The sequence below is a fragment of the Pseudomonas sp. GZJR-8 genome (assembly GCF_002916705.1).
Taxonomy (GTDB): Bacteria; Pseudomonadota; Gammaproteobacteria; order Pseudomonadales; family Pseudomonadaceae; genus Aquipseudomonas; species Aquipseudomonas synxantha_A.
In genome coordinates this window covers 57,672-250,119 of record NZ_JXSI01000009.1, presented here as the reverse complement: position 1 = coordinate 250,119, position 192,448 = coordinate 57,672, and the positions used below count along the sequence as shown (strand labels likewise).

Below are 192,448 nucleotides of genomic sequence, written 5' to 3'. Positions count from 1 at the left end.
CGACACACAAAGCCTGTGCGCCAGCGCATGACTCCAGCCAAACCCCAACCCGCAATCCACATCCACCGCACTGGTGCGATACAGCCGCGTCCACTCAAACGGCAAGATCCCGTCCAGCGCACCATCGGTAAGAGTGAGCAATTCTTCCCCGGTGACCATCGACACTGGGCAGCCGTTGGTGACCGTCTTGTCCGCTGGCGTCGCCGCGTCTCCCTTCGGATTCGACGCCATGACCGGCACATCATCCACACGCTCTTTTTGTGTCAGCACCGCGTTCTGCCGCGCCCGCCAGCGCATCTGCATCGTGCCTTGTTTCACCCAGCCGACCACACCGCGAACCGCCACCGCTTTATAACGGTCGACCGCCTGCATGAACTTGGTGAGAATCGCCAGCACCCCCTTCACGAAGCCCATGGCAGCCTTAAGAATTTGTGCGCCATGCTTGACCAGGCGAACGCTCAAATACGCCACGCCCGCCGCCGGCAACGCGATGGTCAACACCGCGCCAATCACCAGGTCAATCAGCAACGACACCATAAAACCTGCGGCCGCTTGCGCGACTTCACGGGGCGGTAACGCGTCCAGCCAGATCATGGCGGTGCGCAGTAACAGGTACAGCGCCGCCTCGTCACTGGCGAGCAACATCGCCTGTTCCATTACCTTGGGCGCATCGGTGGCGATATGCGCCAACTTGGCCGCCTCGCTACCCAGTTGCTCGACGTACTTCAGCGGGTCTTCAAGCATCGCCTGCACCAGCTTGATGCTGTCCCACACATCCGTGATCGCCGCCCAACTGCCCGCCAGCACGCCGCTGCCAATCGCGCTGGCAGTAGAGCGTTCCCAGTGGGGTTTGAAGTCTTTCCACTGTGACCGAAGCCACTGTTCCAAGTCCGCCGTCAGCCCTGCATAGGAGGTAAACAAGGCCTCCACTTGCTGCGCTGAAACACCGCCCTGAACCCGCACCTCATAGCGCCCGCCAGCGGCGCAGTAGTGCGAGCCCTTGCCGTGTTCATCGAGCATCACCCGCGTGGAGATGCCGTCATCCAGGCCGATCACCTCAACCGGGATGTCGCCAATCGGCACGTCATACGCTGATTCGAATTTGCTCTCGATCTCCAGCACGCCACCCACCGGGCAACGGGCCACGGTGGAGAAATCTGCATCGGTAATGCTCACCGAACGCTGCGAATCCCCAACCCGCAACACTCGGTCCATGCCCAGCAACGACGGCATATCCGCTGCATGGCTGACCGAATCCAGCGCGCGCGAATACCAGGCGCCCATTTGCTGGCGGTACTCCACCAGGCTCTGATGGAAGCCATCCAGCTCATGTTCGATAGCGGCAATGTGGGCAGCGTGGGTCATCCATGACGTCTCGACAGAAGGCAAGGCGTCGGAGTCTGCCGCAGCGAAAAGCGGCTGGATGAACGGTTTGGAAAATCAGATTGCCCTTACACGGGGCTCGCAAAAGTCAGCGGCAACTCATGCGTAAGGGCTACTTCAAATGGCGACACTACTGATTGACGAGCAGTGCCCTTGGGCGTCTTTCAGTTGGGTTTCAAACTCAATCAAGCCCGCCTGCATCCGTTGCAACACGGTGATTTGCGCGGCCAGCGCTTGCTTCTTGTTGGCGATGGCTTGGTCCGCCCTGTCCCAGGGAAAGGCGTCACCGTCGTACCCCAGCAAAATCTCCTGCAACTCCTTGAGTTTGAACCCGAGCTGCTGGGCGCATTTGATAAAGGTCAGTCGCTCTACGCTCTGCGCCGTATAAACCCGATAGCCACCAAGGCGTTGCGGCTCGGGCATCAATCCAATCGCCTCATAGTGACGAATCGCCTTGATGGTCGTGCCGGACAACTGCGCGGCTTTGCCGATGTACATGAAAATTCCCTTTCTCAAATAATGCGCCGGCCTGTTTCAGCCACTTGGCCCGCTGCGTCAGCGTAGCGCCCAGCACCGGCCCGAACAGCAGCGTCTTGCTCGGTGTGATGCCGCACAGCGCCAGCGTGGTGCGACGCATCTGGTGGATGGCCGGCATGCGGTAGACCCAGCGGTAATACCACGCCGGCGTGTCCAGGGTCACTAACAAGTGCGCGCTTCGGCCCTTGAGCAGCTTGTCAGGGAATGCCTTGCCTGCGCGGTATTTGAAGGCGAGGCCGGGTAGGAAAACTCGGTCGATAAAGCCTTTCATCAGTGCCGGGATACCACCCCACCAAACAGGGAAAACCCATGTGAGGTGCTCGGCCCAAAGGATGTCGGCTTGGGCGCTGAGCAAGTCGGGTTCCAGTGTTTGAGCCTGGGTATAACCGTGGTGAAGAATCGGGTCGAATGTGAGATTGCCCATGTGCAGGATGCGTACTTCGTGACCTGCCGTTTTCGCAGCGTGGATATAGGTCTGCGCCATGGCTGAACAAAAACTATCGGTGGACGGATGGCCGAGAATGACCAGGATGCGCTGACTCATGCTGAAGGCTCCTGAAATGGGCGTTCAGGGTAGGGGGTGCCGTATAGGGGAGAGTCAAGGGCCACAGCCAGTGCCAGCAGGACCTTTCTGCAAGGTACGCAGGACGCGTCCGAGAGTACTCATGAGCGCTTGTGACGGCACAGCGGGCTAACTAGCCTGCTGAAAACACAAGAGTAAAAAGGCATGAGCGAGACCTCCATCGGGTTGACGGCACCTCCAGAGGGCTACAGTGATTGGCTGACAGACCTCAAGGGCCGTATCCATAACGCACAGCAGCGTGCGTCAATCGCGGTCAATCGTGAACTGGTGCTGCTCTACTGGCAGATCGGTCGCGATATTTTGACCCGTCAGAACGATCAAGGCTGGGGTAGCAAAGTGATCGACCGCCTTGCGCAGGATCTGCGGGCGGCCTTTCCAGACATCAAGGGTTTTTCGCCGCGCAATCTGAAGTACATGCGTGCTTTTGCCGAGGCGTGGCCGGATTCTGAATTTGTGCAACAAGCTGCTGCACAATTGCCCTGGGGTCACAACCTAGTGTTGCTCGATAAGCTTCCGGGCCCCGAAACACGTCGTTGGTACATTCTCCAGGCCGTTAAACACAGCTGGTCGCGCAACACGCTGATGATGCACATTGAAAACCGCCTGCTGGAACGCAGTGGCAAGGCCGTCAGTAACTTTGAAAGCCATCTGCCCAAAGCCCAATCCGATCTGGCGCGTGAAACCCTCAAGGACCCTTACCGCTTTGACTTCCTCAGCCTGGGCCTGAACGCGCAAGAGCGTGATATTGAAAACGCCCTGATCAAGCATGTCACCGACTTCTTATTGGAATTAGGCGCAGGCTTTGCCTTCGTAGGCCGGCAAGTGCTGCTGAATGTGGGCGGTGATGAATTCTTCGTCGACCTGCTGTTCTATCACTTGAAGCTGCGTTGCTACGTGGTGATCGAACTCAAGGCTGGCAAGCTCAAGCCCGAACACCTGGGCAAACTGAGCTTCTACCTCGCAGCTGTGGATGCCGAGATAAAGCACCCACAGGATGGCCCGACGATTGGTCTGTTGTTGTGCAAAGGTAAAAATGAGGTGGTGGCTGAATATGCACTGCGCGATAACAACCGACCTATCGGCGTGGCGGAATATCAATTGGTGGAATCTTTGCCCGCAGAATTGCAAACCAGTTTGCCGAGTATTGAGCAGATCGAACGGGAGTTGGCGGGCTAGGGGCGGGCAAGCAATGGAAAAAGCCTGCTTTTCAGGGCAGGCTTATCACGCTGGGTTTGCTTATTTCTGATGAGCTGTCAGCGCCGCGTAACCGTTCATCAAGTTGCGATAGTTGGGAATCCGCTGGGACAACAGGTTACCCAGGCCTTCGATATCGTTGCGCCAGTCGCGGTGCAGCTCACACGCCACCGAGAACCAGTTCATCAACTGCGCACCGGCCTGCGTCATCCGGCTCCACGCCGCCTGCTGCACCGTGGTGTTGAACGTGCCGGACGCATCCGTCACCACAAACACCTCAAAGCCTTCCGCCAGCGCCGACAAGGTCGGGAACGCCACGCACACATCCGTCACCACACCGGCAATGATGATCTGCTTGCGCCCGGTGGCCTTGATCGCCTTGACGAAGTCTTCGTTGTCCCAGGCATTGATCTGACCAGGGCGAGCGATATACGGCGCTTCCGGGAACATTTCCTTCAACTCTGGCACCAGCGGGCCATTGGGGCCTTGCTCGAAGCTGGTGGTGAGGATGGTCGGCAGGTTGAAGAACTTGGCCAGGTCAGCTAAGGCCAACACGTTGTTCTTGAACTCGTTGGGCGAGAAGTCCTGCACCAGGGAAATCAAGCCGGTTTGGTGATCGACCAGCAGAACGATAGCGTCGTCTTTGTTCAAGCGGTTGTAGGTGGGAGCGCTCATGGTTGAATCCTTTTTTGTTTAGGTTGGTTGGGCGTTGCGTTCAACATGGGCACAGATTAATGGGTGGGTGGCGGGGGATAAATCGGGTGTGACGAGTCTTACTGTCAACTTAAAGGAGACAAAGAGCGAGCGATTGGGGGCGCCGTACTAATGCGCATAACGCGAATGAATTGCCTGATTTTGAGTAGCCAGCAGGTACGATCCCTTTCATTTGCAGGACGTTTCCGAGAGAATCCCAACCGCTTGCGCCAGTGGAATTGGGTGACTAGGCTGCTGACCGTCACTGCTAATTCAGTGATCGGGTTTAGTCGCCCGGACCTCGCTAGGCGCACGCGCCATCCCAAAGACAGGTGTCTTCTCGCCTGCACTTTATGGTGGCTGTGCGCAGGGCACCCTCGGGTGCGCCGGTGCCTAGCGGCCGGTCGACTAACCTGCGTACAGCCGCCACCTCTGCTCGTTTAGTCGCGAAAGGACGGTGGTAGTCACTTACTGCTAGGAGTTTTGCTATGGATAACGTTCGTTCAGATACGCTGTCGTCACACCCGACCAACTCATTCACGGTCAATGAAGATCTGAGCTTTGAGGATGCCTGGGTGCAGGTGGCTGAGCTGCTGCATTGTGCGCTGGCTGCGTCCCAGGTGATCGGCGAGTCAGTGGCTGCGCCGCAGAGGGCGGTGATGCATCTGGTGGAGATGGCGAAGATGGCGAAGATGGTGGCGGATAGGGCTGTGGAGTGTTTGCAGCCTAAATAACGCGTATTGAAGGATGGGTAGGATACCTCCCCGCCTTTGTTGACGATTCAATTGTCCAGCAGCTGCTGGACAATTGAACTGTATTCTTACAGGCATTAAAAAGCCGGCTTGTGGCCGGCTTCTCGGGGACTGCCTCAGCTTGTTTTTGACAAACCTCACCAGCCTTCAAATCGCTCAGCCCACATGGCGTCGGGCTGAATAGTAGGGGCATCCGCGGGAACTCCTCCGCATCGCCTGACAGGGCAGATAGCTAAGCCATCCCCCTGCCAAATGTGCGGCGCATGATACCCACATTCACTTCAGTTGCCCACCTCCGGTTCCGATTTAGAGCCTTCCCAGCCCAATAGATGTTCATCCAGCGGCACGGGCGGCCGGCGGTTGTTGAGGGTGGACCACCAGAATACCCAGCCGACGATCTTGAAGCTTTGTTCGAAGCGTTCTTCGTGGTTGAGGTATTCGTCCGGGTGTTCGGCGGCGTTGTGGCTGCGCAGGCGCAACCCACCGCCAGGTCGGTTGTAGAGGTATTTGATGCGCAGCATCCCGTCGTGCTCTACCGCATAAATTTCGCCGTCGATGATTTGGGTGCGGCCTCGGTCGATGGCAAGGGTGGCGCCTTGTTGGATGATGTCGGTCATGCTGTTGTCGACCATGTAAGCGCCTACCGCGCGGTCGGGATGGACGTTGAGGGTTTGCAGGCTGTGCCGGGAGACGCGGATGCGTTCGCTTGAGGTGAATGTGGGGTGGAGGGGGATCTCCACGTCGGTTGTTTCCGGACGGCAGGCGGGGCCTGTGAGGTATTTGCCGGTGTCTTCGCGGGTGGGCAGTAGTTTCCTTGTGTCGGGGCCTTCCAGCAGGTAGTTGGCGGGCGGGTGTTTGGGGCCTCGGCCGTCGCTTAACCAGCGACTTGAGACGCACAGCAGTTCTGCTATCTCGTTGAGTCGGCCCATGGGAACGCCGCGTTTGAACCAGTTGTTCACGTGTTGAGGCGTGACGCCGCGGTTCTTGGCGAAGTCGGAGGCGGAAAGATTAACTTCCCGGAGTAGCGCTTTTAAACGATCACCTGATGTATTCATAAACGCAGAGTTTACTGGCGGGAAAAACCAATCAAATAAACCATGCGTTGAATTGCATATGTAGGATTTGGCTTAGTTGTGGCTCGATCTTTCAGGTGTGCAACTTAGATAAACAGCATAAAATAAACATTGAACTTGATGTTTAATTTTGCCCATAAAAAAGCCCCGAACTAACGGGGCTTTCTTATTTGCCGAAGCAATCAGGCGCGGGTATCAGCCTTTGTAGGCGGCAACCGACTTCATGATCTCGGCGCGGGCGGCTTCTGCGTTGCCCCAACCGTCGATCTTCACCCATTTGCCTTTTTCGAGGTCTTTGTAGTTCTCGAAGAAGTGCTTGATCTGTTCCAGCAGCAGTGGCGGCAGGTCGGTGTATTCCTTCACGTCCACGTACAGCTGGGACAGCTTGTCGTGTGGCACTGCGATGACTTTGGCATCGCCGCCGCCGTCGTCGGTCATGTTCAGGATGCCGACTGGACGGGCGCGGATAACCGAGCCTGGGGTAACCGGGTAAGGGGTCACGACCAGCACGTCGAGGGGGTCGCCGTCGTCAGCCAGGGTGTTGGGGATGAAACCGTAGTTGGCCGGGTAGAACATCGGGGTGGCCATGAAACGGTCAACGAACAGGCAGTCGCTGTCTTTGTCGATTTCGTATTTGATCGGCGCGTGGTTGGCCGGAATTTCGATGGCGACGTAGATGTCGTTCGGCAGGTCTTTGCCAGCCGGAATCTTGCTGTAGCTCATTGGGCGTTGCCCCCGTTAGTTGGCCATATGACATGGCCGGATTGGCCTAAAAGTGGCAGCGATTATAGGCATATTCTGACGCCGATGCCATGCGCCAAGCGTCGTACGGTCATTCGCCTTGCGGCTGATAACGTGGGTCGCCGGCTTGCAGTTGGGTCAGGCGCGCCAGTGGGTCCTGGCGGTAGAAGCGGCTGAGTTGGGCGTACACCTGTGGATAACGGTTGACCAGTAAATCCGGTGCGCTGAAAAAGTACTCGCTGGTGACGGCAAAGAATTCAGCTGGGTTTTCCGCCGCGTAAGGGTCGATCTCGGTGTCGGCCTCCGGGTTGGCGTCCAGTTGGCGATTGAGGTCGTCGAAGGCGCTTTGCATCACGCTGGCCCATTCCTGCACGCGCATGTCGTGGTGCAGCGGTGGCAGGCCGTTGGCGTCGCCGTTGAGCATGTCGAGCTTGTGCGCCAGTTCATGGATGACCAGGTTGTAGCCTTCCCATTGGCCACTGGCGAGCACCCCAGGCCAGGCGAGGATCACCGGGCCTTGTTGCCAGGCTTCGCCGCTGTGTTCGCCGTCCCACTCGTGCTCCACGCCGCTGGCATCGCGATGGCGCTGCGGGCTGAGGAAGTCGTCGGGGTACAGCACGATTTCATGAAAGCCCTGATACCAGTCGAGGTCGCCCAGGTTCATCAGCGGCAATTGTGCCTGGGCGGCGAGCAGCAGGCGTTGTTCCTGGTGCAGGTCGACGCCGGGCAGGGCGGTGAGGTGTTTTTCGGCGAGGAAGATCACGCAGGCTTCGCGCAGCCACTGGTCTTGCTCGGCGCTGATGCCGTCGAGGAAGGTCAGGTGGTGGCGCACCCGTTGCCAGGTGTCATCGGCAATCGGGTGCTTGGCCAGCAGGCGCCGGCGACGCCAGGCGCTTAGGGACCACATGGGCAATCAGTGTGGGTTGGCTTCGGAGGACGTGCGGCCAAAGCGGCTGCGCACCACGCCAATGATCATTGGCACCAGGGACAACAGAATGATGAACACCACCAGCAGCGACAGGTTTTTCTTGATGAAGGGCACGTTGCCGAAGAAGTAGCCCAGGGTCACCAGGCCACCGACCCAGAGAATGGTGCCGAGTACGCTGAACCCGAAGAAGCGCGGGTAGGGCATTTTGGCCACGCCGGCGACGAACGGCGCGAAAGTGCGCAGGATCGGCAGAAAGCGCGCCAGGGTCACGGTCTTGCCACCGTGCTTGTCGTAGAAGTCGTGGGTCTTTTGCAGGTAGTCGCGGCGGAAGATCTTCGAGTTGGGGTTGCTGAACAAGCGTTCGCCAGCCGTTCGTCCTATGACGTAGTTGGTGCTGTCGCCGAGGATCGCCGCCAGCATCAGCAGGCCGGCCAGCAGCACTGGGTCCATACCGCCGCCAGCCGCTACGGCGCCAGCGATAAACAGCAATGAATCACCCGGCAGGAATGGCATGACCACCAGGCCGGTCTCGCAAAAAATCACCAGGAACAGAATGGCGTAGATCCACGGACCGTAGTTGGTTACCAGCATGTCGAGGTAAACGTCGAGATGCAGGATAAGGTCAAGCGGGTTGAAATCCATGGATGGCACCTGTGTGAATGGCCCGGCTCAGCGGGCCAGTGCGGGGACGACGGGTAATAAGGCTACAAGTGTATGTCGTGGTTCTTACAACCTTGAGAGGTCCGCATTATACGGATTGAATGGTGAAAAGCGTGTGGCTTTTGTAGCGGGGAGTGTCGTGAAAGTGTGAAGCGGTTGGCTTGGTTTTTTGTGGGAGGGGGCTTGCTCCCGATTGCGGTGGGTCAGGGACAAATTCGTTAACTGACACCCCTCCATCGGGAGCAAGCCCCCTCCCACAAGAGATCTACAGTGTTTGGGGGGATTAGGGGTCAGTCTTCGTTGATCGGCAGCACGTAGTTCTTGAACTCGGTGTCTTCACGAAAGCCTATGGACTCATAGGTCTTCTGCGCCACTTCATTGTCGCTGCTGGTGGATACCCGCAATCGTACGGCCTGGGTTTCCTTGGCCATCTTCTTGGCCGTGCGCATCAGGTTGTCCGCCACCAGTTGCCGGCGGGCATCCTCGGCTACATAGATATCATTGAGGATCCACACCCGTTTCAGCGACAACGAGGAAAAGCTCGGATACAGCTGGCAAAAGCCCAGCAGTCGCTTGTCATCATCATCGGCCAGGGCCAGGTAGATCACCGATTCCTTGCGTCGCAGGCGCTTTTCCAGGAAGGCCCGGGATGAATCCGGGAATGGCAGGGCCCCGTAAAACTCGCGGTATTTGACGAACAACGGGGTCAACAGGTCCAGGTGTTCCAGGGTCGCTTGAGTAATCCGCATGCCAGGCCTCAACTTCCAAATGGGGTATGACCACGCGAGCGGCCGTGACTTGATGCTGCCTAATGCGGCAAAAAAGCGCAATCGTGCCGCTATCGGTCACTCGGTGGGCTGAGCAGGAAATTGCCCTTCATCAAGTCCGGGTCGTCGGATTCAAGCGTCTGAACCTGTGCCTCATCCTTGAGGTTGACCCCCGACAGTTGCCGGCGACACGCCTCGCGCATCAAGTACAACAGGCGATGGGCCGCCATGCCATAGCTCAAGCCTTCCAGCCGCACATTGGAAATGCAATTGCGATACGCATCGGTGAGGCCCACCTTGGGGTTGTAGGTGAAATACAGGCCCAGGCTGTCCGGCGAGCTGAGCCCCGGCCGTTCGCCGATCAGGATCACCACCATTTTGGCGCCGAGTAATTGCCCGATTTCATCGGCCACTGCCACGCGGCCTTGTTCCACCAATATCACCGGTGACAAGGACCAGCCTTCGGCGTGGGTCTGTTCCTCCAGGCGCGTCAGAAACGGAGCCGTATGCTTGTGCACCGCCAATGCCGACAGGCCATCGGCCACCACGATGGCCAAATCCACGCCACCCGGGTACGCCGAAGCGTAGTCGCGCAAGGTTTGGGCCGACTCATCGCTCAAGCGTCGCCCAAGGTCCGGGCGTTGCAGGTACATATGCCGGTCCGTGGCGGCGCTGCGCAGCAACAGGCTGTCGCGGCCACGTTCGGCCAATTGGCCGCTGAGCCCGGCATGGTCGAAGGGCAGGTGCACCGCATCCCGCGCCTGGGCGTGGGCAAACTGGAAGTCCAGCTGGGCACTGGTAGGAATGCTGGTGCCGGTGCGACCCAGGGCGATGCGCGCCGGGGTCAGGCGGCGTAATTCCAGCCACGGGTTGTCAGGCAATTCTGGTTGCACGGTCGGCTCCTTCATCCCAGTTGCGCCAGAGCGTGGCGAAACGCCGGTGGCAGGCTGTTGCCGAAGTGCACTTTGCCGCCTTCTTGCGTGAAGATGCCCATTTTCGCCAGCCACTGTTCAAACTCCGGCGCCGGTTTTAAACCCAATGTTTGCCGGGCGTACAAGGCGTCGTGGAACGAGGTGGTCTGGTAGTTGAGCATGATGTCGTCGGAGCCGGGGATGCCCATGATGAAGTTGATGCCGGCAACGCCGAGCAGGGTCAACAGTGTGTCCATGTCGTCCTGGTCGGCTTCGGCGTGGTTGGTGTAGCAGATATCACAGCCCATGGGTACGCCGAGCAGCTTGCCGCAGAAGTGGTCTTCCAGACCGGCGCGGATGATCTGCTTGCCGTTGTACAGGTACTCCGGGCCGATAAAACCGACCACGGTATTGACCAGGAACGGCTTGAAGTGCCGGGCCACGGCGTAGGCACGGGTTTCACAGGTTTGCTGGTCGACCCCAAAGTGCGCATTGGCCGACAGCGCACTGCCCTGGCCGGTTTCGAAATACATCAGGTTTTGCCCCAGGGTGCCGCGCTTGAGGCTCAGGCCGGCTTCGTAACCTTCCTGCAGCACGCTCAGGCTGATGCCGAAACTGGCGTTGGCGGCCTCGGTGCCGGCGATCGACTGGAACACCAGGTCCAGCGGCACGCCACGGTTGATCGCCTCGATGGAGGTGGTGACGTGGGTGAGTACGCAGGCCTGGGTGGGGATTTCGTAGCGCTGGATGATCGCGTCGAGCATCTCCAGCATGGCGCAGATCGAGGCGATGCTGTCGGTGGCCGGGTTGATGCCGATCATGGCGTCGCCGTTGCCGTAGAGCAGGCCGTCGAGAATACTCGCGGCAATGCCTGCTGGTTCGTCGGTGGGGTGGTTAGGCTGCAAGCGCGTGGACAAGCGCCCGCGCAGGCCCATGGTGCCGCGAAACTGGGTGACCACGCGGATCTTCTGTGCCACCAACACCAGGTCCTGTACGCGCATGATTTTGGACACGGCTGCCGCCATTTCCGGTGTCAGCCCCGGCGCCAGTGCGCGTAGGGATTGTTCATCAGCCGCGTCACTGAGCAGCCAGTCGCGCAGGCCACCGACGGTGAGATGGCTCACCGTGGCAAAGGCCTGTTTGTCGTGGGTGTCGATGATCAGCCGGGTGACTTCGTCGCTTTCATAGGGAATCAGCACTTCTTCCAGGAAGTGCTTCAGGGGTGTATTTGCTAGCGCCATCTGGGCGGCGACCCGTTCGCCATCATTTTGCGCAGCGACACCGGCCAGGAAGTCGCCGGAGCGCGCCGGGCTGGCTTTGGCCATCAGATCCTTGAGGCTGTCGAAGCGATAGGTGTGTGCACCCACCGCGTGGGAAAAACTTGCCATACAGTGTCTCCTTGACGACGCGAGCAGGCGCCCGCGCCGAGGTTTACGGCACTTAGTGCAGGGCGGCCTCTGCGGCCTGGATCGCCGCGAATTCTTCTTCGGGCGTGCCTGCTACCAAGTGATGCCGGCTGTAGAAAGCAAAGTAAGCAATTAATACTCCATAGATGACCGCCGCGCCAATCACCACGCGTGGGTCAACCAAAAAGCCTGCTACCACGGCCACGCAGGCCAGTACCAGCGCCACGCCCGAGGTGAAGATGCCGCCCGGCGTGCGGTACGGGCGCTCCATTTTAGGGCGGCGGATGCGCAGGGTGATGTGCGCAGCCATCATCAGCACGTAGGAAATCGTTGCGCCAAACACCGCCACCAATATCAGCAAATCGCCCTGGCCGGTCAGCGACAGGCCGAAACCGATAATCCCGGGAATCACCAATGCCAGTACTGGCGCCTTGCTCTTGTTGGTCTCGGACAATTTGCGCGGCAGGTAGCCAGCGCGCGACAAGGCAAAAATCTGCCGCGAGTAGGCGTAGATAATCGAGAAAAAGCTTGCGATCAAACCGGCCAGGCCAATCAGGTTGACGAAGCTGCCCATCCAGGTCGAACCGCCATAGGACAGCGCCAGGGCTTCCACCAACGGGTTACCGGATTTGATCAGCGCATACGTGCCTGCACCGCCCGGCGCGATCACCAGGATCAACAGGGCAAAACTGGTCAGCACCACAATCGCGCCGATCAGCCCACGAGGCAGGTCGCGCTTGGGGTTCTTGGTTTCTTCAGCGGCCAGGGGCACGCCTTCTACCGCGAGGAAAAACCAGATCGCATAAGGGATCGCCGCCCACACGCCCACATAGCCGAACGGCAGGAAGCTACTGGCGCCTTTGGCCTCGGTCACCGGAATATCCAGCAGGTTGGCGACGTTGAAGTGCGGCACCATCGACACCAGGAATACGCCCAAAGCGATCGCGGCGACGGCGGTGATGACAAACATCAGCTTCAAGGCTTCGCCGACACCAAAAATATGGATGCCGATAAAGATGATGTAGAACGCCAGGTAGATCATCCAGCCGCCAATGCCGAACAGCGACTCGCAGTAAGCGCCGATAAACACCGCAATTGCGGCGGGGGCGATGGCGTACTCGATCAGGATCGCGGTGCCGGTGAGGAACCCGCCCCAAGGGCCAAAGGCGCTGCGGGCAAAACCGTAGCCACCGCCGGCGGTGGGGATCATCGAAGACAGTTCGGCCAGGGAGAAGCACATGCACAGGTACATGGTAGCCATGAGCAATGTGGCGAGGAACATGCCGCCCCAGCCACCCTGGGCCAGGCCGAAGTTCCAGCCTGCATAGTCGCCGGAGATGACGTAGGCGACGCCAAGGCCGACTAACAGCACCCAGCCGGCAGCGCCTTTTTTCAATTCTCGTTGTTGAAAGTAATCGGTGCCGACTTTTTCGAAGTCGACCGAAGAACTCGTGGGTTCGCTGGGCATGGGAAGTACCTTCCATTCTTATTGTTTTCAACTCGGCCGGTGTGTGCCGAATGCGCATCGCAAGTACTTATGAAGATCCAAATGTGGGAGGGGGCTTGCTCCCGATAGCAGTGGGTCAGTGACTCATACTTGCACTGACACTCCCCGATCGGGAGCAAGCCCCCTCCCACCCTTGATTGCATTTCAAAGGTGGGAGGGGGTGTGGGGTTAGAAAAAGCCCAACGGATTAATGTCGTAGCTCACCAGCAGGTTCTTGGTCTGCTGGTAGTGATCCAACATCATCTTGTGGGTTTCGCGTCCTACGCCAGACTTCTTGTAACCGCCAAACGCGGCGTGCGCCGGGTACAGGTGGTAGCAGTTGGTCCACACGCGACCGGCCTTGATCGCGCGGCCCATGCGGTAGGCGCGGTTGATGTCGCGGGTCCACAGGCCGGCGCCCAGGCCGAACTCGGTATCGTTGGCAATCGCCAGGGCTTCGGCTTCGTCCTTGAAAGTGGTGATGCTCACCACCGGGCCGAAGATTTCTTCCTGGAACACACGCATGTCGTTGGTGCCCTTGAGCAGGGTCGGCTGGATGTAATAGCCGGTGGCCAGATCGCCAGTGAGCTTTTCAACCTTGCCGCCGGTCAGCAGTTGCGCGCCTTCGCCCTTGGCGATTTCCAGATAGGACAGGATCTTGTCAAATTGCTGCTCGGACGCTTGGGCGCCGACCATGGTGTCGGTGTCCAGCGGATCGCCACGCTTGATCGACTCGACCTTCTTCATCACCACTTTCATGAAGTCGTCGTAGATCGACTCCTCCACCAGGGCGCGGGATGGGCAGGTGCACACTTCGCCTTGGTTGAAGAACGCCAGCACCAGGCCTTCGGCAGCTTTTTCGATGAATGCAGGTTCCGCTTTCATGATGTCGGCGAAGAAGATATTCGGCGACTTGCCTCCCAGCTCAACGGTAGACGGAATGATGTTCTCGGCCGCCGCATGCATGATGTGCGAGCCCACCGGGGTAGAGCCGGTGAAGGCTATCTTGGCGATACGTTTGCTGGTCGCCAGGGCTTCGCCGGCTTCCTTGCCGAAACCATGCACCACGTTCAGTACGCCTGGCGGCAACAGGTCGCCGATCAGTTCCATCAGTACGCTGATGCCCAGCGGGGTTTGCTCGGCGGGCTTGAGCACCACGCAGTTGCCGGCGGCCAGGGCCGGGGCGAGTTTCCAGGCGGCCATCAGCAGCGGGAAGTTCCACGGGATGATCTGGCCGACCACGCCCAGTGGTTCGTGGAAGTGATAGGCGGCAGTGAGTTCGTTGATTTCGGCGCTGCTGCCTTCCTGGGCGCGAATGCAGCCTGCGAAGTAGCGGAAGTGGTCGGCGGCCAGGGGAATGTCGGCATTGAGGGTTTCACGCACGGCCTTGCCGTTGTCCCAGGTTTCGGTGATAGCCAGCAGTTCGAGGTTCTGCTCGATACGGTCGGCGATTTTCAGCAGTACCAGCGAGCGGTCCTGGGCGCTGGTTTTGCCCCAGGCGTCAGCGGCAGCGTGGGCGGCGTCCAGAGCCTTGTCGATGTCTTTGGCGGTGGAACGCGGGAAGTCAGCGATAGGTTTGCCGTTGACCGGCGAGGTGTTGGAGAAGTAGTTGCCATCGACCGGCGCAACGAACTCGCCGCCGATGTAGTTGCCGTACTTGGCCTTGAACGAAACGATGGCGCCTTCGGTACCGGGGTGTGCATAACGCATGGTGGGCATCTCCTGCTTTTATGTTTATCGGAGTACAGCGCTGCAAGCGCGTTATAAAGCGTAGAGCAAAGGTTGGGCCAGTGCGTGCAGGCCAGGTAAATCAAGGGTTTGGTTTTGTTTACAAGGCATGAATGTGGCCGGGGCGATACAGGAGGGGTGACAGTTTGTACCGCAAACGGTACAGCCTGTGACCGATGGGTCGGCCCGGGATTGCAATGGCCGGATGGCTGGTGGATGCTGGGCGCTCTCACGCAGGGAGAATAACAAGAACATGCACAACGATCATTTCAGTCGCCATGCCCAGCAGGTTCTCACCGTCACCCGGGGGCAAGAGCCGCTTCAAGGGCCGGGCAGCGATCCCTCCATCGCCCGTTCCTGGCTGCGTTGCGTTGAGGACTACCACCTCGACCCCGCGCTGACCGTTGCGCCCACCGTGCTTGAGCATGGCCGCCTGCTGGAAAGCCGCGAAGGCCTGCGCCAGGTGCTGCATATCGCCGGCAACGAAATGAACAGCCTGCACCAGCAACTCTCGGGGGCCGGTCATGCGGTGCTGCTCACCGATGCCCGGGGGGTGATCCTCAACTGTGTCACCGCGCCGTCCGAGCGCAAGATTTTCGAACGCGCCGGGCTGTGGCTGGGCGCCGACTGGAGTGAAGCTTGCGAAGGCACCAATGGCATCGGCACCTGCCTGGTGGAGCGTCAATCCCTGACCATCCACCGTGACGAGCATTTTCGCGGCCGCCATACCGGGCTGACGTGTTCGGCGAGCCCGGTGTTCGACCCTCACGGTGAATTGCTGGCGGTGCTGGATGTGTCCTCGGCCCGCGAAGCCGTGTCGCGCCAGAGCCAGTTCCACACCATGGCGCTGGTGAACCTGTCGGCCAAGATGATCGAAAGTTGCTACTTCCTGCGCCACTTCGAACACCATTGGCTGCTGCGTTTTCACCTGCAGGCTGAGTCGGTCGGGTTGTTCAGCGAAGGCTTGCTGGCGTTCGATGGCGAAGGGCGCATTTGTGCGGTGAACCAGAGCGCGCTGAACCTGTTGGGGCAGCTACGCGGCGGCTTGGTGGGTCAGCCGGTGGACGCGTTTTTCGACTGTTCCCTGGATCAGTTGCTAGGGCGGGCCAGCGCGAATGCCACGGCCAGTTGGCCGCTGCGTACCCGCGATGGTCGGCCTCTATTTGCAGCGCTGCGAGGCCAGCCCCGCAGTACGCCGGCCCCGGTCGTCAAGCCGCAGGCGCCACGCCCACTGGGTATTTGCCTGGGCGATCCGGCGTTGCAAAATGAGCTGCGCAAGGCCTCGCGAGTATTCGAGCGCGACGTGCCCTTGCTGATCAACGGCGAAACCGGCTGCGGTAAAGAGGCTTTCGCCAAGGCCGTGCACCAGGCCAGCCAGCGAGGCGACAAGGCCTTTGTCGCGCTGAACTGTGCGGCCATTCCGGAAAACCTGATCGAGTGCGAGTTGTTTGGCTATCGCGCCGGCAGTTTCACCGGTGCCCTTAAAGAAGGCATGCGCGGCAAGCTGCAACAGGCCGACGGCGGTACGCTGTTTCTCGACGAAATCGGCGATATGCCACTGGCGCTGCAAACCCGCTTGTTAAGGGTGCTGGAGGATCGCCTGGTGGTGCCTATCGGCGGCGAACCTCAAGCCGTGAACCTGCGCATCATCAGCGCGACGCACCGTAATTTGTTGGAGCGTGTGGCCGATGGCAGCTTTCGCGAAGACCTGTATTACCGCTTGAGCGGCTTGGAAGTCGCCTTGCCGCCGTTGCGCGAACGCACTGACAAGGCGCAATTGTTGGACTTCCTCTTGGCCCAAGAGGCCGGCACCGAACAGGTGATGCTAGACGAGTCGGCGCGCCAGGCTTTGTTGGCATTCCCCTGGCCCGGCAACCTGCGACAGTTGCGTACGGTGTTGCGCACGGTGGTGGCGCTCTGTGAGGACGGCCGAGTCGGGCTTGACGACTTGCCGGCATTGATTCGTCAGGCGCAGCCGCTGGGGGCGAGGGTGGATGCGCCGTACGCCTTGCCACTGGAAAGCGCCGAGCGTCAGGCATTACTCGGTGCGTTGGCGCAGCAGCGCTGGCATATGAGTCATGTGGCTGAACAGTTGGGGGTCAGTCGCAATACGCTGTACCGCAAGTTACGCAAACATGGAATCTCAAGGGACTCCACCCATTAAGGGAGTGCGACACCTGTCGGAATAACTCAGTTATTGCCGATGGCTCAAGTTTTGTCGCACAGGCTTTAAGGTTTTTTATCGCGCCATGTACTCACGTCGCCCCGGAACGCTGCACGTTGTTTTAAGCACTGATGGAATAAGGGCAGAGCATCACGTGCCCTTAATCACAGTTGTTTGAAACTTCTAGGGTGACAACACATGAACATTACAAGTCCAATAACGACTCCTGTGCTACAACTCCCTGTTCAACTTGACGTTACGCTCACGTCCCAACCGCAACCCTTAACCGCGGGCTGGGGCGAACCGATGGACCCCACTCAGCCTGAGCCTGGCACGCAGTTGTCTGCGCAGGAGACTGATCAAACGCCGAAGGTGCGCATCAAGCGTGGAATTTTTGGACGGCGGTTCGGGGGAGGATCCCGCCCCACGCCTCACGTGCCGCCCACGCCATCGCCCAGAGTGCCGCCTGCTCCGGTCAGTCCCTCGCCCACCCGGCCCCAAACCACGGCGGGTGGGAAAAAGCCGACGATAAGCCACGAAACCCCTGGTGCCAGTGCGACCGCGGGCAGTTCAAGCCAGTCAACCGCAGGTAGACTCAAGGACGTGCTGACCAAGGGGCCTCAGACGCCCCCCCCGCGTTGGGACCGCCCCTGTGAAACAGGACGATTCACCCAAGGTCAGCATGGCCGATGTCACCCAGCGACTGTTGGATGCCGACAGGCTGGTCAAAGCGGGCGTTATTTCTACATCACCCTCTACCAGCAAGACGGTCAAGGACGCGTTCATCAATGCAGGTGTCAATGGTATGGTCAGCGCGCCGATCAATGTGGGGGCGTATGCCGGGTCCGTGGCCGCGGGGGAAGCGATCAAGGGCCAATACGTGCCGTCGCCAGTGGCGCCACCGCCACCGCATTTGCCCGGCGTTGCACAGCCCGATCAGAAGCCCATGCCGCAAACCGTTGCGCCACCCGCACCCGATGAGCCTGCGCCGGGAGCCACGCGCCATCTGGATCGGGTAGAGAAAGTGGTGCTGGAGTTTGCCAATGTCGTCATGACGCTGGCGTCGGGCAGCACCGCAGACCGGCTTGCCATCGGCGACGCCTGGCCCAAGGAGCGTGGGGCACGCTTGACTAACCTGGAGCAGTTACTGAGCGTTTCAGAAACCCATATGAGGCAAGTGGCTGAGGACAACGGGGTTATTTTCAAACCTCACATCGAGTCGTCAACATCTCCCAGTACCGGGGGACGCTTAGGCGTAATAGAGCGTCGGTATGACGCGATGGAAAAAGCGGCCGAACGAATCATGACCTTGAAAGACGCTGAGCTTAAAAAAGCTGGCACCACGGTTTAAGACATCCCTTTTGCCCGTCGGATCCTACCGGCGGGCGTTTCGCCCTCAGCTAAAGCGTGCGAACTTTCCCACCCTACGCTAACCTGCCTCGATGTTTACGAGGTCGACTATGCACATTCATATTCTGGGTATCTGCGGTACGTTCATGGGTTCGATGGCGGTTCTGGCCAAAGAGCTGGGCCATCACGTTACGGGCTCCGATGCCAATGTTTATCCGCCCATGAGCACGCAGCTGCAGGCGCAAGGTATCGAGCTGACCCAAGGTTACGACCCCTCGCAATTCGACCCGGCGCCGGATCTGGTAGTGATTGGCAACGCCATGTCCCGCGGCAACCCAGCGGTCGAGTACGTGCTCAATAAAGGTTTGCCTTACGTCTCAGGCCCTCAATGGCTGGCTGATCATGTGTTGCAAGGTCGTTGGGTATTGGCGGTGGCCGGCACTCACGGCAAGACCACCACCAGCAGTATGCTCGCCTGGGTGCTGGAACATGCGGGCATGAGCCCGGGCTTCCTGATCGGCGGCGTGCCGCAGAATTTCTCGGTGTCGGCGCGCCTGGGCGATACGCCGTTTTTCGTGATCGAAGCCGATGAATACGACAGCGCGTTTTTCGACAAGCGCTCCAAGTTCGTCCACTACCGTCCGCGCACAGCGATCCTGAATAATCTGGAGTTTGATCACGCGGACATCTTTCCCGATCTGGCGGCTATTGAGCGGCAGTTTCATCACTTGGTGCGTACCATCCCGAGTGAAGGCTTGGTCATCCACCCGACCACTGAACCGGCGTTGCAGCGCGTGATCGACATGGGCTGCTGGACGCCGGTGCAGACCACCGGTGTGGACGGGCAATGGCAGGTCAAGTTGCTCAGCGAAGACGGCTCCCGGTTTGAAGTGCTGTTCGAAGGCCAAGCCCAAGGCGTCGTGGAGTGGGATATGACCGGCCAGCACAATGTTGCCAACGCGCTGGTAACCCTGGCGGCTGCACGGCATGTCGGTGTGGTGCCGGCCATGGGCATCGCGGCCTTGAGCGCATTCAAAAGCGTCAAGCGGCGCATGGAAAAAGTCGCCGACGTGAATGGGATTACCATCTACGACGACTTTGCCCACCATCCAACAGCTATCGCCACTACGCTCGACGGCCTGCGCAAGCGCGTTGGCGATGCCCAAATCATTGCGATCGTTGAACCGCGCTCCAACTCCATGAAGCTGGGTGCGCACCGCGATGGCCTGCCGGAAAGCGTCAACGACGCCGACCAGGTGGTCTGGTACGCGCCTGCCAACCTTGGTTGGGACCTGCCGGGGATCGCTGCGCTGTGCGCCGTGCCTTCGACCGTGTGTGATTCGCTGGAAGGCATCATTGAGCATGTGAAGCACTTGGCCAAGCCCGGCACCCATGTGGTAGTCATGAGCAACGGCGGCTTTGGCGGCTTGCACGGCAAGCTGGCCGAGGCGTTGAAATGAGCGGCCCCGAACGTATCACCCTGGCAATGACCGGCGCATCCGGCGCGCCTTACGGCCTGCGCCTGCTGGATTGCCTGGTACGTGAAGACCGTGAAGTGCACTTCCTGATTTCCAAGGCCGCCCAATTGGTGCTGGCGACCGAGACGGATGTGCAATTGCCGGCCAAGGTGCAGATGATGCAAGCGTTCCTCACCGAATACACCGGTGCGGCGGCGGGGCAGATCAAGGTCTATGGCAAGGAAGACTGGATGTCGCCCGTAGCTTCGGGCTCCGGCGCGCCGGCGGCGATGGTGGTGGTGCCATGCTCCACCGGCACCCTGTCGGCGATTGCCACGGGCGCCTGCAATAACCTGATCGAAAGGGCGGCGGACGTGACCTTGAAGGAGCGTCGCCAATTGATCCTGGTACCGCGCGAAGCACCGTATTCGAGTATTCACCTGGAACACATGCTCAAGTTGTCGAACATGGGCGTGACCATCTTGCCCGCGTCGCCGGGTTTCTATCACCAGCCGCAGACCATCGATGACTTGGTGGACTTCGTGGTGGCGCGCATTCTCAACCTGCTGAACATTCCCCAGGACATGCTGCCGCGCTGGGGCGAGCACCATTTGGGCGGTGATGAATAAAACGCTGCTGCTACTACTGGCGCTGCAACTGACGGGCTGCGCCACGGCGCGCACCCTGGACGCCGCGCAAGCGGGCGCGCCTGTGGTGTATGCCGGTACGCGCCTGGATTTGTATGCGATCAATGGCGGCTGCTGTGCCAAGGACCGCTTTGGTGCCGAGGCGCCCACCTATCCTCATATCGACCTGCCCGCCAGCGCGCTGCTCGATACGCTGCTGTTGCCACTGTCGTTGTTGACCGTGCTGGGTGTGGGCTTCAACGCCACTGGCGGACTCTGAGAACTACACGAACCCAATGTGGGAGGGGGCTTGCTCCCTCCCACATTGGGATTGGCGTTCTTACTTGCCGAGCTTGCGCAGCTCATCCGACTCCACCACCCGTACGCCATCCTGTTCTTCCAGCGCCAGGCGCCACATGGCGCGAGCCAGTTCGCAGACTTCGATGCCGTGGTACTTGCCCGGAATCAAACGCGACAACGGCCCGGCCAGCTGTTCGGCCAGACGCGGTTCCAGCCGCTCCCCCAGCAGCAAGGAAGGTCGCACGATGGTCAGTTGCGGCCAGTCCTGGGCTTTGAGTGCCTGCTCCATTTCGCCCTTGACTCGGTTGTAGAACACTGAGGATTTCGGGTCGGCGCCGATCGCACTGATCACGATCAGATGCCGCGCACCCAGTTCCCGAGCGCGCTTGGCGAAGGCCACCACCATGTCCAGATCGACCGCACGGAACGCCGCTTCCGAGCCGGCTTTCTTGATCGTGGTGCCCAGGCAGCAAAAGGCCATGTCCACCCGGCCGCTCAGTTGCGGCAGGAACACCGCAGGGTCGCCCACCGGGTTTTCCAGGCGTGGGTGTTCAGCCAGCGGCTTGCGGCTCGGCGCCAGTACACGGGTCACGGTGGGTTCGTTGAGCAGGCGATCAAGCAGGTGTTCGCCGGTGAGGCCAGAGGCCCCGGCCAGCAAGATATGCTGAGGTGTCAGGTACATGATGTTTCCCCCTTGTTACACGTTACAGCTTAGTTGCCTTTGGCTTCCTTGCTATTCATTGAGACGCTTTCGAGCGCCTTTCGTGCCTGCTGTTTGCGTAATAGTTGCCAATGGGCGATCACGCCTTTGGGCGCCCATATCTGCGGTTCTGAGGCTTCGAAGTTGTCCGCCTGTTCGCGTTCGGCCACATGCAGTTGTGCCAGTTTGAACGCGTGTTGCAAATCGTCCGTTTGGTTGAAGGCTTGTGCGAAAAGGGCATCGCCAAAGTAGGTAAAGTCCGCCTCTTCTGAACAGCCAAAGGACACGCGATCCGCACGGGATGCCGTCATGATCAGCGTGCGCTCATCTTTCAGGGCCGGAATGAAACCGCCGGAGTAGCAGGCGGAAATCACGATGATCTTGTCGCGGTTTTTCAACGGCGCCAGCACGGCGGCCAGTTCATCGGCGGGCAAGTCGGCCAGTTCCATGCGCGGCTGGTCGAGCACCAACTCATGTTCATGGGTGCCATGGCTGGTCAAATAGATAAACACCAGGTCTTCGGGCCCGGTACGTTCGGCCAGGGTTTGCACGGAACGCCTCAGGCTTTCGCGGGTGGCCAGCGGACGGTCGGCGATGTGGTCACGGTGGTTGACCAGGCGGACCTGCCCGCGTGCGCCGAAGCGGGTGGTGAGCAGGTTGCTGACGTAATCGGCTTCGCGCAGGAACACGCTTTGCTTGCCATCACCTGCCAACGCCAACGTATAAAGCTCGACGGCAGGTGTCGAGGCCGGCACGGCGGCCAGGGCCTCGTCGAGCAAGCGGCCTTGGGCCAATAGGCCGGTTTCCAGTGGGTCGGGCAGCAACTTGCCATCGGCATCGCGCACGCGCAGGCCATTGACCCAGGTGCCGGCCTGCACGGTGCCGTCGGTGAGCACGAGGGTGCCACGCCCCTGATAGTTGTCGCTGTCGAAGCCACCGATATAGAAGCTGCCATCGGTGAGGTTCAAGCGCCCCTCACCGGTAAAGCGCCAGTCACTGAACTGACCGACGTAGTGGCTGCCATCGGCGCCAATCAATTCGCCTTTGCCACTGAGGGCGCCTTCCTTGAACTGGCCGATCCATACGTCGCCGTCGGCGTTTTCATAGCGGCCTTTGCCGTTGAGTTGGTTCTGCTTGAATTGGCCGATATAGATATCGCCCTCAGCGCTATTGAAGGTGCCATTGCCTTCCAGTTGGCCATCGACAAAGTGGCCGCTGAACTGATTGCCGCTGTCGTCATTGCGCTGGCCTTCGCCATTGGGCTTGCCGTGGGCAAATTGGCCTTGGTACTGGCTGCCATCGGCCAATTCCAGGCGACCGAGGCCTGCGTACTGGTCGTCCTTGAACTCGCCGCGATAGGTCATCTGCCCTTCTTTGAGGGTGCCTTCGCCATTGCGTCGACCGTTCTTGAAGCTGCCGACATAGCTGCTGCCCGTGGTAGTCAAGCTGCCCTGGCCATCAAACAGGCCCTGCTGGAACTGGCCTTTATAGACTTCGCCATTGCTGCCATGCCATTCGCCCTGGCCGTGCCACTGGCCTTTATCGAACTGGCCGGCGTACCAACTGCCGTTGGGGTAGTCCACGCGGCCCTGGCCTTGCAGCAGGCCGTTGACCACATCGCCACGGTAGCGGCCGCCATCGGGCAGGCGCGCATCGGGCGGCAACAGCGATTCGCCGTCTCCGCAAGCGGTCAGCAACAGGGCAAGGGCAAGGGGAGCGAGTGGGCGCATAGCGGGATCCGGATAATTGAGCGCCGAGTATGCCGCAGCCGCGAGATTCATACATAAATTTACATACACTGTGGCAAGGTTTATTGCCTCGCCACAGGGTCGGCCTTACACGAAGCAGAGTGACAGCGACTCGGCAATATAGGCAGGTTTCTCCTGGCCTTCGATTTCCAGGGTGGCGGTGGCCTTGAACAGCCATTGGCCGGGTTTTTTCTCGGTGACGTCGGTGAGCGTGACGTTCAGGCGCACCTTGGAGTCGACCTTCACCGGCTGGATGAAGCGGACACTGTCCAGGCCGTAGTTGACGGCCATTTTCAAGCCCTCGGGCATGATCAGGATGTCTTCCATCAGCTTGGGCATCAGTGACAGTGACAGGAAACCGTGGGCGATGGTGCTGCCGAACGGGGTTTGTGCGGCCTTGACCGGGTCGACGTGGATGAACTGATGATCGCCGGTGGCCTCTGCGAACAGGTTGATGCGCGCCTGGTCGATGGTGAGCCATTCGGAACGTCCCAGTTCCTTGCCGACATAATCTTTGAGCTGCGCTACGGGTACATAGGGCATTGCGTCTCTCCTGGGTTCATCATTTTTATCCCCCCGTTGATAAGGGGTTTTATATGGGATACAGAGAACCAATGTAGATCATCATGGGCAAATGGCCCGGTCAACCCAACATGCTTTTGGCGAATGCCTGGGCATAGGGCGGGCGTGCTTATAATGCGCATGGGCTTTGAGGGGGAGAGAGCGGGATGCTGTTACGTGGCCTGACTTGGCTGGTGCTGTTTCAATTGATCGGTACGGCGATCAATCATTTGCTGTTGCCGGTACTGCCGGGGCCGATCATCGGGCTGCTGTTGATGCTGGGCTTTCTGGTCTGGCGCGGTGAAGTCGGCGAGCCGCTGAGCCTGGCGGCCGGCAGCCTGTTGCGTTATCTGCCGTTGCTGTTGGTGCCGCCCGCCGTGGGAGTGATGGTCTACGCCAAGGACATTGTCGCGGACTTCTGGGCTATCGTCGGGGCGCTGGTGTTGTCGCTGGTGATCGCCATGGGCTTTGTCGGTGTGCTGATGCAGCAGATGGTCAGGCGCAAGGAGAAGGACCAATGATGCTTGACTGGCAGGGCGCCTGGACGGCGGTCATTCATCATCCGTTGTTCGGCATCGGTATCACCCTGGGCGCCTATCAGTTGGTGCTGGCGGGGTACGAGAAAACCCGCTGGATCTTCCTGCAACCGGTGCTGGTGTCGATGTTGCTGGTGATCGGTGTGTTGCTCGCCTGTGGCCTGAGTTACGCCGAGTACCGCGAAAGCACCGAGATCATGGGGATCCTGCTGGGGCCTGCAACGGTGGCATTGGCGGTACCGCTTTATCTCAACCTGCGGCGGATTCGCCAATTGTTCTGGCCGATTTTTACTACGCTGGTGGTAGGCGGGGTGCTGGCTACCGGCTTGTGTATGCTGTTGGGGTGGTGGTTCGGTGCCGAACACAGGGTGCTGATGACCATGGCACCCAAGTCGGTGACGTCGCCGATTGCCATGCTGGTCGCCGAACAGATTGGTGGCGTGGCGGCATTGGCGGCAGTGTTTGTACTGATCACCGGGGTGGTCGGCGCGATGATCGGCCCGGCGTATCTGTCGCGCCTGGGCGTGCACAGCCCTGAAGCGCGGGGCATGGCGCTGGGCATGACCGCCCATGCGGTCGGCACCTCGGTGGCCCTGCAGGAAAGCGAAGAGTGCGGCGCCTTTGCGGCGCTGGCCATGAGCCTGATGGGCGTGGCGACGGCGGTGTTTCTGCCGTTGGCCGTGTCGGTAATTGTTTAACCCGGGTTTTAAGGAAACCGTTATGAGTCTGACGCTGTTCCCACTCAACACTGTGCTGTTCCCAGGCTGCACCCTCGACCTGCAGATATTTGAGGCGCGCTACCTGGACATGATCAGCCGCTGCATGAAAAAGGGCGAAAGCTTTGGTGTGGTGTGTATCTTCAATGACCAGGAAGTGGGCATAGCCCCGGACGGCTACGCGCTGATCGGCTGCGAAGCGTTTATTCGCGACTTCAAACAGCAGGACAATGGCCTGCTGGGGATTCGTGTCGAGGGTGGCCGGCGTTTCCGCGTACTAGACGTCACGGTGCAGAAAGATCAATTGCTGGTGGCCGAGGTTAAATGGTTGGAGGAGATGCCGGATCGGCCTCTGGAAGAAGAGGACGCCGACTTGCTGGCGCTGCTGGAGGCCCTGGCGGAGCACCCGATGGTGGCTTCGCTGGAGATGAACGCCCATGCCGAAAGCCAGCAGGCCCTCGGCAACCAACTGGCGTACCTGCTGCCGTTTACCGACGCCGATAAGGTCGACTTGCTGCGAATTGACGATCCGCAGCAGCGGCTGGATGCCATTCAGATGTTGCTGGATGAATTGCAGGGTGAGTTGTTCACCTGAGATACAGAATTTTCTGCGGTTGCTTTCGGATTTTGCTACGTCATTTCAGGCGCGGCGCCTGCAATATTTTCCGATCACACCATAATGATCGGGGATGACCATGATTCGTCTGACACCATCGGAACAAGTCGCCTGGGACACGTATTTTGTCAGCGTGACCACGCAATTGCTCCAGCAGGACGCCACCCGGGGCGCAGAGTACATCGCAGAGCGCGCCGCCGACATTGCCGACGAGATGCTGCTGGAGCGACGCGAGCGTTGCGTGGAGCGTCGCTCTGCTTCAGTGGACTGGATTGGCCCGGCCAAGGGTCAGTAGGCGTACCTGAGCAATGCATGGGAGGTGCCGGTGAATGCAATGAAGCCGAGCACCGCCACCACCGCCGGCAATACCAGCCACCAGGCTTTTTGCGTCATTGCCGGCAGCGGGCTGCGGTACTGGATCACGGTCAGGCTGAACGCACACACCGTCATGGCCAGTAGCGTGCCTGCGAGGATGTCGCTGGGCCAGTGAGCGCCCAGGTACACCCGCGACAGAGCAATGAATGCGGCGGGTATGCAGCCCAGCAGCATCCAGGTCAGGCGCAACCGCGTGGGTTGGCCGCGACCGGCCAATACCGCGAGCGCCAGGAAGAACGCAAAAGCGCCGGAGGCATGGCCGCTGGGCATACTGAAACTGGTCAACGGGTCGGTCAGAATCTCCGGGCGGCCGCGGGCAAAAAACAGCTTGGTGCCGGTGTTGATCACCGCCGCGCCTGCCAGGGTCGCTCCCACAAACAGCGCGTGGCGCCATTGCCGGGCCACAAACAACAGGGCGGTGAACACCGCGCTGGCGACGAACATTTTCTTGAACTCGCCCAATTGCGTGATCCGCACCATCACCTCATCCAGCCACGGGCTGCGATGCTCCTGCACCAGGGCGCTCAGGCCCTGATCGAAGTCATTGAGATGCGGGTAGCCGATAAACAGCGCGATCAGCAGGGTCAGGCTGGCACAACCGATCCACAACGTTGCGCGACGATGGGCGCGCAGGCTGCTGTTCAAACTCAATCCCAATAGCGCCGCCAGGCACGCCGCGACAATCGCCGCTTCCGGCCAGAAACCTTCCGGCAAGGGCAGGCGGAACGCGGCACCGGCTGCCCAGCCCGGCAGCAGATACGCCACTGACCAACCGGCGGCGGCGATCAGGCTGACGATCGCAAAGCGCGGGAACGGCATGTCGCACATACCGGCGACCATCGGCAGCATGGGGCGCAATGGCCCGATGAAGCGCCCGACCAGCAAGCTGGCGATTCCGTACTTGTGGAAGTAGGTTTCTGCGCCATTCATCCATTCCGGATGATGTCGCAGGCCCGGCAAGCGCCGGATGTTCTGATGGAAATGTCGGCCCAGGTAGTAGGAAACCCCGTCGCCCAATAGACCGCCGAGGAAGCCCAGCAGCAGGGTTTCACTCAGTGACAACGCACCGCTGCCGGCCAGTGCGGCAATCGCAAACAGCAATACCGTGCCCGGCACGATCAGCCCGGCAATGGCCAGGCACTCCACGCACGCGACAATAAACACCGCGGCTGCCAGCCATTGCGGGTTCAGGGTCAGCCAGCCGGTGATGCTATCGAGCCATTGGCCCATACAATCCACTCCATAATGAGACGGTGAATTTCCACTGTGGGAGCTGGCTTGCCCGCGATGGCTGCGGCATGGCCAGCATGGAAGTTGCCTGGCCCACCGCTATCGCAGGCAAGCCAGCTCCCACATGGGATGTGTCGCCCGTTAGATCAAAAAATAATCGCGGCCTTCGACCTGCCCGCGGCGCAGCGGGTTCCGCGTGCAATACGGCGCATAGCCGGCATCGACGAAGCGGTACATCAAGTGTTCATCGCGCCCGCTGGGAATGCCCAGCCGGGTGGTCTGGATAATCTGTGTGGGCACCTGGCCCACATCTTCGACATACAGCAGTTCCTGATCGAAGCGCTTGGCGTCCCACATCGGCACTTTCAGGCCCAGTGCCTTGCACAACAGGGTCTGCCCGGCGCACAGCTTCTGCGCCGGGCGCGGGCTGCCGTCGGGGTTGGGGTTGTTCAACAGCATTTGCGCCAGGCTCGCCGGCCCGCAGATTTCATCGACCCACGGGTAAGCCGACTTGATCAGCACGGCATTCCCCGGGCCGTGGGCGCTGAAGTTCAGGGAATCACCGCCCCTGGCGTAGTACATATAGATATGACCGCCATCCAGAAACAAAGCCTTACGCTTTTCTGTGTAGCCCAGCGACGCATGGCTGCCTTTTTCGGCCACGTAATAGGCTTCGGTTTCAATAATTCGCGCCGAAAGCCAGAGATCACCGACACGGTGGCGAATGATTTTCCCCAACAGTTCTTGCGCGAGCAGTTGTGCATCGCGGTCGAAGAAGCCGTCGGGCAGGGCGCTTGCGGGGAGTGGGGCGTTAAGTCCGGGCATGGCGTTCAGGGTTATTACGGCTAAATGTGACGGAATAATAACAACTCTCACCTTAATTACCGCTGAACCCCGGGTTTTTACAGTTCATTTCGACCATCCGCCCCTCACCGCTGTCAGTCGAGCGGCGTCACAGCTATAATCTGCCGCTTTCCTCTTTGCCAAGACTCCCTGACCATGACTGAGTCCGTTCTTGACTACATGACCCACCTGGGTCGCGCTGCCCGTCAGGCCTCGCGGTTGATCGCCCGTGCGAGCACTGCGCAGAAGAACCGTGCGCTGCTGGCGGCTGCCGATGCTCTGGATGCTTCGCGCTCCGAGTTGACCGCTGCCAATGAACTGGACTTGGCCAACGGTCGCGCCAATGGCCTGGAACCTGCCTTGCTGGATCGCCTGGCACTGACCCCGGCACGTATCGACGACATGATCGAAGGCCTGCGTCAGGTGGCCAAGCTGCCTGACCCCATCGGTGAAATCCGCGACATGCGCTACCTGCCGTCCGGTATCCAGGTCGGCAAGATGCGCGTGCCGCTGGGTGTGATCGGCATCATCTACGAGTCGCGTCCGAACGTGACCATCGACGCCGCGAGCCTGTGCCTGAAGTCGGGCAACGCTACCATCCTGCGAGGCGGCTCCGAGGCGATCAATTCCAACCGTGCTATCGCCGCCTGCATCCAGCAAGGCCTGGCCGTGGCCGAGTTGCCAGCTGAAGTGGTGCAAGTGGTGGAAACCACCGACCGCGCGGCTGTGGGCGCGTTGATCACCATGCCGGAATTCGTCGACGTGATTGTGCCCCGTGGCGGCAAGAGCCTGATCGAGCGCGTCAGCCGCGATGCCAAGGTGCCAGTCATCAAGCACCTGGACGGCGTGTGCCACGTCTTCATCGACATCGCCGCCGACCTCGACAAGGCGATTCGCATTGCCGACAACGCCAAGACCCACCGCTACGCGCCGTGCAACACCATGGAAACCCTGCTGGTGCACGCCGGCATTGCCGAGCGCGTGCTGCCGCCGCTGGCTGCCATCTACCGTGACAAGGGCGTGGAACTGCGTGGCTGCGAGCGTACCCGTGCACTGCTCGGCAGCGATGTGATCGAAGCGACTGAACAAGACTGGTACACCGAATACACGGCGCCGATCCTGTCGATTCGCATCGTCGACGACCTGGATCAGGCCATCGAACACATCAATAAATACGGCTCCAAGCACACCGACGCCATTGTTTCCGAGCATTTCAGCGATGCCCGGCGTTTCCTCAATGAAGTGGACTCCGCTTCGGTGATGATCAACGCCTCGACACGTTTTGCCGACGGCTTCGAGTATGGCCTGGGGGCGGAGATCGGTATCTCCACCGACAAGCTCCATGCACGCGGCCCGGTTGGCCTTGAAGGGCTGACCAGCGAGAAGTACGTAGTGTTCGGCGACGGTCATGTGCGCACTTGATGGCTAAACGCATCGGGCTGCTCGGCGGTACTTTCGACCCCGTGCACATCGGCCATTTGCGCAGTGCCCTGGAAGTCGCCGATGCCCTGGCGCTGGACGAGGTGCGGCTGCTGCCCAATTTTCGGCCGCCGCATCGCGATACGCCGCAGGTGTCAGCGCAACAGCGCCTGGAAATGGTGCAGGTGGCCGTAGAGGGCATACAGCCGTTGATGGTGGACGACCGCGAGCTCAAGCGCGATAAACCGTCCTACACTGTCGACACCCTGGAGCTGATGCGCGCCGAGATGGCCGCAGATGACCAGTTGTTTCTGCTTTTGGGCTGGGACGCATTTTGCGGCCTGCCCTCTTGGCACCGCTGGGAGGAGCTCCTCCAGCATTGCCACATCCTGGTTTTGCAACGCCCGGATGCCGACAGCGAACCGCCGGATGCCTTGCGCAACCTGCTGGCCGCGCGGTCGGTAAGTGACCCCTTGGCCCTGACCGGGCCGAACGGGAATATTGCATTCGTCTGGCAGACCCCGCTTGCGGTGTCCGCCACCCAGATCCGTCAACTGCTGGCCAGCGGTAAGTCGGTACGTTTCCTGGTGCCTGACGCGGTCCTGGCCTACATCGATGCGCACGGGCTTTACCGTGCGTCGAACTGAAAAGGCGCGCTTGAACGCACGAACCGTGCAGCAAGCGCCCGAACATACGAGCAAAACGAGTTTTATATGACGAACAAAGACGTAAGCAAAGTTAAGCGCAAAGGCACCTTCAAAAGCGCACCGCTGCCGGTTGAAGCCCACGTGGGCCCGGAATTGGCTGGCGAAGAGCTGGTGAAAGTGGCCGTGGCCGCCCTGGAAGACGTTAAGGCCCAGGACATCCAGGTGCTGGACGTACGCGACAAGCAAAGCATCACCGACTTCATGATCATCGCCACCGGTACCTCCAACCGCCAGATCGGCGCGATGCTCGACAAGGTTCGCGAAGCCGTCAAAGCCCAGGGCGTGAAGCCTCTGGGTGAGGAAGGCAAGGGCGACAGCGACTGGGTACTGCTGGACATGGACGATGTGATCGTTCACATGATGACCTCCAACGCCCGCCAGTTCTACGACCTGGAACGTCTGTGGAAAGGCGCCGAGCAGAGCCGTGCCGCCGATGGCAAGCACCACAGCCCGGAAGTGGGCCACGCGCACTTCGACAAGCTCAACAAAGACCAGGAATAAGGAACGGCTGTGCGCCTGCGTCTGATCGCTGTCGGTTCACGCATGCCCAAGTGGGTGGAAGAAGGCTGGCACGAGTATGCCAAGCGTCTGCCCGCTGAGCTGTCGCTTGAACTGGTGGAAATACCGCTCAATACCCGGGGCAAGAACGCCGATGTGGCGCGCTTTATTCGCCAGGAAGGCGAAGCCATGCTGGCCAAGGTCGGCCCCAACGAGCGTATCGTCACTCTCGAAGTGCACGGCAAGCCCTGGAGCACCGAGCAGTTGGCGGTGGAACTGGATCGCTGGCGCCTGGATTCGCGTACGGTCAACTTCATGGTCGGTGGCCCCGAGGGGCTTGCGCCGGAAGTCTGCGCGCGAGCCGATCAGCGCTGGTCGTTGTCGGCGCTGACATTGCCGCACCCGTTGGTAAGGATTCTGATCGGTGAACAGCTGTATCGCGCCTGGACAGTTCTGTCCGGGCACCCTTACCACAAATAGTCTGCGCTGCCCCCGATGACCCAGCCGATCCGCATCAAGGACCACGAGAAAGACGCACGTCTGGTACGCGCGCGGGTGGTGTTCGGTGCGATTTTGGTGGTGGCGTTGATGTGCGTGCTGATTGCGCGTCTGTATTTCCTGCAGGTGATCCAGCACGACTATCACTCCACGCTGTCGGAAAACAACCGGGTGCATGTGCAGCCGATTCCGCCGACCCGTGGGCTGATCTTCGACCGCAATGGCGTGGTGGTCGCGGATAACCGCCCCAGCTTCAGCCTGAGCATGACCCGTGAGCGTTCCGGCGACTGGCAGCAGGTGCTCGATGTGATTGTCGAGGTGCTGCAACTGACGCCGGAAGACCGTGTGATCTTCGAGAAACGCATGAAGCAGGGGCGCCGGCCGTTCGAGCCGGTGCCGATCCTGTTCGAGCTGACCGAAGAGCAGATCGCCCGAATCGCCGTGAACCAGTTCCGTCTGCCGGGTGTGGAAGTGGTGGCGCAGTTGGTGCGCCACTATCCGCAGGGGGCGCACTTTGCCCACTCGGTCGGCTATATGGGGCGGATCAACGAGAAAGAGCTTAAAACCCTCGACCCGGTCAATTACAGCGGCACCCATCATATCGGCAAGACCGGCATCGAGCGTTTCTACGAGCCCGAGCTGCACGGCCAGGTGGGTTACGAAGAAGTCGAGACCAACGCCCGCGGCCGCGTCTTGCGCGTGCTCAAGCGCACCGACCCGATACCGGGCAAGGACATTGTGCTGAGCCTGGACATCAAGTTGCAGGAAGCGGCCGAGATGGCCCTGGGTGGCCGGCGTGGCGCCGTGGTGGCGCTGGACCCGAAAACTGGCGAAGTGCTGGCGATGGTCAGTCAGCCGAGTTTCGACCCTAACCTGTTCGTCACCGGCATCAGCTTCAAGGCCTACGCCGAGCTGCGCGACTCCATCGATCGACCGCTGTTCAACCGCGTATTGCGCGGCCTGTATCCACCGGGTTCGACCATCAAGCCGGCGGTGGCGATCGCCGGCCTGGATTCCGGCGTGGTCACGGCCTCCAGTCGGGTCTATGACCCCGGCTACTACATGCTGCCCAACTATGATCACAAATACCGTAACTGGAACCGCTCCGGTGACGGCTATGTCGACCTGGACACCGCGATCATGCGCTCCAACGACACCTATTTTTACGACCTGGCCCACAAGCTGGGGATCGATCGCCTGTCTGCCTACATGGGCAAGTTCGGCCTCGGTCAGAAAGTCTCTCTGGACATGTTCGAAGAGTCTCCCGGCCTGATGCCGTCGCGGGAATGGAAGCGTGCGACGCGCCGTCAGGCATGGTTCCCGGGTGAAACCCTGATCCTGGGGATCGGCCAGGGCTATATGCAGGCCACGCCGCTGCAACTGGCCCAGGCCACGGCGCTGGTGGCCAATAAAGGCATCTGGAATCGGCCGCACCTGGCCAAGACCATCGAAGGCGAAAAGCCGGTAGACGACAACCCGATTCCCGATATTGTGCTGCGCGACCCGTCGGACTGGGCCAAGGTCAACCACGGCATGCAGCAAGTCATGCACGGCGCACGGGGTACCGCACGCAAGGCGGCAGCCGGCGCGCAATACCGCATCGCCGGCAAGAGTGGTACGGCCCAGGTGGTCGCGATCAAGCAGGGCGAAAAATATGACCGTTCCAAGGTTCAGGAGCGTCACCGCGACCACGCCTTGTTTGTCGGCTTCGCCCCGGCTGACGACCCGAAAATCGTGGTCTCGGTGATGGTCGAGAACGGTGAGTCCGGCTCTGGCGTCGCGGCGCCCGTGGTGCGGCAGATCATGGATGCCTGGCTGTTGGCCGAGGATGGCAAGCTCAAGCCCGAATATGGCGGCCCCCCATCAAGCCCCGAGGTTACGGCCCGTGAAGAGTAATTTTGACCGCATCCTCTCCAGCGAGGATGTGATGCGTCGCCGTGCGACGTTGCTGCAACGCATGCACATTGATGGCCCCCTGCTGATCCTGCTGCTGACCTTGGCGGCCGGCAGCCTGTTCGTGCTGTATTCGGCCAGCGGCAAGAACTGGGACCTGCTGATCAAACAGGCGTCCTCGTTTGGCCTGGGCCTGTTGTCGATGGTGGTGATCGCCCAGCTTGAACCACGCTTCATGGCGCGTTGGGTGCCGCTGGGGTATGTCGCCGGCGTGTTGCTGCTGGTGGTGGTGGATGTCATGGGCCATAACGCCATGGGAGCCACGCGCTGGATCAACATTCCCGGGGTGATTCGCTTCCAACCGTCGGAATTCATGAAGATCCTGATGCCGGCCACCATCGCCTGGTACTTGTCCAAGCGCACCTTGCCGCCACAGCTCAAGCACGTGGTGATCAGCCTGCTTCTAATCGGTGTGCCGTTTATTCTGATCGTGCGCCAGCCTGACCTTGGCACCTCATTGCTGATTCTGGCCGGTGGCGCGTTCGTGCTGTTTATGGGCGGCTTGCGCTGGCGCTGGATCCTCAGCGTGCTGGCCGCTGCCGTCCCCGTGGCCGTGGCCATGTGGTTCTTCTTCATGCACGACTATCAGAAGCAACGGATCCTGACGTTCCTCGACCCGGAGAGCGACCCGTTGGGCACCGGCTGGAACATCATCCAGTCCAAGGCGGCCATCGGTTCCGGCGGCGTATTCGGCAAAGGCTGGTTGCTGGGCACCCAGTCCCATCTGGACTTCTTGCCCGAAAGTCATACCGACTTCATCATCGCGGTGATGGGCGAAGAGTTCGGCCTGGTGGGCATTTGCGCCTTATTGTTGATCTATCTGCTGTTGATTGGTCGCGGCCTGGTGATTACCGCCCAGGCGCAGACGCTGTTCGGTAAATTGCTTGCCGGCAGCCTGACCATGACTTTTTTTGTTTACGTTTTCGTCAACATCGGTATGGTCAGTGGCCTGCTGCCGGTGGTTGGGGTGCCGTTGCCATTCATTAGCTACGGCGGAACTTCGCTGGTGACATTGCTGTCAGCGTTTGGGGTTTTGATGTCGATTCATACGCATCGCAAGTGGATCGCACAGGTTTGAATAAGGTGAAGATGTCAATGCAAGTAATGCGCGGCTGGGCGACTCGGCATGCGACCTGGATGGGCCTGATTGGGCTGCTGGGGGCAACGCAAGAGGCGCAGGCCGGTGACTACGATGGTTCACCCCAGGTCGCCGAATTTGTCGGTGAGATGACCCGCGACTACGGTTTTGCCGGCGAGCAACTGATGGGCGTGTTCCGCGAAGCCCAGAAAAAGCAGGCGATCCTCGACGCCATTTCCCGCCCCGCCGAACGCGTGAAGCAGTGGAAGGAATATCGCCCGATGTTCCTTACTGACGCACGTATTGCCCGCGGCGTGGACTTCTGGCGCCAGCATGAAGCCGTCCTGGCCCGCGCCGAGCAGGAATACGGCGTGCCGGCCCAGGTCATCGTCTCGATCATCGGCATTGAAACGTTCTACGGCCGCAATACCGGCAGCTACCGGGTGATCGACGCCTTGTCGACCCTGGGCTTCGATTACCCGCCGCGAGCCGAATTCTTCCGCAAGGAGCTGCGCGAATTCCTGCTGCTGGCCCGCGAAGAACAGGTCGACCCGATGACACTCAAGGGCTCGTACGCCGGCGCGATGGGCTTGCCGCAGTTCATGCCGAGCAGCTTTCGCGCCTATGCGGTGGACTTTGACGGCGACGGCCATATCAATATCTGGAGCAACCCCGACGACGCCATCGGCAGCGTGGCCAGCTACTTCAAGCGTCACGGCTGGGTTGGCGGCGAACCGGTGGTTATCCGCGCCGATGTCACAGGTGAGCGCGCCGATGAAGGCTTGACCCAGGGTATCGAGCCGGTCAAGACCGTCGGGGAGTTGCGAGCGCTGGGCTGGTCGAGTCAGAATGCGCCACGCGACGACATGCCGGTGACGGCATTCCGCCTGGAAGGTGCAAACGGCCCGGAATACTGGATGGGCCTGAAGAATTTCTACGCAATCACGCGTTATAACCGCAGTGTGATGTACGCCATGGCCGTGCATCAGCTGTCAGATGAGCTGGTTCAAGCACGGGGCAACAAGTAATGCGGGTATCGCCGTTCAAAAAACCGCTCAAGCTGGTGGCGTTCGCCGCGTTGTCCTTGCTGGTTGCCAGTTGCTCCACCACCCCTAACCGTGCGCCTGCCAAGAAGGCCGGCGGCACGGTGGTGCGCGCCCAGCCGGGCCTGGACATCAACCGTGCGCACAAAGATGGCGCGCCGTGGTGGGATGTGGATGTCTCGAAAATCCCGGATGCCACGCCGACCCTGCACACCGGCCCCTACAAGGCCAACCCCTACACCGTGCTGGGCAAGAATTACTTCCCGCTGCAGGAATCCAAGACCTACGTGCAGTCCGGCACCGCGTCCTGGTACGGCACCAAGTTTCATGGCCAGAACACCGCCAACGGCGAAGTGTATGACCTGTACGGCATGAGCGCGGCCCACAAGACCCTGCCGCTTCCCAGCTATGTTCGCGTTACCAACCTGGACAACAACCGTACGGTAATCCTGCGGGTCAACGACCGCGGGCCGTTCTATTCGGACCGGATCATCGACTTGTCCTACGCCGCGGCCAAGAAGCTTGGCTACGCCGAAACCGGCACTGCACGGGTGAAAGTCGAGGGCATCGACCCGGCGCAGTATTGGGCCCAGCGTGGCAAGCCGGCGCCGTTGATGCTTAACGAACCGGCAACCCCCCAACCGCAAGTGACGGCCTCGACCGGCAAGATCGAGCAGTGGACGCCGCCGCCGGCGCAACATGCTCCGGATACCGTCGTCGTCCCTCACGCAGCACCGGGCGCCTCGATGGCGGGCGGGCAATACCTTCAGGTCGGCGCTTTCGCCAACCCGGATGCGGCAGAACTGTTAAGGTCCAAGCTCAGCGGTATGGTCAGCGCGCCGGTCTTCATCAGTTCCATCGTGCGTAACCAGCAAACGTTGCACCGTGTACGCATGGGCCCGATCGGTTCGCCAAGTGAAGTGGCGCAAGTGCAGAACAGCGTCCGCCTGGCCAACCTGGGGCAACCCAGTGTGGTCACCGCAGAATAAGTAACGGATTGATGGCTCAGGTGCGCCTGCGCGCTTGAGTCCAGGTTGTTGGCTCGTTGAACAATAAAAACCCAGGGGCAAGGGGTGAGCGGGCAACCGAACACGTGACAGTCTGGAAGCGGGCTGTCTGAATAGTTTTGCCCGCGAGGGCAAGTTTCCATAAGCAATTTCGAGAGACGGATGAACATCACCACCTTAGCCAAACGCACGTGCCTGCTTATCTCGCTGATCATCACCCCGGCCGCCTGGGCGGTTGAAATGGTGCCGGCCTCCCCGCAACTGGCCGCCAAGTCGTGGGTCCTCATGGACGCCGCCAGTGGCAACGTGCTGGTCGAAAACGGCGGTGATGTACGCCTGCCGCCAGCCAGCCTGACCAAGCTGATGACTGCCTATATCGCGACCCTGGAAATCCGTCGCGGCCAGATCGGCGAGAACGATCCGGTCACCGTCAGCGAAAACGCCTGGCGTACCGGTGGTTCGCGGATGTTCATCAAGGTCGGCTCGCAAGTCACCGTCAGTGACCTGTTGCACGGCATCATCATCCAGTCCGGCAACGACGCCAGCGTCGCCCTGGCCGAGCACATCGCCGGCAGCGAAGATGCGTTCGCCGACGTGATGAACAAGACTGCCGCCGACCTGGGCATGACCAACAGCCACTTCATGAACCCGACCGGCCTGCCGAACCCAGAGCACTATTCGTCGGCTCACGACATGGCGATCCTGGCGCGCGCGATCATCCGCGTTGACCCGGTGCACTACGCGATCTACTCCCAGAAGGAGTTCTTCTGGAACAACATCAAGCAGCCTAACCGCAACCTGCTGCTGTGGCGCGACAAGACCGTCGACGGCCTGAAAACCGGCCACACCGACGAAGCCGGTTACTGCATGGTGTCGTCCGCTGTGCGTGATGGCCAGCGCCTGATCGCCGTGGTATTCGGCACCAACAGCGAACAGGCCCGTGCGGCCGAGACGCAAAAACTGCTGACCTACGGCTTCCGCTTCTTCGAAACCCAGACCTTCTACCAGAAGGGTGCCGAGCTTGCGACCGCGCCGGTATGGAAAGGCGCCACCTCCCAAGTCAAGGCCGGCCTGGCTGACGACCTGACCCTGACCATGCCTAAAGGCCAGCTGAAAAAGCTCGCCGCCAGCATGACCCTGAACCCGCAATTGGTCGCCCCAATCGCCAAGGGCGACGTGATCGGTAAAGTCGAAGTCAAGCTGGACGACAAGGTGGTGCATAGCGCCGACCTGATCGCGCTGGACGCTGTCGAGGAAGGTGGTATCTTCCGCCGCGTATGGGATAGCATCCGTCTATTCTTCTACGGCTTGTTCAACTGATTGTGTGCACCTGCAAAGCCCCGCGTTGATCCAGCGCGGGGCTTTGCCCGTCGCCACGGCTTAGCGCTTACGAGGCTGTTCTGCCATGACCGATAAAGACGTAGAAGTAAAGGCGCCAAAGATCGAATTCCCTGTGACGGATTATCCCGTCAAGGTGATCAGCGATACCGGTGTCGGCCGCAAGGACAAGATTCTCGAAATCGTCAGGAAACACGCGACGATCAACGACAACCGCGTGGACGAGCGTCAAAGCTCCACCGGCAAGTACACCACGATTCAGTTGCACATCGTTGCGACCGATCAGGACCAGCTCTACAACATCAACAGCGAACTGCGGGCCACCGGCTTCGTGCACATGGTGCTGTGATGTCGCACGTTCTGGGCTTTCGCGAGCTCGGCCAGATGGCCTACGAGCCGGTCTGGCATGCCATGCAGCGCTTTACCAACGAGCGCGGCACCTCGGCTCCGGATGAAATCTGGCTGGTGGAACACCCGCCGGTATTCACCCAGGGGCAGGCCGGCAAGGCCGAGCATCTGTTGCTTCCGGGTGATATTCCGGTGGTGCAGGTCGACCGGGGTGGCCAAGTGACTTACCATGGCCCAGGGCAATTGGTGGCTTACCTGTTGCTGGATGTGCGCAAGCTGGGTTTTGGCGTGCGCGACCTGGTCAGCCGCATGGAGGCTTGCCTGATCGAGCTGCTGGCCAGTTATGGCGTGACCGCCGCGGCCAAGCCCGATGCACCCGGTGTGTATGTAGACGGCGCGAAAATCGCCTCCCTGGGGCTGCGTATTCGCCACGGTTGTTCCTTTCATGGCCTGGCCTTGAACGTGGACATGGACCTGGCGCCGTTCCGGCGGATCAACCCGTGCGGTTATGCCGGGCTGGCGATGACCCAACTGAGCGATCATGCCACACCGATTAAATTTGCCGAGGTTAGTGCCCGGCTGCGCGCGCAGCTCGTCAAACACCTCGACTATGCAGAGCAGACGACCCTGACGGGCGGAATCGATTGATATGACTACTGATGTTGTGCAAACCATGATCCCGACGCTGGACATCACTGAGCGTCCAGCCCCGGCCCCGCGTGCCAAGGTGGAAGCCGGCGTTAAGCTGCGCGGCGCCGAGAAGGTTGCACGCATCCCGGTCAAGATCATCCCGACTACCGAACTGCCGAAGAAACCCGACTGGATTCGCGTGCGCATCCCGGTTTCGCCGGAAGTCGACCGTATCAAGTCCCTGCTGCGCAAACACAAACTGCACAGCGTATGCGAAGAAGCGTCCTGCCCGAACCTGGGTGAATGCTTCTCTGGCGGCACCGCCACGTTCATGATCATGGGCGACATCTGCACCCGTCGTTGCCCATTCTGCGACGTAGGCCACGGCCGTCCGAAACCTCTGGACGTCAACGAGCCGCAAAGCCTGGCCATCGCCATCGCCGACCTGAAACTCAAGTACGTGGTGATCACGTCGGTCGACCGTGACGACCTGCGCGACGGCGGTGCCCAGCACTTCGCCGACTGCATCCGTGAGATCCGCAAGCTGTCACCCAACGTGATGCTCGAAACCCTGGTGCCGGACTACCGTGGCCGTATGGACGTGGCTCTGGAAATCACCGCCGCCGAGCCGCCAGATGTGTTCAACCACAACCTGGAAACCGTGCCGCGCCTGTACAAGGCTGCGCGTCCGGGTTCGGACTACCAGTGGTCGCTGACCCTGCTGCAGAAATTCAAGCAGATGATGCCGCACATCCCGACCAAATCCGGCTTGATGCTGGGCCTGGGCGAGACCGACGAAGAAGTCATCGAAGTCATGAAGCGCATGCGCGAACACGACATCGACATGCTGACCCTTGGCCAGTACCTGCAACCATCGCGCAGCCATTTGCCGGTGCAGCGTTTCGTGCACCCGGACACCTTCGCCTGGTTCGCCGAGGAAGGTTACAAGATGGGCTTCAAGAACGTGGCGTCGGGCCCGTTGGTGCGTTCTTCGTACCACGCCGACGAGCAGGCCAAGCTGGTCAAGGCAAGCCTGGTTTCGTAAGCCGCCCCCAGAATCAATGTGAAATGCTGGCTTGTGTGGGAGCTGGCTTGCCTGCGATAGCATCACCTCGGTGTCACTGATACACCGAGGCGCTTGCATCGCAGGCAAGCCAGCTCCCACATTTCGTTCTGCGTCATATAGGGAGAACCATAGATGACCGCCGCCGTACCTGCACTGCGCCCCGAAGGCACCATCGGCCTGATCGCCCCCGCTGGCCCTGCCGCGCTGGACGTTGAAAAAGCCGGGCAATGGATGCGTGCCCGCGGTTACGACCTGCGCATTTACCCCGGTGTATACGAGCGCGACGGCTACCTGGCCGGCAGCGATGAAGTGCGCCTGCGCGACCTGCACGCCGCCTTCGCCAATCCCGACGTCGATGCCATCTTCTGCCTGCGCGGCGGCTACGGCACGCCACGCTTGCTCGACGCGCTGGACTACGACCTGCTGCGTGCCAACCCCAAACCATTCGTGGGTTACAGCGATATCACCGCCTTGCACCTGGCGATCAACCGTTACGCCGGCTTTGTCACATTCCACGGGCCGATGCTCAATGCCGACCTGCTGGGCGATAAGCAACAGCCAACCGAATCCTCCCTGTTCAGCCTGCTGCGTGGCCAACTGGGCGCCGGCAGTGTGCTTGCGCACCCGGTGGCCTACCCATTGACCACGATCGAGCCAGGCATTGCCTGTGGGCGCTTGCTGGGCGGTAATCTGTCGATGATTGCTGCAACAATGGGCACGCCGTATGAAATAGACGCCGAAGGCATCATCCTGTTTATCGAGGACGTCAACGAGCCGCTTTATCGTATCGACCGCCTGCTGACTCACCTGCGCCTGGCCGGCAAGCTGGCCCAGGTCGCCGGTGTGCTGGTAGGGGATGTGGCGGGTGTGGATAACGGTGCGCTGGAGCGGTTGCTGAAGCAGACCTTCGAACCCCTGTGCGTTCCGGTGCTGGCTGGCTGGCGCAGTGGGCATTGCGACCCCAACCTGACGTTGCCGATGGGTGCTTTGGTGCGCTTGGATGCGGGGGAGCGGCGGGTGGTGTTGGAGCAGGATGTAGTGTTCAACCCCTGAGTTTTTTACAGTCTGCTAAACCGCAATCGGGGGCTTGCCCCCGATTGTGGTAGTCGCCATACAACTATTTACCGGCCTTGCAGCGATTCCAGCAACTTCACCGTCGGATACCCATCCGCCGGCCAGCCCAACGCCTGCTGCGCCGCGCGAATCGCCTTGCGCGTATTGGCGCCGATAATCCCATCCGGGTTACCGGCGTCATAGCCTTTGGCGCTGAGTGCCGTTTGCAGGTCGATACGCTGGGAGCGGCTCAGCGGCAGCTCATCTTTGGGCCAACTGCCACGAATCACACCGCCGCCGCCAAATCGCTCCGACAATAGGCCAACCGCCAGCGCATAGGACGACGAATTGTTGTACTTGAGGATTGCGCGGAAGTTATCCAATACCAGGAATGCCGGGCCACGGTAGCCAGCCGGTAACAGCAGGGCGGCGGACAACTGGTCGACATTGGCCGGCAGGCTCACGCCAGGGGGGAGTTGGATGCCCAGTTGCAGCCATTGCGCCACGGTCTTGCGCACGCCGCCATCGGCCAGGCTGTAGTCGAAGCCCGACGGCAGCGGCTGCACTTCAACGCCCCATGGCTGGCCTTTCTGCCACCCGGAGCTTTGCAGGTAATGCGCCGTGGAGGCGAGGGCGTCGGACGGGCTGTTCCAGATATCGCGACGACCATCACCGTCAAAGTCCACCGCATGGGTGTTATAGGTGGTCGGGATAAACTGCGTCTGGCCCATCGCACCGGCCCAGGAACCTTTCATCTGGTCGGCTTGAATATCACCATGCTGGATGATCTGCAGCGCTGCCAGCAGCTGCGCCTGGGCAAAGGCCGGGCGACGGCCTTCATAGGCCAGGGTGGCCAGGGAGCGGATCACCGAATTATTGCCCTGGAACGCGCCGAAGTTGCTCTCCATGCCCCACACCGAGACCAGTGCCTGGCGGTCGACGCCATAGCGCTGTTCGATGCTTTGCAGAATATCAGCGTATTTGACCAGCAGCGCCTGACCATTGCGCACGCGCACCGGTGACAGGGCGCCGTCGAGGTATTCCCACACCGGGCGGGAAAATTCCGGTTGGCTGCGGTCGGCGCGAATCACCGCCATATCAGGGGTGACGCCGGCAAAAGCGTTATCGAACACAGCCGCAGTGATCCCGGCTTGCAGCGCTTGCGCACGGAAGCCAGCCTGCCATTCGGCAAAGGTCTGGGTCGGTTGGATATCAAGATTATCCACTGCCAAGGGGGCAACCACAGCCGGTGCGATAGCCGGTGCCGTCTGGAGCTTGGGCAGGGGCTGAGCGTCCGCGGCGGTAGGTTTTTCCGCGCAGGCGACAAGCAGAATGAGGCTGGAGGCAGCGATCAATTGGCGTAGGTGCCAACGACGAGAAAGACTAGAGGGCATGCACAGGTCCAGGGGGTTACAAATCAGGTACAGACCTTATCATGCCAGAGGGGCGCTTGCCTTCAGGCAGCCAGAAAGTAAGAAGCCTCCCAGCTATTAGACTGGAAGGCTTCGCGGCGGTAGCTGCCTTTGCCCTTGCCGGCGCGTTCCTGACGGCTGCGGAACAGTGGCTGGGCGATGATGGATTTGGCCTTGTTGGGGCCATGCTTGGATGGCTTTTTGCTCATGGTGTCTAGTCTCTGTGGGTGGTGGAGCGGGCAAATAATCTGCCTAAGTTGAGCGGCTGTAAAGCCCCGCGAAGTGTAGGAAAGGTACGCAGGTCAAATGTGGGAGGGGGCTTGCTCCCGATAGCGGTACATCAGTGAAACATAAATTCCTGACACACTGCCATCGGGAGCAAGCCCCCTCCCACATTGGATCTATGGTGTTTTCAAGAGAGGGTTATTCGGCTGGCAGGGTGAGGCGCTGGCCGGCCATCAATAGCGACAAACGGCTCAGGCTCATCCACGGCGAGCCGGCTGCCTGGCCCTTGATCTGCGCATCGATGCGCTGCGCTTCCAGCAACAGTTGCGCCCAGCGTTGCGCCGAGTGCCGTTGCAGGGCTTTGCTCATCAGCGGTTTGCGCTTGTCCCACACCGGTGGCCTGGCCTGGCTGAAGCATTTGTCCAGCGGTGTGCCCTGGCTGTATTGCAAGGCGATATTCGCCAGTACTCGCAGCTCCCGGGCCAGGGCCCAGAGGATCACCGGCGGTTCCACCCCTTCGCCACGCAAGCCTTCAAGCATACGCAGCGCGTGGGCGGGCTCACCGTTGAGGATCGCATCGACTAGGCCGAACACATCAAAGCGAGCGCTATCGGCCACTGCGCCTTGTACGGTTTCGACGGTGATCTGCCCATCCTCGGCCATCAGCTTGAGCTTTTCGATCTCCTGGGCGGCGGCAAGCAGGTTGCCCTCGACCCGGGCGGCGATCAGCTCCACGGCATCTTGTGTCGCCGCCAGCCCCGATTGTGACAGGCGCTGACGAATCCACTGCGGCAACTGGTTGCTGTCCACAGGCCAGATCTGGATGAACTGGGTTTGCGCACCTTCTACCAGTGCCTTGCCCCACTTGGTTTTCTGCGCGCTGCCGTCGAGCTTGGGCAGGCTGATCAGCAGCACGGTGTCTTCGGCAGGGCGCGAGCAGTACTCCATCAGCGCCGCCGCACCTTTGTCGCCGGGCTTGCCCGAGGGCAGGCGCAGCTCCAGCAGGCGCTTTTCGGCAAACAGCGACATGCTCGCGCCGGCTTGCAGCAGGGTACCCCAGTCGAAACTGGCGTCAGCACTGAATACCTGACGTTCATCGAAACCTTGCTGGCGCGCGGCAGTGCGGATAGCGTCGGCCGCTTCCTGGCACAGCAGCGGGTCATCACCGCTGACGATATAGACAGGCGCAAGGCCACCTTGCAGGTGTTTGGCGAGTTGGGCGGGGGCGAGTTTCATAGGCAGGGCGAACGGGGCGCCAGGGGCGCCCCGTCTGGCTTACTCGACAGGAACTTCAACAGGCGATTGTTTCGGCGTGTTGTCTTCATACTCTTGCGCGGCTTTCAGGGCATCGGCGTCAGCCTTGGCCTTGTTGTCGGCGGTTTGCTGCAGGGCGGCGAGTTTTTCCGGGGTCAGCATTTGCAGGCGAGTCATCATGCGCTGGATCAGCTCACGACGCATTTCCTTGCGCACCTGGAGGGTCTCGGAGTCCGAACCCACCAGGTTATTGCCATCGTGGCTCACGACTTTCTGCACCTGGATCTTGTCACCCATCAGCGGCAACTGATCGCGACCCTGTACTTCGAAGTAGAGCGCAGTGTTCAACTCCACATCGGACGCACGGCCGGCACTGGCGTAGCTGATATTGCGCTGGGTTTCTTTCTCGTCCGTCAGGATCAGTTTGTAGGTCGCGCCGTTGTACACGTGCACGCCGCTGTTCTCCAGGGTCTGGCGCAGCTGGGTGACGGTTTCGCCATAGGCGTTGCGGGCGCTGACGTCGAGTTCCTTGAGCGACAGCTCGTTGGTGCCGGTGCCGCGCAGCTGGAAGCCGCAAGCGCTCAGCAGCACGGCAAGGCCCATAACCAGCAGATTGCGTTTGATCATTTTGTTGCTCCCCTTGAAACCAGGTGGGCCTTATCCAGGCCCTAAAGGTTTAGTTCGGCGCAGGGCCCAAGCCCCGCGCCCGATCCGATTTAGCTGGCGACGATGTTGACCAGTTTGCCGGGCACCACGATCACTTTGCGGATCGTCAAGCCTTCGGTAAAGCGCAGCACGTTTTCGTTGATGCGCGCAGCCGCTTCGACCTCTTCACGGCTGGCACTGGCCGGCATGTCGATCTGGCCGCGCAGTTTACCGTTAACCTGGATGACCAGTTGCAGCGTGTCCTGAACCAGGGCGCTGTCATCCTGTACCGGCCAGGCGGCATCGATGACGGCGCCGCTGTGGCCCAGGCGGTTCCACAGGTCGTGGCTGATATGCGGCGTGATCGGTGCGAGCAGCAGGGTAACCGTTTCCAGGCCCTCGTGAATCAGCGCGCGATCAAGTTCGGTGGCCTGCGGGGCTTTTTCCAGCACGTTCATCAGCGTCATCACCTGGGCGATGGCGGTGTTGAACTTGTGGTTCTGCCCTACGTCCAGGCTCGCCTGGCGGATGGCCAGGTGAGTGCTGCGGCGAATGGCTTTCTGCTCGTCGTTCAAGGCCGCGACGTCCAGCTTGCCCGGCAAGCCCTGACTGACATGGGCATGGGCCAGGCGCCAGACGCGCTTGAGGAAGCGGTGCGAGCCTTCGACGCCGGAGTCGGACCATTCGGCGCTCATGTCGGGCGGCGAGGCAAACATCATGAACAGACGGCAGGTATCGGCGCCGAACTGGTCGATCATCGACTGTGGGTCGACGCCGTTGTTCTTGGACTTGGCCATCTTCTCGGTGCCACCGATTTCCACCGGCAGGCCGTCGGCTTTCAGTTTGGCGCTGATCACCTTGGCTTTGCTGTCACGCTCAAGTTCGACGTCCGCCGGGTTGAACCAGGTGTAGGCGCCATTGGCTTCGCGACGATAGTAGGTATCGGCGATCACCATGCCCTGGGTCAGCAGGTTCTTGAACGGCTCATCGGAGCTCACCAGGCCTTCGTCGCGCATCAGCTTGTGGAAGAAGCGCGCGTACAGCAGGTGGAGAATGGCGTGTTCGATACCGCCGATGTACTGATCCACCGGCAGCCAATGGTCGGCTGCGGATTTCTCCACCAGGCCACCTTCATAGTGCGGCGAGGCGTAACGGGCGTAGTACCAGGAGGACTCCACGAAGGTGTCCATGGTGTCGGTTTCACGCTTGGCCGGTGCGCCGCATTTCGGGCAGTTGCACTCGTAGAACTCGGGCATGCGCGCCAATGGCGAGCCAGCACCATCTGGCACTACATCTTCAGGCAGCACGACGGGCAGTTGGTCTTCCGGTACCGGTACATCGCCGCAGGTTTGGCAGTGAATGATCGGGATCGGGCAGCCCCAGTAGCGCTGGCGGCTGATACCCCAGTCGCGCAAGCGGAACTGGGTGCGCGAAGCACCGAGGTTCTTCTTGATCAGCGCGACTTCGATGGCGTCGAAGGCGCCCTGGAAGTCCAGGCCGTCAAATTCGCCGGAGTTGATCAGGGTGCCGTGCTCGCCGTAGGCGTCTTGCCACGGGGCTGGGTTGGTGTCGCCCGAGCTGGTACGTACTACCGACTTGATCGGCAGGCTGTATTTGGTGGCGAATTCGAAATCGCGCTCGTCGTGGGCCGGCACGGCCATGACGGCGCCGTCGCCGTAGTGCATCAGCACATAGTTGGCGACCCATACCGGCAGTTTCTCGCCGGTCAGCGGGTGCTCGACGAACAGGCCGGTCGGCAGGCCTTTTTTCTCCTGGGTGGCGACGTCGGCTTCCGCCACGCTGCCGCCCTTGCATTCGGCGATGAACGCCTGCAGCTCGGGGTTGTTCTGTGCCGCCTGGGTGGCCAGCGGGTGTTCGGCGGCGACCGCGACGTAAGTCGCGCCCATCAGCGTATCCGGACGGGTGGTGAAGACTTTCAGGGCGCCCGCTTCGCCGATGGAATCGACGTTATACGGGAACTGCACTTCCATGCCCTTGGATTTGCCGATCCAGTTGCGCTGCATGGTCTTGACCTGTTCAGGCCAGCCCGGCAGATCGTCGAGGCTCGACAACAGTTCATCCGCGTAGGCGGTGATCTTGAAGTAGTACATCGGGATTTCGCGCTTTTCGATCAGCGCGCCGGAGCGCCAGCCGCGACCGTCGATGACCTGCTCGTTGGCCAGTACGGTCTGGTCGATCGGGTCCCAGTTCACGGTACCGCTCTTTTTGTAGATCACACCTTTTTCGAACAGGCGCGTGAACAGCCATTGTTCCCAACGGTAGTAATCGGGCTTGCAGGTGGTGACCTCGCGGGACCAGTCCACCGCCAGGCCCAGGCTGCGCAGCTGGGTCTTCATGTAGGCGATGTTTTCGTAGGTCCACTTGGCGGGCGCCACGTTGTTTTTCATCGCGGCGTTTTCTGCCGGCATACCGAAGGCGTCCCAACCCATGGGTTGCAGGACGTTTTTGCCGAGCATGCGCTGGTAGCGGGAAATCACGTCGCCGATGGTGTAGTTACGCACGTGCCCCATGTGTAGCTTGCCGCTGGGGTAAGGGAACATCGATAGGCAGTAGTAAGTCTCCTTGCCTGGCTGTTCGCTGACTTCAAAGGACTTTTGCTCGTCCCAGAAGGTTTGTGCGGCATTTTCTATTTCACGGGGCTGATATTGTTCGTGCATGGCTACTTTTGAACTGAATAGGGGTGGCCTAATCCTCTTCGGTGCATAGTCCGGGTTGTTCGACACCAGAAAGTGGCGCGTCCGTGCCCAAACCCTGCGGGAAGTGGAGTTACAGGAAGCGCCGTAGCATACATGACCCCACTCTATCGAGGGAAACCCTGATTGCGCGGCAAGGGCCGTCTGTCGCGGCACCGGGCAGGTGCAGCAACGGGGGCTACGCTGTTTATTGGGGAGCAAGTATTTCTTCAATGAGGTGAGGGGATGGTTGAATCGCAGCGAACTCTAACGAAACCGCAATTGTATGAAGGACTGATCGACCGTTTGGGTCGGGCATTGGATGCTGCAAGAACCGCAGGCCGATTGCGTGATGAGCGGCCTCTGGAGCTGGAGTTGCGAGGCTTGAGCCAGGCAGAGCTTGAATTGATCAAGACTTACCTGGAGTTGAATCAACACCGCGCCTCTCATGGGCAGGCCTCCCCGCCAGCCCAGGAGCCTCCTCGTTCGGCCAAGGTCATTTGGCTCAAAGACTTGGCGGCCGGTCGCGGCCCGGAAAGGTCCCGGTCCGTACGGTGCAAGTGAAGCACAGTACTATCCATTAACGTTGTCGAAACAGGCTGGTAAAGATTGTCGCTTGATCGCGTTGCATTTAGGCTTCGGGCATCTTTGGAGATGCCCGATGCCTTTTCGTTATTTCATCAAACAATTGCTGTTGCCGCCCGGCATTTTTTTGTTGTTGTTGGCGTGTGCCTGGTGGTTTCGCCGTAGCCGCCCGCGCCTGGCCGGGGTGTGCTTTGCCCTGGGGCTGGGCGGGATGTGGTTGATCAGCCTGCCGGTGATGGTGCAATGGGGCGCCCGTGCGCTTGAGACAGCGCCGCCATTGGCTCGCGAAGACTGGGCCACGCTCGCCCAGCGCGCCGATGCGATTGTGGTGTTGGGCTCCGGGCGCGAGCGTGGGGACATCGCCTGGGGCAGCGACCAGCCCACCGGCGTTGGTCTTGAGCGTGAGCGTTATGCGGCGCGACTGGCCAAGGCGTCAGGCTTGCCGGTGCTGACCAGTGGCGGCTTGCATTACGGCACGCCGCCCAGTGAAGCCGAACTGATGGCCGTTTCGATGCAGGATGATTTTGGCGTCAGCGTGCGCTGGAAGGAAGAGCGCAGCCGTACCACCTGGGAAAACGCCCAGATGAGCGCCGAGATTCTGCTGCCCCAAGGCATCAAGCGTGTGGTGGTGGTGACGCAGGCCTGGCATATGCCGCGTTCGGTGTGGAGTTTTGAGAAAGCCGGTTTCACCGTGGTGCCCGGGCCGGTGGGCTTTCTGGGCGTGGACCACGGCCGGCCGCTGGGCGGCTGGATGCCGGAGGTCAAGGCGGTGTGGCAGAGCGGGCAGTTGATCAACGAAGCGGTGGGGCAGGTGGGGTATCGGTTGTTCTACCGATAGGTGCAACACAGGAAATCAATTGTGGGAGCTGGCTTGCCTGCGATGGCGGTGGGTCAGTGAGCACTCAGCGCATTGATACACCGCCATCGCAGGCACGCCAGCTCCCACAGGTCAGAGCGTTTTGGACATCCGGCCAGCCAGCAGCGCCCAGCCAAACAACCCCAGGCACACAATGATCAACGGCCACGAACGCCATTGCAGGTATGGCGTGAGGTTATGCATCGGCACCACCTCCCCATAGAGAATGCCGCGCTCGAACTGCGGGATCTGTGCGGTGATCTGCCCAAACGGGTTGATCAGCCCGGTCACGCCGTTGTTGGTGGCGCGGATCATCCAGCGCCCGGCTTCCAGTGCACGCATCTGCGCCATTTGCAGGTGCTGCAATGGGCCGATGGAGCGGCCGAACCAGGTGTCGTTGCTGATGGTCAGCAGCAGGTCGCTCTGGGCCGACAGGCCGGCAGCGAATTCCGGGTACACCACTTCATAGCAAATGAACGGCGCAATCTGATAGCCCTTGGCCTGAAGCATGGCCTGGTCTGAAGGGCCACGGGCGAAGTCCGACATCGGCAGGTCGAAGAACGCAATCAGCCCGCGCAGCATGTCCTGCAACGGCACGTATTCGCCAAACGGCACCAGCTTTTGCTTGAGATAGGTGCCGTCACCTTCGCCGACTACGGTAATGCCATTGAAGTAGCGCTTCTCATGGTGCACTTCCTGGCGAATCGGTACCCCGGTAATCAGCGCGGTGTTCCGGTCGGCGGCAAACTTGCCCATCATGCCGAGGTAGCCCTCGACCGACTCCTTGAGCACCGGCACGGCGGTTTCCGGCCATACCAGCAGGTCGACACGCTTGGAGCTCAGGCTCATGTCGCGATATAGCGCCAACTGTGCATTAAGCTGCTCGGGGTCCCACTTCATGCTTTGCTCGACGTTGCCCTGGATGGCGGCGACGCTCAGGGGGGCGCCGGAGGGCGAGGTCCAGGCGTGGTGCTTGAGCGCCAGGCCGATGGCCCAGGGGGCGACCAGCAACACCAGGCCCGCACCAATGAAGGCGTTGCGCTTGCTTGCCAGCAGGCGCGGCAGGTTGCACAGCAGGGCTGCCGTGAGTGCAAGCGCGAAGGAAATCAGCCACATTCCGCCCAGCGGCGCGAGGCCGGTCAGCGGGCCGTCGAGTTGGCTGTAACCGGAGTACAACCAGGGGAAACCGGTGAGGAACCAGCCACGAAACGCTTCCTGGCCAACCCATAACGCGGCGAAGGTCAGGGCATCCGCCAACGGTGCTTCATTGCGGCGCAGCCAGCGCGCCCACAACCAGGCGGGCAGGGCAAAGAACCAGGCAATGGCGGCGGTGAACAGCAGCATCAGGAACCCCGCCAGCAGCACCGAAGCGCCGCCGAAGTGGTGGATGCTGTAGTAGATCCAGCTGGTGCCGGCGCCAAACAGGCCGAAACCGAAACACCAGCCGCGGCCCAGGGCCTGGCGGGGTGTCAGCTCCCGCAGGCCGATATAGAACAGGCCGACCGCTACCAGAGCCAACGGCCAGATATCGAACGGCGCCAGCGCCAGGGTAGTGATGGCGCCGGCCACCACGGCCAGCAGGTTACCGGGCCAGCCGGGGCGGTTCAGGCGCTGCATGTAGGGGTGGGTCATCAGCTATTTCCTGTATCGCGCCGGGCCTGCTGCGGCACAGGGCAAGGCGCGAGGAGTGTGGTTTGGTTTTTCCAAATGAACGACGAGTAACGCAGCCCTGTGTCGCAGCAGGCCCGGCCCTTCGGGTTGTCCCTGAGAGCGGGCCATACTGCGTTGCAGGCCTTGAAAAGGGAATGCCATTCCCTGCGGCCTGCGCCTTGCCTGGCCCGCTCTCAGGGGCAACGCGACACAGGAAATAGCTGATGCCCCACCCCTTCCTTAGCGGGCAATAGGTGTCAAACGGATCAGATGGATACGACGACTATCGGCATTCAAAATGCGGAAGCGATAGGCGCCAATCTCGGTGGTTTCGTTACGCTTGGGCAGATGCCCGAACGCACTCATCACCAGGCCGCCGACCGTGTCGAACTCATCGTCGGAGAATTCGCTGTCGAAGAACTCGTTGAAGTTCTCGATCGGCGTCAGCGCCTTGACCAGGAAGTCACCGCTGGGCAGCGGCTTGATGTAGCTGTCCTCTTCGACGTCGTGCTCGTCTTCGATATCGCCGACGATCTGTTCCAGCACGTCTTCGATGGTCACCAGGCCAGCCACGCCGCCGTATTCGTCGATCACAATGGCCATGTGATTGTGGTTGGCGCGAAATTCGCGCAGCAGCACATTCAGGCGCTTGGATTCAGGTACGAAGGTGGCCGGACGCAGCAGGTCCTTGATGTTGAAGCTGTCGCCATTCTCCTTGAGGATCAGCGGCAACAGGTCCTTGGCCAGCAGGACACCCATGACGTCGTCATGGCTTTCACCGATCACCGGGTAGCGCGAGTGCGCCGAGTCGATCACGGCCGGGAGGAATTCCCGTGGGGTCTGGGTCGCCTTGATGCTGATCATCTGCGAGCGCGGGACCATGATGTCCCGTACTTGCAGGTCAGCCACCTGGATGGCGCCTTCGACGATGGCCAGCGCTTCGCTGTCCAGCAACTTGTTCTGGTGGGCCTCGCGCAGCAGCTCCAGCAGCTCCTGGCGGTTTTTCGGCTCGTGGGCAAAAGCCTGGGTCAGTTTACCCAGCCATGACTTCTGCCCGTTGCTCGATCGGTCTTCGCTCATAGCGATTACTCTAAATCCTTTGATATGACAGTTGAGTGTTGATCAGCTTTCGTCGTCTGCGTAAGGGTCGCGGTGACCCAGTTCAGCAAGCAACGTTCGTTCCAGTGCTTCCATTTCCTCGGCTTCATCATCGTCTATATGGTCGTAGCCCAAGAGATGCAAGCAGCCGTGGATGACTAGATGGGCCCAATGGGCTTCAAGTTCCTTGCCTTGTTCCTTTGCCTCGCGCTCGACCACCCCGACGCAGATCACCAGATCGCCCAGCAGCGGGATATCCAGCAACTCGTCGGGTACGTCGGCGGGGAAGGACAGCACGTTGGTCGCGTAGTCTTTTTGACGCCAGGTGTGGTTCAGCTCGCGGCCTTCGGGCTCATCCACCAGACGAATGGTCAGCTCCGAGTCTGCGGTGCGCTGGCGCAGGGCCAGGGTGCACCAGTGCCGGAACTGTGCTTCGCTGGGGGCGGGCGCTTCGGTGGCAAGCTGCAGGTCTAGCTCAAGCATCGCCGCGAACGTCCCTGGCCGGTGCGTCATCCTTGTGATCGAAACGCTCATAGGCTTCTACGATGCGCTGCACCAGCGGGTGACGCACCACGTCCTTGGGCATGAAATGCGTGAAGCTGATGCCCGGTACATCCTTGAGTACCTCGATCACCTGCGCCAGCCCCGACTTGGTGCCCTTGGGCAGGTCGACCTGGGTGACGTCACCGGTGATCACGGCGGTAGAGCCGAAACCGATGCGGGTGAGGAACATCTTCATCTGCTCGACGGTGGTGTTCTGGCTTTCGTCGAGGATGATGAAGCTGTTGTTCAAGGTGCGGCCACGCATGTAGGCCAGCGGGGCGATTTCGATCACCTGGCGCTCGATCAGCTTGGCCACGTATTCAAAGCCGAGCATCTCGTACAGCGCGTCGTAGAGCGGGCGCAGGTACGGGTCGATCTTCTGGGCCAGGTCGCCGGGCAGGAAGCCGAGCTTTTCGCCCGCTTCGACCGCCGGGCGCACCAGCAGGATGCGCCGCACTTGCTCGCGCTCCAGGGCATCCACCGCACAGGCGACGGCCAGGTAGGTCTTGCCGGTACCGGCCGGGCCGATGCCGAAGTTGATGTCGTTGCCGAGGATTTCCTTGACGTACTTCTGCTGATTCAAGCCGCGTGGGCGAATCATGCCTTTTTTGGTACGCAGGGCCACACTGGCTTCGGCCACAGGGTTGTTGGCCAGGTCTTGCACCGCAGATTCCTGCAGGTACAGGTGTACCGTCTCTGGCGACAGCTCACTACCCTTGGTTTCGCGGTAGAGGCGACGCAGCAGGTTTTCGGCAGACGTGGTGTGTTGGGGTTCACCAATGAGCTCGAACTGATTGCCGCGGTTGCGGATCTCGATGCTCAGGCGTTGTTCGATCAGGCGCAGGTGCTCGTCGAACTGTCCGCACAGGTTGGCGAAACGGCGAGCCTCAAACGGCTCGAGGAGAAAACGATGGGGTTCTGCTATGGGTGCGTTCAAGGTTGCTTTTAGCCGCCCTTTGGCTGATGAGGTGAGAGAGAGAATAACGCCAGGCGCCGGTGTGCGAAAGCACTTAAATAGCCTGGCCCCACTCTCGATAACCATGAAGAACTCCTGTGGGAGCTGGCTTGCCTGCGATCGCGGTGGGTCAGTTGGCACATAGGGCACTGATACATCGTTATCGCAGGCAAGCCAGCTCCCACATTTTGATCTTCATCCGGTCCGCGAGATCAGTTGATCAGCGAGCCGCGCAACGAGTGTGGCTGCGCCGCATCGATGTGCACATCGGCAAATTGGCCGATCAGCGTCGGGTTGTCGCAGCGGAAGTTGACGATGCGGTTGTTCTCGGTGCGCCCCTGCAACTCACCCGGGTCTTTCTTCGAATAATCGGTGACCAGGATGCGCTGGGTCGAGCCGACCATTTGTCGGCTGATTTCGAAACCCTGTTGGTTGAGACGATGTTGCAGTGCGTTCAACCGCTCCTTTTTCAACGCCTCCGGGGTTTCGTCCAGCAGGTCCGCCGCCGGGGTGCCCGGGCGCTGGCTGTACACGAACGAGTAGGAAAAGTCGAAACCGACGTCTTCAATCAGCTTCATGGTCTGCTGGAAATCTTTCTCGGTTTCGCCCGGGAAGCCGACGATAAAGTCCGAACTGATGCAGATGCCCGGTACGGCGGCGCGCAATTTGCGCAGCTTGGATTTGTATTCCAGCGCCGTGTGGTTGCGCTTCATCGCCGACAGGATGCGGTCCGAGCCCGATTGCACCGGCAAGTGCAGGTGCTTGACCAGCTCCGGCACTTCGGCGTGGGCCTGGATCAGGCTGTCGGAGAATTCCAGCGGGTGCGAAGTGGTATAGCGGATACGTTCGATGCCATCGACGGCGGCGACCACGCGGATCAGCTCCGCCAGGTCGGCCAGGCGCCCGTCGTGGGTCAGGCCGCGGTAGCCGTTGACGTTCTGGCCCAGTAGGGTCACTTCGCGCACGCCGTTTTCAGCCAGGTGGATGATTTCTGCCAGTACATCGTCAAATGGCCGGCTGACTTCTTCACCGCGTGTGTAGGGCACCACGCAGAAAGTGCAGTACTTGCTGCAACCTTCCATCACCGACACGTAGGCGCTCGGGCCGTCGATGCGCGGCTCGGGCAAATGGTCGAATTTCTCGATTTCCGGGAACGATACGTCCACCTGCGGCAGCTTGGTGACGCGTGCGGCGTCGATCATTTCCGGCAGGCGGTGCAAGGTCTGCGGGCCGAACACCACGTCGACATACGGGGCGCGGTCGCGGATCGCAGCACCTTCCTGGCTGGCCACGCAACCGCCGACGGCGATCACCATGTCCGGGTTGGCCAGTTTCAATTCACGCCAGCGGCCCAGCTGGGAGTACACACGGTCCTGGGCCCGTTCGCGGATCGAGCAGGTATTGAGCAGGATCACGTCGGCATCTTCGGCGCGGGCGGTGACTTCCAGGGCCTGGTGTTCGCCCAGCAGGTCGACCATGCGCGAGCTGTCGTACTCGTTCATCTGGCAACCGTGGGTTTCGATATAAAGCTTCTTGGCCATGGGAATCGTCAACTGGTGGTAAAGAACCGCGCATTATAGGGGTCATGCCCATCGGTTCCTAGCGCTGTGCATCGGGTGCCATGCTATAGTTCGCGCCCTCTTTTATATCCCCATGTGTTCCCCGCCCACCATGACCAAACGTGAAGCTCCAATCTACAAGGTGATTTTCCTCAACCAGGGCCAGGTGTTCGAAATGTACGCCAAGCAGATCTATCAAAGTGATCTGTGGGGCTTCCTGGAAGTGGAAGAGTTCGTCTTTGGCGAGCGCACCCAGTTGGTCGTCGATCCGGGCGAAGAAAAGCTCAAGGCCCAGTTCGAAGGCGTGGTGCGCAGCTTTGTGCCGATGCATTCGATTGTGCGCATCGATGAAGTCGAACGCCTGGGTACGCCGAAGATCAGCGAAGCACGGGGCACGAGCAATGTGATGCCGTTTCCGATGCCGATGCCCGAGAAATGATCTGCAATTAATTTGTAGGGCGTTTCCGAAACTGCCTCTCAATGGATGGACATTTTGTTTGAAGGATAGCAAATTTTGTTTATTCAGAGAGGGCATCATGAATATACCAATAATAAGAAAACCTCGAAGTTTCCCCCGTTCAACTGCGTTTAATCACGCCACTCATTAGCGCCAAGTTCCATCACGCCGTCATTAACGAACTGACTTGTTCGGGAGTAGCCCTGTGCGCGATCCTCGCTATGACATTCTGTTTGAGCCGGTACAAATAGGCCCGGTCCGTACTCGCAATCGCTTTTATCAAGTTCCCCACTGTAATGGCATGGGCCATGTACATCCCTCGGCCATGGCCCGGATGCGCGCAGTGAAAGCCGAGGGCGGCTGGGGCGTGGTGTGCACTGAAGAGTGCGAAATCAGCCCGCTGAGCGAGTTCTCCCCTTATATCGAGGCGCGTTTGTGGGATGAGCGCGACATTCCTGCAGTGGCCCGCATGTGTGAGGCGGTACACCAGCACGGGTCGTTGGCAGGGGTAGAGCTGGCATTCAACGGTTACTCGGCGCCCAACCGCTACAGTCGCGAAATTCCCTGGGCGCCTTCCAATACCCCGGTGCGCAGTTACGACCCGGTGCAGGCCCGGGCCATGAGCCATGCCGATATCCGGCAATTGCGCGCCCTGCATCGAGCCGCCGCATTGCGCGCCCGGGAGGCGGGTTTCGACATCATCTATGTGTACGCCGGCCACGACCTGAGTGTGCCGTTCCATTTCCTCACGCCACGCAATAACCGGCGTACCGACGAATACGGCGGTGTGTTGGAAAACCGTGTGCGTTTGCTCCGCGAATTGATTGAAGACACTCGCGACGCAGTCGGTGATCGGTGTGCCGTAGCGGTCCGCCTGGCGGTGGATGAACAAATGGCCGACGGCTTGAGTCGCGAGGACGAAGGTGCCGAAATCTTCTCGATGCTGGCAGACCTGCCGGACCTGTGGGACGTCAATGTCGCCGATTGGTCCAATGACAGCGTGACGGCGCGCTTTGCCGGGGAGGGTTACCAGGAGACCTTCCTGCTGGGGCTCAAGGCGCTGACCAGCAAGCCCGTGGTGGGCGTCGGCCGCTTCACTTCGCCAGACACCATGGTGTCTTTGGTTCGTCGTGGCGTGCTGGACCTGATCGGGGCGGCCCGCCCTTCGATCGCCGATCCCTTCTTGCCCAAGAAGATTGAAGAGGGGCGCGCCGAGGAAATTCGCGAGTGTATCGGCTGCAATGTATGCGTCAGTGGTGATCACACCAGCACGCCCCTGCGCTGTACACAGAACCCGACCATGGGTGAGGAATGGCGACGTGGCTGGCATCCCGAGTCGGTCAACCATACGCAGCAACCCGGCCGGGCGCTGGTGGTCGGCGCCGGGCCATCCGGGCTTGAGTGTTCACGGATCCTGGGTGCGCGAGGGATGGAAGTGGCCCTGGTCGACGGCCTGCGCACCCTGGGCGGACGTGTAGCGCTGGAAGCTCGGCTGCCGGGGCTGGCGAGTTGGGCTCGGGTGATTGACTATCGACTGGATGCGTTGAGCCGTATGCCGTCGGTGGAGATCTATCGGGAAAGCCACTTGCAGGCCCAGGACGTGCTGGATTTAGCCGCTGAGCATGTGTTCATTGCTACGGGTTCCCACTGGCGACGTGATGGATTGGGGCGCGCCTTGCGCCGATCCTTATCGGGCCTGGACAGCCTGCCCGTGCTGACGCCTGATGACCTGATGGCAGGGGCGTTGCCCGCTTCGCCGGTGCTGCTGTTCGATGACGATCACTATTACATGGGCAGCGTGCTGGCCGAACATCTGGTGGCGCGTGGCGTGGAGGTGATATTCGTCACCCCCGCGGCGGACGTGGCGGCCTGGACCCATAACACCCTTGAGCAGCATCGCATTCAGCGTCGTCTGATGCAGCTGAATGTCACGATCGTGCCGTCCCATACGCTGGTCAGCGTTAAGCCAGAGGGCGTGGTAGCGGGCTGCATCTACACCGAACGTACGCGGTTGATCCCAGCTGCAGCCTTGCTGCTGGTCACTTCCCGGGAGCCTGAGCAGGCGCTGTATCAGGCCTTGAACAACTCACCCGAACAGTTACAGGCGGCAGGCATCCGAACGCTCACGCTGATCGGCGACTGTGTGGCGCCCGGCACCATTGCGGCGGCGGTGTATTCAGGGCATCGCATCGCGCGTGAGTTCGATGCGCCGGAGGGCTCGCTGGTAGTGCGCAGAGAAATTCCATTTATAGAGGTGTAGTCAGTCCAACTGTTCAATCAATAACGAGGAATACAATAATGAAAAAAATACTCCTGATGTTATTCACCGCGCTCCTGATTAATACATCGTTGTTTGCCAACGATTACAACGTGATCCGTTTCGCTGCCGATCCCAACTATGCGCCCTTTGCTTATAAAGACAGCACGGGGACTTTGACCGGTTTTGAAATAGATATCGGCAATGCAATTTGTGCACGTTTGAATATTCGGTGCCAATGGGTCGAGAGTGACTTTGACGGCATGATTCCCAGCCTCAACGCCGGCAAGATCGACGCCATCTTCGCTTCAATGACCATCACTGCCGCTCGGCAAAAGGTCATCGACTTCTCCTCGGAGGTGTTTTCCAGCCCCACTGCCATGGTGATGCGCCCTGGCACCGAGCTTTCCACAGGCATGGCCGTCGGCTATTTGCAGGGCAGTACTCAGGAAGTTTATGCCCGGCAAGTGCTCGCTGGGCAGGGTATGAAGGTGGTGGCTTATGCCGATCAGGAGCAAGTGTACGCGGACCTGCTGACAGGGCGTTTGCAGGCATCGCTGCAGGATGCTCAGCAAGCACAGAGCGGATTTTTGCGTTCACCCCAAGGCGTCGGGTTTGTACTGGGGCCGCTGATTGACAGCGAGTTGATGCCGTCCAAAAGCGGCATCGGCCTCGCCAAGGGCAACCACACGCTGAAAGCGCTGTTGGATAAGGGGCTGGCTGCCCTGCACGCCGATGGCACCTACGCTCGCCTGCAAGAGCAGTACTTCCCCGGTGTGAACATGTTCAGCGGCCAATAACCGCCTTCAACGGCCAGCGAGGACACGATCATGCTACCTGCCTTCACTCAATTCGCCGCGTCCCTGGGCGGTTTTTTGCCGATGTTACTGCACGGGGTCTGGGTCACCTTGCAACTGGCACTGTTGTCATTGCTGCTGGGGCTGATCCTGGGCCTGCTGGGGGCAGGTGCCAAGCTGTCCAGGGTGAGGGCATGGCGCCTGTGCGCACAGGTGTACACCACCTTGATTCGCGGGGTACCGGACCTGCTGTTAATGCTGTTGATTTTCTACGGATTGCAGACAGGCCTGAGTCGTCTGACCAGCGAATTGGGCTGGGCCTACATCGATATCGACCCTTTCAGCGCCGGCGTGATCACTCTGGGGTTTATCTACGGCGCTTATTTCACCGAAACCTTTCGCGGCGCGTTGCTGGCTGTACCCCGTGGGCAGTTCCAGGCAGCCAAGGCCCTTGGCCTGAGCTTCAGGCAGAGCTTTTTGCATGTGATATTCCCGCAGATGATGCGATTCGCCCTGCCGGGTCTGGGCAATAACTGGATGGTCTTGCTCAAGGCTACGGCGCTGGTGTCGATCATCGGCCTGGCAGACCTGGTGAAAGTGGCGCAGATGGCGGGCAAGAGCAGTCAGCAATTACTGGCTTTTCTGCTGCTGGCGGCGCTGGTCTACCTGTTGCTCAGCAGTGTTTCAAACGCAGCGTTGCGCTGGCTGGAGCGTCGGTATGGTGAAGGTGTGCAGGGATCATCATCATGATCGAGCTTATCCAGGAGTATTGGCGGCCGTTTATTTATTCCGACGGTCAACAAATCACCGGTCTGGCCATGACCTTGTGGCTGACCAGCGCCTCTTTGTGCCTGGGCCTGCTGTTGGCGTTGCCACTGTCCATCGCCAGGACGTCCAGCCGACGCTGGCTGCGCTGGCCGGTGCAAAGCTTTACCTACGTGTTTCGCGGCACACCGCTGTATATCCAGTTACTGATCTTCTACACCGGCATCTACAGCATTGGCGCTGTTCGCGAGCAACCGTTGCTGGATGCCTTTTTTCGCGAAGCGCTCAATTGCACGCTTCTGGCGTTTGCCCTCAATACCGCGGCCTACACCACGGAAATACTGGCGGGCGCAATTCGGGCAATGCCACGCGGTGAAATCGAGGCTGCTCGTTCCCTGGGCCTCGACGGCTGGAAGTTGTACGTGCACTTGATCATGCCCTCGGCCCTGCGCCGGTCGTTGCCCTACTACAGCAATGAAGTGATCTTCATGTTGCATTCCACCACCCTGGCGTTCACGGCAACGGTGCCGGATATCCTGAAAGTCGCACGGGATGCCAACGCTGCAACCTTCCTCACCTTCCAATCCTTTGGCCTGGCCGCGGCGCTTTACTTGTGTATTACGTTCGCGTTGGTCGGCTTGTTCCATCTGGCTGAACGACGTTGGCTGAGCTTTCTTGATTCGAGTCGATAGGGGGGCAATATGCAGACTCACAGGCATGAACTGTTAACGGCTGTGCCAGGTACCACGCGGCATATTCATAGTTTTCATTACGGTCCGGCCAATGCGCCGAGCAAGGTTTACATCCAGGCGTCCCTGCACGCCGATGAATTACCGGGGATGCTGGTGTTGTGGCATCTCAAACAGCGTCTGGCGCACCTGGAGGCGACAGGTGCGTTGCGTTGGCAAGTGGTGCTGGTGCCGGTGGCCAATCCGCTGGGGTTGGAGCAGGTGCTGATGGACGTACCGCAGGGGCGTTTCGATAACGACAGTCGAGAGAACTTCAACCGCTTCTTCGTTGACGTCAGCGAGCAGGTCGGCGACCAGGTACAGGATGTTCTGACCGATGATCCTGCGCATAACCTGCATCTGATCCGTGCGGCCCTGCGGCGAACCCTTGTCAGCCAGGTACCGGCGACCCAGCTGCACTCTCTGCGTTTGGTCCTGCAAACGCTGGCCTGTGACGCCGACAGGGTGCTGGACCTGCATTGTGATTTCGAGGCAGTGCAGCACCTGTACCTGGCGCCCGATGCCTGGTCCCAGGTGGAGCCGCTGGCGCGGTACCTGGGCGCTCGGGCCTGCTTTATGAGCCCGGACGCGGGCGGGCATTCGTTCGACGATTGCTACACCTTGTTCTGGGCACGGATGCAGGCGCGTTTTCCTGGGGCCTTTTCGGCGCCGGGTTTTGCCGTGACCGTGGAGTTGCGCGGCGTTGCCGATGTGGACCACGGGCTGGCGCGGCAGGATTGTCAGGCGTTGATCAACTATCTGATGTTACAGGGAGGCATTGAGGGGCAAGCGCCGCCACTGCCGGCGCTATTGAGCCCGCCAACACCCTTGGCGGGGGTCGAGCCGGTGGTGAGCCCGGTGGGAGGCTTGATGGTCTTTTGCGCGCAGGTGGGGGATTACCTCGAAGCAGGACAGATCGTGGCGCAAGTCATCGACCCGATCACGGACCGAGTGATTGAGGTCGCGTGTGAGCATGAAGGGCTGTTGTATGTGCGATCAGTACGCCGAATGGCAAGCGCCGGTATGACGATTGCCCATGTAGCGGGGTCCACGGCATATCGACAGGGCTACCTGTTATCGCCGTGATCAGGGCAGGGGAGAGAAGGGCGAGCGCCCATCGGCGCTCTGCAATTCCTGCAGGTAATTACGGAAAATCTGCCCCAGTACCTGGGTCGCCACTTCCAGTTCATCGCGCTGCATGTGCTCGGCGACCTCATCGGCGGTGTCCAGCGCGTCTTCAGCACCGTTGACCGCGGCCATTTTCAGCACGATGTAGGCCTGCACGTTATTGGCCGGCACGCCTTCACCCTTGAAGAACATATTGCCGAGCTGGAATTGCGCCTGGGCGTGGCCTTGTAGCGAAGCCTTTTCGAAGTAGCTCAACGCTTTGTTGAGGTCGACGGCCGGGTTCTTGCTGTCGTGGTAGAACTCGCCCAACTCGTATTGCGCTTGCGCATCCCCTTCATCAGCTTGTTTCTGGCACGCGCTCAGGGCTTCGGCCTGGCTGTCTGGCTGGGTATTGAGGGTGCAACGACCCATCGCTGGGATTAACAACGAGTTGCCGCCTGCCTGGGCATGTGCCAGCAGCGGCTGAAGGAGCAACAGGCAGCCCAGAACCAGGGTGCGGCCGGTGCGTTTCATGGGAATCGACTTACCTCTGACGGGGCGCGCGGACCCTCGGGGAGTCCAATAAGCGCGCATTATGAAATAAGCAGGCCTCTGCTTACAAAGTCTTTACTCGTTTTTCTGCTGCTTGGGCAAGTTATCTGCCGGATTGCAGGGCAATTCTCGAAAAAACCAGGAAACTTCTGTAAGCAAAGTAGCAAATCTGACGCTGCCTGGGGGGCAACGTCAGAACGTGGGTCACTTATTTCAGGGCCGCGAAGGCGCGTTCGGCAGCATCCAGGGTCAGTTTCAGCTCGGCTTCGCCATGGGCGATCGAGGTGAAGCCGGCTTCGAAGGCGCTCGGCGCCAGGTACACGCCGCCTTCAAGCATCAGGTGGAAGAAGCGCTTGAACAGGTCGGCATCGCTGCCCATCACGTCATCAAAGGTGACGATGTCGTCGGCGCCGCTGAAGTACAGGCCGAACATGCCACCGGCCTGGGTGGTGACAAACGGGATACCCGCGGTGTCGGCGCGCTGCTGCAGGCCATCAAGCAGGCGTGTGGTGTAGTCGGTCAGCTCGGCGTGGAAGCCCGGGCGGCTGATCAGGCGCAGGGTGGTCAGGCCAGCGGCCATTGCCAGCGGGTTACCCGACAAGGTGCCAGCCTGGTAGACCGGGCCCAGCGGGGCGATGTGCTGCATGATTTCGCGCTTGCCGCCGAAGCAGCCTACTGGCATACCGCCACCGATGATCTTGCCGAAGGTGCTCAGGTCCGGCGTGACGCCGTAGTGTGCCTGGGCGCCGCCGAGGGCGACGCGGAAACCGGTCATCACTTCGTCAAAGATCAGCACCACGCCGTGCTTGTCGCACTGCTCGCGCAGGCCTTCGAGGAAACCCGGTGCCGGCGGTACGCAGTTCATGTTGCCGGCCACCGGTTCGACGATGATGCAGGCCACGTCCTGGCCGACTTCGCTGAGCATTTGCTCGACGGCGGCGATGTCGTTGAACGGCAGGGTCAGGGTGTGCTTGGCGAATGCCGCCGGCACACCGGCAGAGTTGGGTACGCCCTGGGTCAGCGCGCCGGAGCCGGCCTTGACCAACAGGCTGTCGGAGTGGCCGTGGTAGCAACCCTCGAACTTGATGATGTTGTCGCGGCCGGTGAAACCACGGGCCAGGCGGATCGCGCTCATGGTGGCTTCGGTACCGGAGCTGACCATGCGCACCATTTCCATCGACGGCACGATGGCGCAAACCAGGTCGGCCATCTCGGTTTCCATGGCGGTCGGCGCGCCATAGGACAAGCCGTGTTGCAGCTGCTGGCGCACCGCGTCGAGTACGTCCGGGTGGCTATGGCCGAGAATCATCGGGCCCCAGGAGCCGACATAGTCGACGTAGCGCTTGTCATCTTCGTCGGTGACGTAGGCGCCTTCGGCGTGTTTGAAGAACAACGGCGTGCCGCCCACGCTCTTGAACGCACGCACGGGGGAGTTCACACCGCCGGGGATGTGTTTCTGGGCATTGGCAAACAGGGTTTCGGAACGGGACATGATGGACGTCTCTCTGAAATCAGATTTTAAGAAGGGCATTGAAAGCACGGGCGCGTCGCGTGACTTCCTGAGTACTGTCGGCGCCGAATAAACCGTGCACCACGGCCAGCAGGTCGGCACCGTGGGCCACCAGCGGTTCGGCGTTGTCCAGGGTCACGCCGCCGATCACGCAGATCGGCAGCTGCAAGCGCGTGCGGGCCTCGGCCAGCATTTCAACGGTGGCGGCAGGTGCGCCGGGCTTGGTGGTGGAATTGAAGAAGCGCCCGAAGGCGACATAGCTGGCGCCTTCCTTGGCGGCCTGTTCGGCCAGTTCGATCTGGCTGTGGCAGGTAGCACCGATGATCGCCTTGGAACCGAGCAGCGCACGGGCCGGGGTCAGCGGACCATCGGTCTGCCCCAGATGCACGCCCACGCCCAGGCGCGCGGCGAGTTCGGCATCATCGTTGATGATCAATTGAGTCTTGTAGCGCGAGCACAGTTCATACAGCTTTTCGGCTTCACGCAGGCGCCGTGCCTCGTCGCTGCTTTTGTCGCGGTACTGCAACAGTGTCACGCCGCCGTCCAGCGCCGCTTGGACGTAGGCGAGGAACTTGCCGGCCAGGAGCTGGCTGTCGGTAATGGCGTAAAGGCCACGTAGTTTCATCGGGCAAGCCCCTTGCTGTGACAAGCGATAAGTTACGAGCAGAAATCCAGCGGCAGCCGGCGCGGCACGAACTGGCCCTGGCCCAGTTGCTCGGCGTCACGCAGGGTGCGCCAGGTGTAGTTGAGGGCCGATTGCACCGCGCTGGCCAAACCTTCGCCCTGGGCGATGCGCCCGGCCAGGGCGCTGGCCAAGGTGCAGCCCGAACCGTGATAGCTGCCGGGCAAGCGCTGGCAGGTAAAGGTATGGCGCGTGCCGTCGCGGCTGTACAGGCGGTTGTGCACTTCATGTTCGTCGCCATGGCCGCCGGTGATCAGCAGGTGCTTGATGTACGGCAACAGTTTCTCGGCGCACTCGTCGGCAGTGCCGTCTGGCAGTTCGGCCAGGATGCGCGCTTCCGGCAGGTTGGGCGTGGCGATCAGCGACAAGGGCAACAGCCGCTCGCGCATCGCATAGCCGACCTCGTCCTTGCCCAGGCTACCGCCGCCGCCGGCGCGCAGCACTGGGTCGCAGACCACCGGCAGATGCGGGTGCGCCTGCAGCAGTTCAACCACCGTATCGACCATGGCGGTGGAACCGAGCATGCCCAGTTTGACGGCCGCGACTTCGGAGTCGCCGAGCACGGCATTGGCCTGGGCCATCACCCAATCACGGTCGAGCACGCGGAAGTCGCTGACATTGACGGTGTTCTGCACGGTCAACGCTGTGACGGCCGGGGCCGCGTGGCAGCCCTGGGCGAGCAGGGCTTCGATATCTGCCTGCAAGCCGGCGCCACCACTGGGATCGTGGCCGGAGAGACAGAGGACAACAGGGCGAGAGCTGTAGATATTCATGGTGCGCGAGCTTACCACCAAACGCTTTTTGCGTGGCCGTCTGACGATGGTTGAAGTGTGAGCGCTGGAGCAGCGCTTTTCTGGCGATTGAAACAGCATGAAAATCCTCTGAAGGCCTTGATGTAGAGCCTTTCAAAAAAATAGTTCAATGGTGTCCAATGGCCTTTAATGGCTATGCTAAAGTGCATTCAAACAACTTACTGTATCGCCGGTGTACGTCTTCTCAAAAGGATGGGGGGCTTTTGACATAACCGGACAGGCCACGCTGGGGCTCTATGCGCTATTTGCTGATCTTTATATTGTGCGGGCTACCCTTGCTCGCCGGCGCCGTCGAGTTCAACCAGGACACGCGAAGCCTGCCGCTGGGCCAGGTCATGCAAGTGCTCGAAGATCCAACCGATGCCCTCACCATTGCCGATGTCAGTTCCCCCGCCTACGCCGCCCAGTTCAAGACCCATGACAAAGCCACCCTCAACGCCGGCTATTCGCGCTCGGTGTTCTGGCTCAAGGTCAACCTGCATTACAGCGCAACAGATCCTCGTGCACCGCGCACCTGGTTTCTGGAGTTGGCTTATCCGCCGCTCAATCGCCTGGACCTGTATCAGAGCGACGGCACCGGTCACTACCGCCTGACCGCCCGCACCGGCAGTGCATTGCCGTTTTCCAGCCGTGAAGTGAGCCAGAGCAATTACCTGTTCAAGCTCAATTTTGCGCCCGATCAGCAGCAGACCCTGTACCTGCGCTTGCAAAGCCAGGGCTCGATCCAGGCGCCGCTGACCCTGTGGGCGGGCACGGCGTACCTGGAAGAACAACCGCTGCGCTTGTATGTACTCGGGGCTATTTATGGTGTGCTGCTGGGCATGCTGATCTACAACCTGTTCATTTACCTCAGCGTGCGCGACACCAGCTACCTCTATTACATCCTCTATATTGCATCGTTCGGCTTGTACCAGCTGTCGGTCAATGGCGTCGCGGTGCAGTACTTCTGGCCGAACAACCCGTGGTGGGCGAATGCGGCGGTGCCGTTCCTGATCGGATCGGCGGCATTGTTCGGCAGCCTGTTTGCCCGCAGCTTCCTGCACACCGTGCAGCACAGCCGCTGGATCGACCGGATCCTGCTGGCGCTGGCAGCGTGCGGCGGCGTGGTGATGGCGCTGGCGCTGTTGACCAGCTACGCCGTGGCCCTGCGCCTGGCCACCGGCCTGGCGCTGGTGTTCACCGTGACCATCTTTGTCGCCGCGATCAAGGCCTGGTACTGCGGGCAGCGCATGGCGCGCTACTTCATCATCGCCTGGTCGGCGTTCCTGCTGGGCGGAGTGGTCAATACGCTGATGGTGCTGGGCTACCTGCCCAACGTGTTCCTGACCATGTACGCCAGCCAGCTCGGCTCGGCCATTGAAGTGGCACTGCTGTCCCTGGCCCTGGCCGACCGCATCAACGGTATGCGCGAACAGCAGGCGCAAATCCTCCTCGACGCCAGCCAGAAGCTCGAAGCGCTCAACCAGCAACTGGCCCGCAGTAATCGCCTCAAAGACGAGTTTCTCGCCACCCTGACCCACGAACTGCGCACGCCGATGAATGGGGTGATTGGTTCCCTGGAATTGATGCAGACCGTGCCGTTGGGCGAGGACCTGGCGCAGTACCAGCAAACCGCCGCGGGCTCGGCGCGGGACATGATGCGCATGGTCAACGGTATCCTCACCCTGACCGAGTTGCAGGCCGGTCGGATGGTGGCCCAGCCGCAAGCGTTCAGCCTGCGCGGTGTGCTCGACACCTTGCGCCAGCAGTTCACCCCCAGCGCGCAGAGCAAGGGCCTGGCGTTTTCCATTGATGTTGCCGATGAGTTGCCGGACCGGGTGATCGGCGATGCCGACAAACTGCTCCAATGCCTGGATTGCCTGCTGGACAATGCATTCAAATTTACCCAACTCGGCGCTGTGCGCTTGCGCGTAGTCGGGGTGCCCGAAGGGGAGGGTGCACTGCACCTGAGCTTTATTGTCACCGACACCGGTATCGGCTTCGCCTTTCTCGATGAGGCCACGCTGTACCAGCGCTTCTTCCAGCTTGATGGCTCGATGACTCGCGAATACGGCGGCCTGGGCATTGGTTTGGCGATTTGCCGGCAGTTGATCGAGCTGTTGGGTGGGCGCCTGACCCATCATTCGGAGCCGCGCAAGGGCAGCCGTTTTCAGTTGGAGGTGGACGTCAGCGTGGTGCCTGCGCAACCCAAGCCGAGCGGGCAAGCGCAGCCCAGGCAGCGTGCGCCCCAGGATTGCACCGTGTTGCTGGTGGACGACAACAGCGTCGGCCAGTTGGCGGTGCGTGGCATGTTGCTCAAACTCGGCTACCGGGTGAAAACCGTAGATAACGGCCCGGCGGCACTCGCGGCATTACAAGGCAATCGCTTCGATGCGGTGCTGCTCGACGTGCCGGAGGGCGGCTTCTCATTGTGCTGTCAGATTCGTGCACTGCCCGACTGTGGTGAGTTGCCGGTGATCGCCTTGAGTAGCTCAAGTGATGGACCAGAGCGTGAACGCTGCCATGGCATCGGCATGACTGATCGCCTGGCTAAACCGGTGCGGTTCGAAGCCCTGCAAGGGGTGCTGGAGCGCCGCGTGTTGCGCTTGGGTGAGGGCGAAAGCGCCGGGCATTCGGCGGGTATGCCACTGTTTTAAGCGTGAGGTCGGTGCTTAACTGAATTCAAGGCCCCTCTTTCACGTGGCCTTTTTCCAGGAGGCCCGTCATGAACCTGCATCAGTTTGCCGAAACCCACGACGTCACCAATCAGCCACCGTCCTTGGACGGCACCAACCTGTATCGCATCGACTTGCCCCTGCAGCAATGGTCGCGTCGCTTTGGCGCCGGCTGGGCCGAATCGCGTATCGATGCCTACGGCGCGCTGGCCGGAGGGCCGTTGATGGCAGCCGGGTTCCTGGCCAATCAGAACAAACCGGTGTTCAGCAGCCATGACCGTTATGGTCATCGCATTGACCTGGTGGAGTTTCATCCGGCTTATCACGAACTGATGTGCACTGCTGTTGAGCATGGCCTGCCGTCGCTGCCCTGGGCTCACCCGCAGCCCGGCGCCCATGTGGCCCGTGCGGCAGTGACCTACCTGCACAGCCAGGCCGAGGCCGGCACCGGTTGCCCGCTGACCATGACCTTCGCCTGCGTTCCGGCCTTGCGCCTGCAACCGGACCTGGCAGATCGCTGGTTGCCGAAAATCCTTTCGACCCAATATGACCCACGCAACGTCGGCATTGCCCACAAAGCCGGCGCCACCATCGGCATGGCCATGACCGAGAAGCAGGGCGGCACCGACGTGCGGGCCAACACCACACGCGCTTATCCGGTGGGCGCGGGTGGGCCCGGCCAGGCCTATGAACTGGTGGGCCACAAGTGGTTCTGCTCGGCACCGATGTGCGATGGCTTCCTGACCCTGGCCCAGACCGACAAGGGCCTGACCTGTTTCCTGCTGCCCCGGCACCGCCCGGATGACACGCGTAACGAGTTCTATATCCAGCGCTTGAAGAACAAACTCGGCAACTGCTCCAACGCGTCCAGCGAAGTAGAGTTTCGCGGCGCCCTGGCCTGGATGGTCGGTGAAGAGGGCCGGGGTGTGCCGACCATCATCGAAATGGTCGCCATGACCCGCTTCGATTGCATGGTCGGCTCCAGCGCCTTGATGCGCCAGGCGTTGACCCAGGCCAGTCATCACTGCGCGCACCGCCTGGTCGGTGGCCGCGTGCTCAACCAGCAGCCGCTGATGCAGAACGTCCTGGCCGACCTGGCATTGGAGAGCGAAGCGGCCCTGGCCTTGAGCCTGCGCATGGGGCGCGCCCTGGATCATCTTGAAGATGAACAGGAAGCCAAGTTCGCTCGGCTGGTCACGGCGGTGGGCAAGTATTGGATCTGCAAGCGAGCGCCCGCGATGATCAACGAAGCCGCCGAATGCATGGGCGGCGCCGGGTATGTGGAAGACAGCATCTTGCCGCGTCTTTACCGTGAGGCGCCGGTGAACTCGACATGGGAAGGTTCCGGCAATGTGCAATGCCTAGACGTACTCCGCGCCTTGTCCAAAGAGCCGGGCGTGCTGGAGGTGCTGTTTGTTGAGTTGGGAGACGGCCATGGTGACAAGCAACTGGCGCGGCATATCGAGCAGTTGAAGTCGGCGTTTATGGACACCCAGGACATTCAGTACCGTGCGCGGCAGTTGACCGAGGATATTGCCGTGGCGTTGCAGGCCAAGTTATTGCTGGAGGCAGGAAATGCGGCGGTCAGCGACGGGTTTATCGCCAGCCGGTTGGGCGAATCGTCGGGGCGGGTATATGGCACCTTGCCGCGTGGGGTGGATGTAGAAGCCATAGTCGCGCGCTCAACCCCGCCATCTCCCATATTTTAAGGTGCATTCCAATCCGGCTGTTTCGGTGAGGCCGGGATACAGGCAAGATAAAGGCCTGCAAGTCCAGAACACAGGATGCTTACCGTGACCGAAGCTTTTGTTGTCGTTAAAACCGCCGAAGAAGCCGTGGACCGGCTGGCGGCTCTGCATGAGCAAGCCACCGGCGCGCTCAATCAAGCCCTCAAGCAATACCTCAAGGACCGCGTCGAGCCCGACGCCGCACAACGTGCACTGTTTCGCTACCCGGAACTGCGCCTGACCTACCACTGCCATGGCGAAGTCCCACAGACCACCCGTGCATATGCCAAGGTGCAACTGCCGGGTACCTACAGCGTCACCGTGACCCACCCCGCCGCGTTTCGTAAGTATCTGCTGGAGCAACTGGTGCCGCTGATGCACGACTTCACCGTCACGGTGGAAGTGGGCGTCAGCCAGCAGAACATTCCGTACCCGTATGTGGTGGAGCAGGGCGACGAACTGGCCGGCTCCGGCGTGACCGCCGCGACCCTGGCCCGCGTATTCCCCAGTACCGACCTGTCCGCCGCCACCGACGGCATTGCCGATGGCCTTTACGACTGGGAAAACACCGACCCGCTGCCCCTGGCATTGTTCGACGCGGCGCGCGTGGACTTTTCCCTGCGCCGCCTGGTGCATTACACCGGCAGCGATTGGCGCCATGTACAGCCGTGGATCCTGCTGACCAACTACCACCGCTACGTTGACCAGTTCATCCTGCACGGCCTGGAACAACTGCGCAGCGACCCGCGTTTTATCCGCATGGTGCTGCCGGGCAACGTGGTCATCGACAAGAGCATGGACCACGGCGAAGCTTCGGCGATTGCCGCCGGCGTGGTCTGGCATCGCTACCAGATGCCGGCGTATCACCTGCAAGCCAGTGACGGCCACGGCGTGACCCTGGTGAACATCGGCGTGGGCCCGTCCAACGCCAAGAACATCACCGACCACCTGGCCGTGTTGCGCCCGCATTGCTGGCTGATGATCGGCCACTGCGGCGGCCTGCGCCAATCCCAGACCATCGGCGACTACGTACTGGCCCACGCCTATATGCGCCGTGACGGGATTCTTGACCGCGTGGTACCGCCGAACATCCCGATCCCGGCCCTGGCCGAGGTGCAGTTGGCGCTTCAGCAAGCGGCGGCCCACGTCACTGGCGAAAAAGGCGAAGAGCTGAAAAAACGCCTGCGCACCGGTACCGTGCTGACCTATGACGACCGTAACTGGGAATTGCGCTGGGCCCAGGAACGGCCGCTGATCAACCTGTCCCGCGCCGTGGCCGTGGACATGGAAAGCGGCACCATCGCCGCCCAGGGTTACCGTTTGCGCGTGCCTTACGGCACCTTGTTATGCGTATCCGACAAACCCTTGCACAGCGAGATCAAGCTGCCGGGTTCGGCCAACGCGTTCTACGAGCGTGCGGTCAGCCAGCACTTGAAGATCGGCATCGAGGCGGTCGACCTGTTGCGCACCGAACTCAACTCGTTGCACTCGCGCAAACTGCGCAGCTTCGACGAGCCGCCGTTCCGCTAAGCGGTTGGGATGGTCATTTGGCGGTCAGGCCACTAGCATTGTCGGTCCTGACCGTTAGATGTTTCTTTGCCATGTCCCGTCCTACCCGTCCCGATTCGCGCCGCCCAGGCGTGAAACCTTCGCAGCCTGTTCGGCGTGTCGCCAAGGCGCCACCGGCCGAGCCGAAGCTGATCCTGTTCAATAAGCCGTTCGACGTGTTGACCCAGTTCAGCGACGAAGGCGGTCGCGCGACCCTCAAGGATTTCATCGACATTCCCGGTATTTACCCGGCCGGGCGCCTGGACCGTGACAGCGAAGGCTTGCTGCTGTTGACCAACGATGGCCAGCTTCAGGCGCGCATCGCCGACCCCAAGCACAAGCTGGCGAAAACCTACTGGGTGCAGGTGGAAGGCGAGCCGACCGAAGAACAGCTGCAACGCCTGCGCGATGGCGTCGAACTGAACGACGGCATGACCTTGCCTGCCGAGGCCCGTCAGTTGGATGAGCCGGCATTATGGCCGCGCAACCCGCCGGTACGTTTTCGTAAAAGCGTGCCCACCCATTGGCTGGAATTGGTGATTCGGGAAGGACGCAACCGTCAGGTTCGGCGCATGACTGCCGCCGTGGGCCTGCCGACGCTGCGCCTGGTGCGCGTGCGCATTGGTGACTGGTCTATCGACGGCCTGGATCAAGGCCAATGGAAAGCAGTACCGGCGCGCCTATAAAGCGCCGGACTCGATCAAGCCGATCACCACGCTCTTGATGATGAACGCGGCCACGCCCAGGCCCAGCACGAAAAACAGAATGAATGAGCCAAAGCGCCCGGCCTTGGATTTCTTCGCCAGGTCCCAGACGATAAAGCCCATGAAAATGATGAGGATAGTGACCAGGCCGGTCATCATCCATTCTTCAAACAGGGCGGGGTCGATGTTGTTCATGGGGCTCTTCCAGCAAGACAAGCGAGCAGTATACGGCAGCGTTACAGACGCAACATTGACCTGAGTCGAAGCACAATCCAAATGTGGGAGGGGGCTTGCTCCCGATAGCGGTGGGTCAGTTGATAAATGACTGACACTCAGTCATCGGGAGCAAGCCCCCTCCCACATTTGAATCTCTGTGTTCTCAGGTGCGCAGGTGGGTCAGCGGCAGTTCGGTGCTGTTGAGTACCTGGTTGAGCACAAAGCTGGAACGCACGCTGGTCACCCCTTCGATGCGGGTCAGATGGCCCAGCAGCAGTTTCTGGTAATGGTCCATATCCGGCACCACCACCTTCAACTGGTAGTCCGCGTCCATCCCGGTCACCAAACTGCATTCCAGCACTTGCGGCAAGGTGCGAATGGCGGCTTCAAAATTCTCGAAACGCTCCGGCGTGTGCCGGTCCATGCCGATCAATACGTAGGCCGTAAGGCTCAGGCCGAGCATCTTGCGATCCAGCAGGGCGACCTGGCGGGCGATATAGCCGTCGTCTTCCAATTGCTTGACCCGGCGCGAGCAGGGCGAAGGCGACAGGCCGATGCGTTCGGCCAGCTCCTGGTTGGAGATCCTCGCGTCGCGCTGCAATTCCGCCAAAATACTCAGGTCGTATCGGTCAAGCTTGCTCATTGGGTTGGCCTTTGTCGTAACTATTGCGGTGAATTATCCATGAAGGGTTAAAAATTGCGCAAGCACTGTTTATTGACGCAATCTTCGCAATCATCTGTCCGCCCGGCACGCCTATGATTACCAACAGAATCACCGCCTGGACAACAGTCCACAGCAGCGCGCCCAATCAGGCCCGCTGCGGCCGCCGCCCCAGCAGGGTTGAGCCGGCCTCCAGGCTGCACACTGTCCACAAGACGGCGTGAGGTGAGCCAACGTCAAAAGCGTTGAGCACGGACGAAATTCTCAAGGGGTGGCCGACGGGTCACCCCTTTTCTTTTGCCTTGAGAAAATAGTGCCCACGACTGATAACCTGCGTGAGAACCGGGTGAGGCTTTTCCAGTCTCATGTGTAGGCCCTAATCCGCAGTGAGGAAAAGCATGAAGCGCATCTGGCGTATGGCAGGTGTTGGTTTGCTGGTGGCAAGCGTCGGCACGCAGGTAATGGCCGACGAGCGCGATAACTCACCGGGCCCGGGTCAACGGCCTGAGCACAATCAGCCACGTCCACAAAACCCGCAGGATGATCGCGGCGGCCAGCACGAGGGTGGCCAATGGCAAGGTCGCCCGCAAGGTCATGAGCCAGGGCGACCTGCACCGCAACCTTCCAATAACCTGCCGATCCAGGGCCGGCCCGATACGGTGCGCCAGACTCAGGAACCGCGCCAGGGTTATTACCGTGATATCCCCAGGCGCCCCGATGACAATCGGCATTGGGAGGCTGGCGGCCCCGGTTCGCGTCCGGGTAACGATCGCCCCGGTGATAACCGCTGGCCAGGCCGCCCCGACGGGCATGGCAACGGCTGGGGTCCGGGCCCGCAACATCGCCCTGGTTATGTCATCGACCGTTTTCCCGACCGCAATTACCGCGTGCCTTACCGTGGCCAGGACTACTTTTTCTCCGGCGGCTACTGGTATCGCCCCCAAGGCCCACGCTACGTGGTGGTGACACCACCCTATGGCATCCGTGTGCATTACCTGCCGGACTATGCGCGTGAAGTATGGGTAGGGGGCTCGCTGTTGTTCCTTGCCGCTGGCGCGTACTACGCCTATGAGCAAAGCACCCAGCAATACGTGGTGGTGCAGCCTCCTGCGCAAGTGCCATCACCCCAGCCGGCGCCGCAAGGCAACGGCTATGACGTAGTGGCCTACCCTGCCAACGGCCAATCGCCGGCGCAGGTGCAGCAGGACGGCTACGACTGTTATCGCTGGGCGGTGCAGCAAAGCGGCTTCGACCCGCGCACCGTCACCTACGCCCCGGACCCGGCGGTGGTGCAAACCTACCGCCAGGCCCAGGGCAACTGCCTGGGCAGTCGTGGGTATCAGGTGCAGTACTAGGTTTTGTTGCCGGTGACCACTTCCAGCGGGTCGGCGTGCACCAATACTTCGGCTTTCGGGTATTCCCGGTGAATGGCGTCGGCGGCCTGGTCGCTGATGCCGTGAGCCACCGACAGCGTCAATTCCCCCGGCAACTCCAGGTGCAGCTGCACAAACCAGTGGTTGCCGGAAACCCGCGTACGCAAGTCGTGGGCCCCCAGCACGCCGGGTACGCCACGAGCCAGTTCCAGCATGTGCTGGCTGACATCTGACGGTAACTCTTCGTCCATCAACACCGCAAAGCTTTCGCGGGCGATCTGGATCGCGCTCCACAGAATATAGGCGGCGATACCCAGGCCAAACCAGGCATCGACCTGATGAAAGCCAAAACCGGCCAACACCAGCGCAATCAGGATGCTGCCGTTGAGCAGCAAGTCCGAGCGGTAGTGCAGCGAGTCGGCGCGCACCGCGTTGGAGCCGGTCTCGCGCACCACGCGGTGTTGCAGCATCAGCAGGGCCACGGTCAGCGCCAGCGACAGGATAATCACGCCAATGCTCAGCCACGGTGCGCCGACCGGCTCCGGATGCTTGAGCCGTTCAAAGGCCTGGAGCGCAATCAGCACCGCACTGCCGGCAATAAACAAGGCTTGCGCCATGCCCGCCAGCGACTCCGCCTTGCCGTGCCCGTAACGGTGATCGTCATCGGCCGGGCGCAGGGCGTAATGCACGGCCAGCAGATTCAACAGCGAGGTCACGCCGTCGAGCAGCGAGTCGGTCAGCCCGGCGAGCATACTCACCGAGCCGCTGAGCCACCAGGCGATGGCCTTGGTGATAATCAGCACACTGGCCACGCCCACCGAGGCGCGGGTGGCCAGGCGCAGAAGCCTGGCGTGTTCGGGACTGCTGGTCATGGGCTGTCCTTACGCGGCGGGCTGCAGGCCCAGGGACGCGAGTTGTTGCACGCTGCCCTTGAACTGGATCAGACGCGGGTCGTCCAGCGGCAAGCTGCGGCCGGTTTCCTTCTCAATGATGCTTTGCAGCTTGGCATTGTCGACCTTGCCGTCGGCGCCGATGGCTTCGTGCAATTTCTCGGGCGCGACCTGGGCGGTCTTGCCGGGTTCGTAGTAGATCGCGCCCGTGGCGAAGTCGACCCCAAACGCGATCAGGCCCGGGATCACGTAGAACAGCAGGCCGACGGCATCGAGCACGGCAATGGCCGGGTCGATCTTGCCGTCGATCTGGCCACGGCGGTCGGGGTAGAAAATCGAGCCGCAGGCGGTGAGTTGGCTCAGCAGGGTGACGGCGAGGACACCGCCGATGACACGGGAAGCGATACGCATGAAAAAGTCTCCTGAACACTATTTAAGGGTGACTATAAGCCAGATCTGCCAAACGCTTATGAACCAATGTGGGAGCTGGCTTGCCTGCGATAGCGTCGGTTCGGGGAATACAGCGGTGACTGTCACACCGCTATCGCAGGCAAGCCAGCTCCCACCTTTGACTGCATTCCCAGTCCAAAGAGTGGGTATTTTTGAGACCTGCATCGGCATCCGGCAGTTCGCCGTTATACTCGCCGTCCTGTCTGGACGCCAATGGTGTTCAAGCTTTCCTGTTTGCAGACGAAACACTGTGCAGTTTACAAAAATCAAGGAAGGATGATGACTGAAGAGCAGCAGGCAAACACACTTTATAACCGGACTTTTTGTGAAGATCTGAAAGCTTTTTTCGTCGAATACTCCAGTTTGTTCCTGGTGTATTTGTTGTTTTCCATGGCGTTGATTTACTGGGGCACTTGTCTGAAACCCGAAGTTGGCGAGCTCTTGAACAAAGCTTACGGTGAAGGACTGGCACCTATTTCTATCGCAGTACTAATGGTCATAACCTGTCTGATCATCGGTATCACCCGTCTTATTGCACCCGTTTCATATGCAGCAAAGGAGCATTGGCTGGTGATCATGGCCTTGGCCCTGACGAAATTCATGATCAGCTTGATGGTTACTTATTACGCTTACCTGTTGGGGTTTCTTGCTGCCTGCAGGTTGCTTGAATTTCCCGTCGACATTGTGCTGTGGAAAGGGGCTTTTATTTTTCCGCTCTTTATATTCTTCATCCACTGGGCTGCGCCGCGAGTGTTCTTTGACTCGTTTCATTCAAATGTCGATTTGGATATTGTTTTAAGTCTTGGGACCCTTGGCGTCGGGGCCATCGTGGTTTTTGTGTGTCTCTATCAAAAACCTGAAGAGAGCTCCGACGAAAAGCAGGACGTCAACTCGATGGTCATGTGTTGGTATGGACGGCCCATACATTAGGCAGTCGCCGGATCGGTTACGCCTCTTAACTGCGCGGATTGCCAGAGAACCCTTATGAATTCGTTGCCGATCGATGATGTTTTACCCGCCCTGCGTGACGCCTTGGCGCATCGCCATGAAGCCGTGCTGGAAGCGCCGCCTGGCGCCGGTAAAAGCACCCGCGTGCCGTTGGCCTTGTTGCATGAGCCGTGGCTCGCCGGGCAAACCATCCTGATGCTCGAACCCCGGCGCCTGGCCGCACGGGCCGCCGCCGAAAGACTGGCCAGCGAGCTGGGTGAAAAGGTCGGTGAGACCGTGGGCTACCGCATTCGCCTGGACAGCAAAGTCGGCCCCAACACGCGTATCGAGGTGGTGACCGAAGGCATCCTCACTCGCCGCCTGCAGGACGACCCGGCATTGGATGGCGTGGGCCTGTTGATCTTCGACGAATTCCACGAGCGCAGCCTCGACGCCGACCTGGCGCTGGCCCTGAGCCTTAACGGGCGCGAGCTGTTTCGCGACGACCAGCCGCTGAAGATCCTGCTGATGTCCGCCACTCTCGAAGGCGAGCGCCTGGCGGGCTTGCTGGATGACGCGCCGATTCTGCGCAGTGAAGGGCGCATGTTCCCGGTGCAGATGCGCTGGGGCCGGCCGTACCAGGCCGGGGAGTTTATCGAGCCGCGCGTGGTGCAAACCGTCCTCGAAGCCCTGCATGACGAGACCGGCAGCGTGCTCGTGTTTTTGCCGGGGCAAGCGGAGATTCGCCGGGTCAACCAGCAACTGGCCGAGGCCTTGGGTGATCGCCCGGATGTGCTGTTATGCCCCCTGCACGGTGAGCTGGACCTCAACGCCCAGCGCGCCGCCATCGACCCGGCGCCGGCCGGCAAGCGCAAAGTGGTGCTGGCCACCAACATCGCCGAGACCAGCCTGACCATCAACGGCGTGCGCGTGGTGATCGACGCCGGGCTGGCGCGGGTGCCACGTTTTGACCCGGGCAGCGGCATGACGCGCCTCGACACCCAGCGCATCTCCCGTGCCAGCGCCACCCAGCGCGCCGGTCGGGCAGGGCGGTTGGAACCGGGGGTGTGTTATCGGTTGTGGTCCGAAGACCAGCATGACGGTTTGGCCGCCTATGGCAGTGCGGAAATTCTCGCCGCCGACCTGGCCGGGCTGGCCTTGCAACTGGCGCGTTGGGGCGTGACGCCCAGCCAGTTGGTTTGGCTGGACATCCCACCGACTGCCGCCTATGCCCAGGCTCAGGAGCTGTTGCAACGCCTGGGTGCATTGAACGAAGCAACCCTCACCGCCCATGGCCAGAAGATGGCCGAGCTGCCGGCCCACCCGCGTATTGCCCATCTGTTATTGCGTGGCCAGGACCTGGGGCTGGCTGCCATGGCCTGTGACGTGGCAGCCCTGTTGGGCGAGCGCGATATCCTGCGCGGCGGCGGTGCCGACTTGCACAGCCGCCTGGCGCTGATGGCCGGTGAAGAACGCGCACGCGGCACTCAGGGTGGCGTGCAGCGCGCCAAGCAGTTGGCACGGCAATACCGTGGCTACCTGCGCGGCAAGGCGACCCAGCCGGTGGACAATCCCGACCACCCGCGCTGGCTCGGCGCCTTGCTGGCACTGGCCTACCCGGACCGCGTCGCCCAGCAACGTCGCCCCGGTGGCGCTGAATATCGCCTGGCCAATGGTCGCGCGGCGCTGTTTGCCGAAGCCGACAGCCTGATGAAACAACCCTGGCTGGTGATCGCCGACCTGGGCAGTCGCCAGGGCCAGCGCGAAGAACGCATCTACCTGGCGGCGGATTTTGATCCGGCGTTGTTCGACACGGTGCTGGCCGAGCAAGTGCGCAATGTCGACCAACTCGACTGGGACGAACGCGAAGGCGTCTTGCGTGCCGAGCGCCAACGCAAAGTCGGTGAGTTGGTACTCAGCCGCGAACCGCTGACCGGCCTCGACGAATCCGCCCGCAGCCAGGCGCTGGTCAACCTCGTGCGCCGCAAAGGCCTGGAACTGCTGCCCTGGACTCCGGAACTGCGTCAGTGGCAAGCCCGTGTGATGCTGTTGCGCCAACTCGACGCCGGCAACACCCGCGAGTGGCCCGACATCAGCGACAAGGCGCTACTGGCCAGCCTCGAACACTGGTTGATGCCTTACCTGGGCAAGGTCTCGCGCCTCAGCCATTTCGCCAACCTGGATATTTCCAGCTACCTGCATAACCTGCTGCCCTGGCCATTGCCCCAACGCCTGGAAGAGTTGGCGCCGCAGCATGTGAAAGTGCCGTCGGGATCATCGGTACGCCTGGACTACAGCGAGCAGCCGCCGATTCTGGCGGTGCGCTTGCAGGAATTGTTCGGGCTGGCAGACACCCCGCGTATCGCCGGCGGGCGCCTGGCCGTGAAGTTGCACCTGCTGTCCCCGGCGCGGCGGCCGGTGCAGGTCACGCAGGATCTGGCGAACTTCTGGCGCAGTACCTACGCCGAGGTGAAGAAGGATTTGAAGGGGCGGTATCCGAAGCATTACTGGCCGGATGATCCGTTGGTGGCCGAAGCCACAGCACGGGCAAAACCTCGAGGCACCTGAGCAGTAATGGCAGCGCGCCATTAGCCCATCCGCCCTAATTGTGCCTGTCCGAGCCGCCTCCTAAAGTGGCGGCCCGAACAATAACAAGTTGCTGCCTGGCAACGTGTACCCAAGGAACGGAACTGCCCATGTCATTTCTCTTCAAGTTCAAGAAGTTGATCTTCTTGTCGGCTGCGCTGCTGTTTGCCTCCAATTCGGCAAATGCCGAAGAGCCCAATCCGATTGGTGACTGGTGGATTATCTACGGCAACGGCGTGGCCCAAAAAAACATCATGTACGTCGCCGATGCCACGTCGGTAGTGCCTTCTGAAAAAACTAAAGGCGCGACCATGGTCGCGGTGACCCTGGTTTATGAAGAGCCCGGCAAACCAATGATCGACGTGTACAACCTCGAAGCCCAGTGCTCTACGGGCAAAGTGCGCTTTATCAATGGCCAATCCGTCGAGCGTCTGGCTTACACCCTGCGCCATCTGAAAGTTGCCAATCAATGGCAAACCCCGAAAGAGTTCTGGGTACAGCAAGCGCTGAAGTTTGCCTGTGCGCCGGGCAGTCGAGCTAAAAACGACATGGCCGCCGTGGGCAAGATGGAATACCTGCAGATGATCGAGATGCTGCAGCAGATGTTCTTCAAACTCGCACCGATTCAGGAAAAGAGCCAGATGATGGACAACATCGACAGCCTGCTCGAACTGAATAAATAAGCCGGGACAGCCAATGACTTACATACGCTTATTGTTAACCACTCTGTTGGCCGTCTTGCTCTTGACTGGCTGTTCCACTATTGCGCAAAGCCGCTGGGAAGGGCGTGATATGCAGGAAGCGCTGGACTTGTTCGGCAAACCCGATTCGATCAAAAAGGAACTCGGTTCGAACGGCGAACCCTTGGCGGTGCTGACCTGGTACAAGTCCGCGAGCTGGACCACCACCGAAGCGGCCGGGACATCAATGACCCATACCGGTAATGGCATGGTGTACACCGAACACTATCAACAAGTCGGGCACAGTTCCGATTGCAAATTGCAGGCGAAGATCAATCAACAAAAGAAGATTGCGCAGTTCCTGATCGAAGATGGACGAATTCTTCATGGCAAGTGCACCAATGTCAGGTATGTCCCCGGTTATATTCCCCCAGGAATGTGAGCGGTCTTCGCGGTCAGGGGCCTTGTGCCGTCATGGTGTATTGGGGCCAGAGGGGCGTGGTTGGCTTTTGAATGTCAATGTTTTCCCGTCTGAGCTCCCTTCGCTATGCGCCGTGGTGTGTCAACCCTCTATAAAATCCCCTTTCCAAATGTCAATCCGTCATAGCGTGATTGACAGTCAACGGTGTTTCTCACGCAAACCTCATAAGCCCGGTAAGTCAGGGGCTACAACGCTGTCAATGTCGAAGGTGCTAGGTGGTACGAAGCATTACTGGCCGGATGACCCGTTGGTGGCCGAAGCTACGGCCCGGATCAAACCCAGAAAGCCTTGAATGTAAGTAACTCCCCAGTCGTTTTGATGACTGGGGGGTTACCTGAAAGCGTTGAATCACAGCAAGGAGGTTGTCTTGAAGGGCTTAAAGCGCTTCAAGCGCACTGTCAAATTGCTTATGCGCGTCTGGCAGCGATTTGCTCGCTTGGGCGTGGATGCCGCAGGTGTACTCGATGAACGAATGCCCGGCGGTTTCAGACTGGGCAATATTGTAGTTCTGAAAGGGCAGCATGGCCCTGCGCACAGGGGACTGATTCAGGATGTTCTTGAATGTGGTGCTCGCATCATCAGCGATCCACAGCCTTCTTACTTTTCTCTGCTGGTTGCCATCGATGAATTTATGCCGGGCATGCAGGACCCGCAGGTTATCCATCACCAGAATGTCCCCTGGCTCAAGGCTGATGGGGGTAATGTAACGCTCGTTGGTGGAGTAGTGGGTCTGGATGTATTTAAACGCCGCGTTGGCCCATTCGGGAATAAACGCAGTGCTGTCATATCGGTAGCGAATTCTTAACGTTTCGTCATCGATTTTTTCAAAGACTGCGCAATCGATGGACAACAAGTCGTCGCGGCAGTAAGTAACACTGCCGCTGGTCATCAAAATTTTTAATGTCTCGGCGTTATTGGCAAGCAGGTCATTGTAGATTTTCTGCCCATCTACCAGGAAGTTGTCGCCGCCAAATTCAGGCTTTGAAACGCACTGGAGAATGACGAATTTGGGTGGCGTGATTTTTTTCGCAGTGCCCTCTACGTAGGCGATGCCATTCAAGAATGACCCATCGGTATGCGGGAAAAAATCGCTCGACAGTTCGCCATGATAATCATCCTTGAAACGTTGCCAGTCCTTGTTGATCGGCTCGCCACCGCCCACCACGCCATGTTCATCGGACTTGGTATGAAACTGAATCAGCCCGAACTTGCCGGCGGTCTCTCTAAAGGCTTCCAGAGAGTGGTCTTGAGGCTTGATAACGCAATATCCATGCTCTTTCAGAAACGTCGAGATTTCTTTGGTTTCAAAAAAATCAAACTTACGTGTGCTCATTTCACGCTCCTTGTTTTATTGGAAGAACTTTTTACAGGCCGTTGAAAAAATGATCGAAGATCATCTTCAAACCAAAAAACGTCACCCCTGCCTTTAACAGCATTGCGCCGACACGCTGCGATATACGGTCTCTGAGAAAGCCGCCCAGGTACGAACCCAATGTGGAGGCGGTAATCATGATGATGATCAGGTTGGCGTAATCCATGAACGCAAAACCTGCAATAACAAAGGCGGCGACCTTGAGCCCGTGCAGTACGCTCATTTGCATGGCGTGGGTGACAATGACTTCGTTTTTATTAATATTCATCTTCATCAGGATGGGCTGCGATATCAAACCGGTTACGGCCACGAACAGTGAAAGGAAGGTTTGAAAAAAGCCCACCAGGGCAAAGTTTTTAAATATAAAACCCAGGCGTGCGACGATCTTGGTCCAGGTGATGGCCAGGATGAAGAAGCCGAGAATCAGTGATAAATATTGCTCGGGAAATTTGCCGATGAAGAAGTAACCGATGAACGCGCCGACCAGGCAGCCGATAACGTATTTAGGCAGGATTTCCACTTTTGCACTTTTGAAGTCAAACGCGAATCGACTGGCGTTGCTGACCATTTGAATCAAGCCGTGAACCGGTACAACCGCAGAAATGGGGATGAATTGAGGCATAACCGCAAGCAGTCCAATCCCGCCGCCCACGCCAATGGCAGCCGTCATGAATGACGTAATAAAACTGACGCCCACCAATAGATACAAACCATCAGAAAGTTCGAGCATTGTTAATTCCTATCCAATTTTATAAAACGTAAAGCATATATATCGATGCGCAGGCTTCTCACCGGCTGAGTAAACCGGGCGCAATCGCCTGCGAGCGCGCTGAGAGAGTCAGGCGCTTTGAATCTGGCGTAGAAGTGGGTATTGCTACGTGAATAAAGGGCAGCAGTGATGGCCGCTACTTATAAATTTCCCGCGATAAGTCATTAGCCTGTCATCACTCTGAAGTGATGCGACACGTGCCAGAAACTACGCCATGACTGAGGGGGGTAGAACATGTATATGTTTTACCCACCGATACGCTCATGGCGAGCCTCTCTTGCAGCACTCGATTTACTGCTCAGGCAGGGCCCAGGCGATGATGCTGTCACCTAACTTGGTTGGGATTCGGTCATGACCGCCAACCACCGCCACCACGTACTGTCGACCCTGGCTCATGTAGGTCAAGGGCGAAGCCTGATTGCCTGCCGGGAGGCGTTCTTCCCAGAGCAGCTCACCGCTTTCGCTGTTGTAAGCCCGCATGAACCGGTCAATAGCGGCGCCGATGAACGTCACGCCGCCAGCGGTTGTCACGCCGGTTGCATCACTCGGCGTACCGATTTCGAAGCGCATCTTGGAGGCGATCCCCCAAGGTCCACTGTCATAGCCTGTGCCGAACGGGCGGCTCCACACGACATCGCGAGTGCGCAGGTCGATACCGGAGATAAAGCCCCAGGGTGGCGCAATACAAGGCTGGTCCAGGGATGACATCCACGGGTCTTTAATTGCGCCGTAAGGTAGCCCGGCCTGGACGCGGAAGCCCTGGGCGTTGCCCGGCGACTCCTGGAACGACTTGGCATTGATGGCGTCGAGTTGTTCGCGCGGTACCAGCCCCTGCATATAAGGAAGGCGCTGGTTGTTGATGATCAGCAGCCCTCGCTTGAGGTCGACCATCACACCGCCCCAGTTCAAGCCGCCATGATGGCCGGGGAAGATCAGGCTTTGCTGGCCCACGACCGGCGGGGTGAAGATCCCTTCGTAGCGTGCCTGGCGAAATTCGAGGCGACATTGCATCTGATCGAAAGGCGTCAGGCCCCAGGCATTGGCTTCGGTCAGTACTTCCGGTGTTTTCGATGGACGCCCCATGGTGCTCGGCATATCAGGGGACAGTGGCTGGGTGGCTGCGGTGTAGTCTCCCGGGGCGGTGCCCTGTGGGACAGGAGCTTGCACGATATCCACCAGTGGTTCGCCGGTGGCGCGGTCAAGCACGAACAACTGGCCGGATTTGGTCGCCTGGATCACGGCCGGGCGTGGCCCGGCAGCCGTCGGAAAATCAATCAGGCTGGGTTGCGGGCTCAGGTCGTAGTCCCATAGATCATGGTGGACTGTCTGGAAGTGCCAGCGGACTTTACCGGTGGTGGCGTCCAGTGCGACCAGGGACGAGCTGAACGTGTCTTCTTGTGCTGTGCGGGTGCCGCCATAGAAGTCGCCCGCTGCGTTGCCGGTGGTGACATACACCAGGCCAAGTTCATCGTCGGCCGACAGCGGTGCCCACGAGTTGGGGGTGCTGAGGGTGTAGGTCTCGTTGTTACCCGCGGGGGCGTTGGTGTCTGGCCGGCCCAAATCCCAGGCCCACTTCTGTTTGCCGGTTACTGCATCGTAGGCGCGCACCACGCCCGAGGGGGCAGGGCGCACATCCGAGTCGAGTACTCGGCCACCGGTGATCACCACCCCGCGAATGACCAGAGGGGCAGACGTGATACCCGTCGAACCTTTTCTGAAAATGCCCAGCCCGTCTTTCAAATCAGCAAAGCCTGCGTTGCCGAAGTCGGGGCACGCCTGGCCGGTCAGGGCGTCTACCGCGCCGAGGCGAATATCATTGGTGCCCCAAATGATACGCGAGGCGCACAAGCCAATGGCATTGGGGACTTCGAAATAAGAAACACCACGGCAATAGGCGCCGCCATTGGCGAAGTAGTCCAGGTCGACTTTGGAGTCGAATCGCCAGTTCTCCTTTCCAGTGGTGGCATCCAGGGAAATGATGATTTGCTTGGGGGTGCAGGTGTAGAGCGAGTTACCCACCTTGATCGGCGTGGCTTCGTTCAAGTACTTGGTTTTCTCACCGGGTTGCTTCACGTCGCCGTGGTGGTATTCCCAGGCTTTGACCAGGCCCGACACATTCGAAGGCGTGATTTGCGACGCGGCTGAATAGTGGTTGCCCAGGTTGGAGCCTGCATAGGCGGTCCAGTTGGTCTCGGTGTGTGACGCGGCAATATTGCCGTCTGGAGAGGCGACAGAACTGCGGCTGAAGGCGGCGGCGGGGCGTGTGGTGGCAAGCGTCGAGTCGGCAAGGTGAACGCTTGTGGGGAAGAACAGCGGCACCAGGATGGTAGCCCCCATCACCAGCGGCAGCACACCCATAATGGTGAAGTAATGACTTTTTCTGACCTTGGCGAAATCACGCCGTACCACGGGCCAGAACGCCAGGAACGGCACGCTGAGAACCGCCAGCCAGGCCAGGCGTGGAATATAGGCCCAGCCATCGTAACCAGACTCCCACACCGCCCAGGCATAGGTGGCCACAGAGGCTGCGCCATAAAGGTAGAGGCCCAGGGACTTTTTCAGGCCCAAGAGGATGGCCGATAACAACAGCGCGGTGCCCATCATCGCGTAATAGGGTGACCCGCCCGCGGCCATCAGCACGCCGCCTTTATAGGCCAGCATCACGCCAAGCAGGGCAACCACTGTGTTGTACACCCCGAACAGGAGGTTTGAGACTCCCGCTGCACTACCCAACGTCCTTTCGTTCATGGCCACCATCCCTGTGCGATTCGTTACGGATCCGAGTCCGAGCGGCGCGCATGATTGCCTATTGTTGTAACGAAATACAATATGTAGTGAAAAAATTAACTGTTTGGTGATTTTTTTGTATTCTGTTTTGATCAGAAACAATTGTGCTAGGCTGCTTGGCCCGTTATTGGGCGCGGTGATGGCGAAGCTGCGGCACTGACGGGTAGTCAGTGACGTGCTCTAGATTTGGCTTTCTTCTGGCACTGCGCGTTGATCAGTCTTGAGTCGGCCGACTTGATCCAGGTGGCGCCAGAGAAACTGTGCGGCTTCTTCACGCCGATCAGACTCGATGAGGTCGAGCAAATGGATGTGTTCCTGGCATTGCGCCTTAAGACGCGTGCGATCAATGTTGGCCTTGTAGCCCATAAAGCGCCTGAGCTGATTCTGGTGGCGTATGGCGTCGATGAAAAAAACATTGCCGGAGCACTGCACGATCATTTCGTGAAACTGGGCCCCCAGCTGGAACAGTTGCGCGCGGGACAAGGTCTGGATCTCGCCGTCGATCAAGGCCTGTTGCTGTTGCCTGGCCTGGGCAAACGCGGCGTGATTGACCTGATAACCGGGCTCAAGCAGCGCCGCCGGTTCGATGGCCATCCGGAAACGGTAGCTATGAATATGCGCCTGCGTGTTATGCACGAAGTCCTTGAGGCCCCACCCTTGGCCTGGCTTACGCTCCACCATGGCTTCGCCGGCCAACCGGTTCAGCACCTTGAGCAACTGCCCCCGGGGCACCTCATAGCGTCGCAACAACTGCGCTTCGAAAAAGTGCGCCGGTATTTCTCCGCTCAGAATGTCGTCGACCACGCGAAGGTAAAAGTCCTCGAACGGATCGCTGGCGCAAGGGACTGCGGCTTCCTGAATCTGCCCGGCACCTTGTTTGAGGAAATAGCCACGATTGGGCTCTTGAATGGCAAGGTCCCACTCGGCGAGCAAGGCAAAAACCCGCCGGATCGGCGAGCGCGACACCCCGAGCGCTTGCGCAAATGTCTGCTCGCGCAAGGGCTCACCGGCTTTCATCGAACGGGCGCGAACCATGTCGATGACGCGTGGGGCCAACTGCAGGGCGAGGTCTTTCTTGATCACAGGTTTTATTCCGAATGGTTAGCTTCAGTCCGTTCCCGTCGGGGCAGATGCCCCCACCGCACTGGAGTGGGAAAATACCATACGAAGAGCATGAGTATTTGCACTGACCACTTTCAATAGCGCGGCGCTGGAGCCGCGAATGAGGCTCCAGGCTGATGATTTGTTTATTCCCAGGATGGATAGTTACCCATGCTCAAATTCAATGCTCACCTCGGTTTCCAGTTCAACGAATTGCCTTTTCTGCAACGCATCGAAGCCGCCGCCGCTGCCGGTTTCAGGGCGGTGGAGTTCCCATCGCCCTATGAATTTGACGCCAGCCTGCTCGCCGATCACCTGGCTCAATACAACCTGCCGTTGATTCAGTTCGCAGCGCCGGCAGGTGTTACCAAAGGCATCGCTGCCTTGCAGGGCAAGGAGCAGGAATTTCGCGATGGGCTGCGCGAGGCGGCCCGCTATGCGAAGGCGCTGAACTGCTCGGATGTGCACATCATGTCTGGCGTGACCACGCCCCAGGATGAGAGCGCGCCTGCCTACGCAAGTAACCTGGAATACGCGGTCAAGTACCTCGAAGATCAGGGTTTGCGCGCGCTTATTGAAGTGATCTGCCCGCAGGCGATGCCCGGCTATTACATGTCTGACTTCAACAAGGCGCAACAGGTGCTGGAAACCTTTACGAGTGTCGGGCTGATTCTGGATCTTTACCATGCCCAGCTTTTGACCGGCGACGCAGCCGGGGTACTGGCGCAGTTTTACGACAGGACCGTCCATGTACAAATCGCCGACAACCCGGGGCGTCACGAGCCGGGCACCGGGACCATGGACTTTGCCGCCTTGTTCGCGGCGCTGGAGCAGCGTGGCTACCGAGGATGGATCGGCTGTGAGTACCGCCCATCCGGCACCACGGTTGAAAGCCTTGAGTGGCTTAAGCCGCTGCGGGCCCAGGCGTTGAAACCCTAGGGGTTATTGCGCGGCAGGCAGCAGGAAGCGGGCGATTACCGGCAGGTGGTTGGAAATACGCAACGTATCGTCTTGGCGCACCTTCGCCTCCACGCGTTTGATCCGCGAGCTGTAGAACAGGTAATCCTGGGTGCGATCCGGGCCATCAAGGCTTGGGTCGTTGGGGAAGTGCGTCAGCCATTTCTCACGGTCGATGCCACTGGATTGGCTGTTGCTGGGAATCATCGGGTATTTGTCCCACAGCAGATGCAACTCACTGTCCGGCGAGTACTGGCCGCGCTTGCCAGCGTCCAGGCGCAGGAACTGGCCCAGTGGCAGCAGGTTGAAATCCCCGCCAATCAACCAGGGTGTGCCGCGACCTTCGAGTTTATCCAGCAGTTTTACCGTGCTTGCCACTTGCTCCTGCACCGCGCTGCGCCCAGGTGCGCCGCCGTCCAGGCGGGTGTTGAGCACCGCCAGTTGGCCGCCATCGCTCAAGGGCAGATATGTCAGCAGCAGAGCTGGCTTGGGTTGGAACTGGCGGCTGATGACGTTGGCATCGGCGGTCGGCAATTGCAGGCGCTCGGCGTGCTCGATCTGGTAGCGGCTGAGTGTCGCCAGCTTGCGCCCGACGCTGCCGAAGATATGCAGGCTGGGCACAAAGTCGGCTTTCCAGTCGAAGGCCTGGGCGCTGCACGGGTAGAGGTCGACCAGGCGCTCCTGCAATAGCGCAAGCTGGTCCTGATAGTGGGACGGTTTGGCGCCTTCGTCGAGCTCCTGCAACAGCAGGATGTCGGGTTGTTCGTCGCGGATCACCCGGGCCACTTCGTCGAGGCTGAAGGCCATGTCTTCGACGGTAGGGCGATCGTCCGGGCCGCTGCCGTCCGGGGTGTCGTACCAGAACACGTAGTTCTTGCCGGCCAGGTATTGCACATTCCAGGTCATGACCTTGAGCGCCTGCCCCGGCAGCAGCGTCGGCGCACGGGGTGCCACGCAGCTGACGGGCAGGGTTTCTTTGTCGGCAGGGCGCCAGGTCAGGCTGTAGATCAGCGCGGCCAGCAGGCCGGCGATGATCAACAGGCTCAACAGGGTGATGCGCAATAAACGGGTCATCGGCTCGGCTTATATGCGTGTCAGAAGAGGCACGGAGCATATCACCGCGCGTCGGCGTCGCCACCGATCAACATGAATAAACGGAACAGCACCACGCTGGTAAACAACTGCAGGAAGCTGTGCGCACTGTCCATCAACAGCCCCAGCAGCGGCGCGGGCTCGGGATACGCCGCCACGCTGGCACCCTTGAGCAGCCACAACGGCGTCATCACGCACAGCAGGCACACCAGGATTCGCCAGAAATGCCCGCGGGTCAGGCGAAAACTCTCCTTCATCGCCTCCAGGGCCGGCATACCGCGCAGCACCAGCAGGTATTCGGCAAACGCCAACACCACCATCAGCCACAAGCCCGGCAGGAAATACAGCGACAGGCCCAGCAATATCAACAACGTGCTCATGGCCGTCAGCAGGGCGAAGCGCGGCCACAGGCTCAATGCCATAGCCCATACATCCTTGGTGCGTGGTGACTCGCCACGGGTGCGGGCGTCGAGAAACAGGATCAGGGCGCCGGTGTACAGCGGGTACACCAATAAACCCACGACCACGCTGTAGCCGGGAAACGCATCCGGGCCCAGCGTGTGGTCCAGTATTTGTTGCAGCAGGGCTTCAAGGATCACCAACGGCAGGCACAACTGCACGATGGCGCCCAGGTTGCGCTGGGTAAAACGCAAGGAGTCGCGCAAAACGTCTAACGGATTCATCAGGGTCATCACAGGCCTGGAAGCAGAGGGCCACACTTTAACCGATCAGGGTCCAAAGGGGCGCAAACGTAAACCTTGAGTAAAGACCATTGAAACAACTCGTAACATCCCCATAACTGGAAGGCACCCGGCCTGATCACAGGCGGGACCGGAATTTTTTATCGGCAATCTAACGAGGTCGCCATGAACAGCGAAGAGCAAACCCTGATCGATGGACTGTTTTCACGGTTGCAGCAAGCCGAAACGGACTCAGCCCCCCGCGACGCCCAGGCCGAAGCGCGGATCAAGGAGCACATGACTCGCCAGCCGGCCGCCGGCTACTACATGACCCAGTCATTGCTGGTGCAGGAACATGCGCTCCAGGCTCTGGATGCGCAAAACAAGCAACAGGCGCAACAGATCCAGCAATTGCAGGACGAACTGCAGCGGGCCAAGTCGGCGCAACCGGCGCCGGCCAGTGGTGGTGGGTTCCTGTCGAGCATCTTTGGCGGTAGCTCCCGTGAGCCACAGCCTGCGCCGAACAACTCCGGTGGCGGCTGGCGTGAGCCGGCGCGGCCGTCGTTCAACCAGCCAGCACCGCAGCAAAACTATCAGCCGCCGCAAGCACCGGCTGGCGCACCCGTGGGCAGCGGTTTCCTCGGCGGCGCCATGAAGACCGCTGCCGGTGTGGCCGGTGGTGTGTTGCTCGCCGAAGGCATCAGCAGCCTGTTCCACCATAATCAGCAGCCACAGGTGGTGGAAGAAATCATCGAACAACCGGCACCGGCCAGTGACCAGGGTGACTGGGGCAACGATGACCAGAAGTTTGCCGGCAATGATAGTTGGGGCAGCAACAATGCCGACAGCTTCGCTGACAGCGATTATTCCGACGATTCCTCTTCCTTTGGCGACGACGATTCTTTCGTCTGACACCTCTTGGCCCGGGGCGCCACGGCGCTCCGGTCTGATTTTTTCCCGGAAACGCTCCCTTGGCTGGCATACTGGCGCCCTTTCCGGGCGCTGGCGCCTGGCTGTCCAAGAGGAAGTGCGGTGAAGAAAATTGCAGTGTTCGCCGATGTACAAAACCTCTACTACACCGTGCGCCAAGCCTATGGCTGCCACTTCAACTACGCCGCCCTGTGGGCTGACATCAGCGCTCGCGGGCAGATTGTCGAGGCGTACGCGTATGCCATCGACCGTGGCGACAGCAAGCAGCAGCAATTCCAGCAGATCCTGCGCAACCTGGGCTTTACGGTAAAACTCAAGCCGTATATCCAGCGCAGCGATGGCTCGGCCAAGGGCGACTGGGACGTGGGCATCACCCTCGACATCATGGACGCCGCCGACCATGTCGACGAAATCGTACTGGCCTCCGGTGACGGCGATTTCGACATGCTGCTCGAACGCATCATCCAAAAGCATGGCGTGCGGGCCGTGGCCTACGGCGTGCCGGGGCTGACGGCCAACTCATTGATACGCGCCGCCAGCCACTACGTGCCGATCGAAGGCGCGTTGTTGCTCAAATAGAAATAGATTGTTGAATGGAGTTGGAGCAGGTTTGGAACGTATAGCGGTCATCGACTTTGAAACCACCGGCATCACCCCCAGCAGCCAATGCCGGGCCACGGAGATTGGCGTGGTCATCCTCGAGCGCGGTCAAATCGTGGACCGCTACCAGAGCCTGATGAACGCCGGTGTGCGCGTACCGGCCTTTATCGAACAGCTCACCGGCATCAGCAACGCCATGCTGCGCGGTGCGCCACCGGCTGAGCGAGTGATGAACGAGGTCAATGAGTTCGTCGGCACCACGCCCTTGATGGCGCACAACGCCGCCTTCGACCAGAAGTTCTGGGACTATGAGCTCGGCCTGATCCGCCGCACCCGCCTGCAGAAATTCGCCTGCTCCCTGCTGCTGGCCCGCCGCCTGATGCCGGCTGCGCCCAACCACAAGCTCGGCACCCTCAACGCCTACGCCAAACTGCCCCACACCGGCCAGGCTCACCGGGCGCTGGCGGATGCGGAAATGGCCGCCAACCTCACGGCGCACCTGGCCCAGCAACTGCGCCAGACCCACGGCCTGCGCGAACTGTCCCATGACCTGTTATGCACCTTGCAGAAAGTACCTGCCGCCAAAATCAATGAGCACCTGAAAAAGCATCGCGGGTTCTAAACCAGCCACCCTCTCAAGCACACCAAAGATCCAAATGTGGGAGGGGGCTTGCTCCCGATAGCAGTGTGTCAGCTAAAAATAAGCTGGCTGATACACCGCCATCGGGAGCAAGCCCCCTCCCACATTTAGTGATGCGGCGCCTATCGAGGCTGTGTGCACGCCAACGCCTGGTCCACCACTCCCTTCGCCATCTCCACCAAATGCATCACCGCCCGCTGCGGCGCCTTCATCACCTCTCCCGACCCATGGGCCGTCTCCACCGCGCAATGCAACAAATCCGCCGCATGGGCCAGGGCGTCTTCGAAGCTCAGGTTGTCATTCAGGATAAAAATGGGCGCATCCGGGGCGGATGCCTTGAGGTAGTAGTCGATGGCACGACGGTGGAGCAGGGCGTCTTCGCTGAGGAAGTCGGTTTTGGACTTGGGTGGATCGGGGGTGACTTTTTTGACCATGGTGAAACTCCTTGCTGGAAGAAGTCGACACCGTTCGCTTGCACGCGAATTAGGGTGGCAACTGTGCGTAGGTGTGCAAGACCGGGGCAAGGATCCAAACCCAGCAGGCCCGAAGGCCTCCCACGCACAGCCGCCATAACAGGCATATCGGCTGCAGGTTTATTTATGATCTTGCTTGCCATCGGACTTGCACGTCCGGTCACCGAACATTCGATGACAGGGCGAGACTAGCTACCGAATCCGACGGAAACAAGGCCGTGGGATTCTCTCGGAAACGTCCCGCAAATGAAAGAGATTGGTCTTGCGATGAAGCTAATGACGCCATCGGGAGCAAGCCCCCTCCCACATTTTGAAGGTGTTCACAGATCAAGTGTGGGAGGGGGCTTGCTCCCGATGGCGGTAGGTCAGCCACCATTTTTCCCATTGGCTTCCAACTGCCCCAACGGCACCCGCCGCTCTATGGCGCTGGACAAAATAATCGAGGTCTTGCTGAACCCGAACTTCGCCACTCGATTAATCAGGTCTTCCAGCTGCGGCATGGTGCCTACCGCCGCTTGCATGATCACGCACGGGTCGCCCGTGACCCGGTGGCATTCGGTCAGTTCGGGAATTTGCGCCAGGGCGTCGTACACCTTCTGGCTGCCGTGATTGGTCAGCCGCAGTTCAATTACGCACTGAATCGGCAAACCGACTTTGGATAGATCCACTTTGGCCTGGTACCCGGTGATCACTCCGCTAGCCTCAAGCTTGGCCACGCGTTCGGCCACGGCGGGGGCGGAGAGGTTCACGGTGCGCGCCAGTTGCGCGTAGGAAGCACGGCCATCTTCAAGCAGGGCGCTGAGCAGCATGCGGTCGTATTTGTCCATGGTAAGGCTCCGGTGGCGCGTGGCTTTCGAAAGCACGGGTTATAGCCCTCATAACCATGGTTTGAAAAGTGTATGGGCGGTTTAAACAGGTTTTGTAACTTAAGTTTATCCACCTTCGTTTCTAGAATAAGTCTCCCTTTTCCTGCCATTAGAGCCGCCCAATGCCTGGCCCACGTCGCTTTCCCTTACCGTTGATCGCCGCCTTTTTCGCGTTGTATGTGATCTGGGGTTCCACTTACCTGGTGATCCGCATCGGTGTGGAGTTCTGGCCGCCGCTGTTGCTGGCGGGGATTCGGTTTTGCACGGCGGGCGCGTTGATGTACGGCTTCCTCAGGTGGCGCGGGGTGCCGGCGCCGAGCTGGCCGCAGTGGAAGGCCGCCGGGATGATCGGCATTTTGTTGCTCACGGTGGGCAATGGTGGTGTCAGCGTGGCCGAACACATGGGTGTGTCGTCCGGTGTGGCGGCATTGGCCGTGGCGACCGTGCCGTTGTTTACCCTGTTGTGCGGGTTTTTCTGGGGCGCGCGTAATACGCGGCTGGAATGGGCCGGGGTGATCCTGGGCATCATCGGCATCGCCATGCTCAATATGGGCAGTACCTTGCAATCAAGCCCATCGGGTGCAGTTTTGCTGTTGGTTGCGGCGGCCTCCTGGGCTTTCGGCTCGGTGTGGAGCCGCCACCTGCCACTGCCCCAGGGCGCCATGGCCAGTGCCGCAGAAATGCTCGTGGCCGGCGTGGCGCTGCTGATTGTCAGCGCGCTGTCGGGCGAGCACCTGCAGGCCATGCCGCCGCTGGAAGGCTGGCTGGCCCTGGCCTACTTGACGGTATTCGGTTCGATCATCGCCTTTAACGCCTACATGTATCTGCTCAAGCATGTGCGTCCGGCAGCGGCGACCAGCTATGCCTACGTGAACCCGGCTGTGGCGGTGTTGCTGGGGATTGTATTCGTCGGTGAGACCATCGGCCTGGAAGAAGCCTTGGCGATGCTGGTGATCATCAGCGCCGTGTTGCTGATCAGCCTGCCCCAGTGGCGCAAGCCCAAGCCGGAAATAAGGTAAACTGCCGCGCATTACGCCCTTGCGCTGAATTTTTCCTACGGTAACTACATGACTTTCGCCACCCTTGGCCTGATCGAACCCTTGCTGCGCGCCCTTGAGACGCTTGGCTACCAGACCCCGACGCCGGTGCAGGCGCAAGCCATTCCGGCGGTGCTGGCCGGTCGCGACCTGATGGCCGCGGCCCAGACCGGCACCGGCAAGACCGCAGGTTTCGCCTTGCCGCTGCTGCAACTGCTGACCATGGAAGGGCCGAAAGTCGCCGCCAACTCGGCGCGTGCGCTGATCCTGTGCCCGACTCGCGAACTGGCCGAGCAGGTTCACGCCAGCGTCGCTGAATATGCCCAGCACCTGCCGCTGACCACCTACGCGGTATACGGCGGGGTAAGCATCAACCCGCAGATGATGAAGCTGCGCAAAGGCGTCGACATTCTGGTCGCCACCCCTGGCCGCCTGATCGACCTGTTCCGCCAGAACGCGCTGAAGCTCAACCAGCTGCAAACCCTGGTGCTGGATGAAGCCGACCGTATGCTCGACCTGGGCTTCTCCGAAGAGCTTGCCAACATTTATCGCATGTTGCCGAAAAAGCGCCAGACCCTGTTGTTCTCTGCGACCTTCTCCGATGACATCCGCCTGTTGGCTGGGCAGATGCTCAACGACCCGCTGAGCATCGAAGTCAGCCCGCGCAACGTCGCTGCCAACACCGTCAAGCAGTGGGTGGTGCCGGTGGACAAGAAGCGCAAGCCTGAACTGTTTGTGCACCTGATGCGCAAGGGCCGTTGGAAGCAGGTATTGGTTTTCGCCAAGACCCGCAACGGCGTGGACGCCCTGGTGGACAAGTTGCAGGGCCTGGGCATCAACGCCGACGGCATCCATGGCGATAAGCCCCAGGCTACCCGCCAACGCGCACTGGACCGCTTCAAGGCCAGCGAGGTGCAAATCCTGGTGGCCACTGATGTGGCGGCCCGTGGCCTGGATATCGAAGACCTGCCGCTGGTGGTCAACTTTGACCTGCCGATCGTGGCCGAGGACTACATCCACCGTATCGGCCGTACCGGGCGTGCGGGCAACACTGGGGAGGCGATCTCCCTGGTGTGCGCTGATGAGGTGAACATGCTCTCGGCGATCGAGATGCTGACCCGCCAGACCCTTACCCGCAAAATGGAAGCGGATTTCGAGCCGGAGCATCGTGTACCGGATACCGATGCCAGCGGGCAGGTGGTGAAGAAGCCGAAAAAACCGAAGAAACCTAAAACGTCCGGTGGTGGCGGCAAGCGCAACCTGGGCAAGTGGGTGGACAGTGGTGACGTGGCGCCGGCTGAGCCGTCGATCAAGCCGGTGCGCAAGGTGCCGGTTTTCAATACCGGGCCGCGTAAGAAGAAGTGATTTTGCGCTGTGGCTGATGGCCTCATCGCAGGCAAGCCAGCTCCCACCTTTAAATTGTGAATACAGTCAAAGGTGGGAGCTGGCTTGCCTGCGATGGCGGCCTTGAATCCAGCGCGGCTCTCAGCGATTAAGCCACTCCAACATCCCCAGCCCAGCCGCTCTGCCACTGGCAAAACACCCCGTCAGCAAATACCCACCAGTGGGCGCCTCCCAGTCCAGCATTTCCCCCGCACAAAACACTCCAGGCAATGGTTTGAGCATCAACCGCTCATCCAGCGCTTCAAACGGCACCCCCCCCGCTGTGCTGATCGCCTCATCCATCGGCCGCGTCCTCACCAATGTCAGCGGCAACGCCTTGATATCCACTGCCAACTGCGCCGGATCGGTGAAGTGTTCAGCGGGCGTCAGCTCGCGCAGCAGGGCTGCTTTCACGCCATCCAACCCCAACTGACTGTGCAAGTGCTTGCTCATCGACCGCGAACCCCGGGGCTTGGCCAATGCGGCCTGCACCTTGTCCAGCGGCTTGCTCGGCAGCAAATCGATATGCACCTTGGCCGAACCGTCGCGGTTGATCGCTTCGCGAATCGGCGCCGACAAGGCGTAAATCAAACTGCCTTCAATGCCGGTGGCGGTGATCACGCATTCGCCCAGCCGAGGCTTGTCATCCCCCAGGCCAATGGCAACGTTTTTCAACGGTGCGCCAGCGAATTTGCTGACCATCAACTCGCTCCACGCCGACACTTCGAACCCGCAGTTGCTCGGTTGCAGGCGCACATAGGGCAGGCCTTTGCCTTCAAACAGGTTCAGCCACGCACCGTCAGAGCCCAGGCGCGACCAACTGCCGCCGCCCAGGGCCAGCAACACCGCGTCGCTGTGGACAACTTTGTCGCCGTCCGGGCTGTGGATAAGTAAATCGCCCTCGGCATTCCAACCGGTCCAACGATGCCGGGTGTGGATAACCACACCTTGATCCCGCAGGCGCTTGAGCCAGGCGCGCAACAGCGGTGCGGCTTTCATATCGGTAGGAAATACGCGGCCGGAGGTGCCGACAAAGGTCTGGATACCCAGGCCATGGATCCATTCGCACAACGCCTCGGCGCCAAAGCTGCGCAACAGCGGCGCCATGTGCGGGGCGCGTTCGGCATAGCGCGACAGGAACGCGGGGTAGGCTTCGGAGTGGGTGATGTTCATGCCGCCGACACCGGCCAGCAGGAACTTGCGCCCCACCGAAGGCATGCCGTCGTACAGGTCGACCCGCACGCCCGCTTGGCTCAAGACTTCGGCAGCCATCAGCCCGGCAGGGCCACCGCCGATAATGGAGACGTGGTGGGCAGAAGTCTGAGGCATGGGCAGGGCTACGGTGATGTGAATAGGCCGAGCATTCTACCCGACCACGACGCCGCTGCCTGATCAAAAAACGTACACTTTCCTACAGGCCATGCGGCCACTCGCGTGCAGCCGCTTACGCTCAAGTTATCCACAGGCCGTTCCACAGGCATTGTGGGTAACGCCCATAGTTCAATGACAGCCTGATGACGTCCACACCCGTTGCGCGCTGTGATGCAGGATGCCGTGACGACGGGCGAGGGCGGGGCGGTCTTTGCTGTAACCGCCGCCGATCACGCCCATCACCGGTATGTCGCGGCCCAGGCAGTGGCGCATCACGCTCTCATCGCGGGCGGCGACGCCTGCGTCTGTCAGCTTGAGGTAACCGAGGGCGTCGTCCTTGTGTACATCCACGCCAGCGTCGTACAGCACCAGGTCGGGCTGGTAGAGCGGCAGCAAATAGTTGAGCGCGTCATCCACTACCTTGAGGTAGTCGGCATCGCCCATGCCCATGGGCAGCGGGATGTCCCAGTCGCTTTGGGCCTTGCGTGCCGGGAAGTTCTTTTCGCAGTGCAGCGACACGGTGATGGCCTCCGGTGTGTCGTGGAGGATGCGTGCAGTGCCATCGCCCTGGTGCACGTCGCAATCGAAGATCAGCACGCGATTGACCCGGCCGCTGGCCAGCAGATAGCGGCTGATCACTGCCAGGTCGTTGAAAATGCAGAATCCCGCCGGATAATCGTAATGGGCATGGTGGGTACCACCGGCCAAATGGCAGGCCAGGCCATGTTCGAGGGCCTGTTCAGCCGCCAGTATCGAGCCACCCACCGCACGCACGGTGCGCCTCGCCAGGGCTTCGCTCCAGGGCAGGCCGAGGCGGCGCTGGTCTTCGCGAGACAGTTCGCCGCCCATGTAGCGTTCGATATACCCAGGTTCATGGGCCAGGGCCAGGATGTCTGCCGGGCACAGCTGCGGGCGCAGCAATTGGCTGTCCTGGGTCAGGCCACTGTCCACCAGGTGGTCACGCAACAGGCGAAACTTGTCCATGGGGAAGCGGTGGTCCGCCGGGAACTCAGGGCTGTAGTCTTCGTGGTAGATCAATGGCAAGGGCATGGGATTTTCTGACGGGAACCTGCGAAGGATCTTAACAGCGCTGTACACTCACGCACATGGCAAGGCAGGGGGACCCATGGAGCCGATACTGGAATTGGAAAGTGCACGGCTGGTGCTGCGTCAATGGCGCGACAGCGACCTGCCGGAATTTGCGCGCATGTGCGCTGACTCGCAGGTGATGCGCTACTTTCCGGCTAAATTGAGCCACTTGGAAAGCGCCGCGCTGATCGGCCGGATTCGCGGGCATTTCGCTGAATATGGCTTTGGTTTCTGGGCGTTGCAGCGCAAAGACACCGGTGAATTTATCGGCGTGACGGGCCTTGCGAATGTCAGCTTCGAAGCGGGCTTCACCCCGGCGGTGGAGATTGGTTGGCGCCTGGCCCGTGAGCATTGGGGCCTGGGCTATGCCAGTGAGGCGGCCTGGACGGCATTGCGCTGCGGCTTTGATCGCTTGCAGCTGGACGAAGTCGTCGCCTTTACCACCGAAGCCAATCTGCCCTCACAAAAAGTCATGCAGGCCATCGGTATGCATTACGATCCGCAGGCAGATTTCGAACACCCCAAAGTCGCAGCCGGTGACCCGCTGCGCCCGCATGTTTTGTACCGCATCACCCGCGCCCAATGGTTGGACACGCTGCACGGATAAGCAGCCCGGAATGCCCTATTGATTGTAGGAGTTGCTCTATGAGCCAAGTATTGGAAGATCTGGTGGACTTGCTGACCCTGGAGCCGATCGAGGAGAACCTCTTTCGCGGCCGTAGCCAGGACCTGGGCTTTCGCCAGTTGTTCGGCGGCCAGGTGCTGGGTCAGTCGTTGTCGGCGGCCAGCCAGACCGTAGAAGAAGCGCGGCATGTGCATTCCCTGCACGGTTATTTCCTGCGCCCTGGCGATGCCGCGTTGCCGGTGGTGTATTCGGTGGACCGTGTGCGCGATGGCGGCAGCTTCAGCACGCGCCGTGTCACCGCGATTCAAAAGGGCCATCCGATCTTTACCTGTACCACCTCGTTCCAGTACGACGAAGCAGGCTTCGAGCACCAGACCACCATGCCGGTGGTGGTGGGCCCGGAGAATCTGCCGTCGGAGCTGGAGCTGACCCAACAGCGTGCGCACCTGATCCCCGAGCACATGCGCGACAAGCTGCTGTGCCCCAAGCCCATCGAAGTGCGCCCGGTCACCGAAAAAGACCCGTTCAACCCGCAGCCGTCCGACCCGGTCAAGTACGTGTGGTTTCGTGCCGACGGCGCCCTGGCGGATTCGCCGGCGCTGCATAAGTACCTGCTGGCCTATGCCTCGGACTTCGGCTTGCTGACCACCTCGTTGCTGCCCCATGGCAAGACCGTGTGGCAGAAAGACATGCAGGTGGCTAGCCTCGACCATGCGCTGTGGTTCCACGCTGACCTGCGCGCCGATGACTGGTTGCTGTATGCCATGGACAGCCCATGGGCCGGCAACTCCCGGGGTTTCTCCCGCGGCAGCGTGTACAACCGCGCCGGGCAACTGGTGGCATCGGTGACCCAGGAAGGCTTGATCCGCCATCGCAAGGACTGGGCATGAGCCTGTCAGACGTTAAACATTGGGTGTTCGACATGGACGGCACGCTGACGGTGGCAGTGCATGACTTTGCCGCCATTCGCGTGGCGTTGGAGATTGCGCCTGAGGACGACATCCTCACGCACCTGGCTGCATTGCCGGCGGATGTTGCGGCAGCCAAACATGCCTGGTTGCTGGAGCATGAGCGCGAGTTGGCGCTGGGTTCGGTCGCGGCCGAAGGTGCCGTTGAGTTGGTAAGGGAATTGGCCGGGCGTGGTTATCGCCTGGGCATCCTGACCCGCAATGCGCGGGAGCTGGCCCATATCACCCTGGATGCGATTGGCTTGGCGGACTGCTTTGCCATTGAGGATGTGCTGGGGCGGGATGACGCGCCGCACAAGCCTGATCCGGGTGGCCTGTTGAAACTGGCGGCGGCCTGGGGGGTAGCGCCGAGCGAGATGGTGATGGTGGGGGATTATCGCTTTGACCTGGATTGTGGCCGGGCGGCGGGGGCCAGGACGGTGTTGGTGAACTTGCCGGATAACCCGTGGCCGGAGTTGGCGGATTGGCATGCCGAGGATTGTGCGGCGCTGCGCCGAATGATCTAACCCAGGCGACGGAGATCAAATGTGGGAGCTGGCTTGCCTGCGATAGCGGTGGGTCAGCTGACACTCTGTCAACTGACAGTCCGTCATCGCAGGCAAGCCAGCTCCCACATTTTTATTGGGTTTCGTCAGTGATTACTGCGTGAACAGCACCTTTTCTCCCTCTGGCGAGGTAAACATCTTATCCCCGTCATGCCCCACCCCCGGCACTTCCACCAGCTTGTGACTCAACTGCGGATGGCGCAGTTTGAGGTAGTCAAAGTAGTTGTGCCCACGAATCAGCCGATACGCACCCTGGGTTTCGGCTTCGCAGCTTTTATCCAGTGCCGGGTGGTTGGGGTCGGTGTCCTGCTGGCCCAACAGGTAAGTGATGTTGCGTGAGACGTAGGCTTTTTCCAGTTGCTGGGCGCCTCGGTCACCCACGTAATCGGGCAGCTTTTGCATGCCGTATTTCCAGTCGTTGAAGCTTGGGCAACTGGCCGTATCGAACGGCACCGGCCGCTGCGGGCTGAAGTAGGCGTAGGACGATGGGTTGGCCACCACGTACCGCAGGCTGATGCCTTCGGTTTGCAGCAACGGGTGGTCATGGCCGGTGAGGGCGAAGCGTTGGACGACCTGGCCGCCACCGGAATGCCCGGCGATCACGATTTCCTTCAGCGCCGGGAACAGCTTGCGGTTGCCCAGGTGCTTGATGATCTGGTCCAGAGCGCCATAAGAACTGACCTGCCCAGGCGCGGTGGAAGCTTCGCCAGCCATCCAGTCGTTGCCCTTCCAACGCAATACCTGATTGCCCAGGTGGTTACGCTTCACGTCCGATTGATTCAGAAACTGCGGCGCGATCACCAGCGTAGTGCCGCCAACCCCGGCATGGGTGGCGGCGTCTATACCGCTTTGCAGATAGGTCTGCGCATTGCGCAGGCGGCCGTGCACGATGATCAGCGCACGTGTGACCTTGGGCAGCGGCTGGCGCCAGTCCTGGCTTACGCCGAGGCTGAGGTCGCCGGCCTCCAGATGAAAGCGATCGGGGCTGACCACCTTGACGCCGTGTTCAGCCGCCAGGGTGCAGCAGGACACGAACACACCCAGCAGCAACCCCAATCGTTTGATCATTTAGAGACTCTTGGCCGCGAAGGTATCGCATTGAGTGATCTGGCCCTGTGCGAAGCCGGTCTTGAACCAGCGTACCCGTTGCGCGGAGGTGCCGTGGGTAAACGAGTCCGGCACCACGCGCCCTTGGCCCTGTTGCTGCAAGCGGTCATCGCCAATGGCGTTGGCTGCATTCAGGGCTTCTTCGATATCGCCGGGCTCCAGCCAGTTCAGGCGTTTTTGCGCCCGATTGGCCCACACCCCGGCAAAGCAGTCGGCTTGCAGCTCCTGGCGTACCAGCAGGCCGCCATCGCCTTCCATCTGCCGACCCTGTTGGCGCGCCGCCTGGATCTTGGACGAGATGCCGAGCAGGGTTTGCACGTGATGCCCGACTTCGTGGGCGATCACGTAGGCCTGGGCGAAATCGCCGGCGGCCTGGAAGCGTTGCGACATTTCGCGGAAGAAATCCAGGTCCAGGTAGACCTGCTGGTCAGCCGGGCAATAGAACGGGCCGCTGGCCGAGGTGGCGCCACCGCAGGCGGAGTTCACCCGGCCACGGAACAGCACCAGCTTGGGGTTCTTGTAGGCCAGGCCGTTTTCCTGGAACACCTGGCCCCAGGTGTCTTCGGTATCACCCAACACCGCGCGCACAAAATCGGCGTGCTCATCATTGGCCGGTGGCGCCTGGCGCGATTGCGAACTCACCGACGGCGCCTGCTCCATCTGCCCCGTCAACTGGCCGAGGATCTGCATCGGGTCCTGGCCGGTCAGCCAGCCAATGCCGACGATCAGCACAATGGCCGTCAGGCTCAGGCCCTTGCCGCCGCCAAAGCGCATACCGCCACCGCCGCCGCCACTGTCATCGCGGGCATCCACCACGTTGTCGCTGCGTCGGCCTTTTTTCCATAGCATGGGAGCATTCCTCTGTGTGCTAACCGTGATTGATTATGGTCGGTATTAACGGCAATAGCCTTCGCCGGTGGTCACGATCAGGCAGTCTTTTTTATCCGCCAGCCATTTCAGGCCGGTGGCGGCGCCGTCTCCGGCGCGCAACAGCTGCGGGCCGTCGGGGCGGGTGAAGGCGATGCCATCTTCGTTCGCTTCACCTTTGAAGGTGCCGGCATCGTCGGCGTCGAGGCCGTATTGCATGGTCAGAAGGTAGTGGCCGCGGCCGATGCTGTCGTCCTTGGCGATGGTCAGGTGCAAGCCTTCGACGCCGATCCATTTGCCGACCCATTGATCGGTGGGGGGCGTTTGCGGCACCAGGGTCGCCTGTACAGACGGCGGCGCCGGCTTGGGGGCTTCCTTGGCTTTATCGCAGGCGGTAAGCAGGGCGAGGGCAGACAGAACAAAGAGGATTTTTTTCATAGCGGCAAGGCCTTGATTAAAAAGTGTGCAACGCCTGGGCGAGCGTGCAGGGTTGGACTCGATTCCAGTGATTTAGTGCGCTGTTCGCCCGCTGTTTGGTTATGCTCTTGGAGCAGGCGCTGGCCCGGCTGCTAGATTACCGGGTTGAGTACCATCGCGTTCAGCCCGCCAGCAAGAGAATTCCATGACTGTCAGTACCCCCCTCTCAGGCGTCAACCATCCCTTCAAAGGCATCCTGCTGATTGTGGTGGCGACGTTCCTGTTCTCCAGCCACGACGCCTTGTCCAAATACCTGGCCGGGTTCTACCCCATTGTGATGGTGGTGTGGGCGCGCTACCTGGTGCACACCCTGCTGATGGCCGGGATCTTCCTGCCGCAATCAGGCTTGCGCGTGCTGCGCAGCAAGCGCCCGGGTATGCAGGTGGTACGTGCCTTGTGCCTGTTGGGCACCAGCCTGTTTTTCACCGCCGCATTGCACTACATCCCATTGGCCGAAGCCACGGCGGTGAACTTCCTCGCGCCGATCCTGGTGACAGCGCTGTCGGTGCCGCTGTTGGGCGAACATGTGACACGCGGCCAGTGGCTGGCGGTGATCTGCGGCTTTATCGGGGTGTTGGTAATCATCCATCCCGGCGGCGAACTGTTCACGCCGGCGGTGCTGTTGCCGTTGTGTTCGGCGACGTTCTTCTGTTTTTACCAACTGTTGACGCGCATCCTCAGTAAGTTCGATACGCCGACCACCAGCAACTTCTTCGCCGGGCTGTGCAATACCCTGGTCATGAGCGCCATGGTGCCGTTCTTCTGGCAGGTGCCGAGCCTGTGGCATGGCGTGCTGATGCTGGCACTGGGGACCTGCGGGATGACCGCACACCTGATGCTCACCCAGGCGTTCCGCTTTGCGGCGCCGGCCTTGCTGGCGCCGTTTGGCTATTGCCAGATTGTGTTTGCGGGGTTGTTGGGCTGGCTGGTGTTCAGCCATACCCCCGATACAACCACGGTGGTGGGTATCGGGGTGATCTGCATGAGCGGGTTGGCCGCTGCCTGGCAGCAGCGGCGCAGGTAGGTCAAAGGTCGACGGTAGGAATCTTGCGCGGTGCCATGAAGTACATCCAGGTCAGCGCAATGAAGTACATCGCCGGGATCAGGGTGAATAACACTGTGTAGTTGTTGTTGGTCACCGTGAGGATATGGCCGACGATCTGGGTCATGAACATGCCGCCGATGGCCGCGCACATGCCGCCGAAGCCGAACACCGTGCTCATCATGTGCTTGGGCGTGTAGTCCATCACCAGGCTCCAGATGTTGGCGGTCCAGGCCTGGTGGGCGCCGATGGCAAGGGAGATGGCGAACACCGCGACCCACAGCTGGCTGGAGCCGGCCGCCATGATCACACCGACGATGCAGCAGGCGAACAGCAGCATCGACAAGAGCCGCGCCTTGATCGAGTTCATCCCGCGGCCGATCAGGAATGACGACAGAATCCCGCCTCCCACGCTGCCGAAGTCGGCGGTCAGGTAAATGATGATCAGCGGAATGCCCATCTGCGTCACGTTGATGCCCAGGTTGTATTGCTGGTTCAAAAACGGCGGCAGCCAGTACAGGTAGAACCAGAACACCGGCGCAGTCAGCGCGTAGGCGATGGCGAAGGCCCAGGTGCCACGCATACGCAGGATGCGGCTGAACGGCACGCGGGGCTGTTCGGGCTCGACTTCCTGTTGCACGTAGTCCAGTTCCGATTGTTTAACGCTTGGGTGGTCTTCCGGGTTGTAGTACTTCAACCCCCAGAACACCAGCCAGATCGCACCGAGTGCCGACATGCACAGGAACGCCGCCTGCCAGCCCCACACGTGCAGGATCAACGGCAGCAGCATCGGTGTCATCATCGCGCCGACGTTGGTGCCGGCGTTGAAGATGCCGGTGGCCACCGCACGTTCTCCCGCCGGGAACCACAAACGTGTGGTCTTGACGCAGGCGGGGTAGTTGGCGGCTTCGGTCAGGCCGAGGATAAATCGGCAAACCATAAAGCCCACCGCCGAAGTGGCCAGACCGTGGGCGCCGGTGGCCAGGCTCCACAGCAGCACGGCGCAAAAGAACACGCGCTTGACGCCTACGCGGTCGATCAGGCGACCTTGCAGCACAAAGCCGATGGCATAGCCGACCTGGAACCAGAAGTTGATGTTGGCGTAGTCCATCGCCGTCCAGCTCATTTCTTTGGCCAGGATCGGTTGCATCACGCCCAGGGCGGCGCGGTCGATGTAATTCAGGGTGGTGGCAAAAAACACCAGGGCCAGCATGCCCCAGCGCGTTTTACCCACGGCCAGGGCACCGCGGATCTTGTCGCCGATGCCGGCGTGCGGGTTGCCCGGGCGCGTGGCCAGGGCTGGATTTTGCAGAGGCATGAGGTCGTACCCGTTTTTTTGAAATTCTTATGGTGTGTTCTGGGTCTTTGTTACATGAGCGAATTGCCCGGTCGATGGTGCGCAGTGGTTAAAAAGTCGTCAATTCGCCAAAGGGGCATAGTGTTCGATAATCGCACCAAAAACTAACCGGTTCGTACATTTTAATTGCTGCCTGTAGGCTGGGGGCGAATAATTTGCCACAAACAACAATTGCCGGGAGTCTTCCATGCAACGTTCTATTGCCACTGTGTCCTTGAGCGGCACCCTGCCGGAAAAGCTTGAGGCTATTGCCGCCGCCGGGTTTGATGGGGTGGAAATCTTCGAGAACGATTTGTTGTATTACGACGGCAGCCCCCGGGAAGTCAGGCAGATGTGCGCCGACCTGGGCATTGCCATCACCTTGTTCCAACCGTTTCGCGACTTCGAAGGATGCCGCCGCGACCGCCTGGCGCGCAACCTGGAGCGCGCCGAGCGCAAGTTTGACTTGATGCAAGAGCTGGGCACCGACCTGGTATTGGTGTGCAGTAATGCCTCGGCCGACAGCGTGGGCGACGAACGTATTCTGCTCGATGACTTGAGCCTGCTGGCCGAACACGCGGGCAAGCGCGGCCTGCGCATCGGCTATGAAGCATTGGCCTGGGGCAAGCATGTGAACACCTGGCAGCAGGTGTGGAACCTGGTGCGCCAGATCGATCACCCAAGCCTGGGCGTGTTGCTCGACAGCTTCCACACCTTGTCGCTCAAGGGCGACCCCAGCGCCATTGCGCAGATCCCCGGCGACAAGATTTTCTTTGTGCAAATGGCCGACGCGCCGATCCTGGCCATGGATGTGCTGGAGTGGAGCCGGCATTTCCGCTGCTTCCCGGGGCAGGGCGAGTTCGACCTGGCGGGCTTTCTTGCTCCAATCATCCAGAGTGGCTACACCGGGCCGTTGTCCCTGGAAATTTTCAACGACGGTTTCCGCGCCGCGCCGACTCGGGCGAATGCGGCGGATGGCTTGCGGTCACTGTTATACCTGGAAGAAAAAACCCGCCAACGCCTGGCTGAACAAGCCCCCGCTGCGCCCGTGGACATCCTGTTTGAAACCCCGGCGGCCAGCGAATATGACGGTATCGAGTTTCTTGAATTTGCCGTGGATGAAAGCCTCGGCGCCAAACTGACCCACTGGCTGGAGCGCCTGGGTTTCGCCAAGGCCGGTCAGCATCGCTCGAAGAATGTGAGCCTGTTGCGCCAGGGTGACATCAACCTGATCCTCAACTGCGAACCCTATTCTTTCGCCCACAACTTTTTCGAGGCCCATGGCCCATCGCTGTGCGCCACCGCGATTCGGGTCAAGGACAGCGCCAAGGCCCTGGAGCGTGCGGTGGCCTACAAGGGCCAGCCTTATCGCGGCCTGGTCGGCCCCAACGAGCTGGAATTGGCCGCGGTGCGTGCGCCGGACGGCAGCCTGATCTACCTGGTGGACCCCAGCGAAGGCGGGCTGTACGACACCGATTTCAACCTGCAAGTGGCCACACCCGCCAGCGGTGGCTTGTTGCGCATCGATCATATGGCCATGGCGCTGCCGGCGGACAGCCTCGACAGTTGGGTGCTGTTCTACAAAAGCCTGCTGGATTTCGAAGCCGATGACGAAGTGGTGCTGCCCGACCCCTACGGCTTGGTGAAGAGCCGTGCGTTGCGCAGCCGTTGCAGTTCGATTCGCCTGCCGCTGAACATCTCCGAAAACCGCAATACGGCGATTTCCCACGCGCTTTCCAGCTATCGCGGTTCGGGCGTGCACCATATTGCCTTCGATTGCGCGGATATTTTCGCCGAGGTGCGCCGGGCCAAAGAGGCCGGCGTACCGTTGTTGGATATTCCACTCAACTATTACGACGACCTGGCGGCGCGCTTCGATTTCGACGATGAGTTCCTCAGTGAGCTGGCGTATTACAACGTGCTGTACGACCGCGACGCCCAGGGCGGTGAGTTGTTTCATGTGTACACCGAGGCGTTCGAAGGGCGGTTTTTCTTCGAGATCATCCAGCGCAAGAACGGCTATGCCGGCTACGGCGCGGCCAACGTAGCGGTGCGTCTGGCGGCGATGGCCAAGTCGCGCAGTGGGGCGGTACGCCAGGCCCGGCTATAACCGCAGGCAGGTGCTTCCTTCGGGAAGCGCCGCGGCCCATAATCAGCGCTTGCAAACAATGGCCGTGAGCGCACCATGACCCCGAGTCCCGATCTCCCCGCGGTAGCTGACGCACCGCGCAAGAGTCGCAAGAACAATCCGGAAAAGACCCGCGAGAATATTCTCCAGGAAGCCATTGTCGAGTTTGTTCAACAGGGCCTGGCCGGCGCTCGCGTGGACGCCATCGCCGAGCGCATCCACACCTCCAAGCGCATGATCTATTACTACTTCGGCAGTAAAGAGCAGTTATACGTCGAGGTATTGGAGAAGCTCTACGGCGATATCCGCAACACTGAAACCCGCATGAACCTCACGGCCCTGGAGCCGCGTGAGGCGATTCGCCGGCTGGTGGAATTCACCTTCGATCACCATGACCAGAACGTGGATTTCGTGCGCATCGTCAGCATCGAAAATATCCACAACGCCGAGTACGTCAAACGCACCGAGACCATCAAGGCGATGAACAGCAAGATCCTCGAAGGGCTGGGCGAGACCTTGCGCCGTGGCGCCGAACTGGGGTTGTTTCGCGAAGGGCTGGAGCCGTTGGACGTGCACCTGTTGATCAATTCGTTCAGCTTTTACCGGGTCTCCAACCGGCATACCTTCAGCGAGATATTCCAGATCGAACTGTCGGATGAGGCGATCAAGCACCGGCACCGGGAGATGATCTGCGAGTCGGTGTTGCGCTACCTGCAAGCCTGAGTTCAGCGCTGGGCCAATGTGGGAGGGGGCAAGTCGAATCGTCGCACCGCCCCTCCCACATTTGAACTCTGTTTCGGCAGTCAGCCATTCATGCTCTGGAAGTGCGCCAGCATCCTGTCTGCATCCGCCACTTCACCGCTGAACAACTCAAACGCCTTCACCGCCTGAAACACCGCCATGTTGCCGCCATCCAGGGTGCGGCAACCCAATGCGCGGGCGTCGCGCAGCAGTTCGGTTTCCAGCGGGAAATACACGATTTCCGCAACCCACAACCCTGCCCGCAACAACGCCGCGGGGACCGGTGTGCCGGGCAGCTTGGTCATGCCCATCGGCGTGGTATTGACTAAACCATCGGCCTCGGCCATCGCATTTTCCAGATCAGTGCCGACCTGGGCACGACCAAGGCCGAAGCGCTGCGCGAGGTTATCCACAAGGTCGCGGGCGCGAGAGGCGTCCACGTCGAAAATGCTCAAGTGCTCAACCCCCTCTGCCAGCAGTGCATGGGCCACCGCTGCGCCTGCGCCACCGGCACCCATCTGCACCACGTGTCGGCGGGCAACGTCATGCAAGTTGCGGCGAAACCCTTCGGCGAAGCCCAGGCAATCGGTGTTGTGGCCGATGCGTTTACCGTCCCTGAACACCACGGTGTTGACTGCACCAATGCCCCGGGCCTCGTCGGACAAGTCATCAAGCAGGGGCAGGATCGCCTGTTTGCACGGGTAGGTAATGTTCAACCCGTTGAAGTGCATCAACTCGGCGGCCCGCAGCAGGTCGGGCAGGGCGTCGAGGTCCAGGTGCAGCGGCTCAAGGTCGATCAGGCGATACAGGTAGCGCAGGCCCTGGGCGTCCCCCTCGTGCTCATGCAGGGCAGGGGTGCGGGAAGCCTGGATACCGGCGCCGATCAGGCCGGCGAGAATGCGCGGTTTCATCAGGCGTATCCCTTGAGTGTCTGGCTGAAGTGCTCCAGCGCCAGGTGGTAGCCGTGGCTGCCAAACCCGGCCAGCACCGCCTTGGCGATGGGCGATACAAATGAATGCTGACGAAACGCTTCGCGCGCGTGCACGTTGGATAAATGCACTTCGATCACCGGCACTTCACTGGCCACCAGCGCATCGCGGATCGCGACCGAGGTGTGGGTCCAGGCTGCCGGGTTGATCACGATACCCGCACAGCGGTTACGGGCGCCGTGGATCCAGTCGAGCAGTTCGCCTTCGTGGTTGGTCTGGCGAAACTCGATTTTCAGCCCGAGTTCAGTGGCGCTGCGGCCACACAGGGCGGCGATGTCAGCCAGGGTTTCATGGCCATAAGTGGCCGGCTCGCGGGTGCCGAGCAGGTTGAGGTTGGGGCCGTTGAGCACCAGCACGATGGGCGGCATAGCGGGATCTCCACAGTTCTTATTGGTTATGTGGGTAAAATGTACTGGTTGGTTAGTTTGGTCAATTGATCGCAGCGGATCTGTGCGGTTATCGAACTGTTATCAACAACCTCTTACGGCCCGATCAGATTAGATATCAATTGAAAATCATTCTCGACAACGCTTAAGATGCCCGCCTGTTTCCTATACATTCCAGGGAGTCGGTTTGTCGGACGTGGATCTCAAGGGCCTGTTTCTCAAGCACGCCGATACCCTGCGCGGGTATCTGGCGCGCAAGGTACGGGACCCGCAATTGGCCGCAGACCTGGTGCAGGAGAGCTTCCTGCGGCTGGCGGAAAAACCGGCCGGTGAGCGCATCGACAACTCCCAGGGCTATCTCTATCGAACGGCAAGCAATCTGCTGATCGACCATATTCGTCAGGAAGCGCGGCGCAAGACCGACACCGTGCCCCATGAGGCGCTGGCCGAGATCGAAGATGACGTGGCCGGGTTGGAGGCTCAGGCAATGGCGCAGCAACAGCGACAGGCATTGAAGCAGGCACTGGCGGAACTGCCGGAGCGCACCCAGCAGATTTTTCGCTTGAACCGTATCGAAGGCATGACCCACGCCCAGGTCGCCCGGCACCTGGCTATCTCCGACAGCTCAGTGCAAAAGCATCTGGCCAAGGCGTTGGCCTATGTGATGCAGCGCTTGCAGGAAGGCGAGGTGGCGCCATCCGACGAATGAATTACCGAAAAATGCCAGGCCAGACGTCAGAGCGTCTACATAACGAAAATTCGAGATTCACACGTGAATAGCCAGGGTCCGCAACAGCACAGCATTACCGAGGCGGCTGCCGAATGGGCGGTGCGCCTGCACGCCGGTGCCCTGAGCGAACAGGAGCAGGCCGAGTTGCGCCAGTGGATCGCCCGCGACAGCCGTCACGAAGGGGCGCTGCGGTTTGCCGAGCAGACCTGGGCGGCATTGGGTGAAGTACATAAGGACGAGCCCGTACACCGACAACGGCCAGCCGCGCCGACCCCGCCCGTGCGCCGCACCAAACGCAGAAGGCCGTGGCAACGTGCAGCCGCTGTGGCGCTGGTCGTGGTGGTGGCCGGCGTCGGCTGGCTACGCGGGCCCGACGTGTTGCTGCACATGCAGGCCGACTACGTCACGCAAAAGGGAGAGGTGCGCACGGTGCACCTGGCGGACGGCAGTAGGGTGGAACTGGATTCCGCCAGCGCCATTCGCCTGGATTACGATGGCGTGCAGCGGGGTATCAGCCTGCTCCAGGGCTCGGCGGTTTTTGATGTGGCGCCGATGAAAGGCGAAGAAACCCGGCCGTTCGTGGTGCACAGCGCCGGGGGCCAGACCCGGGCGCTGGGCACGCGGTTTGTGGTCGAGCGTGAGGGCCAGAGCCAGGCCTGGGTCGGTGTGCTGCAGCACAGCGTCGAGGTGTCTATGCAGGCCTCACCGACCACAGGCCCGGTCGAGCGCGTTGTGCAGCAAGGCCAGGCTGCGCGTTACAGCCTAAGTGACGGCGTGGTCAGCCTTGATCAGTTTGATGTGGACCGCGCCACCAGTTGGCGGCGCGGTGTGTTGATCTTCGACCGCCAGCCGTTGGCCAAGGTTATCGAGCAACTCAACCGTTACCGCCCCGGGCGGGTAGTGTTGACCGACGCGGCCTTGGGTGAGCGCGAAGTCAGCGGTGTCTTCCGCCTGGACATGCTCGACAGCGCACTCGCCACCCTGACCCAGGAACTTCAAGTGCAACGCTTGGACCTGGCCGGCCTCAGCCTGATCTATTGACCTTTCGCGTTATCGGCAGCAGCTCTGTCCTGTGGCGAGCAAGCTTGCTTGCGACTGCTGCGCAGTCGAACGGGAGCAAGCTCCCCCGCCACACGCGGGCTGGTTTTCAAACCCTCATTAAAAATTTCTAAAAAGCCTTACTGACTTCTCGCGTCTCGCGCGTCTTGCTAGGTGAGAAGCATTCGCATAAACAAAAAACGCTTAGCGCAGGGATAACCACACATGTCAGCACTCACCAAGGGGCGTATCACCGGCAGCCGGTTGGCCCTGGCCATTCACTTGGGATTGTTTGCCGTCGCCGCGCCGGTGCATGCCGTGCAGCCTGCGGCTGGCGCAGCCCAATCCGCTGTGTTGAGGTTCGACATTCCTGCGCAATCCCTGGGCAGTGCAGTACTGGCGTTCGCGGATCAGGCGGGCCTGCAAGTGCTGTTCGACAGCCAGCGCCTGCAAGGGTTGAGCAGCTCCGCGCTCAAGGGCAGCTTCGACGTGCAGGAAGGTCTTGGCCGCCTGCTGGGTGCCGCACCGGTTGAATATCGTTTCACCGGCGAGCGCCAGGTCACCTTGACCCGCGTCGAGCAACAGGCCGGAGCGCTGGCCTTGGGGACCACCACCATCACCGGCCTGCACAAGCAGGACTGGGTGTATTCAACACCACGTTCGGTCAGCGTGGTCGATCGCGAGCAACTGGACCGCAACCCGCCACGCCATGCTGCCGAGATGCTCGAAGAGGCGCCCGGCGTCTACTCCGCCGTCAGCCAGCAAGACCCTGGCCTGTCCGTGAATATCCGCGGTATCCAGGACTATGGCCGGGTCAATATGTCGGTCGATGGTATGCGCCAGAATTACCAGCAGAGCGGCCACCAGCAACGCAATGGCACGCTGTATGTCGACCCAGAGTTGTTGTCCGAAGTGGTGATCGAAAAGGGCGCGACCTCAACCCAAGGCGGGGCTGGCGTGATTGGCGGGGTGGCCAATTTCCGTACCGTGGAGGCCGCCGACCTGCTCAAGGACGGCAAGCAAATCGGCGGGCGCATTCGCCTCACCACCGGGTTGGGCGGGCGCAGCAACGGCACGCACTTTATCGGCAGTTCGGCGTTTGCCGTGGGGACCGACGTGTGGGACATGTTGGTGGCCGCCAGTGAGCGTCACCTGGGCGATTACAACCCCGGCACCAAGGGCAGCATCGGCGAGCTGCGTACCGGTGCGGCGTACATGCCGGCCAGTGAAGAGCGCATCAAGCACAGCACGGTCGCCTATTCAGGCTCGGTGATGCGCTCGCGCCTGCTCAAGCTGGGGCTCAACCTGCCAGTTGATCAGCGTCTGCAACTGAGCTACCTGGTCACCGAGGTCGACTACGACGACGTCAACATGATGACCGCCGAAAAGTCCCAGTTGTGGGAAAAGCTCGGCAGCAGCAACGTCAAGGCGCAGAACTTCGCGCTGGATTACAGCTATGCACCGGACAACCCGCTGATCGACTTCAAGGCCAAGCTTTACCATGTGGATACGCGCAATGACCAATCCACGCTGGCCAGGGGGATCAGCAAGGGTTACGACGTTACCTATCAAACCAATACCTATGGCGTGCAGGCGCAGAACACCTCGACCTTTGCCCTGACCGAGCTGGCCGCACTCAAGGCCAACTACGGGCTGGAGTTTTTCTACGATAAGGTTCGGCCCGATTCCAACCAGGCCGTAGAAGCCGGCTCGGCGCTGACGGCGTCGGCGGCGGAAAGCATCACGCCCAAAGGCGACCGCGCGATGGGCAGCGTGTTCGGGCGCCTGGATCTGGACTACGACGGTTGGCTGAACCTCAACGCCGGCTTGCGTTATGACCGCTATCGGCTGCGCGGCGAAACCGGCTTGAACACCCGCACGTTCATCCTCGGCACCACCCGCCAGATTGGGGTGCCGGTCAATTACGACGTAGATCGCGAGGAGGGCCGCTTCTCCCCGACCTTCGGCCTGTCGATCAAGCCCGGCGTCGATTGGTTGCAGCTCTTCGCCACCTACGGCAAGGGCTGGCGTCCGCCGGCGGTGACCGAAGCCCTGGTCAGCGGTCGGCCCCATGGCGGTGGTTCGGAGTCGATTCTCCCCAACCCCTACCTCAAGCCGGAGCGATCCACTGCGTGGGAAGTCGGGTTCAATGTGCTCAAACAAGACCTGCTGTTCGCCGATGATCGCGCGGGCATGAAAGTGTCGTACTTCAACACCCGGGTCGATGACTTTTCCTATATGGCCCTGGGCGTGCAGCCACCCGGTTATGGCAACGTCAATATCGGCAGTGCGGCCTACGTCAACAACCTGGAAACCACGCGTTTTCGTGGCCTTGAGTACCAGCTCGATTACGACGCCGGCTTTGCCTACGGCCAGTTCAACTACACGCGGATGCTCGGCAGCAACAAGTTTTGCAGCAAAACCGCCTGGCTCGGCGGCGTGACCAAAACCCAGAAGCGGCCCGGCAACCGGGCGCCGGTGGATGCGATGGTACCGGACGATGCGGCCAATGCCGGCGTGGGTTGCAGCGCGATCCTGGGCTCTTCCGAACACATGCCCATGGACCGTGGCACCGCCACCCTGGGCGCACGGTTCCTTGAACGCAAGCTGGATGTGGGCGTGCGCGCTCGCTACAGCGCGGGCTACTACGTCAAAGGCGCCGCCGGGGTGACCACCGCGCAAACCGGCGTCTATCCCGCCGACTGGAAGCCCTACACCGTCTATGACTTTTACGGCAGTTACCGCGCCACCGATCAACTGACCCTGCGCCTGGCCATGGAAAACGTCACCGATCGCGCCTATCTGGTGCCGTTGGGCGATGTGCTGGCCTTCACCCTGGGCCGTGGGCGCACGTTGCAGGGCACCGTTGAATATCAGTTCTGACCGCTTTTGCCCAGTAACGGGCAAAACCACAGCAGGCACTGGCTTGCTGCGGAGTGACCACCCAATGACTTGGAGTTTTGCATGAGCATTTCTATTTCATACAGCACGACCTACGCCGCTAGCACCGTCGCCCAGTACCTGAGCGATTGGTCGGCCTACTTCGGTGATCTCAACCACCGTGAAGGTTCGGTCAAAGAGGGTGTGAACACCGGTGGTTTCAATCCTGGGCCGTTCGACGGCACCCAATATGGCGTTTCGAGCAGCGTCAGTGATGCGGCAGTGGTTGCCGAAGGCAGCCTGCATTACACCTTGTTCAATCCGCCGACCCACACCCTGTGGGGCTCGCTCGATGGCCTGACCCTGGGCGATACCCTCGCCGGTGGCGCAACCAGCGGTGGCTACAGCATCGCCAACCAGGAAGTCAGCTTCACCAACCTGGGCCTGTCGAGTCTGCAGTCCGAGGGCCGTGACGGCCAGGTGCACAAAATCGTGTACGGCCTGATGAGCGGTGACAGTTCGGCGCTGGCCTCGGCAATCGACACCTTGCTCAAGGGCATCGACCCAAGCCTGTCGGTCAACTCCACCTTCGACCAACTGGCCGCCGCCGGTGTGGCGCATCAGGATTCGGCTGCGTTCGCCGCTGCCGATGTGGGCCTGGTCGGGATTCAGGACGCGCCGCAAGACTTCGCCCTGGCCGCCTGATGCAAAAAAGCCGATGAAAGCTCACGCCTTCACCGGCCTGGTTGAAACCCCGTCGCCGCCCGAGTTTTCGAAGGCCAGGGCGGCGGCGGGGGCAAATTCTGTGGGTACGCCGCAGGTGCTGTCAACGCACCGGGCGAGCCCTTGCTTGACTCTTCAATGGGACAACCTCCATGACTCGGCCCGGTGCCAAGCGCGCGAATGAGATGCTGGCTGCACTCACGGCCTATAAAAGCGCCTTCTTCAACATCGGCCTGTTCTCGGCGGTGATCAACCTGCTGATGCTGGCCCCGGCGCTGTACATGCTGCAGGTGTACGACCGGGTATTGGCTTCCGGCAACCAGATGACCCTGCTGATGCTGACGCTGATGATCCTCGGCCTGTTCGCCTTGATGGGGGCGTTGGAGTGGGTGCGCAGCCAAGTGGTGATTCGCCTCGGCACGCAGATGGACATGCGTTTGAACCAGCGGGTGTTCGACGCCGCTTATGAAGCGCAACTCAAGGGCGGCACCCAGGCCGCGGGCCAGGCCCTGCACGACCTGACCACCTTGCGCCAGTTCGCCACCGGCCAGGCGCTGTTCGCCTTTTTCGATGCGCCGTGGTTTCCGGTGTACCTGCTGGTGATCTTCCTGTTCCACCCTTGGCTGGGCCTGCTGGCGCTGGGTGGTGCGCTGCTGCTGATCGCGCTGGCGTGGGCCAACCACCATGTCAGCCAGGCGCCGATGGCCCTGGCCAGCCAACTGTCGATCAGTGCCAGCCAGCAGGCCACGGCCAACCTGCGCAATGCCGACACCATCGAGGCCATGGGTATGCTCGCCACATTGCGCGGGCGCTGGTTCAGCCAACACCAGGCGTTTCTGGTGCAGCAGAACCTGGCCAGTGAAAAGACCGCGGTGGTCACAGCCTGGTCCAAGGGCGTGCGCCTGGCCCTGCAATCGCTGGTGCTGGGCCTGGGCGCATGGTTGGCGGTCAACGGCGACATCACACCGGGGATGATGATTGCCGGGTCGATCCTGATGGGGCGCGTGCTCAGCCCCATCGACCAGTTGATCGGCGTGTGGAGGCAGTGGGGTTCGGCGCGCCTGGCCTATGAGCGTTTGTCGTTGTTGCTGCAGGATAACCCGGCGCGACCGGCACGCATGAGCCTGCCAGTGCCCAAGGGCCAGGTAAGCCTGGAGCAGATCAGCGCCTGCGCCCCCGGCAGCCGCCGGCCCGCGCTGGTCAACCTGGGCTTCAGCCTGCCGGCGGGTGACGTGCTCGGTGTGATCGGCCCCTCGGGCTGCGGCAAGTCCACCCTGGCGCGGGTGCTGGTGGGGGCCTGGGCACCGCTGGCCGGCAAGGTGCGCCTGGATGGCGCCGACCTGGCCGTGTGGGACAAACAGCAACTGGGCCCGCATATCGGTTACTTGCCCCAGGACATCCAGCTGTTCGCGGGCAGCATTGCGCAAAACATCGCGCGTTTTGAAACGGTGGAGGCCGACAAAGTCCTCGCTGCGGCGCAAATGGCCGGCGTGCACGAGCTGATCCTGCAACTGCCGCAAGGCTACGACACGCAACTGGGCGAGGGCGGCGCAGGCTTGTCCGGCGGGCAAAAACAACGGGTGGCCCTGGCGCGTGCGCTGTACGGCCTGCCGGCGCTGATTGTGCTGGATGAGCCCAATGCCAACCTCGACGAAGTGGGCGAGCAGGCGCTGCTGCAAGCCATCGCCCAGCTCAAGCAACAGCGCCGCACCCTGATTCTGATCACCCACAAACCCAACGTGCTGAGCCTGACCGACCAGTTGCTGATCCTCAAGGACGGCCAGATGCAGGCGTTCGGCCCGACGGCGCGGGTGTTGGAGGCGCGGCAAAAACCTGTGGCCAGCAAGCCGGTGTCGAGCATGAGCATGAGCTACCGCTTCGGTGAAGGAAAACCCGCATGAACCAGGGCAAACCTGCGTTGATCAGCGACCAGCCACACAACGTGCTGGCGCTGGATGACAAAAAATACTCGCGCCTGGGGTGGTGGCTGGTGCTTGGAGGCTTTGCCGGCTTTCTTGGCTGGGCGGCACTGGCACCGTTGGACAAGGGCGTGGCGGTGCCGGGCAAGGTCATGGTGTCGGGGCATCGCAAGACGGTGCAACACCCGGCGGGCGGGATCGTCGAGCGTATCGAAGTGCGTGACGGTGACCGGGTACGCGCAGGCCAGGTGTTGTTGCGCCTGAAAGAAACACCGTTACGCGGGCAGATGCAGTCACTGCGCAGCCAATACCTGGCGTCGCTGGCCAGCGAAGCGCGCTTGAGTGCCGAGAGCGAAGGCTTGCCGGCCATTGCATTTGGCCCCGAGCTGCAGGCCGATCCCGACGTCGCAAACACCCTGACCCTGCAACGCCAGTTATTCCAGAGCCGTGCCCAGGCCCTGGCCACCGAACAGGCGGGCCTGCGCGAAACCATCGCCGGCTTTGAGGCGCAGTTGCGCGGCACGCGGGCCTCCCAAGCGAGCAAAGTGCAACAGCGGGCGGCGTTGAATGAGCAGCTTCAGGGCCTGCGCGAGTTGGCGCGCGACGGCTACATCCCTCGCAATCGCCTGCTCGACAGCGAGCGGCTGTATGCGCAGATCGACGGCGCCATCGCCGAGGATTTCGGGCGTATCGGTCAGTTGCAGCGCCAGGTGCTGGAGTTGCGTTTGCGCATCCGCCAGTTGGGCGAAGACTTCCAGAAAGACCTGCGCACCCAGTTGGCCGAGACTCGCACCCGCAGCGAGGACTTGCGCAATCGCCTGGCCTCCGCCGAGTTCGAACTGGCCAACAGCCTGGTTCGTGCTCCGGCATCCGGCGTGGTGGTGGGGTTGCAGGTATACACCGAGGGCGGCGTGATCAAGCCCGGTGAGGCCCTGATGGACATCGTGCCCCAGGGAGAGCCGTTGTGGGTGGAGGCGCGGGTGCCGGTACAGATGATCGACAAGGTGCACCCGGGCTTGCCGGTTGAGTTGATGTTTTCGGCGTTCAACCAATCCACCACGCCAAGGGTAACTGGCGAAGTCACGTTGGTCTCGGCCGACCGCCAGGTCGATGAGCGTACCGATGAGCCGTATTACACGCTGCGCGCCCAAGTCAGCGCGGCGGGTATGCAGCAACTGGACGGCGTGCAGATCCGTCCGGGGATGCCGGTGGAAACCTTCGTCAAGACCGGCGAGCGCTCGATGCTCAACTACCTGTTCAAACCCTTGCTGGACCGTACCCATATGGCCCTGGTGGAAGAATGAAGGCGTTGTTGTTCACCCTCTGTTTAAGTTGCACGCCAGCGGCAAACGCCCTGGGTCTGTTGGATGTGTATGATTTGGCGCTACGCAACGACCCGACCTTTCAGGCGGCGATCCAGGAGCGTGAGGCCGGTGAAGAAAACCGCGTGATTGGTCGAGCCGCGTTGCTGCCGAACCTGTCATGGAGCTACAACAACTCGCGCAATGAGTCCGAAGTCACCCAGAGTACGGCGGTGGGTAATGTCACCAGCGACCGCAATTACCGCAGCTATGCCTCGGCCCTGACCTTGCAGCAACCGCTGCTCGATTACGAAGCCTATGCGCGTTTTCGCCAAGGTACTGCCCAGGCGTTGATGGCCGACGAGCGCTTTCGCGGCAAGAGCCAGGAGCTGGCCGTGCGGGTACTGGGCGCCTACAGCCAGGCATTGCTGGCACAAGAGCGCATCGAGTTGAGCCGTGCGCAGAAGCGTACGTTTGCCGAGCGCCTGCAACTCAATGACCGCCTGCTCAAAGGCGGTGAGGGCACGCGTACCGATGTGCTTGAAACCCAGGCGCGCCTGAGCCTGGCCCAGGCCGAAGAGATCGAAGCCGTGGATGCCCAGGACGGCGCTTTACGTGAGTTGGAAGCCATTGTCGGCCAGCCGCTGCACATCGAAGAGCTGGCGCCCCTGGCCAGCTCATTCGAGATCGCGCCGCTTGAGCCCAACCGTTTCGAAACCTGGCGTGAACTGGCCATGGCCAACAACCCCGAACTCAAGTCCCAGCACCACGCGCTCGACGTGGCCTCTTATGAAGTGGAGCGCAAGCGCGGCGGGCATTTGCCCAAGGTCAGCCTGTACGCGACCAGTCGCAAGACCAGTTCCGACTCAGAAAGCAGTTACAACCAGAAGTACGACACCAACAGCGTCGGCATTCAGATCAGCCTGCCGCTGTTTGCCGGTGGCTCGGTCTCAGCCTCTACCCGTCAGGCGGCCAACCAATTGTCCCAGGCTCAATACGAGCTGGACGCGCAAACCGCCGCAACCTTGGTGGAGTTGCGCAAGCAATTCAACCTCAACACCAGCGGCGCGGCCAAGGTGCGGGCCTATGAAATGGCAGTGAGTTCCGCCACGGCGCTGGTGAGCGCCACGAAGAAAAGCGTCAGTGGCGGCGAGCGGGTCAACCTTGATGTACTCGACGCCGAACAACAACTGTTCACCGCCCGCCGTGACCTGGCCAATGCACGCCACGCGTACCTGCTGGCGCGCATTCAGTTGAAGTATTACGCGGGGTTGCTGAGCGAGCAGGACTTGCGGGCGTTGGCCGGGTATTTCCGGCCCTCGGCATGAGTGGTTACAACCCGGCATTCGCCGGGTTTTTTGTGGTTACTAGTCTGTGAAACAGCTTCGGGAATCAGGAGCCGGTTGTCGGGTGGCAGAGGGAAATTGTTACCTGGCGGAAAATAACCTAACAGATGGGTTACGATGAGAGTAGGTGCTTACAAAGGCTACGTGATTTCAGTGTTTATCAGGGATGAGCATTGCCCGCCCCATGTGCATGTCATGGGCAAGGGATGGGATGCACGCTTTCGCTTCAGTTTTTTGGGTGGGGATGTTGAGTTGTGGGACGTAGAGCCTGAACGGAGGCGGCCACCCATGTCGGTACTGAAGGAAATACGCGAGGCGATCATGCAGCGGCACTACCTGGCGCGGGCACGCAGGATTTGGTGGGAAAAACTGCAGACGGTTTGCCTGGAGAATCATTCCTGGGATTGGGACGCTGGTGAGTTGGTTCCAGGGTTGGTCATTCGACCGGGCGTCTACGTCATCGCAAGCGCCCGGCACGACGTTGTCGAGCAACGGACTATTTTGAATCTGGTAAGAGCGCCAGATTGCGTGGGGATTAATTTATGAAGATCGTAAAAGCTAAGGTCAAACCTTATGTACCTCTCACTGAGGCCGACGTTGACAAGGCAATCGCCCGAGGGCGCAGGTTGAAGCGCCTGTACGCCAACGCCAGCAATGTGCGTTATGAAAACGACTGCCTCTCCATCGGCTTCAGCGATGGCAGCCGCGTGGTGTTGCCGGTGGCTGGCCTGCCGGAGTTCGAGGGGTTTTCAGAGAAAGACTTTCAGCAACTGGAAGTGACGTTCGGTGGCAAGGCCATCAGCTGTGAAGCTCAGGACCTGGATGTTTCGATTACCGGCCTGATCGCTACAAGCCAGCCGCTGATGGATCTGGCAACCAGCCTGGTGGCATCGCGCAATGGTCGCAAAAGCAGCGCGGCCAAATCCGCCGCCGCCCGTGCCAATGGCAAGAAGGGCGGGCGGCCACGCAAGGATGTACCAGAAACACCAGACACATGAAGAACCTGTGTGGGAGGGGGCTCGCCACAGCAAGCCCTCTCCCACATTATTGGGTCGATGCCCCGCGGTTTTATCGGCGGGTCAGCAACACACCCGATTCCATATGGTGCGTCCACGGGAACTGGTCGAACATCGCACATTGGGTAATCCGGTGCGTGTCATGCAGTTGCGCGATGTTGGCGGCCAACGTCTCCGGGTTGCAGGAGATGTACAGGATATTGTCGAAACGCCGGGTCAGTTCGCAGGTGTCCGGGTCCATGCCGGCGCGGGGCGGGTCGACGAATACGCTGCCAAACTCGTAGCTTTTCAGGTCGATACCGTGCAAGCGGCGGAATGGGCGCACTTCATTGAGCGCCTCGGTGAGTTCCTCGGCGGAGAGGCGCACCAACTTGACGTTACCGATCGCGTTTTCATCGAGGTTGCTCAAGGCCGCGTTCACCGAGGTCTTGCTGATCTCGGTGGCCAGCACGTTACGCACGCGAGTGGCCAGCGGCAGGGTGAAGTTGCCGTTGCCGCAGTAGAGTTCGAGCAAATCGTCCGGGCGGTCGCCCAAGGCTTCAAATGCCCAGTTGAGCATCTTCTGGTTCACCGTACCGTTGGGCTGGGTGAAGGCGCCTTCGGGCTGGCGGTAGCTGAAGGCGCGGCCACCGACCTCGAGTTTCTCCACTACGTAGTCCTGGCCGATCACATCGCGCTTGCCCTTGGAGCGGCCGATGATGCTCACATTCAGCTCAGCCGCCAGCTTGTTCGCGGCGGTGTGCCAATGCTCGTCCAGCGGGCGGTGATAGCACAGGGTGATCATCGCGTCGCCGGCCAGGGTGGTGAGGAACTCCACCTGAAACAGCTTGTGGCTCAGGGCGGCGCTGGCTTGCCAGGCGGCCTTGAGTTGCGGCATCAACTGGTTGATGCGCTGGCTGGCAATCGGAAACGCTTCGATCAGGATCGGCGTGCGCTTGTCGTCCTGGGAAAACATTGCGTAATGGCGATCACCGCCTTCGCGCCACAGGCGGAACTCCGCGCGCAGGCGGAAGTTTTGCAAGGGCGAATCGAAGACCTGCGGTTCGGGCGCGTCGAAGGGGGCCAGCAGGTCACGCAAACGCGTGACCTTGTCTTGCAGTTGAGCGGTGTAGCTTGCGGCGTCAAAAGTCATGCGTTGAACCAGCCCAGCTTGATCACAAACAGAATCGACAGGATTACCAGTGCCGGGTTCAGCTCACGGTAGCGGCCCGAAAGCAGCTTGATGGCGGTCCAGGCGATGAAACCGAAGGCGATGCCGTTGGCGATGGAGTAAGTGAAGGGCATTGCCAGGGCAGTGATCACCACCGGCGCTGCAACCGTAATGTCATCCCAGTCGATTTCGGCCAGGCCCTGGCTCATCAGCACCGCTACAAACAGCAGGGCTGGCGCGGTGGCATACGCGGGCACGCTGGCGGCCAGCGGCGAGAAGAACAGCGCCAGCAGGAACAGGATCGCGACCACGATGGCGGTCAAGCCGGTGCGGCCACCGGCGCTCACGCCTGCGGCCGATTCGATGTAGCTGGTGGTGGTGGAAGTACCCAGCAGCGAGCCGGCCATGGCGGCGGTGCTGTCGGCGATCAGCGCACGGCCCATTTTCGGCATATGGCCGTCCTTGCCCATCAGGCCGGCGCGCTTGGCGACGCCGATCAGGGTGCCGGAGTTATCGAACAGGTCGACGAACAGGAAGGCGAAGATCACGCTGACCAGGCCGATATCCAGCGCGCCCTTGATATCCAGCTGCAGGAACGTCGGAGCCAGCGAGGGTGGCACCGAGGTCACACCGATGAAGGGTGTGAAGCCCAATACGATGGAGGCGATGGTCACCGCCAGGATACCGATCAGCACCGCACCGCGTACGGCCAGGGCTTCGAGCGCGACGATCAGGACGAAACCCAGCGTCGCAAGGATTGGCGCCGGTTGTTTCAAGTCGCCCAGGCCCACCAGGGTGGCCGGGTTGGCGACCACGATCCCGGCGTTATGCAGGGCAATCAGCGCCAGGAACAGGCCGATACCGGCAGCAATTGCCGAGCGCAGAGGCAGTGGGATGGCGTTGATGATCCACTCGCGGATGCGGAAGATCGACAGCAGGAAGAACAGCACCGCCGAAATGAACACCGCGCCCAGTGCCACCTGCCAAGTGTGGCCCATGTGCAGGACCACGGTGTAGGTGAAGAACGCGTTGAGGCCCATGCCCGGCGCCAGCGCAATCGGGTAGTTGGCGATCAGGCCCATCACGGTGGAACCGATGGCCGCCGCCAGGCAGGTCGCGACAAATACCGCACCTTTGTCCATGCCGGTCTCGCCGAGGATGCTCGGGTTCACGAACAGGATGTAGGCCATGGCCAGGAAGGTGGTGATCCCCGCAAGAATCTCGGTGCGCACATTGGTGTTGTGGGCTTTGAGTTGAAACAGCTTTTCCAGCATGCCGGCTCCCTGTGACGCTATTGTGCGTCGTTATTTGTTGACCTCTAAGTCAAAGCACAAACTGCGCCAAGCGCCTGTGGTTTCAGAGAGGATCGGAAAAAGCGGCGCATCATACCAGCAGCCGAGGCTGTGTGGCGCATGGCCTTGAGGCATACTGCGCCGACGTTCAATACCGGGTCATTGCCAGCATGAAAAAAGCCAACGCGTGGAGTCTAGCTCTGATCGCCAGTATCAGCCTGTGGCTGGGCGCAGCACCGGCGTGGGGCGCGGCTGCACCGGCGTTGAGCGAGGTGCGGGTGTTCAAGGTGGAATCGGCAAAATGCAGCGAAACCATCCCCGAACGGGTGAACACCACCCAGATGTGCGAACACCGTGGGCCCACCCAGGTGTCGGTCATGGAAGTCGGCCTGGGCAACAGCCCGATGGGCCGCTTCAATGGCGCAGAGTTGAACGGGCAACGCACGGCTGTGTGCCAGGTGGGCAACATCAGTGAGGCGTGCAACGGCGTGGGCACCTTGATGGGCTACATCTATGTGTTCGACCTGAATGTCCAGGCCCAGGGCTGGTTCGAATTCACCAATACCTCGATCAACCCCCCGCAAAACACCTTGAAAGCCCAGCTCAATATCCGCTGATCAATCATCTTGAACGCTCAAAATCCCGGGAAGTCGTACCCCTAAGACGGCGATTTTCCTGAACGCCGCGGATGTACTTCAACCCGTGAGGTGTTTATGAGCGCAAACCCCAATGGCGCGGCGGCCCAGCCGTTTGCCCGCCACCCGATACGCATGACACTCAACGGCCAGCCGCGCCAACTGGATGTGCTGCCCTGGACCACCTTGCTGGACCTGCTGCGCGAACAGCTGGACCTGGTCGGCAGCAAAAAGGGCTGCGACCACGGTCAGTGTGGTGCCTGCACCGTATTGCGTGACGGCAAGCGCGTAAATGCCTGCCTGACCCTGGCCGTGATGTGCGACGGCGCCGAGTTGACCACCATCGAAGGGCTGGCCGAAGGCGACCAGTTGCACCCCATGCAGCAAGCCTTCATCCAGCATGACGCCTTCCAGTGCGGCTATTGCACCCCCGGCCAGATCTGTTCCGCCGTGGGCCTGGCCAATGAAGGCCGCGCCCACGACCGTGCGCAGATCCAGGAACTGATGAGCGGCAACCTGTGCCGCTGCGGTGCCTACAGCAATATCCGCGACGCCATCGAAGAGGCGCTGCCGGCGTGCCACCGCTCGGGAGGTGAACAATGAACCCCTTCCACTACAGCAAGCCTGCCGATGTTCAAGAGGCGGTGCACCTGAGCAACGCGGCCTCGCGCTTTATTGCCGGGGGCACCAACCTGCTGGACTTGATGAAAGAAAACATCAGCCGCCCGGAACACTTGATCGATATCACCGGCTTGCCCTTGCACGAGGTTGAAGAAACCGCCGACGGCGGCGTGCGGATCGGCGCGTTGGTGAGCAATGCCGACCTGGCCTGGCACCCGCTGATCGAACAGCGTTACCCATTGTTGTCCCAAGCGATCCTGGCGGGGGCCTCGCCGCAATTGCGCAACATGGCCAGTACCGGTGGCAACCTGTTGCAGCGCACCCGCTGCTACTACTTCTATGACGCTACGGTGCCGTGCAACAAGCGCGAGCCCGGTAGCGGCTGCCCGGCGCGCACGGGGTTGAATCGCATCCATGCGATCCTTGGCGCCAGTGAGCAGTGCGTGGCCACGCATCCCTCGGACATGTGCGTGGCCCTGGCGGCGCTCCAGGCACGGGTGCATGTAGAAGGGCGTGGAGGTGCACGCGTCATCGAGTTCGCCGATTTCCACCGTCTGCCCGGCGATGCGCCGCAGCGCGACAACCAATTGGCCGATGACGAACTGATCACCGCCATTGAACTGCCTGCCGACCATCTGGCCCGGCATAGCCACTACCTGAAAATCCGCGACCGCGCGTCCTATGCCTTTGCTTTGGTGTCGGTGGCTGCGGCGCTGGAACTGGACGGCGACACCATCATCGATGCGCGCCTGGCCCTTGGCGGCGTGGCGCACAAACCCTGGCGCGACCGCGCAGTGGAAGCGGCATTGATCGGTCAGACCGTGAGCCGCGAAACCTTCAGCAACGCTGCCGATGCCCTATTGCAAGACGCCGAGCCGCTGGAGCACAACGGCTTCAAGATCAAACTGGCACGACGCGCAATCATCCGTGCCCTGAGCGACGCTGCTGTCGCAGGAGAACAGCCATGAGTGCCATCGGCAAACCCCTGGACCGTGTCGACGGTCTGCTCAAGGTCACAGGCCAGGCCCGCTATGCCGGTGAGTTCCCTGAGGATGGCCTGCTGCATGGCAGCGTCGTCTCCAGCACCATCGCCAAAGGCCGCGTTATAAAGATCGATGCCTCCAAGGCCCTGGCCTTGCCCGGCGTGGTCGAGGTCATTGATCACCTCAATCGCCCCAGAATCGCCAGTTACGACGACGCCTTCCAGGATGATGATGCAGCCGACGGCTCACCCTTTCGCCCGCTGTACAACGACCGCGTGCTTTACAGCGGCCAGCCCCTGGCCTTGGTGATTGCCGATAACCTGGAACTGGCCCGGCACGCCGGTTCACTGGTGCACATCGAATACGCGCCTGAAGATTTCGAAACGGACCTGCTCACCCAGCAGGAACGGGCCTACCCTTCACCGCAGACACCGCCCAAACCACGCGGTAACTTTCAGGCCGAGTGGGCCGGTGCGGCGATCAGCCTCGATCTGCATTACAGCACCCCCATCGAACACCACAACCCCATGGAGCCCCATGCCAGCACCGTGCTGTATCAGCCGGACGGCACGTTGCATATCCACGACAAAACCCAGGGCCCGCAGAACTGCCAAGCGTACGTGCAAAAAGTGTTCGGCCTGGATAAAAGCCAGGTGCGCATTTTTGCTGCCTTTGTCGGTGGCGCCTTCGGTTCGGGCCTGCGCCCGCAGTACCAACTACCACTGGCAGTGATGGCATCCCTGGCGCTCAAGCGGTCGGTGCGCGTGACCCTGACTCGCCAGCAGATGTTCACCTTCGGCTATCGCCCACGCACTTTGCAGCGTTTGCAGATGGGGGCCGCCGCCAATGGGCGCTTGCTGGCCCTGGGGCATACCGCGATTGGCCAGACCTCGCGCTTCGAGGATTTCAGCGAGCACGTGGTGGAGTGGAGCGGCATGCTCTATCACTGCGACAACGTGCAACTGACCTACAAGCTGGTGCCGCTGGATGTCTTTACCCCGCTGGACATGCGCGCCCCCGGTGCTGCGCTGGGCGTGATCGGCCTGGAATGTGCCATGGATGAACTGGCCTGTGCCTTGGCCATCGACCCGGTGCAACTGCGGCTGATCAACTACGCCGAGCGTAACCAGAACGAAGACAAACCCTGGTCGAGCAAAGCCCTGCGCGAATGCTACAGCGAAGGCGCCGAACGTTTCGGCTGGAGCCAGCGCAACCCGGAACCGCGCAGTATGCGCGACGGTCGCCAGTTGATCGGCTGGGGAATGGCCGGTGGGGTGTGGGAAGCCATGCAGATGAAGGCCAGCGCCAAGGCACGCATCGATAGCCGCGGCAAACTCACCGTCAGCAGTGCCACCACCGACATTGGCACGGGCACCTACACGGTGATGACCCAGATTGCCTCTCAGGCCAGTGGCGTGGCGATGGCCGATATCAGCTTTCTGCTGGGTGATTCGTCATTGCCCACGGCGCCGTTGCAGGGCGGTTCGTTTACCGTGTCTTCCGTCGGCACCGCCGTACAGCAAGCGTGCGAAGCGCTGAATGCCAAATTGCTGGAGATCGCCCGGCAGACTTACCCGGTATTCAAGGATGCCGATTCGGTTCGGTTTGAAGACGGCCAGCTACACAGCGGTGACGTGAGCGTGTCGTTGGCGCAACTGGTCAAGGACAGCGGTGAAGACGCCTTGCAGGTACAGGTCGACAGCGAGCCCGACAAGAAGCGCGAGGGTTATGCCAGCGCTACGCACTCGGCGGTGTTCGTCGAAGTGCGGGTGGATGAAGACTTGGGCACCATCAAGGTCAGCCGTGTGGTCAGCGCGATTGCTGCGGGGCGCGTGGTCAACCCGAAGATGGCCCGCAGCCAGATCCTTGGCGGCGTGGTGTGGGGCATTGGCATGGCGCTGCATGAAGAGACCCAGGTCGACCATCAATTGGGACGCTACATGAACCACAGCCTGGCCGAGTACCACATCCCGGTGAACGCCGATATCGGCGAGATTGACGTGCTGTTTGTCGAAGAACACGACGATGTGGTCAACGCACTCGGGTCCAAGGGCGTGGGGGAGATCGGCATTGTCGGCGTGGCGGCGGCGGTGGCGAATGCGATTTACCATGCCACCGGCAAGCGGGTGCGGGAGTTTCCGATCACCTTGGATAAAGTGCTCTAGCACCGGTGTTCCAAACACCGAAGCTCCAACTGTGGGAGCTGGCTTGCCTGCGATAGCGGTGCCTCAGCCACCAGAGAGTTGCCTGATACACTGTTATCGCGGGCAAGCCCGGCTCCCACAGGGTACAACGCTTAAGCTTATGGCTTGGTTTCTTCCACCGGCACATGCATTCGATCACGATTGGCCAGGGTCGGGAACAACTTGATCCATACCCCGGTCACCACCAGGGTGCCGATCCCGCCCATTACCACCGCCGGCACGGTGCCGAACCAATGAGCGGTTATCCCGGATTCGAACTCGCCCAGTTGATTGGATGCACCGATAAACAGGCCATTGACCGCGCTGACTCGCCCACGCATCTCATCCGGTGTTTCCAGTTGCACGAACGACGCGCGGATCACCATGCTGATCATGTCCGCTGCGCCGAGCACTACCAGCACCGCCAGGGAGAACCAGAACGAGGTCGAGAGGCCGAAGGCAATGGTCGCCACGCCGAATACGCCGACGGCGGTGAACATCACGCGTCCTACCTTGCGGTCTACCGAGAACCGCGCCAGCCACAGCGACATCAGCAAGGCGCCCACCGCCGGTGCCGAACGCAGCAGGCCCAGGCCCCAGGCGCCGGTCAGCAGGATGTCCTTGGCGAACACCGGCAGCAACGCGGTGGCGCCGCCCAGCAGTACGGCAAACAGGTCCAGGGAGATGGCGCCGAGGATGTCCGGGCGGCTGCGGATAAACCGGATGCCGGCCAGCAGCGAGTCCATCGTGGCCTTGGCTTTGTTGAGCGGCGTCTGGCGGGCGGGCAGGTTCAAGGTCAGGACGCAGGCAATCAGGTACAGCGCCACGGTCGGCCCGTACACCCACACGCTACCAAACGCGTAGAGCAAACCGCCAACGGCGGGTGCGACGATGGTCGCCAGTTGCTGGGCCGATTGCGATGCCGCCACGGCCCGTGGGAACAACGCGCTGGGCACGATGCTCGGCAGCAGCGCCTGGGTGGTGGGCATTTCAAATGAGCGCGCAGCGCCCAGCAGGAAGGCGAGGATAAAGATCATCTCGCGGGTCACGTTGCCGGTCAGGCCGCCGATGGCCAGGGACAAGGCAATCAGCGCCTGTAACGTCTGGCAAATGGCGGCGACCCTGCGTCGCTCATAGCGATCGGCTACATGCCCGGTGTGCAGCATGAACAGCACGCGCGGTACGAATTCCACCAGGCCAACCAGCCCCAGGTCCAGCACGTTGCCGGTCAGTTGGTAGAGGTTCCAGCCGATCGCCACGGTGAGCATCTGGAAACCGCTGGCGGTAAAGATCCGCGCCAGCCAGAACGCGATGAAAGGGCGGTGGTGACGTAACAGCAACGCGGGTTCACTGGGCATCGGCAATCAGGTCGGCAACGGGGGAATGGCGAGATTAGCATCAAGCTGTAACAAATAGTTGCAAGAACAGGGCTGAGGCAAGCTGTCACGCGGCAAAAGACCACACAGTCCTACAGCAAAAATGGGACTACTCTTTCAACGATGCTTGATCCAGATCAAAACCTGCCCCGGAATTGCTCTGGCGGCCGCAAGGCCAGAATCCCCACGAGATGGGTAAAAAAAGAAACGAATTGAAATTCGCCACACTCCATATCCGTGGGGGCAGTGGGTGCAGGCTCCCAGCCAGCAGCCGGTATTACCTGACAGAGGAAGACTTATGTTCGGTTTGGAGGCGCTAGATCTCGCCCGAATTCAATTCGCGTTCACCATCTCGTTTCACATCCTGTTCCCGGCGATCACCATCGGCCTGGCCAGTTACCTTGCGGTGCTGGAGGGCTTGTGGCTCAAGACTCATAACGATACCTACCGTGACCTCTACCATTTCTGGTCGAAGATCTTTGCCGTCAACTTCGGCATGGGTGTGGTCTCCGGCTTGGTCATGGCCTATCAGTTCGGCACCAATTGGAGCCGTTTCTCCGACTTCGCCGGTGCTGTCACCGGGCCATTGCTGACGTACGAAGTGCTCACGGCCTTCTTCCTTGAGGCCGGTTTCCTCGGTGTGATGCTGTTCGGCTGGAACAAGGTGGGGCGCAAGCTGCACTTTTTCTCCACGGTGATGGTGGCGGTGGGGACGTTGATCTCCACGTTCTGGATTCTCGCCTCCAACAGCTGGATGCAAACGCCACAGGGCTTTGAAATCATTGATGGCCGGGTAATTCCCACTGATTGGCTGGCGGTGATCTTCAACCCTTCATTCCCCTATCGCCTGATGCACATGGCCACGGCTGCATTTGTTGCCACGGCATTCTTCGTCGGCTCGTCGGCAGCCTGGCATTTGCTGCGCGGCAAGGACAACCCGGCGATCCGCAAAATGCTCTCCATGGCGATGTGGATGGCGCTGATTGTCGCGCCCATCCAGGCGGTGATCGGTGACTTCCATGGCCTCAATACCCTCAAGCATCAACCGGCAAAAATCGCCGCGATTGAAGGCCACTGGGAAAACATCGGCAACGAGCCGACGCCGTTGATCCTGTTCGGCTGGCCGGACATGAAAGCCGAGAAGACCAAATACGCGGTCGAGATCCCGTACCTGGGCAGTCTGATCCTGACCCACTCCCTGGACAAGCAGGTGCCGGCCCTCAAGGAGTTCCCGCCTGAGGACCGCCCCAACTCGACCATCGTGTTCTGGTCGTTCCGGGTCATGGTTGGCTTGGGTTTCCTGATGATCTTCACCGGTCTGTTCAGCCTGTGGCTGCGCCGTGGCGACAAGATGTACACATCCAAGCCGTTCCTGTACCTGGCGCTGTGGATGGGCCCGTCGGGCTTGATTGCGATTCTTGCTGGTTGGTTCACCACTGAAATCGGCCGCCAGCCTTGGGTGGTCTACGGGCTGATGCGCACCGCAGATGCCTCGTCCGGGCATAGCCTGGCGCAGATGACCATTACCCTGGTGTTGTTCGTGGTGGTGTACTTCGCGCTGTTCGGTGCCGGTTTGGGTTACATGATGCGCCTGGTGCGCAAGGGCCCTGTGACTCACGACAGTACCGAACCGGCCCATGGTGGCCCAGGTCAGAAACGCACCCCGGCGCGTCCGTTGTCTGCCGCCGACGATGGCAGCGATAACGACCACGACCACATCCAGCACAAGGGGAATTGAGATGGGTATTGATCTTCCGCTGATCTGGGCCGTGATTATCATCTTCGGCATCATGATGTATGTGGTGATGGACGGCTTCGACCTGGGTATCGGCATCCTCTTTCCGTTTATCCCCGGCAAAGTCGACCGTGACGTGATGATGAACACCGTGGCCCCTGTATGGGACGGCAACGAAACCTGGCTGGTACTCGGCGGCGCGGCGTTGTTTGGCGCGTTCCCGCTGGCGTATTCGGTGGTGTTGTCGGCGTTGTATCTGCCGCTGATCCTGATGCTGATCGGGCTGATCTTCCGCGGCGTGGCCTTTGAGTTCCGTTTCAAGGCCAAGGACCACAAGCGTCACCTGTGGGACAAGGCGTTTATCGGTGGCTCGCTGGCAGCAACCTTCTTCCAGGGCGTGGCGTTGGGCGCCTTTATCGATGGCATCCCGGTGGTGGACCGCCAGTTTGCCGGTGGTTCACTGGACTGGCTCACACCGTTCACGATGTTCTGCGGCGTGGCGCTGATCGTGGCCTATGCCTTGCTCGGCTGCACCTGGCTGATCATGAAGACCGAGGGCAAGTTACAGGAGCAGATGCATAACCTGGCGCGGCCGTTGGCTTTCGTGGTGTTGGCGGTGATCGGTATCGTCAGTATCTGGACGCCGCTGACCCACCCGGAAATCGCTTCGCGCTGGTTCACCTTGCCGAACCTGTTCTGGTTCCTGCCGGTGCCGGTTCTGGTATTGGTCACGATGTACGGACTGTTCCGCGCCGTGGCCCGTCATGCGCACTACACGCCGTTCCTGCTGACGCTGGTGCTGATTTTCCTTGGCTACAGCGGCCTGGGCATCAGCCTGTGGCCCAATATCATCCCGCCGTCCGTGTCGATCTGGGACGCTGCGGCACCGCCGCAAAGCCAGGGCTTCATGCTGGTGGGCACGTTGTTCATCATCCCGTTCATCCTGGGTTATACCTTCTGGAGCTACTACGTGTTCCGCGGCAAGGTCACCCACGAAGACGGCTACCACTAGGAGGGTTGAAACATGTCCGGTAAACCTTCACTGCACGAGATTGAACAGGCCGAGAAGCAGCCATTGTGGCGGCGCCTGGGATGGCTGGCGGGGATCTGGGTGGGCAGCGTGCTGGCCCTGTTCGTGGTGGCCAGCCTGATGCGCATGTTCATGAATGCGGCGGGCCTGACCACGCACTGACATACCGAACCGGCCTGCCAGCGTGAGAGGCAAGCCCTGCTCTTCTATTGGAAGGGCAGGGCTTTTTTATTTGCGCGCTTTGAGGATGACGAACTTTGGTGTGGTCGCCACTTGTTCGACGCCACGGAACAATCGCGCCAACTTGCTGTGGTAGCCCAGGTGGCGATTACCCACGATATACAACGCGCCGCCCACTACCAGGGCTTCGCGTGCCTGCTGGAACATGCGCCAGGCGAGGAAGTCACCCACCACTTGTTGTTGATGAAACGGTGGGTTGCACAGCACCACGTCCAACGATTGCGCCTCCTGACCGGCCAGGCCGTCATCGGCACGTACAATAACGTCGCGATTGCCCAGAGCGGCTTGCCAGTTTTCAGCCGCCGATTGCACGGCCATATAGGACTCATCCACCAACGTGTACTGCGCGTCGGGGTTTTGCAGAGCGCTGGCAATCGCCAATACGCCATTGCCGCAGCCCAGGTCTGCCACGCGGGCGCTGCCAAGGTTTTTCGGCAGGTGCGGCAGGAAGGCGCGGGTGCCGATGTCCAGGCCCTCGCGGCAGAAAACGTTGGCGTGGTTGAGCAACTCGATCGCTGGCGCGTCCAGCCTGTAGCGGGTGGGATAGGGCGAGACGGCGACAGGACGATCTGCCACGGTGGCGATCAGCAATCGCGCCTTTTTGACCGCAAGCGTCGCGTGCATCGGCCCGATGTAACGCTCCAGCAGTTCACCGGCGGCGCGGGGCAAGTGCTTGACCATCGCCCCGGCGATCACCTCGGCGCCCGGCGCCAATTGCCCTTGCAGGCGGATCAACTGTTCTTCCAGCAGCGCCAGGGTTTTTGGCACACGGATCAGCACCCGATCGAAGGGCCCCACCGGCGCGGTACTGGCGGGTACGAATGGCACGGCATCAAACGCCTTGCCGTTGCGCACCAGGTTTTTCTCCAGGGCTTGGGCGGCGAGGAACGAGTCGCCGCTGGAGGTCACCAACATCTGGCCCGCAAGGCTGGCCGCGAGGGCACCGAAGCTGTCATTGAGTACCAGCACGCGGGTCAGCGCATTGGGTTGCTGTGCGCCAAGGTGGTTGAGCAGGTACTCGTCGGCGGCATCGAAGGCTTGCAGCGGATCATTGTGTTGCTCTGGCTGACGAATCAGATCGAGCTGGGCGAAGGGGCTGTCAAGCAGGGGCATGGGGGAAGAATGCTCTGGGTAATCGACGGAACCGTCTGAGTGAACGGCGACGCGACCCACTGAAGGGGGCGGCATCAACACTCAGAGTTGGCCGTAAATGTTACGTTTTTTTTTCCGCAATGACATGGGGTGTTTGATTGACGATTACAGCATTCCGGCTTTGGCGAGGCAGAGCACAGCCTGGATCTTACTGGTGACCTTCAATTTGCTGAGTACTCTGCCGACATGAAAACCCATCGTGCGCTCGGACAGGCACAGAATGCGAGCGATCTCCGCGGCAGTCTTGCCCATGGCGCACCATCTGAGAATCTCCGTTTCGCGGGCCGTTAACTTGAATGGCGCCTCGTCGATGGGCTCGCCGGTGTATTGAAGCGCGACGACCGCATGCATCGCATGGCAGAGCCACAATACTTGACCGGCTTTTTCGTAAAGCTCTTCAGGGCTGACCTCACCCTTGTCACGCACCAGGGTCAGCATACTGAATACACCCTTGAAATCATGCACCGCCTGGGACCAGCCCCTATGCACCCCAAATGACTCAGCCAAGTCCCACAGTTCAGGTGCGTTACCGAAGGCTTGCTTCTCCCAAAGGATGGGCAGTACAGAGTGCTTGCAGTGAACTACCGCCGGATCTTTGTCGAAGAAACCTGCTTGTTGATAGATTTTGTTCCATTCATTTGGGTAGTTGTTGCAGTTGAAAGGCTTTGCTTGGGTATTTTCGGATTGAGTACTCATTGTGAACGAGCAATATTTGAACCCCATTTCCTGAGTGCGGTTGATCACCATTTCATACACGGTGGTGATTTCGCTCTCGCCTTCCAGCTTGGGCAGCCGTGAATTGTGCCAATTGACCATCGGTAACTCTCCATGGGTTTCTTTGTGACTTGGGTACTTCCTGATCCCCAATCCAACACGAAAACAAGTGTAGGACACGTCGTACAAGCTAGTCTGAAAAAAAATTCATCAAGTGTTTGGTCTTCGGGTTTCAGATATGTACAAGCGTTATTGGTTTGTATGAAAAAACCGATGGGACATTTTTTTTGCACTGGTTTTAATGACTTGCAGGTGATATCAAAATGACGTCTTCGGACGGCGTAGTTTCATCTTGTGGCGCATTCCGGTTGGGTTAATAGCCAAATGATTAGTATGAGTGTGCGGCGCGTTGTTTGCTGCGGATTGCGGGTGAACCGCTGGCTCACTTGCGTCACTGACAGGCGGTGCGCGATGGGTAAATGCAATGCCAGTACAAATCAACGGTGTTTGCGTCATCTGCTTTGAGAGACACTAGCGGCCTGTGCAAAACGGAGCCTCCCATGACGGCCAGTGCTGAGAAATTTACCCGCCAGACCTTGCTCGACGTGCAATCGCTGACCCCCAGCCTCTTCACCCTGCGCACCACTCGCGACCCAGGCTTTCGCTTTACCGCCGGCCAGTTCGTGCGCCTGGGTGTGACCAAGGTCGATGGCAGCACCGTGTGGCGTGCCTATTCTGTGGTGTCATCGCCTTTTGATGAGCATCTCGACTTTTTTTCCATCGTTGTCCCTGGCGGGGAGTTCACCAGCGAACTCAGCCGGCTGCGGGTTGGCGACACCTTGTTGGTAGAGCGCCAGGCCACCGGCTTCCTGACCCTTAATCGCTTTGTCGACGGGCGCGACCTGTGGCTGCTGGGCACCGGCACAGGGGTTGCGCCGTTCCTGTCGATCCTGCAGGACTTTGAGGTCTGGGAAAAATTCGAACGCATCATTCTGGTGTACAGCGCGCGGGAAGCGAAAGAGCTGGCTTACCAGGCGCTGATCAAGGAACTGGGGGAGCGCGAGTACTTGGCCGAGTACGCGCATAAACTCACCTACATCCCCATCGTCACTCGCGAGCAATATCCGGGTGCGCTCAACGGGCGCATTACCACGCTGATAGAAAATGGCGAACTGGAGCGTGCGGCCGGCCTTGAGTTAACGCCGGAACACTCCCGCGTATTGATTTGCGGTAATCCGCAGATGGTCGATGACACCCGCCAGCTACTCAAGCAACGGGACATGCAACTGAGCCTGAGTCGACGCCCTGGTCAGGTTGCAGTAGAAAATTACTGGTAGAAAAAAGGCGCCTCACGAGGCGCCTTTTTGCAACCGCTGATTAAAGCGGTTTGTTGTTATTTTGAGCCTTGAGCAGATCGCGGATCTCGCCCAGCAGCACTTCTTCCTTGGTCGGCGTCGGTGGCAAGCTAGGGGCTACGGCCTCTTCTCGCTTCAGGCGGTTGATGGCCTTCACACCCATGAAGATCGCAAAAGCAACGATCACGAAGTCGATGATGCTCTGGATGAACTTGCCATAAGCCAGCACCACCGCCGGTACGTCACCCTGCGCGGCCTTGAGCGTTATCGCCAGGTCGGCAAAGTCCACACCCCCGATCAGCAGACCGATAGGCGGCATAATCACGTCGCCTACAAACGAGGAAACAATTTTGCCGAAGGCGGCGCCGATGATGATACCGACGGCCATGTCGACCACATTACCTTTGACCGCGAAGGCCTTGAACTCACTGATCACGCCCATAGGTTATTCCTTGTTACAGTTGAGAAGGGTGGAGGTCAGTGTAATTCAGTCGTACAAGGCTTGCTCGACACAACTGTTAACACTGTCGATTTTTATCGACACATTAAAACGCAAATAGTTTGCAAAGTGCCACCAGTCGCGCGCGAATTAACCGTCATTTCAGCCAGTTACCAGATTATTTTATTAATCGGGCCTGTGGCGTTTTTCTATTTATCTTCTGACTCGCAGGTCTCTAGCCTCTGACAAGCACAACAGAATGTGCGCTAAAAAAACCAGAGGAAACCTCGATGAACACTCCAATCCGCCGCAGGCCCGTGTCCGCGCGTCACGCGTTGGCACTGGTGACCGCCAGCCTGCTGTCCCTCTCCGTGCAAGCCGCCAACCTGACCCGCGATAACGGGGCCAACGTCGGTGATAACCAGAACTCGCAAACGGCCGGAGCGAACGGCCCGGTATTGTTGCAGGACGTTCAGCTGATCCAGAAGTTGCAGCGCTTTGACCGCGAACGCATCCCCGAGCGTGTGGTACATGCCCGCGGTACCGGCGCCCATGGCACCTTCACGGTGACCGACAACCTCAGCGACCTGACCAAGGCCAAGGTGTTCGCCGCCGGTGAAACCACGCCAGTGTTCGTACGCTTTTCGGCGGTCGTCCACGGTAACCATTCCCCTGAAACCCTGCGTGACCCACGGGGCTTTGCCACCAAGTTCTACACCGCCGAAGGTAACTGGGACCTGGTTGGCAATAACTTCCCGACCTTCTTTATCCGCGATGCCATCAAGTTCCCGGATATGGTCCATGCCTTCAAACCCGACCCACGCACCAACCTGGATGACGACTCGCGCCGTTTCGACTTCTTCTCCCATGTTCCCGAAGCCACGCGTACGTTGACCGAGTTGTACTCGGACTCCGGTACCCCGGCCAGTTACCGCGAGATGGACGGTAATGGCGTACATGCCTACAAGTTGATCAACGCCAAGGGCGAAGTGCACTACGTCAAGTTCCACTGGAAGAGCCTGCAAGGCATCAAGAACCTGGATCCCAAGCAAGTCACCGAAGTACAGGGTCGTGACTACAGTCATATGACCAACGATTTGGTCACCCATATCAACAAAGGCGACTTCCCCAAGTGGGACTTGTATGTGCAAGTGCTCAAGCCCGAGGACTTGGCCAAGTTTGATTTCGACCCCCTGGATGCCACCAAGATCTGGCCGGATGTACCGGAGCGTAAAGTCGGGCAGATGGTGCTCAATCGCAACCCGGCCAATGTCTTCCAGGAAACCGAGCAAGTCGCGATGGCGCCTGCCAACCTGGTGCCGGGCATCGAGCCGTCGGAAGACCGTCTGCTGCAAGGCCGGGTGTTCTCCTATGCCGATACGCAAATGTACCGCTTGGGTGCGAACGCCCTGCAACTGCCGATCAACGCTCCACGGGTCACCGTCAATAACGGTAACCAGGACGGTGCGATGAACTTCGGCAAAACCACCACCGGCGTGAACTACCAGCCAAGCCGGCTGTTGCCACGCGAAGAGCCGCAAACCGCGCGCTACAGCCAGTCGCCGCTGTCGGGCAGCACCCAGCAGGCGAAGATCCAGCGCGAGCAGAACTTCAAACAGGCCGGTGACCTGTACCGCTCCTACACCAAGAAAGAGCGTCAGGACTTGATCGACAATTTCGGCGGCTCGCTGGCCACCACCGATGACGAGAGCAAGCACATCATTCTGTCGTTCCTTTACAAGGCTGATCCGGAATACGGCACCGGCGTGACCAAGGTGGCCAAAGGTGATCTGGCTCGCGTGAAGGCGCTGGCGGAAAAACTGACTGACTGATTCGTTGGTTGCGGTCGGCGCCTCTACGGGCGTCGACCTTTGGCAGGAGAAGCCCCTATGCGTATCTCTATCGGTTTACTGATGGCCATGCTGGCCTTTGTCGCCCATGCGGAGTCTCCCGACCCAGTGGCGCTCAAGGCCCAGTTGCAGGATTACTACTTCGACGCCGCTCGCCGTGGCGACCTCGACATGCTCAACACCTTTATCGACTCCGGCTACAGCCTCAACACCCAGGATGACAAAGGCTACACGGCACTGATTCTCGCCGCTTATCACGGCCAGGGCTCGTACGTGGAGCGTCTGCTCGACGCGGGTGCCAACGCCTGCGTACAGGACAACCGCGGCAACACGGCGCTGATGGGCGCGATCTTCAAGGGTGAGCTGAAAATCGCCCAGCGCCTGCTGGCCACCGACTGCAACCCGGACCAACGCAATGGCGCGGGACAGACTGCCGCCATGTACGCCGGGCTGTTCAAACGCGTCGAGTTGCTGGGTGAACTGCAAGCCAAAGGCGCAGACCTGAACGCCGAGGACCCCGTCGGTAACAGTGCTTCACGTTTGGCCAGTGGCGAAATCCGGACCCCGGCGTCGCGCTGAGCTATCATCGCGGTTTTTCGGTTGGAGGTTCTCACATGGCAAAGGCCAAGCGCATGTACGGCTGCACGGAGTGCGGCGCGACCTTTCCCAAATGGGCGGGCCAGTGCTCCGAATGCGGTGCGTGGAACACCCTGACTGAAACCATGATCGAAAGCGGTGGTGCCGCAGCCCCTACCGGCCGCGCCGGCTGGACCGGGCAACAGGCACAGATCAAGACCCTGGCCGAGGTCAGCGTCGAAGAGATCCCGCGTTTCTCCACCGCGTCCGGCGAACTGGACCGCGTACTTGGCGGTGGCCTGGTCGATGGTTCGGTGGTGCTGATCGGCGGTGACCCGGGCATCGGCAAGTCGACCATCCTCTTGCAAACCCTGTGCAGCATCGCCAGCCGTATGCCGGCGCTGTACGTCACCGGCGAAGAATCCCAACAGCAAGTGGCCATGCGCGCCCGCCGTTTGGGCCTGCCCCAGGACCAGCTGCGGGTCATGACCGAAACCTGCATCGAAAGCATCATCGCTACGGCGCGGATCGAAAAGCCCAAGGTCATGGTGATCGACTCGATCCAGACGATTTTCACCGAGCAACTGCAATCGGCGCCGGGCGGCGTGTCCCAGGTGCGCGAAAGTGCGGCGCTGTTGGTGCGCTACGCCAAGCAGAGCGGCACGGCGATCTTCCTGGTCGGCCACGTGACCAAGGAAGGCGCGCTGGCCGGGCCACGGGTGTTGGAGCACATGGTGGATACCGTGCTGTATTTCGAAGGTGAGTCCGATGGCCGCCTGCGTTTGCTGCGGGCGGTAAAAAACCGCTTTGGCGCCGTGAACGAGCTGGGTGTGTTCGCCATGACTGACCGTGGGCTGAAAGAAGTCTCCAACCCCTCGGCGATTTTTCTCACTCGCGCCCAGGAAGAGGTCCCGGGCAGTGTGGTGATGGCGACGTGGGAGGGTACCCGGCCCATGCTGGTGGAAGTCCAGGCGCTGGTGGATGACAGCCATTTGGCCAACCCGCGGCGGGTCACGCTTGGCCTGGACCAGAACCGTCTGGCGATGTTGCTGGCGGTATTGCACCGTCACGGCGGCATTCCGACCCATGACCAGGATGTTTTCCTTAACGTAGTGGGCGGCGTCAAGGTGCTGGAGACCGCCTCCGACCTGGCGCTGATGGCGGCGGTGATGTCCAGCCTGCGCAATCGGCCGCTGCCCCATGATCTGCTGGTGTTTGGTGAGGTCGGCCTGTCGGGTGAAGTCCGCCCGGTGCCCAGTGGGCAGGAGCGGTTGAAGGAGGCGGCCAAGCATGGGTTCAAGCGGGCGATCGTGCCCAAGGGCAATGCGCCGAAGGAAATGCCGACAGGTTTGCAGGTGATTGGGGTGACGCGCTTGGAGCAGGCGTTGGATGCCCTATTCGAGTAGCGCGGCGAATTCCCGCTCCAGCTCTGCCTGATCACCCAGGTTCAACTCGATTATCCGCCGCAGGTGGCTGATCGAGTCGAGGTCGATGTGCTCGCACACAAACCCGAGCTGCCCATGATCGTCATGGGTCAACCTCACCTGCATCTTCACGTCGGTCTCGGCGTCTAGATGGATGTCCACGTCGAACGATTCGTAGCGATGACCCAGCCAGCCCTGAGGTCGTTGCACCAGCAATCCCTTGAGCGACAAATCCACCAATTGCACCGGCCAGACATGGCCATCTTGCATGAGTTCGGTCTTGGCATCGAAGGCAATGCGTCGGAAACGGCGTCGCTCTGAAGGCTGTTCGCTCATGGTGAAACCCTCTGTGGATAAAAGAATTGTAGCCGTGAGCCATCATGGAGCGATTTTTTTTGCCTTTTTCGCCCCGGCAAGGCTCTAGACCAACGTAGGGGGCTGGTCTTTGAGGCCAACAGCGCTAAACTCGGGCTGGCTGTCCTTTCTGTCCACCCTGGCTGGAATACAAAAATGAAAAATAATAATAGCCTGCTACGCCACCTACCCTGGCTGGTGCTGGCAATCGTAGGAGCGTGCGCCCTGGGCGTAGTGGCCTTGCGCCGCGGCGAGGCGATCAACGCCTTGTGGATTGTGGTCGCTGCTGTGGCCATCTATCTGGTTGCGTACCGTTACTACAGTCTGTTCATCGCCAATAACGTGATGCAACTCGACCCTCGGCGGGCCACCCCCGCAGTGGTCAATAACGACGGTCTGGACTACGTGCCGACCAACAAACATATCCTTTTCGGTCACCACTTTGCGGCGATTGCCGGTGCAGGCCCGTTGGTCGGTCCGGTGCTGGCGGCGCAGATGGGCTACCTGCCCGGCACCCTGTGGCTGATTGCCGGTGTGGTGCTGGCGGGTGCGGTGCAGGACTTCATGATCCTGTTCCTGTCCACCCGTCGCAACGGGCGTTCCCTGGGGGATATGGTTCGCGAAGAGATGGGCCGCATTCCCGGGACCATCGCCCTGTTTGGCTGCTTCCTGATCATGATCATCATCCTCGCGGTGCTGGCACTGATCGTGGTCAAGGCCCTGGCCGAGAGCCCGTGGGGCATCTTTACGGTGATGGCGACCATCCCGATTGCGATGTTCATGGGCATCTACATGCGCTACATCCGCCCGGGCCGCATTGGTGAAATTTCGATCATCGGCGTGCTGTTGCTGCTGGGTTCGATCTGGCTGGGCGGGCAGATTGCCGCTGACCCGGTCTGGGCCAAAGCCTTCACCTTCACCGGGATCCAGATCACCTGGATGCTGATCGGCTACGGCTTCGTTGCCGCTGTTCTGCCGGTATGGCTGATCCTGGCGCCGCGTGACTACCTGTCGACGTTCCTGAAAATCGGCACCATCATCGCTCTGGCGATCGGCATCCTGGTCACCATGCCTGACCTGAAAATGCCGGCACTGACCCAGTTCATCGACGGCACTGGCCCGGTGTGGAAGGGCGGCCTGTTCCCGTTCCTGTTCATCACCATTGCCTGTGGCGCGGTCTCGGGCTTCCACGCGCTGATCTCTTCGGGCACCACGCCCAAGTTGCTCGCCAGTGAAAGCCACGCCCGTTACATCGGATACGGCGGCATGTTGATGGAGTCGTTCGTGGCCATCATGGCGATGGTTGCCGCTTCGGTGATCGAGCCTGGCGTGTACTTCGCCATGAACAGCCCGGCGGCGATTGTCGGTACTGACGTGGTCACCGTGGCGCAAACCGTCAGCAGCTGGGGTTTTGCAATTACCCCTGAAGCGCTGTCGGCCGTTGCCCACGATATCGGTGAAACCACCATCCTGGCGCGTGCCGGCGGTGCGCCGACGCTGGCAGTCGGTATCGCACAGATCCTGCACAGTGTGCTGCCAGGTGAAAACACCATGGCGTTCTGGTACCACTTTGCAATCCTGTTCGAAGCGCTGTTCATCCTCACGGCGGTCGATGCCGGTACCCGTGCCGGTCGCTTCATGCTGCAGGACCTGCTGGGTTCGTTCGTGCCTGCGCTCAAACGCACCGAGTCCTGGACCGCCAACCTGATTGCTACCGCAGGCTGCGTGGCGATGTGGGGTTACTTGCTGTACCAGGGCGTAATCGACCCGCTGGGTGGTATCAACACCTTGTGGCCGCTGTTCGGTATCTCCAACCAGATGCTGGCGGGTATCGCGCTGATGCTGGCGACCGTTGTGCTGATCAAAATGAAGCGCCAGCGCTACATCTGGGTGACCATGTTGCCGGCCGTCTGGCTGCTGATCTGCACCACCACCGCAGGCTTCATCAAGCTGTTCGACGCCAACCCGGCGATCGGCTTCCTGTCGCTGGCCAAGAAATACAGCGATGCCCTGGCCAACGGTCAGATCCTCGCCCCGGCCAAGAGCATCGACCAGATGCAGCACGTGATCTGGAACGCCTACACCAACGCAACGCTGACGGCGCTGTTCCTGTTCGTGGTATTCAGCATCCTGTTCTATGCGCTCAAAGTCGGCGTAGCCGCCTGGGGCAACAAAGAGCGTACGGATAAAGAAGCGCCATTCCAGGCCGTACCGGACGCATAAGCGAGGATTGCCACTATGTTCAATGACATCAGTCGCCTCGGTAAATACCTCGGTCAGGCCGCGCGCCTGATGGTCGGCATGCCCGACTACGACACCTACGTCGAGCATATGCAAACCAAACACCCGGACAAGCCGGTGATGGACTACAAGGCGTTCTTCCGCGAACGCCAGGAGGCCCGTTACGGCGGAAAGGGTGGGCCCAAGTGCTGTTGACCCGGTAACGCGGGCCAATGCGATACCCCTGTGGGAGCAGGGCTTTCTGTGGGAGCTGGCTTGCCTGCGATAGCATCACCTCGGTCTGACTGAAGCACCGAGTTGTCTGCATCGCAGGCAAGCCAGCTCCCACAGGGGCCTTTGCTCCCACATTTGTTTTGTGTTTATTCAGTTATCAGGAGAATAGTTTTGTCCTCTCCCATCCCCGTCACCATCCTCAGCGGCTTCCTCGGTGCCGGCAAGACCACCTTGCTGCGCCATCTGCTCAAGGCCGAGCACGGCTTGAAAATCGCCGTGATCGAAAACGAATTCAGTGACGCCGGCATCGACACCCAGCTCTTGGGCGACGAGCCGGTACAAGTCATGACCCTGTCCAACGGCTGCGTGTGCTGCACCATCCACACCGACCTGACCAAGGCCCTGTACCTGCTGCTTGAGCGTCTGGACAGTGGCGAAATCGCCTTCGACCGCCTGGTGATCGAATGCACCGGCCTTGCCGACCCGGCACCAGTGGCCCAGACTTTTTTCATCGACGAAGAACTGCGCGAGCGCTACATCCTCGACGGCATCATTACCCTGGTGGACGCCGCCCACGCCGAGCATCACCTGACCCAGACCATCGCCCAGGCCCAGATCGGCTTTGCCGACCGCCTGCTGGTGAGTAAGCGCGACCTGGTGGACAACGCCACCTTCGACGCCCTCAGTCAGCGCCTGACCCGTATCAACCGGCGTGCGCCGATCCGTGTGGTGGATCACGGCAAGATCGACTTGGCTGAGTTGCTGGATGTGCGCGGCTTCAACCTCAATGCCGGCATGAGCCTGCGCCCGGTCAGCGCTGCGCCATCGGTCGACCGTATTTCCAGCCTGGTGCTGCGCACCGACCAACCGCTGGATATCGATCGCCTCAGTGAGTTCATGAACGAACTGCTGGAAGATCACGGCAAGCAGCTGCTGCGCTACAAGGGCGTGCTGAATATTGCCGGGGAGGATCGACGCATGGTGTTCCAGGGCGTGCTGAAACTCTATGGTTTTGACTGGGACACCGAATGGGCCGAGGGCGAGGCGCGGGAGAGTGTGATTGTGTTTATTGCCGATGAGCTGCCGGAGGACAAGATCCGCGAAGGTTTTGCCAAGGTCTACCAAGCCTGACTTGAAATGCGATCAACTGTGGGAGGGGGCTTGCTCCCGATTGCGGTGGGTCAGTAAACATATAAGTGACTGACACACTGCTATCGGGAGCAAGCCCCCTCCCACAATTGAATGCATTTCAAATTGAAATAAAAAAGCCCGGCTCAAGAGCCGGGCTTTTCATTCAAGCAACTGCAATCAAGCGCCGTAAACCGGCAGCTTCTTGCAGATGGCCTTGACCTTCTCACGTACCGCGTCGATCACGGCTTCGTTGTTCAGGTCAGCCAGGATGTCGCAGATCCAGCCGGCCAGTTCCTTGCACTCTGCTTCCTTGAAGCCACGGGTGGTCACAGCCGGGGTGCCGAAGCGCAGGCCGGAGGTGACGAACGGCGAACGTGGGTCGTTCGGCACGGAGTTCTTGTTCACGGTGATGAAGGCTTTGCCCAGGGCGGCGTCAGCGTCTTTACCGGAAATGTCCTGTTTGATCAGCGACAGCAGGAACAGGTGGTTTTCAGTACCGCCGGACACCACGTCAAAACCGCGCTCGATGAACACAGATGCCATGGCCTGGGCGTTCTTCACCACTTGTTGCTGGTAGGTCTTGAACTCAGGCTGCAGTGCTTCCTTGAAGCAGATCGCCTTGGCGGCAATCACGTGCTCCAGCGGGCCACCCTGGGCGCCCGGGAATACCGCGGAGTTGAGCTTCTTCTCGATCTCGGCGTTGGCGCGAGCCAGGATCAGGCCGCCACGTGGACCGCGCAGGGTCTTGTGGGTAGTGGTGGTCACCACGTCAGCGTAAGGCACCGGGTTCGGGTACACGCCCGCTGCCACCAGACCGGCCACGTGGGCCATGTCGACGAACAGGTAGGCACCGACCTTGTCGGCGATTTCACGGAAGCGTGGGAAATCCAGGATCTGCGAGTAGGCAGAGAACCCAGCCACGATCATTTTTGGCTTGTGCTCGACCGCCAGGCGCTCGACTTCGTCGTAGTCGATCAGGCCGTTGGCATCGATACCGTACTGGACGGCGTTGTACAGCTTGCCGGAGGAAGAAACGCTGGCGCCGTGGGTCAGGTGACCGCCGTGGGCCAGGCTCATGCCCAGGATGGTGTCGCCGCCTTGCAGCAGGGCCAGGTACACGGCGCTGTTGGCCTGGGAGCCGGCGTGTGGCTGGACGTTGGCGTAATCGGCGCCGAACAGCTCCTTGGCACGGTCGATGGCCAACTGCTCAACCACGTCGACGTACTCGCAACCACCGTAGTAGCGCTTGCCCGGGTAGCCTTCGGCGTACTTGTTGGTCAAAACCGAACCTTGAGCCTCCATCACCGCAGGGCTGGTGTAGTTTTCCGAAGCGATCAGCTCAATGTGCTCTTCCTGGCGCACGGCTTCTTGCTCCATGGCGGCGAAGAGATCGGCGTCGTACTTGGCAATAGTCAAATCACGGCTGAACATGGCGGTCCTCAAGGATCGGGGGCAGAAAAGGAGGGCATTCTAACCCAATGGGTTTTAGATGGCATATGAAAGGACATCATGTCGCGGACAAGTGGGGCTCATCTGGGGATGGGCGGTGTCGGCACTGGCCCCATCGCAGGCAAGCCAGCTCCCACACTTGATCGGGCTCACACAGTCAAATGTGGGAGCTGGCTTGCCTGCGATGAGGCCATAAGCTCCACTGCAGCACTTCAGTCGAACATGAAGAGAGCATCATTGCTGAACTGCGCCTCGAACCGATTCGCCGGCATCGGCCGCCCGAACAGGTAACCCTGGACCTCATCACAGCCATGCTCGCGCAAAAAGTCCAATTGCTCGTGGGTTTCCACACCTTCGGCGATCACCGCCAGGTTCAGGCTGTGGGCCATGGCAATGATCGCCCGGGCGATCTGTGCGTCCTGCTCACCGGAGGGCAGGCCATCGACGAAGGTGCGGTCGATCTTCAACACGTCGATGGGGAATTGCTTGAGGTAGTTGAGCGATGAATAGCCAGTGCCAAAGTCATCCACCGCGATGCTCAGGCCCAGGTTCTTCAAGCTGGCGAGGATTTGCAGCGCTTCGTTGACTTCGCGCATCAGGATACTTTCGGTCAGTTCCAGCTCCAGGCACGCTGGCGGCAGGCCAGTGTCCTTGAGGATGGTGGCGATGCGCGTGCCCAGCTGGCCGTCGGAGAACTGCCGCGCCGAGATGTTTACCGAGACTTTGGGCACCCGCACCTTGTTCTGGTGCCAGGTCTTGAGTTGGCGACAGGCTTCGCTGATCACCCAATCGCCCACGTCCACCACCAGCCCGAGTTCTTCCAATACCGGAATGAAATCCCCCGGCGGCACCAGCCCGCGACGCGGGTGGCGCCAGCGCAGCAGGGCCTCGGCACCGGTCAGGCGTTTGCCGTCGCCGCTGAATTGCGGTTGGTAATACAGCACGAATTCGTTCTGGTCCAGGGCGTGGCGCAGGTCGCTCTCCAACTCCAGACGCTCCAGGGCGCTGGCGTTCATGTCGGCCTGGTAGAACTGGAAGTTGTTCTTGCCGCGTTCTTTGGCGTGGTACATCGCCGTATCCGCGTTTTTCATCAGTTGGCTCAGCTCGTTGCCGTCTTGGGGGCTGAGGGCGATGCCGATACTGGCGGTCACGAAAAACTCGCGGCCTTCGAGCACGAATGGCTTCACCAGGCTGGCCAGAATCTGCTCGGCCACATGAATCGCGCGGTTCAGCGCCATTTCGCGGCTGACCCGTGGTTGCAACAGCAGGGTGAACTCGTCGCCGCCCATGCGCGCCACGGTGTCGTCTTCGGCCACGCAACCGAGCAGGCGCGTCGCCATTTCCTTGAGCATACGGTCGCCGGCGGCGTGGCCGAGGGAGTCGTTGATCGGCTTGAAGCGGTCGAGGTCGAGGAACATCAACACCACCCACGACTTCTGCCGTTCTGCCGATTGCAACGCCGTGTGCAGACGGTCCTGGAACAGCGTGCGGTTGGGCAGGTGGGTCAGGGCGTCGTAGTAGGCCAGGCGGTGGATGCGCTGTTCGCTGGCCTTGCGCTCGCTGATATCGCTGAAGAAGCACACATAGCTGGCCAGGTCGCCTTCATCGTCGAACACCGCCGTAATGCCGACCCAGGCCGGGTAATGCTCGCCGTTGCGGCGCTTGAGCCACACTTCGCCTTCCCAGGTACTGTGCTGGTGCAGTTGCTTGAGCACATAACGCAGGTGGGCTTCCTGCTGCTCGTCGACGGTGAGCATGTTCGGCAATTGGTCGAGCACGTCCGCCACTTCATACCCGCTGACCCGGCTGAACGCCTCGTTGGCTTGCACGATATAGCCGGCCGGATCGGTGATCAGGATCGCCGAGGTGGAGTGCTCGAAGACCGTGGCCGCCATGCGCAGGTCTTTTTCGGCGCGGCGTTGCTGGCTGATATCGCGGCCCACGCCGAGGATGCCCTCAAAGGCGCCATGTTCATCCCACACCAGCACCAGGCGCAGTTCGATCGGTACTTTGCGCCCGTCGGCGCGCAGGCAGTCGAACAGGAACAGTTGGGTCTGGACTTCATCGCGCAAGGTGTTCAACGCCTCGGGGTTGCCGAGGGCGCGACTGACCTGTTCCATCAGGCTATAAATGCCGGTCAACTGTTGCGGGTTGGCAACGATCGACTGCCAGCCATGCTTGAATACCCAATCCACGTCATAGCCCAGCACGGTGTTGACCGATGGGCTGATGTAATTCAGAGCCAGTTGGCTGTCGGTAGAGCAGATCACGTCGCTGATGCTTTCAGCCAACATGCGGTAGCGCTGTTCGCTGTCACGCAGGGATTCGCTGGCTTCGATCTGGTCGGTAATGTCCTTGGCCACACCGATGATCCGAGTGACCACCGTGGACGTATCCCGTGCCAGGGCCTGTTCGCGAATATCGAAGCGGCGCCACTGGTTATTGCGGTGGCGAAAGCGCAGTTGGCAGTGCAACTGGGTCGTGTAGCCGACCTGGCGTTGCTGCTCACGCGAGTCATGGTAGTGCTCGGCGTCTTCGGGGTGCAGCAGGATTTCCCAGAAGTACTCACCCATTTGCTGCAGTTCGGTTTTGTTGTAGCCCAGGGTGTGGCCCAGATGATGGTTGCTGAAAATCATGCGTTGGCTGATCACGTCCTGCACATACAGGTGATCGGGCACCGTGCGCACCACATCCGACCAGAAGCTCTCGCGCTCCACCAGCGACAACTCGATCAGTTTGCGGCTGGTGATGTCGCTGATGCTGAGGATCACGGCCTTGACGTCATCCTGCTGCTCCGGCAAACGCATCACCAGCCACAGGTACTGTTCGTTGCCGGCCACGTCGTTGAGCTGGATTTCCAGCTCCAGCTGTTTTTGCCGGGTCAGTACAGCTTCCAGCACCTGATAGCCGATGGACGTGGCATTGCGCGGGCAATCATCGATCAGGCGCTCCCAGGCTTGCTCGCAGGACGCGACGTTGAGCAGGCGTACGGCCATCTGGTTGACCTCGGTGACGCGCAACTCCTTGAGCAGTTGCTTGCGCTCGGCGGGGTTGGCCTGCAACCAGGCGTGCAACTGCTCGCGGCTTTGCACCTGGGTCTTGTTGCAAAACGCCTTGAGCCCGGACAGGTCAAGCACGCACAAGGCCACGCCGGTGCCTTCGAAGATGTCCTGATAGCGTCGCCGGCCTTCATGCACCTGGCGTTGGCGGCGGCGCATGTTGAGCAGCACGATCACCGGGACCAGTGAAAACGCCAGGCCCAGCAGGCACTTGCCGATAAAGGCAGGCAGCAGTTGTTCCAGCACCGCGCTGCGGTCAAACAGGCCGCGCAGTTGCCAGTCGCTTTTGCTCAAGGGCGTGACCAGCACACTGTGGTTCAATTCTTCCGGCGTCAGGGCGCTGGACCACTGCGCCGGCATCCCGCTGTCACGGCTGACCACACGATGGTTCAGGCTGTTCTCGATCGCCCACATCGGGCGCCGGCCCTGAATGTCCTGCCGTGTGAGGTTGGCCAGGTAATTGGGGGCCAGGCGCAAGGCCCAGTACACCTTGGAGCCACCGCTGGGTTGGTGCAGCAACAGATAGATGACCGTGCCGTCATTGTCGTTGCTCAGGTAGTAAGACTGGGCGTGACTGCGCTTGACCAGGTCTTCGAGCAGGGCACTGTCTTGGCTGCCTTCGGCAGTGTCGCTGATCAGTGCGCCGTTGGGGGCGAGCAGGGCGAAGCTGCGTAGGTCCGGCAACGAGCGCTGCAATGTGCGCATCAACGCCTGCTGCTGTTCGGCATTGCGCGGCGGCTCGACAATGGGCAGCAGGTTCAGGGCGATCTGCGCGCTCAGTGCCATGCTCTGGCTGATCTGCTCGGCCAGGTCGGCACTGTAGTCGATGGTGTATTGCTGCTGGTTTTTCTGGTTTTGCTGCAACTGGTCAAGCAGTTGCCAGAACAATAACGCGAGCAACATCAGCACAAGCGTCGCCAATGCGCCCTTCAAGGTACCGTGCAGGGGCGCTCCCGGCGCAATATGAGCGGCGCGCAAGGGAGTGGGCGGCGTGACTTTGGACAAGCTGTGATCCTGCGGTTGGCTGGACTGGCGCGCGACGTGCACTATAAGCCGGACGCCCGGAGGGCGGCTAGCATGCCTTGAGTTGTGGCAAAGTGCCAGTCCTGCCTGGCTGGACTGCCCCAGCGCATTCAGGTAGCTTTGCCGGTTACGCGGGGGCGTTCCAGCCCCAGACATTCAGGCTTTTTCCCCACGCAGGCATTGATGATAGTCAAAGGCCCGCGCGGCGCATGGCCTGGCACGGGCTTCGCCCGCTTAATTCATCAGTCACTGACGCTAGGTTCACCATGGCTCAATACGTCTTCACCATGCATCGGCTGGGAAAAGTTGTTCCGCCGAAGCGGGAAATCCTGAAAAACATTTCGTTGTCCTTCTTCCCAGGCGCCAAGATCGGCGTGCTCGGCCTCAACGGCTCGGGTAAGTCCACGCTGCTGAAAATCATGGCCGGCGTCGACACCGAGTTCGAAGGCGAAGCCCGCCCGATGCCGGACCTGAATATCGGTTACCTGCCGCAAGAGCCGATCCTGGATCCGACCAAGACCGTGCGCGAAGTGGTTGAAGAGGCCGTCAGCGTGATCAAGGACGCCCAAGCGCGCCTCGACGAGGTGTATGCCGCCTACGCCGAACCGGATGCCGACTTCGACAAGCTGGCCGCCGAGCAGGCCAAGCTCGAAGCCATCCTGCAGGCTGGCGACGGTCACAACCTGGAGCGCCAACTGGAAGTCGCCGCCGATGCGCTGCGCCTGCCGGCGTGGGACGCCAAGGTCGAGCACCTGTCTGGTGGTGAAAAACGTCGTGTGGCCCTGTGCCGCCTGCTGCTGTCGGCTCCCGATATGCTGCTGCTCGACGAACCGACCAACCACCTGGACGCCGATTCCGTCGCCTGGCTGGAGCACTTCCTGCACGATTTCCCGGGCACCGTGGTTGCGATCACGCACGACCGGTACTTCCTGGACAACGTTGCCGGCTGGATCCTCGAGCTCGACCGCGGCGCCGGTATCCCTTACGAGGGCAACTACTCCGGTTGGCTGGAAGCCAAGTCCGACCGTCTGGCCGCCGAATCCAAGCAGCAATCGGCCCACGAAAAAGCCATGAAGGAAGAGCTGGAGTGGGTGCGCAAAGGCGCCAAGGCCCGCCAGTCCAAATCCAAGGCCCGTCTGCAACGCTTTGAAGAAATGCAGTCGCAGGAATTCCAGAAGCGCAGCGAAACCAACGAGATCTACATCCCGGCCGGTCCGCGCCTGGGTGACAAGGTCATCGAGTTCAAGAACGTATCCAAGGGCTATGGCGACCGCGTGCTGATCGACAACCTGTCGTTCTCCATGCCAAAAGGCGCGATCGTCGGCGTCATTGGTGGTAACGGTGCGGGTAAGTCCACGCTGTTCCGCATGTTGATGGGCAAGGAAACTCCGGATTCCGGCAGCATCGAGATCGGCGACACCGTGCAACTGGCCTGTGTAGACCAGAGCCGCGACGACCTCGACGGCAGCAAGACCGTGTTCCAGCAGATCTCCGACGGCTCCGACCAGATCCGTATCGGCAACTATGAAATCCCGTCGCGCACCTATGTCGGCCGTTTCAACTTCAAGGGCGGCGATCAGCAGAAGTTTGTCAAGGACCTGTCCGGCGGTGAGCGTGGTCGCTTGCACCTGGCCCTGACCTTGAAAGAGGGCGGCAACGTGTTGCTGCTCGACGAACCGTCCAACGACCTCGACGTTGAAACCCTGCGTTCCCTGGAAGAAGCCCTGCTGGACTTCCCGGGCGCCGCCATTGTGATCTCTCACGATCGGTGGTTCCTTGACCGCGTCGCGACCCACATCCTGGCGTACGAAGATGACTCCCAGGCGGTGTTCTTCGAAGGTAACTACACCGAGTACGAAGCAGACCGTAAAAAGCGCTTGGGCGAAGCAGCTGCCCAGCCGCACCGTGTGCGTCACAAAAAACTGGCCTGATTCGGGCTGGTTTGAAAAAAGCGGAGCCTTCGGGCTCCGTTTTTTTTGGGGCGCTGTTCAGGTGGACCGAGGCGACTTCATCGCAGGCAAGCCAGCTCCCACATTAGATCGAGTACCTCTGCTACGACACGGTCCAATGTGGGAGCTGGCTTGCCTGCGATAGCGGTTTAACTATTGGTGCATATCTCGCGTTGAAATCCCTGTTAGAGGGCAAAAATCCTGATTATTTATATCCAGTGCACCATTTAAATTCACAAAAGCGACATTTTGCCCTGTCACGGTGCGAAATGAATTGATAAAGTCCGGCTCATTCTCTGTTTAACAACAATCAATTTGCCGAGACTTTTCATGATCGAATCCGTCGAATCCTTCCTGGCCCGCCTCAAGAAACGCGACCCCGACCAGCCGGAATTCCACCAGGCCGTGGAAGAAGTCCTGCGCAGCCTGTGGCCTTTTCTTGAAGCCAACCCCCACTACCTGACCTCGGGCATTCTGGAGCGCATTTGCGAACCGGAACGCGCCATCAGCTTCCGGGTGTCGTGGGTGGATGATCACGGCAAGGTTCAGGTCAATCGCGGTTTCCGTATCCAGATGAACAGCGCCATCGGCCCGTACAAAGGTGGCTTGCGCTTTCACCCTTCGGTCAACCTGGGCGTGCTGAAATTCCTCGCCTTCGAGCAGACCTTCAAAAACTCCCTGACCTCGCTGCCCATGGGCGGCGGTAAAGGCGGCTCGGACTTCGACCCCAAGGGCAAGAGCGATGCCGAAGTGATGCGCTTCTGCCAGGCGTTCATGAGCGAGTTGTACCGCCACATCGGTGCGGACGTCGACGTGCCGGCCGGCGATATCGGTGTGGGCGCACGGGAAATCGGCTTTCTGTTCGGCCAGTACAAGCGCCTGAGCAATCAATTCACTTCAGTGCTGACCGGCAAAGGCATGACTTATGGCGGCAGCCTGATTCGTCCGGAAGCCACTGGTTTCGGCTGTGTGTATTTCGCCGAGGAAATGCTCAAGCGCCAAGGTCAGCGGGTCGAAGGCAAGCGGGTGGCGGTGTCCGGCTCCGGCAACGTGGCGCAATACGCGGCGCGCAAGGTCATGGACCTGGGCGGCAAGGTGGTTTCCCTGTCGGACTCCGAAGGCACCCTGTACGCCGAAAGTGGTTTGACCGAAGAACAATGGTCGGCCCTGCTGGAGCTGAAAAATGTACAGCGCGGGCGTATCAGTGAACTGGCTGAACGTTTCGGCCTGGAATTCCGCAAAGGCCAAACCCCTTGGGAGCTGGCGTGCGATATCGCGCTGCCATGCGCCACCCAGAACGAACTCGACGCCCAAGCCGCACGCACGCTGTTGCGCAACGGCTGCATCTGCGTGGCCGAAGGCGCCAACATGCCGACCACCCTGGAGGCTGTGGATATCTTCATCGACGCGGGCATCCTGTTTGCGCCTGGCAAGGCGTCCAACGCCGGCGGTGTGGCGGTGAGTGGCCTGGAAATGTCGCAGAACGCCATGCGCCTGCTGTGGACCGCCGGGGAAGTGGACAGCAAACTGCACAACATCATGCAGTCGATCCACCATGCCTGCGTGCATTACGGTGAAGAAAGCGGCCGGGTCAACTACGTCAAGGGCGCCAACATCGCAGGCTTCGTTAAAGTGGCTGACGCGATGCTGGCCCAGGGTATCGTCTAAACCTCGGGCTCGATGCTCAGCACTTCGATCAACTGATCGCCGACGGGGCGCTTCCACAGCACCTCGTCGCCCACCTGGGCCCCCAACAAGGCGCGGCCCAGAGGCGAGCCCCAGTTGATCAAACCGGCGTTGGCGTCGGCTTGATCCTCACCCACCAATTGAATGCGCTGTTGCTCGTCCTGCTCATTGGCGAACGTGACCCAGCTGCCGATCTGCACCTTGTCGGTGGCTGTCGCCGGCGCGACCACCTGAGCGCTTTGCACCCGCTGGTTGAAGTAACGCAGGTCCCGCTCAAGATCCGCCTGGCGCTGCTTATCGGCCTGCTCACCCTTGGCGGACTCGGCGCTGTACTCAAGCTGCAATTGCGCCACCTTGGCTTGCAACTGCGCCAACCCTTGCGCGGTCAGGCGGTTGGGCTGTTCGCTGACCTGACGCTCCACCGGCTGGTCGGCCTGGGCGGCGGCGTTGTCTTCATTTACAAAAGCTCGGCTCATGGTGTTCTCCCTCTATGGCATTTGGGCCATGTTTGCCGTGCTTTAGTTTCGATGGATGTCTGCAAACGACCTACTGCGAGCGATACGCCTTGGCCGCATCGCGGTCTTTTTCCTGCTGCCACTCGCGCTCGCGGTCGTTGTTGCGGTTTTCCTGGTAGTCGCGCAGCTCTTCGTTCTCACGCATGGCTTTGCACTGGCGAAACCCGTCTTCCCAGCCTTCGGCGTATTGCCGGTCTTTCAAATAGCGTGGAACGTTCTTGCGAAACTCCCCGGTAATCACCCCAGCGGCCTGGCGACCGCTGCTGCAACCGTCGTCAAAGCCATCGGCAAAGGCGGGTGGATAACCCTTGGCCAGCAACTCTTGGTGAGTGGATTGGCAGCCTGACAAACACACCATTGCACACAGCATTACCGCATACCGCCACATGGCGTACTCCCTGGCCGATTCACGGCTGATAAGGGGAGTCTAGTCAGTGATTTGTGGGGGCGGTGTGAAAGGGCGGTGAGAAATGTGTTGGGTTAAAAGGCCTCGTTGACCGTCAGAGCGGCATGTTCAGCCAACTCCTGCTGGATAAACGCCGCAATCATCGCGCGATACACCTGCTCAGTTACCTCTGGGTTAGCGCCTACTACCTCGGACAACCCCCGCACCTTGGCGATCACCTGTTCAACTCGTTGCGGCGCCTTGACGCTATCCGAATCTTTTTTGAAGCGCGCTGCTTGAGATACGTAGTGGCCTCGCTCGGCGAGCAGGGTGACGATTTGTTGGTCAAGGTGGTCGATGTTTTCGCGGACTTCTTCGAGGGTGGTGCAATTAACGGCCATGTTGATAGAGCTCCTATTGGACAGGCAACGCGATGGTTTTGAAAGCATGCGGTCAAGTGTGGGAGCGGGCTTGCCCGCGATAGCGTTGTTTCAGCCTCGTATTCGGTGACTGACACTCTGCCATCGGGAGCAAGCCCCCTCCCACATTTTGATCTTCGCCAGGCCTATGTCAGTAGTGGTACCACTTCACTTCAAGCATCACTTCATTCACGGGCGTGGATAAGTGGCTGTATTCACGCTGCGCACTCAGGCGCAGGCCCAGGTTGCGCGACAGTTCCCACTGCTGGTTGAGGCTGATGCTGCGCCGCACTTCACCATTGGTAAAGAAATCCCCCTTGGCTTCCAGGCTCAGGTTGCCCAGTGGGTTTTTCCACAGCACGCCGGTGTTGAAGCCGGCGGCGGGCGAGATGGCTTCGCTGAAATCGTTGTTGTGTTCCACGCGCACGGTGCCAAGGGCGAAGCCGAGCATGTCGTCGCTCAGTTGCCAGGTGCCGCCGGCGCCGCCGTTGACGTGGGCGACCAGGGTTTCGTCGTCGTGCTTGCCCGGTACCCGTTCCAGGCCGCCAGTCACTTGCCATGACCAGGGTTGCAGCAGCGCGTTACGCGGCGTCAGCGAGCGGATGGTGGCCAGGTCCAGTTGCTGCAACTGCCAGTGATTGCCTTCGTACTGGCGCAGTTTCATTTGCAGGATTTCGATCTGGGCGCCGAGGGGGAAGCCTTCGGCGTTGTCGTTAAGGTCGTGATAGGCCATGCGCAGGCCATATTCACCAAAGGCTTTGTCGCCACGGGTGCCGATGCCGGCTTGCCAGGTGCGTGACTGGTGGCCGTTTTCCGGCAAACCAGGCGGCGTGATCTTGAGGTCTGGCGCAGGGTTCTGGTTGATCGCCCGCAGCAGTTCGAAGCTACGTTGGGAGCGTGCGGTGTCACGCTCCAGGCCGTTGGCGCGGTAGCGGCCAAGGCGGTAGGCAGCGTCGATGATCAGCGCCTGGCGCTCGCGAGGCAGGGCCTTGAATGCGGGCTCTTGCAGTTGCTTCTGGTCATCGCTGACTTTCAACACCCACTGTTGCTCATCGCTGTCCAGCGGCTTGGCGCGTTCGAGCAGTTCGCGTTCACGCGAGGGGCGGTAGTCGATCTTCTCCACCAAGCCCGCTTCCTTGACGGCCTTGACCGTGTCGGTAGGGATCGCAGTGAGGGGGAATTGCTCGGTCAGGCGCAGGCCGGGGCGTGCCACTTGCAGCAGTTCCAGCAGGCGATAGGAGCAGTTTTCGTCGAAGAAGAAATAGTCGAACTGGATCTGCTTGAGCTCCCACACGTGCTCGACCATGCGCTTGGTCTCGACCTCGGTGAGGTTCAGGCGGTATTCCCATAGGTCGCGGTTTTCCAGGCTGCGGTATTCGGAGAGTTTCTCCTGATAGGGCACCAGGGCGAACAGGCCGGGGTAGCCGCCCATCAGGCCCTTCCAGGCATACAGGATGCTGTTGTCGGAGCCTTCGATATAGGCGCCGAAGTTGATCGCGTAGCTGAGCAGCGCAGTGTTGTTGCTTTGCACGTCGGCCTGGTCGATGCGCAGCAGGGTGTGGCCGAACATCGACGACGGGCTGTTGAGATAGGCCGCGGGGAAGATCATCACCGCGCTATGGGGGGCGACGTCCTTGAACCATTGGGTGAATTCTTTGCAGTCCAGGGCGGGCAGGTCAGTCAGGTGCAACTGATCCTTGAGCCAGCGGGTACGTGCGGGGTACACACACTGGGCGTGCTTCTCACCCAGGCTGGCCGGTGCATACAGCGCTTGCACGGTGGCCTTGAGTTCGGCGTCCGGGTGATGGGCGCCGTCGGCGGCGAGGAAGAATTTCTTGTCGCTGACATAGCTGCGCCAGCCACTGATCTTGCCGGCTTCGTAATGCCCCAGCGACAGCCAGAACGGATCATTGGCCAGTTGCTGCAAACGTTGATCGTCGAGGTGCGGTGCCGCATGCAGCGGGGCGCAGGCGAAGAGAGCCAGGCAAGCGAGGCGTTTGAGCATGGGGGCTACTTAAGTCGGACTGAAAAAAAGACCCAAGGGGGGCAGGTCGAAAAAATAAAACCCGCGCCTCGAAAGACGCGGGCGGGTCGAGCTTAAGCCTGGGTAGCGTATTTCGCCAGACGGGCATCGCTTTTCAGTACAGCAATGGTGTTGTTGTGCACGTCGTCAGCGGTCACGTCAGCCTTGCTGAAGATCTGCTGGAAGTGCTCGTGGGTCACGGCCGCGAAGTGATCGCGATCTTCCGGGGCAACACCCAGTACCACGGCATAGGTGGTCAGTGCTTCGCCGTTGCCTTTGGCCATGTCTTCGGACAGCTCGTTCATCATGCCATTCATGGCAATCCAGGACTTGCCGCCGTAGGTCAGGGCGCTGTTGGTGCTGCAACCATTGGTGCCCGAGGTCATGCCGAAGGTGGCGTTACCCGAGGTGCCGTTGGTGGTGGAAGCGAGGAAGTGAGCCGGAGTACCGCGCTGGCCTTCGAACAACATGTTGCCCCAACCGCAGTTCGGGCCACCTGGTGCTTCTGCCATTGCATTGAGGGAGACGACGGTGAAGAGAGTACCAAGAAGGATCCGTTTCATAGCTTTGTTCTCTTTGTGTGCAAACCAATGGACAAGGGTTCAGGTGCTTCTCAGCACCCTAGGGGCCAGTTATTAGTCCAACCCGCGCAGTTTGGAGTTTAGGCACGTTCCTAGGGTTCCGTGTTTTTTTATAAACATTAAGTCCCGGGCGATTTTTTTGTAGGACGCGTGCGGTGGCTATGCTTTCCCGAAAGCGCGCCTTGCCAGAGCGCTCAACCCGGAGCCAGAATGCCCCCATCTGCCCCGCCTGATGTAAGGAAGCCCGATGCCTGATCCTGTTGCTGCCAGCTTGCGTCTAGCGCCCGAAGCGCTGACTCGCCCTTTCTCCGCTGAACAGTTCAGCTTCTCGACCACCAATGATTTGGAGCCCTTTCGCGGTGTGCTTGGCCAGGAACGTGCGGTTGAAGCCTTGCAGTTCGGCGTGGCCATGCCACGCCCCGGTTACAACGTGTTTGTGATGGGCGAGCCCGGCACCGGCCGCTTTTCGTTCGTCAAACGCTACCTCAAAGCCGAAGGCAAACGCCTGCAGACCCCGGCGGACTGGGTCTATGTGAATAATTTCGATGAGCCACGCGAGCCCCGCGCCCTGGAATTGCCGGGGGGCGGCGCCGCGGCGTTTATCGCCGATATCAACGGGTTGGTCGACAACCTGGTGGCCACCTTCCCGGCAGTGTTTGAACACCCCACTTATCAACAGCGCAAAAGCGCCATCGACCGGGCCTTCAACCAGCGCTACGACAAGGCGCTGGATGTGATCGAACGCTTGGCGCTGGAAAAAGACGTGGCGCTGTACCGCGACAGCTCCAACATCGCCTTTACGCCGATGCTCGACGGCAAGGCGCTGGACGAAGCCGAGTTTTCGCAATTGCCGGAAGCCGATCGCGAGCGTTTCCATAACGATATTTCCGAGCTGGAAGAGCGCCTCAACGAAGAGTTGGCCAGCCTGCCGCAGTGGAAGCGCGAGTCCAACAACCAGCTGCGCCAGTTCAACGAAGAAACCATCACCCTGGCCCTGCAGCCGTTGCTGGCACCGTTGTCGGAAAAGTATGCGGAAAACGCCGGCGTTTGCGGCTACCTGCAAGCGATGCAGGTGTACCTGCTTAAAACCGTGGTCGAGCAACTGGTGGACGACGCCAAGACCGACGCCCAGGCGCGCAAGCTGCTTGAAGAGCAGTACTGCCCGAGCCTGGTGGTGGGTCACCCGGTCAACGGTGGTGCGCCAGTGGTGTTTGAACCGCACCCGACCTACGACAACCTGTTCGGCCGTATCGAATACAGCACCGACCAGGGCGCGCTTTACACCACCTATCGCCAGTTGCGTCCGGGCGCCTTGCACCGCGCCAATGGCGGGTTTTTGATTCTGGAAGCCGAAAAAATGCTCAGCGAGCCGTTTGTATGGGATGCCCTCAAGCGTTCCCTGCAATCGCGCAAGCTGAAGATGGAGTCGCCCCTGGGCGAACTGGGCCGCCTGGCCACCGTGACCCTCAACCCGCAAATGATCCCCTTGCAGGTGAAGGTGATCATCATCGGCTCGCGCCAGTTGTATTACGCGCTGCAAGACGCCGACCCGGACTTCCAGGAGATGTTCCGCGTACTGGTGGACTTCGACGAAGACATCCCGATGGTCGACGAGAGCCTGGAGCAGTTCGCCCAGTTGCTCAAAACTCGTACTTCGGAAGAAGGCATGGCGCCGCTGACCTCGGATGCGGTCGCGCGCCTGGCGACTTACAGCGCACGCCTGGCGGAACATCAGGGCCGCTTGTCGGCGCGTATTGGCGACCTGTTCCAGTTGGTCAGCGAGGCGGACTTCATTCGCCACCTGGCCGGCGACGAAATGACCGATGCCGGGCATATCGAGCGCGCCCTCAAGGCCAAAGCCACACGCACCGGTCGCGTGTCGGCGCGGATTCTCGACGACATGCTTGCCGGCGTCATCCTGATCGACACCGCCGGCGCCGCTGTGGGCAAGTGCAACGGGTTGACGGTGCTGGAGGTCGGCGACTCGGCATTCGGCGTACCGGCGCGGATTTCCGCCACGGTGTACCCAGGGGGCAGCGGCATTGTCGACATCGAGCGTGAAGTCAACCTCGGCCAGCCGATTCACTCCAAGGGCGTGATGATCCTCACCGGTTACCTAGGCAGCCGTTATGCCCAGGAATTCCCGCTGGCGATCTCCGCAAGTATCGCCCTGGAGCAGTCCTACGGTTATGTGGACGGCGACAGTGCGTCCCTGGGCGAGGCGTGCACCTTGATTTCGGCCTTGTCGAAGACGCCACTCAAGCAGTGCTTTGCCATCACCGGCTCGATCAACCAGTTTGGTGAAGTGCAGGCGGTGGGCGGGGTCAACGAGAAGATCGAAGGTTTCTTCCGCCTTTGCGAAGCACGCGGGCTGACCGGTGAGCAGGGTGCGATCATCCCTCAGGCCAACGTCGCGACGTTGATGCTCGACGAGAAGGTGCTGCAGGCCGTGCGCGCCGGGCAATTCCACATCTATGCGGTACGCCAGGCCGATGAGGCGCTGAGTCTGTTGGTGGGCGAGGACGCCGGTGAACCGGACGCCGAGGGGCAATTTCCGGAAGGCACCGTGAATGCGCGGGTGGTGGAGCGTTTGCGGGCGATTGCCGAGATGATCAGCGAAGAAGATCTGAAGGAGGCGGAGAAAGAGCTGGCGCAGCAGGCGTTGGCAGAAGCCAAGCCAAGCTGATTGCTGTCATCACTCGGTTAAGGTGGGAGCTGGCTTGCCTGCGATAGCGGTGTATCAGCCAACTGGGAGGTTGGCTATGAGTCCGTCATCGCAGGCAAGCCAGCTCCCACACTGGTCCGTGATGTCTTTAGGGACGTTTAGCGTGCCACAAAATTGACTCCATTCTCGGGGACCGACGTCCGTTGGTCCCTACAACCTTGGTTTGTGGTGTTTTTCTTCTATTCTCAGAGTCAGGGATATCCACAGGAGTCGCAGGATAGAAACAGCCTCGCCTTGCGCTGGGGCTGAACACCGATCTACCGAGGGGCGCCGCCATGTCGCGCAACCTTTGCCTTACCCGCCAGTGCCTGGGCCTGGTCACCCGTATTGAATGCTCCATTCGCCCCCTCGCCGGGGATAACGGCATGTGGACGCTATTGTTTGCCGCCGGGATGTCGGGCGAGCAGCCTTCCACCATCAAATCCCAAGGGCCGTTCCATGGTCCCTTCGTGGCCGAAAGAATGCTGGGCACCATCGTTGATAGCCTGACCTTGCATGGCTACGAGCAAATGGACGAGCCGCAGATCTGGTGCCTGCACCTGCAAGCCCATCTGCGCCAACTCAATGGCGGCCAGGAGCAGTTGGCCCTTTAGCGCCGGCTATTTGCTCTCTGGTTTGTCCAGCTTGACCTCGAAGCCGTACTGCACGGTGCTCAGGTCGGTGCGCTGGTAACTCTCCAGCGTAGTCGGCTGGCCGTAGAAGTAATGCACGTCGAACAGCGCGGTGCCGTACTCCTCGGCGCGGTGGCTGACATTGAGGATTTCCTTGAGGTAATTGCCGCTGGCGTCCTTGGCGTAGAAGCGCCAGCTGTCGGAGGGGAAGTCCTTTTGATCGACGATCAGCGCGTTGTCCTTCAGCGACAGGCCCTTGGGCAGCTTGGCGACATCAATCACGGCTTTCTCGATAGTCGCCAGGAACAGCGGCACCGAGCCCACCACAAACGCCGGGGTCTCCGGGAACAGATTAAGGTCGTAAGTCAGTGTGCCGTTTACTGCGTTCAGCTCGAAAGCCTCGGTCGGCAGCTCGATGGGCTCGCCGCGCTCGCCCTTGTCATCGGCGGTGAAGAAGGTGATAGGCGCATCACTGTTGTTACGCTCGGCGCCGACCAGGTCGTCGTTGAAGGTGAAAGGGTGGTCAAACACGATTTTCGCGGCGCTGGCGTCGTCGGTCGATTGGCTGATGGTCACGCTGCTTTTGAGTTGGTCCTCGGTCATCGAGGCATCTTTGAGCCAGCTGGCGGCGCCGTCGTCATACACCGTGACCGGCATCGGCAGGGCCTGCACCGTGGTTTGCAGGCTGTTCCTGTCGAAGCGTAATACCGGCAGATCCAGGTCTTTGTGGGTAACCGTGGCCTGGGAGAAATCCAGGACATTGACCTGCAGGTTGTCGATCATCCCGTTGAAATACACCTTGGCGTAATGGCTGGTTTGCTTGTGTTCGAAGGCTTTTTGCTCATCGGTGAGCTGTTTCTCGAAGGCGTCGGACCAGGCTTTTTGCTTGTGCATTTCAGCCAGTTGCTTCTCGTAGAACGTCACTTGCGCGGCACTCTCGTTGATTGAGCCCGAACGGGTCAGAAATTGCCCGGTAGTGTCCCGCGCTTGCACCAGCAAAGGGTTCGGTGATTCGTCGCCCACGTCTGCGGCCAGGGGGGCGCTGTTGGTCAGCTCGATCTCGGCGTAGTTCTTTTCCAGCAACAGCAGGTTGAGGGTGATGTTGCCCTCGGTGCGTTTATGGCCCACGTCCTTTTTGCTCAGGTCGAAGGTCAGCACTTTGCCCGGCGTGATCACTTCAACCGCGCCCTTGAGGCTGACGGGCTGCGGCTGGCTTTTGTTTTCCGTCTCGATGCCTTCGATAAACGGGTAGGTCACCGTCAGGTCATCGGGGTTGGTGAGGTTGGAGCTGCTGGGGCTCAATTGGATGCCCGGGTCGGTTTCCGACCATTCCGGCTGGAAGGGAATGACTTTGTTGTTGCTCAGGGTCACCGACTGCCATTCCAGGCCATGGGGGAAGGGGAACTGGTCAGGGGCGTTGAAATTGAACGGGAAGACCGGCTGTAAATCCGTCAGATAGTCCGAATGAGAGCTTTTGCGCAGCACGAACAGGCCGTTGATATAGGTGTCCACCAAGGCCTGGGGCGTGGGGTAGTGCTTGAGCAAGGCCAGGGTGTCTTCGCCGTACTCGGCCTCGATGGGCTTAGTGGCGAGCTTGAGGCGCGCACGTTCCAGTAACAGCAGCGAGCCGCCCAGATCCGCGATGGCATCGCGCAGCTTGGGGTCCTGGATGGTGTCCAGGGACTGTTCGAACTTCGTGGTTTTCTCTTCGAGGGTCGCCTGCTTCTGCTCTTCTTTGGGGGAGCAGCCGCTGGCCATCAGCAACGCCGCGCACAGGCCGAGAGTGGCCAAAGGGGATCGCACATCCATCATCTGAGTTTTCCTGTCCGACATCATCGAGCCGAGTTAATGGCCTCGACACTAGCAGAAAAATTCTCTTACAGATGCCACTTGGGTCAGTTTTCTCGCGGTGACAGAGGCCGGGTGGCGGCTGGTATACTCGGCGCCATTTTTAGCCAAGCTGTGTGAGATTCAATGGAACGCTTTATCGAAAATACGATGTACGCCTCGCGTTGGCTGCTGGCGCCGATCTATCTGGGGCTGTCCCTGGGCTTGCTGATCCTGGCGCTGAAGTTCTTCCAGGAAATCATTCACGTGATTCCCAACATCTTCACCATGTTGGAAGCTGAAGTGATCCTGTTGCTGCTGTCGTTGATCGACATGGCCCTGGTCGGCGGCTTGCTGGTGATGGTGATGATTTCCGGCTACGAGAACTTCGTCTCGCAACTGGATATCGATGAAAACAAGGAAAAGCTCAACTGGCTGGGCACCATGGACTCTTCGTCGCTGAAGATGAAAGTGGCGGCTTCCATCGTGGCGATTTCCTCCATCCACCTGCTGCGCATCTTCATGGACGCCAAGAACGTCGATCCGCAACACCTGATGTGGTACGTGATCATCCACATGACCTTCGTGGTCTCGGCGTTTGCCATGGGCTACCTGGACAAGCTCACCAAGCACTGATGCCCCGCGCCGGCCTTACTGCTTGACGAAGTAGTAAGGCTGGCGGTTGATCGCCATTTGCTTGATCACCGTGACCGGCTCTTTCAGTCGTTCGGTGTGGTCCGTCAGCGCAACGTTACCGGGCTTGGCGGTGAGGAAGGCGCGCAGTTCGGCTTCGGTGTTGAGGATCGGCAAGTAGGCCTGCAGATAGAACACGCTGGCGCCGGCGATTCGTTCGTTGGGCTGGAACATCGCCACCGTTCGGCCTTCGTCTTGCAGGGTCTGGACCTGGCTGATCACCGGCACGAAGGAGTGGCGCACATCGGCTTTTGGTGCAAACCAGAACGCTGCGCTCAGGTAGCAGGCGATGGCCAGGGTGAAAACCCCGCCGATGATCTGGCGGTGGTAGCGGTACAGCGTCGGCTTGCGGTCTTTGGCCCACTCCAGCAGCACCCGCGCATATTCGGCGGCCAACACCGCCGCGGCTGGCGTCAGCGCCATCAAATACACCGTGCGTTTGCTGGAAGCCAGGGTCAGCAGGGTGAACTGCGCCACCAGCCACACGCTGAAAAACAGACGATAGCGGTTGCGCACCAGGCTTTTACGGAAATGCCACAGGCCCAGGTACACCAGGATATTCCAGGGCAGAAAGGCTTCGGGCAGTTTCGCGAGGTAATAGTAGAACGGCTCGTAATGGCCGGCTTCGACAAACGAACCGCTGAAGCGCCCGACGCTATTGGTCCACAACACCTCGCCCACCGCCTGCATCCCACCGCGCTGAAACAGAAACCCCAGCCAGATCAACAGCGGCACCAAGGCCAGCAGCGTGAACAGTGCCGGCTTGAGCCAGTCGCCGATGCGCAGGCGTTTATCCATCAGACTGGTACTGAGCAGGTACACAAAGATCACGATCCCCGGCAGCGCCAGGCCCAACACACCCTTGCTCAGGGTGGCGATGACCATGCCAGCGGTAAACAACGCCCACGCCCACACACTGGAGCTGTCGCGCTCGGGCCGCACAGCCTGGTAGAACCCCAACAATGCCGCGGTCACGCCAAGGCTGAGCAACGAATCCTCACCCACCCCCCGCACATTGCCCCAGTAACTGGCCATGGTCGCCAGAATCAGTGCGGCACTGAACGCCAGCGTCTGCGGCCGCCCGAAGCGACGCAGCATCCCGTACAACAGCATCACGCTGAACAACCCGGCAAACGCCGACGCCAGACGCACCGCCCCGGTGCTGGCGCCGAACAAACGAATCGCCCCGGCATCCAGCCACAGGCTCAGGGGTGGTTTTTCCAGGAAGGGTTCACGAAACAGGCGCGGCACCACCCAGTCATTGTCCAAGTGCATCGCCATGGCGATCCCGGACACCCGAGCCTCGGTGGAGCCTTGCAGCTCGTGGTTGCCAAGGGCGAAGAAGAACAACAGACCAGCAAGCAGGAGCAGCAGGGGAGCGGGACGCGTCATGGAATCTGGCTACCGGGGCATGAGACCGATCGGGCGACCGGTCATGGGTAGTCAGGGAGTATACGAGCGCGATTCTTAACCTTTGGTGAACGGCTACGGGGTTTTTCTCGGGCGCGTCAGGGCATTTTCAAGCTGGGCACTGCTGCTTTGCCTTGTGCGGTCAGCACCGGCTCCAACTGCTCCCAGGTGAAGGCCAAATCGTTGTCGCAGCCGTCACCATTGGCCGGTGTCGAGAGTTGCAGGCCCTGGGTGTTGAAGCTGAGGTGAAAGTTGGAGTAATCGGTGATCGCCGGGCAACCCTCGTCGGTAGTGGTTTGCTTGGCCAGCCAAGTGCTGAAGGCGGCCGGCAGCTTCAAATGGCCGGAATAGGCGTCATGCCATTGCTGATGGCCGCCGAGCCAGGTCCATGGGTCCACACTCTCCCCGGTTTGCAGGTTCCAGGAGTGCAGGCCCCAACTGATGCCCATGGCGCCCTGGCCTGCGGCCCAGCGGTAGAACCGCACGGTGAGAAATTGCGATGACCAATAGGCGGGCTCAACCTCGATCTCACTGGTATAGACCGAGCCGTTTCGACCCAGGTATTCACGCCGCTCATAAAAATAGTCGGTTAGATCTTCGTCATTGACGGCCAGAGCGGCGAGTTGCTGGTTGATCTTCTGCACCGCCGGGCTGTCTCCCTCCAGCTTGAGCGTGACGCGGGGGCCTTTGGTCTTGAGTTGGTAGGTGTGGTTGTGGAAAGTCTTCTTCTCGGTCTTGATCGGCAGCGGCGCGGCTTCCATGGGCGCGTTATAGGCATCGCTGCCGCAGCCGTCCGTGCCAATGCGGCGTAAAGCCAGTGGCAGCGGCGTGCCGCCATCGGTTTTGCTCCAGGCACCCGAAAGGGTATCGGCCTGAGGTTTTTGCAGGGCCCAGAAACCGGTGTTTCCTTCCTCTACCCAAGGGGCGTTGTCGTTGGCCTGGGTCAGTTGAATCGGGGTACGGATGCGCTGGTAGTAATAACTGCCATGCTCCCCGTCGGCGCCGTTGAAACAGACGGTGATAGCGGATTTGCCCAAGGTGCCTTGCCAGACCCCGTCCAGCTCGGCAGCGGTGGCGAGTAAGGGCATGACGGTAAGAGCGATAACGGCGAGGGGCTTGAGCACGGGTATCTGACTTCCGATTGTCTGATAAAGGCCGTCAGGGTAATGGGAAGTATGAGGGGACGCCAGCGGGCGAGATGCGCTGAGGCAGCTCGCCCGTTTTCGTGTTTTAGGGTTGTGGCGGATGGGTAGTGAATGGCTGGGTGTTCAAGACCCGTTCTACTAGTAGCTCACCTAGAACGATCAATTGCTGAGCAGCCAGCAACTTGTGGCGGTGTGCGCCTTCAAGTTCGAAAGCCAGGTCGGTGGTCATCGCGTTGAGGGAGGCGAGGGTTTCGCTGGCTTGGATTAGCAGGGTTTCGGGGTGGATGTCGTCGGCGAGGATGAAGAGGGTGGTTGGGGGATTGGGGGTGATTTTTTTCATGGCTGAAACTCCTTGATTGATGGAGTCGCCAGACATCGCTGCTAAACGAAAAGGGTGGCGACCGTACGCGGGTTAGCAGACCAGGAATCAAGGAACCCGGCGCACCCGAAAGTGCCCCACGCACAGCCGCCATGACACGAACCAGCGGATGCAGAAAGCATCGCTCGAACGGATGGTGGCTTTGCAGGCCTTGATATTAACCGAGCTGCTAAACCCGGTCGCTGATTTTGCAGCGACAGGGGAAGGCTAGGCTTGTTGGTTGGAGTGCGCTAGTTCATCAATAGCGCGGCATCTTGCGGGAAAATTCCGAAGCTCGGCCCTGCTTGCCCCCCGTCGTCAGGCTCTGTTAAAAGCTCCAGTCCTCAGCCTGAACCAACTGGCAGAAGGGCCCATTCAGCGTGGCATTGTGATGAGCCACGATGGCCTCGGCTTTCATCAAGGGCGTGTCAGAACAGGTATGACCGTCGGCGATAAGCACCGTATCGAAGCCAAGATCCCGCGCGGCACGGCAGGTGCTGTCGACGCAGTATTGCGTTTTCATCCCAGTGACTACCACGCCGGTGGCGCCGTTGGAGCGCAGATTGTCAGCCAGATCAGTCATTGCAAAAGCGTTAGGCCGGCGCTTTTCGAACACCACTTCCCCACCCTGCAACTTCAGTTCCCGTGCAATCAGCGTAAGTGGGCTGCCCGCTTCGATTGGCGAGCCAGCGGGGCCGATGTGACGCGCGAGAAAAATCGGCGCGCCTGCGCTGCGGGCCTTGTCCATCAGGGTATTCAGGGTTTCCAACAGCTCGTCGCAGCGCCAGGGTTTCTCCGGGCCGTGGATGAGTCCGACTTGGATATCCAGTATCAACAGGGCGTACATAGGTGCATCTCCTTGCGTGTGAACCAGCGACACAAGGGCATAAAAAAAGGCCCTGTCCATCGCTGGCGGGCCTTTGAAGTTCGTTGGTTATTGGCTCACGACACCTCGCACGCTCCGCTTGCGGCGGTCGTGGTGGTGGTTGTTGAGGTGAGGCAATGGGTGGTCATGGGGTGACACTAGCATTGTGATTGTTTGAATGCCAGGCAAAAAAAGATGTTGTGGGACGTCTTTATTCGTTGAGTTGGTGGGCGGGTTAATTCTAACGGTCTTCGTAACTGATTGATTTAAATTGATTATTTTATTTTTTTATCGGAGTATCTGCGGCGAATTTTCTTAATTTTCTGTCCTTGAGTCGATCAAAGCTCAATTCCACAGTGGTACTTCGAATTTCGCTTTCTAGCGGAATTTAAGGATTTTGCATAGCGAATGCTGGCTTTTACTTCCCTGTTCCGCACAGGTCAATGTCAGGTGGTCAAAACACTAGGGTCCCAAGGCTATTTTCGCGCCAGTTGTTGCATTTGCGGAGGCTGGAAAACTCGACGGTTTGAAACAGCTCACCATTGAAAAAAACCTCGAAGGTCAAAAGTGTTTCAGTAGGTTTAGCTTGTTTTTTGATTGTCATGTCATCCTGCTACGTCCCTATAGGGCACCGCTGCGTTTTGCCTTGCGTAATGCTGGGAACATTGTTCCTGTGTGGCAAGAGTTTTTACGTAACAAGTCTACTTGAAGGAGGGCTTTTAGTACGAGGCGAAAGTCGACCTCATCTTCTGGCCCATGAGAGCTTTTTCTGGTCTGGGCGGAATCAACTCTTCTTGGAAAAAGCATTCTTTGTGGGCATGATGCGGCGTACGGCCAGCATTCGGATGCCGGATGTTACTAATCTTACCGATTTGGGCGATAGGGATATGGAATTGACGGTAAGGGTGATGTCTTGCGGGAAGGAGGTTGACCGCATTACATGCCCTCTCCAGATCGACGGGCGGCGGCTTGCCGTGATCTACAGAGAGCGGCTGTGTCCAATAGAGGACGGCTGCATTCACGTCGAAAACGGGATTGAAATCTCAGGTCCCGATCAGCGTCCTGGTAGGCCAGAATGGGGAGCGCTTGTCGCACATCTGGTGCCGAAGTCACTACCCGAGCGTCAAGAGGAATGCTCCGAGCTTCTTCGCGTGACTTTCAAAGATAACCTGCCTGATGGGGTTGTGCGTGCATTTTCATCCCTTGCTTTCGTGGGGCTAGAGCAGGATGCACGCGAGCTGCTAGTCGACTTTCTATGCGAGAAATACGATGCTATAAGTTTACTCAGACAGCTGCAGTCTCAATCATTTTGTAGCGAAATATCAAGTTCTGTTGTTTGTTCAGCGATTTCAGATCCTACGTTTATTACCTCTGCGACAAATATAGAAATTGATGAAATTGCCGAAGATGAAAGTTTTCAGGATTGGGACTGGACGGCAGCAGATGAGATACAGATCCCCGAAATAGATGATAAGGACTTGAGGGCCGTTGCGGGCCAAATACAGGGAGCTATCGGCACTTATCGCTCTTCGGAAAAAGGCACAGTTATTCCAAGTTTAGTCGGGCCCTTTGACGGAGCTCTTTTAAATGAAGAGTCAATCCCTCCTTCACCTGCAAGCACAAGATCGTCTGAGGAGAGGGTGCTTGTAGAACGTACCGCCAAGCTCGGCACGGTAGCCCTAGATCTCCTGCGATACTTTGCAGACAATCCGGGCGATCGAGCTGCTCACGCGGAACTCGTGTTGGGGTATAACGTGACGGATATTAATAAAATTCTATCGGGATCTTTGAATCACTATCTGAAAAAAAACCAATCAGGTGGGTGGGTATGCCACCCTTGGGTTGCGGGCCTATTGCTCGTTTTGGATGAGGCCTAGTGAGGGCGTTAATCTCCGTTGCCCCCGAGTGCCGCTACTCCAGAGTTTTCAGGCGTTCGAGCAGTGCGCGCAATGCCTCATCGGGATTTTTGAGCTCACATTCCCATACTGTAAAAACGCACCATCCGTTGCTGAACAGCTCCTGCATTACCTTCCGATCTCTATCTACATTAGACTCCAGTTTTTCTGTCCAGAAATCGGTACGTGTTTTAGGCAAAACTGCATATTTGCAGCCGGTATGGCGATGCCAAAAACACCCGTGCACAAAAATGCAGACCTTCAGTCGAGGCAGTACAATGTCCGGTTTTCCTGGCAGGTCCCTGCGATGAAGTCGAAAGCGGTAACCATGTGCATGCAGAAACCGCCTGACAGCCAGTTCCGGTTTGGTGTCTTTTCCCTTGATCCCGGACATCATTCGGGATCTCGTGGCGGGGTCAACTACATCCATTTCGTACTTTCTCAAAATAGCGTGGTTTCATGAGTCGTACCTATCCCATTCAGGTTGTGGATCTCTTTGCTGGCCCCGGAGGTCTAGGAGAGGGCTTTTCCTCTCATTCGGACATTAACGGTGACACCTTCGAGATCAAGGTATCGGCCGAAATGGAGGTTTCCGCGCGTTCTACTCTCCGGCTCAGGGCTTTCTATCGTCTGCTGAAGAGTAGACAACCCGAAGCCCTCGAGGATTACTATAACTTTTGTGAAACTGCTGATGTTCCTGAGCCCTATACGGCCAGGAGTCTTGAAGCTTGGAGACACGCCGACAACGAAGCACAATTGTTGGAGCTCGGTACCGAAGCGGGCAATACCGGACTAGATAAAATGCTGGCAAGCCGTCTCGATGAGACTAGGCCATGGGTTCTCATTGGGGGCCCGCCGTGCCAAGCCTATTCAATAGTAGGTCGAGCCAGAAATCGTGGAAAGGTGGATTATCGTGCAGAAAATGATCACAGACATTTCCTCTATCGCGAATATTTGAGGATCATTCAAAAAAAGAGGCCTGCAGTTTTCGTGATGGAAAACGTGAAAGGCATTCTTTCATCACAGGTCGCTGGCGAGCCGATGTTTCCCCAGATTTTGCGAGACCTTGCTGACCCTGATGCGGCGTTTGGAGAAAGTGGTAATGGTCCGAAGTATAGAATCTGTTCTCTCGTCGCCGATGACATCTACGAAAGTGGAGCAGATCCGGACAGCATCGAACCAAGCAACTACATCATTCAGGCTGAAGAGTACGGCGTTCCCCAAGCCAGGCATCGAGTGATACTTCTAGGTGTTTCGGAGGAGTACCTAGATGCACTTGGCGATCACAAGCTGTCCCCTGTTTTGGGGCCGACAATAGATCAGGTAATTGGATGTCTGCCGCCATTGCGCAGCACCCTTACCAAGCTGAAAGACTCTCCTGATGCGTGGGCGGATATAGTGCGTCAGCATTTGAAGGAGCTGAATCATGAGTGTCTTCAGTTAGTAAGTGAGACACCTGAAAGGCTCGCTCTGGCAACTAGGCTTGGCATTCTTGCCAGCAGTTATGACAGTCGCGAATTAAACTCTGGCGGACTGCGGGTACTGAAAAAAAACGCCGGTAATGGAGTGACAGGAACGTTTCTCGATAGCTGGCTGCATGATCCGAGGCTGAAGTACTGGCTAAATCACGAGGCTAGGGGGCACATGAGTTCCGATCTGCGTAGGTATGTTTACGCTGCCGCTTTTGCCGAGACTTACAGGGACTCGCCCAAGGGCCACCAGAACTTTAACCTTCCCGGGCTGGCGCCGGATCACAAGAACTGGACAAGTGGAAAATTTAGTGACCGTTTTCGTGTCCAGAGAGCAGGTATTCCTTCCACGACAATTACTAGCCATATCGCAAAGGATGGTCACTATTTTATTCATTACGACCCTAGGCAATGCCGAAGTCTGACTGTTCGCGAGGCTGCAAGACTGCAGACTTTCCCCGACAATTACTTTTTCTTGGGCAATAGAACGCAACAGTTCCATCAAGTGGGTAATGCGGTTCCGCCGCTTTTGGCTCGGCAGATTGCAGATGTTGTTGCCCGGATCGTTCGAAGCGGAAAAAACGCGAAGTAGAGTTTGACCCACCATCGTAGGCAAGACAGGGAGCGTTATTTTGTCACACACATTCAAGAGCCGAAATGCTCCTCCCAAGGCCAGCGCAATGGTCGAAGCTTTGCGAGGGCTGGGTTACAACACGCAGACAGCATTGTCTGACATCATTGACAACAGCGTTGCAGCAGGCGCCTCAGAAGTCAGAATCGAGTTCGTTTGGGCTCAGACAAAGAGTCGAATTACCTGCTTGGACAATGGCGCGGGAATGTCGGCTGCCGGGCTTGATCTGGCGATGAGGCTTGGTGAACGCAACCCTCTTGAAGAGAGAGCAACGTCCGATCTTGGTCGCTTTGGGCTGGGCCTCAAGACGGCGTCTTTTTCACAGTGCCGCAGACTAACCGTGGCGACTATAGGTGTGGATGGCGTACAAGCTCTGCGCTGGGACCTTGACTATCTTGCAAACAGCTCCGATGGCGGCTGGCATCTGCTGGAGGGGCCCCATCCCGGTTCCGAAGGGTATCTAGAGCCGCTTACTGAAGCCGGTCGCGGGACTTTGGTCCTTTGGGAGGAGCTGGATCGGATCGTTACTCCAGGAAGTACTGTTCAGGACTTTTTGAACCTAGCCGACAAGGTCGAGCAGCATCTTGGAATGGTGTTTCACAGGTATCTAGAAGGAACCCGACCACGTCTCAGAATTCTGCTCAATGGACAGCCGGTGAAACCCTGGGATCCTTTCATGATGGACCACCCGGGAAAACCCTACAACCCTCCCGTATTCAAGCACCCGACACTCAAGGGGATTGAAGCCGAATGTCATGTTTTACCCCACAAGGACATGCTTTCTGGCGAGGATTTTGAAGTGCTGGGTGGCCCTGAAGGCTGGACGGCCCAGCAGGGGTTTTATGTTTATCGCAACGAGCGCCTTCTCGTTGCAGGCAGTTGGCTGGGTCTAGGGACCGGTAGGTCTTGGACAAAGGACGAAGCTCACCGACTGGCAAGAATTCGTCTGGATATACCCAACTCTGCCGACGCCGACTGGAAAATTGACATCCGCAAGTCCACAGCCAGGCCCCCTGTCTATCTTCGAGACTGGCTGACCCGTCTTGCCGAAGCTACACGTGGACGTGCGCGCCGAGCCTTTGCTCACAGAGGCCGGCCCACCTTGCTTGGAAATAAACAGGTTGCCGAAGCCTGGAAGGTTGAGCGCCTCGCCAGTGGAATACGATACCGGATAGACAGTGACCACCCCGCGATACGAGACGTACTGGATGATGCTGGAGTATTGCTTCCGCAGATCAGAGCTATGTTGCGGGTCATCGAGGAGACTGTCCCTGTTCAGCGGATATGGATCGATACTGCGGAAAATAAGGATACGCCCTGCACAGGCTTTGAGAAGACTCCGTCCAGTGAGGTCAATGAGGTCTTGATGGTCATGTATCGCAGTATGATCGAGAAGAAAGGATATTCCGCGTCTTCTGCCAGGGAGCAGCTTCGGACAACAGAGCCTTTCCATGCTTTTCCTTCATTGGTGGATGCCCTGCCAGACAATTTTTAAGGAGCTGCGACGAATGTCCGAAGACAACAAATGGAGTGTGGTTAAGTTTGTCCAAGAGATGATTGTGGACGAGCAGGGCAAGCTGGCGATTACCCCTGCACTCATTTCCCAAAAAATCGACATGGTGCTTAAGATCATGCCGAACAAGGCTGAGGGGTTGGATCGTGAGGCCGTCACTGACGAGCTCATCAGAAGGTTCAGTATCTGGGTTGGCAAGGACTCCTCTCTTGTCGACATGGCCGGACATGTCCCTTGGCTGACCAGTGAGGTCAAGAAGGAGTGGCGTTACTGGCGTCGGTATAGAGAGTGGCAGGAAAAGAAATTGCCATGGAGTGCTGTAGAAGCACTCGATGAAACTACCGATAACGTTCTTTCAATGCTGGAGGATCCCGGGCGTGAAGGGCCTTGGGATCGTCGCGGCATGGTTGTCGGCCACGTGCAGTCCGGCAAGACAGGGAACTATACGGGGCTTATCTGCAAGGCGGCGGATGCTGGATACAAAATCATAATCGTGCTGGCAGGGCTTCACAACAACCTTCGCTCCCAAACTCAGATGAGACTGGATGAGGGGTTTCTCGGCTATGAAACCAGCCCAATAGAGGGAGAGGGAAACGTAGCCATCGGAGTTGGAAAAATTGACCCTTCTCCTGCGTTGCGTCCCCAGTACGTTACCAATAGGACCGAGACTGGGGACTTCAACACAAAGTTTGTGAGAAACCTTGGTGTCTCGCCAGAGCAAAAACCTTGGCTGTTCGTCGTTAAGAAAAACAAGACGGTTTTGCAGCGCCTGCTGAAATGGATTCACAAGCATGTTGCAGAAACGACGGATCCGGAAACCGGTCGTCCACTGGTAACCCATCTTTCTCTGCTGATCGTTGATGACGAAGCGGATCATGCATCGGTGGATACCGGTGAGAAAGTCGTGGACGAGAACGGCCAGCCTGATCTCGAACATGAACCCACTGCTATTAACAGTCTGATTCGCCAGATACTGCACTCTTTCTCGAGAAAGGCCTATATCGGTTATACGGCCACTCCGTTTGCTAACATCTATATCCACGAGCAGGGAGAGACGATAAAGGAAGGTCCCGATTTGTTCCCGGCAGCATTTATCACCAATCTGTCAGCGCCATCTAGCTACATCGGCCCGTCAAGGGTGTTCGGACTGGCGGGAGAGAATGGACGCATCGGCGCTCTCGATCTGGTTCGCCTGGTCACAGATCACTGCTCCACTGACGGAAAGGGCGGCTGGATGCCTGTCAGCCACAAAAGCAGTTATGTGCCTTCCGACATCCTGCCTCCTTCGCTAGTCGAAGCAATACAGGCGTTCGTACTGGCATGCACCATTCGTCAACTGCGGGGGCAGGGTGCCGAACACAGCTCAATGTTAGTACACGTCACGCGATTCAACTTGGTTCAGCAGCATGTACACGGGCAGGTTCGCAGTTACATCATGCAGCTGAAGCAGCGGCTCAGAAGGCGCATCGACCATGAGGGCGTTCTGGCTGAACTCTTCAGTCTGTGGGATAGAGATATCCGGACGACAAGCTACGAAATTGAAAAGCAGATGGGAGAGGGCTTCCGGTGCAAAGCAGACGATTGGTTCGAGATAGAACGAGCGTTACCTGATCTGCTGGAACAGATCGATGTGCGCATGATTAATGGTACTGCGAAGGATGCGCTGGACTATGTGGACAGCGCCACGGGGCTGAAGGTCATTGCAATTGGAGGAGACAAGCTGGCCCGAGGACTTACGCTTGAAGGCCTGTGCGTTAGCTATTTTCTTCGGGCTTCCAAAATGTACGACACGCTGATGCAGATGGGACGGTGGTTCGGCTATCGACCGGGTTATTTGGACTTGTGTCGCCTCTACACCACGACGGATCTGGTTGAATGGTTCGAGCACATCGCCGACGCAGCGGAAGAGTTGAGAGCCGAATTCGACTTTATGAGAGATAGCGGGCTGACACCACGTCAGTATGGTCTCAAGGTCGTCTCTCATCCGGTGCTGATGGTGACCTCGCCTCTGAAAATGAGAACTGCCAAAACACTGTATCTGTCCTTCAGTGGGGACATTGTCGAGACGGTCAGCTTCTTCAAGGAGCCCACCCAGCTCGAACAGAATATCGCGGCTTTCAACTCTCTTGTAAGCACCATGGGGAAGGGGGCCTCGATTCCTCCGCAGAGCCGAAACGGTCAGAGTGATACTTGGGGCGGGGTTAGCTGGACTGGTATTCAGGCACAGCCTATCGTTGACTTTCTGAGGTCTTATCAGACGCACCCGGACTCCCGAAAAGTGAGAAGTGACCTGCTTGCGAACTTCATTGAGGAGATGAGTCGGTCGGGCGAGCTTACCTCTTGGACAGTTGCCGTAATTGGGGGTGGGGTTGTTGGCACCGAGGATGTTGCAGGCTTTCAGGTAAAGCGAATGCGCCGAATAAACAGGTCTCGGGAGGCTGACAAGTACTCAATAGGTCGTCTGCTTTCTCCTAAGGATGAAGCCCTGGATCTTGATGAGTCGTCGTGGAATGCCGCTCTTGAGTGGACTCGGACGGACTGGAAGCCCGATCCCGGCCGTTCCAGAGGCAAGGAATTGCCCGAGGTGCCAAGCGGACCTTATATCAGACGTATTCGTGGTCAGGGGCGTGGGCAAGTAGCCCCGCATCCCGAAAGAGGGCTTTTGCTTATGTACCTTCTCGACCCAAAGGTCTCTGAAGTCTCGGGAGTTGATCTGCCTGTCGTCGCATTTGCAATCAGCTTTCCTTCCAGCAATGCGGGAAAATCTGTGCCCTATGTCGTCACTAACCTGATGTGGGAGCAGCAACAGTAATGGCGGCAGTGAGTAGTTCCGAGTTGCTTGGTATCTGGCGGGCCCTTCCTGGCAACGCATCGGCTCCGGGATGGCGGTCGATTGATCTGTTTCAAAGAGCAACAATCAGGATCAAGGCAGCCAGGCATGCGCCGGGCAATGAGGAGGCTGTTCTAGTCGGTTTTGCGAACTGCAGGATGGCGCCGACCTCACAGTTGCCTCAGGGGCAGGGATTTCGCATTGAAAGGGTCGGCCTGGGGGAGGCCGCAGGTGATTACCAGTGGCTTGCAATCGTCCGTCAACCTGAAGGCAGCCTAGAGCTGTTTGCGGCCGTTGTCTCCGATGTATGCGGACTGCTGGAATCCGTCAACGGCTGTACTGAAGAACTTGTGTATCAACGACTGCTCGGAAGGGTGCGCGGGTGGCAGGAATTTATGCGGAAAGGGCGTGAAGGACTGGGGCCCGAAGCCGAACTGGGGCTTGTGGGTGAGCTCTGTCTGCTGCGTAAGCTACTTGATGAAGGCGTGCTGCTTTTCTCGGCTGTACAAGGTTGGAAAGGGCCGCTCGACGGGCTTCATGACTTTCAAATTGGTATAGGGGCGATAGAGGTCAAGTCCACAATGGCAACGGAAGGCTTTCCGGTGAGAATCGCCTCCCTGGATCAACTCGACGAATCCCAGTGTCCGCCACTCTTCCTTGCAGCGCTTCGCTTCGGATCGACGGATTCCGGAATGTCACTTCCCGAATCCGTGGCGGATTTGCGCTGTCTGCTGGAGCCTGATCCCGCAGCTACCAGGCTTTTCGAGCAGGCACTTCATCAGGCGGGGTATTTGGATATGCAGGCAGAGAACTACAGTCGTCGCTTTTCGCTCAGCGAGTTAAGGGTGCATCTCGTTGATGCGGAGTTTCCGAGACTGACTCCTTTCGGCATCCCGACAGCCATTCGTCGAGCCCAGTACGAGCTCGACCTGGCATTAATACTCGCCGATAACCATCCCTTGGCGGATGTGCTTGAGCAACTTGGAGTCGTTTGATGGAACTTGTAGATTTTCTGCGGGACACGCAGGCTGCGATTCGAGAAGAGATCGTGAAGGATTCTGCACCGGGGGAAGCTCCTGTGCCTGCAGAGGCCGTATTTACTGAACATGTGATGACGCATATGGCCGACGAGGGAATAACCTTTGAGCCAACGGTCTGCCACTACGGTGCTAAGGTCGGATCTTACAAAGTCAAAATCAGTGGCTATTCTGTCTCGGACACAACCGACGAACAGGGGAATCCTGATCGACTGGATCTGTTCGTGAGTCTCTATAAGGGGCTTGAGGACATTGAAGACATCCCGGACCCTGAAATTGGCAGAGCGGCGAAGCAAGGTCTGCAATTTCTCAAATTTTGCGCTATAGGCAAGCTTTCAGAAGAGCTTGATGAAACCAACGAGGCTTATCCGCTTGTCACAGAAGTTGAACGTATATTCAAAGCGCTGGATAGCATCCGGATTTTCGTAATTACTGACGGTCAGGTTAAGACAAGGAACTATGCGCCCCAAGATATTGAGGGCAAGCAGGTACGCCTTGAAGTCATGGACATTCACCGCCTGTTCAACCACTGGCAGCAGGGCCGGCCACGGGATGAGCTAGTGGTGAACTTTCAGGATCTTTGCGGTACGGCATTGCCGAGTGTATGGGTTCCCGGTGCTGGTGACGACGAATACGATTATGCCCTGACTGCAATACCCGGTGAGGCTCTGCGCTTTCTCTACGAGAAGTACGGGCCGCGCATTCTCGAAGCAAATGTGCGTTCGTTTTTGGGGGTTGGCAGCAGAGGTGTCAATAAGGGGATTCGGGATAGCTTGCGGAACAATCCGGACCGTTTCATGGCCTACAACAATGGCATCGTTGTTGTGGCCGATGCTGCCAAGCTGGATCGTACCGCTGATGGTTCAACGGGTATCTTGTGGCTTCAAGGTATGCAAATCGTTAACGGCGGGCAGACGACAGCATCCATCTATTTCGCGAAGAAAAAAAATCCCGACATAGATTTAAGCAGCGTCCGAGTTCCTGCGAAGATCATTGTGCTTCGAAATGGTCAGGGAAATGATGAGGAATTGATCTCTAACATTTCTCGCTATGCCAATAGCCAGAACGTCGTAAAGCAATCCGATCTTTCCGCAAACAAGCCATTTCATCGCGAGCTGGAAAAACTTTCAATGCGCACATACTGCCCGGATGGTGTGGGACGCTGGTTCTATGAGCGGTCCGCTGGTAGTTATAAGGTGATGCTTGAAAAAGAAGCGACAACGGTTGTTCAAAAGAAAAAACTGCAGGTAGCCATTCCACCCTATCGCAAGATTACCAAACCGGATCTGGCCAAGTTTCTGTTCACATGGGAGCAGAAACCACACGTTGTAGGGTTAGGGAGTCAGAAGAACTTTCAGGCCTTTATGGATGAGCTGGGAGAGCGGGAGAATACTGGAGAGGACGTGATTCCGGATCAGAGGGAGTTTAAGGGCATGATTGCAAAGGCGATTCTGTTCAAGTCTGCTCAGAAGGTAATCAGACCCCTATTTCCGGCATTTCAGGGCAATATAACGGTTTACACGATCTCCATTCTTTCACTCAAGCTGGGACAAAATTTCGATTTTGATAGAGTCTGGCAGGAGCAGGCCATTTCTCCCCAACTGCAAAGACAGCTGGCTGCTTGGGCGCATGAGGTAAATGAAGCGCTTCACCATGGTGCTGACGGGAAGATGATTTCCGAATGGGCCAAGAAACTTGACTGCTGGTGGCAAGTCAGAGATTTCAGGTATTCGGAGGCGGCGACTGATATTCCGGAAATATCCTGAATGCCTCAGACCACTACGGCCAGCACGGCAAAAGCTCTTAGCCTGTCGATGTCTGGCCGGTAACTTAGGTTTTTGTTGTGCATGAATTCCCTTTCTCCGGCATGGCCGGGGGCAAATTGATACCGAGGCGGATTCTACAAGCGAACGCCGAGCGTGTCAGGTTTGTGGATTGGTGCATGTTCGGCAGGACGCCGGAGGATGTTGCTGAAAAGCTGCTGAAGCTCGCGAAGTTCGGTATTCATCCACAGCGATTTTCAGCAACATTCGGTAGGCCAGATACAGCGAAGCCCGCACTGGGCGGGCTTCTCTGGTGTTTCAAATTGGTGGAGCCGGGGGGATTTGAACCCCCGTCCGCCAGTACTCCGCTGTCGGTACTACATGCGTAGCCGTTTCTATTAAGTTAACCCTCAGCGACCCGAAGGGCAGGGTGCTTTGGGCGAGTTGTGTAAGTTTTAGCCGCTTCGTCCACAACGTACTGCACGGCGATTCTGTTCTATATGACAATCACTTTGGGTTTACAGACATCCCCTGGTGATTGCTGGACCCGAAGGTACCAGAAGCTCAGGGCTAAGGCTGCTTACGCAGCGAGAGCGAATTCCTGGCCGTAGTTTTCGTCATTGGCAACTATAAGAAGTTGCAACAGTGGATTTACGAGTTCTGTTACCAACTCGGCATGCACCTAAAGTTTCGCGACCGGCGTCGAATCCTAAACGGCCCCGTGCTTGTAACTGGTTGTTTCTTAGTGAGTGACAAGCCTGTGCAGTGTACGCCAAAAGCTCAGCGAAGGCCAACCCGAAGGTTGGCCCTATCGCTTACTGACCGCCTTTCTCGCTGTTCTGCAGGTCTTGCAGGGCCTTGGAGGTGATTTCGATGCACTTCTTGTCATCACCTGCGGCGTGGGCTGCCTTGGCTTGGGAGACGGCGGTGTCTATTTCGCCACTTTTGCCGCTGGTGTCGGTGGCCAGCAGGGCTTTGCCGTTGTTGATTTTGTCCAGGTTGATCTGGCACAGGTCTTTGTCACCGGCGGCGAAAGCGGGGGAGGCGAGCATCGCAGCGGTCATGAACAAGCCAGCAAGAGCGGAACGCTTCATAGGGTGTCTCCTTGCGCAAAAGGGCTCGACGCTGCTGGCGTGCAACCGCTGCCAGCGACATCACTGATGGGCCTCGTTTGTCGAGGCCTATGCAGATGACTGCGCCGGTGCGTCAGGGTTCGGTTTTTTTGCCGGGTCAGTGGGCGCGGGCGCGGGTGACGCGGTCTACCAGGTAGACCAGGCCGTGGTAGTCGATGCCGCCATGCTGGCTCAGGCCGATCTCGCAGGTGCGGCTGGTGGAGATGCCTTCGCTGCAATGTTGCACGGCGTCCTTGAGCGAGCGCAGGGCGTGGGCGTTGAGTTGCGGGGTGGTGAAGCCTTTGTCGCCGGCAAAGCCACAGCAGTGAATGCCTTCGGGGATGACGACGGTTTTTGCACAGCGCCGGGCCAGTTCGATCAGGGCCTGGCTTTCGCCCAGGTGCTGGGTGCTACAGGTAACGTGCACGGCGATGGGCGCCTCCTGAGGCGTGAAATCGAGGCGGTCCATCAGGTGGGTGCGGATGAAACGCACCGGGTCGTAAAGGTCCAGGCGCGATTCACCCAGGTCTTGCACCAGGCGCAGGGTGCATGGGCTGGTGTCGCAGTAGATCGGGTCGAGGCCGCCACGGCTGGCGTGGAGCAGGGCGCCGATCAGTTCCTGGCGCTTGTGTTCGGCCTGCTCGGCGTAGCCTTTGGAGGCGAAGGGCTGGCCGCAGCACAGGCTGTCCTGGTTGTCGGGGAAGACGACTTGGTAACCGGCCTTTTCCAGCAGATTGCGGGTTTTGTCGTACAGCGACATTTGCTCTTTATCACCGGCCGCCGGGCCCATGGCGCGTGAGACGCAGGCCGCCAGATACACCACTCGCGGGCGCTCATCCGTCACCGCCGGGCTGAAGCGAATGGCTTTTTCCGGTTGTGGCATGGCATTGGTCCACTGCGGGATTTGCCCTTTGGACAGTCTGTTCACGGTGGCTGACCACTTCTTCAGGCGCGGGGCACCCAATAACATGCGTGCACCATTGGCGACGTGCAGGGTGAAGCGCGCACCTTGCAGTGCGGTGGCGAAATGGCTGGCGAGCCATTCGGCGGTTTTCGTACGGTCTGCTTCGCGGCTGCGCAGCTTTTTCACCAGGTCGCCGGTATTGATGCCTACAGGGCAGCGTTGGGCGCATAGCCCGGTGGCGGCGCAGGTGTCGATGCCTTGATAGTGGTAGGCCGCTTCCAGTTCGGTGGTGTCTACGCCTGCGCGGCGTTTGGCCTGGATGTCGCGCCAGATCACAATGCGCTGGCGTGGGCTCAGGGTCAGGCCTTTCGAGGGGCACACGGGTTCGCAGAAGCCACACTCGATGCACTTGTCCACAAGCTCATCGGCGGCGGGCAGGGGCTTGAGGTGTTTGAGGTGGATTTGTGGGTCTTCGCTGAGCACCACATCCGGGTTGAGGATGCCGTTGGGGTCGAGCAGGCGCTTGAGTTGCCACATCAATTGATAGGCGTCGCTGCCCCATTCCAGTTCAACGAACGGCGCCATATTGCGACCGGTGCCGTGTTCGGCCTTCAGCGAGCCACCGAACTCCACCGCCACCAGTTGTGCGACGTCGTCCATGAACGCTTGATAGCGTGTGACTTCTTCGCTGCTGTTGAAGCCTTGGGTGAATACAAAGTGCAGATTGCCTTCCAGGGCGTGTCCGAAAAGGATGGCTTCGTCGTAGTGATGTTTGTCGAACAGTTCGATCAGGCGGTTTACGCCGATCGCCAGTTGTTCGACGGGGAAGGTGACGTCTTCGATGATCACGGTGGTGCCGGTTTTGCGTACGGCGCCTACGGCGGGGAAGGTGTCTTTGCGGATTGCCCACAGGCGGGCGTTTTCCACGGGGTCTTCGGTGAAGTCGACCTGTTTTTCTACGGGAAACGCCGCCAGAGAGGCCATGATCAGCGTTAGTTGTTCGTGCAGTAATGACGGCGAGGCCGCGCGGGATTCGATCAGCAGTGCGCAGGCATTTTCCGATAAGTGTTGTACGAATGCGGGCATACCCGGTTTGTCTTGCACCGAGCGCATACTGCGTCGGTCCAGCAGTTCAACGGCGGAAACCGGCTGGGTTTTCAGCACCGTTACTGCGTTGCAGCATGTCTCGACATCCGGGAACACGATCAGCGCCGAGGCTTTGTTCGGGTGATCGATTACCGTGTCGTAGGTGACCGCACTGATAAACCCCAGGGTGCCCTCGGAGCCGACCAGCAGGTGGCTGAGGATATCCAGCGGGTCGTCGAAATCCACCAAGGCGTTGAGTGACAGGCCGGTGGTGTTTTTCAGACGGTATTTGTGGCGAATCTTCGCAGCCAGTTCAGCGTTTGCGCGTGTCTCGCGGCCCAACGTGGCCAGGCGCTCAAGCAGTGCACTGTGGGTTTGGCGGAAGGCTTGCACGCTGGCGGCATCTTCGGTGTCCAGGCGGCTGCCATCGGCCAGTACCAAACGAATGCCTGCCAGGGTGTGATAGGTGTTTTGTGCCGTACCGCAGCACATGCCGCTGGCATTGTTGGCAACGATGCCGCCAATTTTGCAGGCGTTGATCGACGCCGGGTCCGGGCCGATCTTGCGCCCGAACGGCGCGAGCCAGGCGTTGGCCTGGGCGCCGATGACGCCGGGTTGCAGGCGGATCTGTGTGCCTTGCCCACGAATTTCGCGGTGGTTCCAATTGTCGCCGAGCACGATCAGCACCGAGTCGCTGATCGCCTGGCCGGACAGGCTGGTGCCCGCGGCCCGGAAGGTCACCGGCACGTGATCGCGCTGGGCCAGTTGCAGCAGTGCGACGACTTCGTCTTCTGACTCCACGCGGATCACCAGTTGTGGGATCAATCGGTAGAAGCTGGCGTCGGTGCCGAAGGCGAGGGTGGAAAGTGGATCGTCGAAGCGGCGATCTTGCGGGATCAGTTGTGCGACGTCGCTGAGAAAAGCAGCAGGCAGGCTCATCGGTCCTCCAGAAATAGCAGACGCCGGCATCGTTGTCCGGCGTCGATTCTTACCCTATTACGTGCAGGTCTCAGTGCACCAGCATACCGGTGAACCAGTACGCCTGCGCCAGGGTGATCAGCCCGACGATGGTGGCAAAGAACAGGCTGTGCTTGAGGGTAAAGCGGAACAGATCGGACTCCTTGCCCACCAGGCCCGTGGCTGCGCAGGCCACGGCGATCGATTGCGGCGAGATCATTTTGCCGGTCACGCCGCCGCTGGTGTTCGCCGCTACCAGCAGGGTGTCGTTAACACCAATCTGGTGGGCGGTGGTGGCTTGCAGCGAGCTGAATAGGGCGTTGGATGAGGTGTCCGAGCCGGTCAGGAAAACCCCCAGCCAGCCGAGGAAGGGCGAGAAGAACGGGAAGGCGGCGCCGGTGCCAGCCAGTACTAGGGCCATTGTCGAGGACATGCCGGAGTAGTTGGTGACGAAGGCGAACGCCAGCACCATGCCGATGGACAGGATCGGCCAGCGCAGCTCAAAGAAGGTCTCTTTTAAAGTGGTAAGACCAGTCTTGATATCAATTTTCAGCACTAGCATCGAGACCAGCGCGGAGAAGAAGATCGCGGTGCCGGTGGCCGAAATCGGGTCCAGCTTGAAGACGGCGGGGATGGCGGTGGGGTTGGTGACGATGGGTGCGACTTTGATCACCAATTGATCCAGGTGGGGGATCGCGAAGTTGAACACCCAGCTGTACATCGAACCGCCCGCGGCGAACATGGCCTTGAAGGGTTTGAGGGTCCAGATGGTGACCAGAACGGTCAGGATCAGGAAGGGCGACCAGGCCTTGAAAATTTGCCCCAGGCTGTAGGGTGAAACCACTGTGCTGCGTGGCAAACCAAAGCCGCCGGCGCTGGAGGTGACCGCTACGCTGGAGGTGGCACCGGCAATCTGCGCGCCTGCGGTGCGCTTGGGTTGCCAGATTTTCAGGAACAGTGTCAGGGAGATCAGGCTGGCGAGTGCCGAGGTAATGTCTGGCAGTTCCGGGCCAATGAAGTTGGAGGTGAAGTACTGGGTGACGGCAAAGCTCAAGCCGGCCACCAAGGCTGCCGGCCAGGTTTCACGCACGCCGCGCAGGCCGTCCATCATGAACACCAGCCAGAAGGGCACAAACAGTGACAGCAGCGGCAGTTGGCGGCCGGTCATGGCGCCGATCTTGAACGCATCAATGCCGGTGACCTGGCCTGCGACGATGATCGGAATGCCCAGTGCGCCGAACGCCACCGGCGCGGTATTGGCAATCAGGCACAGGCCCGCGGCGTACAGCGGATTGAAGCCCAGGCCCACCAGCAACGCGGCGGTGATTGCCACGGGGGCGCCGAACCCGGCCGCGCCTTCCAGGAAGGCGCCAAAGCAGAAGCCGATCAGCAGCACCTGCAGGCGTTGGTCATCGGTGATCGACAAGACGGAGCTGCGGATGATCTCGAACTGCCCGCTCTTGACCGTCAGCTTGTAGAGGAACACCGCTGCCACGATGATCCAGGCGATCGGCCACAAGCCATAGGCAAAACCGTAACCGGCCGCTGCCAGGGCCATGTCGACCGGCATCTGGAAGGCGAAGATGGCGACCAGGATCGACAATGCCAGGGTGATGCTGCCGGCCACATGGCCTTTGAGGCGGAATACGGCCAGGGCGAGGAAGAAGAACACGATTGGAATAACGGCGGCCAGTGCGGACAGGCCGAGGCTGCCGAGAGGGCTGTAGAGCTGTTGCCAGGTTTGCATATGGGGTGGCCCCTGATTGTTGTTGTTTGGTCAGCTTGGATAATTGGTAATACCAATTTACAGTCGCTGTGGGCTAGATTAAGAGCCTTGGCAGGGGTGTGTCAATTTGCCGCTCGTCAAACTTTGGTCTGAGAGTGGCTGTCGAGTGTTCTGATCGGGTAAATCGAAGGTGTTCTGATAGGTGCTGCCAGCGCGGCGATAGGCCAGAATAGGGGCCCCGGCGAGTGGTCGGGATGGTGGAGAGTGAGTTATGGGGTTTGATCAGGTGCGTCAGCGCCGTTTGTCTGACGATATTGTCGAGCAGCTTGAGGGCATGATCCTTGAGGGCACGTTGAAGTCGGGCGAGCGCTTGCCGGCCGAACGCGCTTTGGCTGAACAATTTGGTGTGTCGCGCCCTTCATTGCGTGAGGCGATCCAGAAGTTGGCGGCCAAGGGGTTGCTGGTCAGTCGACAGGGCGGCGGCAACTATGTGGTGGACTCCCTGGGCTCGACCTTCAGTGATCCGCTGCTGCATCTGCTGGAAAACAATCCCGAGGCGCAGCGCGACCTTCTGGAGTTTCGTCAGACTCTGGAGGCTTCGTGTGCTTATTACGCGGCATTGCGTGCTACCGAGGTCGACCGTGAGCGACTGACGGCGGCGTTCGAAGCGCTGCAGGACTGCTATGCGCGAGCCGACGAGGTGAGCCGAGTGGAGGAGGGCGCTGCGGATGCGAGGTTTCACTTGGCGATCGCCGAGGCCAGTCATAACGCGGTGCTGCTGCACACCATTCGCGGGTTGTTCGACCTGCTCAAGCGCAACGTGGTGACCAATATTGGCGGTATGTATCAGCAGCGCACCGAGACCCGCGACATGCTGATCAGTCAGCACCGGGACTTGTACCTGGCGATTATCGAGGGGCGGGCCGAGCAGGCGCGCGACGTTTCAACACGCCATCTGTTGTACGTGCAGGAAGTGTTGGAGGAAGTGCGGCAGGAGGTTCAGCGGGTAGCGCGGGCGGAGCGACGTAAGGGCATGTAGCCACGGGGGTTGCCCGCGGCTACATCATCACAAGGGTTAGTCTTCCTTGCCCTTGTTGCGCACGGCGCGATGCAGTTCGCGATTGGAGTCGCGCTCGCGTTCGGTGTCGCGCTTGTCGTATTCCTTCTTGCCCTTGCCCAGTGCGATTTCGCACTTGACCAGGTGCTTGCTCCAGTACCACGACAGGCAGACGCACGCGTAGCCTTTTTGCTGCACGGCCGCGGCGAGCTTTTCGAGTTCGCGGGCATTGAGCAACAGCTTGCGCGTGCGCACCGGGTCGGCAATCACGTGGGTGCTCGCGGTGGTCAGCGGGGTGATATGACTGCCGAGCAGCCACGCCTCGCCATCCTTGAGCAGCACATAGCTGTCGACCAGCTGCAGTTTGCTGGCACGCAGACTTTTTACTTCCCAGCCGGCCAGGACCAGACCAGCCTCGAACCGATGTTCGATGAAGTAATCGTGTCGCGCCTTTTTATTTTGCGCGATGGTCCCTGTGGGGTGTTTCTTTTGTTTAGCCATAGGGGCGGCATTATAGGGAGTTGCGAGCGTGTCGGCTACGGTCAACCTGCGTGCTTGAGCGTGTTGGACGAATCCCGGACAATACGGGCAGTTCTTTGGTTTTTTTCTCTCGCGGATCGGGCTGTACTTTCGCGACGTTTGCCTTAAGCAGTGGAAGTAACGCTCACATGACGACGCATATTCAACGTTCGGCCCTGCTGCCCTATCCGGCACAGGCGCTCTATGACCTGGTCAACGACGTGGCGCGTTACCCGGAATTCCTGCCTTGGTGCTCGACTGCCGAGGTGTTGGAGAGCAGTGATGAGCACATGGTCGCCAGTGTTGGTGTGGCCAAGGGCGGCCTCAGCCAGCATTTTGTTACGCGCAATGTGCTGGTGCCGGGCAAATCCATTGAAATGAATTTGCAGGAAGGGCCGTTCACCCAGCTGCACGGCGTGTGGGTGTTCAAGGCGCTGACAGATAAGGCCTGCAAGATCAGTCTGGATCTTTCATTTGATTACGCCGGCCCCATTGTGCGGGCGACTTTGGGGCCACTGTTCAATCAGGCGGCAAATACTTTGGTGGACGCTTTCTGTCAGCGAGCCAAGCAATTGCATGGTTGATATTGAAGTGGTGTATGCCGACGTGGATCGCCAGGTTCTGCTGGCGGTGGCGATACCGGTGGGCACAAGCCTGAGGGCGGCAGTGCTGGTGTCGGGCATTGCAGAGCATTTTCCGCAGTTGGCGTTGGCGGACTGCCCGTTGGGTATCTTCGGTAAGGTGGTGCCGGACGCTGATGTGCGTGCCGTGCAGGCGGGAGATCGGATCGAGATCTACCGGCCATTGCTGGCAGACCCCAAGGAAATACGCAGGCTGCGTGCGGCCAAGGCGGCGATGCTCAAGCGACAGAACGCCTAGGCTTGCCAACCGGCAGGCAACAAAAAGCCCGGCATGCCGGGCTTTTTATCGAGCGTCGCAAAATTATTGCGGGCTGGTGTCCAGAGGCTGTGGTGTCGGGACGGGTACAGTTTCGACACCGTCGACGTCTTTCTGGATCTGGTCCAGCAAGGAGCCTGGCTTGGCCGGCACCTCGGATTTCGGCTTTTCGGCTTCCTGCGCAGGTGCGGTCACGTTGGTGCCGCTGTCCTTGCCCAGCAAGGCTTCATCGCGGCTTACGCCGGGCATGAAGTCACCGGACAGGCTCACGAGCTGGTCATTGCCATTGAAGATGACACTGACGCGCTCCTGTTGGCGTTCACCGCCACCGGGCTGCAGGCTGTAGAGATAATCCCAGCGATCGGCATGGAATGTGTCGGTCAGCAGGGGGTTACCCATGATAAACCGTACTTGCCGTCGGGTCATTCCCGGGCGTAACTGGTCTATCATGTCCTGCGTGACGACATTGCCCTGCTGGATGTCGATTTTGTAAACCCCGGGGAATGAACAACCGGCGAGTGCGAGCAGTCCCACAAAGGTGAAACTGGTTAGCAAGAGCTTGGTGTTTTGCATCGGTGGGCGACTTCCACTATCTTGGCTGGGACAACGTAAACGCCGATCATACCCGTATTAAGAGAAGCTGCGAAGCAGCATCCGCGAGAAAGCTAACCATGGTTGAAAATAGCGAACTACGCAAAGCCGGTCTCAAAGTGACTCTGCCACGAGTCAAGATTCTACAAATGCTCGATTCTGCTGAGCAACGCCACATGAGTGCCGAGGATGTTTACAAGGCGCTGATGGAGTCTAACGAGGACGTCGGCCTGGCCACGGTTTACCGTGTACTGACCCAGTTTGAAGCCGCAGGGCTGGTGGTTCGCCATAATTTCGACGGCGGTCATGCAGTATTCGAGCTGGCTGACGGTGGTCATCATGACCACATGGTTGATCTGGATACCAATGAGGTTATCGAGTTCACCAGCCCTGAAATCGAAGCGCTGCAGCATAAGATTGCTGAGGAGCACGGTTTCGATTTGGTTGACCATAATCTGGTGCTGTACATCCGTAAGAAAAAGTAAAAATCGACGCAGTTTTGCTCTGCGAAACGATTGAAGGCGACCCTAGGGTCGCCTTCGTGCTTTCTATAAAGAGGAAAAGTACCCGTTCAAGCCTTCGCGGCCACGACCATTTTTTTCGCGTGAGCCAGCGACTCCTTGGTCAGGTCGATACCGCCGAGCATCCGCGCAACTTCTTCTACCCGTTCGGACTTGTTCAGCTTGGAGACGGCCGTGTGCGTCGCGTCGCTGCCGCGCACCTTGTGCACAAATAGATGTTGATGGCCCTGAGCGGCCACTTGCGGCAAGTGAGTCACCGTGAGTACCTGGCCGCGATCTCCCAGGCGACGCAACAACTGGCCAACAATCTCTGCGGTTGGCCCGCCGATGCCAACGTCTACTTCATCGAATACCAGCGTTGGTACCCGCGAGGTCTGGGCGGTGATCACCTGGATCGCCAGGCTGATCCGCGACAGCTCGCCGCCTGAGGCCACTTTGGCCAGGGCCTTGAGTGGCTGACCCGGGTTGGCGCTGACCAGCAGTTCTACCTGCTCCAGCCCATGGGGCTGCAGTTCGTGGCTGGCGTTGGCGCGCAGTTCGATGGTGAAGCGCCCGCCCGGCATACCCAGGCGCTGGATTTCCTGCTCGACGGCGCTGGCCAGGCTGGTGGCGGCCTGTTGGCGCAGGTCGCTCAGCTCCTGGGCCTTTTCCTGATAATGGCGGGCAAACGAAGCGAGTTCCTCGCCCAGTCGCTCGATGGACTCGTCGTTGGCGTTCAGTGTGTCGATTTCATCCAGCAGCTTCTGTTGCATGGCAGCCAGTTCAGTGGGCTGGATTCGATGCTTGCGCGCCAGGGTATAGATGGTGTCCAGGCGCTCTTCTATTTCCTGCAGGCGTGCCGGATCGGCATCGAAGTGGTCCAGGAAGCGGTTGAGTTCACCGACGGCTTCTTCAACCTGGATCTGTGCGCTGGTGAGCAGGGTAGTGGCCTCATTCAACGAGCCGGAAGCATTGTTCACGCTGGAGAGGCGATTGAGGCTGGCTGTCAGCGCGTTGAGCACATTGCCCGAGTCACTCTCGCTGCATTGCTCGACGACCTGGCGGCAGATACCCAGCAAGGTCTCTGCATTGGTCAGGTTCTTGTGTTCCTGCTCAAGCTGCTCCAGTTCGGTCTCGCCCAGGCCCAGGCTTTCAAGCTCTTCGAGTTGATAGCTGAGCAGTTGGTGGCGGGCGCGTTGTTCATCGCCGGAGTTGGAGAGGCGTTCCAGTTCCTGGCGTGTCTGGCGCCAGCGTTGGGCGGCCAGTTGAACCTGGCGGGCAAGGTCGGTGGCGCCGGCGTATTCGTCGAGCAGTCGGCGGTGAGTATCGGTTTTGAGCAGGGACTGGTGTTCATGCTGGCTGTGGATATCGATCAGCAGCTCACCCAGGGCTTTCAAGTCGCCAAGTGGGCACGGCGTGCCGTTGATATAGCCGCGGGAGCGACCTTCGGCAGTGATCACCCGGCGCAGAATGCACGGGCCTTCATTGTTCAGGTCGCGCTCGACCAGCCATGCTTCGGCCTCGGGAATGTCGGCCAGGTCAAAGGTGGCCAGGATATCGGCTTTGTCGGAGCCTGGGCGTACCACGCCACTGTCGGCGCGGTCGCCGAGGGTCAGGCCGAGGGCGTCGAGCATGATCGACTTGCCGGCGCCGGTTTCGCCTGTGATTACGCTCATCCCGCGATCCAGTTCGAGATCCAGATGTTCAACGATTGCGTAGTTATGTACAGACAGGTGCATGAGCATGACGGCCGCTCCCAGGCTTGAGGTCTGGTTATTTATACAGTGTTTTGTTTGTGGCTGACAATCCTGGCGCTTAGCTCGATTTGCTTGATCAATAGCTTTTTTTAGCGCGATGAGGAATGTAGGGGCAGGAAATGATCCGAGTCATGCGAAAGACTTTTGGTAACGCCCGCGCCCTTGAACCTGGAAATTGTGGCCCCATATACCGGAACAGAAGCGCGAGTCGATATCGCGCATGATTTTGAAAGGAGAAATCTATGGCTGACGAACAGACGCAGGATACGCAAACTCCAGACGCCAATGCGGCTGCCGGTGATGAGCTGGCCACCCGCGTGCAAGTGCTCGAAGAGCAATTGTCCGCTGCGCAGGATCAATCGTTGCGTGTTGCCGCCGATCTGCAGAACGTCCGCCGCCGTGCCGAGCAGGACGTAGAAAAGGCTCACAAATTCGCGCTGGAAAAATTCGCTGGCGATCTGCTGCCGATCATCGACAGTCTTGAACGTGGTCTTGAGTTGTCTGACCCGGCCGACGAAAACATCCGCCCAATGCGTGAAGGTATCGAGCTGACGCTGAAAATGTTCCAGGACACCCTGAAGCGTTATCAGCTGGAAGCGATCGATCCGCAAGGCGGCGAGCCGTTCAATGCTGAGCATCACCAGGCCATGGCCATGCAGGAAAGCCACGATCTGGAGCCTAACAGCGTGATGAAGGTGTTCCAGAAGGGTTACCAGCTCAATGGTCGCTTGATGCGCCCGGCAATGGTGGTGGTGAGCAAGGCTCCTGCACCCGCTGCACCTTCTATTGATGAGCAGGCTTGAAATCCGCCGCAAGGCCCCCATCTATAAGTCAAGCGTTTAAGTGCTACCGCAGTTAGCCACAACTGCTGCGGTAACCAAATTCAAAGTTCGGGAGAGTAAATCATGGGCAAAATTATCGGTATTGACCTGGGGACCACCAACTCCTGCGTCTCCGTGCTGGAAAACGGCGTTGCAAAAGTTATCGAAAACGCCGAAGGCGCACGTACCACTCCGTCGATCATCGCTTACGCCAACGACGGTGAAATCCTCGTGGGTCAGTCGGCCAAGCGTCAGGCTGTGACCAACCCGCATAACACCCTGTATGCGGTAAAGCGTTTGATCGGTCGTAAGTTCGACGAAGAAGTCGTACAGAAAGACATCAAGATGGTCCCTTACAAAATCGCCAAGGCCGACAACGGTGACGCCTGGGTTGAAGTAAACGGCCAGAAAATGTCGCCGCCGCAAATCTCGGCTGAAATCTTGAAAAAGATGAAGAAGACCGCCGAAGACTACCTCGGTGAAGCAGTGACTGAAGCGGTGATCACCGTTCCGGCCTACTTCAACGACAGCCAGCGCCAGGCAACCAAAGACGCCGGCCGCATCGCGGGTCTGGACGTAAAACGTATCATCAACGAGCCAACCGCAGCCGCTCTGGCTTACGGCATGGACAAGGCCAAGGGCGACCACACTGTGATCGTCTACGACCTGGGTGGCGGTACTTTTGACGTGTCCGTGATCGAGATCGCAGAAGTCGACGGCGAGCACCAGTTCGAAGTTTTGGCCACCAACGGCGACACCTTCCTGGGTGGTGAAGACTTTGACATCCGTCTGATCGACTACCTCGTAGACGAATTCAAGAAAGAAAGCGGCATGAACCTCAAGGGTGACCCGCTGGCCATGCAGCGCCTGAAAGAAGCCGCTGAAAAGGCCAAGATCGAGCTGTCTTCCGCTCAGTCGACCGACGTCAACCTGCCGTACATCACTGCAGACGCTACCGGTCCTAAGCACTTGAACGTGAAAATCTCGCGCTCCAAGCTCGAAGCTCTGGTTGAAGACCTGGTTCAGCGCACCATCGAGCCTTGCCGTATCGCACTGAAAGACTCCGGTATCGACGTTGGCTCGATCAACGACGTGATCCTGGTCGGCGGTCAGACCCGTATGCCGCTGGTGCAGAAGCTGGTAACCGAGTTCTTCGGCAAAGAAGCACGTAAAGACGTGAACCCGGACGAAGCTGTTGCCATGGGTGCTGCCATCCAGGGTGCGGTATTGGCCGGTGACGTAAAAGACGTATTGCTGCTGGACGTGAGCCCGCTGACCCTGGGTATCGAAACCATGGGTGGCGTGATGACTGCGCTGATCGAGAAAAACACCACGATTCCTACCAAGAAATCCCAGGTGTTCTCGACTGCCGATGACAACCAGGGCGCCGTGACCATTCACGTGCTGCAAGGTGAGCGCAAGCAAGCCGCGCAGAACAAGTCCCTGGGCAAGTTCGACCTGGCTGAGATTCCACCAGCACCACGTGGCGTGCCACAAATCGAAGTGACCTTCGACATCGATGCCAACGGCATCCTGCACGTCGGCGCGAAAGACAAGGCAACCGGCAAAGAGCAGAAGATCACCATCAAGGCCAACTCCGGTCTGTCTGATGAAGAAATTCAACAGATGATTCGTGATGCTGAAGCCAACGCTGATGCGGATGCCAAGTTTGCTGAACTGGCTGGCGCCCGTAACCAGGGTGATGCGCTGGTTCACTCGACTCGCAAGATGATCGCTGATGCTGGCGATAAAGTGACCGAAGAAGAGAAAACCGCAATCGAAGCGGCCTTGGTTGCCCTGGAAGCCGCCATCAAAGGTGACGACAAGGCTGCCATCGAAGCCAAGATCGAGGAGCTGTCGAAAGTCTCCGCACCGGTCGCTCAGAAAATGTACGCCGAACAAGGCCAGCCGGCTGACGGTGCTGCGCAGCAGGCAGAGCCAGAAGCCAAGCACGACGATGTTGTCGATGCCGAGTTCGAAGAAGTCAAAGAAGACCAGAAGAAGTAACTTGGTCGCCCGGTTGACCGCTCACAAGCGGTGACTGGTAGGATGTCGCCGCGCGGGAGCTTGCTCCCGCGTTGGCGTGTCTGGGGTATGCGAATTTTTACAGCATGCGACAACGCTCGGATGCTGGCGGTGTGATCGGGAATGCTCCTGCTTTCCGAATGGCATTCACCGCGTTTTTGGCCGGGTCCCTGGCTGAAAGCAGTAATGACCAGGATCGTTGAATTGACGTGAGTTGGGTCCGGGCCTGTATTGGGGCTCAACGAGTTTGGCAGGGTTCAGGAGGGCCAGGCCGAACGTCCTTAAGAGTGCAAAGACTTATGGCAAAGCGTGACTATTACGAAGTATTGGGTGTGGAGCGCGGGGCCAGCGAGGCGGACCTGAAGAAGGCCTACCGTCGCTTGGCGATGAAGCACCACCCCGACCGTAATCCGGATAACAAAGAATCCGAAGAGATGTTCAAAGAGGCCAATGAGGCCTACGAATGCCTGTGTGATCCCAATAAGCGTGCGGCCTACGACCAGTACGGTCATGCCGGCGTCGACCCGAGCATGGGTGGCGGCGGCGCCGGTTTCGGCGGTCAGAACTTCTCCGATATTTTCGGCGACGTGTTCAGCGATTTCTTCGGCGGTGGTCGTGGCGGTCAACGTGGCGGCGCGCAGCGTGGCAGTGACTTGCGCTACACGCTGGAGTTGAATCTGGAAGAAGCCGTGCGCGGCACCAGCGTCAATATTCGTGTGCCGACGCTGGTCAACTGCAAGCCGTGCGACGGTTCGGGTGCCAAGAAAGGCTCCTCGCCGATCACGTGCCCGACCTGTGGTGGCATCGGTCAGGTGCGCATGCAGCAGGGCTTCTTCTCGGTGCAGCAAACCTGCCCGCGTTGCCATGGCCAGGGCAAGATCATTTCCGACCCGTGCGATTCCTGCCACGGCGAAGGTCGTGTTGAAGAGTACAAGACCCTCTCGGTGAAAGTGCCGGCGGGTGTGGATACCGGCGATCGTATTCGCCTGTCGGGCGAAGGCGAGGCGGGTACCCAGGGTGGTCCGACTGGCGACCTGTACGTGGTGATCAATGTGCGTGAGCACTCGATCTTCCAGCGCGATGGCAAACACCTGTTCTGCGAAGTGCCGATCAGCTTTGTCGATGCGGCCCTGGGCGGTGAGTTGGAGATTCCGACCCTTGATGGTCGAGTCAAACTCAAGATTCCCGAGGGGACACAGACTGGCAAGCAGTTCCGCATCCGTGGCAAAGGCGTTGCGCCGGTGCGCGGTGGCGGTGCGGGTGACCTGATGTGTCGTGTGGCGGTGGAAACCCCGGTCAACCTGGGCCGTCGTCAGCGCGAACTGCTCGAAGAGTTCCGCAGCTCGCTGGAAGGCGATGACTCCCATTCGCCGAAAACCACTGGCTTCTTCGATGGCGTGAAACGCTTCTTCGGCGACCTGTAAGGACGTGAATATGCGACGTATAGCCGTAATGGGCGCTGCCGGGCGCATGGGCAAGACGCTGGTCGAGGCGGTGCAGCAACGCTCGCCGGCCTCCGGGCTGACGGCGGCGATTGTTCGCCCGGGCAGCACGTTGATCGGTGCGGATGCCGGTGAGTTGGCGTCGTTGGGCCGCATCGGTGTCTCGTTGACGGGCAGCCTTGAGCAGGTGGCTGACGAGTTTGACGTGCTCATCGATTTCACCTTGCCTGAAGTGATGCTGAAAAACCTGGCCTTCTGCCGCAAGGCAGGCAAGGCCATGGTGATCGGTACGACTGGTTTGAGTGCTGAGCAGAAGCAGTTGCTGGTGGAGGCGGGCAAGGATATTCCGATCGTCTTTGCTGCCAACTTCAGCGTTGGCGTGAACCTGTCGCTAAAATTGTTGGACCTGGCAGCGCGTGTGCTGGGTGACGAAGCCGACATCGAGATTATCGAGACTCATCACCGTCACAAGATCGATGCGCCATCGGGCACTGCGTTGCGCATGGGTGAAGCTATCGCTGATGCGCTGGGCCGCGATCTATCGAAAGTGGCGGTATACGGGCGTGAAGGTCATACCGGTGAGCGCGCGCGCGACACCATCGGCTTTGCAACCGTGCGCGGTGGTGATGTGGTTGGCGATCACACGGTGCTGTTCGCCACCGAAGGCGAGCGCCTGGAGATCACGCACAAGGCTTCAAGCCGCATGACGTTCGCCAAGGGTGCAGTGCGAGCTGCGCTCTGGTTGGAAGGCTGCGTGCCGGGCCTGTATGACATGCGCGACGTGTTGGATCTGCACTAATCAGTAGCTTAAATGGGGCCTCGGGATTATCCTGAGGCCCCGTTTTTACCCGCTAAGCGACGTCCTGTCGCATTCTCCTGCCTTTAAGGCTCATTAGCGGTGGACCCAAAAAGCCTTTTTCTGTAAGCTACAGCTTTAGTGTGTCCACTAAAAGCGCGCAGAATAATTCGATGAAGAAGCGGGGTGACGTGTCCATACGTCACTCCGCTTTTTTACAACCTGCGATCGCCCTTTCAGGCTTTATTTACGGGAGGTCTTCTTGACTAAGCCAGCCATACTCGCCCTTGCTGATGGCAGCATTTTTCGCGGCGAAGCCATTGGAGCCGACGGTCAAACCGTTGGAGAGGTGGTGTTCAACACCGCCATGACCGGCTATCAGGAAATCCTTACCGATCCTTCCTACGCCCAACAGATCGTTACCCTGACCTATCCGCACATCGGCAACACCGGCACTACACCGGAAGATGTCGAGTCTGATCGTGTCTGGTCGGCCGGTCTGGTGATTCGTGACCTGCCACTGGTTGCGAGCAACTGGCGTAACACGATGTCGCTGTCCGATTACCTGAAAGCCAACAATGTTGTGGCGATCGCCGGTATCGATACGCGCCGCCTCACGCGCATCCTGCGTGAAAAAGGCTCGCAGAATGGCTGCATCATGGTCGGTGACAATATTTCCGACGAGGCGGCGATTGCCGCAGCACAAGGCTTCCCTGGCCTGAAAGGCATGGACCTGGCGAAAGTCGTCAGCGTCAAAGAGAAGTACGAGTGGCGTTCCACTGTGTGGGATCTGAAGACCGACAGCCACGCGACTATTGAGGCTGCCGATCTGCCTTACCACGTGGTCGCCTATGACTACGGCGTCAAGTACAACATCCTGCGCATGTTGGTCGAGCGTGGCTGCCGCGTGACCGTGGTGCCCGCGCAAACACCTGCCAGCGATGTGCTCGCGATGCAGCCGGACGGCGTGTTCCTGTCCAACGGCCCGGGTGACCCCGAGCCATGCGACTACGCTATCCAGGCCATCAAGGACGTGCTGGAAACCGACATTCCGGTGTTCGGTATCTGCCTTGGTCACCAGCTGCTGGCTTTGGCCTCCGGCGCCAAGACCCTGAAAATGGGCCACGGCCACCACGGTGCCAACCACCCGGTACAAGACCTGGACACCGGCGTTGTGATGATCACCAGCCAGAACCACGGTTTTGCGGTGGATGAAGCCAGCTTGCCGAGTAATGTGCGCGCCATTCACAAGTCGCTGTTCGACGGTTCCCTGCAGGGCATCGAGCGCACCGACAAGAGCGCGTTCAGCTTCCAGGGCCACCCTGAAGCCAGCCCGGGCCCGAACGACATAGCGCCGCTGTTCGACCGTTTCATCAATGAGATGGCCAAGCGACGCTGACTGAGTGCTCTGCGGGCGGCCCCGAACCACGGTGGCCCCCGCAGGCTCTTCAAGGATTGTTCTAGACGGCTTGCCGACTGACCTGCGGATTTGAGTGACAAACCCATGCCAAAACGTACAGACATAAAAAGCATCCTGATTCTCGGCGCTGGCCCGATCGTGATCGGCCAGGCCTGCGAATTCGACTACTCCGGCGCCCAGGCCTGTAAGGCCCTGCGTGAGGAGGGCTACCGCGTCATCCTGGTGAACTCC

175 protein-coding genes, 1 other RNA gene and 1 pseudogene (1 of these 177 running past the window's edge) are annotated in these 192,448 nt (G+C 59.9%); 98 read left to right on the top strand and 79 right to left on the bottom strand.

Annotated elements, in window-relative coordinates; translation table 11 throughout:
- The 3 genes from TK42_RS18980 to TK42_RS18970 form a co-directional block, all read right to left on the bottom strand.
- Window positions 1-1,365: DUF6531 domain-containing protein (locus tag TK42_RS18980; RefSeq protein ID WP_256584606.1), on the bottom strand; the 1,365-nt coding region annotated here is incomplete at its 3' end.
- Window positions 1,366-1,500: 135 nt separating this feature from the next.
- On the bottom strand, window positions 1,501-1,881 hold the full coding sequence (locus TK42_RS18975; protein ID WP_103734871.1) for a MerR family transcriptional regulator: 381 nt from the start codon (window positions 1,879-1,881) through the stop codon (window positions 1,501-1,503).
- Complete coding sequence (locus TK42_RS18970) at window positions 1,820-2,464, bottom strand: NAD(P)H-dependent oxidoreductase (protein WP_103734870.1); 645 nt, start codon at window positions 2,462-2,464, stop codon at window positions 1,820-1,822. Before TK42_RS18970 ends, TK42_RS18975 begins: the two co-directional genes overlap by 62 nt.
- Window positions 2,465-2,647: 183 nt before the next feature.
- Here TK42_RS18970 and TK42_RS18965 point away from each other — a divergent pair, with 183 nt between their 5' ends.
- A complete protein-coding gene (locus TK42_RS18965) occupies window positions 2,648-3,679 on the top strand; it encodes a YhcG family protein (protein ID WP_103734869.1) in 1,032 nt (343 codons plus the stop codon).
- A gap of 60 nt (window positions 3,680-3,739) precedes the next feature.
- Here TK42_RS18965 and ycaC read toward each other — a convergent pair whose 3' ends face one another.
- Window positions 3,740-4,372, bottom strand: a complete 633-nt coding sequence (gene ycaC / locus TK42_RS18960; protein WP_032879270.1) for an isochorismate family cysteine hydrolase YcaC — start codon at window positions 4,370-4,372, stop codon at window positions 3,740-3,742.
- 506 nt (window positions 4,373-4,878) lie between these two features.
- Here ycaC and TK42_RS18955 point away from each other — a divergent pair.
- Window positions 4,879-5,124, top strand: a complete 246-nt coding sequence (locus TK42_RS18955; RefSeq protein WP_103734868.1) for a hypothetical protein — start codon at window positions 4,879-4,881, stop codon at window positions 5,122-5,124.
- 299 nt (window positions 5,125-5,423) lie between these two features.
- Here TK42_RS18955 and TK42_RS18945 read toward each other — a convergent pair whose 3' ends face one another.
- From TK42_RS18945 to TK42_RS18905, 9 genes are all read right to left on the bottom strand, one after another.
- Window positions 5,424-6,197 carry a helix-turn-helix transcriptional regulator gene (locus TK42_RS18945; protein ID WP_032879273.1) on the bottom strand — a complete coding sequence of 258 codons (774 nt, stop codon included), beginning with the start codon at window positions 6,195-6,197 and terminating at the stop codon, window positions 5,424-5,426.
- A 213-nt stretch (window positions 6,198-6,410) separates the two neighbouring features.
- Window positions 6,411-6,938 carry an inorganic diphosphatase gene (gene ppa, locus TK42_RS18940; RefSeq protein WP_005791810.1) on the bottom strand — a complete coding sequence of 176 codons (528 nt, stop codon included), beginning with the start codon at window positions 6,936-6,938 and terminating at the stop codon, window positions 6,411-6,413.
- A gap of 109 nt (window positions 6,939-7,047) precedes the next feature.
- Entirely contained in the window at window positions 7,048-7,863 is an 816-nt protein-coding gene (locus tag TK42_RS18935) for a zinc-dependent peptidase (protein ID WP_005791808.1), read from the bottom strand.
- Between the two features lie 6 nt (window positions 7,864-7,869).
- The gene (locus tag TK42_RS18930) at window positions 7,870-8,526 is read right to left on the bottom strand and encodes a DedA family protein (RefSeq protein WP_003194521.1); all 657 of its coding nucleotides are present in this window, start codon (window positions 8,524-8,526) and stop codon (window positions 7,870-7,872) included.
- 308 nt (window positions 8,527-8,834) lie between these two features.
- Window positions 8,835-9,293 (bottom strand): N-acetyltransferase, encoded by a 459-nt coding sequence (locus tag TK42_RS18925; RefSeq protein WP_005791806.1) that lies wholly within the window; start codon window positions 9,291-9,293, stop codon window positions 8,835-8,837.
- An 89-nt stretch (window positions 9,294-9,382) separates the two neighbouring features.
- Window positions 9,383-10,219: an ethanolamine ammonia-lyase subunit EutC gene (eutC, locus tag TK42_RS18920; RefSeq protein WP_103734867.1), complete on the bottom strand. Its 837-nt coding sequence runs from the start codon at window positions 10,217-10,219 to the stop codon at window positions 9,383-9,385.
- Window positions 10,216-11,610, bottom strand: coding sequence for an ethanolamine ammonia-lyase subunit EutB (locus TK42_RS18915; protein WP_032879276.1), 1,395 nt, complete (start codon window positions 11,608-11,610; stop codon window positions 10,216-10,218). The genes eutC and TK42_RS18915 overlap by 4 nt, the downstream gene beginning before the upstream one ends.
- Before the next feature lie 52 nt (window positions 11,611-11,662).
- Entirely contained in the window at window positions 11,663-13,096 is a 1,434-nt protein-coding gene (gene eat, locus TK42_RS18910) for an ethanolamine permease (protein WP_103734866.1), read from the bottom strand.
- 207 nt (window positions 13,097-13,303) lie between these two features.
- Window positions 13,304-14,824 carry an aldehyde dehydrogenase family protein gene (locus TK42_RS18905; RefSeq protein WP_005791797.1) on the bottom strand — a complete coding sequence of 507 codons (1,521 nt, stop codon included), beginning with the start codon at window positions 14,822-14,824 and terminating at the stop codon, window positions 13,304-13,306.
- A 271-nt stretch (window positions 14,825-15,095) separates the two neighbouring features.
- On the opposite strand from TK42_RS18905, the gene TK42_RS18900 reads away from it, so the two are divergent.
- From TK42_RS18900 to TK42_RS18880, 5 genes are all read left to right on the top strand, one after another.
- On the top strand, window positions 15,096-17,006 hold the full coding sequence (locus TK42_RS18900; protein WP_103734865.1) for a sigma-54-dependent Fis family transcriptional regulator: 1,911 nt from the start codon (window positions 15,096-15,098) through the stop codon (window positions 17,004-17,006).
- 652 nt (window positions 17,007-17,658) lie between these two features.
- Window positions 17,659-18,357 carry a hypothetical protein gene (locus tag TK42_RS27170; RefSeq protein ID WP_228309020.1) on the top strand — a complete coding sequence of 233 codons (699 nt, stop codon included), beginning with the start codon at window positions 17,659-17,661 and terminating at the stop codon, window positions 18,355-18,357.
- Between the two features lie 109 nt (window positions 18,358-18,466).
- Window positions 18,467-19,816: a UDP-N-acetylmuramate:L-alanyl-gamma-D-glutamyl-meso-diaminopimelate ligase gene (gene mpl / locus TK42_RS18890; protein WP_103734864.1), complete on the top strand. Its 1,350-nt coding sequence runs from the start codon at window positions 18,467-18,469 to the stop codon at window positions 19,814-19,816.
- Window positions 19,813-20,442: a flavin prenyltransferase UbiX gene (gene ubiX, locus TK42_RS18885; RefSeq protein WP_005791790.1), complete on the top strand. Its 630-nt coding sequence runs from the start codon at window positions 19,813-19,815 to the stop codon at window positions 20,440-20,442. The genes mpl and ubiX overlap by 4 nt, the downstream gene beginning before the upstream one ends.
- Entirely contained in the window at window positions 20,435-20,719 is a 285-nt protein-coding gene (locus tag TK42_RS18880; RefSeq protein WP_032879282.1) for a YceK/YidQ family lipoprotein, read from the top strand. Before ubiX ends, TK42_RS18880 begins: the two co-directional genes overlap by 8 nt.
- A gap of 60 nt (window positions 20,720-20,779) precedes the next feature.
- Here the strand turns inward: TK42_RS18880 and TK42_RS18875 are convergent, their stop codons facing one another.
- The 3 genes from TK42_RS18875 to TK42_RS18865 all read right to left on the bottom strand — a co-directional run bounded on the left by TK42_RS18875 (window position 20,780) and on the right by TK42_RS18865 (window position 23,730).
- Window positions 20,780-21,421 (bottom strand): oxidoreductase, encoded by a 642-nt coding sequence (locus TK42_RS18875; protein WP_103734863.1) that lies wholly within the window; start codon window positions 21,419-21,421, stop codon window positions 20,780-20,782.
- Between the two features lie 29 nt (window positions 21,422-21,450).
- Window positions 21,451-23,169, bottom strand: coding sequence for a C13 family peptidase (locus TK42_RS18870; RefSeq protein WP_032879284.1), 1,719 nt, complete (start codon window positions 23,167-23,169; stop codon window positions 21,451-21,453).
- Between the two features lie 105 nt (window positions 23,170-23,274).
- Window positions 23,275-23,730 (bottom strand): MaoC family dehydratase, encoded by a 456-nt coding sequence (locus TK42_RS18865; RefSeq protein WP_005791783.1) that lies wholly within the window; start codon window positions 23,728-23,730, stop codon window positions 23,275-23,277.
- A 185-nt stretch (window positions 23,731-23,915) separates the two neighbouring features.
- On the opposite strand from TK42_RS18865, the gene TK42_RS18860 reads away from it, so the two are divergent.
- The 4 genes from TK42_RS18860 to TK42_RS18845 all read left to right on the top strand — a co-directional run bounded on the left by TK42_RS18860 (window position 23,916) and on the right by TK42_RS18845 (window position 25,911).
- Window positions 23,916-24,269: a CidA/LrgA family protein gene (locus tag TK42_RS18860; protein ID WP_005791782.1), complete on the top strand. Its 354-nt coding sequence runs from the start codon at window positions 23,916-23,918 to the stop codon at window positions 24,267-24,269.
- Window positions 24,266-24,982 carry an LrgB family protein gene (locus TK42_RS18855; RefSeq protein ID WP_103734862.1) on the top strand — a complete coding sequence of 239 codons (717 nt, stop codon included), beginning with the start codon at window positions 24,266-24,268 and terminating at the stop codon, window positions 24,980-24,982. Before TK42_RS18860 ends, TK42_RS18855 begins: the two co-directional genes overlap by 4 nt.
- Window positions 24,983-25,004: 22 nt before the next feature.
- Window positions 25,005-25,595: an LON peptidase substrate-binding domain-containing protein gene (locus tag TK42_RS18850; RefSeq protein WP_103734861.1), complete on the top strand. Its 591-nt coding sequence runs from the start codon at window positions 25,005-25,007 to the stop codon at window positions 25,593-25,595.
- Between the two features lie 100 nt (window positions 25,596-25,695).
- Window positions 25,696-25,911, top strand: coding sequence for a hypothetical protein (locus TK42_RS18845; RefSeq protein ID WP_032881203.1), 216 nt, complete (start codon window positions 25,696-25,698; stop codon window positions 25,909-25,911).
- Here the strand turns inward: TK42_RS18845 and TK42_RS18840 are convergent.
- Both TK42_RS18840 and TK42_RS18835 read right to left on the bottom strand, forming a co-directional pair.
- Window positions 25,905-27,221: a bifunctional DedA family/phosphatase PAP2 family protein gene (locus tag TK42_RS18840; RefSeq protein ID WP_032879286.1), complete on the bottom strand. Its 1,317-nt coding sequence runs from the start codon at window positions 27,219-27,221 to the stop codon at window positions 25,905-25,907. The two genes, TK42_RS18845 and TK42_RS18840, sit on opposite strands and share 7 nt — an antisense overlap.
- 141 nt (window positions 27,222-27,362) lie before the next feature.
- The gene (locus TK42_RS18835; RefSeq protein ID WP_103734860.1) at window positions 27,363-28,046 is read right to left on the bottom strand and encodes a DNA-3-methyladenine glycosylase; all 684 of its coding nucleotides are present in this window, start codon (window positions 28,044-28,046) and stop codon (window positions 27,363-27,365) included.
- A 174-nt stretch (window positions 28,047-28,220) separates the two neighbouring features.
- Between TK42_RS18835 and TK42_RS18830 the strand changes: the two genes are divergently transcribed.
- The 13 genes from TK42_RS18830 (at window position 28,221) to TK42_RS18770 (ending at window position 40,702) form a co-directional block, all read left to right on the top strand.
- Entirely contained in the window at window positions 28,221-29,486 is a 1,266-nt protein-coding gene (locus TK42_RS18830) for a glutamate-5-semialdehyde dehydrogenase (protein WP_103734859.1), read from the top strand.
- Window positions 29,486-30,130 (top strand): nicotinate-nucleotide adenylyltransferase, encoded by a 645-nt coding sequence (gene nadD / locus TK42_RS18825; RefSeq protein WP_032879289.1) that lies wholly within the window; start codon window positions 29,486-29,488, stop codon window positions 30,128-30,130. Before TK42_RS18830 ends, nadD begins: the two co-directional genes overlap by 1 nt.
- A 66-nt stretch (window positions 30,131-30,196) precedes the next feature.
- Window positions 30,197-30,691 (top strand): ribosome silencing factor, encoded by a 495-nt coding sequence (gene rsfS, locus TK42_RS18820; protein ID WP_003176298.1) that lies wholly within the window; start codon window positions 30,197-30,199, stop codon window positions 30,689-30,691.
- A gap of 9 nt (window positions 30,692-30,700) precedes the next feature.
- On the top strand, window positions 30,701-31,168 hold the full coding sequence (gene rlmH / locus TK42_RS18815) for a 23S rRNA (pseudouridine(1915)-N(3))-methyltransferase RlmH (RefSeq protein ID WP_003176297.1): 468 nt from the start codon (window positions 30,701-30,703) through the stop codon (window positions 31,166-31,168).
- Between the two features lie 15 nt (window positions 31,169-31,183).
- A complete protein-coding gene (mrdA, locus tag TK42_RS18810; RefSeq protein ID WP_103734858.1) occupies window positions 31,184-33,082 on the top strand; it encodes a penicillin-binding protein 2 in 1,899 nt (632 codons plus the stop codon).
- A gap of 31 nt (window positions 33,083-33,113) precedes the next feature.
- Entirely contained in the window at window positions 33,114-34,217 is a 1,104-nt protein-coding gene (gene rodA, locus TK42_RS18805) for a rod shape-determining protein RodA (RefSeq protein WP_050549432.1), read from the top strand.
- A gap of 17 nt (window positions 34,218-34,234) precedes the next feature.
- A complete protein-coding gene (gene mltB, locus TK42_RS18800) occupies window positions 34,235-35,245 on the top strand; it encodes a lytic murein transglycosylase B (RefSeq protein WP_005791758.1) in 1,011 nt (336 codons plus the stop codon).
- Window positions 35,245-36,249, top strand: coding sequence for a septal ring lytic transglycosylase RlpA family protein (locus TK42_RS18795; protein ID WP_103734857.1), 1,005 nt, complete (start codon window positions 35,245-35,247; stop codon window positions 36,247-36,249). Before mltB ends, TK42_RS18795 begins: the two co-directional genes overlap by 1 nt.
- A 180-nt stretch (window positions 36,250-36,429) precedes the next feature.
- Window positions 36,430-37,587 (top strand): D-alanyl-D-alanine carboxypeptidase family protein, encoded by a 1,158-nt coding sequence (locus TK42_RS18790; protein WP_005791754.1) that lies wholly within the window; start codon window positions 36,430-36,432, stop codon window positions 37,585-37,587.
- A gap of 85 nt (window positions 37,588-37,672) precedes the next feature.
- A complete protein-coding gene (locus TK42_RS18785; RefSeq protein ID WP_005791752.1) occupies window positions 37,673-37,954 on the top strand; it encodes a DUF493 domain-containing protein in 282 nt (93 codons plus the stop codon).
- On the top strand, window positions 37,954-38,601 hold the full coding sequence (gene lipB, locus TK42_RS18780; protein WP_032879294.1) for a lipoyl(octanoyl) transferase LipB: 648 nt from the start codon (window positions 37,954-37,956) through the stop codon (window positions 38,599-38,601). The genes TK42_RS18785 and lipB overlap by 1 nt, the downstream gene beginning before the upstream one ends.
- Window positions 38,602-38,626: 25 nt before the next feature.
- Window positions 38,627-39,628 carry a lipoyl synthase gene (gene lipA / locus TK42_RS18775; protein WP_164699560.1) on the top strand — a complete coding sequence of 334 codons (1,002 nt, stop codon included), beginning with the start codon at window positions 38,627-38,629 and terminating at the stop codon, window positions 39,626-39,628.
- Between the two features lie 153 nt (window positions 39,629-39,781).
- Window positions 39,782-40,702, top strand: coding sequence for an LD-carboxypeptidase (locus tag TK42_RS18770; RefSeq protein WP_103734856.1), 921 nt, complete (start codon window positions 39,782-39,784; stop codon window positions 40,700-40,702).
- Between the two features lie 68 nt (window positions 40,703-40,770).
- Here the strand turns inward: TK42_RS18770 and TK42_RS18765 are convergent, their stop codons facing one another.
- The 5 genes from TK42_RS18765 to leuS form a co-directional block, all read right to left on the bottom strand.
- Entirely contained in the window at window positions 40,771-42,096 is a 1,326-nt protein-coding gene (locus tag TK42_RS18765) for a lytic murein transglycosylase (RefSeq protein ID WP_032879301.1), read from the bottom strand.
- A gap of 62 nt (window positions 42,097-42,158) precedes the next feature.
- Window positions 42,159-42,323, bottom strand: coding sequence for an alternative ribosome rescue factor ArfA (gene arfA / locus TK42_RS18760; protein WP_003176285.1), 165 nt, complete (start codon window positions 42,321-42,323; stop codon window positions 42,159-42,161).
- A gap of 214 nt (window positions 42,324-42,537) precedes the next feature.
- Window positions 42,538-43,575 (bottom strand): DNA polymerase III subunit delta, encoded by a 1,038-nt coding sequence (gene holA / locus TK42_RS18755; RefSeq protein WP_005791737.1) that lies wholly within the window; start codon window positions 43,573-43,575, stop codon window positions 42,538-42,540.
- Window positions 43,576-43,614: 39 nt separating this feature from the next.
- Window positions 43,615-44,220, bottom strand: a complete 606-nt coding sequence (gene lptE / locus TK42_RS18750) for an LPS assembly lipoprotein LptE (RefSeq protein ID WP_032879303.1) — start codon at window positions 44,218-44,220, stop codon at window positions 43,615-43,617.
- Window positions 44,221-44,309: 89 nt separating this feature from the next.
- The gene (leuS, locus tag TK42_RS18745) at window positions 44,310-46,916 is read right to left on the bottom strand and encodes a leucine--tRNA ligase (protein ID WP_005791732.1); all 2,607 of its coding nucleotides are present in this window, start codon (window positions 46,914-46,916) and stop codon (window positions 44,310-44,312) included.
- A 261-nt stretch (window positions 46,917-47,177) separates the two neighbouring features.
- Here leuS and TK42_RS27165 point away from each other — a divergent pair, with 261 nt between their 5' ends.
- Entirely contained in the window at window positions 47,178-47,495 is a 318-nt protein-coding gene (locus TK42_RS27165; protein ID WP_103734855.1) for a hypothetical protein, read from the top strand.
- Window positions 47,496-47,592: 97 nt separating this feature from the next.
- Complete coding sequence (locus TK42_RS18735) at window positions 47,593-48,354, top strand: YdcF family protein (protein WP_005791728.1); 762 nt, start codon at window positions 47,593-47,595, stop codon at window positions 48,352-48,354.
- A gap of 111 nt (window positions 48,355-48,465) precedes the next feature.
- On the opposite strand, the gene lnt is transcribed toward TK42_RS18735, so the two are convergent.
- The 5 genes from lnt to miaB form a co-directional block, all read right to left on the bottom strand.
- A complete protein-coding gene (gene lnt, locus TK42_RS18730) occupies window positions 48,466-49,989 on the bottom strand; it encodes an apolipoprotein N-acyltransferase (RefSeq protein WP_032881204.1) in 1,524 nt (507 codons plus the stop codon).
- Between the two features lie 273 nt (window positions 49,990-50,262).
- Entirely contained in the window at window positions 50,263-51,102 is an 840-nt protein-coding gene (locus TK42_RS18725; RefSeq protein ID WP_005791724.1) for an HlyC/CorC family transporter, read from the bottom strand.
- A 42-nt stretch (window positions 51,103-51,144) separates the two neighbouring features.
- Complete coding sequence (gene ybeY, locus TK42_RS18720) at window positions 51,145-51,603, bottom strand: rRNA maturation RNase YbeY (protein WP_078822414.1); 459 nt, start codon at window positions 51,601-51,603, stop codon at window positions 51,145-51,147.
- Window positions 51,596-52,600: a PhoH family protein gene (locus tag TK42_RS18715; protein ID WP_103734854.1), complete on the bottom strand. Its 1,005-nt coding sequence runs from the start codon at window positions 52,598-52,600 to the stop codon at window positions 51,596-51,598. Before TK42_RS18715 ends, ybeY begins: the two co-directional genes overlap by 8 nt.
- A gap of 230 nt (window positions 52,601-52,830) precedes the next feature.
- Window positions 52,831-54,159, bottom strand: a complete 1,329-nt coding sequence (miaB, locus tag TK42_RS18710; RefSeq protein ID WP_005791718.1) for a tRNA (N6-isopentenyl adenosine(37)-C2)-methylthiotransferase MiaB — start codon at window positions 54,157-54,159, stop codon at window positions 52,831-52,833.
- Between the two features lie 130 nt (window positions 54,160-54,289).
- Between miaB and TK42_RS18705 the strand changes: the two genes are divergently transcribed.
- The 6 genes from TK42_RS18705 (at window position 54,290) to TK42_RS18680 (ending at window position 60,267) form a co-directional block, all read left to right on the top strand.
- The gene (locus tag TK42_RS18705) at window positions 54,290-54,616 is read left to right on the top strand and encodes a DUF1820 family protein (protein ID WP_003194436.1); all 327 of its coding nucleotides are present in this window, start codon (window positions 54,290-54,292) and stop codon (window positions 54,614-54,616) included.
- 223 nt (window positions 54,617-54,839) lie between these two features.
- Window positions 54,840-56,894 carry an NAD(P)-binding protein gene (locus tag TK42_RS18700; RefSeq protein WP_103734853.1) on the top strand — a complete coding sequence of 685 codons (2,055 nt, stop codon included), beginning with the start codon at window positions 54,840-54,842 and terminating at the stop codon, window positions 56,892-56,894.
- Between the two features lie 38 nt (window positions 56,895-56,932).
- Window positions 56,933-57,691 carry a transporter substrate-binding domain-containing protein gene (locus tag TK42_RS18695; RefSeq protein WP_103734852.1) on the top strand — a complete coding sequence of 253 codons (759 nt, stop codon included), beginning with the start codon at window positions 56,933-56,935 and terminating at the stop codon, window positions 57,689-57,691.
- 30 nt (window positions 57,692-57,721) lie between these two features.
- Complete coding sequence (locus TK42_RS18690) at window positions 57,722-58,438, top strand: ABC transporter permease (RefSeq protein ID WP_005791712.1); 717 nt, start codon at window positions 57,722-57,724, stop codon at window positions 58,436-58,438.
- A complete protein-coding gene (locus tag TK42_RS18685) occupies window positions 58,435-59,145 on the top strand; it encodes an ABC transporter permease (RefSeq protein WP_103734851.1) in 711 nt (236 codons plus the stop codon). The genes TK42_RS18690 and TK42_RS18685 overlap by 4 nt, the downstream gene beginning before the upstream one ends.
- Before the next feature lie 9 nt (window positions 59,146-59,154).
- Window positions 59,155-60,267 carry a succinylglutamate desuccinylase/aspartoacylase family protein gene (locus tag TK42_RS18680; RefSeq protein WP_103734850.1) on the top strand — a complete coding sequence of 371 codons (1,113 nt, stop codon included), beginning with the start codon at window positions 59,155-59,157 and terminating at the stop codon, window positions 60,265-60,267.
- Here TK42_RS18680 and TK42_RS18675 read toward each other — a convergent pair whose 3' ends face one another.
- From TK42_RS18675 to TK42_RS18660, 4 genes are all read right to left on the bottom strand, one after another.
- Window positions 60,268-60,822: a tetratricopeptide repeat protein gene (locus tag TK42_RS18675; RefSeq protein WP_005791705.1), complete on the bottom strand. Its 555-nt coding sequence runs from the start codon at window positions 60,820-60,822 to the stop codon at window positions 60,268-60,270.
- Between the two features lie 226 nt (window positions 60,823-61,048).
- On the bottom strand, window positions 61,049-62,332 hold the full coding sequence (gene hemL, locus TK42_RS18670; RefSeq protein ID WP_103734849.1) for a glutamate-1-semialdehyde 2,1-aminomutase: 1,284 nt from the start codon (window positions 62,330-62,332) through the stop codon (window positions 61,049-61,051).
- Window positions 62,333-62,351: 19 nt separating this feature from the next.
- Window positions 62,352-62,975: a thiamine phosphate synthase gene (thiE, locus tag TK42_RS18665; RefSeq protein ID WP_032879317.1), complete on the bottom strand. Its 624-nt coding sequence runs from the start codon at window positions 62,973-62,975 to the stop codon at window positions 62,352-62,354.
- Window positions 62,976-63,007: 32 nt separating this feature from the next.
- Entirely contained in the window at window positions 63,008-63,805 is a 798-nt protein-coding gene (locus TK42_RS18660) for a hydroxymethylpyrimidine/phosphomethylpyrimidine kinase (protein WP_103734874.1), read from the bottom strand.
- Window positions 63,806-64,080: 275 nt separating this feature from the next.
- Between TK42_RS18660 and TK42_RS18655 the strand changes: the two genes are divergently transcribed.
- The 4 genes from TK42_RS18655 (at window position 64,081) to TK42_RS18640 (ending at window position 70,459) form a co-directional block, all read left to right on the top strand.
- Entirely contained in the window at window positions 64,081-66,480 is a 2,400-nt protein-coding gene (locus TK42_RS18655) for a hybrid sensor histidine kinase/response regulator (RefSeq protein ID WP_103734848.1), read from the top strand.
- A 68-nt stretch (window positions 66,481-66,548) separates the two neighbouring features.
- Entirely contained in the window at window positions 66,549-68,207 is a 1,659-nt protein-coding gene (locus TK42_RS18650) for an acyl-CoA dehydrogenase family protein (protein ID WP_103734847.1), read from the top strand.
- Between the two features lie 75 nt (window positions 68,208-68,282).
- Complete coding sequence (amn, locus tag TK42_RS18645) at window positions 68,283-69,755, top strand: AMP nucleosidase (protein WP_164699529.1); 1,473 nt, start codon at window positions 68,283-68,285, stop codon at window positions 69,753-69,755.
- A gap of 71 nt (window positions 69,756-69,826) precedes the next feature.
- Window positions 69,827-70,459 (top strand): pseudouridine synthase, encoded by a 633-nt coding sequence (locus TK42_RS18640; protein WP_005791693.1) that lies wholly within the window; start codon window positions 69,827-69,829, stop codon window positions 70,457-70,459.
- Here TK42_RS18640 and TK42_RS18635 read toward each other — a convergent pair.
- Together TK42_RS18635 and TK42_RS18630 are read right to left on the bottom strand one after the other, a co-directional pair.
- A complete protein-coding gene (locus tag TK42_RS18635; protein WP_025999909.1) occupies window positions 70,454-70,663 on the bottom strand; it encodes a DUF2788 domain-containing protein in 210 nt (69 codons plus the stop codon). The genes TK42_RS18640 and TK42_RS18635 overlap by 6 nt on opposite strands.
- A gap of 193 nt (window positions 70,664-70,856) precedes the next feature.
- The gene (locus TK42_RS18630; RefSeq protein WP_003194418.1) at window positions 70,857-71,336 is read right to left on the bottom strand and encodes an Lrp/AsnC family transcriptional regulator; all 480 of its coding nucleotides are present in this window, start codon (window positions 71,334-71,336) and stop codon (window positions 70,857-70,859) included.
- 416 nt (window positions 71,337-71,752) lie between these two features.
- Between TK42_RS18630 and TK42_RS18625 the strand changes: the two genes are divergently transcribed.
- Window positions 71,753-72,709, top strand: a complete 957-nt coding sequence (locus TK42_RS18625) for a DUF6515 family protein (protein ID WP_032879324.1) — start codon at window positions 71,753-71,755, stop codon at window positions 72,707-72,709.
- Here the strand turns inward: TK42_RS18625 and TK42_RS18620 are convergent.
- Together TK42_RS18620 and TK42_RS18615 are read right to left on the bottom strand one after the other, a co-directional pair.
- Window positions 72,706-73,599: a cation diffusion facilitator family transporter gene (locus TK42_RS18620; RefSeq protein ID WP_103734846.1), complete on the bottom strand. Its 894-nt coding sequence runs from the start codon at window positions 73,597-73,599 to the stop codon at window positions 72,706-72,708. The genes TK42_RS18625 and TK42_RS18620 overlap by 4 nt on opposite strands.
- A gap of 9 nt (window positions 73,600-73,608) precedes the next feature.
- On the bottom strand, window positions 73,609-74,028 hold the full coding sequence (locus TK42_RS18615) for a hypothetical protein (protein WP_005791686.1): 420 nt from the start codon (window positions 74,026-74,028) through the stop codon (window positions 73,609-73,611).
- Between the two features lie 318 nt (window positions 74,029-74,346).
- On the opposite strand from TK42_RS18615, the gene TK42_RS18610 reads away from it, so the two are divergent.
- The 5 genes and pseudogenes from TK42_RS18610 to TK42_RS27395 form a co-directional block, all read left to right on the top strand.
- Window positions 74,347-74,997: a hypothetical protein gene (locus TK42_RS18610; RefSeq protein ID WP_103734845.1), complete on the top strand. Its 651-nt coding sequence runs from the start codon at window positions 74,347-74,349 to the stop codon at window positions 74,995-74,997.
- 54 nt (window positions 74,998-75,051) lie between these two features.
- Entirely contained in the window at window positions 75,052-77,562 is a 2,511-nt protein-coding gene (gene hrpB, locus TK42_RS18605) for an ATP-dependent helicase HrpB (protein WP_103734844.1), read from the top strand.
- A gap of 128 nt (window positions 77,563-77,690) precedes the next feature.
- Window positions 77,691-78,263 (top strand): hypothetical protein, encoded by a 573-nt coding sequence (locus tag TK42_RS18600; RefSeq protein WP_005791681.1) that lies wholly within the window; start codon window positions 77,691-77,693, stop codon window positions 78,261-78,263.
- Between the two features lie 13 nt (window positions 78,264-78,276).
- On the top strand, window positions 78,277-78,702 hold the full coding sequence (locus TK42_RS18595) for a hypothetical protein (RefSeq protein ID WP_103734843.1): 426 nt from the start codon (window positions 78,277-78,279) through the stop codon (window positions 78,700-78,702).
- Window positions 78,703-78,964: 262 nt separating this feature from the next.
- Window positions 78,965-79,033 (top strand): annotated as a pseudogene (locus tag TK42_RS27395) (hypothetical protein); the annotation flags it as partial.
- An 84-nt stretch (window positions 79,034-79,117) separates the two neighbouring features.
- Here the strand turns inward: TK42_RS27395 and TK42_RS18590 are convergent.
- The 4 genes from TK42_RS18590 to TK42_RS18575 all read right to left on the bottom strand — a co-directional run bounded on the left by TK42_RS18590 (window position 79,118) and on the right by TK42_RS18575 (window position 84,752).
- Complete coding sequence (locus TK42_RS18590; RefSeq protein WP_103734842.1) at window positions 79,118-80,074, bottom strand: TauD/TfdA family dioxygenase; 957 nt, start codon at window positions 80,072-80,074, stop codon at window positions 79,118-79,120.
- Between the two features lie 31 nt (window positions 80,075-80,105).
- Window positions 80,106-80,843 carry a TSUP family transporter gene (locus TK42_RS18585; protein ID WP_005791677.1) on the bottom strand — a complete coding sequence of 246 codons (738 nt, stop codon included), beginning with the start codon at window positions 80,841-80,843 and terminating at the stop codon, window positions 80,106-80,108.
- A 330-nt stretch (window positions 80,844-81,173) separates the two neighbouring features.
- Window positions 81,174-83,630 (bottom strand): membrane-bound PQQ-dependent dehydrogenase, glucose/quinate/shikimate family, encoded by a 2,457-nt coding sequence (locus tag TK42_RS18580; protein ID WP_103734873.1) that lies wholly within the window; start codon window positions 83,628-83,630, stop codon window positions 81,174-81,176.
- Between the two features lie 219 nt (window positions 83,631-83,849).
- Complete coding sequence (locus TK42_RS18575) at window positions 83,850-84,752, bottom strand: GntR family transcriptional regulator (RefSeq protein WP_005791674.1); 903 nt, start codon at window positions 84,750-84,752, stop codon at window positions 83,850-83,852.
- Between the two features lie 189 nt (window positions 84,753-84,941).
- Between TK42_RS18575 and TK42_RS18570 the strand changes: the two genes are divergently transcribed.
- Entirely contained in the window at window positions 84,942-85,709 is a 768-nt protein-coding gene (locus tag TK42_RS18570) for a hydroxypyruvate isomerase family protein (protein WP_103734841.1), read from the top strand.
- 3 nt (window positions 85,710-85,712) lie between these two features.
- Here the strand turns inward: TK42_RS18570 and TK42_RS18565 are convergent, their stop codons facing one another.
- Both TK42_RS18565 and TK42_RS18560 read right to left on the bottom strand, forming a co-directional pair.
- On the bottom strand, window positions 85,713-86,801 hold the full coding sequence (locus TK42_RS18565; RefSeq protein ID WP_103734840.1) for an endonuclease/exonuclease/phosphatase family protein: 1,089 nt from the start codon (window positions 86,799-86,801) through the stop codon (window positions 85,713-85,715).
- Between the two features lie 41 nt (window positions 86,802-86,842).
- Window positions 86,843-87,502, bottom strand: a complete 660-nt coding sequence (locus tag TK42_RS18560; RefSeq protein ID WP_005791669.1) for a YciC family protein — start codon at window positions 87,500-87,502, stop codon at window positions 86,843-86,845.
- Window positions 87,503-87,685: 183 nt separating this feature from the next.
- On the opposite strand from TK42_RS18560, the gene TK42_RS18555 reads away from it, so the two are divergent.
- From TK42_RS18555 to TK42_RS18545, 3 genes are all read left to right on the top strand, one after another.
- Window positions 87,686-88,411, top strand: a complete 726-nt coding sequence (locus TK42_RS18555; protein ID WP_103734839.1) for a DUF2076 domain-containing protein — start codon at window positions 87,686-87,688, stop codon at window positions 88,409-88,411.
- Between the two features lie 120 nt (window positions 88,412-88,531).
- Window positions 88,532-89,008 carry an NYN domain-containing protein gene (locus tag TK42_RS18550; protein ID WP_005791666.1) on the top strand — a complete coding sequence of 159 codons (477 nt, stop codon included), beginning with the start codon at window positions 88,532-88,534 and terminating at the stop codon, window positions 89,006-89,008.
- Between the two features lie 31 nt (window positions 89,009-89,039).
- Complete coding sequence (locus TK42_RS18545) at window positions 89,040-89,651, top strand: PolC-type DNA polymerase III (RefSeq protein WP_032879341.1); 612 nt, start codon at window positions 89,040-89,042, stop codon at window positions 89,649-89,651.
- A gap of 140 nt (window positions 89,652-89,791) precedes the next feature.
- Here TK42_RS18545 and TK42_RS18540 read toward each other — a convergent pair whose 3' ends face one another.
- Entirely contained in the window at window positions 89,792-90,103 is a 312-nt protein-coding gene (locus tag TK42_RS18540) for a DUF3077 domain-containing protein (RefSeq protein ID WP_032879343.1), read from the bottom strand.
- Window positions 90,104-90,507: 404 nt separating this feature from the next.
- Complete coding sequence (locus tag TK42_RS18535; protein ID WP_005791661.1) at window positions 90,508-90,969, bottom strand: Lrp/AsnC family transcriptional regulator; 462 nt, start codon at window positions 90,967-90,969, stop codon at window positions 90,508-90,510.
- A gap of 161 nt (window positions 90,970-91,130) precedes the next feature.
- Here TK42_RS18535 and yedA point away from each other — a divergent pair, with 161 nt between their 5' ends.
- Both yedA and TK42_RS18525 read left to right on the top strand, forming a co-directional pair.
- Window positions 91,131-92,027 carry a drug/metabolite exporter YedA gene (gene yedA / locus TK42_RS18530; protein WP_103734838.1) on the top strand — a complete coding sequence of 299 codons (897 nt, stop codon included), beginning with the start codon at window positions 91,131-91,133 and terminating at the stop codon, window positions 92,025-92,027.
- A gap of 48 nt (window positions 92,028-92,075) precedes the next feature.
- Window positions 92,076-93,410: a DEAD/DEAH box helicase gene (locus TK42_RS18525; RefSeq protein ID WP_103734837.1), complete on the top strand. Its 1,335-nt coding sequence runs from the start codon at window positions 92,076-92,078 to the stop codon at window positions 93,408-93,410.
- Window positions 93,411-93,530: 120 nt separating this feature from the next.
- Here TK42_RS18525 and TK42_RS18520 read toward each other — a convergent pair whose 3' ends face one another.
- Both TK42_RS18520 and TK42_RS18515 read right to left on the bottom strand, forming a co-directional pair.
- Window positions 93,531-94,757 (bottom strand): TIGR03862 family flavoprotein, encoded by a 1,227-nt coding sequence (locus tag TK42_RS18520; RefSeq protein WP_103734836.1) that lies wholly within the window; start codon window positions 94,755-94,757, stop codon window positions 93,531-93,533.
- 171 nt (window positions 94,758-94,928) lie between these two features.
- Window positions 94,929-95,849 carry a histone deacetylase gene (locus tag TK42_RS18515; RefSeq protein ID WP_005791657.1) on the bottom strand — a complete coding sequence of 307 codons (921 nt, stop codon included), beginning with the start codon at window positions 95,847-95,849 and terminating at the stop codon, window positions 94,929-94,931.
- Between the two features lie 76 nt (window positions 95,850-95,925).
- Between TK42_RS18515 and TK42_RS18510 the strand changes: the two genes are divergently transcribed.
- Genes TK42_RS18510 through TK42_RS18500 form a run of 3 tightly spaced genes read left to right on the top strand, consistent with a single transcriptional unit; the run spans window position 95,926 to window position 97,987 of the window.
- Entirely contained in the window at window positions 95,926-96,495 is a 570-nt protein-coding gene (locus TK42_RS18510; RefSeq protein ID WP_078822396.1) for a GNAT family N-acetyltransferase, read from the top strand.
- Window positions 96,496-96,533: 38 nt separating this feature from the next.
- Complete coding sequence (gene tesB, locus TK42_RS18505; protein ID WP_005791655.1) at window positions 96,534-97,403, top strand: acyl-CoA thioesterase II; 870 nt, start codon at window positions 96,534-96,536, stop codon at window positions 97,401-97,403.
- Window positions 97,400-97,987, top strand: coding sequence for an HAD family hydrolase (locus TK42_RS18500; RefSeq protein WP_032879354.1), 588 nt, complete (start codon window positions 97,400-97,402; stop codon window positions 97,985-97,987). The genes tesB and TK42_RS18500 overlap by 4 nt, the downstream gene beginning before the upstream one ends.
- A 132-nt stretch (window positions 97,988-98,119) precedes the next feature.
- Here the strand turns inward: TK42_RS18500 and TK42_RS18495 are convergent, their stop codons facing one another.
- The 3 genes from TK42_RS18495 to TK42_RS18485 are packed head-to-tail and all read right to left on the bottom strand — an operon-like array spanning window position 98,120 to window position 100,438.
- Window positions 98,120-99,094: a hypothetical protein gene (locus tag TK42_RS18495; RefSeq protein WP_103734835.1), complete on the bottom strand. Its 975-nt coding sequence runs from the start codon at window positions 99,092-99,094 to the stop codon at window positions 98,120-98,122.
- Entirely contained in the window at window positions 99,095-99,982 is an 888-nt protein-coding gene (locus tag TK42_RS18490) for a neutral zinc metallopeptidase (RefSeq protein WP_032879358.1), read from the bottom strand.
- A gap of 45 nt (window positions 99,983-100,027) precedes the next feature.
- Window positions 100,028-100,438: a membrane lipoprotein lipid attachment site-containing protein gene (locus TK42_RS18485; protein WP_005791651.1), complete on the bottom strand. Its 411-nt coding sequence runs from the start codon at window positions 100,436-100,438 to the stop codon at window positions 100,028-100,030.
- A gap of 184 nt (window positions 100,439-100,622) precedes the next feature.
- On the opposite strand from TK42_RS18485, the gene TK42_RS18480 reads away from it, so the two are divergent.
- Window positions 100,623-101,501: a DMT family transporter gene (locus TK42_RS18480; RefSeq protein WP_005791650.1), complete on the top strand. Its 879-nt coding sequence runs from the start codon at window positions 100,623-100,625 to the stop codon at window positions 101,499-101,501.
- Window position 101,502: 1 nt separating this feature from the next.
- On the opposite strand, the gene TK42_RS18475 is transcribed toward TK42_RS18480, so the two are convergent.
- Window positions 101,503-102,837 (bottom strand): MFS transporter, encoded by a 1,335-nt coding sequence (locus tag TK42_RS18475; RefSeq protein ID WP_032879362.1) that lies wholly within the window; start codon window positions 102,835-102,837, stop codon window positions 101,503-101,505.
- 226 nt (window positions 102,838-103,063) lie between these two features.
- Here TK42_RS18475 and quiC point away from each other — a divergent pair, with 226 nt between their 5' ends.
- Both quiC and TK42_RS18465 read left to right on the top strand, forming a co-directional pair.
- On the top strand, window positions 103,064-104,965 hold the full coding sequence (quiC, locus tag TK42_RS18470; RefSeq protein ID WP_032879364.1) for a 3-dehydroshikimate dehydratase QuiC: 1,902 nt from the start codon (window positions 103,064-103,066) through the stop codon (window positions 104,963-104,965).
- 75 nt (window positions 104,966-105,040) lie between these two features.
- Entirely contained in the window at window positions 105,041-105,706 is a 666-nt protein-coding gene (locus TK42_RS18465) for a TetR/AcrR family transcriptional regulator (RefSeq protein WP_032879366.1), read from the top strand.
- A gap of 80 nt (window positions 105,707-105,786) precedes the next feature.
- On the opposite strand, the gene TK42_RS18460 is transcribed toward TK42_RS18465, so the two are convergent.
- Window positions 105,787-106,635 (bottom strand): shikimate dehydrogenase, encoded by an 849-nt coding sequence (locus TK42_RS18460; RefSeq protein ID WP_103734834.1) that lies wholly within the window; start codon window positions 106,633-106,635, stop codon window positions 105,787-105,789.
- Window positions 106,635-107,081, bottom strand: coding sequence for a type II 3-dehydroquinate dehydratase (aroQ, locus tag TK42_RS18455; RefSeq protein ID WP_078822389.1), 447 nt, complete (start codon window positions 107,079-107,081; stop codon window positions 106,635-106,637). The genes TK42_RS18460 and aroQ overlap by 1 nt, the downstream gene beginning before the upstream one ends.
- A gap of 205 nt (window positions 107,082-107,286) precedes the next feature.
- On the opposite strand from aroQ, the gene TK42_RS18450 reads away from it, so the two are divergent.
- The 9 genes from TK42_RS18450 to TK42_RS18410 all read left to right on the top strand — a co-directional run bounded on the left by TK42_RS18450 (window position 107,287) and on the right by TK42_RS18410 (window position 118,034).
- The gene (locus tag TK42_RS18450) at window positions 107,287-107,808 is read left to right on the top strand and encodes an RNA polymerase sigma factor (RefSeq protein ID WP_032879370.1); all 522 of its coding nucleotides are present in this window, start codon (window positions 107,287-107,289) and stop codon (window positions 107,806-107,808) included.
- Between the two features lie 63 nt (window positions 107,809-107,871).
- Window positions 107,872-108,870 (top strand): FecR family protein, encoded by a 999-nt coding sequence (locus TK42_RS18445; protein WP_103734833.1) that lies wholly within the window; start codon window positions 107,872-107,874, stop codon window positions 108,868-108,870.
- A gap of 222 nt (window positions 108,871-109,092) precedes the next feature.
- On the top strand, window positions 109,093-111,750 hold the full coding sequence (locus TK42_RS18440; protein ID WP_103734832.1) for a TonB-dependent receptor: 2,658 nt from the start codon (window positions 109,093-109,095) through the stop codon (window positions 111,748-111,750).
- Window positions 111,751-111,831: 81 nt separating this feature from the next.
- Window positions 111,832-112,452 (top strand): heme acquisition protein HasA, encoded by a 621-nt coding sequence (locus TK42_RS18435; RefSeq protein ID WP_032879376.1) that lies wholly within the window; start codon window positions 111,832-111,834, stop codon window positions 112,450-112,452.
- A 170-nt stretch (window positions 112,453-112,622) separates the two neighbouring features.
- Window positions 112,623-114,371 (top strand): type I secretion system permease/ATPase, encoded by a 1,749-nt coding sequence (locus tag TK42_RS18430; protein ID WP_103734831.1) that lies wholly within the window; start codon window positions 112,623-112,625, stop codon window positions 114,369-114,371.
- Window positions 114,368-115,693 carry an HlyD family type I secretion periplasmic adaptor subunit gene (locus TK42_RS18425; RefSeq protein WP_103734830.1) on the top strand — a complete coding sequence of 442 codons (1,326 nt, stop codon included), beginning with the start codon at window positions 114,368-114,370 and terminating at the stop codon, window positions 115,691-115,693. Before TK42_RS18430 ends, TK42_RS18425 begins: the two co-directional genes overlap by 4 nt.
- Window positions 115,690-117,018: a TolC family outer membrane protein gene (locus TK42_RS18420; RefSeq protein WP_103734829.1), complete on the top strand. Its 1,329-nt coding sequence runs from the start codon at window positions 115,690-115,692 to the stop codon at window positions 117,016-117,018. The genes TK42_RS18425 and TK42_RS18420 overlap by 4 nt, the downstream gene beginning before the upstream one ends.
- Before the next feature lie 135 nt (window positions 117,019-117,153).
- Window positions 117,154-117,582: a DUF4160 domain-containing protein gene (locus TK42_RS18415; RefSeq protein WP_103734828.1), complete on the top strand. Its 429-nt coding sequence runs from the start codon at window positions 117,154-117,156 to the stop codon at window positions 117,580-117,582.
- Window positions 117,579-118,034: a DUF2442 domain-containing protein gene (locus TK42_RS18410; RefSeq protein WP_078822382.1), complete on the top strand. Its 456-nt coding sequence runs from the start codon at window positions 117,579-117,581 to the stop codon at window positions 118,032-118,034. Before TK42_RS18415 ends, TK42_RS18410 begins: the two co-directional genes overlap by 4 nt.
- Before the next feature lie 70 nt (window positions 118,035-118,104).
- Here the strand turns inward: TK42_RS18410 and trmA are convergent, their stop codons facing one another.
- The gene (trmA, locus tag TK42_RS18405) at window positions 118,105-119,184 is read right to left on the bottom strand and encodes a tRNA (uridine(54)-C5)-methyltransferase TrmA (RefSeq protein WP_103734827.1); all 1,080 of its coding nucleotides are present in this window, start codon (window positions 119,182-119,184) and stop codon (window positions 118,105-118,107) included.
- The gene (locus tag TK42_RS18400; RefSeq protein WP_005791636.1) at window positions 119,181-120,476 is read right to left on the bottom strand and encodes an NCS2 family permease; all 1,296 of its coding nucleotides are present in this window, start codon (window positions 120,474-120,476) and stop codon (window positions 119,181-119,183) included. Before TK42_RS18400 ends, trmA begins: the two co-directional genes overlap by 4 nt.
- Window positions 120,477-120,664: 188 nt before the next feature.
- Here TK42_RS18400 and TK42_RS18395 point away from each other — a divergent pair, with 188 nt between their 5' ends.
- From TK42_RS18395 to TK42_RS18380, 4 genes are all read left to right on the top strand, one after another.
- Window positions 120,665-121,111: a DUF4879 domain-containing protein gene (locus TK42_RS18395; RefSeq protein WP_005791635.1), complete on the top strand. Its 447-nt coding sequence runs from the start codon at window positions 120,665-120,667 to the stop codon at window positions 121,109-121,111.
- Between the two features lie 96 nt (window positions 121,112-121,207).
- Entirely contained in the window at window positions 121,208-121,732 is a 525-nt protein-coding gene (locus tag TK42_RS18390; RefSeq protein ID WP_103734826.1) for a (2Fe-2S)-binding protein, read from the top strand.
- Complete coding sequence (locus TK42_RS18385) at window positions 121,729-122,718, top strand: xanthine dehydrogenase family protein subunit M (RefSeq protein WP_103734825.1); 990 nt, start codon at window positions 121,729-121,731, stop codon at window positions 122,716-122,718. The genes TK42_RS18390 and TK42_RS18385 overlap by 4 nt, the downstream gene beginning before the upstream one ends.
- The gene (locus TK42_RS18380; RefSeq protein WP_103734824.1) at window positions 122,715-124,898 is read left to right on the top strand and encodes a xanthine dehydrogenase family protein molybdopterin-binding subunit; all 2,184 of its coding nucleotides are present in this window, start codon (window positions 122,715-122,717) and stop codon (window positions 124,896-124,898) included. The genes TK42_RS18385 and TK42_RS18380 overlap by 4 nt, the downstream gene beginning before the upstream one ends.
- A 137-nt stretch (window positions 124,899-125,035) precedes the next feature.
- Here TK42_RS18380 and TK42_RS18375 read toward each other — a convergent pair whose 3' ends face one another.
- Window positions 125,036-126,274, bottom strand: coding sequence for an MFS transporter (locus TK42_RS18375; protein WP_005791631.1), 1,239 nt, complete (start codon window positions 126,272-126,274; stop codon window positions 125,036-125,038).
- 316 nt (window positions 126,275-126,590) lie between these two features.
- Between TK42_RS18375 and TK42_RS18370 the strand changes: the two genes are divergently transcribed.
- From TK42_RS18370 to TK42_RS18360, 3 genes are read left to right on the top strand one after another with little or no spacing between them, the layout of a single operon-like run.
- Window positions 126,591-128,030 (top strand): cytochrome ubiquinol oxidase subunit I, encoded by a 1,440-nt coding sequence (locus TK42_RS18370; RefSeq protein ID WP_005791629.1) that lies wholly within the window; start codon window positions 126,591-126,593, stop codon window positions 128,028-128,030.
- 1 nt (window position 128,031) lies between these two features.
- On the top strand, window positions 128,032-129,039 hold the full coding sequence (gene cydB, locus TK42_RS18365) for a cytochrome d ubiquinol oxidase subunit II (RefSeq protein ID WP_005791627.1): 1,008 nt from the start codon (window positions 128,032-128,034) through the stop codon (window positions 129,037-129,039).
- 12 nt (window positions 129,040-129,051) lie between these two features.
- On the top strand, window positions 129,052-129,219 hold the full coding sequence (locus tag TK42_RS18360; protein ID WP_078822377.1) for a DUF2474 domain-containing protein: 168 nt from the start codon (window positions 129,052-129,054) through the stop codon (window positions 129,217-129,219).
- Between the two features lie 66 nt (window positions 129,220-129,285).
- On the opposite strand, the gene TK42_RS18355 is transcribed toward TK42_RS18360, so the two are convergent.
- Together TK42_RS18355 and TK42_RS18350 are read right to left on the bottom strand one after the other, a co-directional pair.
- Window positions 129,286-130,410 carry a class I SAM-dependent methyltransferase gene (locus TK42_RS18355; RefSeq protein WP_032879391.1) on the bottom strand — a complete coding sequence of 375 codons (1,125 nt, stop codon included), beginning with the start codon at window positions 130,408-130,410 and terminating at the stop codon, window positions 129,286-129,288.
- A 144-nt stretch (window positions 130,411-130,554) separates the two neighbouring features.
- Entirely contained in the window at window positions 130,555-131,265 is a 711-nt protein-coding gene (locus TK42_RS18350) for a LuxR family transcriptional regulator (RefSeq protein WP_103734823.1), read from the bottom strand.
- 458 nt (window positions 131,266-131,723) lie between these two features.
- On the opposite strand from TK42_RS18350, the gene TK42_RS18345 reads away from it, so the two are divergent.
- Entirely contained in the window at window positions 131,724-132,500 is a 777-nt protein-coding gene (locus TK42_RS18345; protein WP_103734822.1) for a ferredoxin--NADP reductase, read from the top strand.
- 40 nt (window positions 132,501-132,540) lie between these two features.
- Here TK42_RS18345 and mscL read toward each other — a convergent pair whose 3' ends face one another.
- The gene (mscL, locus tag TK42_RS18340; RefSeq protein ID WP_005791618.1) at window positions 132,541-132,960 is read right to left on the bottom strand and encodes a large-conductance mechanosensitive channel protein MscL; all 420 of its coding nucleotides are present in this window, start codon (window positions 132,958-132,960) and stop codon (window positions 132,541-132,543) included.
- A 287-nt stretch (window positions 132,961-133,247) separates the two neighbouring features.
- Between mscL and katB the strand changes: the two genes are divergently transcribed.
- From katB to radA, 3 genes are read left to right on the top strand one after another with little or no spacing between them, the layout of a single operon-like run.
- Window positions 133,248-134,789 carry a catalase KatB gene (gene katB, locus TK42_RS18335; RefSeq protein ID WP_005791616.1) on the top strand — a complete coding sequence of 514 codons (1,542 nt, stop codon included), beginning with the start codon at window positions 133,248-133,250 and terminating at the stop codon, window positions 134,787-134,789.
- Window positions 134,790-134,846: 57 nt separating this feature from the next.
- Window positions 134,847-135,386, top strand: coding sequence for an ankyrin repeat domain-containing protein (locus TK42_RS18330; protein ID WP_103734821.1), 540 nt, complete (start codon window positions 134,847-134,849; stop codon window positions 135,384-135,386).
- Between the two features lie 35 nt (window positions 135,387-135,421).
- Entirely contained in the window at window positions 135,422-136,789 is a 1,368-nt protein-coding gene (gene radA / locus TK42_RS18325; protein ID WP_103734820.1) for a DNA repair protein RadA, read from the top strand.
- On the opposite strand, the gene TK42_RS18320 is transcribed toward radA, so the two are convergent.
- Window positions 136,778-137,143, bottom strand: coding sequence for a PilZ domain-containing protein (locus tag TK42_RS18320; protein WP_103734819.1), 366 nt, complete (start codon window positions 137,141-137,143; stop codon window positions 136,778-136,780). The two genes, radA and TK42_RS18320, sit on opposite strands and share 12 nt — an antisense overlap.
- A gap of 174 nt (window positions 137,144-137,317) precedes the next feature.
- Here TK42_RS18320 and TK42_RS18315 point away from each other — a divergent pair, with 174 nt between their 5' ends.
- From TK42_RS18315 to yjiA, 3 genes are all read left to right on the top strand, one after another.
- Window positions 137,318-139,384 (top strand): carbon starvation CstA family protein, encoded by a 2,067-nt coding sequence (locus TK42_RS18315; protein WP_005791609.1) that lies wholly within the window; start codon window positions 137,318-137,320, stop codon window positions 139,382-139,384.
- A 15-nt stretch (window positions 139,385-139,399) separates the two neighbouring features.
- Window positions 139,400-139,597: a YbdD/YjiX family protein gene (locus TK42_RS18310; protein ID WP_003194308.1), complete on the top strand. Its 198-nt coding sequence runs from the start codon at window positions 139,400-139,402 to the stop codon at window positions 139,595-139,597.
- A gap of 189 nt (window positions 139,598-139,786) precedes the next feature.
- The gene (yjiA, locus tag TK42_RS18305; protein ID WP_032879403.1) at window positions 139,787-140,746 is read left to right on the top strand and encodes a GTPase; all 960 of its coding nucleotides are present in this window, start codon (window positions 139,787-139,789) and stop codon (window positions 140,744-140,746) included.
- A 177-nt stretch (window positions 140,747-140,923) separates the two neighbouring features.
- Here the strand turns inward: yjiA and glyA are convergent, their stop codons facing one another.
- Window positions 140,924-142,177, bottom strand: a complete 1,254-nt coding sequence (gene glyA / locus TK42_RS18300) for a serine hydroxymethyltransferase (protein ID WP_078822372.1) — start codon at window positions 142,175-142,177, stop codon at window positions 140,924-140,926.
- A 230-nt stretch (window positions 142,178-142,407) separates the two neighbouring features.
- A complete protein-coding gene (locus TK42_RS18295; RefSeq protein ID WP_103734872.1) occupies window positions 142,408-146,259 on the bottom strand; it encodes an EAL domain-containing protein in 3,852 nt (1,283 codons plus the stop codon).
- Between the two features lie 284 nt (window positions 146,260-146,543).
- Between TK42_RS18295 and ettA the strand changes: the two genes are divergently transcribed.
- Both ettA and gdhA read left to right on the top strand, forming a co-directional pair.
- Complete coding sequence (gene ettA, locus TK42_RS18290) at window positions 146,544-148,208, top strand: energy-dependent translational throttle protein EttA (protein WP_005791601.1); 1,665 nt, start codon at window positions 146,544-146,546, stop codon at window positions 148,206-148,208.
- Between the two features lie 348 nt (window positions 148,209-148,556).
- Window positions 148,557-149,894 (top strand): NADP-specific glutamate dehydrogenase, encoded by a 1,338-nt coding sequence (gene gdhA, locus TK42_RS18285; protein ID WP_103734818.1) that lies wholly within the window; start codon window positions 148,557-148,559, stop codon window positions 149,892-149,894.
- On the opposite strand, the gene TK42_RS18280 is transcribed toward gdhA, so the two are convergent.
- The 5 genes from TK42_RS18280 to TK42_RS18260 all read right to left on the bottom strand — a co-directional run bounded on the left by TK42_RS18280 (window position 149,891) and on the right by TK42_RS18260 (window position 153,817).
- Window positions 149,891-150,388 carry a GreA/GreB family elongation factor gene (locus TK42_RS18280; RefSeq protein WP_032879409.1) on the bottom strand — a complete coding sequence of 166 codons (498 nt, stop codon included), beginning with the start codon at window positions 150,386-150,388 and terminating at the stop codon, window positions 149,891-149,893. The genes gdhA and TK42_RS18280 overlap by 4 nt on opposite strands.
- A 70-nt stretch (window positions 150,389-150,458) precedes the next feature.
- Entirely contained in the window at window positions 150,459-150,815 is a 357-nt protein-coding gene (locus tag TK42_RS18275) for a hypothetical protein (RefSeq protein ID WP_032879410.1), read from the bottom strand.
- Window positions 150,816-150,907: 92 nt separating this feature from the next.
- Window positions 150,908-151,213 (bottom strand): chorismate mutase, encoded by a 306-nt coding sequence (locus TK42_RS18270; protein WP_032879411.1) that lies wholly within the window; start codon window positions 151,211-151,213, stop codon window positions 150,908-150,910.
- A gap of 169 nt (window positions 151,214-151,382) precedes the next feature.
- Window positions 151,383-153,236: a DUF4105 domain-containing protein gene (locus TK42_RS18265; protein WP_103734817.1), complete on the bottom strand. Its 1,854-nt coding sequence runs from the start codon at window positions 153,234-153,236 to the stop codon at window positions 151,383-151,385.
- A 92-nt stretch (window positions 153,237-153,328) separates the two neighbouring features.
- Window positions 153,329-153,817, bottom strand: a complete 489-nt coding sequence (locus TK42_RS18260) for a DUF3015 domain-containing protein (protein ID WP_003194274.1) — start codon at window positions 153,815-153,817, stop codon at window positions 153,329-153,331.
- A gap of 265 nt (window positions 153,818-154,082) precedes the next feature.
- Between TK42_RS18260 and TK42_RS18255 the strand changes: the two genes are divergently transcribed.
- Together TK42_RS18255 and TK42_RS18250 are read left to right on the top strand one after the other, a co-directional pair.
- Window positions 154,083-156,521: a Lon protease family protein gene (locus TK42_RS18255; protein ID WP_032879413.1), complete on the top strand. Its 2,439-nt coding sequence runs from the start codon at window positions 154,083-154,085 to the stop codon at window positions 156,519-156,521.
- 314 nt (window positions 156,522-156,835) lie between these two features.
- On the top strand, window positions 156,836-157,153 hold the full coding sequence (locus tag TK42_RS18250) for a hypothetical protein (protein ID WP_005791586.1): 318 nt from the start codon (window positions 156,836-156,838) through the stop codon (window positions 157,151-157,153).
- A 6-nt stretch (window positions 157,154-157,159) separates the two neighbouring features.
- On the opposite strand, the gene TK42_RS18245 is transcribed toward TK42_RS18250, so the two are convergent.
- On the bottom strand, window positions 157,160-158,983 hold the full coding sequence (locus TK42_RS18245; protein WP_103734816.1) for a hypothetical protein: 1,824 nt from the start codon (window positions 158,981-158,983) through the stop codon (window positions 157,160-157,162).
- A gap of 162 nt (window positions 158,984-159,145) precedes the next feature.
- Between TK42_RS18245 and TK42_RS18240 the strand changes: the two genes are divergently transcribed.
- Window positions 159,146-159,634, top strand: a complete 489-nt coding sequence (locus TK42_RS18240; protein WP_005791582.1) for a TIGR00645 family protein — start codon at window positions 159,146-159,148, stop codon at window positions 159,632-159,634.
- Window positions 159,635-159,649: 15 nt separating this feature from the next.
- Here the strand turns inward: TK42_RS18240 and TK42_RS18235 are convergent, their stop codons facing one another.
- From TK42_RS18235 to TK42_RS18220, 4 genes are all read right to left on the bottom strand, one after another.
- A complete protein-coding gene (locus TK42_RS18235) occupies window positions 159,650-161,083 on the bottom strand; it encodes a glycosyltransferase family 39 protein (RefSeq protein ID WP_103734815.1) in 1,434 nt (477 codons plus the stop codon).
- 116 nt (window positions 161,084-161,199) lie between these two features.
- The gene (locus tag TK42_RS18230) at window positions 161,200-162,225 is read right to left on the bottom strand and encodes a hypothetical protein (RefSeq protein WP_103734814.1); all 1,026 of its coding nucleotides are present in this window, start codon (window positions 162,223-162,225) and stop codon (window positions 161,200-161,202) included.
- 106 nt (window positions 162,226-162,331) lie between these two features.
- Window positions 162,332-162,586 (bottom strand): DUF6124 family protein, encoded by a 255-nt coding sequence (locus TK42_RS18225; RefSeq protein ID WP_032879416.1) that lies wholly within the window; start codon window positions 162,584-162,586, stop codon window positions 162,332-162,334.
- A 346-nt stretch (window positions 162,587-162,932) separates the two neighbouring features.
- Window positions 162,933-163,451, bottom strand: a complete 519-nt coding sequence (locus TK42_RS18220) for a cysteine hydrolase family protein (protein ID WP_103734813.1) — start codon at window positions 163,449-163,451, stop codon at window positions 162,933-162,935.
- A gap of 812 nt (window positions 163,452-164,263) precedes the next feature.
- Between TK42_RS18220 and TK42_RS18215 the strand changes: the two genes are divergently transcribed.
- A complete protein-coding gene (locus TK42_RS18215) occupies window positions 164,264-165,346 on the top strand; it encodes a hypothetical protein (protein WP_103734812.1) in 1,083 nt (360 codons plus the stop codon).
- A gap of 34 nt (window positions 165,347-165,380) precedes the next feature.
- Here the strand turns inward: TK42_RS18215 and TK42_RS18210 are convergent, their stop codons facing one another.
- Window positions 165,381-165,794, bottom strand: a complete 414-nt coding sequence (locus tag TK42_RS18210) for a very short patch repair endonuclease (RefSeq protein WP_103734811.1) — start codon at window positions 165,792-165,794, stop codon at window positions 165,381-165,383.
- A 29-nt stretch (window positions 165,795-165,823) separates the two neighbouring features.
- Here TK42_RS18210 and TK42_RS18205 point away from each other — a divergent pair, with 29 nt between their 5' ends.
- The 5 genes from TK42_RS18205 to TK42_RS18185 all read left to right on the top strand — a co-directional run bounded on the left by TK42_RS18205 (window position 165,824) and on the right by TK42_RS18185 (window position 174,610).
- On the top strand, window positions 165,824-167,425 hold the full coding sequence (locus TK42_RS18205; protein ID WP_103734810.1) for a DNA cytosine methyltransferase: 1,602 nt from the start codon (window positions 165,824-165,826) through the stop codon (window positions 167,423-167,425).
- 88 nt (window positions 167,426-167,513) lie between these two features.
- A complete protein-coding gene (locus tag TK42_RS18200; RefSeq protein WP_103734809.1) occupies window positions 167,514-168,959 on the top strand; it encodes an ATP-binding protein in 1,446 nt (481 codons plus the stop codon).
- 13 nt (window positions 168,960-168,972) lie between these two features.
- Complete coding sequence (locus tag TK42_RS18195; protein ID WP_103734808.1) at window positions 168,973-171,789, top strand: Z1 domain-containing protein; 2,817 nt, start codon at window positions 168,973-168,975, stop codon at window positions 171,787-171,789.
- Window positions 171,789-172,802, top strand: a complete 1,014-nt coding sequence (locus tag TK42_RS18190; RefSeq protein WP_103734807.1) for a PD-(D/E)XK motif protein — start codon at window positions 171,789-171,791, stop codon at window positions 172,800-172,802. Before TK42_RS18195 ends, TK42_RS18190 begins: the two co-directional genes overlap by 1 nt.
- Window positions 172,802-174,610 carry an AIPR family protein gene (locus TK42_RS18185; RefSeq protein WP_103734806.1) on the top strand — a complete coding sequence of 603 codons (1,809 nt, stop codon included), beginning with the start codon at window positions 172,802-172,804 and terminating at the stop codon, window positions 174,608-174,610. The genes TK42_RS18190 and TK42_RS18185 overlap by 1 nt, the downstream gene beginning before the upstream one ends.
- Before the next feature lie 321 nt (window positions 174,611-174,931).
- On the opposite strand, the gene ssrA is transcribed toward TK42_RS18185, so the two are convergent.
- The 4 genes from ssrA to TK42_RS18165 all read right to left on the bottom strand — a co-directional run bounded on the left by ssrA (window position 174,932) and on the right by TK42_RS18165 (window position 180,413).
- Window positions 174,932-175,328: a transfer-messenger RNA gene (gene ssrA / locus TK42_RS18180) on the bottom strand.
- 94 nt (window positions 175,329-175,422) lie between these two features.
- Window positions 175,423-175,701, bottom strand: coding sequence for a hypothetical protein (locus TK42_RS18175; protein ID WP_005791519.1), 279 nt, complete (start codon window positions 175,699-175,701; stop codon window positions 175,423-175,425).
- A gap of 136 nt (window positions 175,702-175,837) precedes the next feature.
- The gene (locus tag TK42_RS18170; RefSeq protein ID WP_103734805.1) at window positions 175,838-178,648 is read right to left on the bottom strand and encodes an FAD-binding and (Fe-S)-binding domain-containing protein; all 2,811 of its coding nucleotides are present in this window, start codon (window positions 178,646-178,648) and stop codon (window positions 175,838-175,840) included.
- A gap of 70 nt (window positions 178,649-178,718) precedes the next feature.
- Window positions 178,719-180,413, bottom strand: a complete 1,695-nt coding sequence (locus tag TK42_RS18165) for a lactate permease LctP family transporter (protein ID WP_032879436.1) — start codon at window positions 180,411-180,413, stop codon at window positions 178,719-178,721.
- A gap of 250 nt (window positions 180,414-180,663) precedes the next feature.
- Here TK42_RS18165 and TK42_RS18160 point away from each other — a divergent pair, with 250 nt between their 5' ends.
- Window positions 180,664-181,431, top strand: a complete 768-nt coding sequence (locus TK42_RS18160) for a GntR family transcriptional regulator (RefSeq protein WP_005791515.1) — start codon at window positions 180,664-180,666, stop codon at window positions 181,429-181,431.
- Between the two features lie 36 nt (window positions 181,432-181,467).
- Here the strand turns inward: TK42_RS18160 and smpB are convergent, their stop codons facing one another.
- Complete coding sequence (smpB, locus tag TK42_RS18155) at window positions 181,468-181,950, bottom strand: SsrA-binding protein SmpB (protein ID WP_005791513.1); 483 nt, start codon at window positions 181,948-181,950, stop codon at window positions 181,468-181,470.
- Between the two features lie 167 nt (window positions 181,951-182,117).
- Between smpB and TK42_RS18150 the strand changes: the two genes are divergently transcribed.
- The gene (locus tag TK42_RS18150) at window positions 182,118-182,552 is read left to right on the top strand and encodes a type II toxin-antitoxin system RatA family toxin (protein ID WP_005791512.1); all 435 of its coding nucleotides are present in this window, start codon (window positions 182,118-182,120) and stop codon (window positions 182,550-182,552) included.
- Window positions 182,545-182,847, top strand: a complete 303-nt coding sequence (locus tag TK42_RS18145) for an RnfH family protein (protein ID WP_103734804.1) — start codon at window positions 182,545-182,547, stop codon at window positions 182,845-182,847. The genes TK42_RS18150 and TK42_RS18145 overlap by 8 nt, the downstream gene beginning before the upstream one ends.
- 63 nt (window positions 182,848-182,910) lie before the next feature.
- Here TK42_RS18145 and TK42_RS18140 read toward each other — a convergent pair whose 3' ends face one another.
- The gene (locus TK42_RS18140; protein ID WP_005791510.1) at window positions 182,911-183,438 is read right to left on the bottom strand and encodes an outer membrane protein assembly factor BamE; all 528 of its coding nucleotides are present in this window, start codon (window positions 183,436-183,438) and stop codon (window positions 182,911-182,913) included.
- A gap of 98 nt (window positions 183,439-183,536) precedes the next feature.
- Here TK42_RS18140 and fur point away from each other — a divergent pair, with 98 nt between their 5' ends.
- Window positions 183,537-183,941, top strand: a complete 405-nt coding sequence (gene fur, locus TK42_RS18135) for a ferric iron uptake transcriptional regulator (RefSeq protein WP_003194220.1) — start codon at window positions 183,537-183,539, stop codon at window positions 183,939-183,941.
- Window positions 183,942-184,027: 86 nt separating this feature from the next.
- Here the strand turns inward: fur and recN are convergent, their stop codons facing one another.
- A complete protein-coding gene (gene recN, locus TK42_RS18130; protein ID WP_103734803.1) occupies window positions 184,028-185,701 on the bottom strand; it encodes a DNA repair protein RecN in 1,674 nt (557 codons plus the stop codon).
- 254 nt (window positions 185,702-185,955) lie between these two features.
- Here recN and grpE point away from each other — a divergent pair, with 254 nt between their 5' ends.
- From grpE to carB, 6 genes are all read left to right on the top strand, one after another.
- Window positions 185,956-186,516, top strand: a complete 561-nt coding sequence (grpE, locus tag TK42_RS18125; protein ID WP_005791505.1) for a nucleotide exchange factor GrpE — start codon at window positions 185,956-185,958, stop codon at window positions 186,514-186,516.
- 102 nt (window positions 186,517-186,618) lie between these two features.
- The gene (gene dnaK / locus TK42_RS18120; RefSeq protein ID WP_005791503.1) at window positions 186,619-188,541 is read left to right on the top strand and encodes a molecular chaperone DnaK; all 1,923 of its coding nucleotides are present in this window, start codon (window positions 186,619-186,621) and stop codon (window positions 188,539-188,541) included.
- Between the two features lie 317 nt (window positions 188,542-188,858).
- Window positions 188,859-189,983, top strand: coding sequence for a molecular chaperone DnaJ (dnaJ, locus tag TK42_RS18115; RefSeq protein WP_005791501.1), 1,125 nt, complete (start codon window positions 188,859-188,861; stop codon window positions 189,981-189,983).
- Window positions 189,984-189,993: 10 nt separating this feature from the next.
- Window positions 189,994-190,800 (top strand): 4-hydroxy-tetrahydrodipicolinate reductase, encoded by an 807-nt coding sequence (gene dapB, locus TK42_RS18110; protein WP_103734802.1) that lies wholly within the window; start codon window positions 189,994-189,996, stop codon window positions 190,798-190,800.
- Window positions 190,801-191,059: 259 nt separating this feature from the next.
- Entirely contained in the window at window positions 191,060-192,196 is a 1,137-nt protein-coding gene (gene carA, locus TK42_RS18105) for a glutamine-hydrolyzing carbamoyl-phosphate synthase small subunit (RefSeq protein ID WP_103734801.1), read from the top strand.
- Between the two features lie 105 nt (window positions 192,197-192,301).
- A protein-coding gene (gene carB / locus TK42_RS18100; RefSeq protein ID WP_005791497.1) for a carbamoyl-phosphate synthase large subunit crosses the window boundary here: on the top strand, window positions 192,302-192,448 show its beginning. The gene runs 3,075 nt beyond the window's last position; 147 of the gene's 3,222 nt are visible here — the first part of the coding sequence; the start codon lies at window positions 192,302-192,304; the stop codon falls past the right edge of the window.

Excerpts from the sequence above, each read along its gene's own strand:
- TK42_RS18560 (WP_005791669.1), bottom strand. The coding sequence starts at position 87,502 with ATGAATCCGTTAGACGTTTTGCGCGACTCCTTGCGTTTTACCCAGCGC.
- glyA (WP_078822372.1), bottom strand. The coding sequence starts at position 142,177 with ATGTTCAGCCGTGATTTGACTATTGCCAAGTACGACGCCGATCTCTTC.
- quiC (WP_032879364.1), top strand. The coding sequence starts at position 103,064 with ATGCAACGTTCTATTGCCACTGTGTCCTTGAGCGGCACCCTGCCGGAA.
- TK42_RS18600 (WP_005791681.1), top strand. The coding sequence starts at position 77,691 with ATGTCATTTCTCTTCAAGTTCAAGAAGTTGATCTTCTTGTCGGCTGCG.
- TK42_RS18935 (WP_005791808.1), bottom strand. The coding sequence starts at position 7,863 with ATGTGGTCCCTAAGCGCCTGGCGTCGCCGGCGCCTGCTGGCCAAGCAC.
- TK42_RS18395 (WP_005791635.1), top strand. The coding sequence starts at position 120,665 with ATGAAAAAAGCCAACGCGTGGAGTCTAGCTCTGATCGCCAGTATCAGC.
- TK42_RS18685 (WP_103734851.1), top strand. The coding sequence starts at position 58,435 with ATGATCGAGCTTATCCAGGAGTATTGGCGGCCGTTTATTTATTCCGAC.
- TK42_RS18440 (WP_103734832.1), top strand. The coding sequence starts at position 109,093 with ATGTCAGCACTCACCAAGGGGCGTATCACCGGCAGCCGGTTGGCCCTG.
- TK42_RS18565 (WP_103734840.1), bottom strand. The coding sequence starts at position 86,801 with ATGACCCGTTTATTGCGCATCACCCTGTTGAGCCTGTTGATCATCGCC.
- TK42_RS18385 (WP_103734825.1), top strand. The coding sequence starts at position 121,729 with ATGAACCCCTTCCACTACAGCAAGCCTGCCGATGTTCAAGAGGCGGTG.
- TK42_RS18225 (WP_032879416.1), bottom strand. The coding sequence starts at position 162,586 with ATGAAAAAAATCACCCCCAATCCCCCAACCACCCTCTTCATCCTCGCC.
- TK42_RS18870 (WP_032879284.1), bottom strand. The coding sequence starts at position 23,169 with ATGCGCCCACTCGCTCCCCTTGCCCTTGCCCTGTTGCTGACCGCTTGC.
- TK42_RS18360 (WP_078822377.1), top strand. The coding sequence starts at position 129,052 with ATGTCCGGTAAACCTTCACTGCACGAGATTGAACAGGCCGAGAAGCAG.
- TK42_RS18390 (WP_103734826.1), top strand. The coding sequence starts at position 121,208 with ATGAGCGCAAACCCCAATGGCGCGGCGGCCCAGCCGTTTGCCCGCCAC.
- TK42_RS18275 (WP_032879410.1), bottom strand. The coding sequence starts at position 150,815 with ATGTGGCGGTATGCGGTAATGCTGTGTGCAATGGTGTGTTTGTCAGGC.
- TK42_RS18170 (WP_103734805.1), bottom strand. The coding sequence starts at position 178,648 with ATGAGCCTGCCTGCTGCTTTTCTCAGCGACGTCGCACAACTGATCCCG.
- mrdA (WP_103734858.1), top strand. The coding sequence starts at position 31,184 with ATGACCCAGCCGATCCGCATCAAGGACCACGAGAAAGACGCACGTCTG.
- TK42_RS18655 (WP_103734848.1), top strand. The coding sequence starts at position 64,081 with ATGCGCTATTTGCTGATCTTTATATTGTGCGGGCTACCCTTGCTCGCC.
- TK42_RS18320 (WP_103734819.1), bottom strand. The coding sequence starts at position 137,143 with ATGAGCGAACAGCCTTCAGAGCGACGCCGTTTCCGACGCATTGCCTTC.
- lptE (WP_032879303.1), bottom strand. The coding sequence starts at position 44,220 with ATGATCAAACGCAATCTGCTGGTTATGGGCCTTGCCGTGCTGCTGAGC.
- TK42_RS18540 (WP_032879343.1), bottom strand. The coding sequence starts at position 90,103 with ATGGTCAAAAAAGTCACCCCCGATCCACCCAAGTCCAAAACCGACTTC.
- TK42_RS18570 (WP_103734841.1), top strand. The coding sequence starts at position 84,942 with ATGCTCAAATTCAATGCTCACCTCGGTTTCCAGTTCAACGAATTGCCT.
- TK42_RS18310 (WP_003194308.1), top strand. The coding sequence starts at position 139,400 with ATGTTCAATGACATCAGTCGCCTCGGTAAATACCTCGGTCAGGCCGCG.
- TK42_RS18490 (WP_032879358.1), bottom strand. The coding sequence starts at position 99,982 with ATGCTATGGAAAAAAGGCCGACGCAGCGACAACGTGGTGGATGCCCGC.
- TK42_RS18315 (WP_005791609.1), top strand. The coding sequence starts at position 137,318 with ATGAAAAATAATAATAGCCTGCTACGCCACCTACCCTGGCTGGTGCTG.
- TK42_RS18535 (WP_005791661.1), bottom strand. The coding sequence starts at position 90,969 with ATGGACAAATACGACCGCATGCTGCTCAGCGCCCTGCTTGAAGATGGC.
- TK42_RS18480 (WP_005791650.1), top strand. The coding sequence starts at position 100,623 with ATGACTGTCAGTACCCCCCTCTCAGGCGTCAACCATCCCTTCAAAGGC.
- TK42_RS18145 (WP_103734804.1), top strand. The coding sequence starts at position 182,545 with ATGGTTGATATTGAAGTGGTGTATGCCGACGTGGATCGCCAGGTTCTG.
- TK42_RS18840 (WP_032879286.1), bottom strand. The coding sequence starts at position 27,221 with ATGGGCCAATGGCTCGATAGCATCACCGGCTGGCTGACCCTGAACCCG.
- TK42_RS18785 (WP_005791752.1), top strand. The coding sequence starts at position 37,673 with ATGACCGATAAAGACGTAGAAGTAAAGGCGCCAAAGATCGAATTCCCT.
- TK42_RS18330 (WP_103734821.1), top strand. The coding sequence starts at position 134,847 with ATGCGTATCTCTATCGGTTTACTGATGGCCATGCTGGCCTTTGTCGCC.
- trmA (WP_103734827.1), bottom strand. The coding sequence starts at position 119,184 with ATGACTTTTGACGCCGCAAGCTACACCGCTCAACTGCAAGACAAGGTC.
- TK42_RS18200 (WP_103734809.1), top strand. The coding sequence starts at position 167,514 with ATGGTCGAAGCTTTGCGAGGGCTGGGTTACAACACGCAGACAGCATTG.
- TK42_RS18695 (WP_103734852.1), top strand. The coding sequence starts at position 56,933 with ATGAAAAAAATACTCCTGATGTTATTCACCGCGCTCCTGATTAATACA.
- mscL (WP_005791618.1), bottom strand. The coding sequence starts at position 132,960 with ATGGGCGTGATCAGTGAGTTCAAGGCCTTCGCGGTCAAAGGTAATGTG.
- hemL (WP_103734849.1), bottom strand. The coding sequence starts at position 62,332 with ATGTCCCGTTCCGAAACCCTGTTTGCCAATGCCCAGAAACACATCCCC.
- TK42_RS18610 (WP_103734845.1), top strand. The coding sequence starts at position 74,347 with ATGACTGAAGAGCAGCAGGCAAACACACTTTATAACCGGACTTTTTGT.
- TK42_RS18500 (WP_032879354.1), top strand. The coding sequence starts at position 97,400 with ATGAGCCTGTCAGACGTTAAACATTGGGTGTTCGACATGGACGGCACG.
- arfA (WP_003176285.1), bottom strand. The coding sequence starts at position 42,323 with ATGAGCAAAAAGCCATCCAAGCATGGCCCCAACAAGGCCAAATCCATC.
- TK42_RS18595 (WP_103734843.1), top strand. The coding sequence starts at position 78,277 with ATGACTTACATACGCTTATTGTTAACCACTCTGTTGGCCGTCTTGCTC.
- TK42_RS18175 (WP_005791519.1), bottom strand. The coding sequence starts at position 175,701 with ATGAAGCGTTCCGCTCTTGCTGGCTTGTTCATGACCGCTGCGATGCTC.
- eat (WP_103734866.1), bottom strand. The coding sequence starts at position 13,096 with ATGCCCAGCGAACCCACGAGTTCTTCGGTCGACTTCGAAAAAGTCGGC.
- TK42_RS18355 (WP_032879391.1), bottom strand. The coding sequence starts at position 130,410 with ATGCCCCTGCTTGACAGCCCCTTCGCCCAGCTCGATCTGATTCGTCAG.
- aroQ (WP_078822389.1), bottom strand. The coding sequence starts at position 107,081 with ATGCCGCCCATCGTGCTGGTGCTCAACGGCCCCAACCTCAACCTGCTC.
- TK42_RS18420 (WP_103734829.1), top strand. The coding sequence starts at position 115,690 with ATGAAGGCGTTGTTGTTCACCCTCTGTTTAAGTTGCACGCCAGCGGCA.
- TK42_RS18650 (WP_103734847.1), top strand. The coding sequence starts at position 66,549 with ATGAACCTGCATCAGTTTGCCGAAACCCACGACGTCACCAATCAGCCA.
- dnaJ (WP_005791501.1), top strand. The coding sequence starts at position 188,859 with ATGGCAAAGCGTGACTATTACGAAGTATTGGGTGTGGAGCGCGGGGCC.
- TK42_RS18280 (WP_032879409.1), bottom strand. The coding sequence starts at position 150,388 with ATGAGCCGAGCTTTTGTAAATGAAGACAACGCCGCCGCCCAGGCCGAC.
- TK42_RS18965 (WP_103734869.1), top strand. The coding sequence starts at position 2,648 with ATGAGCGAGACCTCCATCGGGTTGACGGCACCTCCAGAGGGCTACAGT.
- TK42_RS18195 (WP_103734808.1), top strand. The coding sequence starts at position 168,973 with ATGTCCGAAGACAACAAATGGAGTGTGGTTAAGTTTGTCCAAGAGATG.
- TK42_RS18370 (WP_005791629.1), top strand. The coding sequence starts at position 126,591 with ATGTTCGGTTTGGAGGCGCTAGATCTCGCCCGAATTCAATTCGCGTTC.
- TK42_RS18205 (WP_103734810.1), top strand. The coding sequence starts at position 165,824 with ATGAGTCGTACCTATCCCATTCAGGTTGTGGATCTCTTTGCTGGCCCC.
- TK42_RS18620 (WP_103734846.1), bottom strand. The coding sequence starts at position 73,599 with ATGACCAGCAGTCCCGAACACGCCAGGCTTCTGCGCCTGGCCACCCGC.
- TK42_RS18245 (WP_103734816.1), bottom strand. The coding sequence starts at position 158,983 with ATGATGGATGTGCGATCCCCTTTGGCCACTCTCGGCCTGTGCGCGGCG.
- dnaK (WP_005791503.1), top strand. The coding sequence starts at position 186,619 with ATGGGCAAAATTATCGGTATTGACCTGGGGACCACCAACTCCTGCGTC.
- TK42_RS18185 (WP_103734806.1), top strand. The coding sequence starts at position 172,802 with ATGGAACTTGTAGATTTTCTGCGGGACACGCAGGCTGCGATTCGAGAA.
- TK42_RS18735 (WP_005791728.1), top strand. The coding sequence starts at position 47,593 with ATGCCTTTTCGTTATTTCATCAAACAATTGCTGTTGCCGCCCGGCATT.
- TK42_RS18435 (WP_032879376.1), top strand. The coding sequence starts at position 111,832 with ATGAGCATTTCTATTTCATACAGCACGACCTACGCCGCTAGCACCGTC.
- TK42_RS18675 (WP_005791705.1), bottom strand. The coding sequence starts at position 60,822 with ATGAAACGCACCGGCCGCACCCTGGTTCTGGGCTGCCTGTTGCTCCTT.
- TK42_RS18875 (WP_103734863.1), bottom strand. The coding sequence starts at position 21,421 with ATGTACCTGACACCTCAGCATATCTTGCTGGCCGGGGCCTCTGGCCTC.
- leuS (WP_005791732.1), bottom strand. The coding sequence starts at position 46,916 with ATGCACGAACAATATCAGCCCCGTGAAATAGAAAATGCCGCACAAACC.
- TK42_RS18425 (WP_103734830.1), top strand. The coding sequence starts at position 114,368 with ATGAACCAGGGCAAACCTGCGTTGATCAGCGACCAGCCACACAACGTG.
- TK42_RS18590 (WP_103734842.1), bottom strand. The coding sequence starts at position 80,074 with ATGAGCACACGTAAGTTTGATTTTTTTGAAACCAAAGAAATCTCGACG.
- TK42_RS18690 (WP_005791712.1), top strand. The coding sequence starts at position 57,722 with ATGCTACCTGCCTTCACTCAATTCGCCGCGTCCCTGGGCGGTTTTTTG.
- TK42_RS18510 (WP_078822396.1), top strand. The coding sequence starts at position 95,926 with ATGGAGCCGATACTGGAATTGGAAAGTGCACGGCTGGTGCTGCGTCAA.
- TK42_RS18410 (WP_078822382.1), top strand. The coding sequence starts at position 117,579 with ATGAAGATCGTAAAAGCTAAGGTCAAACCTTATGTACCTCTCACTGAG.
- mltB (WP_005791758.1), top strand. The coding sequence starts at position 34,235 with ATGCAAGTAATGCGCGGCTGGGCGACTCGGCATGCGACCTGGATGGGC.
- TK42_RS18660 (WP_103734874.1), bottom strand. The coding sequence starts at position 63,805 with ATGAATATCTACAGCTCTCGCCCTGTTGTCCTCTGTCTCTCCGGCCAC.
- TK42_RS18270 (WP_032879411.1), bottom strand. The coding sequence starts at position 151,213 with ATGGCCGTTAATTGCACCACCCTCGAAGAAGTCCGCGAAAACATCGAC.
- ubiX (WP_005791790.1), top strand. The coding sequence starts at position 19,813 with ATGAGCGGCCCCGAACGTATCACCCTGGCAATGACCGGCGCATCCGGC.
- TK42_RS18970 (WP_103734870.1), bottom strand. The coding sequence starts at position 2,464 with ATGAGTCAGCGCATCCTGGTCATTCTCGGCCATCCGTCCACCGATAGT.
- recN (WP_103734803.1), bottom strand. The coding sequence starts at position 185,701 with ATGCTCATGCACCTGTCTGTACATAACTACGCAATCGTTGAACATCTG.
- ybeY (WP_078822414.1), bottom strand. The coding sequence starts at position 51,603 with ATGCTTGAGCTAGACCTGCAGCTTGCCACCGAAGCGCCCGCCCCCAGC.
- TK42_RS18615 (WP_005791686.1), bottom strand. The coding sequence starts at position 74,028 with ATGCGTATCGCTTCCCGTGTCATCGGCGGTGTCCTCGCCGTCACCCTG.
- TK42_RS18400 (WP_005791636.1), bottom strand. The coding sequence starts at position 120,476 with ATGCTGGAAAAGCTGTTTCAACTCAAAGCCCACAACACCAATGTGCGC.
- TK42_RS18150 (WP_005791512.1), top strand. The coding sequence starts at position 182,118 with ATGACGACGCATATTCAACGTTCGGCCCTGCTGCCCTATCCGGCACAG.
- TK42_RS18580 (WP_103734873.1), bottom strand. The coding sequence starts at position 83,630 with ATGAACGAAAGGACGTTGGGTAGTGCAGCGGGAGTCTCAAACCTCCTG.
- TK42_RS18845 (WP_032881203.1), top strand. The coding sequence starts at position 25,696 with ATGATTCGTCTGACACCATCGGAACAAGTCGCCTGGGACACGTATTTT.
- TK42_RS18585 (WP_005791677.1), bottom strand. The coding sequence starts at position 80,843 with ATGCTCGAACTTTCTGATGGTTTGTATCTATTGGTGGGCGTCAGTTTT.
- katB (WP_005791616.1), top strand. The coding sequence starts at position 133,248 with ATGAACACTCCAATCCGCCGCAGGCCCGTGTCCGCGCGTCACGCGTTG.
- TK42_RS18485 (WP_005791651.1), bottom strand. The coding sequence starts at position 100,438 with ATGAAAAAAATCCTCTTTGTTCTGTCTGCCCTCGCCCTGCTTACCGCC.
- TK42_RS18525 (WP_103734837.1), top strand. The coding sequence starts at position 92,076 with ATGACTTTCGCCACCCTTGGCCTGATCGAACCCTTGCTGCGCGCCCTT.
- tesB (WP_005791655.1), top strand. The coding sequence starts at position 96,534 with ATGAGCCAAGTATTGGAAGATCTGGTGGACTTGCTGACCCTGGAGCCG.
- TK42_RS18835 (WP_103734860.1), bottom strand. The coding sequence starts at position 28,046 with ATGCCCGGACTTAACGCCCCACTCCCCGCAAGCGCCCTGCCCGACGGC.
- TK42_RS18630 (WP_003194418.1), bottom strand. The coding sequence starts at position 71,336 with ATGAGCAAGCTTGACCGATACGACCTGAGTATTTTGGCGGAATTGCAG.
- TK42_RS18915 (WP_032879276.1), bottom strand. The coding sequence starts at position 11,610 with ATGGCAAGTTTTTCCCACGCGGTGGGTGCACACACCTATCGCTTCGAC.
- TK42_RS18345 (WP_103734822.1), top strand. The coding sequence starts at position 131,724 with ATGACGGCCAGTGCTGAGAAATTTACCCGCCAGACCTTGCTCGACGTG.
- TK42_RS18380 (WP_103734824.1), top strand. The coding sequence starts at position 122,715 with ATGAGTGCCATCGGCAAACCCCTGGACCGTGTCGACGGTCTGCTCAAG.
- TK42_RS18260 (WP_003194274.1), bottom strand. The coding sequence starts at position 153,817 with ATGAAACGGATCCTTCTTGGTACTCTCTTCACCGTCGTCTCCCTCAAT.
- yedA (WP_103734838.1), top strand. The coding sequence starts at position 91,131 with ATGCCTGGCCCACGTCGCTTTCCCTTACCGTTGATCGCCGCCTTTTTC.
- TK42_RS18520 (WP_103734836.1), bottom strand. The coding sequence starts at position 94,757 with ATGCCTCAGACTTCTGCCCACCACGTCTCCATTATCGGCGGTGGCCCT.
- miaB (WP_005791718.1), bottom strand. The coding sequence starts at position 54,159 with ATGGCCAAGAAGCTTTATATCGAAACCCACGGTTGCCAGATGAACGAG.
- eutC (WP_103734867.1), bottom strand. The coding sequence starts at position 10,219 with ATGAAGGAGCCGACCGTGCAACCAGAATTGCCTGACAACCCGTGGCTG.
- TK42_RS18955 (WP_103734868.1), top strand. The coding sequence starts at position 4,879 with ATGGATAACGTTCGTTCAGATACGCTGTCGTCACACCCGACCAACTCA.
- TK42_RS18790 (WP_005791754.1), top strand. The coding sequence starts at position 36,430 with ATGAACATCACCACCTTAGCCAAACGCACGTGCCTGCTTATCTCGCTG.
- TK42_RS18625 (WP_032879324.1), top strand. The coding sequence starts at position 71,753 with ATGAAGCGCATCTGGCGTATGGCAGGTGTTGGTTTGCTGGTGGCAAGC.
- TK42_RS18795 (WP_103734857.1), top strand. The coding sequence starts at position 35,245 with ATGCGGGTATCGCCGTTCAAAAAACCGCTCAAGCTGGTGGCGTTCGCC.
- TK42_RS18220 (WP_103734813.1), bottom strand. The coding sequence starts at position 163,451 with ATGTACGCCCTGTTGATACTGGATATCCAAGTCGGACTCATCCACGGC.
- grpE (WP_005791505.1), top strand. The coding sequence starts at position 185,956 with ATGGCTGACGAACAGACGCAGGATACGCAAACTCCAGACGCCAATGCG.
- TK42_RS18160 (WP_005791515.1), top strand. The coding sequence starts at position 180,664 with ATGGGGTTTGATCAGGTGCGTCAGCGCCGTTTGTCTGACGATATTGTC.
- TK42_RS18165 (WP_032879436.1), bottom strand. The coding sequence starts at position 180,413 with ATGCAAACCTGGCAACAGCTCTACAGCCCTCTCGGCAGCCTCGGCCTG.
- TK42_RS18235 (WP_103734815.1), bottom strand. The coding sequence starts at position 161,083 with ATGACGCGTCCCGCTCCCCTGCTGCTCCTGCTTGCTGGTCTGTTGTTC.
- TK42_RS18945 (WP_032879273.1), bottom strand. The coding sequence starts at position 6,197 with ATGAATACATCAGGTGATCGTTTAAAAGCGCTACTCCGGGAAGTTAAT.
- TK42_RS18415 (WP_103734828.1), top strand. The coding sequence starts at position 117,154 with ATGAGAGTAGGTGCTTACAAAGGCTACGTGATTTCAGTGTTTATCAGG.
- hrpB (WP_103734844.1), top strand. The coding sequence starts at position 75,052 with ATGAATTCGTTGCCGATCGATGATGTTTTACCCGCCCTGCGTGACGCC.
- TK42_RS18855 (WP_103734862.1), top strand. The coding sequence starts at position 24,266 with ATGATGCTTGACTGGCAGGGCGCCTGGACGGCGGTCATTCATCATCCG.
- TK42_RS18495 (WP_103734835.1), bottom strand. The coding sequence starts at position 99,094 with ATGATCAAACGATTGGGGTTGCTGCTGGGTGTGTTCGTGTCCTGCTGC.
- TK42_RS18880 (WP_032879282.1), top strand. The coding sequence starts at position 20,435 with ATGAATAAAACGCTGCTGCTACTACTGGCGCTGCAACTGACGGGCTGC.
- smpB (WP_005791513.1), bottom strand. The coding sequence starts at position 181,950 with ATGGCTAAACAAAAGAAACACCCCACAGGGACCATCGCGCAAAATAAA.
- TK42_RS18765 (WP_032879301.1), bottom strand. The coding sequence starts at position 42,096 with ATGCCCTCTAGTCTTTCTCGTCGTTGGCACCTACGCCAATTGATCGCT.
- TK42_RS18250 (WP_005791586.1), top strand. The coding sequence starts at position 156,836 with ATGTCGCGCAACCTTTGCCTTACCCGCCAGTGCCTGGGCCTGGTCACC.
- TK42_RS18900 (WP_103734865.1), top strand. The coding sequence starts at position 15,096 with ATGCACAACGATCATTTCAGTCGCCATGCCCAGCAGGTTCTCACCGTC.
- TK42_RS18190 (WP_103734807.1), top strand. The coding sequence starts at position 171,789 with ATGGCGGCAGTGAGTAGTTCCGAGTTGCTTGGTATCTGGCGGGCCCTT.
- ettA (WP_005791601.1), top strand. The coding sequence starts at position 146,544 with ATGGCTCAATACGTCTTCACCATGCATCGGCTGGGAAAAGTTGTTCCG.
- fur (WP_003194220.1), top strand. The coding sequence starts at position 183,537 with ATGGTTGAAAATAGCGAACTACGCAAAGCCGGTCTCAAAGTGACTCTG.
- amn (WP_164699529.1), top strand. The coding sequence starts at position 68,283 with ATGCTTACCGTGACCGAAGCTTTTGTTGTCGTTAAAACCGCCGAAGAA.
- TK42_RS18240 (WP_005791582.1), top strand. The coding sequence starts at position 159,146 with ATGGAACGCTTTATCGAAAATACGATGTACGCCTCGCGTTGGCTGCTG.
- TK42_RS18460 (WP_103734834.1), bottom strand. The coding sequence starts at position 106,635 with ATGAAACCGCGCATTCTCGCCGGCCTGATCGGCGCCGGTATCCAGGCT.
- dapB (WP_103734802.1), top strand. The coding sequence starts at position 189,994 with ATGCGACGTATAGCCGTAATGGGCGCTGCCGGGCGCATGGGCAAGACG.
- rsfS (WP_003176298.1), top strand. The coding sequence starts at position 30,197 with ATGACGAACAAAGACGTAAGCAAAGTTAAGCGCAAAGGCACCTTCAAA.
- TK42_RS18475 (WP_032879362.1), bottom strand. The coding sequence starts at position 102,837 with ATGCCTCTGCAAAATCCAGCCCTGGCCACGCGCCCGGGCAACCCGCAC.
- TK42_RS18770 (WP_103734856.1), top strand. The coding sequence starts at position 39,782 with ATGACCGCCGCCGTACCTGCACTGCGCCCCGAAGGCACCATCGGCCTG.
- TK42_RS18515 (WP_005791657.1), bottom strand. The coding sequence starts at position 95,849 with ATGCCCTTGCCATTGATCTACCACGAAGACTACAGCCCTGAGTTCCCG.
- TK42_RS18210 (WP_103734811.1), bottom strand. The coding sequence starts at position 165,794 with ATGGATGTAGTTGACCCCGCCACGAGATCCCGAATGATGTCCGGGATC.
- TK42_RS18430 (WP_103734831.1), top strand. The coding sequence starts at position 112,623 with ATGACTCGGCCCGGTGCCAAGCGCGCGAATGAGATGCTGGCTGCACTC.
- thiE (WP_032879317.1), bottom strand. The coding sequence starts at position 62,975 with ATGAAACTACGTGGCCTTTACGCCATTACCGACAGCCAGCTCCTGGCC.
- TK42_RS18860 (WP_005791782.1), top strand. The coding sequence starts at position 23,916 with ATGCTGTTACGTGGCCTGACTTGGCTGGTGCTGTTTCAATTGATCGGT.
- TK42_RS27165 (WP_103734855.1), top strand. The coding sequence starts at position 47,178 with ATGGTTGAATCGCAGCGAACTCTAACGAAACCGCAATTGTATGAAGGA.
- TK42_RS18555 (WP_103734839.1), top strand. The coding sequence starts at position 87,686 with ATGAACAGCGAAGAGCAAACCCTGATCGATGGACTGTTTTCACGGTTG.
- lipB (WP_032879294.1), top strand. The coding sequence starts at position 37,954 with ATGTCGCACGTTCTGGGCTTTCGCGAGCTCGGCCAGATGGCCTACGAG.
- TK42_RS18975 (WP_103734871.1), bottom strand. The coding sequence starts at position 1,881 with ATGTACATCGGCAAAGCCGCGCAGTTGTCCGGCACGACCATCAAGGCG.
- TK42_RS18725 (WP_005791724.1), bottom strand. The coding sequence starts at position 51,102 with ATGAGCGAAGACCGATCGAGCAACGGGCAGAAGTCATGGCTGGGTAAA.
- TK42_RS18465 (WP_032879366.1), top strand. The coding sequence starts at position 105,041 with ATGACCCCGAGTCCCGATCTCCCCGCGGTAGCTGACGCACCGCGCAAG.
- TK42_RS18830 (WP_103734859.1), top strand. The coding sequence starts at position 28,221 with ATGACTGAGTCCGTTCTTGACTACATGACCCACCTGGGTCGCGCTGCC.
- mpl (WP_103734864.1), top strand. The coding sequence starts at position 18,467 with ATGCACATTCATATTCTGGGTATCTGCGGTACGTTCATGGGTTCGATG.
- TK42_RS18865 (WP_005791783.1), bottom strand. The coding sequence starts at position 23,730 with ATGCCCTATGTACCCGTAGCGCAGCTCAAAGATTATGTCGGCAAGGAA.
- TK42_RS18350 (WP_103734823.1), bottom strand. The coding sequence starts at position 131,265 with ATGGTCAATTGGCACAATTCACGGCTGCCCAAGCTGGAAGGCGAGAGC.
- TK42_RS18680 (WP_103734850.1), top strand. The coding sequence starts at position 59,155 with ATGCAGACTCACAGGCATGAACTGTTAACGGCTGTGCCAGGTACCACG.
- TK42_RS18375 (WP_005791631.1), bottom strand. The coding sequence starts at position 126,274 with ATGCCCAGTGAACCCGCGTTGCTGTTACGTCACCACCGCCCTTTCATC.
- TK42_RS18925 (WP_005791806.1), bottom strand. The coding sequence starts at position 9,293 with ATGCGGATTACTCAAGCGACCCTGGAACACCTGGACCTGTTGACCCCG.
- lnt (WP_032881204.1), bottom strand. The coding sequence starts at position 49,989 with ATGCAGCGCCTGAACCGCCCCGGCTGGCCCGGTAACCTGCTGGCCGTG.
- ycaC (WP_032879270.1), bottom strand. The coding sequence starts at position 4,372 with ATGAGCGCTCCCACCTACAACCGCTTGAACAAAGACGACGCTATCGTT.
- rodA (WP_050549432.1), top strand. The coding sequence starts at position 33,114 with ATGCGTCGCCGTGCGACGTTGCTGCAACGCATGCACATTGATGGCCCC.
- TK42_RS18255 (WP_032879413.1), top strand. The coding sequence starts at position 154,083 with ATGCCTGATCCTGTTGCTGCCAGCTTGCGTCTAGCGCCCGAAGCGCTG.
- TK42_RS18930 (WP_003194521.1), bottom strand. The coding sequence starts at position 8,526 with ATGGATTTCAACCCGCTTGACCTTATCCTGCATCTCGACGTTTACCTC.
- radA (WP_103734820.1), top strand. The coding sequence starts at position 135,422 with ATGGCAAAGGCCAAGCGCATGTACGGCTGCACGGAGTGCGGCGCGACC.
- TK42_RS18905 (WP_005791797.1), bottom strand. The coding sequence starts at position 14,824 with ATGCGTTATGCACACCCCGGTACCGAAGGCGCCATCGTTTCGTTCAAG.
- cydB (WP_005791627.1), top strand. The coding sequence starts at position 128,032 with ATGGGTATTGATCTTCCGCTGATCTGGGCCGTGATTATCATCTTCGGC.
- TK42_RS18140 (WP_005791510.1), bottom strand. The coding sequence starts at position 183,438 with ATGCAAAACACCAAGCTCTTGCTAACCAGTTTCACCTTTGTGGGACTG.
- TK42_RS18705 (WP_003194436.1), top strand. The coding sequence starts at position 54,290 with ATGACCAAACGTGAAGCTCCAATCTACAAGGTGATTTTCCTCAACCAG.
- lipA (WP_164699560.1), top strand. The coding sequence starts at position 38,627 with ATGATCCCGACGCTGGACATCACTGAGCGTCCAGCCCCGGCCCCGCGT.
- TK42_RS18640 (WP_005791693.1), top strand. The coding sequence starts at position 69,827 with ATGTCCCGTCCTACCCGTCCCGATTCGCGCCGCCCAGGCGTGAAACCT.
- ppa (WP_005791810.1), bottom strand. The coding sequence starts at position 6,938 with ATGAGCTACAGCAAGATTCCGGCTGGCAAAGACCTGCCGAACGACATC.
- holA (WP_005791737.1), bottom strand. The coding sequence starts at position 43,575 with ATGAAACTCGCCCCCGCCCAACTCGCCAAACACCTGCAAGGTGGCCTT.
- TK42_RS18850 (WP_103734861.1), top strand. The coding sequence starts at position 25,005 with ATGAGTCTGACGCTGTTCCCACTCAACACTGTGCTGTTCCCAGGCTGC.
- gdhA (WP_103734818.1), top strand. The coding sequence starts at position 148,557 with ATGATCGAATCCGTCGAATCCTTCCTGGCCCGCCTCAAGAAACGCGAC.
- nadD (WP_032879289.1), top strand. The coding sequence starts at position 29,486 with ATGGCTAAACGCATCGGGCTGCTCGGCGGTACTTTCGACCCCGTGCAC.
- TK42_RS18265 (WP_103734817.1), bottom strand. The coding sequence starts at position 153,236 with ATGCTCAAACGCCTCGCTTGCCTGGCTCTCTTCGCCTGCGCCCCGCTG.